Raw genomic sequence first — 227,377 nt, 5'->3', positions numbered from 1 at the left:
GTGCGGCGTCAACAACCCGAAGGTCATCGAACTCCCCGTATCCGCGCAGAAGGTCGCCTAGCTGAAAGCTCTGTCCGGCAACTGATCACCTGCGGCGCTCTCAGGTCGGCAGCAGATCCTTCCATGTCTTCGGTGCGGCCCCGGTCGCCACCCGCTGCAGCGCGCCGTCGGCCGTCAGGTACTGGCCCGTCTCCGGATTGTAGTGAGCAGTGGCCACCGATGGTCCGCCAGAAGCGTTGGCGCCGAACGCACTCGGCGCTACGGGCAAGGGCTGGCCGGGAACCGTCGGCTCCTGCGGTGCCGGTGGTGCAGTGACGTTCGGCATCGGCAACGGCGGCGGGACGGGGGCCAGCTCCGGTGACCCCTGCGGGGTCCCGGACGGCGCCGCACCGGGCGGTAGCGGTGTGCCCTCCGTCGGGGCGAAGATGCGCTCTTCGAAGTCGACACGGTCATCGAGCGGGAGCCCCTGCGAGATCAGATTGGGGTCGAACGGATAGGGGCCGAGGAGGTGGTCGCGCATCGCCAACGGTTGATACCCCTTGGGGTCGTTGCAGAGTTGGACGGTGGGCGCTCGTTTTCCGGGATGCTCGATACAGGGGTAGTTGCGGGCGCCGCGGACGTTGAGCGGAGAGTCCTGCGGGAGTTTGCAATACAGCCCGTCGGGCGTTTCGAGCGTGGTCTCGTCTTCCGGTGAGCGCCACTGTGACGGCGGCAAGAAGCCGGTGGTGCACGGGTTCGGATCGCTGATGGTCAGGGCGAAGTCGCCGGCGGGCAACCCTGTCGGGTTGTTTGTGGGCAGGCCGAACGACTGCTGTGCCGCGATGATGCCGGGGAAGATCACGAGCAACTGCTCGATGGCCGGGTTGTAGGTCAGCAGGACCTGGCTCACGGTGGTGAGGTTGGCCAGCAGTATCGGCAGGGTGGGCTTCACCTGGTCGAGAAGCGAGCTGACCTCTTGGGCGAATCCCGGTCCGCGCTGCAGAATCGCGCGCAACTCCGGGTCGTTCTGGACGACCTGCGCGGTGACCCCGGACAGGCTGCGTGCCCACGTCCGGATCTCATCGGTGGTCTCGGCCTGTGACTCCAGCAGCGGACCGATGTCGTCGATCAGCGTGCGGGTCTCGTCGGACGCGCCGTTGATCTCGCCGGTCAACTCGGATGCGGAATCGAGCAGGGAACCGAACTCCGGGCCGGCCCCGTCGAACGCCTTGAACGTCTCGTCGAGCAGGTCGGGAATCCGGTCCTTGGGCAGGCTCTCCACCAGCGCGCTGAGCTGATCGAGCATGGGGCCGACCTGTTGAGGAATCGTGGTGGCCGACACCGGGATTCGTGAACCGTCCTCCAGGAAGGGCCCGGAGTCGGTGCGCGGACGGAGATCGACGTACTGCTCGCCGACCGCCGAGACGCTGAGAACGTCGGCCTGGAGATCCGCCGGGATCTTCGGAGACGTGTCGAGCGACAGAGTTGCTTCCGCGCCGTTCTCTGTCAACGCGACATCGGTGACCTTGCCGATCTGCACTCCGCGGTAGGTGACGTTGCTGAACCGGTAGAGACCGCCGGACGCGGGCAGTTCCAGCTTTACGGTCAGTCGACCGACGCCAAGCAGCGTGGGGACCTGCATGTAGGTGAAGATCATCACCCCGACACCGACGATCGACGCAATCGTGAAGATGATCAACTGGTTTCGTACAAACCGGGTCATCATCAGCCACCACCTCCTGGTGTCGGTGCCACGGCGGCAGGTGGCGCCGCAGGTGCGGGCGGTTGCTCTCCGTACGGGCCGGCGAAGATCTGCGATCCCGTGATCGGCTGTGCCTGCGGCAGCCACGGCGCGGCGGGCGGCGGTGGGCTCACCGGCAGCAGCGGTCCGGTGACAGGCGGCGCGGGCGCACCGGGTGCCGCGTCGGGCGGAGCCGGCATCGCTTCCCCGGGCGGCGGCGCCACCCCGATTTTCAGCGGGTCATAGGAGTAGTTCAGGTAATACGGGTCGCCGGGAGCGGGGATCAACTTGGCGTTCTCGTCACCCCACCGCGTTCCGAGCAGCAAGGTCTTCTTCAGACGTGGATAGGTGAGGTCGAATGTGGCGAAGAGGTTGATGTAGTCACCCTTGGTGATCTTCTCGGCGAAGCCCGGACCGTACGGAAAGGCCGAGGCCCACAGCAAGGCGAGGTTGAGATCGGGCCCGATGTCGGCCAGCGCCCCGAGGACCGGTCCGAGATTGTCCAGGTTCTCGACCAGGTCGTCACCGGCGTCATTGACCAAGCCGGTTGCCGTGTCGCTGAATTGCCCCAGCTTGTCCAGCGCGGTGGTGAACTGTGGACGCTCCCTGATGAGTACGTCGAGAGCCGGTGGAATGTCCTTGAGCGCACGGTCGATCGCGTCGGTCTGACCGGCGAATGTTCCGGCGACGCGCTGCAGCTGCCGGATCGACTCGATGATGTTGCCCTGCTGCTGTTCCAGTACCCCGACGAAGTCGTCGAGCCGGACCAGTAGGTCACGGATCTCCGATTCGCGTCCGGAGATGCCCGTGTTGAAGCTGTTGATGATGTCTCCGAGCTGACCGAGTCCCCCGCCGTTGACCACCGCCGAGAGCGACGACAGCGTCTGCTCGGTGGTGGGGTACGTCGACGAGGCGTTCAAGCCCAAGGTGGCACCGGGCTGCAACCTCCCGCTCGGCTCCTCACCGATCGGCGGGTTCAGCGCCAGGTGCATGGAGCCCAGCAGGCTGGTCTGCCCCACTGTCGCCACGGCGTTTCCCGGCACCACGACGTCAGGCTTGACCGAGACCTCCACGTTGGCGTGCCACGCGTCGACCGTCATCTGGCCGACACTCCCGACGACCACATCGTTGATCAGTACCGGCGAGTTCGACTCCAGCGTGGCGACATTGGCGATCTCGACGTGATAGGTGACCGCATCCGGTCCCCGGCCCACCGCCCCGGGAAGGGGAAGTGAGTTGACCCCCTGAAAGGCACACCCGGTCATGGACACGGCGACACTGCACCCGACAATCGTCCATCGCTTCAGCCCATGGATCATGACGGTGGCGTCCCTTCTGCCGGCAGCAGTGGCGCACCGGCGGGGGCCGGCGCGGGCGCCGGCGTCGGCGGCAGCAGCAACCCGTCGACCGTTGGAGGCGACTGCGCCGGAATGTTGGTCACGATGTTGGGCGGCCCGGGGATCGGCGCACCGGGGAACAACGCCGGTGACGGAATCGCCGGGGCATCGTCGTCGGTGGTGTAGATCCCGGGAGGACCCGCCGGCGCATTCCAGCCCGGCGGCGGTGGAACGTCCCCGGCTCCTGTGTAGGCCGACACCGTCGGCGGGATCTCGGGCGGATCCCCGGGTCCCGCGCCGCCGGGTGCGAGCTTCGGGTCGGTGTAGATGATCCGGTCCGGGCTGACCGCGGGCCTCAGGTAGGGGTTGATCGGGAACGGCAGGTTGCCGAAGTTGACCAACTTCAGCGCAGGGCCGAGGTACTGCGCGCACAGCTTGGCGGTCTCAGGGGCGGTGGTGTTCGCGATCCCTCCGATCAAGCCGCAGACGAACCAGACCGGGTTCGCGAAGTTGGACAGGGAGAAGGCGCCCGTCACCGATCCGCCGTTGGGGTAGTAGATGTTGTTGAAGTTGGCGATCGCATTCGGCGTGATGTGAAGCACGTTCTCGAGATCCAAACGGTTGTCGGACAGGACCTGGAGCACGCTTCCCAGGCTCCGGATCTGCTCGGAGGTCTGGTTTCTGCTGCCGGCCACGAATCGCTGCACCTCCCCCATCGCGATCGACAGTTCGGACAACGCCGCGTCGAGGTCGGACCTGCTGTCGTCGACCACGCTCGTCAGGCTGGCGAGGCGATTCTGGAACAGGACGATCTGGTCCTTGCTGTCGCGCAGCGCAGTGACGAAGACCTGCAGGTTCTTGATGATGTCGACGATGTCGCCGCTGCCCTCGGCGAAGATCCGCGCCGCACCCGAGAGCTGACTCAGCGTTTCCCGCAGCTTTTCACCGTTGCCGTCCAACGCATTTGCCGCACTGTCGACAAAACGTGAGATCGACGTACCGGACACTCCGGTTTGAGGCCCCAGTTCGGTGGCCAGTCGCGTCAACTGGGTCTTCACTTCGTCCCACTCGACGGGCACGGCGGTCCGGTCGCTGGGGATCACCCCGCCGTCGCCCATCGTGGGCCCGTCACCGCTGCGATAGGACGGCGTCAGCTGAACGTAGCGCGCCGCAACAAGATTCTGAGCAACGATCACGGCCTTGGCATCCGCTGGGATGTCCACGTCGCCGTCGACCTTGAGGGTCATCTTGGCCTGGGTGCCCTCGGGTTCGATCCTGTCGATGGTGCCGACCCCGACACCTGCCACCCGCACCTCGTCACCGGGGTAGATCGCCGTCGCCGTCGGAAAATACGCCGTGATGGTCTTCGGGCCGAAGAAGACCTGCCGCACGAGAAAGGCGGCGCCGGCGATCAACAGGATGGCCAGCACCAGCGCCGTGCCGGCCACCAGTCGCTTACGGGTTGCCATCATTGGGGAGATCTCCTGGCTGGGGAAGGCTGTTGACGGGGAACGGGAGTTCTGCCCGCGGTCCGGCATTGTCCGGCGGTTGGCCGGCGTCGATACCCCGCCGGAAGCCGAAGGCGTAGTCGAGGAACGGCTGTAACAACTGCGCCGGCTGGATGTTGGGGACCAACGCGTTGTAATAGGCGCCGTTCGAGACGATCTCGCCCTGGGTGAGGTAGTACTTCGCCGCGCCGGGCAGGATCTTGGCCAGGTTGTCCCGGTTGCGCTCCAGCATCGCCGTGACGTTGTTCAATCTCTCCAACGCGGGAGCCAACTCTTGTTCGTTGTCGGCGACCACACCGCTGAGTTCGCGCGACACCGTCGCGATGTTCGACAACAGGCTGGTGATCGCATACCTGCGGTCGTTGAGCACGGCCAGGAGGTCGTTGGCGTTCAGGATCAGCGCGTTGACCTGTCTACTGCGTTCCGAGAAGATCCCGGTGACGTCACCGGCGGTCCTCAGCAACTCCGACAGGCTCTCGTTGCGATTGTTGAGCGATCGGGACAACCGCGACAGGCCGTCGAAGGTCGGTCCCAGCTGCGGTGAGATCTGGTCGAGGGTCTGTGCGAGGGTGTCCAACGACTGGTTCAGCGAATCGGTATCGGTCTCAGCGGTATTCGCGGTGAGCTCACTGACGGCATCGGTCAACGAATACGGCGACGACGTCCGCGAGACCGGAATGACCTTCTGGGGATCGAGGCTGCCGTTGCCGTCGGAGTCCAGGGCGAGCACCCGCTCCCCGAGCAGCGTCCCGGTACGGATGTGCGCGGTGGTATCCGAGCCGAGCGGGTACTTGCCGGCCACGGTGAACCCGACGAGCGCATCACCGTTGTCGAGCCCGATCGATGACACGGAGCCGACCTTGATCCCGGACACCGTCACGTCGTTGCCGACGCTGAGGCCACCGGCCTCGGCGAACAATGCCTGGTAGCGCACGGAGGTGGCCCAGGACAGCAGGCGTTCGGGCTGCAACCCGACGGCGATGACCAGGATGATCACCACGACGCCGATGAAACCGGCTCTGGCGAGCTGAGATCCGCGATATTTCAGCATCTACTCGTCCACGCACCTTCCGGTCTCTTGTTTGATCCAGGGGAACACCACAGTGCGGCCCTCGAGATCACTGGCGCGGAAGGTGATACCGCAGATGTAGTACGGGAACCAGGCGCCGTAGGAGCCGACACGCGCGAGCTTGCGATAGATCTCCGGCAGGCGCTGGATGGTGGCGTCGAGCCGCTCCAGGTCGTTGTCGACGAACGGCGCGAGCCGGGCCAACTCGTCGACTGTGCCGGCCAGCGGCGCGCGCCCACGGCTGAGAAGGTCGGCGATCGACGCCGTGCCGTTGTCGAGGGCCTCGATGGCCGTGCCGATCGGGTCACGGTCGGTCGACAACCCACTGACCAGTTGCTCGAGTTTGTCTATCGCGCCCGAGAATTCATCGCCCTGTTCGGACAGCGTGCTCAGGACCGTCTGCAGGTCGCCGATCAACTGCTCGATCACCGCGTTGTTGTCCGCCAGCGAGTTCGTGAACGACGACGTCTTGGAGAACAGCGATTCGATGGTGCCTCCCTGGCCCTGCAGTATCTGGACCAGCGACGTGGTGAGGCCGTTGACGTCCTCGGGGTTCAGGCCCTGGATGACCGGTTTGAGTCCACCGAGCAACACATCGAGGTCGAGCGCCGGCACCGTCCGGGACACCGGTATCTGAGCGCCGGCCCCGAGAATCTGTGTGGAGTCCGGAGTGTCGACGAGTTCGAGGAATCGATCGCCAACCAGGTTCAGATACCGGATCGCTGCCTGGGTTCCGGTCGTCAGGGCGGTGCTGCGGTCGGTGTCGAACGTGACCAGCACGTTCCGGTCAGCTTGGAGTTCGACGTTTTTCACGGTGCCGACCCTGATTCCGGCGATCCGCACCGTGTCCCCCGACTGCAGCCGCGACGCATCCGTGAACACTGCCGAGTACTCGTTTGTCGCGCCGGTTCTGCTGTCGCTGAACACCAGGAACAGAAACGCGGTCAGCACCGCCATGACGAGGCCGAACGCCGTGAACTTGAGGAGCGTGCCTGTTGATCGGGTCATCCCGGCATTCCGATCTGCGCGGAGTTACGGGGGGGCCCGTCGAGCGGTCCGAACAGCCAGTTCTTGAGGCCCTCCGAGTTGAGCAGGATTCCCGAGTTGCCGTACTGCGCAGGGTTGGACCCGACATCGCCGACGACCAACGGTGGCACGAACTCGGGCGGCAGAGCCGGCAAACCGAGTTCGGCGCAGTAGTCGCGGCCGCCGCTCTTGGCGGCGACCTTCGGCAGATCGCCGGGATAACGGTAGCGCTCGACACCCAGTGTCAATCCAGCCGACACGAAGACACCCGAGAATTGCGGCGGGGTCTTCGCGAACGGGACAAGACCCCCGATGCCGCACCACAGCGACTTGCGGTACTCGCGGAGCAGATCGGTGGTCGGTACCAGCAGGCGCATGACGTCGGTGATGCCCTGCCGGTTCGCACCGACCACCTCGTTGCCGAGTTCAGCCAGACCGGTTGCACTGACCAGGAACTCATCGAGGTTGTCCTGTTCCTCGACGATGGAGTTGCTGAACGTGGAGGTGTTCTCGAGTATGGACACGAGGTCCTGGCCGGCATCGCCGTACGCGGTGAGCGCTGGGACGGACGCTTCGATGTCGCGGGCGAGGTTGGGCAGACTGGGTTCCAGTTCGGCCAGCAGCGCGTTGAAGTCGGACAACGTCGTGCCGAACTGCTCACCGCGGCCGCTGAACGCCTGCGCGATGGCGCCGAGGGTCTCGTTGAGCTTGACGGGGTCGATCTTGTCGAAGACCTGGACCAGTTGCTGGAACACGGTGTTGATCTCGACGGTGACGGCGTCGCCGCGCAACACCTGGTCTCTTCCCAAGGGCTGTGCTGTCGGTTCCGGCGGGGCCTCGAGTTGGACGAATTTGGCGCCGAAGACGGTCGACGACGCGATGTCGACGTTGACGTTCGACGGGATGAGGTGCAGTTGAGACGGATCCATGTCCAGTTGCAGAGTGGCGGTGCCATCCGGCCGATACTCGATCGACTTGACCTTGCCGACCTGAACTCCGCGCATCTTGACCTTGGCGTCAGGGTTCATCACAAGACCGGCGCGGTCCGAGATCACGGTGACGGGAACGGTTTCGGTGAAGCTCCCACGGAAAAGTCCGACGGACAGCGCGAAGATCGCGAGTAACGCGACGACCAGACCGAGCCCGGCCAGCGGCCGGACGTAGCTGGTACCACGATTGTTGCTCAACTCGTCTCCTAGCCCGACAGGTTGAAGTTGCCGTTGGCGCCGTAGATCGCCAGTGACACCAACAGTGTCACCGAGACCACGACCACCAGAGAGGTTCGCACTGCGTTACCCACTGCCGCGCCCACACCTGAGGGCCCACCGGAAGCGAAGAACCCGAAATAGGTGTGCACCAACAGGATCGCGATCGCCATCAGCACCGCCTGCAGGAACGACCACAACAGATCGATCGGGTTGAGGAAGGTGTTGAAGTAATGGTCATACAGGCCACCGGACTGGCCGAACAACACCACCGTGGTGAACTGAGAGGCCACGAACGACAGGATCACCGCGATCGAGTACAGCGGCGTGATCGCGATCATCCCCGCGACGATCCGCGTGGAGACCAGGTACTCCACCGACCGGATCCCCATGGAATCCAATGCGTCGATCTCTTCGTTGATCCGCATCGCCCCCAGCTGCGCGGTCACCCCGGCACCGAACGTCGCCGCCAACCCGATCCCGGCCACCACCGGAGCCGCGATGCGCACATTGATGAACGCCGCCAAGAACCCGGTCAAGGCCTCGATCCCGATGTTGCCCAGCGAGGAGTAACCCTGGATCGCCAACGTGCCGCCGGCGGCCAGGGTCAAGAACCCCACGATCACCACCGTGCCACCGATCATCGCCAACGTGCCCGCACCCATCGAGATCTCGGCGATCAGCCGGATGATCTCCTTGCGGAAGTGCACGGTCGCGTGCGGCACCCCGCCCAGCGCGCGGCCGTAGAACAGCACGTGGTCGCCGATGCGGCCCAATGTGCGCACCGGACGACCCGCATAATCCACCAGCCGCGGGAACCGCGACCGCACCACCGTCTGAGTACCCATCAGCGCGCCCTATCCCGTCGTCATCCGGATGCCGATGGCCGTGACCACCACGTTGATCACGAACAACGCCATGAACGCGTACACCACCGTCTCGTTGACCGCGTTGCCCACCGCCTTGGCCCCGCCGCCGGTGATCGTCAGCCCCCGATAACACGCCACCAGACCCGCGATCAGACCGAACAGCGCCGCCTTGACACACGAGATGATCACCTCGGGCACCCCGGTCAGCAGCGTGATTCCCGCCGCGAATGCCCCCGGATTCACATCCTGGACGAAGATCGAGAAGAAGTAGCCACCCAGGATCCCGATGATCACCACCAGGCTGTTGAGCAGTAGCGCCACCAACCCGGACGCCAGCATCCGCGGGGTCACCAGACGCTGCACCGGATTGATCCCGAGCACCTCCATCGCGTCGATCTCCTCGCGGATCGTGCGCGACCCCAGATCGGCACACATCGCCGTTGCGCCCGCACCGGCAACGATGAGCACCGTCACCAACGGGCCGACCTGGGTCACCGCACCGAAAGCCGCACCCGCACCGCTCAGATCCGCAGCCCCTAGTTCGCGCAGCAGAATGTTCAGCGTGAAGCTCACCAACACGGTGAACGGGATCGCCACCAACAACGTCGGCGCCATCGACACCCGCGCCACGAACCACGACTGCTCCAGGAACTCCCGCCACTGAAACGGCCGCACGAAGACGAACCGCACCGCATCCATCGCCATTGAGAAGAACCCACCGACAGCCGCCATCGCCCCCGACACACCGCTGGGCAACGCGATACCCGTCGACCAACGCTCCGGTCCCTTAGACGCCATAACCCTCTGGTCCCTCCAGGATCGTGACGGCCGATACGGCTGTCGGGCCGCCGATGTTGTGCGCCAGCGCGATTCGGGCACCGTCCACCTGATTGACGGCCTCACCTCGCAACTGTTGAAACAACTCGACGCACTGTGCCACACCGGTGGCCCCCGGCGGGTGACCTTTGGCTTTAAGTCCTCCACTGGGATTGACGGGCAGCGCTCCGCCGACGCTGGTCACTTCGGCCTCCAGAAGTTTGAAGCCCCCGAGCCTTTCGGCGAAGCCGAGATCCTCGTAGCTCATCAACTCGATTCCGGTGAGGAAGTCGTGCACCTCGGCGACGTCGACGTCGGCCGGGGTCATTCCGGCCATTCCGAATGCCTGCTTCGCTGCCCGGGTGGTCGCCGGCAACATCGTCAGGTCCGGCTTGTGCTGGTGCATCACCGAATCCAGACCCAGTCCGACCCCGCGGATCCAGACCGGCCGGTCGGTGAAGCGATCGACGACGTCCTCGGCGGCGATCACCAGTGCTGCGGCACCGTCGCTCTGCGGCGCGCAGTCGTAGAGCCGGAACGGGGTCACCACCGTCGGTGCGTTCAGGGCCTGCTCCATCGTGATCTCGAAGCGCAAGCGCGCCTTGGGGTTGTTCACTCCGTGGCGATGGTTCTTGACCGCCACCATGGCTAAGTGTTCTTCAGTTGCCGGAGATTCGTGGAGATATCGACGAACGTGTAAAGCAAATCCCGCCGGGGCCACCAGGCCGAGGGGGTAGTCCCAGGCCATGTCGCGCGTCATAGCCTCCCATTGCCAGAGCATGTCGGCCGATGTCGTGTCCCTCAGCTTGTCGGCGCCCATCACCAGCGCCACGTCGAACGCCCCGGCCGCGACGGCGAAAAGTGCGTTGCGCAGGGTGTCGTGTCCGGTCGCGCAGGAGTTCTCGATGCGGGTCACCGGCAAATCGGGCAGGCCGAGCGTGTCGGCGAGGATCCCGGACGGAAAACCGTCCGCGGTGCCCATGGCGCCGAACCAGGCGGCCTCCAGATCGGACTTCGACAGGCCCTTGTCCACCGTGTCGGCGCATTCGGAGTAGGCCATCGGGAGCAGATCCTTGATCCCGAGTGCGAAGTGCTCACCGAACGGCGTCATACCGGCGCCGACGATCGCCACCCTTCTCATGCGATCACCCGATCCGGTTCGAACGCGTAGCCGTAATCCGGCACACCCGAGCGCACCGCGACACGGCGGAGTGCGAGCCGTCCCCGCTCACCGATGTCGACCGCGCCGGCGGGAGCACCGGTCACCTTCACCAACGCGCGCACCCCGACATCGTCGAGGTCGACGATGACCAATGAGTACGGCGTCCGCAGACCGGGCACCGGGATGTGCACGGTGGTTTCCGTGTAGACCGAACCGGTGCGCGGCAGCGGGACCAACTCGTAGTCGGTGGCCAGTGCGCCGTCGGGTTCGACGCGGTATCGCGGCGGGAAGTCGAGGTCGCCGGAGTCGCCGAACCGTCCTGCCTCCCAACGGACTTTCGCCTCGAACGCCCGCTCGTAGGCGGCCAGTGAGATCGGGATCTCCGTACCGGCGATGTAAGTGCCCTCCGGCAGCGGACGCGGACCCGGTTCTCTGCGATGGATGTGGGCCACACCCCCGCTGACGGTGATGCCGGACAGGATCGCCTGTTCGACGGCAACAAGCGGACCGGTGGTGCCCCGTTCGGCCATCCCGGCCAGCGCGAAGAGACTCGAGCTGGCCCCCGTCGTCGGCAGTGCCGGCGGGTCCCCGAGACACAGGTCGGCCGCACGCTCATGATCGACCCCGGCCACCGCGGCCGGTGTGTCCAGCCAGGCCGCGGCGAGCGATGCGATCAGCCCTCGTTCGTGGAGCAGGCGCGGATCGCCGTAGTCGTGCACCACACCGGTGGACTTGCGAGTGCGAACCGGCAGACTGCGCGCCACCCGGGCGGCGGTGCGCACCTGCAGGCCGCGGTCGGCGGTCAGGATGGCGGCCGCACCGGCCGGCTCCAGGTCACTGCCGATGATCAGCGTCCTGGGCCGGGCCGAGCTGACGGCGTCGACGGTCGCCGGAGCGCCGCCGAGCCGCTCGTCGACCTCGAGTTCGGGATCCAGTCCCAGGCCCGCGAGAAGAACCGCGGCGTTGCTGGTTTCCAGAAGGGGAAAGTCCCGGCTCACCAGCACGACCCGCTCGACCGCGCCGCCTCCCGCCAACGCTGCACGACCCGCCTCGACGGCCATCGTGACGGCGTCCTCGTCGTCGCCGGCCACCCGCTGCAGGGGTGAACCCCAGCACGGCAGGTAGGTGCCGACGGACACGACGTAGGGCATCTTTGTCTTTCTTCAGTGGTTGGGTGGCGGCAGATTCAGGTGACGGCGCCGGCCGTCTTGAGCTCGATGATTCTGTCCCAGTCCAGGCCCAGTTCGAGCAGGATCTCGTCGGTCTGTTCGGCGAACCCGGGTGCCGGACCGGTGTGCGGGGCCGCCACGTCGAATTGCACCGGGTTGGCGACCAATTCGAGTTCGCCCGCCTGGACCATGTACTCGTTCGCCCGGACCTGGGCGTCCTTGGCGGCCTGAAGGGTGTCCTGCACCGGCGCCCACGGACCGAGCAAGGTTGCGAACCGCTCGCTCCACTCGACCAGCGGACGCTTCTTCATGGCTTCGGTGAGGATTTCGTTGGCCGCGGCGGTGTTCTCGGCGATGGCCTCGACCGTGGCGAATCGGGGGTCGTCGACGAGTTCGTCGAGGTCCATGTGCCGGCACACATCGGCCCAGAACTTGGTGGGCTGCATCATCACAAAGGAGATGTAGCGGTCGTCTGCGGTGGGATACAGGCCGACGAGCGGATTGGTCGGCGACCCGTGCACACCGGGCGGGAAGGCCTCCATGCGCTCACCGAGGTGATTGGTCAGCGCCACCGTGTGCCCCATCGCCCACAACCCGCTGCCCAGAAGCGAGACGTCGACCACCGATGCCTCGCCGGTGCGTTCGCGCTTCAACAATGCCGCGGCGATACCGCCGGCGAGATTGGTCCCGGAGATGGTGTCGCCGTACGCCGGTCCCGGCGGGCCGATCATGCCGGGCATCTCCGGCGGGGTGATGGTCCGTGCCGTGCCTGCGCGGCACCAGAAGGCGGTCATGTCGTAGCCGCCCTTGACCGACTCCTCGCCCCGTGGTCCCAGCGCGCTGCCGCGGGCATAGATGATCGTCGGATTGACTGCGCGGATGTCGTCGACGTCGATGCCGAACTTGGTCCGGTGACCGGGCAGGAAGCTGGTCAGGAACACGTCCGCGCCCCGCGCGAGCTCGAGCAGGACCTCCTTGCCCTCGGGAGTGGACATGTCGAGTCCGATGCTGCGTTTACCGCGGTTTGCGTGCTCGATGTTCGGGTTGGGGTCGCCCTCCACCCGCAGCAGCCCGGTCTGTCGCAGCCCTCGCTGCGGATCTCCGGTGACGGCGTGCTCGACCTTGATGACGTCGGCACCCCACTCACCCAGTACCGCGCCGGCCGACGGCACGAAGCCGTACATCGCGACCTCGAGGACCCGAATCCCTTCCAACGGGCGGGTCATGACGTCGCCCCGGGCAGCACGGTCGCGAATGTCTTCGTTTCCAGGAACTCCTCGAGACCGGCCGTCCCCATCTCGCGGCCGATGCCCGACTGCTTGTAGCCACCGAACGGGCTGTCCGGGCTGAAATAGTTGCCGCCGTTGATCGAGAAGGTTCCGGTGCGGATGCGTCTGGCGATTGCCAGAGCCCGCTCCTCACTGCCGAAGACCGCGCCGGACAGGCCGTAGATGGAGTTGTTCGCGATGCGCACTGCGTCGTCGTCGTCCTCGTAGGCGATGACGACGAGGACCGGCCCGAAGACCTCTTCCTGGGCGATCTCGCTGTCCGGGTCGACGTCCGCGAGCAGGGTCGGTGTGAAGAAGTATCCGGGGTCGACCTTTTCGCCGCCGGTGACCAGTGTCGCCCCGGCGTCGACGGCTCTTTTCACCATGCCGTCGACTTTGTCGCGCTGTTTCTCGCTGATCAGCGGCCCCATGTAGGTCTTGGGGTCACCGGGGTTCCCGTACCGGACCATGCCGAAGTTGGCCTTGACCATCTCGACGATCTCGTCCTTGTGCTTCTTCGGAACCAGCAGCCGCGACGTGAGCGCGCACCCCTGGCCCGCGTGCGTCACCATGCTGAACGCCGAGAACAGAGCTGCGGTACCGAAGTCCGCGTCATCGAGCACGATCGCCGCCGACTTACCCCCGAGCTCGAGGAAGACCTTCTTGAGCGTCTCGCTGGCGGCGGCCATGATCCGGCGCCCTGTCGGTGTGGACCCGGTGAACGTGACGACGTCGACGTCGGCGCTGGTGGTGAGCACCGCGCCGACCTCCGGATCGGCACCGGAGAGCACGTTGACGACCCCTGCCGGGATGTCGGTGTGGTTGGCGATGAGTTCGCCGAGCGCCAGGCTGATCAGCGGGGTGTCCGGCGCGGACTTGAGGACGACGGTGCAACCGGCGGCCAGCGCGGGCGCCAGCTTGGCCAGCGCGAGCTGGTTGGGATAGTTGTAGGCGATGATCGCGGCGACCACGCCGGCCGCTTCCTTCTCCACCCAGCGGTGGTGCTGCATTCCGCGGCTCTCGATGTTGCCGAGATCCTCGGTCATCGGATAGCTCTTCAACAGATCGGCGTAGTAGCGGACGATCTCGATCGGCTGATCCAGTTGCGCGCCCTGGCAGAGGGCCTCGGTGGCTCCGACCTCGGCAATGGTCAGCGCGGCAAGCTCGTCGCGGTGGTCGACGAGCGCTTGGTGAAGTTGCTCGAGGCACCGGATCCGCAGCCCGGTGTCGGTCGACCAGTCAGTGGTGTCGAACGCCTGGCGCGCCGCGGCCACTGCGGCCCGGGCTTCGGCGACGGAGGCGTCGGGGGCGTGGCCGAGCACTTCCCCGGTGGCCGGATTCAGTGAAGGAAACGTCCGATCGGTCTCGAGCAGACGTCCGTCGATCAAGAGTCGCCGGTCTGCCTGCGACGTGCTCGCTTCGCCCTGGCGGTCACCCGAGATCGTGGCTGTTTCCTGCATCATCCTCCTCCAGGAGCTGTGACTTCACGGGGTTAAAGTGCGCGTATGTGATGGAAACTGCATTCTCATCCACGGCGAATCATACATTCGCGAGATGAGAACTCAAGAAATTCGACAGAACCGTCACTGCCTGCAAGAAACGGTGCGACAATCGGCCGTCAAACGTCTCACCAGTGCGAACAGACTGCCCAACATGTCTTGCGAGACTGCAGTATGCGAGAGTACGGTTCTCATAATCGGGAGGACGATTCTTGAAGGATGAGGGCTGCGCGTGAAGAACGCTGTCGTGACCGGAGGCGGCTCGGGCATCGGGGCGGCCATCGCGACCCGCCTGCGGGCAGATGGTCTACAGGTCGCCACGATCGATCTGAATCCCGACGAGGAGAAGTTCTCCTACGTCGCGGATGTCACCGACCGGGCGGCGGTCGACGCCGCACTCGGCGAGATCCGTGCCGAACTGGGCCCGATCACGGTGCTCGTCAACGCCGCAGGGCTGGACCGATTCAAGCGTTTCGTCGATCTGTCATTCGAGGACTGGCAGAAGGTTGTCGACGTCAACCTCAACGGCGTCTTCCACTGCACCCAGGCCACGCTGCCCGACATGATCGAGGCCGGGTGGGGACGCATCGTCAACATCTCGTCGTCGAGCACGCACTCGGGCCAACCGTTCATGGCGCCCTATGTCGCTGCCAAATCGGCAGTCAACGGGCTGACCAAGTCGCTGGCACTCGAATACGGCCCCGACGGCATCACGGTCAACGCGGTCCCCCCGGGTTTCATCGACACTCCCATGCTCCGCAAAGCGGAAAAGCGTGGCTTCCTCGGCGACACCCAGAAGCAGATCGATGCGACGCCGGTGCGGCGCATCGGTCGCCCCGAGGACATCGCCGCTGCCTGTGCCTTCCTCATCTCCGAAGAGGCCGGCTACATCACCGGACAGATCCTCGGCGTCAACGGCGGCCGCAACACCTAAGACAAGCCGACGGCAAGCTCGACAGAGAACCGAAAGGACTATCACTCATGGGACGCGTTCAAGGGAAGGTCGCCTTCATCACCGGCGCCGCACGCGGACAAGGGCGCAGCCATGCCGTCCGACTCGCCGAAGAGGGCGCCGACATCATCGCGGTGGACCTGTGCGAGAACGTCGACACCATCGGCTACCCGCTGGCGACTGCGGAGGATCTCGACGAGACGGCCGCGTTCGTCGAGAAGACCGGCCAGCGGATTGTCACCGCAAAGGCCGACGTTCGCGATGCAGCGCAGCTGAAGAAGGCGCTCGAGGACGGCATCGCCCAACTCGGCGGCCTGGACATCGTCGTCGCCCAGGCTGGTATCGCCGGCATGAAGGGCAGCCCGCCGATGCAGACGTGGACCGACGTCATCAACACCAACCTGGTCGGCACCATCAACGCCATCCAGGTCGCGCTGCCTCATCTCAAAGAAGGCGCGTCGATCGTGGCGACCGGTTCAACGGCGGCGTTGATGGATGCGCACGACAAGCCCAACCCGGGCGGCGATCCGGGTGGCAAGGCCTACATGACCTCCAAACGGCTGCTGTCCGAATACGTTCACGACATCGCCACCGAACTTGCCGTTCGCGGCATCCGCGCCAACGTCGTACATCCGACGAACTGCAACACCGACATGCTGCAGAGCCCGCCGATGTACCAGTCGTTCCGGCCCGACCTGGAGAATCCCACCCGCGCGGACGCCGAGCCGGTCTTCGGCATCCAACAGGCGATGAAGGTCAACTTCATCGAGCCGGAGGACATCAGCAATGCCATTCTCTGGTTGGTGTCCGATGAGGCCCGGTACGTCACCGGCATGCAACTGCGCGTCGATGCGGGCGGTTATCTGAAGTGGTACGACTACCACAAATAGGAGGAAACGTCGTGAAAGTTTGGGTCGACTCGGAGCGCTGTCAGGGACACACCCTGTGCTCGATGATCGCGCCGGACTCGTTCGAGCTCAGCGACATCGACGGCACCGCCTCGCCGGTCAACGAAGTGGTGCCGGCGGATCAAGAAGACGCGGTTCGCGAGGCAGCACACTCGTGCCCGGAACAGGCCATCTCCATCGAAGACTGACCATGCGCCGCACCCGAGAACCGCAAATTACAGGGAGACAAGAACTTTGAGTGTCGACGACGTCGTGAACGGCACCGCCGACGACAGCCACAGGAAGACGACCTACCACTTCGACCGGCACACGCCCGAGTACCGGTTGCAGTTCGAGAAGATCACCGAAGAGATGCAGGACAAGTGTCCGCTGGCGTGGACCGATACCTACGACGGGCACTGGGTGGCCGCCGACAGCAAGCATGTCTTCGAGTTGGCGCGCTGCCCCGTGGTGTCCAATCACCACGACATCACCGGCGAAACCCCGTTCAAGGGCATCACCATCCCGAAGGCCAGTCGAGCCACCGTCGTGCGCGGCGGCATCCTCGAGATGGACGAACCCGAACACAGCACCTATCGGGGAGCGCTGAATCCCTACCTGTCGCCGGCGGCGATCAAGCGGTGGGAGCCGTTCGTCGACGAGATCACCCGCGCCGCACTGGACGAGCACGTCGAGTCGGGGCATATCGACTTCGTCGAACACCTGGCCAACGTCGTGCCCGCGGTGTTCACGCTGGCGATGATGGGCATCGATCTGAAGAAGTGGAACGTCTACAGCGAGCCCACGCACGCCTCGGTGTACACCCCTGAGCACGCTCCCGAACGCGAGAAGATCAACGAGCAGCATCGCGAGATGGGGATCGACATCATCAACAACATGATGGCGATCCGCGAGAACCCGCGGCCCGGCTTGGTGAATGCGCTGCTGCAGTTGCGGATCGACGGTGAGCCCGCACCGGACATGGAGATCCTGGGTAATCTCGGGCTGATCATCGGCGGCGGATTCGACACCACGACGGCGCTCACCGCACACGCGCTGGAATGGCTGGGCGAGCATCCCGAAGAGCGCGAACGACTCAGCCGGGACCGGGCGACGCTGCTGAATCCCGCCACCGAGGAGTTCCTGCGCTTCTTCACACCCGCACCCGGGGACGGCCGGACGTTCGCCGACGACGTCGAGGTCGACGGCCAGGAATTCAAGAAGTACGAGCGACTGTGGTTGTCCTGGGCGATGGCCAACCGCGACCCGTCGGTGTTCGACAGCCCCAATCAGCTCGTGATGGACCGGAAAGGCAACCGGCACTTCAGCTTCGGCATCGGGGTCCACCGTTGTGTGGGGTCCAACGTGGCACGCACGGTGTTCAAGTCGATGCTCACCGCGGTGCTCGACCGGATGCCTGACTACGTGTGCGACCCCGAGGGCACAGTGCACTACGACACCATCGGCGTCATTCAAGGCATGCGCAATCTGCCCGCCACGTTCACACCGAGCAAGCCCAAGGGTCCCGGACTGGACGAGACACTCGAGAAGCTGCAGCGGATCTGCAACGAGCAGGAGCTTGCACGGCCGATCACCGAGCGCAAGGAAGCCGCTGTTATCGACTGATTCGCAACGGGCTTCCGCGACGAAGTGGTTTGATGGCAGCGGGAAGGGCGAGGAGGGCTTGTTGAAGATCAGAATCATTGCGACCTTGGTGGCTGCGCTGATGTCGGCGGCCACCTTTCTTGCGCCCCCCGCTCCAGCCGCGATGCAGTTGGGCAACTACGACCTGTTGACCAACAGGTACGACCGGGCCTCGTGGTTCTGGTTCATCTCGGCGTGCATCCCGGACAAGAGCCCGGATTGCATCAATGTCGCAGCAAGACCACGGCTGAAGTTCTACGCCTACTACGAGAGTCGGAGCTATCTCGTCGACGGCCGCTACTCGTTCACCGTCGACGTACCCGACGGGCTGCGCTGCTGGGGGCACAACATGCCGACGCGCGAAACGTATTCGTGGGACGCGGTCACCCTGGTCGGGACCATCGACTCGAAGTTCGACGTGGGCTGCAACAACGGCCCGCCCGGAACGCAGTTCTGGACCTTCAAACTCCAGCGCCTGTGACACCTGGGCTCACAACGCCGCGTACCTCTGCCGAATCCCGTTGAAGCGCTCCCACATCTGCAGCGCGCGCTCCTGCGTGGTGACGATCGCGGTGTCCGCCGGAAGTACCTCGGCCAACTGCGAGACCTTGACCACCCGGGTGTTCAGGGCTGCGGGTGAACCTTCGAGCATGTGCCGGTAGGTCACGTTGCCCCGCTCGAACCCCTGGGTGTCCATCCAGTTGTGACAGCCCGGGTCAGCGGCCGCGAGAACGACCCGCACCCGGCCGTCGCTGTCGACCTTCGCCCGGCTGGGGGTGTAGCTGACCGGGCGGTACAGATAGTCCATGCTGTTGAAGAACACGCCCATGTTCGTCAGCATCCACAGGCCGGCGTGCGAGTCGAACTCGATGACCAGCGCTTCATCGGCAGCAAGCACCCAGTGCATGTTCGCCGCTGCCCTTCCGCGTCTGATATCGGATGAATCGGAACTGACCGCCGGGAAGCGGTTGGGGTGCTCGTGGTCGACTCCGCCGTAGGTGAACGGGAATTCGGGCCAGTCCTGCATCAGGCCGGTGAGGAACTCCCCCGCCCACCGGGTGGCGTCGACGATCTCTTCGGTGGTCGGCAGAGGTCTGGGTGAAGCCATGTCGACCCGCTCGATCCGCAGCCGGGCCGGCTCCTCCTGCCAGGAGTCAAAACCCTGGCGAATGAACACCTTGCGGGATCCCGGTGTCGTGGGCAGCCAGTTCGGACCGCGCTGCGGACCCCCGACATAGATCTCCAGTGTCCCGTCCTGTGAGATCTCGATCTGGTCGCCGGCCAGGTTCGCCTCCGGCACGTCGCCGAACGGTTCGTGCAGTACACCGACCCCCTCACCTCGGGGGCCCTGCACGGTGATGTTGAGGAACCGTGCCGTTCCCCGTTCTCCGGTGATGCGGTAGGTCGTCCCGCCGTCGATCCAGGCCTGTTGATATGTGAAGTCGGCGCAGTCGCCGCCGAGTTTGCGGGTCGGCCCGCAGAAGGCGTGCAGGCTGGGGTAGCCCGTATCGCGTGTCTCCAGTGCGAGATCAAAAGCCTGCCCGAGGTTCTGGGTGAGGAATCGCAGACCGTCGACCCGATGTACGCCCGAGCCCGGGTTGTGGTCTTTGAAGACCTGCCGACCTGCCGACTTCAGTCGGTCGCAGAACGTCTCCCACGCCTGGTCGAGCGACGCGTCGTCGGGACCGTCACCGAATGCCACCCGTCACCCTCCCGACGTCCCGACGCGCTGCAACATCACCGAGACCGCTTCGCAGGCGCGACGCGCGGCCTCGAACCGGCCCTCCTGCTCGATCCGGGGCCCGATCAGCTCGAGGTCGAACCCATGCCGGTAGCCGCCGGCAAGTGCGTGCGCCACGAAGCGCTCGATGGGAATCGTGCCGTCCCCGGGCACCGCCCGAGCCGGCAGGGACCGATCCCCGAGGACGTAATCACTGAGCTGAATCATCTGGGTGCGGGGCAGGGCCCGGTCGAGCAGGGCCGGTAACTGAGCCTCTGTCCAGCAGTGGAAGAGGTCGATGCAGATGTCGAGGTCGCCACGTTCAGCCAGCTCGATCGTGTCCCGCAGCGTGTGAGCGATGTGGATGTCGGCGTACAGACCCGAGGCGTTCTCGATGGCGAGTGCCACACCGGCCTGCCGCGCCTGGTCGAGGCAGGGGTGCACCGCTGCGCAGAATCGATCCGCCGCATCCTCCCACGTCAGCTCGCCGCGACCGCCGGTCAGCATGTAGATCGCCCGCGCGCCGACAGCGGCGGCGGCGTCGATGACCGCGCGCAGTCCCTCTGCCGACACGAAGAGGTGGTACACCGTCTCCACCGAATAGCCCTGAGCGGATATCACTTTCAGAAGATCCGGCGACAGCAACTCCGAGTCGATCAGGCTGAGCCGAGACACCCCGAGCGCCGCCCAGTGGGCACCCAGTTCGGCCGGCGTCGCTCCGAGGAAAGACACATCGTGCACCGACAGCCGTTGGTCAACCACGCTGCTCGATCTCCACTCCGAAGCGTTCGCGGAACGGCCGGAACTCTTCGTGCAGCGTGTCGAGGTCCTCGCCGATATCGGTCAGCACCGTGGTCGAATAGCGGAACTTGCCATGCCGGTCGCCCCGGTTGTTCGCCAGGTAATCCCGCATCGCTGTCGCGGCCTCGTCGGAAAGGGTCCGGCCGGCGAATTCGTAGTAGGACCGCGCCACGCCCACAGGGTCGGCGACAAAATCGGTGTAGCGGACGTGCATGATCCGCGAATCGTGCACTAGCGGATTGGTCATGGTGTTGGCGATGCCGGCACGCGTCAGTTCCAGATGCATCTTCGCCGCGGCGTGCAGGTCGACGGGCCCCACGATGCCTTCCAGGATGTCGGCCATCATCATCGTCCGTGACGCCGCGACCTGTACCGGGTCGCGATGCAGCCACAGCAGGCCGGCGTCGGGGTAGACGTCGAAGAGCTCCGCCAGCCGGAAGCCGTGGAACCCCTTGAGCACCCAGTGCTTTGCCAGCGCCTCGTCCCTGCCGTACTGGAACTGTTGAAGCATCACCTTGTGGAGGCGGTACTGCGCCGCCGCATCGGTGGGCAGGCCGCCGACCACCGTCTGCATCGGCACCCGCCACCATGCCGTCGGCGTCATCACGCGGAAATCGAACGCCCAGGTGCGCTCGTCCTCGGGCAGACCGTCGCCGAGCATGTCGTTGTACGGGTGGCTGTGCAGCCACTTCGGCATCTTGGTGTTGATCTCCCGCCAGTCCGCGTCGGCCCGCGCGCGACGGGGGTCCTCAGGACCCGCGATGCCCGGTGGCGGCGACGGATACATCACCTCCCAGAAGCGCAGCGCGCGGGCCTGCGGGTCGACCGACATGAGCGCGTGCATCAGCGTTGTGCCCGAGCGTGGTTCACCGGTGACGAACATCGGCCGCTCGATCACTTCGTCGGCAACGGGGTGGCGGTTGCGGTCTTCGAAGAGCTCCAGGCGCGTGGTCAGCAGCCAGTGGCACACGTCGGCAGCGCGCCGAAGGCCGTCCGGACCCATTCCCTGGTCGTTGAGGAGGTCGACGGCGACACCGAAGCGCTCCGGCAGTGTGTCGTCGCCGTAGTCGCCCAGGCCGGTTTCGTTCTCGGCGCGCGTGAGCATGTCCGCCGCGTTCAGCCCCACGGTCAGCGCACCCCTTCGCAAAGGCGCATCAGCTCGTCCTCGGCGTCACGCACGTTCTCGGCCGACGCCGCTGCATAGTCGAGACCGGCCATTCCCCCATAGTCGAGGATCTTCGGAACCCGCAGGCCCGCATCGACAAAGCCCTTGATGGTGTGCGCCACCTGCCCGGGTGTGCCGTGCGGTACCACCGCGAGGATCATCTCGGGCTCGACGCGGTCGAAGAAGTCCAGGACCCGCTCCCGGGTGAGGGTGGCCGGATCGATGTCCTGGAAGCCCTGCCAGTGCTCACCCATCGGATGCTCGAAACCGAAGCTGCGCAGCACTTCTGCCGACACCTGCAGCAGAAAGGTCTTCACCAGCGGCGCCTCGAGGATCTCGGCGATCGCGGCGTCGTCACGACCCATCAGGCACACCTGGATGAAGCACGGCGTGATGCTCTCGGGGTCACGACCTGCCCGGTCGGCGGAAGCCTTTACCAGGGAGAGCTTTTGGGCGTATTCCTCGGGAGTCCAGGCACCCGCTGGCCACCAGCCGTCCGCGTGACGACCGGCGATGTCGAGCGAGCGCGGACCGCTGGCGCCGATCCAGATCGGCGGGGGTTTCCCCCCGAACGGCTCGGTGTCGAGGCGCGCATGGTGCAACCGGAAGAACCGGCCCTCGAAGTCGACCGGTCCGTCGCTGTCCCACAGCAACCGGATGACCTGCAGCGCCTCCTCGAATCGGCTCACCGGGCGGTCGAATGCGAAGCCGTAGGGCACGATGTTCTCGCTCTCCCCACTACCGAGGCCCAGGATGAACCGCCCCTCGGCGAGATGGTCGATGGTCAGAGCGCTCTGCGCCAGAAGCGCCGGATGACGCCGGACGGTGTCCACCACGCTGGTTGCCAGAGGTACGTTCCTGGTCAGGACCGCCGCTGCCGCCGCCACCGCCATTCCGTCGAGGTGGCGATGAGGCGACGGCGATACCGTTGCCAGATCGGTGAATTCGGGTGTCCAGATCGAGTCGGGCCAGAAGCTGACCATGTGGTCGGGCAGCCAGATGGAGTGGTAGCGACCGTCGTCGAGCCGTGCGAGTTGACCGAGGTCCAGCGGGAGCGTCGTCCGGAAGAAAGCAGCCGGCTGGACCTTCATGCGCGAATCCCGCCTAACGCCGGGGAAGTCCGAGTACCTGCTGGGCGATGATGTTGCGCTGGATCTCCGATGTCCCGCCGGCGATGGTTCCGCCGAAGCTACGGGCGTATCGCTCGAACCAGCTGGCGAAATAGTGGTCGAGGTTCATGTGCTCGTACGGACCTGAGGTCGCCGGATGGATCAGACCCTCGGGGCCGGCGGCTTCCAGCGCCTGATGCATCGCGCGCTGCTCGGCCTCGGCGCCGAACAGCTTCGGTATCGACACCGATGCGACGTCGACCTCGCCGCGCGCGGCCTTGGCCAGGCCGACCGACCCCAGCAGTCGCAGCGCCTGATAGTCCATCACCGTGCTCGCCCATTCATCACGTTCGAGCGCACTCGACGGTCGAGAGTCGGCTATCGCGTTGGCGATCCGGTCGGCGAACCCCAGCCACATCATGGTGCGCTCGTGTCCGAGCGAACCGTTGGCCACTCCCCAACCGCCGTTGAGCGGGCCGACGAGATTCTCGGCAGGCACCCGGACGTCGGTGAAGAACACCTCGTTGAAGTCCAGGTTGTCGATCCCGGTCATGTCCGCGAACGGCCGGCACACGACGCCCTCGAGATCGGTCGGGATCAGCAGCACGCTGATGCCCTTGTGCTTGGGTGCGTCGGGATCGGTGCGGACGAAGGTCAGCAGGAAGTCGGCGTCGTGTGCGCCTGATGTCCATACCTTCTGGCCGTTGACGACAAAAACGTCCCCATCACGGACCGCCTTGGTACGAAGGGATGCCAGATCAGATCCGGCGCTGGGCTCACTCATCCCCAGCGACGCGGTCCGGTCCCCCTTCAGCACCGGCACAGCCCACTGATGCTTCTGCTCCTCGGTGCCGAACGTGAGCAGCGAGGCCGCGATGATGTTGACGCCCTGCGGGTTGAAGCTGTGGTAGATCCGGCGTCGGCACAACTCGTCGAGGTGGACGTAGGTCTGCAGCACCGACGCGTTGCGTCCACCGAACTCGGGCGGTTGGGCAGGCAGCAGCCAACCGTTGTCGAAGAGCTTGCGCTGCCAGTCGCGGGCCCACTGCGGCATGTGCGACACGGACCGCGGGCGCTCCAACGTCTCGGCCGCAGTGGGCAGGTGCTCGTCGAGGAACGCGGAGAACTCGGCCCGGAACTCCTCGACGTCGTTGTCAAAGGTCAGCTGCATTGAATTTCTCCGCGATCAGGGCACGATGCTCGGCGGCGCCGCCCAGCATGAGTTCACCGGCTTTGGCCCGCTTGAGCGCGAACTGCACGTCGTTCTCCCACGTGAAGCCCATCGCGCCGAACATCTGCAGACCATGGCGGAACACCAGCGCCTGACACTCCCCCGCCGAAGCCTTGGCCATCGCGGCTGCGAGGCGCCGGCGCGGATCGTCCGCGGCGATCGTGAGGGCGGCGAAATAGGTCAGCGCGCGGGCACGCTCGATCGCGACGTACATGTCGGTGGCCTTGTGCTGGATCGCCTGGAACGTTCCGATCGCGACCCCGAACTGTTGACGGCTCTTGGCGTGGTCAAGCGCCAGGTCGAGGATGCGCTGGCAGGCCCCGACCATCGTGATCGCCATACCCATCAGCGCGACATGGCGGGCTCGCTCGGTATCTGCTGGGAGCCGTTCGGTTTCGGCGACATGGACACCCACGAACGACACCTCCGCAACGTGGAGCACCGGGTCGAAGACGTCGATGCGACGGGTGGTGGTGTGCTGGGCGTCGACGAGAAAGACACCGGCGGGCGTCACGACGGCCAGGCGTTCCGCACGATCTCCGTCGAGCACGAACCGATCGGTTCCGGTCAGCACCCAGCCTTCGGCGTCGCGGACGGCGGTCACCCCGCTGTAGACCGCAGCCCCCGCGCTGAGCGGGTCGAAGCGATCACCCACCAGCGGCGCGAACTGGGTCAGGGTTGCCAGCAGAGGTGTCGGGTCGGTCGCCCTGCCCAATTCCTCGAGAACGATCGCCAACTCGACGGCGTTCTCCTGGTCGACCAGTTCGGTCCAGCCCGCCTCGACGTAACTGCTCCATAGCGGCGCGGGATCGACGCCGTTCTCCGCGATGTCGCGGATCAGCGAGGCCGGGCACTGCTTGGACACCGCGTCGCGCACGGTCTCCTGCCACAGCCGCTGATCAGCATCGAATTCGAGTAGCACCCGTTCGCCTCCTCTGGCCGGCCGTCAGGCGAGAATATCATTCTCCTGATCGGTGTCGACGTTCTCGCCAGATGCGTCATCATTTTCGCCAGCGAGAAGCTGAGCGACCGACCAGCAATGACTTCTACCAGCGCAGATGGTAAGCGATGTGCTGGAGAACTGAGTTCTTGCTTATGAAGAACAAGGATCTACACTGCTAGTAGCGGCGACCGTGCCACTGGTCGTGCGGAGAACAGGATGGAGTTCGCGTGAAGGCATTCAGTGACGGGGCGGGAGGCGTCGACGCCGACCCGGTGGAGGTTCCCGTCATCGACACCAGCGTGCACATCTTCACCCAGTCCAACAAGGACCTGCGCAAGACGTTCATGCAAGAGCCGTTCCGAAGCCGCGGCTTCCCGGATTACGAGATGGACTGGTACGGCGCCCCGGGCGGCGAGTACGCCGAGGGCACCGAAGGACCCGACGGTGAATATCCGGGCTCGGACCCTGCGCTGGCTGCCAAGCACCTGTTCACCGAGCGCGGTGTCGACATCGCCATCCTCCATCCGATGACGCGCGGCATCATGCCGGATCGGCATCTGGGTACCGCGATCGCCGCTGCGCACAACGAGATGATGGTGACCCGCTGGCTGGACCACGCCGAGTTCGGCGACAGATTCCGCGGCACCATACGGGTCAATCCGGATGACATCGTCGGTGCACTGCGCGAGATCAACAAGTACAAGGACCACCCCCGAGTGGTTCAACTGGGCATCCCGCTGCAGTCCCGCGAGCTCTACGGCAAGCCACAGTACTGGCCGCTGTGGGAAGCCGCGGTCGACGCGAACCTCCCGGTCGCCGTGCACTTCGAGGTCGGGTCCGGTGTCATGTTGCCACCCACTCCGAACGGGTTGACCCGCACGTACGAGCAGTTCGTCGGTTTCACGGCGCTGAACTTCCTCTATCACCTGATGAACATGATCGCCGAGGGGGTTTTCGAGAGAAATCCCGCGCTGAAGCTGGTGTGGGCCGACGGCGCCGCGGACATGCTGACACCGTTCATGTGGCGGATGGACTGTTTCGGCAGACCACACCTGGAGCAGACACCGTGGGCACCGAAGATGCCCAGCGACTACCTGCCCGGCCACGTCTTCTTCGTGCAGGGCAGCCTGGACGGCCCTGGTGATGTCGACTTCGCCGGGGAATGGGCCGGGTTCACCGGCAAGGACGACATGGTGATGTACGGGTCGAGCTACCCGCATTGGCAACTCAACGAGCTGTCGGTACCCAGTGCCTACAGCGCCGAACAACGCGACAAATTGTGCTGGCGCAACGCCGCAGAGCTCTACGGCATCGAAGTTGCCGCATCTCCATCCGTGGCATCCGCGGCTGCGGCACAGTAGAGGGACGAGGAGGCCGTCATGACCACTACCGCCAATCCACGGGTACCCGCCGCCGAACGGATCGCTGTTCGGTGTGTGGACTCCGATGTGCACCCGGCGCCGCGCAGCGGCGATCTCGGTCAGTACATCCCCGAGCCGTGGCGAAGCAAGTACTTCGGCACCCACAAGGTCGGCGACCAGATCTACTACGACGCCCCCGACTATGCGCACTCGTATGCGATGCGCCTGGACACTTTCCCCCCGGACGGCGAGTTCGCCTGCAGTGACCCCGATCTGGCGTTCAAGCAGCTCATCATGGAGGCCGGCGCCGACATCTGCATCCTGGAACCTGCCGCGTACCCAGCCCGGATCCCCGAAGCCCAGCACGCCATGTCCGTCGCACTGAATCATTGGCAGGCCAATCACTGGCTGGACAGCCACAACAACTGGCACGAACGCTGGCGCGGCTCCATCTGCGTGGCGATCGAAGCGCCCGAGGACAGCGTCGCCGAGATCGAGAACTGGGCCGGTCACCCCTACATGTCGCAGATCCTGATCAAAGCCGAGCCGCGCCCGTCATGGGGCAACCCCAAGTACGACCCGATCTGGGCGGCAGCCACCAAGCACGACATCCCCGTCAGCTGCCACCTGTCGCGAAGTCACTACGACGAACTGCCGATGCCGCCGGTCGGGCTGCCCAGCTACAACCACGATTTCATGGTCACGTACTCGCTGCTGGCGGCGAACCAGGTGATGAGCCTGATCTTCGACGGGACGTTCGACCGCCATCCGACGCTCAAGATCGTGTTCGTGGAGCACGCGTTCACGTGGATCCTGCCGCTGATGTGGCGCATGGACGCGCTCTACGAGGCGCGCAAGCCCTGGGTCGACATCAAGCGCAAGCCCAGTGAGTACGTCAAGGACCACATCAAGTTCACCACGCAGCCGCTGGACTATCCCGAGGACAAGACCGAGTTGACGCGGGCCTTCGAGTGGATGGAGTGCGAGAAGATCCTGCTTTTCTCCAGCGACTACCCGCACTGGACTTTCGACGACCCCCGTTGGCTGGTCAAGCACCTGCCCGAGCATGCCCGCGAAGCCATCATGTTCCGCAACGGGATGGCCACCTATACGAATGTGCCGGACACCGTGCCCGCGCTCGAGGGTCAGGTCCGGGTCTTCTAACCGATGGAGAAGGACAAGACGCCCCGCTTGGCGCAGGGGCGCGAACACGTTGTCGCCACTGTCGACGAGATTCCCTCGGGTACACACAAACTCGTACCGATCGGCCGTCATGGCGTCGGCGTCTACAACGTCAACGGCACGTTCTATGCGATCGCCAACTACTGTCCGCACGAGGGTGGCCCCCTGTGCTCGGGTCGGGCCCGTGGCCGCAACATCGTCGACGACAGCGTGCCCGGTGACGCGGTGATGGTGCGCGATCTGGAGTTCATCTTCTGCCCCTGGCATCAATGGGGTTTCGAGCTCGCAACCGGAACCACCGCGGTGAAGCCTGAGTGGAGTATCCGCACCTATCCCGTCCGGGTCGTCGGCAACGACGTGCTCGTCCAGGCCTAGAAGCGGCCGGAGCCGAAAGGGAACAGTTGCCCAACAAGAAGATCGAGATCAACGGCGGTAACGTCGTCTACGAAATCCTCGGCAAAGAGGGTGAATTCATCGTCCTCACACCCGGTGGCAGGTTCAGCAAGGACATTCCCGGGCTGAAACCGCTGGCGCGCAAACTCGTCGATGGCGGATATCGGGTCTTGTTGTGGGACCGGCCCAACTGCGGTAAGTCCGACGTGCAGTTCTACGGTCAGAGCGAATCCCACATGCGCGCAGAGACACTGCAGCAGTTGATCACCAAGCTGGACATCGGTCCGTGCATCATCGCGGGTGGATCCGGCGGGGCCCGCGATTCGATGCTGACCACGATGCTCTACCCCGAGCTGGTCAAGAAATTGGTGGTGTGGAACATCGTCGGCGGGGTGTACGGCTCCTTCGTGCTCGGGTCGTACTACATCGTGCCGAACATCCTTGCCGTCCGCGGCGCCGGCATGAAGGCCGTCGCCCAGATCGCGGAGTGGCAGGAACGCATCGCCGAGAATCCGGACAACGAGGCTCGCATTCTTGCCCAGGATCCCGATCAGTTCCTGAAGTTGATGATGCGCTGGCTCAACGCCTTTGTCCCCAAGCCCGGCCAGACCATCCCAGGTGTCGAGGACGAGATGTTCGACAACATCGAGGTGCCCACGTTGATCATCAGAGGCGGCGAGAACGACCTCGACCACCCCAAGCGCACATCGCTGGAGGTGAGCTGCCTGATCAAGGGTTCCAAGGTCATCGACCCGCCGTGGCCCGAGGATGCCTGGGAGCGCGCCGGGGAGGCGCGGGCGTCCGGAAAAGTCAAGCGCTTCAACATGTTCGACACCTGGGTGCAGGCCGCACCCGCGATCCTCGATTTCTTGAAGAAGTCGAAATGACGCTCCCGCCGAATCGCTTGGCGGGGGCCGGGGGTATGGAGCGCGGTGCTGCTCCTTCTCCGAAGACCACATTCGCGAGGTTCAGACGATGACGATCTGCACTTCGCAGTTGAGTGACGCTTCCAAAGCGGTGTGCACCCGACTTTCGGGCACCCGCTGCACGTCCGACCTCAGCAGCGTCACCTTGACGATGTCCCAACCGTTGTCGGTTGTGACGCGCTCGATGTCGCCGCGTACCCCGAGGCCCGCCATCACACCGTGGGCATCGTCATCGGTTCCCCTGCTGACATATGTGAGTACACCCGCTGACGGCTCGGAGCCGAAATCACCGAATGCCCGCAGACACAGGCCGACCGCGGTGCGTTTCAGCTCGTCGGGGTCGTCACCGGCGATGAGCACTTCCACCTGCCGACGACTGGCCGGCATCACCGCGAGATCGGCCTCGACGACCTGTATGCCGAGTTCGGCAGCCAGTTCGGAAAGGGTTGCCATGCCGTCGCGTAGTTCGGCCGCGCTCAGCTGCGCCGAGGGGTCGACGTCGACTCGCACCACCGCGGTTCTCATGCCCGCCACCCTATCCGCCGGCAGGAAGGCCCGGTCATGACCGCAACAGACAATCGGTTCGCCACCCGGGTGGCGACTGCCGTCTGGCCGGGGCTCCAGCCTCGACTGTTGCGACTGTCCGAAACCGCTGAAGACTACGCCGCGTACGCGCAGTCCGGCGGCTATCAGGATCTCGGCGATCCTGACGCTCTGCTCGAAGAGATCGATCGGTGTGGATTGCTCGGCCGCGGCGGTGCCGCGTTCCCCCTTGCGGTGAAGCTGCGCACGGTCCGTGACGCCGGTCGTGCCGGGAGTTCCACGGTCGTGCTCGCCAACGGTGAGGAGGGTGAGCCCGCCTCCGTCAAGGACAGGTGGCTCATGCGCTACCGCCCGCACATCGTGCTCGACGGCGTCCGGTTGGCCGTACGCATCGTCGGTGCCGAGCGCGCCCACGTGTATGTCTCGGACCCACTGGCCGCTCATGAGCTGAACACCGCCCTGGACGCCGCACCGTCGATTGCGGCGCAGGTCACCGTGGTCAGCGTCGACCCCGGATATGTGGCCGGCGAGGAGACCGCAGCGGTGCGCGCCGTCAACGGTGGCCCCGCCAAGCCCACCGACAAACCCCCCCGGCCGTTCGAGAAGGGCGTCGGCGGATTGCCCACGCTGGTCAGCAATGTCGAGACGCTGGCCAACCTCCCATTCATCTTGCGCCATGGAAGTGACGCCTACCGAGCAGAGGGTACGTCCGCCTCCCCCGGTACGTTCCTGGCCACCGTCACCGGCGGCGGCCGACCTCCGACGTTGTACGAGTTACCCCTCGGCACACCGTTCGCCGAACTACTGGAACACCAACAGGTTTCCGCCGACCAAGTGAAGGGCGTGCTGATGGGCGGGTATTTCGCGGGCCTGCTCAACCGTGAGGTGATGGACGCCACGCTCGACCACGAAACCATGCGCCGGCTCAACAGCGGACTGGGGTGCGGCGCCGTTGCGGTGATCACCGATGACTGCCCGGTTGCGGTCGCGGCATCGGTGATGGCCTACTTCGACCGCGAGAACGCCGGGCAGTGCGGTTCGTGTTTCAACGGCACCGCGGCGATGTCCGCGGTGACCGATGCACTGCGACAGGGCAGTGCTACCGAGGAGGACATGACCCGGCTGGAGCGTTGGTCTGTGGTCCTGCGTGGACGAGGCGCCTGCGCCACTTTGGATGCCGCCACCAACGTCGCCGCCAGCCTGCTGCGGGCCTTCCCCGCCGACGTCGCAAGGCATCTGGCCGGCGACTGTGATGCGTGCCGCGCCCACGTGTACCACGCGCTACGGCCCTACGAGGTGGAGGCGTTTTCGTGAGCGAGCCGATGAAGATCCGACTGGACCGAACGCTGTGCGACGGGTTCGGCATCTGCGCCAAGCACGCCCCCGGGTACTTCTCGCTCGATGACTGGGGCTATGCGTCGTTGATCGGTGATGGAACCGTCTCCAGTGACGATCGAGCCGCGGTGCTCCGGGCGCTGCTGGATTGTCCGGTGCACGCGATCACCGAGCTCGGCGAGCACGGGCCACTGGGCGGTCGGCCGCCGTCGGCCGACTCAGATGAGGCCATCGAGCCTCAGTTGAACAGCGAGGACAGCGAAGCGATCTCGGAGTTCGTCCGTTGACAAGACCACTGCCACAACTCACCGTGCAGAACGAGTTCTTCTGGACCTCCGGGGCCGACGGACGGCTCAGGATCCAGGAGTGTCTGAGCTGCCAGTCCCTGATCCATCCTCCCGCTCCGGTGTGCCGGTACTGCCGGGAAACGACGATGGGCGTGCGGGTGGTCTCGGGCAGGGCGACGCTGGCGGGGCTGACCGTCAACCATCGCTTCGGTTTTCCGGATCTGCCGCCGCCCTACGTGGTGGCCGAGGTCGCACTCCTCGAGGATCCCCGAGTTCGGTTGACCACCAACATCATCGGCGCCGATCCCGACAGCCTCACAATCGGCCAGCCCGTCGAGGTGGAGTTCCAGCAGGTCGACGATGTCTGGCTGCCGCTGTTCACGCCCGCGGCCGACCAAGCCGCGCCCACGGCGCTGCCCACCGACGAGATTCCGCCGGAGCAGTTCGCCAAACACGTCCGGCCGATGCTCACCACGAAGAAGTTCGAAGACCACTCGGCGATCACCGGCATCGGCATGTCCACGATCGGCCGCAGGCAGATGGTGGCCCCGCTGTCGCTGACGATCGCCGCGTGCGAACAGGCGGTCGCCGACGCGGGACTCACCTTTGACGACATCGACGGGTTGTCCACCTATCCGGGACTCGACATGGCCGGCATGGGAGAGGGCGGCGTCAGTGCGCTCGAAGGCGCTCTCGGCCTGCGTCCCACCTGGATCAACGGCGGGATGGACACGTTCGGCCCCGGCGGTTCGGTGATCGCGGCCATGATGGCGGTGTCCACCGGGATGGCCCGCCATGTGCTGTGCTTCCGCACGCTGTGGGAGGCGACGTTCGGGCAGCTGGTCAAGGAGGGCAAGATGTCCCCTCCGATGGGTGCGCGCACCTCCAGTTGGCAGCATCCGTTCGGCGCGATCTCGGCAGCACACGTGTTGGCGCAGAACGCGAGCCGCCACTTCGACCGCTACGGGACCACTCGCGAGACTCTCGGCTGGATCGCGTTGAACCAGCGTGCGAACGCCGCCCTGAACCCGACCGCCATCTATCGCGATCCCATGACGATGGACGACTATCTGTCGGCACGGATGATCACCACGCCGTTCGGCCTGTACGACTGCGACGTCCCGTGTGACGGTGCGGTCGCGGTGATCGTGTCTGCCGTCGACGCGGCCGAGGACCTGGCCAAACCGCCAGTGCGGTTCGAGGCCGTCGGCACCCAGATCATCGAGCGTCTCGACTGGGATCAGACCACGCTCACCCACGAGCCCCAGGTGCTCGGCCAGTCCGCGCACTTGTGGTCCCGGACATCGTTGCGGCCCAAGGATGTCGACGTCGCCGAGCTGTATGACGGGTTCACGTTCAACTGTCTGTCCTGGCTGGAGGGACTGGGCTTCTGCGGTATCGGCGAGGCGAAGGACTTCCTCGACGGCGGCAAGGCCATCGCCCGTGACGGCGTCATTCCGCTGAACACCCACGGCGGTCAGCTGTCTCACGGCCGCACCCACGGCATGGGGCTGATCCACGAGGCGGTCACCCAGCTGCGCGGCGATGCGGGTGAGCGCCAGGTCCCCGGTGCCCGGGTCGCGGTGGCCAGCAGCGGTGGGCTGACCCCCAGCGGCGTGATGCTCTTGCGGACCGACGGGTGACGGCCGCCGACGTGATGCCGGCACCGCGCCCCCGCGTCGTGCTGGTCGACGGGGTACCGATGTCGGCGCTCGTCTCACAGGCACCCGAACCCCGCGCGGTCATCGTCGCCGTACACGGCGGTGCCACGTCTGCCGCGTACTTCGACTGCCCCGGCCAGCCCAGGCTGTCGCTGTTGCGTGCCGCTGCGGCAACGGGATTCACGACGATCGCCCTGGACAGGCCGGGGTATGGAGCCTCGGCGGTGTACGCGAACGATTTCGGCGACGCCTCCCGGCGTGTCGACGCCGCCTTCGCGGCGGTGGACAAGGTCCTCGCCGACGGTGACCGCGGCGCAGGGTTGTTCCTCGTCGGGCATTCCGCCGGTTGCGAGCTCGCCCTGCGGATGGCGACAACAGGGTCCGAGGTGCTCGGCGTCGAGGTGGCCGGAACCGGGCTGCGGTACAGCGAGACCGCCAAGAACATCATCAGCGCAGCCACGCTCACCTCGCGCCCCGCCGGGCTGCGGGACCTGTTGTGGCAACCGACGGAGCTCTACCCGCGCGAGGTCCTCACCGGAGCGCTCGCGGCCCCCGGGGTCGCCTACGAGGCGGAGGTGACGGCGAACTGGGCACGACGGGACTTCCCTGAAATCGCCGCGCGCGTGCAGGTCCCGGTTCAGTTCAGCGTCGCCGACCACGAAAGTGTCTGGGAGTCCACGCCCGACGCGCGCGCCGCGATCGCAGCGCTGTTCACCTCATCCCCGCGCGTACTCGTCAACGAGATGGCAGACAGCGGACACAATCTCAGCGTCGGTCTGACCGCCGACACCTACCACCACAGGGTGACGTCGTTCATCGAGGAATGCATCGCGGACGCTCGCGGCCGCGATCGGGAATCAAGCGGAGGCACGTAGATGAGGGTCGGATTCATCGGGCTGGGCAGTCAGGGCGGACCCATGGCGCGCAGGATCGTCGAGGGCGGTTTCGACTTGACGCTCTGGGCGCGCAGGGCCGCATCGGTCGAGCCGTATGCCGACACAGCGGCCAGGGTGGCGGCCACGCCGGCCGAGCTCGCCGCTGCCTGCGACCTGGTGTGCCTGTGTGTCGTCGGCGACGACGACGTCCGCGAGGTGCTCACCGGCGACGCAGGGGTGCTCGCCGGACTCGAGCCCGGCGGTATCGTCGCGATCCACAGCACGATCCATCCCGACACCTGCCGCGAGCTCGCGGAAATTGCTGCGGCACAGGGGGTCACGCTGATCGACGCGCCGGTCAGCGGCGGCGCTCCGGCCGTCGAACAGGGCACGCTGATGGTCATGGTCGGCGGCCAGGACGACGTCGTCGAGAAGGTGCGTCCGGTCTTCGCCACCTATTCCGATGCCATCGTCCACCTCGGCGGGTTGGGCAGTGGTCAGGTCGCCAAGATCCTGAACAACCTGCTGTTCAGCGCGAACCTCGGCGCGGCGATGAGCACCCTGGAGTTGGGCGACGCGCTCGGCATCCCGCGGGACCGACTGTGCGAGGTCCTCCATCGGGGTTCGGCGACCAGCAAGGCGGTCGGCAGCATCACGATGTTCGGTGGAACCCTCGAAGGGCTGGCCCCCATCGCGGGGGCGCTGCTGCAGAAGGACGTGCGGCACGCGGCGAGCCTCGCGGCGGACGCGTCGGCACCCGAGGGCAGCGTGTTCGAGGTGGCGGACACGGCGCTGACGCTCATGGACCATTCGAGATGAAGACCGGCTTTGTCGGCGTCGGTCGGATGGGCTCGCCGATGGTGCGTCGACTCGTCGACTCCGGCCACGAGGTGCGGGCGCTCGGCCGGTCCGACCAAAAGCGCTCGGCTGTCGAGGCACTCGGTGCACACGCCGTCGCCGACACCGCGGCGGTGACCGAATCCGCAGACGCCGTCATCGTCTGTGTCTTCACCGACGATCAGGTCAGGCAGCTCTGCCTGGACGGTGACCTGGTGGCTCGAATGAGCCCGGGCGCCGCGCTCATCCTGCACACCACCGGCAGCCCGCGGACCGCGCAGACCATCGCCGAACGGTTCGACCACGTCGACGTCGTCGACGCACCCGTCAGCGGCGGCCCCCACGACATCGCCGCGGGCTCGGTGACGCTGTTCGTCGGCGGTGCCGATGACGCCGTCGCCCGGGTCCGCCCGGCACTGCAGGCCTACGGCGACCCGATCCTGCATGTCGGCCCCACGGGGGCAGGGCAGTTGGTGAAGTTGATCAACAACACGATGTTCGCCGCGCAGATCGGACTCGTCGCCGAAGGCATGCGGTTGGGCGCCCGGCTCGGCATCGACGAAGGTCGCTTGCTGAACGCCCTGACCCACGGGAGCGCGCAGAGCCGTGTCCTGTCCATGGTCGCCTCGGCCGGGTCGGCCGACGCCTTCATCTCACGTGTCGGCGAGTTCATCGGCAAGGACATCGCCGTCGTGCGTGACATTGTCGCTGAACTGGGCGTCGACCTGGGTGGACTCGAAACACTGATCAGTGGGGTGACGGCGTGACCTGGACCGGGACACTCGGCGATTCAGCTGACTTTCGAGGTGATCTATCGCATACTGTACGCATTACAATCTGCCAGGTTTCCGTAATGCATTCGGCCCTGCGCGCAGCGCCGAGGAGGACCCAGTGACCAAGCCAAAACTCGTGTTCAGCCCAGTTGCGGCGGACTACTTCGAGAATCCGTACGAGATATACCAGCGGATGCGCGACGAAGCCCCGATCTACTACGACGAAGACGAGGACTTCTACGCACTGACCCGGCACGCGGACGTGGCGGCGGCGTTCAAGGACCATGAGTCCTTCTCGTCCGCCCGAGGGTGCCATCTGCCTCAGATCCGCTCCGGCGTGCCGCCGCAGAAGTCGATCATCTTCATGGACCCGCCGGACCATCGCCACATGCGGAGCCTGCTCAACAAGGCGTTCACGCCCCGCGCCATCCAGTCCCAGCGCGACACGGTCGTCGAGCTCGTCGAGCACTACCTGAGCAAGGTCGATCCGAACAACTTCGACATCGTCCAGGACTTCTCCGCCCCCTTCCCCGTCGAGGTGATCACCCGGATGGCGGGCGTGCCGGAGGAATTTCGCCAGCAGGTCCGGCACTGGATCGACAAAGGCCTGGAGTGCGAGCCCGGACAGATGGAGCTCAGCGACAAGGCCATGGAGGCCAACATGCAGTCGGGCATCTACTACTACGGGCTGGTGCAGGAACGCCGGAAGAACCCGCAAGACGACATGATCAGTCGGCTGATCGCCGCGGAGATCCCCGGACCCGACGGCACCAATCGCATGCTCGATGACATCGAGATCACCGGCTTCGCTGCGCTGTTGGGCGGCGCGGGCGCAGAAACGGTGACCAAGCTGATGGGCAGCGCAGTGGTGGAGTTCGCGCGCAATCCCGAGCAGTGGCAGAAGCTGCTCGACGACCGCAGCAAGATCCCGGCAGCGATCGAGGAACTGCTGCGCTACGTCGGCCCGGTGCAATACAACGTCCGATACAGCGTGAAGGATGTGGAGCTACCCAACGGCACGGTTCCGGCACACAAGCCGGTCTTCCTGATGGGCGCCTCCGCCAACCGGGATCCCCGGGCCTTCGACGACGCAGAGACATTCGACATCGATCGCGACCGCAGCCAGGCGCAGAACCTCGGGCTGGGCTACGGCATCCACAGCTGCCTCGGGGCAGCGTTGGCCCGCATGGAAAGCGCGATCGCTCTCGAGTACCTACTGGACTTCATGCCACGCTTCGAGGTCGACTTCGACGGACTGGAGCGGACCAACATGCAGAACGTCGCCGGCTATCACCATGTCCCGGTGAAGGTATTGAAGTGAACCAGCAAGAAGCGAAGCAGGATCGCTGATGACTCAGAAGATCGAAGTCGACTTCGGGCTGTGCGAGAGCAACGGGGTCTGCATGGGCATCATCCCCGAGGTGTTCGATCTCGACGACGACGACTACCTGCATGTGCTGCAGGATGAGGTGACGCCCGAAAACGAGGCGCAGGTCAAGGAAGCTGTGCGGCAGTGCCCGCGCCAGGCGATCTACCTCAAAGACGAATGACCGCAACCGAACTGGTCTTCGACCCGTTTTCCGAGGAGTTCTTCAACGGTCCGTGGGAGATCTACCGGCGGATGCGTGAGGAAGCGCCGGTGTACTACAACGCCGAGCACGACTTCTATGCGTTGTCGCGCCACGAGGACGTCGCCGCAGCGTACAAGGACTTCGCGACGTACTCGTCGGCGTACGGCTTGGATCTCGCGACCATCCGGTCCCAGGAACCGATGGCCGCGAAGATGATCATCCTGATGGATCCGCCCGAACACCGGCAGATGCGCAGCCTGGTCAACAAGGTGTTCACCCCACGGGCCATTCAGGCGATGCGGTCGATGGTCACCGAGACGATCGACCGCTACCTCGACGGGGCCGACACGAGCCGCTTCGACGTCGTGCAGGATTTCTCCGCGTTCTTTCCGGTCGAGGTCATCACCCAGATGCTCGGAGTGCCCGAGGAATACCGCCAGAAGGTGCGCGAATGGGTGGATACCTCGCTACACCGCGAGCCGGGCCAGATCGACATGTCCGAGGAAGGCATGCAGGCGATCGCGGAGTCGATGGGCCTGTACTACAGCCTGATCCAGGAGCGCCGGGCCGAACCCCGCGATGACATGTTCAGCCGCCTCGTCGCCGCCGAGATCGAGCGCGAGGACGGCGAGATGGAGTCCCTCGATGACTTCGAGATCGCTGGGTTCGCAACACTTCTCGGCGGGGCGGGCGCCGAGACGGTCACCAAGCTCGTTGGCAACGCCGCGGTGACGTTCGCCCGGTTCCCCGACCAGTGGCAGAAGCTGCTCGACGATCGCAGCAAGATCCCGGCCGCGGTGGAGGAGCTCCTGCGTTTCGAGCCGCCCGTGCATTACAACGTCCGGCGTTCGATGCGCGAGGTGCAGTTGCACGGAGTCACGATCCCGGAGGGCAAGCCCGTCTTCCTGCTCGGCGGTTCGGCGCATCGAGATCCGGAGGCGTTCAGCGACGCCGACGCGTTCGACATCGACCGCGACCGCACCGAGGCGCAGAACCTCGGATTCGGTTACGGCGTGCACAGCTGCCTGGGAGCAGCGCTGGCACGCATGGAGACCGCGATCGCACTCGAGCGGTTGCTCGATACCATGCCGCGCTACGAGGTGCTGTGGGACGACTGCCGGCGGGTGGCGATGCAGAACGTCGCGGGCTGGTCGCACGTGCCGGTGCGAATCCTCGGCTAGGGCTTCCCCGCGGAATAGCATTCCTGGCTGTGAATTCGCCTGCAACCACAACCAGGAACGCTATTCCGCGGACGAGGAGCAGGACCCCCGCCACTCAGAAGCCGGAGACGATGACCCCGTTGCAGTCAGCGGCCGCCTGACGCAGCTTGGCAGCTGCCTGGTACTCGTCGGAGTAGTACCACTGCTTGGCATCCTCGACGGATTCGAACTCCAGAAGCACGGTCTGGGTGCCGTGCCACTGCCCCTCGAGCGTCTCGGCTGGGGGACCGAATGCCAGCACTTTGGCGTTGCCCATCGTCTGGCTGGCCAGCTTGCCGTACTCGGCCATCCCGGCGGCGTCCTTGATGTCCTCGGTGATGATCACATAACCTTTGGCCACTTACCGTATCTCCTTGTATGTCAACTGATTTCGCGGATAGCGTGCTCGGGACAGTTGTCGATGGCCTCGCGGGCGGCAGCCTCGAGCCCCGGGGGCACATCGCCGGGGTCCGCGACCGCCCAACCGTCGTCACTCATTTCGAAAACCTCGGGGCACAGCGTCAGGCACATTCCGTGGCCGGCGCAGCGGTCTTCGTCGACCGTGACCTTCATCTGACGTCGAACTCCAGGTGCAGCTCGGTCAGCCCGCGCAGGATGTAGGTCGGGATGTACTGGTAACGCCTGTCGCCCACCGGGCCGTGCTTGCTCTCCGAGATCCGGATGTCGGTCGTCCGGTCGAGCAGTCGCTCCAGGCCGACGCGGGTCTCCGCGCGGGCCAGCGGCGCACCCGGGCAGCTGTGGATTCCCCGGCCGAACGCCAGGTGCTGACGCGCGTTCTTGCGCTCGGCGTCGAAGCTGTCCGGATCCTCGAAGCGGCGCGGGTCGCGGTTCGCGGCGCCGTTGATCACCATCACCGTCGAGCCGGCACCCAGCGCCTGGTCGCCGACGGTCGTCGGGCACCGCGACAACCGGAAGTCGCCCTTCACCGGGCTCTCGATGCGCAGGCACTCCTCGATGAAGTTGCCCAGCAGGCTGCGGTCCTCGCGCAGTCTGGCCTGGATGTCCGGGCGGTCCCCCAACACCTTCAGCGCGGTGCTGAGCAGCCGCACCGTCGTCTCCTGTCCGGCGGAGAAGACATTGGTGGCCACGCGCACGACATCGCCGACCTCGGGCATGGTGCCATCGGGGAACGTCGCAGTCGCCAGTCCGGTCAGCACGTCGTCGCGAGGTTCGGCGCGACGCTCCTCGACATAGGTGGCGAACACCTCGTAGAGGTGCTCCAGCGGCGTCTTGTTCATCGTCTTCTCGGCATTGCCCACCGCGCTGCCGTGCGTGCCGCGGGCGAGCCGCTCGAGGAGGTCGGCGCGGTCCTCTTCGGGCACGCCGAGAAGATCGGCGATGATCCGCAGCGTGAAGGGGCCGGCGAAGCCCTTGATGAACTCGCCTTCACCCGGCGCCAGGAAGTCGTCGAGGATGTCGTCGGCGAGGCCCCACATCGCGTCCTCGTTCTCCTTGAGGCGCTTGGGCGTGATCAGCCGCATCAGCAGGGCGCGATGATTGGTGTGCGTCGGCGGATCCAGCGTCGGCAGCTGGTCGCTGAACGGGATCTCATCGCGGTGCTCGACGATCAGGTCGGTCAGGTCGTCGTTCTCCCTGCCCTCCAGAGATACGGGAAAGCCGGGGAACGGCCCGGTCACCGAGATGCACGACGAGAAGGTCTCCGAGTCGTTGTAGATGTCGACGGCCTCCTGCCAGCCGGTGACCATCGTGACGCCGTAATGGTCCTCCCGGCTGACCGGGCACTTGTTCCGCAGTGCCTCGTAGAACGTGTACGGGTCGTCCGTCAGCCGACTGTCTCTGAAAAAGTCGACTGTGGTGAGGTCTTCCGCCATGCCTGCTCCGCTCCGACGATCTCTCGTCACGAGAACGTGATTCTCATTCCTGGGTATCAGGTTTTCACACTGGCTGCGTGCCGTCAACGAAGACCGGCCTCAGTGCCCTTCCGGCTGGACGCCCAGGACGTTCACCGTGACGGCCAGCAGTTGATAGCAACCGACCGTGAACAGCAGATCCAGGATCTGTTGCTCGTCGAAATGCTGCTGCAGCTGCGACCATGTGGCGTCGGTGAGCGTGCTGGAATCGTCGATTTCGTCGACGAGGTGCACGACGAGCCCGTCGACCGGATCGGTGACCTCACCGCCGCGGACGGCCTCGATCTCCTCAGGTGTGAGGCCGGCCCGCTCGGCGATGGGCACGTGGTGGTCCCAGAGATACTGCGACCGGCGTAGGTGCACCGCACGCAGCACCGCCACCTCGCGCACCCGGGAGGACACCGTCGAGCGCAGCAGCAGATGGGCATTGAACTCGAGGTACGCGCGCGTGAGCCCCGGATTGCGGACCAGAGTGCTCACCACGTTGCCGGCGTCGCGGGGGTTGGCCCGCGCGACGGGCAGCAACGGGCGCACCGCGTCACGGACGTCGTCGTCCCAGTCGTCGGCGGGCAGTGGCTCCAGGCGGGGGGTGAACGTCATCGTCATTGGATCGGTTCGTCGCCGAGCACAGTGGTACGCAACATCTCCCGCGGCGAATCGGGATCATAAGGCGCCGCCCGGTGCAGGACACCGTTGTTGTCCCAGATCACGGTGTCCCCGACCGACCACCGGTGGCTGTACACCAGATGCGGTCGGGTGGCGCGATCGAGCAGCTCGGCCAGCAGCGCCTGTCCCTCGTCGCGATCCATCCCGACGACGTAGTGCGCCGAGGCCCCGAGGACCAGCGACTTGCGGCCGCTGCGGTGCGTCCACACCAGCGGATGTTCGTGTGTCGGCCGAGACCGCCAGCGCGCGAGTTCCTCCGGCGACGGATTCGGGTTGACCCGACTCTGCGACGCCTCCAGCGAATGCACGACGCGAAGCCCTTGGAACCTGTGCTTCTCCTCCTCGCTGAACGCCTCAAAGGCGGCATAGGAATTGGCGAACTCGGTCTCGCCGCCCCGTTCGGCCACCTGAACGGCGGACAGCACGGTGGCCTTCTGCGGGCACTCGTCGCCGGTGGGCGTGCAACCGTCGATATGCCAGTCGAACGTGGCCCGCAGATAGGCCGCGGACGCGTTCTTCGACTTGTCGAGGGTGATCGGGTAAATACCCGCGACCGGGTGGTGCCCGTCCGAGGAGTGGTCCACCTCGCCGAGTCGTGTGCAGAACGCCACCTGCGCCTCGGGATCGAGGCCCAGGTCGGGGAAGACCAGGACCCCGTTGCGTTCGAGCGCGTCGAGAACGGCGTCGGCGAGCGAGTCGTCGCTCACGAGGCGGTCCGGGTCGACGCCGACCACTTCGGCGCCGACCGATTCGGTCAGTTTGTTGATCGTCAGCAGGCTCATCGCCCGTCCTTTCCCGATTGTGTTGGTCGAAGGGGAGATCACGGGACCGGCGCACTGACGCGGTCGATGACGGCATCGGCGGAGTCGGCGGGCTTCTGCGTACCGAAGACCTCGACGGCCATCGACACCATGATCATCGAGTAGATCAGGTGCAACAGGTTCAGCACGTCGTCGGGAAGATCGTCGAGGCCGAACTTGTCGCAGTAGTCGATCGCCTCCTCGAAGCGAGGCGAGAACGTGTCGTAGAACTGGTGGATCTCCGGCATCGGTGTGTTGAGCCGGGTCTCCCACCGCTCGGGTTCTGTTGCCAGGCACCACTTGTCGGCGAACGGTTCCAGTTCGGCGAACGTGGTGGGCAGTCGCTTGCCTGACACGGTCACACCCCCACCGGGCGATGCTCGGTCTTGTACTCCTGGACCCAGTCGACGGCCACCTTGTGCAGGTGGCGGACGAGGATCTCCTGGTCGTTGAGCGGGAAGTCGTCGACTATCGGCTCGTCCAGGCCGTACTCCAGTGCGGCCTGGGTGCCGCCCAGCATGCCGGCGTCCTGCAGCGCGAACTCCTTGAGCACCACCGAGGCGACCTCGTGCTCGACGCGTTCCCGCACCGTGGTCGCGGGATGAAAGGCGTTGTACGCCTCGAACTTGTGCGTGTTGTGCGACGTCGGCCAGTACCGGTACAGCAGGTACCAACCGTGATAGATCAGGATCTCCAGATTCGGGAAGATCTGGAAGTTGGTGATCCCCCACGGCTCGATGTTGCCCGGGTTCAACCCCGCCGACTGGTGAGTTTCCGGGGTGCGCCACGGCCCGACGAGTCCACTCTGCGTTGCCCGTTCGACCGGGTACATGAATTCAGGGGCGAGCAACCAGCGCCGGGTGCCCGCGGTGGACACCAGGCGGTGCGGCCCGTCGATCTGGAAGTGCCCGCACTCGAAGGTCGCGTTGGGCTGGCGCACCTCGGTCGGCACCTGCTGCGAGTGCAGCGACGGCACGTGGTAGTACTCCTGGAACGCGTCGGCGAAGATCTTCCAGTTGCTGTTGTTGTGCGCGACGAAATCGTAACGCTCCGTCATCTTCTCGAACGGATAGTCGTCCAGCGCGGTGATCATCGGCCCGAGGAACTCGCGCAGGCTCTGGCGCGGCTCCCTGTCGAGGTTGATGAAGACGAAGCCGTTCCAGACGTCGCAGTGCACCGGGCTCAACCCGTACTGCCGCTCGTCGAGATCGAAGAACTCCCCTGCCTGCTGAACGAACTTCAGTTCGCCGTCGAGGCCGTAACGCCACCCGTGGTACTTGCAGGTGAACTGGCGACAGGTGCCTTTGACCTCTTCACTCGGAAAGTCGTTCCAGACCAGTTTGTTTCCGCGGTGGCGACAGATGTTGTGGAAGGCGCGGATCTGCTCGTCGCGGCCCTTGACGACGATGACCGACGTGTTCGCCACCTCGATCTCTTTCGTCAGGTAGCTCCCGACGCGCGGGAGCTCCTCGGCACGAGCGACGTTGAGCCACGCGCGTTTGAAGATCGCCTCGCGCTCGAGCTCGTAGAATTCCTCCGACGTCGAGTCGCGGAACGACACCGGCCCCGTCCCGAGCTCGGGATAGTGTTGCGTCCAGCTGCCCTCTTGCGGCTTAGGCCACCGAGCCATGTGAACCTCCCTGTCGTCGTGAGCTTTCCGTTCGGCTGACGTCTGCGCGTTTCACGTCACATCACCGATCCGCCGTTGACGCCGAGGGTCTGACCGGTGATGAAGCCCGCCTCCTCGGAGCACAGGAACCCGACCGCGGCGGCGATGTCCTCGCCGGTGCCGAGATGACCGACCGGGATGCTGGCAGCCATCTGCTCGTTGGGCGGTAGATGCCCTTCGGCCTGGGACTGGTGCTGCATCGGCGTCTCGATGCCCGACGGTGGGATGTTGTTGACCGTGATGCCCACCGGGCCGTACTCCCGGGCAAGGGATTTTGTCAGCGAGATCAGCGCACCTTTGGAGGCCGCGTAGTGCGCCATCCCCGGCGAGCCGCGTTGCGCGCTCGACGACGAGATCATCACGATGCGGCCCCACCCGGCTTCCAGCATGTCGGGCACCGCGACCTGCGCGCAGTGGAATGTCCCGTTGAGGTTGACGTCGATGAGCCGCTGCCAGGTCTGCGGCGAGATGTCGACGAACGGCGCGAAGTCCACCAGTCCGGCACTGGTCACCAGGATGTGCACCGGCCCCAGCTCGGTGCGCACCTTGGCGAACGCATCCTCGACCGCAGCCCTGTCGGTCACGTCGGCTGCGACTCCGAGCGCGGCCGCACCGTCGGCACGCAACTCCTCTGCCACCCGTTGTGCCGCTGCACCGTTGAGATCCAGGACCGCGACCTTGTGCCCCCGTCGGGCGAGCTCGTGGCAGCTCGACTCACCCATGCCGGAAGCACCGCCGGTCACCACCGCGACGCGGCTCATCTGCTGCACTCCATCACCCTCGAGCTCCTACTCATAGACCACACGGACCCTGCGGCTGGTGGGCAGCGTCTGACAGGTCAGCACCCAGCCTTCCTCGACCTCGTCGTCCTCCAGCGCATCGTTGTTCAGCATGCGCGCAGTGCCTTCGACCACACGCGCCATACACGTTCCACACGAACCGGTTTCGCACGACGACGGGGCGCGCAGCCCGGACATCCGTGCGGTCTGCAGCAACGTGTCGCCCTGGCGGTAGCTCGCCGTCGTCACATGACGATCGAGCTCGATGACGACTTCTTCGGTGGCGTCCGCGGCGTCGAGGAGCACCTCCGGCGCGACCTCGGCCACGGTGAAGCGCTCGAGGTGGAGCCGCTCCTTGGGGACATCGGCCGACTGCAATGCACTTTCCACCGTCGCCATGAACGGCGCGGGCCCACAGATGTAGAAGTCCGCGTCCGCCGCACCCGCGGCGAACTGTGCGACGGCCGCCGGTGTCACGACGCCGCCGTCCTCGTCGTAGTGATGCTCGACGACCAACCGGTCGGCGTTGGCATCGGCGAGGCGGGCCAACTGCTCGGAGAAGATGACCGAGTCGCGAGCACGGTTGGCGTAGAAGAGCCTGACGCGTCGCGACGAATCGGCCAACGCCGTACGGACGAGCGACATGATCGGCGTGATCCCGCTGCCGCCCGCGAACGCGACCAGATCGGCCGCGGCCGAATCGCACTCCCGGAGGACGAACTTGCCGTCCGGCGGGGCGGCTTGCAGCTCAGTACCCGCAGCGGCGGAGTCATTGAGCCAGTTCGACACCACGCCGCCGGGATCTCGTTTGACGGTGATCCGCAGCTCGTCCTCGACCGGAGCCGACGACATCGAGTAGCAGCGGCGCAGGTCCCTGCCGTCGACGGTGACCCGCACGGTGAGGAACTGACCGGCCTTGTAGCGGAATTGGTTCGAGCAGTGCTCGGGCACATCCAGCACCAGTGACACCGCGTCGGAGGTCTCCCGCACGACGCGCTTGACGCGCAGCGGTGCGAATCCGTCGGTGGTGCTCTCCTCGGCCATCCCGGCAATGATATCAAGTACTTGTCATTATCATCAAGTACTTGTCATGCCCGGATTCGGCGGATGGGTCTGCGTCAGTTGTCGACGTGGTCTGCGAACAGCTCGTGACCGGTGCCCTGCTCGACCACCCTGCCCAGCAGCTCGCGCAATGTCTTCTGCTCGTCCTTGCTCAGGACGCCGAAGACCTTGTCGTGAGCGGCGATCGCATCGTGGACCACGGCGCCCGCGACCTTGCGCCCCTGGTCGGTGAGGTACGCCTGCAGGATCCGGCCGTGCTGCGGGTCCTGCTTGCGCTGGACCAGATTTCGCCGCTCGAGCGCGGTCAGGGCGAGTTGCACACCCTGCGGGCTGATCAGCAGCCGGCGGGCGAGCTCGGCCCCGGAGAGTCCCGGCTCGTTGGACAGCTGCCGCAGCACACCGATCTGGGCGGTGCTCACGCCGTGCTCGCTGACCGCCTCGTTCACTGTCGTCAGCGTGAAGTAGAAGGCCTGCTTGAGCAGCCACAAGATGTTGTCCGTGAGCTCGATACCCGGCTCCGCGTCGCTGTTCATGTGCGCCTCCACACCTGTGACGTTAGTGCTTGTAGATCGCGCCGTCCTTCATCACGAACCTCACGTCGAGGGTGGCCGCGATGTCCTGCGACGGATCTCCCGCCACCGCGATGACGTCGGCCAGGTAGCCCGGCGCCAGCCGGCCGAGCTCGTCATCGGCTTCGATGAGCTCGGCACTGGTGATCGTCGCCGCCCGCAACGCCTGCATCGGAGTCATGCCCCGTGCGACCAGTGCGCACAACTCCTTGGCGTTCTGTCCGTGCGGCACCGCGGGCGCGTCGGTTCCACAGGCGATCCGCACACCCGCCGCGATCGCCTTCGGCAGCATCGCCTGCGCCCGGGGAAAGACCTCCTCGGCCTTGCGGCGCAGCTCGGGTGCGATGCGGTCGACCGCCATGGCCTCGGTGAGGTAGGTGGTCGACACCAGAAACGTTCCATGGTCGACCATCATCTGGATCGTCTCGTCGGTCGCGAGGAAGCCGTGCTCGATACAGTCGATGCCGGCCCGGATGCACGCGCGAATCGCGCTGTCCCCCACGGCGTGCGCGGCCACCCGCACACCGGCTCGATGCGCTTCGTCGGCGATGGCCGCGAACTCGTCATCCGAGTACTGCTGCGCGCCGGGCGCAGTGCTGTGCGACATGACCCCGCCCGACGCGGAAACCTTGATGAGCTTGGCGCCGTGCCGGACCTGATAGCGCACACAGGTACGCACGTCGTCGACGCCGTTGGCGATTCCCTCGGCGACCGACAGCGGCATGATGCCCGGGGCGAGCCGCTGGAACACCGTTGGGTCGAGGTGCCCGCCGTAGGGCGTCACCGCATGCCCCGCCGGGACGATCCGCGGCCCGACGTGCCAGCCCTGGTCGATTGCGCGCTGCAACGCCACGTCGAGGAGGTAGCCGCCGGTCTTGACCATCAGGCCCAGGTTGCGCACGGTCGTGAAGCCGGCCTCGAGCGTGGTGCGCGCGTTGACCGCACCGCGCAGCGTTCGGTATGCGGGGTCGTCCTGCACACCGTGCATCGGGCTGGGTAACCCCTCGGGACCACCGGGTCCACCGATGAGCAGGTTGAGCTCCATGTCCATCAACCCAGGCAGCAGCGTGACGTCGCCCAGATCGATGTCCTGGGCCGGATTCTCCGGAATCACAGCAGGATTCACCCCGGTGATCCGGTTGCCCTCGATCACCACCACCGCGGGCGAGCGCACCTCGCCGGCCTCGACGTCGGCCCAGCGTGCCGCCCGCAGGACGGTGGTGGCCGCACCCGATGCCGGGTCGGACGAGCCGTGGTGGGTCACGGAATCGGTTCGGCGACGCAGTCGAGCGTGGTCGCACCCGAGTCGGGCACCTTCGGCTGCTTCCAGCACTCGACCGGGAACGACACCTGGATCATCGAGTACAGCAGGTGCATGAGGTTGAGTACGTCGTCGGGCAGATCCTCGAGGCTGAACTTGTCGCAGTACGAGATCGCCTCCTCGGCGCGTGCGGTGATCGCGTCGTAGAAGGCCTGCATCTCCCGCATCGACGTGCCGAGGCGTTTGGCGTACCGCTCCTGCTCGGTGCCGAGACACCAGTCGGAATACTGCTCCAGGTCGGCGAATTCGGGCGGCAGTTTGGCTGTCGCTGTGTCGGCCACGGTCACACCCCCTGTCCGACGTGCTGGGTCTTTCGCTGGTAGTCCTCGACCCACGCGGCGGTCTCCTTGTGCAGGTGGCGGATCAGCACCTCCTGATCGCAGAGCACGAAGTTCTCGAGCACGCGCGACTCGACCATCGTCTGGGTGGCCTCCAGCGTGTTGGCGTCCTGCAGCCCGTACTCCTTGAACGACACCGCGGCCAGTTCCTGGGCGATGCGTTCCCGCGGGGTGCGCGGCTGTGGGAAGTACACAGTGCCCTCGAAGATGTGGGTGTTGTGCGAGGTCGGCCAGTAGTGGTAGGTCAGATACCAGCCCTGCCCCCAGAACAGGATGACGAAGTTCGGGAACAGCTGGAACGAGTCCAGGCCCCACGGGTCACACTTCGCCGGGTTGAGGCCGGCCGGCATCTCCCCCAGATCCGGCTTGTCCCAGGGTCCGAAGAGGCCGCTCTGGCAGATGTCCTCGATCGGCTTGCGCATCTCGTCGGCCATCTCCCAGGCCCGCACACCCGAGGTGCTGACCAGGCGGTGCGGTCCTTCGATGCGGTAGTGCGGTGCCTCGAATCCGGCTTCCGCGGCGGCCTTCGAGTAGGCGGTCGGCGACTGGTTCGCATGCAGTACCGGTGCGTGGTAGAACTCCTGGAACGCGTCCATGTAGAGCTTCCAGTTGGCCTTGACCTCGGAGCGGTAGTAGAAGCGCGAGGTCATCTGGTCGAAGGGATAGCCTTCGAGATCGGTGATCATCGGTCCGAGGAAGTCCCGCAGCGTCTGCTCCGGTTCTGGTGCGAAGTTGACGAAGATGAAGCCTTCCCAGACGTCGCAGTGCACCGCCACCAGGCCGTAGCGGCTCTTGTCGAGATCGAAGAACTCGCCCTCCTGCTGCAGGAACGTCAGGTTGCCGTCCAGGTCGTAGCGCCATGCGTGGTACTTGCAGGTGAACTGCCTGCAGACGCCGCTGGTCTCCTCGAGCGGCATGTCGTTCCACACCAGTTTGTTGCCGCGGTGCCTGCAGATGTTGTGGTACGCCTTCACCTCACCACTGGCGGTCCGCACCACGATGATCGAGGTGTTGGCGACCTTGAGTTCCTTGGTGAAGTAACTGCCTTTGCGCGGGATCTGCTCGACGCGGCCCACATTCAGCCAAGCGCGCTTGAAGACCGCCTTGCGTTCGACTTCGTAGAACTCCGGGTCGATCGAGTCCTCGTAGGACACCGGCCCCGTCCCCAGCTGCGGGTAGTGCTGAGTCCAGCTGCCTTCTGGCGGTTTCGGAAATCGGGCCATCGTCGTCTCCTGTTGACTGCAATCACTGCCGGGGCCGCCCGCTCGCGAAGCGCCGGGACGAGTCTCTCAGGCAAACAAGCACGCGCAGCTGCCTTTTCGCCATTTCGGAGGAGACGGCACCGTCGACGGTATATGCTTCCCGAAGCAATCGCAAGTAGTTGATATTGAACGAAACGTCAGGACGGAGTCAGGCGGCGTGCGTTACGACGAGCTGTTCATCGGCGGTGCATGGTGCAAGCCCAGCACCGATCAGCGCATCGAGATCGTCTCGCCCCACACCGAGATGCGCGTCGCGCAGGTGGCCGCCGCCGCACCGGCCGACGTGGACGTGGCGGTGCAGTCCGCACGAACCGCGTTCGACGACGGGTCGTGGCCCAGGACCACCCCAACCGAACGCATCGACGCGGTGCGCGGGCTCGCCGAGATCTACGGTGGCCGCCGGGCCGACATGGCGGCACTGATCACCTCCGAGATCGGCGCGCCGATCAGCTTCGCGCAGCGTGCGCAGGTAGCACTGCCGTGGACGATGATGAACGCGTTCTGCGATGTGGCGCAGTCATATCCATGGCAGGAGGCGCGGCCCGGGCGCTACGGCTCTGACATCACGATCCTGCGCCAGCCGGTCGGCGTCGTCGCGGCCATCGTCCCGTGGAACATGCCGCAGTTCCTGATCGTCGCGAAGCTGGTTCCCGCGCTGCTGGCCGGCTGCACCGTGATCCTCAAACCGGCACCCGAGTCGCCGCTCAACGCGCTGCTGCTCGCCGAGCTCATCGCAGAATCAGAGTTGCCACCCGGCGTCGTGAGCGTGCTGCCCGGCGACGGTGCCGTCGGCGACCATCTGGTCAGACACCCGGGCGTGGACAAGGTGTCGTTCACCGGTTCGACGGCCGCGGGCCGAGCTGTCGCCGCGGCGTGCGCCGCCGACCTGCGCCGGGTCAGCCTCGAACTCGGCGGGAAGTCCGCCGCGATTGTCCTTGACGACGCGGATCCGACCACCGTCGCGACCGGCGTGCGCTCGGCCAGCCTGAGCAACAGCGGCCAGATCTGCAATGCGCTGACACGCATCCTCGTGCCGCGAACCCGCGCAGCCGAATTCACCGACGCGCTGGCGGCGGAGGTGAGTTCGCTCATCGTCGGGGACCCTACCGACGGCAGCACTCAGGTCGGGCCTCTTGTCGCGCAGCGGCAACAGCAGCGGGTCGCCGGCTACCTGGAGCGGGGCGTGCGCGACGGCGCCCGCATCGTGACCGGCGGCAGTGGCATGCCCGACGGCTGCGATCGGGGGTGGTACGTCAAGCCGACGCTGTTCGACCAGGCGGACAACTCCATGGCGATCGCCCGCGAGGAGATCTTCGGTCCGGTGCTGACCGTCATCGCCTACGACGACCAGGACGAGGCGGTGGACATCGCCAACGATTCGGACTACGGCCTGGCCGGATCCGTGTTCACCGCAGACCTCGACCGCGGACTGGCCGTCGCCGCCGCGATCCGCACCGGCACGTTCGGCGTCAACCAGGGCTACACGATGGACCCGTTCGCCCCGTTCGGCGGGGTGAAGAAGAGCGGATACGGGCGAGAACTCGGCTCCGAGGGCATCGACGGCTACACCGACAGCAAATCGATATCTGTTGCGGGCAGCCAGGATCCGGCTACCGCAGCCGCCGGAAAGGGAGCGTGACACTATGACGACACTGGAGATCCGCGAACCGAACTTCGCCCGCCCGGTCGCGCCGCACCGGGGGCGGATCTACCTCGGGGTCGGGCTGCTGACCGGGGTGGTGTTCCTGGGGATGACGATCGGCGTGCAGTTCGGGCTGATCGCGCCGAGCCTCACCGCCGACGTCATCGCCAATCTGCTCTTCGGTGTGCCGGTGATCCTGGTTCCGCTCGTCATCCTGTGGGACGCACCGGGCGAGAACCGAACCCGACTCGACAAGGCGGCGGAGCTCACGCTGTTCTACCTGCCCTACACGGCATGCAGCCAGATCGGCTACGAGTTGATGTTCCTGATCGGCCATCCGCTGGGCTGGTGGACGCCGACGACGGACCCCGGCTGGAAGTGGCTGTGGTGGCAGTACGCGCTGGCCGACACCCGTTATGTGAGCGGGAATCCGTGGATCTTCGCGCTCGAGGTGGTCGGCGTGATCACCGGCGCCATCGTGTTCGTCATGTGGACGAGATTGATCAAGGTGGATCTGTCGACGGAGTCCCGGATCCGTTGCCTCTGGGGCGCATTCGCCGGCTGCGCTGTCCTGATGAGCAGCACCGCGGTGTACTTCCTGTCCGAGGTGGGCGCCGGTTTCGAGAACATCGGCCAGGCCGGATACGGCCTGGGTTTCAAATTCATCGCCGAGAACGTGCCGTTCATCGTGCTGCCACCGCTGGTGCTCTACGCGATCTACCTTCAGATCGACTACCTGACCCGGCGCGCGGGAGCACAATCCGTCGCATCGGAGCGCTGACCCGCCGGCCCGAACCAGCCGGTCACCGGAGCTTTTGTCGCCGGTGATCGCCGGGGTTATCGGGCAGCTTGATCGCCGACATGTACATCTCGATGACCGGGCGGTAGAGATCGACGTCGTCGAGTTCGCTGCCCAGCACGACGGAATCGCTGGTGGCTACCAGCACCCGGGCCAAGGTCAGCGGAGCGATCAGCAACGCGCCACCGAGCCTGTCGATGCCCTCGACGATGAATGCCGCGAGCGCCTCGACGACCTCCGACCGCTTCTCTGCCACACGCTCCCGCGCATCGGGGTTGCGGAGCAGGTAGAGCGCGAACTCGTGCCCCAGCGCCGCGTGTTCGGCGCCGCGGTCGCGGCTCAGTTGCCGCCACCGCGCCGCGATCTCGTCGAGTTCGTTGGATCCGACCTGCTCCGCCGAGGACATCACCTCGGCGAAGTTGTCGAAGTAGCGGCGCCAGTATCGGTCGCTCACGGCCAGAAAAAGTTCTTCTTTTGTGGCGAAGTGCTTGTAGATGGCGCCCTTGGTGTAGCCCGCCGCGTGCGCGATGTCATCGAGAGTTGCCGGGGCGAAACCCTTTTCCGCGAACACATCCTCCGCGGCGTCCACCAGCAGCGAGCGCGTGTGTTCGAGACGGCGTTCCCGCGTCCAGCGCTCGACCATGCCAAAAGTCTGCCACAGAATCTGAGAAACCCTCTGGACATTCAGATACTCACTGGTATCTTCGCTGTGAGCCGTGTGCGGACGCGGCGGTCCAGGAGGACGTGTGAGCGAGTTGTCGAACAAGAAGTCTGCGGTCACCGAAACAGTGAGTGGTGTCGCCGGCCTGGGCGCGGGAACCCCGCGCTCGTCGAACGCCATCAAGATCTGGGCGACGGTCGGCACCGTGTTTTTGGCCTACACCGTCTACGTATTCGTCCGGTGGGTCACCGGGCCCTTCTTCGAGCCGGTGGACGGGGGCCCGAGCGAGCCGCCGATGTACATGCAGATCCCACTGATCGCCAATGCGGTGGTGCTCTGGATCGGACTGCCGTTTGCGCTCTGGTTCTTCATCGTCCGGCCATGGGTGCGGGAAAAGCGGATCACGCTCGACGGCATGCTGCTGGTGTCGATGGGCCTGATGATGTTCCAGGACCCGATGCTCAACTACTACAGCACCTGGTGCACGTACAACGCATGGCTCTGGAACCGGGGTTCCTGGGCGCCGCACATTCCGGGCTGGGTGGCACACGAGGAACCGGGCCACACCGTGCCCGAACCGTTGCTGACCAACATTCCCGGCTACATGTACGGCGTACTGCTGCTCACCATCGTCGGGTGTTGGGTCATGCGCAAGATCAAGAATCGTTGGCCGGAGATCAGCAATCTCCGGCTGATCCTGGTCACCTACGCGATCGCGTTCGTCTTCGACTTCATCATGGAGGGGCTCATCCTCCTGCCGATCGGCTTCTACTCCTACCCCGGTGCCATCCAGTCGCTGTCGTTCAACGCCGGCACCTACTACCAGTGGCCCATCTACGAAGGGCTCATGTGGGGCGGAGTCCAGGCGGCGCTGTGCTGCCTGCGCTTCTTCACCGATGACCGGGGACGCACCGTGGTCGAACGCGGCCTCGACAACATCCGTGGCGGAGCCGTCAAGCAGCAGTTCATCCGCTTCCTGGCGATCTTCGGCGGTGTCAGCGCGTGCTTCTTCCTCTTCTACAACGTCCCCGCGACCTGGCTCGGCATGCACGGCGACCCATGGCCCGAAGACGTACAGAAGCGCTCGTACTTCAACCCCGGCATCTGCGGCGAGGGAACCGACCGACCGTGCCCGAACCCTGACCTGCCGCTGCCGACGAAGCACTCCGGCTTCATCAACCACGACGGCGAACTGGTACTCCAGGAGGGAGTGGAGATCCCGCCGGTCGTTCCCATTCAGCAGCCCGGCAGGTGATCCGTCAGGGCATCTTGACGGCCGACACGTACATCTCCACGATCGGCTGGTAGAGATCGACGTCGTCGAGGTGGCTGCCCAACTCGACCGCGTCGGTTGTGGCGATGATGATGTGGGCGAAGGTCTTTGCCGGAATCAGCAGCGTGGCGCCGATGCTGTCGATGCCCTCGACGATGTAGGTGGCCAGCTGGTCGACCACCTCAGATCGTTTGGCGGCCACCCGTTCCCGGGCCTCCGGGTTGCGCATCAGGTAGAGGTTGAATTCCAGGCCCAGAGCCGAATGCTCGGCGCCGCGGTCCCGACTCAGCTGGCGCCAACGCTCTCCGATGTGTTCGAGTTCGCGAGCGCCGATGTGATCCGAGGACGACATGATCTCGGCGAAATTGTCGAAGTACCGACGCCAGTACCGGTCGCTTGCGGCCAGGAAGAGTTCTTCCTTGGTGGCGAAGTACTTGTAGATCGCCCCCTTGGAGTAGCCGGCCGCCCGTGCGATGTCGTCCAGAGTGGCGGGGATGAAGCCCTTTTCGGCAAATACCTGCTCTGCGGCATCGAGTAGCAGCGAGCGGGTGCGCTCGAGGCGCCGCTCCCGAGTCCACGGCTCGACCATGGCGCAATATTGCCACAGTTTTTTCTCGAACCATTGGTCAGCCAGATACCCGCTGGTATATTTTCGACGCATCGGCCACTTCGGGAGGAGCTCTGAGGTCCATGGGATCAACAAGTGCAGAGGAGACGGTGTCGTGAGCGACCTGTCGAGTAGCAAGAAACCCGTACTCACCGAGTCGCTCAGCGACGCAACACTCGGTGCGCAGCCGCAGAAGAAGATCACGCCGGTGAGAGTCTGGGCCACGGTCGGCGGCGTCATTCTCGCCTTCCAGCTTTTCGTGTGGGGCAAATGGGTCACCGGCCCGCACTTCGAGCGGGTGCCCGCGGGCCCGACCGACCCACCGACCTTCATGAAGGCGATCCTGTTCACCTGGACAGCCGTGATCGTGGTCGGCTTTCCCGTCGCCGTCTGGTGGTTCCTCATTCGGCCGTGGCGTCGGGAACGGCGAATCACGTTGGACGGCATGCTGTTCGTGTCGTGCGGCCTGCTGTGGTTCCAGGATCCGCTGCTGAACTACTTCAGCACCTGGAGCACGTACAACACCTGGATGTGGAACATGGGCTCGTGGGTCCAGGACATCCCGGGGTGGGTGTCTTACGGAGAACCGGGCGCCATGATGGCCGAACCGGTACTGATGAACGCGCCGGGTTACTTCTTCGTCCTGCTGTGCACCATCCTGGGCTGCGCGGTGATGCGGTTGGCCAAGAGGCGGTTTCCCAACATCAACACCTTCGGGCTGATCGGCGTCGTGATCGCCTGGACCTTCTTCTTCGACTTCGTCATCGAAGGCCTTTTCCTGATGCCGATGGGTCTGTTCACCTATCCCGGTGCCATCCAGGCTCTCTCGGTCAATGCCGGCACCTACTACCAGTGGCCGCTCTACGAGGGGCTCATGTGGGGCGGTGTCCAGGCGGGCCTGTGTTGCATGCGGTACTTCACCGACGACCGGGGCCGGACGTTCGTCGAGCGCGGGCTCGACCAGGTGCGAGGCGGTCAGGTCAAACAGCAGTTCACCCGGTTCCTCGCGATCTTCGCCGCGTGCAGCACCTTCTTCTTCGTCTTCTACAACATCCCGGCACAGTTCTTCGCCATGCACCAGGACCCGTGGCCGGAGGACATCCTCAAGCGCTCGTACTTCTTGATGGGCATCTGCGGTGAAGACACCGACAGACCGTGCCCCGACCCGTCGCTGCCGATGCCCCTCACCAACTCCGGATACATCAACCACGATGGTGAGCTCGTCCTCCCCGAGGGCGTCGAACTCCCCAAGAACGTTCCGCTCGAGCGAGGAGAATAGATGCTGAACAGCACTTCTGCGGTGGTCGCCCCCGTTTCGAACGCGCCGTTCTACCGTGCGGTGGGCGACGAGGTGGACGTCTTCCGAGCGGCGGCCCGCAGGGGCCTGCCCGTGCTGTTGAAAGGTCCTACGGGATGCGGGAAAACCCGATTCGTGGAGGCGATGGCACACCAGCTGGGCCGGGAGCTGATCACCGTCGCGGGCCACGAGGACATGACTTCGGCGGATCTGGTCGGACGGTTCCTGTTGAAGGGCGGTGAGACGGTCTGGGTGGACGGACCGTTGACCCGCGCGGTGCGTGAGGGCGCCATCTTCTACCTCGACGAAGTGGTGGAGGCACGCCAGGACACCACGGTGGTCATCCATCCACTCGCCGATCACCGCCGCGAGCTCCCTGTCGACCGGCTCGGAACCACACTGCAGGCCGCGCCCGGCTTTCAGCTGGTGATCTCTTACAACCCCGGCTACCAGAGCGTGCTGAAGAATCTCAAGGAGTCGACGCGTCAGCGCTTCATCGCCATCGAGCTGGGCTATCCCTCCGCCGAGGTCGAGACCGAGGTGGTTGCCTATGAGGCGGGAATCGACATCGAGACGGCACGATCGCTTGTCAAACTGGCGTACGCCATTCGGAATCTCGACGGCTCACCGTTGCGCGAAGTGTCGTCCACCCGCATGTTGATCCTCGCCGGCGGCCTGGCCGCGGAAGGGCTGAACCTGCGCAGCGCTGTTCATGCCGCCGTGGTCCAGGTGCTCTCCGACGACGCCGATGTCATCCGCGCCCTCGATGAACTCGTCGACACGGTACTGCCGAAGACGTGACCGGGAATTCGAACCCGGACCGGTTCCGGTTCCTCGCCACCTATATCGCCGGCAGGTCCGTCGAAGTCATGGAGGCACCAGCGGGTCAGCCTGCGCACACGAACGGCCAATTCATCTTCGTCTCCGCCGGCGGTGCGATCGAGCAGCAGCGCCGTGAAATGCTGGTTCAGGCCGCACTTCTCGGAGCGGGAAGTCTGGACCCGCGGTTGGTCAAGGGGTTACGGGCGCGAGCCACATTGGCCCGCCGCTACCTGGCGCTCGAAGGTCAGCGAGTCCTCACCGAACTCGCGGGGCAGATCCCGCTCGATGTCGGACTTCTCGGTGACGGAGCACCCAGCACTGCGACTGCCGACGAGTCACTGGAGGTGGCCAGGAGCCGCGCCACGGTTGCCGATCCGCCGCAGTGGTTCGGTGCCATCAAAGCCTCCCGGTTGCTGGCGGCGCCGGCGGGCCCGGGAGGCAAGGCCACCAACAAAGACCTCAAGTTGCAGTTCGATCCAATCGACATGCCGGAGTCGGAAGAGGGCGACGAAGACGACGACGAAGACGGCGGCAAGGCCGGCGACAGCAAGATCCTCAAGTTGTTCGAAAGCCCCATCTTCAACAACCAGTCGATGTCGGACTACATGCGCAAGATGTTCGGCGGTAAACGTTCCCCCGGAGAAGGCGCCGCGGGCGCAGAGATGACCGTCCGCTCCACCCGGCGGGTCCGCGAGATCGGCCCCGACGCCCGACCCCTGCCCACCCGGATTCAATTCACCGACGACGGGAAACCTGGTGCTGCACTGGGTTTCGGCGGCGCGCTGTACCCGGAGTGGGACGTCTTCAACGGCCGGTACAAGCCTGACTGGTGTCGCGTCGTCGACTTCCCGTTGACCGTCGACGCCGACGTCTCCGATGCCGGCGTCGCTCACGACGACGTGCTGCGGCGCCGCCTGGCTCGCGTCGGACTGGGACCGAAGGTTCTGCGCGCCCGCGCCGACGGCGACGACGTCGACATCGAGGCGCTCATCGATCTGTTCGTCGATCTGCAATCCGGCTTCTCCACATCCGAGCACGTCTACCTGGAGCGTCGCAAACTCTCCCGCAATCTCGGTGTTCTCATTCTGATCGACGCGTCCGGGTCCGCGGTCGACGCCGACTCCGACGGCCTCGCGGTGCACGACCACCAACGGCGGGCAGCCGCCACCTTGGCCGTCACGCTTGAAGAGCTGGGCGACCGGGTCGCCGTCTACGCCTTTCGATCTCAAGGCCGCCACGCGGTGCACCTGCCGGCGATCAAGACGTTCGACCAGAGTTTCGGCGCCGTCGGACGGGCTCGGCTCAACCAGCTCGAACCAGCGAGCTACACGCGCCTCGGTGCCGGGATCCGCGGCGCGGGCGAAGTCCTCAAGAACAACGCGGGCACACCGAATCGGCTTTTGTTGGTCCTTTCAGACGGCTTCCCCTACGACGACGGTTACGAAGGCCGCTATGCGGAGGCCGACGCCCATAAAGCACTCGAGGAGCTCCGATCGGAAGGTGTTGCGTGCCTCTGCCTTTCCATCGGCGCCTCTACGGAGACCGATGTGCTCGAACGAGTCTTCGGCTCCGCCAGCTTCGCCAGCGCCCCCGTCCTGAGCGACCTGAGCCCTCAGATGGACGAGTTGTTCATGTCAGCACTCGCCGAGCTCGCGGCCCCGAAGCCAACGCGGGTGTGATCCGACGGCGCAGCGTCATCGGTCGGGCGACTCCCAGAACCGAGCCAGGATCGCGGCGCCCGCGGCGGGAGCCTCCACCATCCACCAGTGTCCCAACCCGTCGAGCACTTCGGTCCGCGCACCGGCTCGGTCGGCGGCCCGACGCCGCATCTCCTCGGTCCCGACAAAAGGGTCCTCGGTGGCCAGCAGCGAGAGTCCCGGTCGGGCGGCGGCGTCCCCGAGCGCCTTCCCGGCATCGGCCAGGGCCGGTTGGCGAGCCGAGCGGTACAGCGCCAACACCGCTTGGCCCATCTCCGGACCCTGTGCTGCGGCAAACGAAGTCGCGACATCGGCGGGAATGCCGAACGCCACCAGCTGTTGCGCCCGATCCTGCACCGACCCGTCCTGCATCATCGCGACCAACTGCTCGCCGGTCTCCGGGGTCTGAAACCCCTGGGCCATGTCGTGCCACACGTAATCTCGGTCGAACAAACCGACGACGTCACTGGCCCAGCTACGCACGAGGTCCGGTCGATGCATCACCGCGTTCACCACATGGCAACCACCCCAGTCGTGTCCGACGAGGTCGACGGGTTGATCGAACCTCTCCAACTCGCCGACGAGCCAGTCACGGTACGCGAGAAAGGTCGCCGAGAATCCGCTGGGGAGCGGGGCACCGAATCCCGGCGGGGACAACAACACCACATCGGTACGTCCGAGAGCGTCGAACAGCGGGCCCCAGACGGCGTCGGTCTCCGGATTACCGTGCACGAGAACCACAGTCACGTCACGATGCTCCCACGATCGACATCAGCGCGCAGGCAGGCCCAGCACGCGCTGGGCGATGATGTTGCGCTGGATCTCCGAGGTGCCGCCGGCAATGGTGCCCGCGTAGGTGCTGATGTAACGCGCGAACCGACCGGCAGTGAAAATGGCCGGCGCATAGGGGTTGTACCGGGCCGTCAGCGCCGGGTCGAGCAGTCCGTCGGCACCCGCCGCGTCGAGCGCATGTCGCATCGCGTTCTGCTCGGCCTCGGAGCCGAGCACCTTGAGCACCGAGACGGCGGGGACGTCGCGCTCCCCCCGCGCAGCCTGTCCGAGAGCCGCCGAACCGAGCAGCCGCAGCGCCTGGTAGTCCATGACGCTGCTGGCGTAGCGGTCGCGGTTCACCGCACCGACGGGCCGGAAGTCCTCGAGCAGTTGTTCCAGCCGAGTGGCGAACGACATCCACATCAGCGTCCGTTCGTGGCCCAGGGAGCCATTGGCCACGCGCCACCCTTCGTGGAGCGGTCCCACCAGATTTTCGGCGGGGACGCGAACGTCGCTGAAGAACACCTCGTTGAAGTCCAGGCCGTCGCGGTCGTGCACCGAGGCGAACGGCCGGCACGTCACACCCGCGCTCTCGGTCGGGATGAGTAACGCGCTGATTCCCTTGTGCCTGGGCGCCTTCGGGTCGGTTCTGACGAAGGCGAGGATCACGTCGGCGTCGTGGGCTCCCGAGGTCCACACCTTCTGGCCGTTGACGACGAAGCCTTCGTCGTCGACCGTCGCCGTGGTGCGCAGACCGGCCAGGTCCGAACCCGCGCCCGGTTCGCTCATGCCGAGCGAGGCGGTCATCTCGGCGCGGAGAATCGGGACCGCCCAGTTGCGCTTCTGCTCCTCGGTGCCGAACGACAGCAGCGAAGCGGCGATGATGCCGACGCCCTGCGGGTTGAACGCGTGGTAGATGCGACGGCGCGACAATTCCTCGCGGTGGACGAATTGCTCCAGGATGCCGGCGTTGCGTCCGCCGAACTCGGGCGGGTTTCCCGGCAGCAGCCAGCCGTGGTCGAACTGCACCTGCTGCCAGCGCCGTGCCCACTCCGGCACGTGCGATGTCGACCGGGACGCTTCGCCCGCCGCCTCCGCTTCCGCGGGCAGGTGGTCGTCGAGGAACTGCGTGTATTCCGCACGGAAGGCCTCGACGTCGGCGTCGAACGTCAGCTGCACGCAGCCCAGGTTATCAAGTACTTAACATTTTGTGTTCGATGCGCTAAGACTGAACGGATGCTCGACGCAGAGAAGATCCTCATCACCGGCGCCACCGGCAAGATCGCCTTTCCCCTCGCACGCGCGCTCGCGAAGAACAACGAGGTGTGGGGTGCCGCTCGCCTCAGAGAACCCGCCGACCGGGACAAGCTGACCGACGCCGGCATCATCCCGGTCGCGCTGGACGTGAGTGCCGGCGACTTCTCCGTCCTCCCTTCGGACTTCACCTACGTGTTCCACGCCGCGGTGGACACCGGCGGCGGCGAGTGGGCCCACTGCGTCGACACCAACGCGCAGAAGTCCGGTGACCTGCTCTACCACTGCCGCACCGCCAAAGGATTCGTGTTCTGTTCCACCGGTTCGGTCTACGGCTATCAGAGCGGGCGCCCCCTGCGGGAATCCGACCCGCCCGGCGTGCCGCTGCGCGCCAACTACAGCTTCTCCAAGATCGCCGCGGAGGCGGTCTGCACGTGGGTCGCCAAGCAGTACGACATCCCGTTGACCATCATCCGGATCTGTTCCACCTACGGCCCGCAGGGCGGTGCCCCCGCGGACCGGTTGGCGATGATGCTGGCGGGAAAGCCGATTCGGCTACACCCCGACAAACCCAACAACTACAACCCGATCTATGAGGACGACTACGTCGATCTCGGCGTGCGGGCCATGGAGGTCGCGGCCAGCCCTCCCGTCGTGGTGAACTGGGCGGGCAGCGAGACGGTCAGCGTCGAGGAGTACTGCGCGTTCATGGGTGAGCTGGTGGGTGTCGAGCCGATATTCGAATACACCGGCGACGCGCACACCCCGTTGTGGCCCGACGTCACCTACATGCACGAGGTACTGGGCCGAACAAAGGTCTCTTGGCGCGAGGGGTTCCGGCGGATGATCGAGGCGCGGCACCCCGAGCTGCTGCACGCCACGGCCGACTGATGGGACCCGAGATGCTGCTACCCGGCACACCCTCCGACGACACGGCCGATGTGCTGGCCGAAGGCAGCGGGGACATCACGACGCTGTTCGTGTCCATGGCACGGCGCCACCCCGAGGGTGCCGATGCCGATTACCTGCGCTGGCACACCCTCGACCACCGCCCGGAGCAGCACCGGCTTTCCGCGGTGCGGGCGTCTCTGCGGCTGGTGTCGAGTCCGGCGTGTCGGTCGGTGCGTGCATGCAGTCGTGACCGCTACGACGAGATCGACCACGTGATGACCTACTTCTTCACCGATCCCGCCGGCATGGAGCCGTTCCTGGCCCTGTCCAAGGCTCTGGGCGACGCGGGCCGCAAGCTGCCGCTGCTGCCGCCGGTGGAACGCGGCGTCTACGCCGTCGGCGCAAAAGCGGCGGCACCGCGCATCAAGGTCGGTTCCGACGTGCTGCCGTGGTGGCCGGTGCGGGGGGTGTACCTGCTACTCGAATCGGCCACATCGCCGCCAACGGATCTGATCGACGTCGACGGCGTCGCCGGGGTGTGGTCGGCGACGTCGCTGCCGGTCGAGGCGCGTCTGGCGAGCGCACCGGCGGGACAGACGGTTTCGTACTGTTTCCTGGACGACGATCCGGTGGAGACCGCCGAACGGCTGCGCCCGGTACTCGACAAGCGCTGGAGCGAGGGCGGGGTCGAACCGCTCTTCGCCGCCCCGTTCCATCCCGTCGTGCCGCACGAGTGGGATCTCCATGTGCCGTGACCATGTGCCGTGACGAAGGAGCGCCATGCGTATCGGGCTGATGGTCGGTTCCGACAGGGAACGGCCGCGCGACGATCGACTGTCCGGACTGCTGACCGACGGCGCCGCCGCCGAAGCCGCCGGGTTCAGTTCGTTCTGGTTCCCCCAGGTGCCCGGTTATCTCGACGCGATGACAGCGCTGGCGCTGCTGGGACAGGCCACGACGACGATCGAACTCGGCACCGCGGTGGTTCCCGTCCAGACCCGCCATCCCATGATCCTGGCGCAGCAGGCACTCACGACGTCACTCGCGTGCGGCGGCCGGTTCACACTCGGCCTCGGCGTATCCCACGACTGGATCATCAACGGTCAGTTGGGCATTCCGTACGACCGTCCCGCGCACCAGCTGCGTGATCGTCTCGATGTGCTCGCGTCGGCGTTCCGCGGCGCCGGCCGGGTCGACGTGGACAACGACGCGTGCAGCGTGCACAGTGCGGTGGACGTCACCGACGGCGCCGGGCCGCCGGTCCTGCTCGCGGCGCTGGGACCCACGATGCTGCGGATCGCGGGCGAGCGGACCGACGGCACGATCCTGTGGATGGCCGACGAGCGTGCAGTCGGTGAGCACGTCGTGCCCAGGATCTGTTCGGCGGCGCGCGCCGCAGGCCGGCCCGCACCCCGGATCGTCGCGGGAGTGCCGGTCGCGTTGTGTTCACTGGCCGATGTGCGCTCCGCACGGACCCATGCCAGCGAGGTGCTCGGGCATGCGCACTTCTCCCCCAACTACGTTCGGCTTCTCGAACACGGCGATGCCGGGGATGTCGGCGACACGATGGCCGTGGGGGACGAAGCCGCCGTCCTGGCGCGACTGCGCCGCTATCGTGACGCCGGCGTCACCGATCTGGCCGCACGGGTCGTCCCGCTCGGGACCGACGTCACCGCGCGGGTGTCCTCCCGTCGCCGCACGCAGGAATTCCTGGCGTCACTCGGCACGAGGTGGTGACGCGGGAGGCTCTGCCCGGTCGGCGGCGAAGCCACCCATGAACTCGATCGGCACCCCGCCCACGGTGCAGAAGAACAGGTCGACACCGGGCACGCCCGCGTCGAACAGTGTCACGTCGCTGGCATACGCCTGCGCGGCTTCGTAGTTGCGGGTCAACTCCTCGGTCAGGAACGACAGCGCGGCCAACCCTTCGGGCGCGACGTCACGCAGATGCTCCGGGACGTCGAGCACCTCGATCAAGCCGGCCTCGCCACTGCCCAGAATCGTCACGTCGGCGCCGTCGGAGGGCGGCCATCCCAGGGTGGCTTCGAGCACGGCGCCCGGCACGCGTAGCTGATATTGGACGCTCATACCCACCACGTCGGTGAGGAAGCCGATGAACGTCGCCGCCGAATGGCTGCGCATCACGACGTGGTGGAGCTGGCTCGGCACGATCGGCCTCCTCGGGGGGATCTCGGCGTGGCACAGCACGCCTCGTCGCAGGCTACAAGGTCGACGCCGGCTGGGCACCGGATTACGCCGATTATTTAGTTAGACATCGGTCAGCTATTTCTTCTGGTGAATCAGACTGCTAGATTGCATCAATGCCACCCAGGGCCGACGCGACCGATGCTGACCGTGGTCAGCGTCGCGCATCGTTCCAACGGGCCCGTTCCCACGAGACCAAGCGGGCGCTCGTGCAGGCCGCGATGGCCCTGTGGCGCACCCGGGGTTATGCCACCACCACCGTCGCCGACATCTGCACCGCCGCCGGGGTCTCGAAAGCGCTGTTCTACTTCTACTTCCCGCGCAAGGAGGACGTGCTCTTCGAGATCGGCGTGATGTCCACCCGTTCGGCGCAGGAGACGATCCGCCGGCTCATCGACGGGCCGTACGAGATCCGCGAGGTCGTGGCCGCGGCGCTGACCACGCTCGAGCGGTCCATGGTGCGCAACCCGCGCGAGCTGGTGATCGAGGCCATTCTCGAGGGTTACCGTCATGAGCACCGCATCATCACCGAGGATTCGGCCCGCGAGGTCGATGCGGACATGTTCAGCGCGCTGTTCACCCGAGCCAAGCTCGACGGCAAGCTCCCCGCCGCCCTGACCGATGAGGACACCGCGCACCTGGCCTATCTGGCTCGCACCCTGGTCAGTGAGGGTGCCCGGCAGTGGGCCGCCGGGGCGTTCGGGACGCGCTCGTTCGCCGAGGTGGTGACCGCCGACATCACGACGCTGATCAACGGATACCGAAGCAGGACAACCTGACCGGCAAGGAGGCCGTATGTGGGATTTCGAGACCGACCCCGAGTACCAACAACTCCTCGACTGGACCGACGAGTTCGTGCGCAACGAGGTCGAACCACTGGACCTCATCTGGCCGCATCTGCAGTTCACCCCGCTGACCGAGGCCAGACGCAAGGTCGTCGATCCCCTCAAGGAGCAGGTCCGCCAAAAAGGTCTGTGGGCCACACATCTCGGTCCGGAGTTCGGCGGGCAGGGTTACGGCCAGCTCAAGCTCGCATTGCTCAACGAGATCCTCGGACGATCCCAGTGGGCACCGATCATCTTCGGTTGCCAGGCACCTGACACGGGCAACGCCGAGATCATCGCCCACTACGGAACACCCGAGCAGAAGGACCGCTACCTACGCCCACTGCTCGACGGCGAGTTGTTCTCCAGCTACTCGATGACCGAACCGCAGGGCGGGGCGGACCCCACCCAGTTCACGACCAGCGCGGTGCGCGACGGTGACGACTGGGTGATCAACGGGTGGAAGTACTTCTCGTCCAACGCGAACACCGCGTCGTTCCTCATCGTGATGGTCGTGACCAATCCTGACGTGAGTCCTTACCAGGGCATGTCGATGTTCCTGTTGCCCACCGACACACCCGGGGTCAACATCGTGCGCAACGTCGGTCTGCACGGCGAGCGCGAGGGCGAGGGCAGCCATGCGCTGATCCACTACGACAACGTCCGCGTCCCGGACTCGGCGCTGTTGGGTGGCGAGGGACAGGCATTCGTGATCGCCCAGACCCGCCTCGGTGGTGGCCGCATCCACCACGCGATGCGCACGATCGGATTGGCGCAGAAGGCGATCGACATGATGTGCGAAAGGGTTCTCAGTCGCCATACCGCGGGCAGCCTGCTCGCCGACAAGCAGACCGTGCAGGGCTACATCGCCGACTCCTACGCCCAACTCAAGCAATTCCGCCTGATGGTGCTCCACACCGCATGGGAGATCGACAAATACAACGACTACAAGAAGGTCCGCAAGGACATCGCGGCGGTCAAGGTCGTCATGCCGACAGTGCTCCACGACATCGCATGGCGGGCGATGCAGGTGCACGGGGCACTCGGAGTGTCCAACGAGATGCCGTTCCTCGGCATGGTCACCGGCGCGGCGGTGATGGGCCTGGCCGACGGACCCACCGAGGTGCACAAGACCACCGTCGCCAAGCAGGTGCTGCGCAACTACCGCGCCAGCGACGATGTCTGGCCCTCGGAGTGGCTGCCCCGCAAGCGCGACGCCGCGCGGGAACGCTTCGCCGAGTACCTCGATCTGGAGTTGGGGAACCGTTGAGCGAGTTGAACACCGAGGGCCTCGCCGCCTGGATGGACAACGCCGGATTCCCCGGCACAGGCGAACCGCTCCAGACGCGCTTCCTGTCCGGCGGAACGCAGAATGTCATCTACGAACTGACCCGCGGCGACGCGACCTGCGTCATCCGCATGCCACCGCCCGGCGCTCCCCCGGACCGTGACAGGGGCATCCTGCGTGAATGGCGCATCATCGAGGCGCTCGACGGCACCGACGTTCCGCACACCGAAGCGATCGGTGTCTGCGACGATCCGGCGGTGCTGGGCAGGCCGTTCTACCTGATGGGGTTCGTCGACGGCTGGTCCCCGATGGATACGCACGGCAAATGGGCGGAGCCGTTCCAGAGCGACTTCGACAGCCGGCCCGGGCTGAGTTTCCAGCTCGCAGAGGGTATTGCGCTGCTGTCGAAGGTGGACTGGAAGGCCAAGGGGTTAGCGGACCTGGGGCGCCCGGACGGCTTCCACGAACGCCAGGTCGACCGATGGATCGGCTTCCTCGAACGGATCAAAGGCCGGGAGCTGCCGGGGCTGGAGGTGGCCACCGAGTGGCTGCGCGCGCACAAGCCGATCGACTTCGTTCCCGGCCTCATGCACGGCGACTACCAGTTCGCCAACGTCATGTACCACCACGGCGCCCCGGCGAGGCTGGCGGCGATCGTCGACTGGGAGATGGGCACCGTCGGTGACCCGAAGTTGGATCTGGGCTGGATGGTGCAGAGTTGGCCTTCCGACGATGAACACTCGTCCGGCGAGATGAACTACGTCGACATGCGGGGAATGCCCTCGCGTGACGAAGTGGTTGCGCACTACGCCGAGGTGTCCGGTAGGCAGGTAGACGATCTCGACTACTACCTGGTACTGGCGAAGTGGAAGCTGGCGATCGTGCTCGAGCAGGGGTTCCAGCGGGCCGGTGACGACGAGAAACTGCTGGCGTTCGGCCCTGTCGTGACCGACCTGATGGCCTCGGCGGCCGACCTCGCCGAATCCACGGACTATCGGGGCTGACACGATGCCCCGTGCCGCAGTCTGCCAGGACCACGGGCCGCCAGAGGTCATCCGTGTGCGGGAACACCCGGTTCCTCCCGCGGGCCGAGGTCAGGTCGGGGTGCGCGTGACCGCAGCTGCGGTCAATTTTCCCGACGTGCTGCTTGTCGCCGATTCGTATCAGATCAGTGTCCCCACCCCGTTCGTCCCGGGAAGCGAATTCGCCGGGGTGATCGATGAGGTGGGCTCTGAGACAACCGGATTCGCGGTCGGCGACCGGGTGACCGGGACAGGGCTCTTCGGCGCCTTCGCCGAGCGCGTGGTGATCGATGCGGCGAGCGTCGCCGCGATCCCCGACGCTGTTGACGACCTGACCGCGGCTGCGTCCGGCGTCGCCCATCGCACGGCGTATCACACACTGCGCTCGGCGGCCCGGCTCTGCTCCGGCGACGAGCTGGTCGTACTCGGCGCGGGCGGCGGTGTCGGGTTGGCGGCGGTACAACTGGGTGTGGCGCTGGGCGCCAGGGTGACAGCGGTTGCCTCGTCAGCCGAGAAGCTCGACGCAGCAGCCGATCACGGGGCCTGCCGGGTGGTCAATCACCGCGACGGCGAGCTTCGAGCGGCGCTGCGTGCGGCCCTTCCCGATTGCGCCGACGTCGTCGTGGATCCGGTAGGTGGGGCGCTGTCCGAACCGGCGATGCGCACGCTGCGCCGCGGCGGCAGGTTCGTCACCGTCGGGTTCGCGTCGGGCGTCATCCCCCGTATTCCCCTCAATCTGGTGCTGATCAAGGGAATTCAGGTATCGGGCTTCCAATTCCAGGACGTCCCGCGCGCGGAGTTCGAGCGAAACGAATCCGAGCTACGCGACTTGCTCGCGTCCGCACGGGTCACACCACACATCGACACCGTGTACCCACTGAGCGAGGCAGCCGAAGCCCTGCGTCACGTGGCCGACGGACGGGCGATCGGCAAAGTGCTGATAAGTCTCAGCTCGCAGGAGTGAGGTCAGCGGCCACCGAGGGCAGCGCCGCCAACCCGCACCGGAACGACTCGACATCACCGACGGAACCCGGCGAAGGGTCGGCGGTGGCGGCAAGAGCCTGCGACTTGAACGCTCGGGCTGCGGCGCTCAGCTGGTGACGCACCGAACCGACGGTGCTGTCCAGCTCGTCGGGCCATTGTTCGCCCCACAGCGTCACCTCGGTCATACCCTGGTCGAGCGCAGTGAGCACCCCGCGGCGGACCCGCTCATCGGAGGCGCACAGATCCGCGGCCACAGCGATGGCCTGGGGGTGCGGCCGGTCCGCCCACTCCTCCAGGGCCGTCTCGAGATCATCGGACTTCACCCCGAGAATCTCCAGCGCGCGGGCATCTGTTGCGTCGTACATCAGCACGGTGACATCCCACCCCGCCATCACCCGGTCGACCAGCCACCCGCCGGCGAACCGGACGACCTCGGAGACGTCGCGGGCGACGACGTCGAGCCGGTACCTCATTTCGGGGACCCGCTCGACGGCACTTCCTCTGGATGTGCCCCCGTCGGCGGCATGAAGTCCCGGGCGAGCGATTCGCCGTACCCCTTGAACACTTCCGCTAGGGGTATCGAAGGATCGAGCAACCATGCGGTCTCCATTCCATTGACGAAGGCGAGAATTTCGACGGCCTTGATGGCCGGGTCGATGTCGGTGCGGTAGCGGCCCTCGCGCTGACCGCGCTCGATCAGCTGAGTGACGATGTTCACCGCCGCCCGCTGCCGGTTCAGCAGCCGGTCGTGAAGCGGCGCGTCCGGCGCGATGTTCTCGATCAGCAGGACGGTGAATGTCCCGACGAGTTCCGGGGCCCGGTCAAAACGCTCGGCGACGCGGCAGATCTCGGTCACCAGATCTCCTGAGCGATCGGCGTGCATGTCGTCGTCCGCGTCGCGCGCATCGAGCACGGCGTTGAGCAGCTGTTCCTTGGACTCGAAGTGGTGCAGCAGGCCGGCGGGGGTGACCCCGGCCGCCTTGGCGATCTGCGCCAGCGACGTGTTGCGCCAGCCGTGACGCGCCAGAATGCGCTCCGCGACGTGCAGAATCCGCTGCTTGCGGTCCTCACCCTTGGCGAGCAACGTGGCGTAGGGCCGCACTGCGATCTCCGGTGTCGTCACCGAAACCTCACTCTCAACCAACCTAGTGAACACACAGTAGGTAGGTTTGCGGCCTGTGACAAGGGTCTCACAGAGGTAAATTCCCGGCGGGTGTCCCACCTGCGACTTCGTCGGGAGAGGTGCCGCCCGACAGGGCGGCACCGTTACTTCAGGCAGCTACCCAGGTCGATCGGCATGGCGACGCCGGTGACGAAACGGGAGTCGTCTGACGCGAAGAACATCACGGCGTTGGTGATGTCCTCGGCCTCGACCCAGGGCCTGGGCATCGTGTGGAACATCTGGCAGATGGGCGCGATGTCGTCGGGGCCGGGTGCCTCCAGGTCGGGCCGGAACAGGTCGAACGTCTGTTGGTTCATCACCAGCGGGGTGTTGACGTGTGTGGGATGCACACTGTTGACCCGGATCATGTGCTGTCCAAGCTCGACCGCGCAGGACCGCATCAATCCGAGCACGCCGTGCTTGGCCGACACGTACTGACCCATTTGCGGATACGCCTTCAGACCGGCCACCGAGCTCGTCAGCACGATCGATCCGCCTCGCCCCCCGGCGATCATGTGCGGAATGCCGGCCTTCACGGTCTTCCAAACACCCGTGAGATTTATGTCCATCATGGTCTGCCAGACCGGCTCTTCGAGGGTTTCGATGGTCTGGCCGCCGTTGCCGATCCCTGCGTTCGCCAGGATGATGTCCAGCCTGCCGAATTCGGCGACCCCGCGGTCCACCACCGACTTGAGGGCGTCGAAGTCACGGACGTCCGCCTCCTCGGCGACGATCCGACGACCGAGCGCCTCGACCTTCTCCTTCGTCTCGAGGAGATCGGCGGGCGACGCCAGCTCGAGCTGACAGTGGTCGACGTTCTTGCAGATGTCGACGGCGATGATGTCGGCGCCTTCCTCGGCGAGTTTCAGTGCGTGACTGCGTCCTTGCCCGCGGGCAGCGCCAGTGACGAACGCAACCTTGCCTTCTACGCGTCCGGCCATCGTGACATCCTCGATTCTCGGTGTGGGTTTGGTTTCGAATTACTAGACACTTGCCGGCATGCTGTCCCAACCGCGGACCACCGACGACGACGAGAACACCGCGCTGTCGAGGTCAACCTCCCAGTCGGGGAAGCGATTCATGATCTCGTCCAACGCAACTCGACCCTCGATGCGCGCCAGGGCGTTGCCCAGGCAGTAGTGCGCGCCGACTCCGAACGTCAGATGCTGACGGGGCGAACGCGTCACGTCGAAAACGTCGGCGTCCTCACCGAACCGCCGTTCGTCGCGGTTGGCCGCACCGATCAACAGCAGGATCGCACTACCTTCGGGCACGGTCGCACCATGAAACTCGACGTCGCGGACGACGTAGCGCGCGGCCTGCAGCGCGGGTGGTTCGAACCTCAGGATCTCCTCGATCGCACCGGGCACCAGCGCCCGGTCGGCTACCAGCTGCCGCCGTTGGTCGGGATTCTCCGACAGCAGCTTTCCGGTCCACCCGATCAAACGCGTAGTGGTTTCCGAACCGGCCACTGCAACGACGTTCATGAACATCAGCAACTCTTCGCGACGCAGTTTCCTGGTGATTCCCGCTTCGTCTTCGAATTCAGCGTTGAGTAATTCGGTGGTGAGATCGTCGGCTGGATGATCAACCCGCCAGTCGATGAACTCGGCGAACAACTGGCCGTCGGTGATCGCGCCGTCGGGGTTGTCGGTCATCTGGCCACCACGCTCGGTGCGCACGAACTTGTCGCCGTCCTCGGTGACACGACTCTGGTAGTCCTCGGGAATGCCGAACAGCTCACTCACCACGCGCAGCGGCATGACCGCACCGAGGTGCTTGACGAAATCGAACCGGTCGCCACCGACCAGCGGATCCAGGCATTGTGCCGTGAACTCGCGAACCTTCGATTCCAACGCGTTGATCTTTCGTGGGGTGAATGCCCGAGAGAGGAGGTTGCGGTGGATGTCGTGGACCGGCGGATCCTCGAAGACCAGCGAACCCGTGGGAATCTCCATGCCCGACTTGATTATCTCGAGAACCGCCCCGCGCGCCGAACTGAACGACTGGTGGTCCACCAGCGCACGATTGACGTCGTCGAACCGACTCACCGCGTAGAAGTCGTGGGCCTCGTTGTAGTAGAGAGGCACGTCGTCTCGAAGCCGTTGGAACATCGCATACGGATTCGCGTTGAGGTCGGCGTCCCACGGGTCGTAATACACCCCGTGGGTGGCGCTGGTCGCCATCGGATGTCCTCAAAAACTCAGGTCGTGCTTCTCGAAATGCTTTGCCAGTGCTTGCATGTACCCATCGCCGTGGAACGGGCCACGGGCGCCGATTGCCGCCTCCAGGAACGGACCGTACTCCTCGTCGTTGACATAGGTGGACCAGTGCACGATCTCGGCATCCTCATTGGTCTCGACGAAACTGATCGAGTAGAACCCCATGACCTTTCCGTCGTTGACGTTCGTTCCCTCCCAGCGGTAGCGCATGACGAACCCGTTCTCCGCCGGCCAGAACTTGTGATTGACAGGCTTCCAATCGGGAAAGGTGATGCCGTAGGCCTTGGCCTCGACCGTGGCAGCGGTATCCCAGTGGGTCGCTACGTCCTTCAGCACCAACTCCTGCTCGGCGACAAAGTACGGCGAGGTGTACACCGCATCGTCGGTGAACACCCACTCGTCGTAGGTCTCACCGTCCTGGACCTTCTGCAGCACATACTTGTCGCGGTAACTCTCGGCCATCCGGCGGTGCTTGGCGATGCGTTCTTCCAGCTTCATTGCAGGAGATCTCCTTCTCGATTCGTTGAGATGCTTGCGGTTCGGACGATTCGGTGCGCAGGAGGACGGAAGCGCGAAGTCGGCACTTGCCGGTCAAGTATATACACTTTCGTATCTAACATACAGGATTGTATATAGACTCGTCGATGTAGTTGGACGCGCTCGAAGATCAACCTGGGAAGATGAAGTCGTGGCAGAACGATGGACGCGGCAGCGGCGCATGGAACACACGCGCAGCCTGCTGCTCGATGCGGCTCAGGAAGTCTTCGCCAAGCAGGGTTTCGGAGGAGCCGCCCTCGAGGACATCGCCGAGGTCGCCGGTTACACCCGTGGGGCGATTTACTCGCACTTCGGCACCAAGGAAGACCTCTTCCTGGCCGTCATCGAGCGACACATAAAGCGGTTCCTGGACAGCTTCGCCGACGTGATCGCCTCGTTCGAGGGTCTCGACACACTCGACATCGATAAGTTGGCGCAGAGGTGGCGAGATCTGACCATCGCCGGGCCCGACAGCGCCGCGCTCGGATACGAGTTCTCGCTGTTTCTGCTGCGCAATCCCGAAGCGCGGGAGCGCCTCAGGGTTCAGCGCGAGGAGGCGGTCAGCTCGCTGGCCGAGTACATCACCGTTCACATCGAGCGATTGGGCGGCACCTTGCAGATACCCGCCGAATCTCTTGCCCGACTGCTGATCGCCAGCAATGAAGGCATCACCATCTTCGGGCATATCGACGGCGAGGACTTGTACGCACCGTTCCTGCGAATGGTGATGGCCAACGTGTCGTCGAAACCCGTCGCACCCAGACGATCCCGCACTCGACAATCCGAGTGAGCCCCGGCGCCGCTGCGGCGTGTCAACGAAGTGCGGCATGGCCATCGGCGACATCGGACAGTACCGCGCTGCCCGGCAGCGGCTGCACTAGCCTTTCCGTCCACTCACTGAGCTATCTCCACGCCGTCGTACCCTGCGAGAAGTTCGGGGCTGGGCAGCTCCATCTGGAGATAGACGTCAATGCGCCGTATGCGACCGTCGGTGGTGAACTCGTAGACGCTCAGCGAGTTGACCACGCTCTCGAACGTCCCCACCTTGCTGCGCTCCTCCAATTCGAGGAACACCACATCGGCCGCTTGGCTGATGCGCTTGAACGAGCACCCCCATTCCGCTGACGTGGCCCAGTTCGTCAGGAACGAGGTGTACTCCTGCCAGTTCATGACCTCTTTGAAGTTGCCCACCCTGACGAACTCGTCCACCGCCACCAATTCGCCCAATGGTGCCCAGCCGTCCACCCCGAACCCTGGCTCTTTGGCAGCCGTGACCAGTTTCTCGACCACCCGGCCGTATTCCAGGACAGTCCGTTCCAGCCCCGTGTACTCGTCGACGACCGCGTCGATGTCGCTCATCAGCTCTGTCCTGCCAGGTAACGGTCGACCACCGAGTGGTAATGGGCGATCACGACTTCTTCCTTGACCAGTGACATCGCTTCCAGCCGATGATTGCGGAGTCCACGCTGCTGGCGGGGCATCTGCTCGTAATCCTGTTGCAGCGCAAGGAAGTACTTGTAGTCTCCGGGTTCGGCGACGTCGATCCGTTCGGCCTTCAACGCGTCTTTGTACTCGTCGGGCAGCCACATCACGCTGATGATATGCCAATAGCATCTGTTGGGGTCCCCACTCTCGTGCGGCTGGGCCAGGATGACCGTCGCCTCACCCGCACGTACGGTCATGAAGAAGTTCGGGAAGAGCACCCATCCGTGGTTGTCACTCATCTGCGCGTCTGTCAGGGTGCTGACATCGAAGCCCATCCCGGTGAGAGTTTCGCGGGTCGCCGCCTGCAGCAGCGTCCGGGGTGTCGCCCCTTCGGGAAGGACCAGTGTGCCGCTCTCGTTGCGGTTCTCGGCCACCAACTCCTGGAATCGGGGCAGCACCGCGGTCACCGAAGGGAAGGTCTCGGGCAACCTCATGATGCCCTCGATCTGCTCCTCCAAGCCGAACTTCTTGCCGGCCACCTCGAACGGTGCGCAGGAAACGCTGTGCTTCTCGAAGAAGCGGTAACGGGTGGTGCTGGGGTCGATCATGACGACCTGCAGCAACTCCGGATGGATACCGGAGATGTGATAGCCCTCCTCGAAGGCATCCATCACCACCTTCCAGTTACAGTTCAACGCCTCTCGCACGTCGAGCACCGTCACCATCTCTTGGAGGTGGTAGGGGTCCAGTAGTTCGACGACGTCCGCGCCGAGAAAGTCGGCCAGTGGCGCCGCGTCCGGGTCCGGATTCAGGAAGATGAAGCCCGCGAAACACTCGACCGAGACCGGTAACAGACCGAGACCGTCCTTGTCGAGCGCCGTGACCTCGTTCTCCTCTTGGCGCAGCACTCCTTTGAGCTTGCCCTCGAGGTCGTAAGACCAGAGGTGGTACTGACACAGCAGGCCGCGCTTGGCGTTGCCCTTCCCGTTGCACAACACATTGCCGCGGTGCCTGCACACATTGACGAAGCCGCGGATCGTCCGGTCCTTGCCGCGGACGAGCAGAAACGACTGGTCGAGCAGCCGGTACTCCGTCCAGTCTCCGACCTCGGGCAAGTCCGCCTCCCGGCCCGCGACCTGCCAGACCCGCAGCCAGATGTTGTCGCGCTCGCGCTGCACGTACTCGGGATCGGTGTAGCGGTCGGTGCTGATGGTCATTCGGTACCGTCCGGCATCGATGTCGTCCAGGCCCATGCCGTTGTCGAACCACTCCCCTGGCCGTACCGGATGTGTCGTTGTCATGACGGATCGCTCCTCGAGTTCGTCGACGGCCCCACGCCGGACCGGTCAGCATTTCCGCACGAGTTCGCCGCGGCCCGAGGGCTGTTCTCTGTTCACGACCACTCGCGACGGGGCCGTCCGGGGTGCCGAACGGACCGAGATGCCAGCCACCCAATGGTGATGGCGATCACTACTATACGCAACTGTATTTCAGATACAAGAGCGTATATCAACGGCGAGGCAGTTCCTTGCGTCGTTGCGTGGGCTCGCCGCACCCAGTCCGGGGAGGACCTGACGACCGCGCACGCCGAACCGCTACAGCCCCAACGACTTCGCGATCATCACCTTCATGACCTCACTGGTTCCCGCGTAGATGCGAGCCACCCGCGCATCGGTGTACAACCGGGCGATCGGATACTCCATCATGTAGCCGTACCCGCCGAAGAGCTGAAGGCACCGATCCACCACACGCTGCTGCATCTCAGTGCAGAACAGCTTGACCCGGGCGGCGTCGGCACCGGACAGTTCGCCTCCGACATGCAGTGTTATGGCGCGGTCCAGCATCGCCTGACCGGCCTCGACGTCGGTCGAGCAGGCGGCGAGCTCGAACTTGGTGTTCTGGAAAGACGCCACCGGCGTGCCGAAGGCCTTGCGGTCCTTGGTGTAGTCGATTGCTGCCGCGATCGCCGATCGCGCCTGTGCAACCGAACCGACCGCAACGGTCAGCCGCTCCTGTGACAGGTTGTGGCCGAGATAGCCGAACGCCTCGTCCACCTCGCCGAGTACGTTGGTCGCCGGAACCCGGACGTCGACAAACGAGAGCTCGGCGGTGTCCTGCACCTTGCAGCCCATCTTCTCCAGCTCACGCCCCCGGGTGAAGCCGTCCATGCCGTCCTCGACCACCAGCAGCGTCAAGCCCCTGCGGCGGTTGTCCGGGTCGGTCGAGGTGCGGGCCACGACGATGACCAGATCGGCCTGCATCCCTCCGGTGATGAAAGTCTTGGCGCCGTTGACGATCCAGTCGTCTCCGTCGCGCACCGCGGTGGTGCGCATCCCGGCCAGGTCCGAACCGGTGCCGGGCTCGGTCATCGCCACCGCCGTGAGCAGTGTTCCCGCCGCCAACCCGGGGAACCATCGGCCGCGCTGTTCGTCGTTCGCATAGTGCAGGAAGTACGGCAGGATCACCTCGAGCTGGGTGCGCACCGTCGACAACGTGACCAAGGCCCGGGCCGATTCTTCCTGCAGCACCACGTTGTAGCGGTAGTCGGGCTCCCCGCCGCCCCCGTACTCCTCGGGGATGGCCATGCCGAGCATGCCGAGCGAACCCATCTTCTCGAACACCTCGCGCGGCATCCGGCCGCCCTTCTCCCACTCCGGGTAGTGGGGAACGACCTCCTTCTCGACGAAGTCGCGGGCGAGTTCGCGGAACGCCTCGTGGTCCTCGGTGAACAGATCTCTGCGCACTGCACTCTCCTCGTTAAGCGATGAGTTCGACCAGGGTTGCGTTGGCGGTGCCGCCCCCCTCGCACATGGTCTGCAACCCGAAGCGAATTCCGTTGTCCCGCATGTGGTGGATCATCCGCGTCATGAGCACCCCACCGGATGCACCGAGCGGATGGCCCAATGAGATGGCGCCGCCGAGCGGGTTGAGCTTGGCTTCGTCGGCACCGGTGTCGGCCAGCCAAGCCAGCGGGACGGGCGCGAACGCCTCGTTGACCTCGAACACCCCGATCTCGTCGAGCGTCACACCCGCCTTGTGCAGTACCTTCTCGGTCGCGGGGATCGGGCCGGTCAGCATCAGTCGGGGATCGGCGCCGGTGACCGCGCCGGCACGGTATCGCACCAGTGGAGTGACTCCCAAGGTCACCGCCTGCTCGGCGGTCATCACGAGCAGTGCCGAGGCGCCGTCGGAGATCTGCGAGGAGTTCCCGGCGTGGATCACCCCGTCGTCGCTGAACGCGGGCTTGAGGCCGGCGAGTTTCTCCGCCGTGGTGCCGCGGCGGATGCCCTCGTCCTCGGTGACGACACTTCCGCCTGAATTGCTCCTCGCGTCCGCGGCGTCGGTGAAGACCGGAACGATCTGTTCCTTGAACGCTCCGGCATCCTGCGCCGCCGCAGCACGCTCGTGGGATTGTGCGGAGTATTCATCCAGACGGGTCCGCGAGAGATTCCACCGCTGGGCGATCATCTCCGCCGAGATGCCCTGATTGAACGAGAAATCGTCATATCGCGCAAGCACTTTCGGACCGTAGGGCATTCCGGTGGCGCGCGCAGAACCCAGCGGAACCCGGCTCATGACCTCGACACCACCGGCCACCACCACGTCCTGCTGACCCGACATCACGGCCTGCACCGCAAAATCCAATGCCTGCTGGCTCGATCCGCAGGCCCGGTTCACCGTGGTACCCGGAATGTGTTCGGGCCAGCCCGCTGCGAGCACGGAGTACCGGCCGATGTTGCTCGACTGGTCCCCCACTTGCGAGACGCATCCCCAGACGACGTCGTCGACGATGTCGGGGTCGACGCCGGTGCGTTCGACGAGTTCGTTGAGCACCAGCGCCGACAGATCGGCTGCGTGCTGCTCGGACAAGCCTCCGTTGCGCTTCCCGACGGGCGTGCGCACTGCCCCGACGATGACGGTCTCCCGCATTACCTCTGCTCCGATCCGGGCGGCGAAACCGCCCATCGACCAGTGAATTCCGGATCCTTCTTGGCAGCGAACGCGGCGTAGGCCTCGGCCGAGTCTGCTGTCGCGAAGTTACCCGGTTGCGCGCGGGCCTCGTTGGCCAGTGCCTCCCGCAGCGTGACGTTGGCGCCGTCGTTGAGCAGCGCCTTGCTCTGGGCGAGCGCGAACGGCGGGCCGGACGCCAGGCGGTCGGCAAGATCGTCGACGAACGCGTCGATCTCGTCGGTGGTCTTCACCCAGGTGACGAGACCAAGCGCGTGGGCCTCGTCGGCATCGATCATGTCGGCAAGCAGCACGAGGCGCTTGGCCTGCTGCAGTCCGACGAGCTTGGGCAGCAGCCACGATCCGCCGAGGTCGACCGAAAGGCCGCGCTTGGAGAAGATCTGGCAGAAACGCGACTCGGGGGTGGCCACCACCAGATCGCAGCCCAGGGCCAGGTTCCAGCCCGCGCCGACGGCGACGCCGGTGACCTTGGCGATCGTGGGCACCGCGAGTTCATGCAGCGCAAGCGCAACGTCGGTGAGCCGATCCAGCTTGTAGCGCGGGTGCACATCCTCGCCGCCCGCGATGTCGGCCCCCGAGCAGAACGCGCCACCGGCACCGGTGAGCAGCACGGCACGCACGTCGCGATCCCGTTTGAGGTCACGCAGCGCATCGGCCAGCTCCACCCACAGCCGGGCGTTCAGAGCGTTCTTGCACTCAGGCCTGTTGAGCGTCAACGTGCGCACCCCGTCGCGGTCCGACGAGAGCAGCACCGCCTCGTCATTCATGGGGAGCCGGACCGATCGCGCCCTCGGCCCGCAGCCGTCCCAATTCTTCCGGTGTGAAGCCCAATTCGGTGAGCACAGCGTCGGTGTGCTCCCCCAGGGCCGGCACCGCACCCATGGGCTGTTCGAAGTCGCTGATCACCGGCGGCGGGCGCAACGCCTGGATGTCGCCCTTGGCCGTGCTCACGGTGCGCCACCGATCGCGGGCGGTCAGCTGAGGATGGGCCACCACGTCGCTGGGCCGGTTGTAGCGGGAGTTGCCGATTCCCGCAGCATCGGCGATCTCCTGGATGTCGACCAGATCCCGCTGGGCACACCACGATCCGATGGCTTCATCGAGGATGTCGCGGTGCCCGCAGCGACCGGGGTTGGTGGCGAGGCGCGGGTCGTCGGCGAGGTCGGGCCGCTCGATGATCTCCCGTGCCACTCGTTGCCATTCGCGGTCGTTGGTGGTGCCGAGGACGACCGTCTGACCGTCACGGGTGGGAAACGCGCCGTAGGGCGCTACGGCGGGGGAACCGACCCCGAGTGGGTCCTGGTCGATGCCGGTGTGCTGGGTGTAGGTGAGCGCGTAGCCCATGACGTCGGTCATCACGTCGAACAGGCTCAATTCCACCGATGGTGCCGCGGTACCGGCGGGCCGACCACCGCGACCGAACAGCAGGGCCACAATCGACATGGCCGCGTAGAGGCCGGTGGTGAAGTCAGCGAGCGCAGGGCCGGGTTTGGCCGGCATGCCGGGATATCCGGTGACCGCGCAGGATCCCGCCTCTGCTTGCACAAGAAGGTCGTAGGCACGCTTGTGGGAGATCGGCCCGCCGGGCCCGTATCCGTCGATCTCGACGGGAATGACGCGGGGGTGGCGGGCAGCGAGATCGGCGGGCGAGATGCCCAGTCGCGCCGTCGCGCCCGGCGCCAGATTCGACACGAACGCGTCGGCGCGGTCGAGCAACCGGTGCAGCACGTCGATCCCCGCGGGCGACTTGGTGTTGAGGGTCACCGACTCCTTCCCGCGGTTGCACCACACAAAATGTGCTGCCAGTCCACCGGGCCCGTTGACGACGTCGTCGTAGTCACGCGCGAAGTCACCACCGTTGGGGTTCTCGATCTTGATGATGCGGGCGCCGAAGTCGGCGAGCACCCGCGTGCACATCGGCGCGGCCACCGCCTGCTCCATCGCCACGACGGTGACGCCGGCAAGTGGCCCGGCGCTCGACTCTGGTGCTGTCACGGGTTCAGATAACCATGCCACCGTCGACCGGCAGCACCTGTCCGGTGATGTAGGACGCGGCGTCAGAGGCCATGAACACAAACGCTCCGGCGATCTCGGCAGGGTCGGCCCACCGCTTCAGCGGGATGCGCGCCATCATGTTCGCGGCGAACTTCTCGTTTGTTCGAATCGTCTCCGTCATCGGTGTGGCCGCCAGTGGCGCAAGGGCGTTGACCATGATGTTCTTCGAGGCGAGTTCGCGCGCAAGCGATTTGGTGAAGCCGATGAGTCCGGCTTTTGCCGCCGAATAGTTGACCTGGCCGAGGGTCCCGGTGAGACCGGCCGCGGAGGTCACATTGATCACGCGACCGGTTCCGTCGGTCGGGATGTGCGGCAGCGCCGCCTGCGTGCAGTGGAACGTGCCCATCACGTGGATGTCGAACGTCAACCGGAACGTCTCGTCGGTCAGCTTCGGGAACATCGCCGGCGCCGTGACACCCGCGTTGTTGACCAGGATGTGCAGGGCACCCCCACCCATCCCGGCGGCCTTGGCCGCGGCGGCGTCGGCGGCGGCCCGGTCGGAGACGTCGAGCGGGCAGGAGTCGGCCGTGCCGCCCGCGGTTCGAATGCCTTCGGCAACAGCGGCAGCGGCCTCGCCGTTGATGTCGGTGACGAGCACCGCGGCGCCCGCCTCCGCAAGGGCCGTGGCGACCGCGGCACCGATGCCCCCACCGGCGCCGGCTCCGGTGACCATCGCCGCCCGGCCCGTCAGATCGAAGTACCCCATCAGTAGCTCTCCGTCTCAGTAACTACGCGGCATTCCGAGGACGTGCTCGCCCAGGAAGTTCAGGATCATCTCCTGACTTACCGGTGCGATCCTCATCAGCCGCGCCTCACGGAAGTAACGCGACACGTGGTACTCCTCGGAGTAGCCCATGCCGCCGTGTAGCTGAAGAGCGCGGTCGGCTGCGTCGAATCCGGCGTCGGCGCAGAGGTACTTCGCCGTATTGGCCTCGCGCCCACACGGTCTGCCGTTGTCGTAGAGCCATGTCGCCTTCCGCAACACCAGTTCGGCGGCATCGAGCCGGGCCAGCGAATCGGCGAGCGGGAACTGCAGACCCTGATTCATGCCGATCGGGCGATTGAAGACGACACGGTCATTGCCGTACTTCACCGCCTTCTCCAGCGCGACTCGGCCGATGCCGAGCGCCTCCGCCGCGATCAGCATCCGCTCGGGATTGAGTCCGTCGAGGATGTACTTGAACCCTTGGCCTTCCTCGCCGACCCGGTCCTCGACGGGGATCATCAGGTCGTCGATGAAGAGTTCGTTGGAGCTGACGGCGTTGCGGCCCATCTTGTTGATCGGCCTGACCTCGACGTGGTCGCGATCGAGGTCGGTCATGAACAGGGTCATGCCATCGGTCTTCTTGGTGACTTCGTCGTACGGCGTCGTCCGGGTCAGCAGCAGGATCTTCTCCGACTCCATCGCCTTGGAGATCCAGACCTTGCGTCCGTTGACCCGGTAGTGGTCGCCTTCCCGCTTGGCGAACGTGGTGATCCGCGAAGTATCAAGCCCCGCACCGGGTTCGGTGACGCCGAAGCAGACGTGCAGGTCGCCGTTGACGATTCGGGGCAGCGTTGCGGCCTTGAGCTCGTCGGAGCCGTGCTTGACCACCGGTTGCATGCCGAAGATCGACAGATGGATCGCGCTGGCGCCGTTCATCGCCGCCCCGGAACGGGAGACCTCCTCGAGAAGAAGGGTGGCTTCGGTGATGCCCATTCCGTGCCCGCCGTACTCCTCGGGAATGGTCATCCCCAGCCAGCCGCCGCCGGCGATGGCGTCGTAGAACTCCTGCGGGAACTCGTGGGCCTGGTCCTTCTGCATCCAGTAGTGGTCGTCGAACCGGCCCGCCAGCTCCGCCACCGATTTACGGATCAGCTCCTGATCCTCGGTCAGCTCAAAACTCATGCCATTCGGCATTACTGCCCTCTCTGTGATGCCCTACCGCCGGAATTGCATTCCAGCAGTTCGTCTTTCGAGCTTTCTCTGCTGGAATGCAATTCCGGCGATGTGCTCCTCAGTCCTTGTTGCCGGTCAATTCCTTGGCGTTGGCCGCGAAGTCGGCAAAGTTCGTGCCTCCGTGATCGTGCTTGCTGAGGGCTTGGATGGTGACGTCGTGGCCTTCGGAGGCTTTGCGCAGGGCGCCGACGGTGGCTTGGTCTTTGGGGACGTGGGCGAAGGGGTCCCAGTGATACCAGCGCATCGCGTTTTCGTAGGTCATCTTGTTGATCTCGTCATCGGGCACGTTATTGGCGGTCAACACCTCCTCGAGCTGCTCGGGGGCACCGGGCCACATCGAATCCGAATGCGGGTAGTCGGCTTCCCAGCAGATGTTGTCGATCCCGATCTCGTGGCGCAGCGCCACCCCGACCGGATCGGAGATGAAACAGGTCAGGAAGTGATCCCGGAACACCTCCGAAGGCTTCTGCTTGCCGAAATCCTGACCGGTCCACGTCGAATGCATCTCATAGGTCCGATCCGCACGCTCCAGGAAATACGGAATCCACCCCGTCCCACCCTCCGACAGCGCGATCTTGAGCGTCGGATACTTCTTCACCGGCGCCGACCACAACAGATCCGCCGCCGCCTGCACGATGTTCATCGGCTGCAACGTGATCATCACATCCATCGGCGCATCAGCGGCGGTGATCGCCAACCGCCCCGACGACCCGATATGAACGTTCATCACCGTCTCGGTGTCGACCAACGCCTCCCACACCGGGGTCCAGTACTCGTCATGAAAGCTCGGATACCCCATCGCCGCCGGATTCTCCGAAAACGTCAACGAGTGCACCCCCCGGGCAGCGTTGCGCCGAATCTCTTTCCCGCACGCCTGCGCATCCCAGATCACCGGCAACGTCATCGGAATGAACCGCCCCGGATACGCCCCACACCACTCCTCGACATGCCAGTCGTTGTAAGCCTGAAGAAGCGCCAACGAGAACTCCGGATCCTCAGTGGCGAACAACCGGCCCGCGAACCCCGGGAACGACGGAAAACACATCGACCCCAAAATCCCGCCCGCATTCATGTCCTTGACCCGCTCGTCGACCTTCCAACACCCCGGCCGGATCTCATCGAGACCCTGCGGCTCGAGCCCGTACTCCTCCTTGGGCCGACCCGCCACCGCATTCAAAGCCACATTCGGAATCACCACATCCCGGAACTGCCAGGTATCACTGCCATCGGCGTTGTGCACCAACCGCGGCGCCTCATCCAAATACTTCTTCGACAAATGGTTCTTGAACATATCCGGCGGCTCGACCACATGATCATCAACACTGATCAAAATCATCTCGTCCTTGTGCATGCCGGCACTCCTCTCGTCCCGCACGCCCTGCGCGCCAGACGGTTGATGGTTCAGGCTGTTGTTCTCCTACTAAGGAAACTAGCTTCTCCATGAGCGAGAATCAACGTCCGAACGCGTCTGCTCGGCCACCTGGCTGCACCGTTGCCCTCTCTCGAGCGCTGCCCTGACCGGCAGTTCTGACCTCCACCGTTGACGAAATCCCACAAGAGTGGAAATCTACTGTCGAAATATGAGAACCTGATTCTCATGAGCGAGAGGAGCACGTCGGTGCGAGTGGCCCCACTGCCCGCAGACCATTGGGACGAGGCAGTTCACGCGGCGCTGCGCCTGATGCCAGAAGAGCTCCGCAATCCCACGGACGCCGGAAACGCCGTGTCGACCTTGGTCAATCATCCCGATCTCACCCGCGCCTACTTCACCTTCAGTTTCTACCTGCTCACGCGGTCGACGCTGTCAGCCCGACTACGCGAGTTGGCCGTGCTCCGGGTGGCCCACCTCACCGAGTGTGAATACGAGTGGCAGGAACACGTCGTGATCGGCAAGAGCGCCGGGCTGTCGGAGCACGACATCACCGCACTCCAGGACGGTGAGGCCGCCGACGAGTTCGACCGCACTGTGCTGGCGGCCGTCGACGAACTGCTGGCGGACACCCGGATCTCCGACAAGACATGGGCGGCCCTCGGCAAGGAATTCGACAAACGGCAACTCATGGACTTCGTCTTCACCGTGGGCGGCTACCACATGCTCGCTATGGCACTGAACACATTTGGCGTCGAACCCCAGAAGGAGAACTGAAAGTGGCATTCTTCCAAAAGCCCGACGCGGGTAGCTGGACCGAGAATTGGCCTGAGCTCGGCACGGCTCCCGTCAACTACGAGGACTCCATCGATCCGGAGCACTTCAAGCTCGAACAGCAGGCGATCTTCAAGAAGACCTGGCTCAAAGTGGGCCGAGTGGAGCAGCTACCCAAGAAGGGCAGCTATTTCACCCGCGAAATGCCGTCGGCGGGTCCGGGCACGTCGGTGATCATCGTCAAGGACACCGAAAACAACGTCAGGGCCTTTTACAACATGTGCCGGCACCGCGGCAACAAGCTGGTGTGGAACGACTACCCCGGCGAAGAGGTCTCCGGTAGCTGCCGTCAGTTCGTGTGCAAGTACCACGCGTGGCGCTACTCACTCGACGGCGATCTGACCTTCGTGCAGCAGGAAGGCGAGTTCTTCGACCTCGAGAAGTCGCAGTACGGACTGGTTCCGGTGCGCTGCGAGGTCTGGGAAGGCTTCGTCTTCATCAACTTCGACAACGACGCCGCGCCGCTCACGGAGTATCTCGGTGACTTCGCGAAGGGCCTCGAGGGTTACCCGTTCCACGAGATGACCGAGCACTACAGCTACCGCTCGGAGATCAACGCGAACTGGAAGCTGTTCATCGATGCCTTCACCGAGTTCTACCACGCCCCGATCCTGCACATGAAGCAGGCGGAGAAGGAGGAGGCCGAGAAGTTGGCCAAGTTCGGCTTCGAGGCGCTGGCCTACGACATCAAGGGCGACCACTCGATGGTGTCGTCGTGGGGCGGGATGAGCCCGCCCAAGGACCTGAGCATGGTCAAGCCGATCGAGCAGATCCTGCACAGCGGGCTGTTCGGGCCGTGGGACCGCCCCGACATCAAGGGCATTCTGCCCGACGAACTCCCGCCGGCCATCAATCCTGGTCGTCACAAGAGCTGGGGGACAGACTCGTTCGAGTTCTTCCCCAACTTCACGCTGCTGTTCTGGGCGCCGGGGTGGTACCTCACCTACAACTACTGGCCCACTGCGGTGGACAAGCACATCTTCGAAGCGGACCTCTACTTCGTGCCGCCGAAGAACCTGCGTGAGCGCCTGTCTCAGGAGCTTGCCGCGGTGACGTTCAAGGAGTACGCGTTCCAGGATGCGAACACGTTGGAGGCCACCCAGACTCAGATCGGCACCCGGGTCGTCACCGACTTCCCGCTGTGTGATCAGGAGATCCTGCTACGTCACCTGCACATGACGGCCCACCAGTACGTGGATCGGTACAAGGCCGCCCAGGCGAACGGAAACGGCTCCCCCGCCGCCACGCAGTCTGCCCCCACCGAGTCGAAGGATGCCGTCAATGTCTAAGTTGCCAGAGGAGTTCGCCGACCTGGAGCGGTTCGCCGACTGGTGCCTGCCCACCGAAGAGGAGCGCTACTCGAAGCGTCTCAACTCGACGATGGCAGAGATGCAGGAACTGTACGACGCGGGGATGGCTCGCCTCGAGGACATCATGGTCTACGTCGACGCACGCTTTCCGCTCAAAGGAATGCCGGAGGACGCCAAGGCTCTGGTACATCTGGGACAGTCGATCGTCATGGTCAGTTTCCCCATCGAGGTCTGGAAGCAGCCCCGCGTGCTAGACAGTGGTGCGGCCTACATCAACCTGATCAAGGAGCCGGTGGTCTGACAGTGACACCCCAGACGGCACTCCTGACCCTCAAAGCAGCGGGTTACGTCGACGTCGACGCCGGCGAGATCATCCGCCCCGGTGTCGTCACCGTCGAGGACGGCGTCATCGTCGCCGTCGGCGGCGACGCCCCGGAGGGCGCCGAAGTCATCGATCTCGGCGACTCCATCCTGCTCCCGGGCCTGATGGACATGGAGGTCAATCTCCTGATGGGGGGTCGCGGGGAAAACCCGGGTCTGTCGCAGGTTCAGGACGATCCTCCGACCCGGGTGCTGCGAGCTGTCGGCAATGCCCGGCGCACGCTGCGCGCAGGCTTCACCACCGTGCGCAACCTCGGATTGTTCGTCAAGACAGGCGGATACCTGCTCGACGTGGCGTTGGGCAGGGCCATCGAGGCCGGTCTGATCGACGGCCCCAGGGTCATCCCCGCCGGCCATGCGATCACCCCGACCGGCGGTCACCTCGATCCGACGATGTTCGCCGCATTCATGCCCGGCGTGCTGGAACTGACGGTCGAGGAAGGCATCGCCAACGGAACCGACGAGATCCGCAAGGCCGTCCGATACCAGATCAAGCACGGCGCCCAGCTGATCAAGGTCTGCTGCTCGGGCGGTGTGATGTCGCTGACCGGAGAGGCCGGCGCGCAACACTATTCCGACGAGGAATTGCGTGTCATCGTCGACGAGGCACACCGGCGCGGGCTGCGGGTCGCTGCCCACACACACGGCGCGGAGGCGGTCAAGCACGCCGTGGCATGCGGGATCGACTGCATCGAACACGGCTTCCTGATGGACGACGAAGCCATTCAGATGCTCGTCGACAACGACCGCTTCCTGGTCTCCACCCGGCGACTCGCCGAGGCGATGGACGTGTCCAAGGCGCCGAAGGTGCTGCAGGACAAGGCCGCCGAGATGTTTCCCAAGGCGCGCACCTCGATCAAGGCAGCCTACGAGGCGGGGGTCAAGATCGCCGTGGGCACCGACGCCCCCGCCATCCCCCACGGGAAGAACGCCGACGAACTCGTCACCCTCGTCGACTGGGGTCTGCCGCCCGCCGCAGTCTTGCGGGCCGCCACGGTGGTCGCCGCCGACCTGATCAACAGGTCGGACCTCGGCCGTCTCGCGGAGGGATATCTCGCCGACATCATCGCGGTGCCCGGCGATCCACTGACCGACATAACCGTTACACGGCGAGTCAACTTTGTAATGAAAGACGGTAAGGTCTTCAAGAATGACACCAACAAGGACTGAGGATCTCGTCGAGATCCAGCAGCTGCTGGCCAAGTACGCCGTCACGATCACCCAGGGTGACGTCGACGGGCTGGTGGAGGTCTTCACGCCCGACGGCACCTACAGCGCGTTCGGTGACACCTACACACTCAACCGGTTCCCCGTCCTCGTCGATGCCGCGCCGAAGGGTCTGTTCATGACCGGCACCGCACTCGTCGACCTGACCGAGGGCGCCGATACTGCGACGGGCACGCAGCCGCTGTGTTTCATCGAGCACTCCAAGCACGACATGCGCATCGGCTACTACAAGGACACCTACCTCCGGACCGACCAGGGCTGGCGGCTGAGGACCCGGGCCATGACGTTCATCCGACGCAGCGGCGAGCACGACTCGGGACGACCACACGCGATCGGCAGGCCCGAAGCCGGATGACCGTCCCCACCACAGCCGAGTTCCGGACGCAGTTGGCCACCTGGCTCGACGAGAACGACCTGACCCCGCCACCCGGTGACGACTCTCTCCAGGCGCACATGAGCCAGTTCGCCCGCGTCCAGAAGGCGCTCTATGACGCCGGCTGGAGTCGCTACGGCTGGCCCGAGAGCGCCGGCGGGCTCGGCGGTCCGGAAATTCTGCGCGCGGTCGTCGGCGAAGAAGTGGTCGGCCGCCGCCTGGCCGAACCGGGACCGTACTCGATGCTCGAGGTGCTGGCGCCCACCATGATCGACTACGCGCCCCGCGAGCTTGCCGCCGAGATGGTCCCCAAGCTCCTCAGCGGCGAAGAGCAGTGGTGCCAAGGATTTTCCGAGCCCGGTTCAGGAAGTGACCTGGCGTCGCTGACCACGCGCGCGGTGCTCCAACCCGATTCGGACGGTACCCGCTACGTCATCAACGGCCAGAAGGTGTGGACCAGCTTCGCGCAGTACTCGCACCGGTGCATCCTGCTCACCCGCACCGGCGACGCCGGCACCCCGAACCACGAAGCGATCACCGCGTTCTTCGTCGACGTGGACACCCCCGGTATCAGCGTGCGCCCGCTGCGCACCATGCACGACGTCGACGAGTTCTGCGAGGTGTACTTCGACGACGTGGTGGTGGATGCCAACCGGATGCTCGGCAAGCCCGGCGACGGCTGGCGGTTGGCGATGGATCTTCTTCCCTACGAACGTTCGACGTGCTTCTGGCAGCGCATCGCCTACCTGTACTCGCGTTTCGACGCGTTGATCGACGAGGTCAAGAGCGGCGGCCAGGCCAGCCACAATGAAATCGACGCGGAGATGGGCGAGGCGTACCTGGCGCTACACACGCTGCGTTGCCGCTCCCGAGCCACCCAGCACCGACTGGCCGACGGTCAGAAGCTCGGCCCCGACACCTCCATCGACAAGGTGTTGTTGGCCGGCGCCGAGCAGCGGCTCTACGACACCGCGCGTGACCTGCTGCCGGGCGCGATAGAACTCGATGACACCGCGTGGCGCACCGAGTTCCTGTATTCGCGGGCGGCCTCGATCTACGGCGGCACCGCCGAGGTGCAGCGCAACATCATCGCCCGCCGCCTGCTCGACCTCGGGAAGGAGTGACCATGGATCCCGAATCGCTGAGTCTTCTCGAAGACGGACTGCGCAAGACGATGCTGTCGGTGTCCGGCCCCGAACTGGACGCGGCGCTGGCAGAACTGGGCTGGGCCGAAATGCTCTCGGACCTGTCCGAGCTGGCGATCCCGTTGGTGTTCCGACTGCTGGGCGAAACCGGTTCACACGCCTCGGTTCTCAACGACGTGGTGCTGCTCACCGCCGGCCGCGAGGCCGGTGCGACCCCGGCTCTCCCCTACGCCGGTAACGGTTGGGTGGTCTGGGATTACGCTCAGGCCGGCGACAGCACAGCTCTGGGCGGCCTGCCGCTGCGCAGGGTCGACGAGGGCGGGCACCTCCGGTTGCCCGATGCGCGCCGCGCGGTGGGCTGGTGGCTGGTCGGATCGGCCAGGGCGATGCTGACCCTGGCCCAGCGACATGCGCTGGACCGGGTGCAGTTCGGCCGTCCGATCGCATCGTTTCAGGCGGTCCGGCACCGACTGGCCGAGACGCTGGTGGCGATCGAAGGCGCCGAGGCGACGCTCACGCTGCCCGGCGACGACAATCCCGATCTGACCTCACTGCTGGCCAAGGCAGCCGCGGGCAAGGCTGCGCTCACTGCGGCCAAGCACTGCCAGCAGGTGCTCGGCGGCATCGGCTTCACCGAAGAGCACGGTCTCCACCACCACGTCAAACGTGTGCTCGTGCTCGACGGATTGCTCGGCAGCTCAAAAGAACTCACCCGGCGGGCCGGCGCGGGCCTGCGGGCCCGCGGCTCCGCGCCGCGACTCGCCGTGCTCTGACCCTGCCGATCTCCGCGAGCGCGCGGGTCTGCACGTCGACGCGCCGTAAACGCCGGCATTCCGCGCGCGCTCGTCAGTCGCGAGCGCGCGCCCGGAGACCGACGGTCAGGTGATGTTGGCCTTCATCTCCTCGAGGTTCACCAACACCGGCCATCCGCCGACGCTCAACGCGTTGCCATGACCGGTCTGGTGAACGTCGAACACCGACTGGATCGCGGCGTAGAAACCCTGGACGTCCAATGTCTGGTTCACCGCCCGCTTGGCTTGGCGAAGCGCAAACGGTGGCATCTTGGCGATCTGCTCTGCCATCGCTCTGGTTTCGGCGTCGAGTTCCTCGCGCGGCACCACCTTGTTGACCATGCCGGTGCTGTACACCTCGTCGGCGGTCATCGCCCTTCCGGTGAACAAGATCTCCTTGGCCTTGCGGGGGCCGAGTTCCCAGGTGTGTCCGTGGTATTCGACACCGCCGATGCCCATCAGGACAACCGGATCGGAGAACAGGGCGTCATCGGAAGCGATGATGAGGTCGCAGGGCCAGCACAGCAGCAGCCCGCCGGAGATGCAGCGGCCCTGCACGGCGGCGATCGACGGCTTCGGCACGTTGCGCCAGCGCAGCGTGTACTCGAGATAGCGCTTCGCCTCGTGCTCGATGATGAACTCCAGCGTGATCTTGTCGGGGACCGGACCGCCGCCCCGCAGATCGTGACCGGCCGAGAAGTGCTTTCCGTTGGCCCGCAGCACGATCACGGCGACGTCGCGGTCTTCGGCCGCCCGCGTCCACGCGGCGTCGAGTTCGTCGAGCAGTTCCGGGTTCTGGGCGTTGGCGGCCTCAGGCCGGTTGAGGGTGATCGTCGCGATCTTGTCGGTGTCGTCATAGTCGATGTACACGGCGGATCCTCAGGTGTCAGGGTGGGTGCAACGGGGGCGGTGGGCCCGTGGTTCTACGCGAAGCGCGACGCTGCCGGCGCCTCGCCTGAGCTCGATATCTGGGCCTTCTGTTATCACCAAAATGAGAATACTATTCTCGTGGTGAGGAAGTTACAATCTCTGACACGTGGGCCGAGAGGGGGTCGAGGGCCGCTATGGCAAGGCGTTCTCCGGTACAGTCAGTGCATGTTTTCCCCAGTCGGCCGGCAGTCGAGCCGCCGATGACCATCCCCAGCGAGGAACCAGCCTGGAAGCAGCGGGCGGTCGAACGGTCGATCAAGACCGCCAAACTGCGAGCTGCGCAACGCGTGCAACGATTCCTCGACGCCGCGCAGGCCATCATCATCGAAAAGGGCAGCACCGACTTCACTGTGCAAGAGGTCGTCGATCGTTCCCGCCAGTCATTGCGCAGCTTCTACCTGCAGTTCGACGGCAAACACGAACTCCTCCTCGCCTTGTTCGAGGACGCGCTGAGTCGGTCGGCGGATCAGATTCGCGCCGCGACCTCGGGCCAGGAGGCGCCGATCGAACGCCTCAAAGTCGCCGTCCAACTCCTTTTCGAATCGTCTCGTCCCGACCCGGCGGCCAAGCGCCCGCTGTTCACTGACTTTGCTCCGCGCCTGCTGGTTTCCCATCCGTCCGAGGTCAAGGTCGCTCACGCGCCACTGCTCGCCCTGCTCACGGAGCTGATGGAAGAGGCAAGCGACGCCGGCGAGTTGCGCACGGGCATCAACCCGAAGCGGATGGCGGCGATGACGATGCAGACGGTGATGTTCGTCGCGCAGTCCAGCGGCGATGCCGGCGACGGCACCGCAAAGCCCATCTCCGCCGACGAGGTCTGGGATTTCTGCTCCCACGGTTTCGCAGCCAAATAGCTGAGAATCTTCCTCTCTCCACTTTAGAATTACGTTTGCGCACTCCGGAGGTCCCTCGAACCTTCTGCGTGCGCTTTCGTTTTTTGAGAGCGTAATTCTTCTCTTCGGAGAAGCACGACTGCCTGAAACGATTCCGCCATTGACACTCGTGCACCCGTGATGCCAAAGTTGTGAGACAAATCAGAGCCCGTTGTCTTACGAAGACTGGTCCGGCGAGAGGACACCGTGACGATCAGCGCTGAAAACTCCGACGTGCAGGATGCCGCGCGGGTTGCAGAGTTGTCCTACAACACCTACAACGTCGAGCTCAACATGAACCCGTACCCGGTGTTCGCCAGACTGCGCGAGGAAGCGCCGCTGTACTACAACGCCGAGCACGACTTCTACGCGCTCAGCCGGTTCGACGACGTCAACAAGGCGCTGATCGATCACGAGACCTTCATCTCCAGCCGCGGAGCGATTCTCGAGATCATCAAGTCGGGCATGGAGATCCCGCCCGGCACCTTGATCTTCGAGGATCCACCGATCCACAACATTCACCGCAACCTGCTCTCGCGGATGTTCACCCCACGCAAGGTGCTCGCGTTGGAACCGCAGATCCGGGAGTTCACCGCCCGCTGCCTGGACCCGCTGGAAGGTACCGGCCGGTTCGACTTCGTCAACGATCTCGGCGAGCAGATGCCGATGCGGGTCATCGGCATGCTGCTGGGCATTCCGGAGGAGCATCAGCGTTGGGTGACCGATCATGGTGAGGCGACGCTGCAGAGCAAGCAGGTCGACCTGATGGCCACCGGTGAGGTTTTTGCCGAGTTCATCGACTACCGCACCGAGCACCCATCGGACGACATCATGACCGACCTGCTCAACGTCGAGTTCGTGGACGAGACCGGCACCCTGCGCCGCCTGAGCCGCGACGAGCTGTTGATGTATCTGACGGTGGTCTCCACCGCCGGGGCCGAGACCACCACCCGGCTGATCGGCTGGGCCGGCAAGACATTGGCCGAATATCCCGATCAGCGTCGCGAACTCGCCGAGCACCCCGAGCTGATCCCGGGAGCGATCGAGGAGATCCTGCGCTGGGAGCCGCCGGCACTGCAGGTCGCCCGCTACGTCGCCCGTGACACCGAGTACTACGACCAGAAAGTGCCCGCGGGCAGTGCAATTCTTCTTCTGATCGGCGCCGCCAACCGCGACCGCCGCCGCTTCCCCCCGAATGGTGATGTCTTCGACATCCACCGGGAACAGCGCTCGCACTTGACCTTTGGAGCGGGTACCCATTTCTGCATGGGCAACGCCCTGGCGCGCATGGAAGGTCGGATCGCCCTCGAGGAGATCCTCAAGAGATTCCCGGAGTGGGAGGTGGACTGGCCCAATGCCACCCCGTCTCAGACCACCGCCGTCCGCGGCTGGGAATCCATGCCCACCTTCGTTGCCTGAGCGTGCACACCAGTTACCGAACACCCCACAACCCACAGAAGGACGGACGAACATGACAGGACGTGTTGAGGGCAAGGTCGCTTTCATCACCGGCGCGGCGCGCGGACAGGGGCGGGCGCATGCGGTGCGCCTGGCCCAGGAAGGCGCTGACATCATCGCCGTCGATATCTGTAAGCAGATCGACAGCGTCCAGATTCCGTTGTCCACCCCGGAGGACCTGGCCGAAACCGCGGATCTGGTCAAGAATGCCGGAGCGCGGATCTATACCGCCGAGGTCGACACCCGTGATTTCGACGCGCTCAAGGCCGCCGTGGACGCCGGCGTCGAGGAGTTCGGCAGGCTCGACATCATCGTCGCCAATGCCGGCATCGGCAACGGTGGCCAGACGCTGGACAAGACCAGCGAGGGCGACTGGACCGACATGATCGACGTCAACCTCGGCGGCGTCTGGAAAACCGTCAAAGCCGGTGTGCCGCACATCCTCGCCGGCGAGCGTGGCGGGTCGATCATCCTGACCAGCTCCGTCGGAGGCCTCAAGGCCTACCCGCACACCGGTCACTATGTCGCCGCCAAGCATGGCGTTGTCGGCCTGATGCGCACCTTCGCCGTCGAGCTCGGCGCGAAGAACATCCGGGTCAACTCGGTGCACCCGACGAACGTGAACACGCCGCTGTTCATGAACGAGGGCACCATGAAGCTGTTCCGTCCCGATCTGGAGAACCCGGGTCCAGACGACATGAAGGTCGTCGGCGAGTTCATGCACACCCTGCCGATCGGCTGGGTGGAGCCGGAGGACATCGCCAACGCGGTGCTGTTCCTTGCCTCCGACGAGGCGCGCTACATCACCGGTGTGACGCTGCCGGTCGATGGCGGAAGCTGCCTGAAGTAGATGACAGCAGCGCAACTGTCGATTCCGCAGGGCTGGGACGACATCACGCCCGAGTGGATGACTTGCGCTCTGGAATCACACTTTCCGGGAACTGAAGTCGACGAGGTCCGCGTCGCGCTGCGCGATGACGGGACCAATCGCCGGGCACGCCTCGCGCTGGGATACTCGGCTGGGTCAGGCCCGGCGACGGTGTTCGCCAAGGCCGTCGACCCCGAGCATGCCGACCTTGTGGAACTGACCAGCGGCCTCTACCACGAACCGAGGTTGTTCTCCTCGGCCGTCACTCTGCCGCTTGATCACCCGGCTGTGTACACGGCGCTGATCGATGAAGAGCGTCGCGACTTTCTGATGCTGATGGAAGACGTCGTGACGCGCGGAGCCGATCCGCGGGATTCCACCCGTCCGCTGACGGTCGAGCAAGCCGGCGCCGGGGTGCAGGGGCTGGCGCGGCTGCACAGCGAGTTCTGGGGGGAGCGCCTCACCCGGCAACCCGCGCTGGGGTGGGTCGAGCCGTTCGTCGCGTTCGAGGGGCTCGAATACGCACCCCTGCACATCGCGCACGAACGACTCGACGACACCGTGCCCGCCGATATCATCGCGCTCAGCGGAACCGAGCTCTTCATCAACGTCTGGGCGCGCTACATCGGCTCCCTCACCGAGTCGACCCCGACGCTGCTGCACGGGGATCCGCACATCGGCAACACCTATGTGCTGCCCGATGACACAGTCGGTTTCCTGGATTGGCAGATGGTGCGGCGCGGCAGCTTCTCGCTGGACCTCGGGTACTTCCTCCAGGGTGCGCTCACCATCGACGATCGCCGCGCTTGCGAACGGGACCTGCTCGAGCAGTACCGCGCCGCGTTGCGGCTGCCCGAGGCCGAGATGCCCACCGCGCAGGAAATCTGGCTGGGCTACCGCGCCTCGGTCGCACACGGCCTGGCGATCTGGATGGCCACCCTGTCCGGCGGGGATGCCTGGCAGCGGGCGGACATCTGCCTGGCCTTCGCCCAGCGGTACGCCGCCGCATTCGTGGATCTCGAGACGCCGAACGCGCTGGATACCCTCTGCGGCTGATCCATTCGGTCAAACCCCCGTGATCATGAATCTCGAGTGGTTGCATGGGTGACCATGAAGCGTCTCAACGGCATGGACGCCATGCTCTTGTACAGCGAGACGCCGAACCTGCACACCCACACCTTGAAGGTCGCGGTGATCGACGCGACGGACTACCCCGGGCAGTACGGCTTCGATGCCTTCCGCCGGACGGTGGCGCGTCGGCTGCATCTGCTGGAGCCGTTGCGTTATCGACTCATCGACATTCCGTGGCGGCTGCACCATCCGATGTGGATGCAGGACTGCCCGGTTGATCTCGACTACCACCTCCGTCGGGTGCGCGTCCCGGAGCCGGGGGGGCGACGCGAACTCGATCAGGTGATCGGAGAGATCGCCGGCACTCCCCTGGACCGGTCTCGGCCACTGTGGGAGTTCTACTTCGCCGAGGGGATGGCGCAGGACCGCTTCGCGCTGATCGGCAAGGTGCACCACACCCTTGCGGACGGGGTGGCATCGGCCAATCTCCTTGCGCGGCTGATGGATCTGTCCGGTTCTTCGCAAGAAGAATGCGACGACGCACCACCGGCGCGTGAGCAGCCGTCGACGGCGAAACTGCTGTGGGAGGCGCAGCTCGATCACTTCCAGAACATGGCCGAGATGCCGCGTCTGGTAACCGACGCTGCTCGTGGGATCACCCGGCTGCGGAGGCGCTCCAAAAAGCGACGCGGGCACCCCGATCTGGCCAAGCCGTTCAACGCCCCGCCCACGTTCCTCAACCACGTCGTGTCGCCCGTTCGCACGTTCGCGACTGCGACGTTGTCACTGGCCGAAGTCAAGGAGACCGCCAAGCACCTTGCGGTGACCTTCAACGACGTCGTTCTCGCGGTCGCCGCCGGCGGGCTGCGCGAGTTGCTGCTGCGCTACGACGGCCGCGCGGATCGTCCGATCCTGACGACGGTTCCGATCAGCACCGACAGATCACCCGATCGGATCACCGGCAACAAGATCGGTGGCTTGATGGTGTCACTGCCGGTGCATGTCGATGATCCGCTGCAACGGGTGAAGCTGACCTCGCTGGCCACCGGCCTCGCGAAGGAGAACAACGACCTCCTCGGCCCCACCCTGCAGGGCAGGGTGCTCGAGTACCTGCCGCCACCGCTGGCACCGGCCATGTTCCGGGTGCAGTCCAAACACGCCGATCACAACCGGCTGATGAACGTCGCGATCTCCAACGTCCCAGGCCCCCGGGAGCGGGGACATATCGGGGGTGCCCCGGTCAGTGAAATCTACTCTGTCGGAATACTTTCTGCGGGAAGCGCATTCAACATGACGGTGTGGAGCTACGTGGACCAACTCGACATCGCGGTGCTCTCCGACGACTCCACCTTCGGCGACCCGCACGAGGCGACCGATGCCATGGTGCACGCCTTCGACGAGTTGAGGGTCGCGTGTGGACTGGCGCGTTCCAGCACGGTGGACACGGCGATGGCCCCGGCACCCCCGGATGACTGACTCAGCGGGCGCGTAGTTCGTTTCGCAGAATCTTGCCGGTGCTACCCCGGGGGAGTTCGGCCAGGATCGTGATGTCGCGTGGGACCTTGTAGTTCGCCAGGTTGTCGCGCACGTGCTGCTTGAGTTCCTCGGCGGTGACTGTTGCGCCCTGGGCGAGAACGACGAAGGCGGCCAGTCGTTGGCCGTACTGATCGTCGTCGACTCCGAGGACGGCGGCCTCCGCCACACCGGGATGAGACACCAGTGTCTTCTCCACCTCGATCGGGTAGACGTTCTCCCCGCCGGAGACGATCATCTCGTCGTCGCGTCCCACCACGAACAACCGGCCGGCATCGTCGAGATAGCCCATGTCGCCCGAGGCCATGAAGCCGTCGTGGAAATCCTTGGTCGTCCCTGAGGTGTAGCCGTCGAACAGCGTTCCGCTGCGGACGAAGATCTGCCCGACCTCGCCCGCGACGACATCGCGCAGTTCAGCGTCCAGGATCCGGATCTCGGTCCCATCCGCGGGCTTTCCCGCGGTGTCCGGGGCGACCCGCAGATCTTCAGGCGTGGCGGTGGCGATCATCCCCGCCTCGGTGGCGTTGTAGTTGTTGTAGATCACATCGCCGAACTGATCCATGAACCCGATCACCACGTCGGGCCGCATCCGTGAGCCCGATGCCGTGGCGAATCGTAATGACTTTCCGCTGTAGCGCTTTCGTGTTTCGTCAGGGAGATCCATGATCCGGTCGAACATCACCGGGACGACCGCGAGGCCGGTGGCCCGGTGTCGGTCGATCAGTTGCAGGGTGGCTTCGGCGTCGAACTTCCGGCGCGTGACGACGGTGCAGGCGAGCAGACCGGCGAAGAGCAGCTGCGAGAAACCCCAGGCGTGGAACATCGGGGCGGCGATGACGATGGGCTCCTCCGCCCGCCACGGGGTGCGGTCGAGAACGGCTTTGAGGTCGCCGGCACCGCCACTGCCCTCGGAACGCTTGGCCCCCTTGGGGGTTCCGGTGGTGCCGGAGGTGAGCAGGACGATGTTGCTGGTGCGCTCGCTGGGGCCGGGCCGATGGCCGAGATGGGTGTCGATCAGCGCATCGACGGTCGGGGTGCCGTCATCGGTGTCCACCCAGCCCAGAATCCTGGTGGCGCCCGGTGTGTTCTGCAAAGCACGGTCGACGGTGTCGCTGAACTCCTGGTCATAGATCACCACATCGGCGCCCTCGCGGTCGATCACCTCGGCCATCGCGGGCCCGGCGAACGAGGTGTTGAGCAGCAACACATCGGCGCCGATTCGGTTGGAGGCGACCAGCGCCTCGACAAACCCACGGTGGTTACGGCACATGATCGCAACGGTTTTCGGCGAGCCGGCAATCGAACCCTGCGGCCTGAGCGCCTGCAACGCCACCGCCAACGCATCGATGCGGTCATCGAGCTGCCTCCAGGTCAGCGTGCCACGCTCGTCGATGACGGCCGGCCGGTCGGGGCAGCGCTGGGCGGCTGCGGCGAAGCCGACCGTCGCGGTGAGGCCGGCGCGCTTCATGGCGGCCCCCATCCGCAGATACCTGTCCGGGCGCATCGGCGCGATGAGCCGTGCCCGCCACAGCGTCGCCAGGAGTCCCAGAGTGTCGGCCATGCCGGTCAGCCCAGCACCGGGAAGCGGCGTTGGCGGGCCAACTCGTCGAGGGCGGCCTGCATCACCGCTCTGACATGAAGGTCGACCTCGTCGACGTCCGGGTTCTCACCGAACTCCGCGACGACGTCGATGGGGTCCAGGACGCGGGTGACGATCTTCGACGGCAGGGGGATGTTGGGCGGGAAGATGACGGAGAGACCGAACGGGAATCCGACACTGACGGGCAGGATCTCCAGGCGTGCCCGGGTCAGACCCAGCATGCGCGCAATCGAATCGCCACGGGCGAGGAACATCTGGGTCTCCTGCGCGCCGATGGACACCATGGGCACGATCGGCACGCCCGATTCGACGGCTGTGCGGACGTAACCGGTGCGGCCGGCGAAGTCGACGACGTTGGCCGTGAAGGTGGGGCGGTAGGAGTCGTAGTCGCCACCGGGGAACACCAGCACCACGGCGCCGGAGCGGAGCGCGTCAGCCGCATTCTCGCGGCTCGCTTCGATGACCCCCGCGCGGCGCAGGTAGTCGCCCGTCGGGCCGAGGAAGATGCCATAGTGACCGAGTGTGTAGAGCGGCCGGTCGTATCCGAACCGTTTGTAGAACTCCGGGGCGAACACCAGCACGTCGGGGGTGAGCATGCCGCCGGAATGGTTGGAGACCAGCAGTGCCCCGCCGGCCGCGGGCATGGAATCCAGGCCACGGACTTCAGCCCGGAAGTATCGTTTGATCAGCGGACCTACCCGGCTGGTGATCTGGCGGGTGAATTCAGGGTCCCACTTGGCCATCTCGGCCCGGTCGTCGGACATCGTGACAGCATATGTTACTTTCCGGCAAAGAGAATGTCATTTCCGCAGTTAGGAGTGGTCAATGCCGGGAACGGTGCTCGTCACCGGGGGCTTCGGACTCGTCGGTTCAGCAACGGTTCGGCGCCTGGCCCAACTGGGCCGCAGCGTCGTCGTCGCCGACCTCGGTACCCCCGCCAACCGCAAGGCGGCCGAGTCGCTGCCTCCCGGTGTGACGGTCCAGTGGGCGGATCTCACCGACGCCGATCAGACTGCCGGACTCGTCGCCCAGGTCGCTCCCGAGGTGATCATCCATCTTGCGGCGGTCATCCCGCCGGGGATCTACAAGAACCGCGCCCTGGCCCGTCGGGTCAACGTCGATGCCACCGCGACACTGGTCGGCATCGCGCAGGCGCAACCGTCTCCCCCGCGGTTCGTGCAGGCCTCCAGCAACGCAGTATTCGGCGCGCGCAACCCGCATCGTGCCACCGGACCAGTGACCGCGGACATGCCGATGCGGCATTCCGACCTGTACAGCGCGCACAAGGCCGAGGCCGAGGCGATCGTGCGGGCGTCTTCGCTCGACTGGGTGGTGCTGCGCCTCGGTGGGGTGCTCAGTGTGGACCCCAAAGCCATGACGCTGTCGGCCGACGCTCTGCGTTTCGAGAGTGCACTGCCCACCGACGGCCGGTTGCACACCGTCGACGTCCGCGACGTCGCCTGGGCGTTCGCCGCCGCGACCACCGCCGATGTCGTGGGCGAGATCCTGCTGATCGCAGGCGACGATTCCCACCGGATGCTGCAGGGCGACGTCGGACCGGCGCTGGCCGCGACCCGCGGGCTCAAGAACGGCCTGCCGCCGGGGCGTAAGGGCAACCCCAACAGCGACGACGACTGGTTCGTCACCGACTGGATGGACACCACCAGAGCGCAGGAAGCGCTTTCCTTCCAACATCATTCGTGGCAGGACATGCTCGACGAGGCGGCCCGGCAGGCCGGTGTCTCGAAGTACGTACTGCGACTGGCAGCCCCGCTCGCGCGGGCGATCCTCAAGAGGCGCGGAGCCTACTGGAAGCAACCCGGTCAATACGCCGATGTGTGGAACGCGATCCGGCGCACGATCGGCGATCCGTCGCCGGACTCCTGATCCTCAGCCGGGGCCCAGCGTCGGCGTGCCCGACTGCGGGTGGTGGTACCAGCCACCGGCGGCCTCGGTGCCCCCGTCGACGTGGATCGTCTGGCCGGTGATGTAGCTCGCCATATCGGATGCGAGGAATACTGCGGCAGCGGCCATTTCGTCGACATGACCGGCGCGGCGCATCGGAATGCCGTCTGCGATGCCCGCGGCATCGGCAGCCACCAGATTCTGCAGACCCTCGGTCATGGTGAGATCCGGCGCCAGCGCGTTGACCCGGATGTCGTGTGGCGCCAGTTCGAACGATGCCGTCCGGGTGTAGTTGATGACACCCGCCTTGGCGGCCGCATAGGCGGCGTAACCGGGCGCCGCCCGAACGCCCTCGATCGAGGTGACGTTGATGACGCTGCCCGGGCTGTGGGCCTCCACCAGTCGGCGCGCCACCCGCTGGGTGCACAACAGCACGTGTCGGAGATTGCTGCGGTACAGCGCATCCCACCCGTTCTCGGTGGTGTCGAGCAACGGCGAGTTGAAGGTACCGCCGGCGTTGTTGACCAGGATCGACACCATTCCGAGCTCACGTTGCGTGCGCTCCAGCGCGGCATCGACAGCAGCGGTGTCGCGCACATCGGTCACCATCCCCAGTCCCCCGACGGCGTCGGCTGCAGCGGCGCAGGTGTCGGGGTCGCGTTCCCAGATCGCGACGGAGACGCCGAAGGCCGCCAATCCCTCGGCGATGCCGCGGCCGATGCCGGCGCCTCCGCCGGTGACGACGGCAACCCGTCCGGTGAGCAGGATGTCGGACGGGTCGATGGCCATGTCGATGAGGCTATCGGGCCGGCGACGTGCCGATGACCCCGTCGGCCTCGAGCCGGGCGATCTCGTCGTCGGTGAGCCCGAGTTCGCTCAGCACGTCGTGATTGTGCTCACCGAGCAGCGGCGCCGCGGTCCGGTGCACCCGCCGAGGCCCGCGGGTGAAGCGGAACGGCATGGTGGTGTGCCTGGTGGCGGGATTGACCGGGTGCTCGACCGATTCGAAGAACTCGCGATGTGACAACTGAGGCAGCCCGCTCTGCCGGTGCGGCTGCAGCACCGTGCCGACCGGAACCCCGTTGGCCCACAGCGCCTCCACGATCTCGTCACCGGCGCGCTCACTGCACCACTGCGAGAGATGCCGGTCGATCAGATCGTGGTGGGCGCGTCGGCCCGATGCGGTGGTGAACTCGTCCGACATCGCCCACTCGGGTCGCCCGAGCGCATCACGTAATCCACCCCAGTGCGCGTCGGTGGCCACCGCCACCGCCACCCAGCTGTCGAGGCGGCCGAACTCGTCGATCTCGTTGGTACGGTACACATTCTGCGGTGCCGCCGTCGGCCCCCGGTTCCCGTCGCGTTCCAGCAGGGCACCGTAGGCCGAGTGCTCGATCACCTGCTCGGCGGCGACGTTGAGGGCGGCGTCGACCATCGCCGCCTCCACCATCACTCCGTCGCCCGTGCGGCGTCGATGCTCCAGCGCGAGCAGCACCGCGTTGAACGCGTGGATTCCGGCGTTGGGGTCACCGACCGAGTACGGCTCGAACGGGTTGAGGTCGCGATATCCCGTCAGCCAGCTGATGCCGGCGGCAGCCTCGATGACGTAGGCGAATGCCGGGTTGTCCCGCCATGGTCCGTCGAGCCCGAACCCCGGCATCCGCACCATGATCACATCCGACCGGATCGCCTTCACCGCGTCGTATGTCAGCCCCATGCTCTCGAGCACGCGCGGGGTGAAGTTCTCGACCACCACGTCGGCGGTCGCGATCAACCGGTTGAGCACCTCGCGGCCCGCGGCACTCTGCAGATCCAGCGTCACGCCCCGCTTGTTCGTGTTCAGCCCGGAGAAGATCGGCGATCGCTCCCACCAGAGTTCCTCGGTGACAGGGATGCCGGCGATCAGGCGGGTGCCGTCGGGGTGCCGGGTCGACTCGACGTGGATGACATCGGCGCCCAGCATGGCCATCAGATGGGTACAACTCGGGCCGGCCCAGAACGTTGTCATGTCGATCACCCGGACGCCCTCGAGCGGCAACCCCTCGCGCCCCGGAATTGAGGGCACCTCCCGCGGAATAGCATTCCTGGCTGCCGGCGAGCCGGAATCGCGACCAGGAATGCTATTCCGCGAGCGGTAGAGCTCAGTGTGCTCGCCGAGGCGCGGGGCCGGCTCCGGGGGCCGCAGCACCGCGGGCGCCAGGCGGTACGGCGGACCGGGCTGGGTGAAGCCGTCACGGGGGTTGAGGATGAACGAGCCGCGCGCGACGAAGTGGTCCAGCGAGTCCACGTTCGCACCATGGGCGACCGGGGCGTTCGGGATGCGGAACGCGGTTGCAAGATCTCTGATCTCGGCCACGGTCTGGTCGGCCACCCAGGCGTAGAGGTCGTCGGCTCGCTCGTTGGCCTGCTGCGTGATCGACAGCGGCGACTCCTCGTCGATCCACTCCTGATGGCCGGTCATCGCGCACAGGTCGAACCACTGCTGGGCGGTGCCGCACCCGATATCGACCAGTCCGTCCTTCGCGCGCGCGATGCCGGGAACGGTCAGCCTGCGCGCATCGCGCCACGGCCTGCCCAGCATCTCGAAGTAGCTCACCGGGTAGTAGGTCAGCCCAAGTATCGCCGTCTCCAGCATCGACAGGTCGACCAGTTCGGCGCCGCCCCGTATCCGCGAGGTCAGCGTGGCCGCGCTGGCGTACGCGCCGGCCAGGTACTCCCCGACCTGTCCACCGACGTAGACCGGCGCCCGGTCCGGGGCGCCGCGACCGAGGCCGACGATGCCACCCGACCACGCCTGCAGTGTGAATTCCGTTGCCGGACGGTCACTCCAAGGGCCCCCGAGGCCGAACGCCGTGATCGCGGTGACGGTCAGGTGCGGGTGCCGGTCTCGGATCGCCTCGGGGCTGAAGTCGGGATGCTCGGCCAGGCTCGAACCCCGCGACCACACGACCGCGTCCGCATCGGCGAGCAGCGCGTTGACGAAGTCGCCGTCCGACGTCGCGTCGGCGACCACGCTGCGCTTGGAACACGCCAGGTAGCTGAACAGCGCGCCGTCGGCGCCGTCGGCGATCTCCGCCCCCGACGCCGACCAGGCGCGCAGTGGATCACCTTGTGGTGTCTCGACTTTGACGATCTCAGCGCCGCCGTCGGCGAGTAGTTTGGTGCAGTAGGCGCCGGCGATCCCACTGGACAGGTCGACGACGACGTAGCCGGAGAGTGGCGGATCAGGCACGGAGGACACCGAAGCTCTAGTCCTCCTTGGCCCGGTTGCGTTTGCTCAGCCGGAACTCGGGCGGGAACTTGCTGTCGTTGTCGTTGACCGCGGCGGACAGGCCGGAGTCGATCGACTCGAACATGTCGAGGTCGTCGTCGCTGTCGTTGGCGACCCCGTTGCCCATCGACTCGAAGAACGCGCTGAGCAGGCTGCCCATGTACTCGCCCTGCTGCTGTTTGAAGATCTCGAAGAACATCTTCTGCTGGAACACGGTGTCCACCGGCCGATTCCGAGCGCAGGCCTGGGCGTACTTCAGAGTCTCGGCCTCCAACTGGTCACGCGTGACCACCTTGTTCAGGAAGTTGCAGTCATACATCTCGGCAGCGGTGAACGGACGTCCGGTGAAGACCATCTCCTGGAACTTGCGCAGCCCCATCATCTGCACCCAGGTCCACATGCGCGGACCCCAGCCGTGGTAACGGAACGATGGGTGGCCGAACAGCGCGTCGTCCGACGAGATCACCAGGTCGGCGTCAGCGCACTGGTAGAAGTGCCAGCCGTAGCAATACCCTTTGGCCTCGACGATGCTGATCTTCTTGAAGTCCTGCAGCGCGCGGTTGCCGGCCTGTGAGTTCGCGTACCAGGAGCTGATGGTGGCGCCGTTGCGGAACGTGCCCTTGGGGGGATAGGTGACCTCGCCGACGCCGTCATCCTCGAGCCGCAGTTCGGCCAGCCGCGCGGACGGATTGTCGTTGCCCTCCATGAACTCGGGAAGGTCGGCGCCGCTGCCCAGGTTGTCACCGACGCCGCGGATGATCACCACCTTCACGTCGTTGTCGGTGTTGGCCGCACGCAGCACATCGGCATAGCGCAACCGCGCCATGGACGTCGGCGCGTTGAGGAACTCCGGACGGTTGAAGGTGATGGTGGCGATCTTGGTCCTGGGATCCTTCTCGTAGAGGATGATCTCCTCGGGAGACGGCCGCTCAGCCATGAACAGACTCGCCGTAAGCCGGTGCGGTCGAGAGGATTTCAGCGCTGTCGGCGGTGATCAGGACCGCGTCGCGGGTAAACACCGCGCCGACACCCTGTTCCCACACGTAGGCGGTGACCGCAAGCACCATGCCCTCCTCGAGAATGTCGGCCTCCGCGGTCGCCCGCAGACTCGGTGATACCACCGGTGGGTCGAAACCCAGTCCGAGGCCGTGCGCCACCGGCATCGCCGGAAGATGTTCACCGGCCTTCTGGTAGGCATCCAACAGCCCGCTCGTGGTCAGGCCGGGCCGGCAGGCCTCGACCAACCTGTCCCACAGGTCGTCGCGCCGCCGGTAAAGCGTCCGCACGGCGTCGGTCGGCTCACCGACAAAGAGCGTGCGGGCGACCTCGGCGACATATCCGTCCGCCAACACCCCGGCCGACAACGCCACCAGGTCGCCGTCACGCACCAGGCCGTCACCGTCGGAGCGGCGCCACGGATGCTGCCTCGACGTCACCCAGGCCGCATCCTGGGTCGCCGGCGTACTCACTCCACCGGCGGCCTCAGCCTCCAGCACGGCGCCGGCGAGGGCCTGCTCCGTGGTGCCCGGCCCCAAGGCGGCGGCTCCCGCGGCGATGCCCTCCTCGGCGACCAGCAGCGCACGACGCAACGCGTGGACTTCCTCGGGCGTCTTGATCCGGCGGGCAGCCTGCATGGCCGGCTCGGCATCGATCAACTCCGCGTTGGGGAAGGCCATCGGCAGCAGTTTTGCGAACATCGGTGTCAACGCATCGGTTCCGACGCGTCGCATACTGTCGGCACCCTTGATGTTCTGCAGTATGCCGACCAATGTCATCGGGTTCCACGCGAACCCGTACAGATTCTCGTGCGGGATCTCCTCGGGGATACCCTCGTCCCACGTGCTGTTGAGGTGGATCTCGCCGGTAGCACGCACGAACTCGCAGATCGGCCCGAACGGGCGGGTGCCGACCACCCACAGCTGCGGGGCACCGGAGATGTAGCGGACGTTGGCCTGCCTGCCGAGTACCAGCATGTCGAGGTCGTAGACCTCCATCTGAGCGAGAGCACGCTCCCGGCGGCTAAAACGCAGAGCGCGGCCGTCGGCTTCGATCTCAGTTCCCACGGGGCACCTCGTACGGGTCGTAGGGATAGTCGGTCAGCGGCATCCAACCGCCCTCGGTGACCACCACGATCTCCTCGCCGCGATAGCCGCCGGTACCGTCCTCCCAGACCAGCGGTTCGAGCACCAATAGCATGCCGGCAGGGAAGACGAAGTTGTCGTCCCAGGTCTGCCCGAGATCGGTTCCGATCATCGGCATTTCGGCTGCGCCGGTCCCGATGCCATGGCCCAGATAGAAGTGCGGCAGCCACGGTTTCTCACCCCCGGCGGCCGCCGTCGCCGCACGCCCGAGGTCACCGCAGGTCGCACCGGCTTTGGTCACCGCGAGCACGGCATCGACAATCTCGCTCCACTTGTCGAACTGCTTCTGCTGAGTCGGTGTCGGATCCTGACCGACGATCCAGGTGCGCCCGTGGTCGGAGCAGTAGCCGTGATACGCGATGGACACATCTGTCCACAGCACGTCACCCTGCTGGATCTCGCGTTCGGTCGTCAGCAGGGGCAGGGCCAGATCGCCGGTGGTGGTCCAGGTTCCCTCCGCTCTCGACGAGGGCATGACCTGCCAGATGGAATCGAACATGTTGGTGGTGGCGCCGAGTTCGAAAGTGCGGCGCACGAATTCAGCCGATAGGTCGATCTGACGTTCACCAGGGGCCAGCGACTTCTGAATCTCGGCGACCGCCTGTTCGGTGATCTGACACGCTCGCCGGACACAAGCGACCTGGTCGATAGTCTTGACCAGTTTCGCGGCGCCGACCGCCGGGGCGGCATCCACCGGCGCGCTGGAGAACAGCGCACTGCCCGCCCGCCGCATCGCCCCGGTCAGCTCGTCGGTTGCGACTGTCGCGCCGGCCGGGATCAGTTGGGTCAATGTCTTCGCGAACTCGGCGACACCTTCGTCGAACTCCAGATAGACCGGCCCGTGTAGGTGATCATCGGGCAGATCTGACTCCATCGCCGAACCCTCGCGGAAGGGCAGGAACAGATGCGGGTGCTCGTCGTCGGCCAGCACGACTGCTACCGGTCGCTCGACATGTGACAACCCCGCGTCTGCCAGCGGCCAGCTGATCCCCGTCGCGTACATGACGTTGCCGTTACCCAGCAACACCAGCGCATCCACGCCCTGGTCGGCCATTGCGGCGTGCAGACGTACACCGACTTCTCTTCGTAACCGGGCGAAGTCGGGCTTCTCGGGGATGTCCAGCCACGTATGCCCGGTTCGGGCGATCCGGGTGACACCGGATCGAGCGGACGTCGTCGCCGTCACGACGCGTCAACCGGGAGGCCGAGGAACTTCTTGACGTTGGTGCTGACGATCTTGACCGCGTCGTCCGCACCCACCGCGTCGACGACCGACGCCAACGACTTCTCGGAGTAGCCGAAGGTGCTCTCGTTGTGCGGGTAGTCCGAGGACCACATGACGTTGTCGACACCGATGCGGTCGATCAACTGCAGGCCCAGCGGATCGACCATGAACGAGGCGCTCATGTGGTTGTCCCAGTAGTGCTGAACGCCGTGCTCGAGTTGGTGGTTGAACATGTGCCGGTAGGAGGCGAGCATGTGCTCGGCATCCTGCAGCGCGGTCGGCACCCAGGCGATCCCGCCTTCGAACCAGCCGATCTTCAGCGAGGGATGCCGATCGAGGATGCCGGAGAACACGTACTTGGCGAACTGCTCACGGAACGAGTCGACGTTGACCATCATGCCGACCACGACGCTGTTGTTCTGGCACGGCGTTTTCGGGGGCGTCTCGCCGATGTGATGGCTGACCGGCAACCCTGCCGCCTCGATCTCGTCCCAGACGGCGTCCATGGCGGTGCTGCCGTAGTCGTAGATGTTGCCGTCGTCGTCCTTGCCGGGGTTGAGCGGCAGCAGGAATGTCCGCAGTCCCAGGGACTTCAGCTCCTCGAGGGTGCTGCGCGTGCCACGGGGATCCCACCAGTTGATCAGGCCGACGCCGTTGAAGTGACCGTTGGAACGCTCCTGCAGGTCGGCGATGTGCTCGTTGTAGATCCGGAACACTCTCTCGCGCAGGGACTTGTCCGGGTAGTGGAACAGCGCCAGCACCGCGTTCGGGAAGGCCAGTTCCTTGTCGATGCCGTCCTGCTTGAGCTCCTTGATGCGCGCCTCGATGTTGTTCGACGCGGCCCCGGCGAGGTCGTCGTACTGCATGAGCACCCGGCCGAAATCGCCGCCGGTCCACGCCTTGCCCTTCATGCCGACCATGTACGCGCCGTCCTCGTACCAGATGCGCGGGGCCGCGCCCTTGAGTTCCTCGGGAAACCGCTCATAGAAGATGTCATCGGCGACCGAGATGTGATTGTCCGCCGAGAAGATCTCGGTTCCTTCGGGGAGTCCTGCGATACCGCCACTGGCGTGTCCGTGGCGGTTCTTCGGTGCGCCCCATCCTTCGGGGGGATAAAGCGTCGTCACCGGGCGGGTGGGCGAGGGAACTGTCGGAGTGGACATCGTTGGTGCTCCAATCGGGCTGTGGTGCAGGGCTGTTGATTTGCGCGGTGACTACCAGGCCACCGGAAGTTCGTAGACGCCGTAGGCGAGGCGATCGTGTTTGAACGGCACCTCGTCGAACGGGATCGCCAGCCGCATCGTCGGAATGCGGCGCAGCAGCGTGTGGAAGACGATCTGCAGTTCGGCGCGGGCGAGTTGCTGACCGACGCATTGGTGCCGTCCGTAACCGAACCCCAGTTGCTGGCCGGCGTCGCGAGTGAAGTCGAGCTTGTCGGGCTGCGGGAACGCGGCGGCATCCCAGTTGGCCGGAGCGAGGTCGATGATGATGCCCTCGCCCGCTCTGATGGTCTCCCCGGCGATCTCGATGTCCTCGATGGCCACGCGACGCTGACCGTTCTGGATGATCGACAGGTAGCGCATCAGCTCCTCGGCGGCGTTGGCGATGAACTTCGGGTCCTCGGAATCTCGCAGTAGCGCAGCCTGTTCGGGGTTCTCCAGCAACGCCAGCACGCCGATGCCGATCATGTTGGCGGTGGTCTCGTGGCCGGCGATCAGGAGCCCGGTGCCCAACTGCGCGGCTTCCTTCACGCTGATCTCGCCGGCGGTCACCCGTTCGGCGAGATCGGACACCGCGTCCTCGGACGGCTCGGCCATCTTCTTCTCGACGAGGTCGATCAGGTACTTGTGAAGGCTCATCGCCCCCTTCTGCATGGCATCCGCGGCCGCAAAGCGTGCCAGTCCGACGTTGGCGTGATGCTGGAAGAACTCGTGGTCCTCGTAGGGCACGCCGAGCATCTCGCTGATCACCTTGGTCGGCACGGGCAGTGCGAGTTTGGCGACGATGTCGGCGGGCTGCGGACCCGCGAGGATGTCATCGATGCATTCGTCGGTGACCTCCTGAATAGCCGACCGCAGCGCCTCGACTCGCCGGAAGGTGAACGGCTTGGACAACATCCGGCGGAACCGGGTGTGTTCCTCGGCATCGGCGGTGAAGACCGACCGGGGGCGCTTGTTCACCGTGGAGAGCATGTGCTCGTTCCAGTGCGGAAAACCCTCGCGACGGTCGTCGACACTGACCCTGGGATCGGCGAACAGTGTCTTCGCCACCTCGTGGCCGGTGATCAGCCAGGGTGTGGCGCCGTTCCAGATCCGTACCCGCGACAGCGGCCGGCTCTCCCCCATCTCGAGCATCGGCAGCGGCGGCGAGAACGGGCAGCGGGCTTCCCGCTCCATCGGGTACTCGGGGACGTCGGCCGAAACATGTTCGGCGGCAAGGGTGTCTGTCATGTCTTCTCCGTCATTCCTCGATCTGGATGGCCAGGGCCGGGCAGGCGGCCGCGGCCTTGCGGGTTTCCTCGGCGTGGGCTGGTCCGGGCTCGTCGACCAACAGCACCACCACGCCGTCGTCGTCGCGCTGATCGAACACGTCACCGGCGTTCATCACGCACATTCCGGAGGACACGCACTTGTCCTGGTCGACGGTGACCTTCATGTCAGGGCAACACCGTGACGGGGGCGTGCCAGAGTCCGACGATGGCGTCGATCAGGCCCGACGCGGCGGCCTGCCATGACGTCCGGGCGACCGGAGACCCCTGTGCCAGCAGCCGTTCGCGATCGGCGCAGCTGTGCATCAGCAGGTTGCGTCCCATGATGTTGCGCTCGATCCGGACATCGACGGGAAGATCCGGGAGGCAGGTGTTGATCCCGTCGAGCACCCGGACCAGCGACGGTGACGACAACGCGTCTTTGACGACGATGTTGTGATAGGCGGGATCAGTCATCACCTGCGCGGCGAAGCGCGCGTACCACGTCGGATTGCCCAGCGCGGCAAGGTGATCGGTCAACGGACAGACCAGCGCGGCGACCCAGTCCCGCATCTGTGTCGAGTCGCCGATGTCGGCGATGCGCCGTTCCCGGAGCTCCTCGATCGGCAGTCGATGCTTGTGCTCGATCGCACGCACCAGATCGGTCTTGGTACCGAAGTGGTATCCGACGGCCGCGTTGTTGCCCTGCCCCGCCGCTTCACTGACCTGCCTGTTCGACACGGCAAACACACCGTGTTCCGCGTAGAGACGCTCAGCTGCCTTCAGGATCGCCTCTTGCGTACCGGTGGCGCGATCGGCGCGCACGCTGCGGGCTGTGGTCACCCCTTCAGTGAACCCGGTCACACTGGCTAAGTCAAGCGACTGATTTAAAGAATCATCCCGGAGTCGGTGCGTCGGACTTCGCGGACCTGCGGACGAGGACTTTGCCGGCGACGGTGCCGCCATCGATCGGCAGCACGGTGCCGGTCACGTAACGCGACCGGTCCGTCGCGAAGTAGAGAGCCGCCTCGGCGACGTCGTCGACGGTGCCCTCCCTCTTGAGCGGCCGGTCGTCGCGCATCTGCTGGCGGATCTTCGCCTCGAACTGCTCGAGTTTCTCCAGATCCTCCCCGGCCGCCGACTTGCGCACGATTGCGGTGCGGATGTTGCCCGGAGCGATCGCATTCACACGAACCTCGTAGTGCGCCAACTCGATTGCCGCACACTTGGTGAACTGGATGACCGCCGCTTTCGACGCACGGTAGGTCATCACCCCGCCACCGGCCTGAATGCCGCCGATCGAGGTCAGGTTGATGATCGAGCCGCCGCCGTTCTCGGCCATGTGCCGACCGGCGTCGCGGGTACCGGCCATCACCGCCAACAGATTGACCGACATGACCTTGTGGAAGTCGGCGAGGTCGTCGTCGAACAGGCGCCGGTGCATGGTGCCCGACACCCCGGCGTTGTTGACCATCACCTGCAGACCCCCGAAACGGTCGACGGCCGTCGCCACCAGTCGGGCCACCTGATCGATGTCGGACACATCGGCCTCGACGAACAGTGCGTCGGCGCCGAGTTCGGTCGCCAATGCCGTACCGCTGTCGCCGTCGAGATCGCAGAACACCACCTTTGCGCCCTCGGCCGCGAACCGTCGCACCAGACCGGCGCCCAGACCGGAGGCACCGCCGGTGACGATCGCGACCTTGCCTGCGAGTTCAGTCATTGGAGGATCCCTTCGAAGAAGTCCAGCAGCAGCGCATTGACGGCCTCGGGTTGCTCGATCTGCGGACAGTGACCGGCATCCTCGATCACCGCGGCACGGCCGTGCGGAATCTGCGCGGCGATCTGGGCCGACCACCCCGCAGGCAGCAGTTTGTCGCCCTGCCCCTCCACCACCAGGACCGGGACGGTGATGCGGTCGTAGGCCCGCGCGCTGCTCGGCGTCGACGGCGCATCCAGGCCGGGACGGCGAAAGCGTGCTGCCGCCAACGACTCCCACGCACCGGGAGCGATACTCGACTCGTAGCGACGCTGCACGTAGGTTTTGTCCTGCGGATACGACGGGTCGAAGAACAGGGCCTCGACGATCCGGCGCATGCCGGCCACGGTGGCGTCGTAGTCGTAGAGCGCACCGACGTACTCGTTGCGCTGGATGTCCCCACCGCCGCAGATCGTCACCAGACTGCGGGCAGGCAACAGAGGGGAATCCGATGTGGCATCGACGAGCATGTTGACGGCGCCCATCGAGTTACCGACGAAGTGCGCGGCCTCGATACCCATCACCTCGCAGAAGCGCGCGATGTGTCTGATCCGCATGCCCCGCCCATCGGTGAAGTCCACCACCTTGGCCGATCCACCGAACCCGAGCATGTCGGGAGCGAGCACACGATGGCGGGCGGCCAGCGCGTCGACGGTGTGCTCCCATCCGATCGCCGCGTCGGCCCCGAACTCGCCTCCGTGCAGCAGGACGATCGGATCACCTTGTCCCGCTTCCAGGTAACTGGTGAGCAGGCCGTCGACCAGCACAGTGTGCCGATCGGTCACGCCGTCGCCTTCGCGGTCCCCGCGAACGCCAGCAGCTGGGTGGCCAGCAGGTCGAGCTGAGTGCCGACGGCGGCGCCCTGGTCGGAGTCGGCGAGCCCACCCGACGGATCCCAGACGTTCTCGGCGGAGTTGATGGCCACACCCAGCGGCGTCGGCCAGGCCCGCAGCGCGTGCCCGATGCCCCGCAACTGGGTCAGCGTGCCGACCGCCGCCTGCCAGCCGTAGGCGCAGCTGATGCAGCCCCACGGCGTGTTGTCGAGGTAGACGCGCGGGTCCTCCCGGAGGTCCTCGATGTAGTCGAGCGCGTTCTTCACCAGCCCGGACACCGCGCCGTGGTACCCCGGTGAGCCGACGACGACCGCGTCGGCATCCCGCAGGGCCGTCACCAGTTCGAGCGCGCGCGGTGTGCGGTTCAGTTCGTGTGGTGCGTACATCGGCAGGTCGAGGTCCTCGGCCGCGAACAGCCGGGTTCGTCCCCCTTGGCGCTCGACCGATTCCAGGCAGAGACGCAACGCGCGTTCAGTCGACGAGTTCGCTCGCAGCGTTCCGCCGAGACCGACGATGAACGGTGTTCTGATACTGGTCAATTCATCACTCACTTGATCGCAATCGGACTGACAGGGGCTCCCACCGCACCGACAACCTTCAGCGGCGACGCGATGAGCTGGAATTCGTAGACGCCGTCTGCGGCGCAGTCGGCCGCCAACGGGCCGAGGTCCCAGTACTCGCCGAGCATCAGCCCCATGTCGCGCAGGCACAACATGTGCATCGGCAGGAACGTGCCCTCGACGCCCTGGGCCGGATCGGGATCCTCGACCATCAGGTTGTCCGCAGCCACGGCAGCGACGTCGTGCCTGTGCAGCCATGACGCACACGTCCAGTCCAGGCCGGAGCCGGCTTCCGCACCGTCACCGGTGGACAGGAAGCGCGTCCACCATCCGGTGTGCACGACGATGATGTCGCCCGAACGGATCTCCACACCCTGCCGGGCGGCGATCTCATCGAGTTCGGCCGGCGTGATCGGTGTACCGGGCTCACAGAACGTCTCGAGACCGCGGTGCGCCACCACGTCGAGCAGCACACCCCGCGACGTGATGCCCTTGGCGTCGACCTTTTCGATACCGCAGTGGAAGGCGCCGAAGCTGGTCACCGAATCGGCGGGGAAGCCGTTGTAGAGCTTGTCCTCGTAATAGACATGCGACAGGGCGTCCCACTGGGTGGCGGCCTGCAGCGGCATCACGATCATGTCGTCGTTGAAGCGGAACGGGTTGTCGGCGAAGAAGGCGCTGACGTCGGCGGCCACCGCGTTACGCAACCATGCCGGGCCGTACCGGACCAGTGTCGACGCGTCTCCACCGTCGACGGTCATCACGTGGACCGGGTTCTGCCGGAACTTGAACGCGCCCTGCGGGCCCGCCGAGCCGAAGTCGCCACCGAGGGAGATGACCTTGCCCTTCTTGACCATTGCCGCCGCCTCGGCGACCTTGTCGGCCGTGATGAGGTTGAGCGTGCCGACCTCGTCGGCGTCGCCCCAGCGGCCCCAGTTGCGCACCTCGTCCGCCATCTGCCGGAAGTCGGTCATGCTACCGGCCATGATCAGCTCCCCTGGGCCAGTTGGGCAGTGCGAATGCCGGTGGACAATCGCTCCGCGAGAATACCGCCGTCGGTCCACAGCACCTGCCCGGTGATGTACCCGGCAGCAGGGCTACCCAGATACGCCAGCACCACGGCCTGCTCCTCGGCGGTCGACACCCGGCCCAGTGGCGCGGTGAACGAGTCCAGATACTGCTGTCCATAGGCGGACCGCAACTGGTCGAGTATCGGGGTCTCGGTGACCCCGGGAGCGGTGCAGTTGATCCGGATGTCCCGGGAACCCAGGTCGCAGGCGCGCCGCATTCCGTAGAGGATGATCGCCTCCTTGGAGAGGCGGTAGCCGCCATCGGCGAGCGCGTCCGGATTGTCAGCGCACCAGGCTAATCCGGCGTCGACCGAGTCTGTATCGAGCAGGCCCTGGGTGGTGTGGGCGTTCTCCCGGTACGACGCCGCCGCCAACGAGGACACGTTGCAGATCGCTGAACCGGAAACCATCCGGCCCACGAGCGCCTCCGTGAACTGCCGCATTCCCAGGAAGTTGATCCGGACGACCTGGACCGGATCCCCGATGCCCGAGGACACCCCGGCCACGTTGAAGAGCACGTCGACGGGGCCGTCCACGGTGGCGGCGGCCGCGTCGACCGAGCCGGGATCCGCCAGGTCGACCGCGACGAACTCGTCTACCGCAGAATGCGATTCAGCCGGAGCGCAGCGGTCCAGACCCGTCACCCGTGCGCCGAGATCGTGGAGTTGGTGCGCCAGCTGCGCGCCGATGCCCGAGGCGCAGCCGGTGACCACGACATGCTTTCCGTCGTAGCGGACCAGCCGGTCGAGGGTGGTCACGCTCAGCTCGCGGCTTGCTTGGCCTTGGCGTCCTTCTCCGCTTGCGCGGCCTTGACCCTGCCTTCGTTGATCTCCGCCATCGCCTCGGGGATCTCGCCGGCGGTGAACTTGCCACCGCGGCCGGTGGGCAGCCCGCCGAATTCGTAGGTCTCGTCGAACAGCGGTGCGTCCCAGTCCTGCCGTCGCGCCTCGACCTTCTCGATCACCGGCTCGAGACGTTTGGCCTTGTCTGCGACCGCTTTCGCGTCACGCTCGATGAACTCGGGCAGGATCTCCCTGCCCATGATCTCGATGGACTCCATCGTGCCCTCGTGGCTGCGCGGGTTCAGCAGCAGGATGATCTCGTCCACGCCGCTGGCTTCATAACCGCGCAGGAACTCCCGGACCGTGTCCGGCGAGCCGATCGCACCGCGCCCCGGTCCGTAGGCCAGCGTCGGGTCCTCCTTGACGGCCGCTTCGTAGCGTTCCCACACCTTGGTACGGCCGGGAGTGTGCATGCCGGTCAGGTAGTAGTGCATGATCCCGAACGAGAAGAAACCGCCACCGATGCCGAGCCGTTTGAGCGCCTCGTCGTCTGATTTGGCCACCATCATCGACAGGTCGCCACCGATCGCCAGCAGATTCGGGTTGATCGCCGGGGTGATCGGGGTGCCCTTCTCCTCGAACTCTGCGTAGTAGCCGTCCACCCGGTCCTTGAGCGCCTCCGGGCCCGTGTACGCGAAACTCAGTGCGCCGATGGCCTTCTGGGCGGCCATCTGAACCGACGATGGCCGGGTGCACGCGACCCAGACCGGCGGGTGCGGCTTCTGCAGAGGTTTGGGGATCACATTTCGGGCGGGCATCTCGACGTGCTCGCCCTTGAACCCGGTGAACGGCTCCTCGGTCATGCACCGGATGGAGACCTCGAGTGCTTCTTCCCACTGCGCGCGCTTGTCGGCCGGGTCGATGTCGAAACCGCCGAGTTCGGCGACCGAGGACCCTTCACCGGTTCCGAATTCCACGCGGCCGTTGGACAGATGGTCCAGTGTGGCGACCCGCTCGGCGATCCGCGCGGGGTGGTTGATCGGGGGCGGAAGGTGCATGACCCCGAAACCGAGCCGAATGTCCTTGGTGCGCTGGCTGGCTGCGGCCAGGAACATCTCGGGTGCGGTGGAGTGGCAGTACTCCTCGAGGAAGTGGTGCTCGGTGAGCCAGACGGTGGAGAACCCGGCCTTGTCAGCGAGTTCCACCTCGTCCAATCCATGTTGGAACAGCTGGTGTTCGTCGTCCTCCGACCAGGGCCGGGGCAACGGGAACTCGTAGAACAGCGAAATCTTCACTTCTGTTTACCTCCTTGACGATCCGGCAAGACCGGTGGCTGGATCTGGGTTGAATCGGCGATGTGTCTGGCGGCCACGTACCCGAAGGCCATGGCGGGTCCGATGGTTGCGCCCGCACCCGCATAGCTGCGCCCCATCACGGCGGCGGACGCGTTGCCAACGGCGTAGAGCCCACCCACGACGCTGTCGTCGGACCGCAGCACTCGGGCGAACTCGTCGGTGCTCAACCCTCCCGACGTGCCGAGATCACCCAGGATGATCTGGAATGCGTAGTACGGCGGCTCCCCGAGCGGGTGCAGGTTCGGGTTGGACAGTGTCGGATCGCCGTAGTAGTTGTCGTAGGCGCTCTCACCGCGACGGAAGTCGTCATCGTGGCCTGCGCGGGCCAGCTGGTTGAATCGCTCTGCGGTGGCCCGCAATCGGGCTCCGGGCACCCCGATCTGATCGGCCAGTTCCTCCCACGTGGCGCCCTGTTTCACCACACCCGACTCCAACCAGGCCGCGGGCACCTTCCGACCGGTGGGCACCGGTGCGAACGGGATCTTCGGGATGGGCAGATGCCCGGCGACGACGTAGCGGTGGAAGGACCGGATGTCGGTGACGAGCCAGCACGGGATGTGGGTCACGCCGGAGCGCTGTCCGTCGATCATGGCGTGGGCGAAGTCCATGTAGGGCGCCGCCTCGTTGATGAATCGCTCGCCGGCACCGTTGACGACGAACTGCGCGGGCATCATGCGCTCGTTGAGCATGAACTGCAGCCGACCGTCCGGCCAGCAGATCGCCGGGAACCACCAGGCTTCGTCGAGCAGTTCGGTGGCGGCGCCCACCTTCTCTCCGGCCCGGATCCCGTCACCCATGGCGGCGGGATTGCCGAAGCTCCAGTCTTTCTCGACCTCCGGCAGGTGCTCGGAACGCCATTGCATGTCGTGGTCGAAGCCGCCGCTGGCGATCACGACACCACGGGCAGCCCTGATCCGGACTACGCGTCCGTCCTTTTCGACCACCGCACCGATCACCGCACCGTCGACGTCGGTGATCAACTCCGTCATCGGAGAGCCGAGCCACAGCGGGATGTCCTGCTGCTTCATCGCCAGCCGCAGCCGCGCCGCGAGCGACTGGCCGATCGCGGCCATCCGGTCGCCGAACACCCGCGCCCGGACCATCCGCCAGATCAGCTTCACCAGCACCGCCTTGCCGCGCCACGACTGCCGAACCTGGTAGAACAGCCGCAAGTCCTTGGGACCGAACCAGATTCCCCTGGGGGCCAGAGCGAGCGGCGCCAGCAGGTTCTGCTCCTCGTCGCCCAACACGCGCAGGTCGATGGCCTCCACGTTGATCGTGCTGCCCAGCGCGGAGCCTCCGGGGGCTTCCGGGTAGTAGTCGGCGTAGCCGGGTTTCCACACGAACTCCAGCCACGGACTGAGCTTCTCGAGGAACTCCATCATCTCCGGGGCGGCATCGACGTACATGCGCAGCCGGGCGTCGCTCACCAGACCGCCGGTGATCTCCTTGAGGTAGGTGAACACGTCGTCGGGGTCGGGCACGTGACCCGCGCGCCGCTGCGACGGCGCACCCGGCACCCAGATCCCACCACCGGACAGCGCTGTCGAACCGCCGAAGTGGGCGGACTTCTCCACCACCAGCGTGTCGAGTCCGGCGGCATCGGCGGCCAGCGCGGCCGTCATCCCGCCGCCACCGGAACCGATCACCAGAACGTCGGTGACGTGGTCGAAATCCGGATCGGTTGCCGGGCTCATGGCGTGCTCACCGCCGTCCTGATGGCAAAACCCGCGATCAACTCCGGCGCAGCGCGGTAGAAGCGATCGTTGGTGCGGTAGCTCCCCTGTGCAGCCAGTGCGGCGAACGCCGCCACCCAGGTCCGGACCTCGTGTGCGGAGTTCCCCGCCTGCGCCGCCATCCAGTTGTTGTCCCAGGCGTCGACCTCGTCCAGCCTCCCGGTGTCGACGAGGTCCAGAAAAGCCTGATCCCATTCGGGATTGAGCGGAGCCAGGCCGCCCCTGCCCGAGGCGAATTCGCGCGCGGCATCGATCACCGCCACCTGGCGGGCCTGCCGCTGCTCGGTTGTCATGGGCTTGCCGTGCACGATCCGATCCAGCGCGGCCGGCGGCGCGGTGGCCAGCGTCGGCACCGGCGGATCGTGGGACAGACCGCCGGACCCGATCACCAGCACCCGCTTGCCCAGGCCGGACAGATGTGCGCCGACGGCGGCGCCGAGCGCGCGGACCCGGTGCATCGGGCCCAGCGGAGTCGCCACCGAATTGATGAACACCGGGATCACCGGTTTGGCCACGGCATCGCCGAAGAGCTTCTCCAACGGCTGCACCGTGCCGTGGTCGACGTGCATCGCCGCAGAGATGGCGACATCGACCCCGGCATCGAGAACTGCTCGGGCACAGTCGGTCGCCAGGCCCGCCGGCACGTCGAGAGCTCCCCGGTAGGTGCCGTAGTCACCCACACCCTCGGCGGCGGTGCCGATGCAGAACGGCGGCATCACGTTGTAGAAGAAGCCGTTGTAGTGGTCCGGGGAGAACGTGACGACAAGCTCGGGATCGAAGGCGGCCACGAACTCCCGGGTGTTGGCGATCGCCGACCCGATGTCGTCAAGGAGTTCCTGCGACGGTCCCGGAAGATTCAGTAGCGGACTGTGCGACATGCAGCACAGCGCGATCTGAGTCGTGGCCATTCGAATCGGAGCCTCCTCCCTGGGTCAGATGGAGTACGTCGACAAGCGCCTCCGACATCTCTGGTGCGCGCTGAGCGATGCACGCCCCGGCGATACACCGATCGGGTCGGATGAACAGCACCGAATCGGTGTACACGTCGAACCATGACTTGAGTGCACCCGAGCGGTCCCCGACGGTCGTGACATCGGCGTCGTCATGTCCGGTCCAGTGCAACTGGGTCATCGGCCGTGCTTCGACGAACCTCGCCCCCAGCGCTTTCCACCGGTCGAATGCGGCATCACCGAGAACAGCGCGCAGATTGTTGCTCCAGCACAGCACGGCGAATCCCGAGCCGAGCACGTCGTCGAGGAGCACGTTCTGCCGATCGCGGGTGTCCACGCGCGGCTGGATGAACAGCGTGCCTGTCGGCGAGCTCACCCCGGGCCCCGCAGCGTCCGCATGATGGACCGCGCCCTGCTGGTATCGCGGCATCGGCTTGAACCGCATCTCCAGCACATACCGTTTCAGCGACGGCACCACCGACGCGGCGTGAATGACACGGTCCCGCAACGCAGCTATCCGTCGATTCGTCGGCGAGATGACCCGGCCCACCATCGTCGACAGGTCGATCATGGCGCGCGCGTGCTTGCGACGCTCGACGTCGTAGGTGTCGAGCAGCGCTTCGCCGGCCTGCCCGGTCACCACTGCGGCCAACTTCCAGCCGAGATTGGCGGCATCCCGGATTCCGCTGTTGTAACCCTGGCCCTGCCACACCGGCATCAGGTGCGCGGCGTCACCGGCCAGCAGGAGTCGGCCCTCCCGGAAGGAGCCGGCGATCCGTGAGTGGTGCGTGTACACCCGGTGGCGGATCATGTCGACGCGCTCGGGATGCGGAACCAGTTGCGCGAGCATGCGTCTGACGAAGGCCGGATCGTCGGCCAACTCGTCCGATTCGTCGGGATGGATCAGGAACTCGAAGCGCCGGATGCCGTGCGCGATGGAGATCGAGACATAGGGTCGCCGAGGGTCCGCCCCGACCTCGCTGTTCGGGTGGCCCAGCGGATCATTGGCCACGTCGACGACGAGCCAGCGCGTGGATGACGTGGTGCCGTCGAACGACACACCCATCAGGCGCCGCGTGACGCTGCGGCCGCCGTCGCAGCCCACCAGGTAGCGGGCGCGTACCGGATCCCGGCCGTCGCTGAACTGCACCGTCACGCCGTCCGAGGTCTGCACGCACGTCTGCATCTGCCGACCGAACCGGACCTCGACATGATCGAATCGATCGAGGCCACGGCACAATTCAGCATCGACCATGGGCTGGACGAAGCCGTTTCGCTTGGGCCAGCCGAATCGGGCGTCGGGCGGGGCCATCTGGACGAGCAGCCGGCGCTTGGCATCGAAGAAGCGCAGGATCTGATTCGGCACGGTGTGCGGCAGCACACGATCCACCAGTCCGATCGACTGGAAGGTGCGCAGCGCCTCGTCGTCGAGGCCGACCCCCCGGGGATAGTCGATCAGGGTGTCGCGCTCCTCCACCACCAGAGTGCGAACACCCTGCAGGCCAAGGATGTTCGCCAGGGTCAGTCCGGAGGGCCCGGCCCCGACGATGACGACGTCGACGTCGTTGTGGGTTGTCATCGGCGCACTCGGTTCGGCGCGTGGGTGCTCATCGCACCCCCAACAGGAAGTCCAGATGCAGCCGGTCGAATGTCTTGGGGTCCTCGTACTGCGGCCAGTGCCCGCAACCCGGCATCACCTCGAACCGGGCGCCGGGGATCATCGAGGCGATGCGGCGACCCTCGTCGACATCGGCGGTCGGATCGTCGCTGGTCCACAACACGAGGGTGGGCGCGGTGATCGCGCCGTACTCGTCGGGGCCGAGCAGATTGCGCGCGCGGATCTGCGGATCCTGCAGCGCCATGATGTCTTTCATCGCGGAGACGAACCCGGGTTGCCGATAGACGCGCTGCCGACTGGCGACGATGTCGTCGTAGTCCTTCGACTTGTCGGCCATCAGCCATTTGATGCGTGCCTGCACCGTTTCCCACGTCGGATCCTCTGCCGCGGCCATCGACAAACTGACGATCCGCTTCATCACCTCGGGATCGGCCTGCGAGCCGCCGGCGGTGTTGAGCACCAGGCGCCGCACCCGTTCTGGGTGATCCACCGCGATGCGGGCGGCGACCCAGCCACCCAGCGACTCACCGCTGATGTCGGCGCGTTCGGCGCCGATCGCGTCGAGGAACGCGACCAGATGATCGACGTAGTGCGCAATCTCGAGGTCATGTCCCGGCTTGTCGGTGTACCCGTGGCCGAGCATGTCGATCGACCAGGTCGAGAAGTGTTCGGCGTGCGCCTGCAGATTGCGGACATAGGCCTCGGCGTGGCCCCCCGACCCGTGCAGCAGCACCAGCGCAGGACTGTGCGGGTCACCGGCGTGCAGGTAGCGGGTACGGACTCCGCCGGCGTCGAGATACCCCTGGGAGAACGCGACACCCTGAAGGTCGCTCCACACGCTCTCGAACTCCGCCACCCCGCACCCCTTTCCGTGTGGTCGGGCCTCGCCTCAGGCCTTGACGGCGAGAATCGAATTCTCGTATGTTGTAAGCACTCTGCTCATTTATCGCACATCTACGTGCACTATAGTCAGAGCATCACTCTCATGAGTGCGCCTGTCAAGGAAGGCCCGTATGACTCGACCGTTTGTCGAACCGGGGACACCTGCGGCGACCCCCGGTGCACCCGGATCGCAGACGCTCGCCCGGGGTCTGAGCGCTCTGCAGTTGGTCGCCAATTCACCGGCGGGGCTGACCGTCACCCAGGTCGCCGACGACATCGGGGTGCACCGCACGATCGCCTACCGACTCCTCAGCACGCTGGCCCAGTTCCGGTTCATCGCCAAAGGTGAGGACGGTCGGTACCGGTCCGCGGCAGCACTGGCCGTGCTCGGCGCTTCGTTCGACAACAACGTCCGCCAGCTGTGTGTGCCGACCCTGCGTGGTCTCGCCGACGAACTCGGCACCACCGTGTCACTGCTGGTGGCCGAGGGCGATCAGCAGGTCGCGGTTGCGGTGATGGTCCCCACCAACGTCTTCTACCAACTGTCGTTCCACGAGGGCAGCCGGTACCCGCTCGAGCGTGGCGCCGCCGGCATCGCGCTACTGGCGAGCATGGCGCCACGTCCCGCAGAGCGCCCGCTCGTGCCGCTGGCCCGCCAGCAGGGTTGGGTGATCACCCACGGCGAGATCGAACCCAACACCTTCGGCCTGGCGGTGCCGGTGCGCCGCAGGCCGCCGTCGCCGCCCACGTGCATCAACCTGATCTCACATCGTGAAGACGTCGTCGTAGAAGGTCGCGACTCAGTCATCAAGGCGGCCAACGAATTATCGGCCCTCCTCAGCTGAGGGCGGGAACGACCGGAGGGAGACAGCGGTGACCGATTGGGACCACGACGTCGATGTCGTCGTGCTCGGCAGTGGCGGCGCGGGGCTGACCGCGGCGCTGACCGCGGCGGCCAACGGCGCCTCGGTGGCGGTGTACGAGAAAGCGGCGACTGTCGGCGGGACGACCGCGGTGTCCGGCGGGATCGTGTGGATTCCCGCCCACCGCCGGTCCTCTGAAGGTGAGCTGACCGCCGAGGATGCGATGGCCTACCTGCGCGCCCAGTCCCTCGGCTACATGGACGACGAACTGGTGGAGACGTTTGTCGGCACCGGGGCGGCGATGCTCGACTTCGTCGAGGCGCACAGCGAGCTCGAGTTCGAGGTTGCCGCAGGGTTCCCGGACTACAAGCCGGAACTACCCGGCGGTCGACCCGCAGGCGGACGGTCACTGAACGCCCGGCCCTTCGACCTGTCGCGGCTCGGCGCCTGGAGCAACCGAATCACCTCCTTCCCGGCCGATTTCAGCAACGTCGGCATCGACGCCGAGACACGTGCCCGCATCCACGCCTCTGTCGAGGACATGTCGGGCGACTTCTGCGTGGCCGGGACGGCATTGATCGCCGGGCTGTTGAAGGGTCTGCTCGATGCGGGCGTGGTCCCCCAGACCGATTCGCGTGCCGTCGAGCTGATCGCTGATCCGCTGGGGATCGTCGGGGTGCGAATTGCTCAGGGTGACAGCGAGTTCCAGGTGCGCGCGCGCCACGGCGTGGTACTGGGCACCGGCGGCTTCGAGTGGGACGAACGTCTGGTCGAGGCGTATCTGCGGGGCCCGATGCGCGGTGCGGTCTCCCCACCCACCAACACCGGCGACGGGTTGCGGATGGCGATGGCGCACGGCGCCGACCTGGCCAACATGGGCGAGGCGTGGTGGGTTCCCATCGTGCAGATCCCCGGCGACACCTTCAACGGCCACCCCCGCAGCCGCAGCGTCCGACTCGAGCGCACCCGCCCGAGAAGCATCATCGTCAATCGGGCCGGCAACCGGTTTCTCAACGAGGCGGGCGAGTACAACTCGATGGCGGGTCCGTTCCACTTCCTGGACCCCAGACTCGGGTACGCCAACGACCCGGCCTGGATCGTGTTCGACTCGCTGCACCTCAAGCACTACGGCTTCCTCGGAGTCGATCCGGACGGACCCATCCCCGATTGGTTCTGCCAGTCCACCGATCTCGACGAACTCAGCGACAAGACCGGGATCGACGCCGACGGCCTGAGACGGACGCTGCACGCGTGGAACGCCGCCGTCGCCGGGGACGTCGATCCCGAGTTCGGCCGCGGCGCAAGCGCATACGACGGGTACTGGGGCGATGACAAGGCGACCACCCCCGCCGGGAGGACCCTCGGCCCCATCGACACCGCCCCGTACTTCGCGGTACCGGTGTCCATCGGCGCGATGGGCACCAAAGGCGGCCCACGAACCGACCGCGACGGCCGCGTCCTCCACGTCAACGGCACCGCGATCACCGGTCTGTTCGCCGCGGGCAACGCCATGGCCGGCGCCACCGGGAAGGCCTACGGCGGCGCGGGCGGAACCCTCGGTCCGGCCATGGTGTTCGGCTACCGGGCCGGCCACGCCGTCGCCACCGGCACATCGGTGTCCTGGCGCGACTCCTAGCTGCCCAGTTGCGCTAACCGACGATCGTTGAGCCGACAATGTAGGTGCCGATCAGTAGCGTCGCGATGAGCATGACCCACCCGTCGGTCAGTCGACGCAGCCATATCGGCGCGTGACGCACTTCCATGAACTCTCGCAGGATGATGCGCATCTTTATCAGGGCGATCACAATGGCGCTCACGGTGACAACGGGACTGGCCCGCAACGTTTCGGCGGTGTCTACGCTGTGATCCATCCAGACGTACACCAGAGTCATCGCCGATAGCGTCAGCCAGGCGATCAAAAGTCTTTTGCTGAATGTGACACCCACAGTTCACCTCACAATGTAGAGCAACGCGAATATGAGCACCCACAGGAAATCGACAGTGTGCCAATACGTTGCGCCTGTCTCGACAATCTCCTGGGACCGCCTGGCGGGGCTCCACAGTCGATAGATGACGACCCCGAGCACCACAAAGCCGATCAACACATGCAGGCAGTGGATCGAGGTCAGGAAGAAGTAGTGCTGGAAGAACTCATCACTGGTGAAGGTGTTCCCGATGTGGATCTCCTTGACCCACTCGACCACCTTGGCGACGAGGAAGACCACACCGAAGAAAACGGTCAGAAAGGCGCTGGTCAGCGCAGACCGATACGCTCCCTCGCGGGAGGCTTGGACGCATCGCGCGATCGCCCAGGAACTCAGCAGCAAAACGATTGTGTTGAACACCCCGAAACGCAGATCCAGGTCGGCCTGCGACTGGAGGAACAGCTCCTCGTTCTGGGTGCGGGAAAAGAGATAGACCGAGAAGTAGCCGGTGAAGAGCAGTGACTCGAAGAGCACAAACGCCCACATGTCCGGCTGCCCAGGGATGAAATGTGGCTTCTGGTCCCGCCTTTTCATCTTCGGACCGGCGAGGTTCGTCATCGAACTGCACCCACAGTCGACGCCTCCGGGTTTCCTGCGGGCGGATGGTCCGGCAGCGGGCCTGCACCAAAATCTTCACGTTCGATCATCCTGCGCAACAGCACGATGAAGGCCCCGGTGTAGATCCCGAACACGACCATGTTGATCCACCAGGCGATCGCGCCGTTCCACGCGAAGACGCCGCGGTCGAAAATCCAGGCGGGCGCCACGACAACCTCGGTCAGCGCGTTGCACAGATTGAGGTAGCCGAACCACTTCGGGAACACCCGGTTCTTGTCGATCAGAACGGCCACCATCCAGACCAGGGAACCGATCAAGAACACGCCCATGGTTCCGCTGAACGACAGGAACGCGAAATCAAAAAGCCACTGGATCAGTTGCGGGTCGCGGTCCGTCCGCAGGGCACCAACGGTCATCGCGATGGCCATCACCAGCATGCCAGGGATGGCGCTGAGCGCGTACATGACCAGATACGAGTACGCGAATACAGGACTCACCGACATGCGACGCATCGAGTAGGCCAGCAGCGCGTTCATCGGCGCGCACATTCCCGAGATCAGGAACACCACACCGAACCCAGCGAGAATGCCGAACTGATGATCATTGATCCACCGCACCACCGTGGGGGTGTCCCAGGCAGGACTCGGGGGCGGCTGTACGCGCGTGACCACAAAGAACAACACGCCCCACAACTGGTAGAAGACCACCATCACCCACCAGGCGAACCACAGTTCCCTCTTCGGGTGGTGGCGGATGTTCCACACCAGTCGACTCAGCGTCGAGCCGATGGGCAGCGTCACGTCGAACGCCGGTCTGTTCATACAGCGACCCCGTCCTGTGCGCGCTGTCGCCGGATAGTTTGGCCAACAACGATTCCCATGACGACGATCCACACAGTGATAGCAACGTTCTTGGTCCAGAACGACAACATGCCGTCCCACGCGAGAGGCCCGCGCATCGCAAGCGCGGTGAAGGCGGCGGGCATCAGGGCCACCGCGACAACAACATTGAAGTGTGCGACCCACAATGTGAAGACGGGTCGAGGCTGTTGATCCCAGTAAATCGCCAGCGCCAGCAACAAACATTGCGCGATCAGGTACGGAACAAGAATCGTGAACGTCAGCCACGCGAGATCGTTGAACATTTGCGTCAACTCCGGAGCTCGGTCCGGTCGGAAGGCTCCCAACAACCAGAACATGTTGGCAATCAGGAAAAGGCAGGGCGGACCGCCGGCACAGGCCAGCAGACTGTAGGACAGGATCGGCGTCCGGTGAGCCATCCGCCGGACCTGAATCACCAACAGCATCAACAGCGGTATCAATCCGACCCCGAACCAGTTGAACAGGATCATGCTGTACCGGATCCGCGCGGTCTCATCGCGATAGAAGGCGGCGACCTCCTCGGCCGGCATGGTTGGCGACATCGGGTGCACGAATCCCGGAAAGAGCAGAAACGCCGATACCCAGATGACGGCCACCACGGGCAATGTCCAGAACAGGATCAGTTCGCCATCCGTGCGTCTCATCGTCGCGCCCTCTATCGTCCTCAGCGGTTGGTTGCCGATCGGCAACTGCGAAAGTAGCCGATCGGCAACCGCGGGGTCAACAGCTGAGGAGCTAGGCTCAGCAATGTGACCTCCGCACAGCAAGATCGCAGGTTCAGCGAGATCACGCGCACCGCCGCGCAGACCAGGGTGCTCGACGCAGCGTTGAAATTGATCGCCGAGCACGGCGTCAGCGGAACGTCTCTGCAGATGATCGCCGACGCGATGGGCGTGACGAAGGCCGCCGTCTACCGGCAGTTCAAGACCAAGGAAGAGATCGTCGTCGCCATCACCGAGCGGGAGATGGCCACACTGGAGGATGCGGTCGAAGCTGCTGAGGCCGCGGGGCACCCGGTACAGGCGCGCGAAGTTCTCCTCGACCGGATGATCGACCAGGCCATCGAACGCCGCGGGGTGGTCAGCGTGCTGCAGTTCGATCCGGTGATCATCCGCCTGCAGGCCGAACACGAACCGTTCCAACGATTCATCGAGCGCCTCTACGCCGCACTGCTGGGCACCGAGGCCGGTGTCGAGGCACGCTTCCACGCGGCAATGCTGTCGAGCGCGATCAGCGTCGCGGTCATGCACCCTCTCATCGCCGACTTCGACGCGCCCACGCTCCGCGCCCAGTTGACGCAGATGACGCGCCGCATGCTGGATCTGCCTGGCTCGGGTCAGGATTCGGCAGGAGAACCGAAGAGTCGCTCCGCGGCGGTGTAGGGATCGTCGCGGCCGTCGGCGACCGCTTGCGCCAGTCGCTCCAGATCCGGGTGGCTGCGCAACCGCGTCTGCGCCAACGACAGAATCTGAGAACGCGCACGGGCGATCCGCCGAGGCGCCGTGTCGCTGCGATGGTACGCGTCGATCGCGTCGACCAGTTCGACGATGCCCTCACCCTGTGCGGCAACAAGTTTGAGGATCGGGGCCTCGGTCTCTGCATGCAGGTCACGCACCGTCTGGTCGGCACCGTCACGGTCGGCCTTGTTCACGACGACGATGTCGGCCACCTCGAGAAGCCCCGCTTTGGCGGCCTGCACCGCGTCGCCGGCGCCGGGGTTCAGGATCACCACGGTCGGCTCGGCGACCGCCGCGATCTCGATCTCTGACTGCCCGACTCCGACGGTCTCGAGGACGACCAAGTCATAGGACAGCGCGGTCAGGAGTCTGATGGCTGCGGGCACGGCTGCGGCGAGGCCGCCGAGATGCCCGCGCGCCGCCACGGACCGGATCAGCACGTCGGGATCGTTGATGTGGGCGGCCATCCGAATCCGGTCACCCAGCAGCGCGCCACCGCTGTAGGGCGAGGACGGATCGACGGCGAGCACCGCCACCCGCAGCCCCTTGGCCCGGTACGCGCCCACCAGGGCGCCGACCGTCGTCGATTTTCCGGCGCCGGGCGGTCCGGTGATGCCGACCACCCGCGCCGGGACGACGTCTCCCAACGCATCGAGCACATCGTGCCGACGTGGACCCTCCACCAGGGTGAGCAGTCGGCCGGTCGCCCTGGCCGAGCCGGCCACCGCTGCCGCGATGAGCTCGTCGATGGTCACTCCAGACAGATTACGCAGCGGGATTCCTCACTGTTCACACCTTGATACCGATATTGAGAATGCTATTCTCTCTCACTGAGAGTGTCAGTTTCAAGGAGGACGCACATGCAGATCACCGGTAGTTCGGCCCTGGTCGTCGGCGGCGCGGGAGGACTGGGCGAAGCGACGGTGCGACGGCTGCACGCGGCGGGCGCCAAAGTCGTCGTCGCCGACATGGCCGACGACAAGGGCAAGGCCCTCGAAGCCGAACTCGGCGTGCGTTACCTCCGCACCGACGCCACCTCGGAGGAGTCTGTCAACGCAGCGATCGCCGAGGCGGAATCGCTTGCTCCGCTGCGTATCTCCGTCGACACGCATGGCGGCCCCGCCAGCGGCGGGCGTCTCGTCGGCAAGGACGGATCGCCGTTGGATCTCGAGGGTTTCAAGACCACCATCGAGTTCTACCTCACCGCGGTGTTCAACATCATGCGGCTCTCGGCCGCTGCGATCGCCAGATCGGAGCCGCTCGACGAGGGTGCCCGCGGCGTGATCATCAATACCGCGTCCATCGCGGGCTACGAGGGCCAGATCGGGCAGCTCCCCTACGCCGCGGCCAAGGGCGGTGTGCTGGGGATGACGCTCGTCGCCGCGCGTGACCTGTCGCCGCTGGGCATTCGTGTCGTCACCATCGCGCCGGGGACCATCAACACCCCCGCATACGGAAAGGCGGCCGACCAGCTCGAGCAGTACTGGGCCCCGCAGGTGCCCTTCCCCAAGCGAATGGGGCGCTCGACGGAGTACGCGCAACTCGCGCAGAGCATCATCGAAAACGACTATCTCAACGGCGAAATCATCCGCCTCGACGGTGCGCTGCGGTTTCCGCCCAGGTGACAGGCGTCCTATCCGGCCGGGTCGCGTTCGTCGCCGGGGCCAGCCGCGGCATCGGCGCCACCATCGCGTGTGCGCTGGCCGGGGCGGGCGCCTCGGTGGCCGTGGCGGCCCGCTCTGAAGAGCAGGGCAGGCTGCCGGGCACCATCGGATCGGTCGCCGACCGCATCATCGCCGCGGGTGGCCGGGCGCTGCCGGTGGCGTGCGACGTCACCAGCGAGGAATCCGTCGACAGCGCGGTCGCCGCGACCGTCGCCGAGTTCGGCGGCATCGACATCCTCGTCGCGAACGCGGGTGTGCTGTGGCTCGGTCCGATCGAATCCACCCCGCTGAAGCGGTGGAAGCTGTGCCTCGACGTCAACACCACCGGCGTCTTCCTGGTCACCAAAGCCGTGATCCCGCATGTGCGTGCCCGCGGTGGCGGGTCGTTGATCGCTGTGACGACGACCGGCGTCGCGATGACCGACCACGGCGCCAACGCGTACTGGGTGTCCAAGGCCGCCGCCGAACGGCTCTACCTCGGGCTGGCGGCCGATCTGAAGCCCGACAACATCGCGGTGAACTGCCTGAGCCCGTCCCGGGTGGTGCTGACCGAGGGCTGGCAGGCCGGCGGCGGCGGGCTCGAGATCCCGCCCGAGATGGTCGAACCGCCCGAAGCGATGGCCGAGGCCGCGCTGCTGCTTGCGCGCCAGGACGCCGGCGGCATCACCGGCACCATCCAACGCTCGGAATCCGTCGCCGCGGAATAGCGTTCCGGGCTGTGAATCTCACGCTCTGACGACCAGGAATGCTATTCCGCGGGGCGAGGTTACGTCTGCTTGGCGATCAGGCCGTCGACGATCTTGTTGAAGTCGGCGGTGCCGAACGACACGTACTCCGCGAGGTTGGCGTAGTCCAGCGAGGCCATCACCGACCGCTCCAGTTGGATGTTCATCAGCCGCTTGGTGGCCTCGACGGCCTGCTGCGGCAACTCCAGGATCTTCTTCGCACACGCGGTCGCCTCGGCCAGTGGATCGGCGACGACGTGGTTCGCGAGACCGAGTTCGACCGCCCGTTGGGCTTTGATCCGCACCCCGGTCAACGCGAACTCCTTGGCCTGCAACAGGCTGATCTGCGAACCCCAGACCAGCGGGCCGCCGTCTGCGGCGACCAAACCGATCTGGACATGCGGATCGGCGAAGAAGGCGTTCTCCGCGATGTAGACGATGTCGGACAGGGCGGCGAGGCTGCAACCGAGACCCACCGCCGGACCGTTGACCGCGGCGATCACCGGGATGCGGCACCGCACCATACCCACAACGAGGTCGCGGCCGTGCTTGATCGTCTTCTGGCGCAGGGCCTCGTTGCCACGAAGTTCGTCGAGGTAGTTGAAGTCACCGCCTGCCGAGAACGCCCGCCCCGCACCGGTGATCACCGCGGCCCGCGCGTCGGCGTCCTCGTTGAGCGCCTCCCACACCTTCGCCAGTCCCACGTGCAGCGCGTCGTTGACGGCGTTGAGCTCATCGGGCCGGTTGAGGGTGATGATCCGCAGGCCACCCTCGGCGCGGACATCGATTTCATCTGGCATGTCGTACATTTAGGCTCCCAACCCGAGAATCCGCTGAGCGATGATGTTCTTCTGGATCTGCGACGTTCCACCCATCACGCTTTGGGCGCGGCTGTACATGTAGGCGTCGAACAGTTCCGGATCCCTGGTGCCCAGGGTGGCCAGCGTCGCATGGCCGACGGACTGCTCGACCCACGTCATCAGCAGCTTGTCCAGCGAACCCTGCGGTCCGTGCGTCAGTCCGTCGAGTTGTTCGGAGAGTCGCCTGCGCACGTGCAACCGCAGCATCTCGGTCTGCACCCAGGCCCACGACAGCTCATCCGGTGCCGCGCCCTCGGAGCGAGAGGCCAACTGGCGCACCAGCTTGCCGTAGCGCGCCGAGAACCCCAACGTCGAGGGTTCGCGCTCATGGCTGACCACGGTCATCGCGAGTTTCCAGCCGTCGCCCGGCGCGCCGACCATGTTGTCGGCGGACACCCTGGCGCCGTCGAACTCGACCTGGCCGAACTCTTTGGTGACCCCACTGATCATCTTCAGTGGTCGCTGCACGATCCCGGGCTGGTGCATCGAGACGATGAACGCCGAGATGCCTTTGTGTTTGGGCACGTTTTTATCCGTGCGCGCCAGCACCAGACACCAGTCGGCGACGTCGGAGTAGCTCGTCCAGATCTTGTGCCCGTGGATCACGTACTCATCGGGGTTGGAGTCGTCTCGGGTGGCGGTCGTCGTCAGCGACGCCAGATCCGACCCGGCACCGGGTTCGCTGAAACCCTGACACCACCGCTCGGTGCCGTTGATCATTCCCGGCAGAAACCGTTGTCGCAGTTCCTCGTTGCCGTGGTGGCTCAACCCGACGACGAGGTAACCCAGACTCGGGCGGGCCGGCGCGCCGCCCTTCGCGATCTCCTCGTCGACGATCACGTCGTACACCGGCGGCAGGTCCTGGCCGCCGTACTCCTTGGGCCATGACGTGCCGAAGAATCCGGCCTCGAACAGCGCCTGGTGCCACTCGCCTGCTTTGGCCCAGTACTCGTCACCCGAGGTCGGGAACTTGCCCTTCTGCTCGGTCAGCCAACCGCGCAACCGGTCGCGGAACGCGGCCTCCTCGGTGGAATCACGAAAGTCCAATGGTCAACTCCTCCAACTTCACGGGCCAGGTCTCGGTGGCGGCCAGCACCCGGCGTAGATACACGTGCGCCAGGCATTCCCAGGTGTTGCCGATGCCGCCGTGCACCTGAATCGATGTTTCGCACACGGTCAACGCCGCACGCGCGCAGTAGATCTTGGCGACGCGCGCGGCCTCGAGCGCCTCGGCGACGGGTAGTTCGTCGACTGCCCACGCGGCGTGGCGTGACACGCTGATCGATCCCTCGATCAGAGCCAGCGCCTCGGCCAGCAGATGCCCCACCGCCTGGTAGGAACCGATGGTGGCACCGTACTGCTCGCGGACCTTGGCGTATTCGCACGCGAGCGCATGGGTGCCGCGCGCGGCGCCCACCAGGTCGGCGCACGTCACAGTCAGCGCGAGCGCGCGCCACCGGTCCGCGTCCTCCTCGGAGAGATCGCTGAGCCCGGTCGGCGACTCGACCACTCCGGCCAGGCTTCCCGTCAGGTCCACCGATTCGAACACCTCAGCGGCTGAATCCGATTCGTGACCGAGCCGACGATTCAGATCGTCGCTGAGCAGCGGACCGAGAAACGGCGCGTCGACCAGACCGCGGGCGAACTCCTCCGCGACGATTGCGACCTCGACACCGGAGGCACCGTCGGAGCGCAGTGTCCGGAAGCCGATGGCGTCCACGGCTTTCTCCAGCCGCGTCACCCGACTCTCGTCGTCGAGATCGGCGACCGACCCCGGACCGAGGTCGTCGGCCAGCTTGGCCGCGGCTTCCCTCAACTGTTGTTGTTCACTTGTCAGACGGACGTCCACAGACGCTCCTTCAGCACTCGGCGCAATACCTTCCCCGACGGCAGACGGGGTATCTCGGACACGAAGAACACTCGACTCAGGCGCTTGTAGGACGCCAACCGGTCCGCGACCAGCGAGACCAGCACGTCGGGATCCACAGTCATGACGGGTCTCACGGCGGCCACCACGGCCTCGCCATTGGCCCCGTCGGGCACCCCGAAGACCGCGCAGTCCGCGACGGCGGGGTGCCCGTGCAACACCGCCTCGATCTCGGCAGGCGCGACCTGGAATCCGCGGACCTTGATCATCTCCTTGGCGCGGTCGGTGATCCGCAACCACCCGTCCCGGTCGAGGTAACCGACATCGCCGGTGCGGTACCAACCGTCGGCAAACATCTCGGCGGTCGTGTCGACAGGCAGATAGCCGGCCATCACCGACTCCGAGAGCACCTGGATCTCCCCTTCGGCTCCGACCTCCAGCGCCTCGCCGCTGTCCAGCGACACGGTCCGCACCTGGACCCCGGGCACCGGCCGGCCGACGGTGTCCAGCCGCGCGCCCTCGATCGTGTTGCACGAGATGACCGGCAATTCGCTGGCCCCGTATGCGGTGACCCACGGGACGCCGGAGCGTTCGGTGACGGCTTCGGCCACACTCTGTGTGACCGGGGTGGCACACCACATGATGTACCGCAGCGACGAGAGGTCGTAGGACTCCAGACGCGGGTGCGCGGACAGCGCCAGCGCGATCGGGGCGACCGCCATCTCGATGGTGATGCGGTCGGATTCGATGTGGCGCAGCATCGTGTCGATGTCGAAGCGGGAGTGCAGCCGGATCCAGGTCCCTGTGTCGAGCGCCGTCACGATGTTGAGCAGACCGAGGATGTGAGACGGCGGCGTCATCACCTGCATCCGGTCGGTTGCCGACAACTGCAGTGCGCCACGCCAGTGACGCACCGCGACCGCCAACGACGCGTGCGTGTGACGCACCGCCTTGGGCATGCCCGTGGTTCCGGAGCTGAACACGAAGACCGCGTCGCCGTCGGTGCTGACGTCGACCGTTTCAGCCCCACGGTGTGCCGGTGTGATCGGGTCGTCCAGGTGCACCATCGGCATCAACTCGGCGAGCACCGGGTGGTCGCCGACCGCGTGCGACGCCGTGGTCAGCGACAACGCATGGCTGACCTCGGCCTGCTTCCAGGCGGGGCTCAACAGCACCGCGGCGGCGCCCAGTCGCCAGATCGCGCGCAGTGCGACCACGAACTCCGGACGGTTCGACGACATCACCGCGACCCGGCTGCCCGGGCCGACGCCGCGCTCTGCGAGCACCAGAGCCATCCCGTCGGCCAGCGCGTCGAGGTCGGTCAGGGTGTACTCCCGATCCTCGAAGGCGAGCGCCATCGGCTCACTCACGTCGCGCGCGCCCCTTCCGGAAGTCATGGATGATGTGTGCGAGAGGACTAGCGTTTGTTCAGGAGAATAGTATTCTCCTATTATCAGAATGACAATGTCGAAAGAGGGTCACATGACCGACCCGCAGCACCGGGATCTGGGGGCACCGTGACAGAGACGGACACCGCAACCGTCACCATCCAACTGGACGGCAGCACCGCGTCGGTCTCGCCCAAACCCGGCGAGACGCTCCTCGAGAGTGCCCGCCGCGCGGGGATGGGTCCGCCCTTCTCCTGCGAGGCAGGAAACTGCGGAACCTGTATGGCACATCTGACCGAAGGCACCGCGACGATGCGGGTCAACGACGCGCTGACCGAGGACGAGGTCGCAGACGGATACGTGCTCACCTGCCAGGCCGTTCCCGACACTCCCTCGGTGACAGTCAATTACGACGAGTGATTCGCACGCGCCGCACCCCCGTCGAGGGCGTGATGGTCGTCGAGTCGCGGCGCGGCCCGGTAGGTGGGTTCGTAGCCCGCGATCCGGATCGGGCTGCCCACCAGGTCGAAGTCGCCCGCGGTGACCACCACCTCCGGAGTCGCGGCAAGCGCCTCCGGCAAGGTGCGCACGGCGGAGACGGGAATTCCCAACGGCCGCAGCCGCGATTCCCAGTTGGCGGCAGTGTCGGCGGCCAGCGCGGCGCTGACGACCGCCAGCACCTCATCGCGTTGACTTGCGCGTTCGGCCATCGTCGGGAATCCCTCGATGCCGGCTTCGGCCGCAAATGCCGCCCAGAACGCGTCGTGGGTGATGAAGAGTGCGAGATACCCCTCCGCGGTCGAAAACAGCTGCGCCGGAACATAGTACGAATGCGCTCCGTCAGGGTACCGACGCGGCTCGATGCCGTCGTTGAGGAACGCCGCGGCGCGGTAGTTGAGCTGGGAGAGCATCACGTCACGCAGTGACACGTCGACCTGACCACCGCGGCCGGAGACGATCTTGGCCAGTAGACCCACCGCAGCAGTCAGACCGGTCGAGTTGTCGACAGAGGAATACCCTGGCAGCGTCGGCGGCCCCTGCGGGTCACCCGTCATGGCCGCCACCCCGGTGGCCGCCTGGATGACGTAGTCGAACGCGGGATCGTCGCCTCCGTCGAGGCCGAAACCGGTCATCGCCACGCAGACGATGCGCTCGTTGAACTCACGCAGCGACTCGTAGGTCAGGCCGAGTCGCTTGATCGCCGACGGCTTCATGTTGACAAGCAGCGCATGGGAATCCGCGACGAGCTCGCCCAACCGGGCGCGTCCCTGAGCAGACCGCAGGTCCAGGCACACACTCTGTTTGTTGCGGTTGAGGCTGGCGAAGTAGCTGTCGCTGACCTGCCGCGAGATCTCACCCCCTGGCGGCTCTATCTTGATCACGTCCGCACCGAGATCGGCGAGCAGCATGGTCGCGTACGGCCCCGCCAGCATCACCCCGACCTCGAGGATGCGGATGCCCGCCAGCGGCCCCGGCGTCGTCACGATCGAATGACCTCGGCGAGCTCCGCGATCACTTCTCTGGTGCGGTACTTCGACGCGATGAGCTCGTCTCGGGTGTCCCCGATGGGCAGCAATCGCACCGACAGGTCGGTGACACCGGCGTCCGCGAACTGCTTGAAACGAGCCAGGATTGCCTCTTCATCGCCGGCTGCGCACAGGTCTCCGACATTGCGCGCATCCCCGCGGTCCAGCAACTTCTGGTAGTTGGGCGACGTCTCCGCCTCGGCCAGGATCCGGTTGGCCCGGTCCTTGGCCGCGTCGATCTCGGAGTTCGCGCACAGACAGACCGGAATACCCGCAACCACGCGCGGTGCGGGTCGTCCCGCCTCGGCGGCGGCTTTGTTGATCTTCGGCGCGATGTGCTCACCGATGGACTTCTCATCGGCCATCCACAGCACGGTCCCGTCGGCCAGTTCTCCCGCGATCTGGAGCATCACCGGCCCCAGCGCGGCGACCAGCACCGGCATCGGGGGTTCGGCGCCCAGTGCGGTGGGATTGTGCACGGTGAAGGAGGAGTTCTCCACGTCGACCGGACCCGGGCCTGCGGTCGCGGCATTCAACACCTCGAGGTAGTCGCGGGTGTAGCCCGCCGGCTTCTCGTAGGGCAGCCCGAGCATGTCCCTGACGATCCAGTGGTGTGATGGCCCCACACCCAACGCCAGCCGACCGGCCGCCATCGCGTTCACCGAAAGCGCCTGCCGGGCAAGCGCGATCGGGTGCTGCGCTTGCAGTGGCACCACTGCGGTGCCCAGTTCGATGCGGGAACTGTGTGCCGCCATCAGCGCCACCATCGTCAGGCAGTCGAAGTCGTCGGGCACCTGGGGCATCCACGCGGTGTCCAGGCCCGCCTCTTCGGCCCACTCGATGTCGGCTACCAGCTTCTTCACCTTGCGCGACATGTCGCCGCGCTCGGCTCCGATCATCACGCCCAGTCTCATTGAGCCCCTGCTTTCTCGGTCAACTCCCGCACGTCGCGCACCAGGGTCTCCAGCGAGGTGCCGGTCGGGAACACTGCGGCCGCGCCTGCGTCCAATAACTTCTGGACGTCTCCCTGCGGGATCGTGCCGCCGACGACAACGGCGATGTCACCTGCGTCCGCGGCACGCAGTGCGTCGACGGTCCTGGTGGTCAACGCGACGTGGGCACCCGAGAGGATCGAAAGCCCCACCAGTGCAACGTCTTCCTGCAGGGCGATGGACACGATGTCCTCGATGCGCTGACGGATGCCGGTGTAGATGACCTCGAAGCCGGCGTCGCGCAGAGTTCGCGCGACGATCTTGGCACCCCGGTCGTGTCCGTCGAGGCCGGGCTTGGCGACCAATACTCGAGTGGCCACTAGAACACCACCGGCTGCTGAAACTCGCCCCACACCGACTTCAGAGTCGACACCATCTCGCCCACTGTGCAGTAGGCGTTGGCGCAGTCGATCAGCTTGTGCATCAAATTGTCCTCACCCTCCGCGGATCTGGCCAATGCCGCCAGCGCTTGCGTGACCGCCGCACCATCGCGTTCGGCCTTGACCTTGGCCAGTCGCTTGAGTTGCAGGTCACGGCCTTCGGCGTCGAGTTCGTAGGTCACGATGTCCGGTGGGGGCTCGTCGACGACGAACTTGTTGACGCCGACGACCGGCCGGACACCCGACTCCACCTCATGGTGGATCTTGTACGCCTCGTCGGCGATCAGACCCTGCAGATAGCCGTCCTCGATGCAGCGCACCATCCCACCGTGCTGCTCGAGATCGTCCATGATCTCGATGATCTTGGCCTCGGTGGCATCGGTGAGCGCTTCGACGAAGTACGAGCCACCGAGCGGATCGGCGACTTTGGTGACCCCGGTCTCGTAGGCGAGGATCTGCTGGGTCCGCAGCGCCAGCGTCGCCGATTCCTCACTGGGCAGTGCAAAAGGCTCATCCCAGGCCGCGGTGAACATCGACTGCACACCGCCCAGCACCGCCGCCATCGACTCGTAGGCCACCCGCACCAGATTGTTCTGGGCCTGCGGTGCATACAGCGACGCGCCGCCCGCCACGCAACCGAAGCGGAACATCGACGCCTTGTCGGTGGTCGCTCCGTAGCGCTCCCGCACGATCGTCGCCCAGCGCCTGCGGCCGGCCCGGTACTTGGCGATCTCCTCGAAGAAGTCGCCGTGGGTGTAGAAGAAGAACGAGATCTGCGGCGCGAACTTGTCGATCGTCATCCGACCGCGTTCGACCACGGTGTCGCAGTAGGTGACGCCGTCGGCCAGCGTGAACGCCATCTCCTGAACGGCGTTGGCGCCCGCGTCGCGGAAGTGCGCACCGGCAACCGAGATCGCATTGAACCTCGGCACCTCCGATGCGCAGAACTCGATGGTGTCGGCGATCAGCCGCAGCGACGGCTCCGGGGGCCAGATCCACGTGCCGCGCGAGGCGTATTCCTTGAGAATGTCGTTCTGAATGGTGCCGGTGAGCTTTTCCCTTGGCACCCCGGCTTTTTCGGCGGCCGCCACATAGAACGCCAGCAGGATCGCCGCGGTGCCGTTGATCGTGAAGCTGGTGCTGATCTTGTCCAGGGGAATGCTGTCGAACAGCACCTCGGCATCGGCGAGCGTGTCGACCGCCACCCCGACCCTGCCGACCTCCTCGCCGAACTCGGGGTCATCGGAGTCATAGCCGCACTGAGTGGGCAGGTCCAGCGCCACCGACAATCCGGTGCCACCCTGGGCAAGCAGATAGCGATATCTGCGGTTCGACTCCTCGGCGGTCCCGAAGCCGGAGTACTGCCGAAAGGTCCACGTCTTGCCCCGGTATCCGGACGCAAAATTGCCTCGGGTGAAGGGATAGGTACCCGGCGGCGGCTGGTCGCCGGCCCGGTCGGCCGGCCCGTACACAGGCTCCAACGGGAGCCCGGACGGTGTCTCCACTGGCTGATTGGATGGTGTGGTCATCAGGGGATAACGTACTTGCAAAAAATGAGAATGCCAATACCGCCTGAGGGAAAGATGCACTCGGGAGCGGGTGCGGCACCACGAATCGACGCGCCTAAGCCCCGCTACACAGCGATTATGGGATTCCCCTAAAATGAGAACCGCACTATCCTGGAGAGCCAGGTCCGCCAGCCGAGGAGGCTTATGTCCAGCGAGTCATCATTGACCGGTCGCACCCTGGTGGTGTCCGGGGGCAGCCGCGGGATCGGACTTGCCATCGCGTTGGGCGCCGCGAGGCTCGGAGCCAACGTCGTGCTGCTGGCCAAGACCGCGGAGCCCCACCCGAAACTTCCCGGCACCGTGCACACCGCGGTCGCCGAGGTCGAGGCCGCCGGCGGCAAGGGCCTGGCCGTCGTCGGTGACGTCCGTAAGGAAGAGGACGTGCAGCGCGCCGTCGAGGCAGCGGTCGAACGCTTCGGCGGTGTCGACATCGTCGTGAACAACGCCAGCGCCATCGCGACCGATCGCACCGAGGATCTGTCCGCCAAGAAGTTCGACCTGATGATGGACATCAACGTCCGTGGCACGTTCCTGCTGACCAAGGCGGCGCTGCCGCATCTTCAGAAATCCCCGCACGCGCAGGTGTTGACGATCTCTCCGCCGTTGAACATGAACCCGTACTGGCTCGGCGCGCACCCGGCGTACACGCTGTCCAAGTACGGGATGACATTGCTGAGCCTGGGGTGGGCCACCGAGTACGCCGATACCGGCATCGGGTTCAGCTGTCTGTGGCCCCAGACCTACATCGCCACGTCGGCGGTGACCAACCTCGCCGACGGCGACGCGCTCGTGGCGGCCTCGCGCAGCGCCGACATCATGGCGGACTCGGCGGTGGCGATTCTGTCCAGGCCCGCCGCCGAGGTCAACGGCGAGTGCTTCATCGACGCCGACGTCCTCACCGCGGCAGGAGTCAGCGACCTGTCGCGCTACGGCGGCGGCGACGACCCGATGTGGGATATCTTCCTGGACAAGTCATGAGTATCTCGCTGCTGTTGGAAATGGCGTCCTCGGCCGAGCCGGACCGGGCGGCCGTGGTCTCCGACGATGTCCGACTCACCACCGACGAGTTGAGCACCCTGGCCGACGGCGCCGCGGGCGTCATCGCGGGCTCCGGCGCGCGGCACGTCGCCTACGTCGGCACCGGCGGCGCGCTGCTGCCGCTGCTGCTGTTCTCCTCCGCGCGCGCGGCGGTGCCGTTCACCCCGTTGAACTACCGGTTGTCCACCGACGGCCTGCGGGCACTGCTCGACCGTCTGCCCGACCCACTGGTCGTGGTCGACGACGAGTACCGCGACGCCGTCGGCGGGGGTTACCGCACCATGGGTTCGGGTGAACTCCTCGACGCCGCCCGCACGGAGGAACCGGCGGTCGAGTTCGCCGATCCGGATGCGGTGGCGGTGGTCCTGTTCACCTCGGGCACCACCTCCAAGCCCAAGGCGGTGGAACTCACCCACAACAACTTGACGAGCTATGTGACCGGCACCGTGGAGTTCGCCTCGGCTGACCCCGGTGATGCCGCCCTGATCTGTGTGCCGCCCTACCACATCGCCGGCGTCGGCGCCGCCCTGTCGAACCTGTACGCAGGCCGGAAAATGGTGTACCTGAGGCACTTTGACGCCGCCGAGTGGGTGCGCCTGGTGGGGACCGAGAACGTCACGTCCGCGACGGTGGTACCGACCATGCTCGACCGGATCGTCACCGTCCTCGACGCCGACAAGGCGACGCTGCCGTCGTTGCGCACCCTGGCCTACGGCGGCTCCAAGGTGGCACTGCCGCTGGTCCGCAAGGCACTGTCGCTGCTGCCCGAGGTCGGGTTCGTCAACGCCTACGGCCTTACTGAAACCAGCTCCACGATCGCCGTGCTCACCCCCGACGATCACCGCGCCGCCCTGGGAGCACCCGACGAGGGGGCCGCCCGGCGCCTGGGATCGGTCGGCCAGCCCGTGCCGGGCATCGAGGTCGAGATCCGCGCCGAGGACGGCACCGTCCTGGGCGCCGGTGAGGCCGGCGAGCTCTTCGTCCGCGGCGAGCAGGTCTCGGGTAGATACACCGACATCGGTTCGGTGCTCGACGAGCAGGGCTGGTTCCCCACCAAGGATGTCGCCTATCTCGACGACGAGGGATATCTGTTCATCGGCGGGCGTTCCGACGACACCATCATCCGCGGCGGCGAGAACATCGCCCCCGCCGAGATCGAGGACGTGCTGGTCGAGCATCCGCACGTACGCGACTGTGCCGTGGTCGGCGCCGACGATCCCGAGTGGGGCCAGATCATCGTCGCCGTCGTGGTACCCCGGCCGGACGCCGAACCCGATGTCGAGGATCTGCGAACCTATGTCCGCTCGCAGCTGCGTGGCTCCCGCACCCCCGACCGGGTGGTGTTCCGAGCCGAACTGCCCACCAACGCGACCGGCAAGGTGCTGCGCCGCGAACTCGTTCACGAATTGAACTCGACGTCGAGCAAGGAGCCCGCATGATCAAGAACGGCAGCCGCCTGCAGAGCCAGGTCTGCGACACCCAGGTGATCGTCGTGCGCAGCGCCGACAGCCTCGACGACCTCCGTGCAGGGGGCGCACCGATGGTCCCGATCGGCGATCAGGTCGATGCCGGGCTGTCGCTCGACGACGCGCTGGCCAACGGAAACCTCATGGGCAAGCGCTACGTCGACGACGCCGGCGCCGAAGTACTGGTCACCAAAGCCGGAAAGGGGACCCTCAGCGTCGGGTCCACCCCGCTGGCTCTCAAGGAAGCGAAGCCGCTGCCCGCCAGCGACTGATACCTTCGGCCGTGTGAGGCCACGCCGCCTGCTGATCCGTTATGCCGCAGGTCTCACCTCTGCCTATGTGCTCACAGTCGCCGAGGTGGTGCTGATCGTCCGGTCGCTCGTCGGACCCAGTGTGATCACCTCCGCCAACGTCCTCACACTCGGTGTGGTCGGCGTCGTCGGCACCGCTTTCGTCGCCGGGGGCGCGGTCCTGATACTCAGGCCCACGCTCACATGGCTGAGAGCCGGTCTGACGCCGACCGACGCCCAACTTCGCACGGCGACCAAGATGATGCGGCGACAATCGGCGATCACTGTCGCACCCTGGGCGGTCGCCGCCGCCATCCAGGTACCGCTCTACCTCGACACAGGCCCGGTCGCCGTCATCGTCATCGCCTCGACCATGCTGTTCGGTGCCGTCGCCACGGTGTGCACCGGATTCCTCTTCACGATCCGCACCCTGCGCCCGGTGCTCGCCGCGGTGCCCGCCCACCTCACGCGCCCTGCCGCACCGGGGGTACGCGCGCGACTGCTGCTGATGTGGACCGTCTGCACGGCGCTGCCGGGTCTTGCCATCGCTCTGCTGCTGATACTGCGCTCGAACGGCTGGCTGCTGGACGAGTCCGCTCCGATCGAACTGGCCCTCATCGTGCTGGCGCTGGTGGCCGTGGTGCTCGGACTGCGTGCCATGATCCTGGTGTCCATGTCCATCTCCGATCCGGTCAATCAGGTGATCGACGCGATGGCCGACGTCGAGAAGGGGCACATCGACCGCACCATCGAGGTGTACGAGTGGTCCGAGATCGGGCGGCTGCAAAGCGGTTTCAACCGCATGGTGACAGGCCTGCGGGAGCGCGACCGGTTGCGGGATCTGTTCGGGCGCCACGTCGGCGAAGAAGTCGCCCGCCGCGCCGTCGAGCAGAACGAGTCGCCCGCCGGCGACGAACGCGACGTCGCGGTGTTGTTCATCGACCTGGCCGGTTCGACACAACTGGCAATCGTGCACGAACCCCATGAGGTGGCCCGTGTCCTCAACGACTTCTTCCGGATCGTGGTGGCCGCGGTCGACGAGCAGCACGGGCTGATCAACAAATTCCAGGGGGACGCAGCGCTGGCGGTGTTCGGTGCCCCACTGCGCATCGACGGACCCGCCAACGCGGCATTGTCGACAGCACGCGCGCTGGCTTCGGAATTACGCAGGCTGCCGGTGGATTTCGGTATCGGGGTCTCGGCCGGTCCGGTGTTCGCCGGGAACATCGGCGCCGAGAACCGTTACGAATACACGGTGGTCGGAGACCCGGTCAACGAAGCGGCGCGACTGGCCGATTGCGCCAAGGAGTTCGACGGCAGAGCTCTGTGCTCGGGAGCCGCGCTCGAGCAGGCCGACCCCGCCGAGCGGACGCGGTGGGTGCCCCGCGGCCAGACCGCTCTGCGCGGCCGGACCGACGTCACCGAGATCTATGAGCCGACCGCCGGCGACTGACTCAGCCACCCACCGTCCGGACCAGTACCGCGGTGAACCGCCGCTTCGCCAGACGCCAGCCCACATCGGTTCTGACGAAGACATCGTCATAAAATCCTGCCGCGTTGACGCCGGAACCGTTGTCCTGCGCCATGATCAGCGCGTCGACGTAGGCGCGCGCGGTGGCGCTGTCGCCGTCGACGGTAACCACCGGATTGGTGATCCGGTGCATCGTGTGGCCGGCCATCTCGTGTGCCGCGATCATGAAGTCGGTGACCGCGTCCACACCTCGCCAGGTACCGATCTCGCCGTAGTCGAGCTCGCAGTCGTCGGTGAACACCGTACGGAACAATGGCCAGTCGCGACGGTCGATACCGGTGGCGTAGCGCACCAGGACCTCGCGGATGGCGTCAACGTCGGACATGTCAGCCACGGCCCTCACCCGCAGCCGGCTCGTAGCGCAGCATCGTCACGTCGTGGTCGGGGTAGTCGCAGAAGACCGGCTTGACCCGCATCCCGACAGTGATGTCGTCGGGCGCGACGTTGACCAGTTCGGTCGAGAAGCGGGGGCCCTCATCCCATTCGACGATCGCGAGCAGTTGGGGCACGGCGTCGGCGAAGTGCGGACCGACGGGACGGCGCGCCACCGTGAAGGCGTAGACCGTGCCCATACCGGAGATCTCCCGCCACTCCAGATCGTCGGCGAACGTCCTCGGCGCCCGCACCCGTGGGTAGAACACGTAGGACTGCGAGGACGGCGAGTACTGGATGAGCACCCGATGTTCGGCCAGCGCATCCCAGAACGGTGCGCTGGTCGGGGTTTTGACCGGCATCGGTCGCTGGAACATCGCGCTGCTCACGTCAGTCCCCTTCCAGTACGAGAGTGGTCTGTTCGGAAAGGATGCCGCCATTGCCGGAGACGAAGGCGCGGTTGCAGTCGGCCACCTGAGCGGCGCCGGCGCGGCCCATGATCTGACGGGTGGCATCACAGACGTGGTGCATACCGCCGGCATTGCCCGCCTGACCGAATCCGAGTTGCCCGCCCGCGGTGTTGAGTGGGAAGTCACCGCGGAACGTCAGGTCGTGCTGGGAGACGAACTCCATCCCCTTGCCCTTCTCGCAGAAGCCCGCATCCTCGAGGCTCAGCAGCACGGTGATCGTGTAGCAGTCGTAGATCGAGACCATGTCCATCTGCCGGCGACTCAACCCCGACATGTCGAACGCGGTGTCGGCGGCGCGGATGATCGGCGTCTGCAGCAGATCCTCGGCGTACGTCGGCGTCTTGTAGGGCACCTGCTCCCCGAAGCCCTTGATCCACACCGGACGGTTCGTCGACCGCGCTGCGGCATCGGCACTGGCGACCACCACCGCTGCGCCCCCGACGCACGGCATCACGATCTCGAGCATGTGCAGCGGATCAGCGATCACCGGGCTGGCCAGTACGTCCTCGATGGTGAGGGGTTTGTCCTTCCAGATCGCCCCGTCGGTGTGGTTGGCGTTGAAGCGCTGGTCCACCACGATCTTGGCCATCGCGCGCTCGTCGTAGCCATAGACCGACGCATACCGTTGGGCGACTTGACCGTAGGGTCCGTTCTGCCCGAGGTTGCCGTAGGGAATCTCGAACTCTGCTTGCGGGGAACCGAATTGATTGCTCGACGCGCCGAAGAAGACCGCATCCACCAGTGGCTTCGGCTTCTTCTCGGAGGTCGGTGTGATGTAGCGCGCCGGAATCGCGCACAGCACCACATCGCAGATTCCCAACTCGATGGCCGCCGCGGCGCGCCACACCATGCCCACCGCGCTGGCGCCGCCGAGGTCGACCAGTTCGGCGAAGTTCGCCCGCACACCGAGGTATTCCGTCACGGTCGACGGTACGAAGATCTCCGTCTCGCCCAGATGCGAGGTGACGATGCCGTCGACCGACTCGCCGGGCAGCCCCGAATCGGCCAGCGCCGCGGCCCCCAGTTCAGCCCACTGCTCCAACGTGAACGGGGCGGGGGTCGCCTTGTTCAACCGTTCCGGAGGCAGCTCCACGTAGCCGACGATCGCGGCATCTCCGCGCAACCCCATGTGCACTCACTTTCGTTGAATTCCCTCGCGTCAGTTGCGGGGCAGCCCGAGGATCATCTGGGCGATGATGTTGAGCTGGATCTCCTTGGTGCCGCCGCCGATCAGCTCGGCGGGCAGGTGGAAGTACGGCTCGATGATCGGCGGTAACGGCGGCACAGGGTCCTCGACCAGCGCCGCCGGCGCGGTGAGCTCGAGGGTGGCCTTGAAGGTTCGGCGGAGCATCACGTTCATCGCGACCTTGGCGATGCTGGAGGCCGGGCCCGCCATCTGCCCGTCGAGGAGCCGGATGACCTCACGCACAGCCAGCACCTTGATCGCGTTGGCGTAGGCATCGGCCTCACCGAGCGCCGACAATGCCGATTCCTGTTCGGGCCCTTCCTGGTTGGCGAGCCGACGCAGGATGCTCGCCCGGTCGAAGTTGACGTAGCCGCTGATCGCCACTCGCTCCTGGGCCATCGTGGCGATCGCCAGGCTCCACCCGTCGGTGGGTCCGCCGAGCAACAGCTCGTCGGGGACGAACACGTCGGTCAGGAACACCTCGTTGAAGTGCGCCTCCCCCGTCGCCTGCCGGATCGGCTGCAGCTCGATGCCTTGCGCGCGCATGTCGACGATGAAGTAGCCGATACCGCGGTGCTTGGCCACGTCGGGGTCGGTGCGGGCCAGCATCGCCCCGTAGTCCGCGGTGTGCGCCGAGGAGGTCCAGATCTTGTGGCCGTTGACCAGCCAGCCGCCGTCGACCTTGGTGGCCCTGGTCGTCAGGGACGCGAGATCCGAGCCGGCTCCGGGTTCACTGAACAGCTGACACCACCCGAGCTCGCCACGCTGTGTCGGCGGGATGAACTTCTGTTGGATGGGTTCCGGTGCCGAACTGATCAACGTCGGCAGGATCCATTCGGCGATACCGAGCGAGGGCCTGACGAGTTCCGGCCGGGCAGCGAACTCCTCGTCCAGGATCAGCTGCTGCAGCTGTGTGGCGTTCACGCCCCACGGCCGCGGCCAGTGCGGGGCGATCAGGCCGGCTTCGGCCAGGAGGGTGCGCTGAGGACCGGACGCGAGGTTCTCGTAGTCACCCTGCCGGCCGGGGCGGTCGTTGCGCAGTGTCTGCGCCTCGTCGAGAACGGCAGCCACGCCGCGCCGGAACTCTGCGTCGACATCGCCGAGTTTGACTGCCACATCCCGGCTTTCACTGCGGGTCAGGCCGCCGAGCGTCCGGGCGAACCGCGGTGTCGGCCCGATCGAGGCGGCGAGGCTGGTGGCCTTCCGCCAATACAGGTGCAGGTCGTGCTCCCAGGTGAAGCCGATCGCGCCGAACATCGTGAGCGTGTCCAGGACCAGATCGGGCGCGGGGGCCACCGCCATCAGGGCCGCGCCCGCCGCCGCGATGCGGTTCTGCGACACCACTTCCGACGCCGACCTGACGGCATCCCACGCCGACGAGGTCGCCAGCTCACTGTTCACCAGCAGCATCGCCGCCTGGTGCTGCAGTGCCTGGAACGTGCCGATCGGCTTACCGAACTGTTCGCGGGTGCGCAGGTGGTCGGTGACGGCGTCGACACACCACCGGATGGCACCGGAGGCGGCGCTGGCAGTCAGAGCCACCGTCAGGCAGTAAGCGCGTTCGTCATCGATACCGCTCAGGAGCGAATCTGATTCGCACACATAGTCGTTCAGCCGCAGCACCCCGACGTCGGTGGTCTTGTCGGTGCTGTTGAGCGCCTCGATGCCCACCCCCGGATGAGAAGGCTCGAGCGTGAACCACACAGTGCCGTCATCGGCGCTCGCGGCGACCAGGATCACCTGCGCCGAGCAGATTCCCAGGGTGGCCGTCGACTCGCCGCGCACGGTCCAGCCGGTGTCGGATCGTGTCGCGCGCAGGCGGTTCCCGTCGGGGCCGACCACTGCTGCCGACGCCCCCTCGGCGAGTCGGCCCAACACCGCACGTCTTTCGGTCGTGTCGTCGGCCAGCAGCACCACCGCGCCGGCCAGCACGGTCGGCAGCACCGGCCCAGGCAGCAGCGCGGTCGCCGCCGCCTCCACCACACAGGCCGTGTCCACCAGCGTGCCACCCTGTCCCCCGACTTCCTCGGGAAGGTGCACTGCGTGAAAACCGTTGACGACGAAGTCGTCCCACCACTGCGGGAGTTCGCCTGCAGCGAGCGTCTCGAATGAGCTGCGGGTCTTCTCGATGGGCGCATGCCGTGCCGCGAACTGGCCGACGGCGTCGGCCAACTGCTGCTGCTCAGGGGTGAGTCCGATGGTCATCGCAGGTCCTCGGCGGTTACGGTCCCGCGGCTTCCGTCACGGAAGAAGTGTGCGGCGGCCACGATCGACTCTGATGTCGGCCGCGGTTGCCAACCCAGTTCGCGGACGGCCTTGGAGTGATCCAGTGGTGTCATGATGTGCATCAGGCGGATGTTCAGGGGCGTCAGTTTGGTGTCCTTACCCCGCAGGCGCGCGACCACGCTGCCGACGTGGGCTGCCGCAGACATCACCCTGATCGGCACCCCGCGCTTCGGAGGTGTGACACCGACGGCGTCACAAGCGATCTGATGAATCTCGCGGGTGCTCATGAATCGCTCCGAGACGATATAGCGTTCGCCGGTGCGTCCTCGCTCACCGGCGAGGATCAACGCCGCTGCGGCGTCCTCGATGCCGACCACTTCCGCTTCGTACCCGTCGATGTAGAACGGCAGCTTGCCACCGACCGCAGCGGCGAGCAGACCCCCGTGCGGTGTCGGCAACCAGTCGCCCGGGCCGTAGGTGTTCGCCACACACATCGCCACTGCGGGCAGGCCCTTCTCGGCGCTGTACCGCAGCACCATGTCCTCGGCCGCCACCCGGGAGCGGATGTAGTCACCGCCGACGTCGAGCCAGTTGTGCGCGGTGCCCTCGTCGGCCATGGCGCCGTCCGAGCGGCCGATGGTGCCGATCGAACTGGTGAACACGAAGCGCGTCAGGTCCGCGTCGAGCGCGGCGTCGAGCACGTTGCGCAGACCGTCCACGTTCGTCCGCCACAACGGCGTGGTGTCGCGCAGCCATGGGCGTGCGTCGACGACGCAGTAGTAGACGACGTCGCATCCGTCCATCGCGGCGCGTAGTGACTCGGTGTCGAAGACGTCCCCGCGACGGACGTCGACGGGAAGTCCGTCGATGCCGCGCGTCGAACTCGTGTCGCGGATCATCACGCGCACGTCGTCACCCCGGGCCACCAGTTGCCCGGTGACGTGCGAACCGAGGAAACCGCTGGCCCCGATCACCAGCTTCGTTGCCGCCATTACCCGAACACTCGCTTTGATCCTCCGCGACTTTCACGAGACGCAACGTCTCGTCTTGTGGCAGACTACGGGCGATGTCCCAGCGTGTAAAGCCGGTGGACCACTGATGGCCACCCACCTCACTGCGCCGCGTCGGCGCAGCGAGAAGTCACGCACGGCCATCGTCGTCGCCACCCGGGAGCTACTGCTGGAACGCGGCTTCGACAAGCTGAGCATCGAGGCGGTGGCGGCCCGTGCCGGCGTCGGGAAGCAGACGATCTACCGCTGGTGGCCCAGCAGGCACGCGCTGGTCGCCGACGTCATCCTCGAAGACGCCGACAAGATCCTGCGACCGATCACCCCGACCGACGACGTCACGAGCGACATCTGCGCGTGGGCGGTGAAACTCGCCGCGACTCTGACGACCGCCCGCGGCAATGCCATGCTGCGGATCCTGACCACCGCCGGCATGGAGCACGCCGACACCGCGGACCGCTTGCGCGCGGGCTTCAGCGCGCCGCTGCACGACACCGTACGGAACCGGCTGTCGGCCGAGGGATTCGACCGGGCGGCCGCTCAGGACGCCTCGGACGCCATCGTCGGTGGCATCGTCTACGCCATCCTCAGTGAGGGCCGGTCATTCCCGCGCGGCCGCGCCGAGTCGATCACCCGTACCGTGCTGGGCGGCATCCGAACGACATGATCTGGCGCGGCGGCCCCCGGCCGCGTTGGATGGGGTGATGGCCGACGTCAGCCGCTCCCGAACGATCGCAGCCGAACCCGAGGCGATCTGGGAGGTGCTGGCGGACTTCGGCGCGCTCAGCGTATGGGCGGACGGTGTCGACCACTCCTGCGTGATCAACTCCGGCGAGGACGCCGACCCTCTCGGCCTGACCCGTCGGGTACAGATCGGCCGGGACACGCTTGTCGAGACGATCACCGCGTTCGCCCCACCCCGGCTGCTCGCCTACGACATCGGCGGCGTGCCGCGGTCGATGTCGGCGGCGAACCGCTGGAATCTGGCGCCCGACGGGGACCGCCGGACTACCGTGACGCTCACCAGCACCGTGCGGATGAGACCCCGTGTCTTGCGCCCACTGCTCGAGCGTGCCGGCGCACGACTGGTCGCACGGAGATCCGAGGCATTGCTGGGCTCGCTGGCCAGTCACTGTGAGGAGAAGACATGAGCGCCAAGAAACCGGACATCGTGATCGTGATGACCGACGAGGAGCGTGCGGCGCCGCCTTACGAGACCGATGCGGTCCGCGCCTGGCGTGACCGAACGCTGCCCGGCAGAAGGTGGTTCGACGAGCACGGGGTCAGTTTTGTTCGCCACTACACCGGTTCACTGGCCTGCGTGCCGAGTCGCCCGACGATCTTCACCGGCCACTACCCGGACCTGCACGGTGTCACCCAGACCGACGGCCTCGGCAAGTCCCACGACGACTCCAGGTTGCGCTGGCTGCGCCGTGGCGAGGTCCCCACTCTGGGCAACTGGTTCCGTGCGGCGGGCTACGACACCCACTACGACGGCAAGTGGCACATCTCCCATGCCGACCTGATCGACCCCGCCACCGGCCGGGCACTGGCCAGCAACGACGACAACGGGGTCATCGACCCCGATGCGGTGAAGCGCTACCTGGACGCTGATCCCCTTGCCCCGTATGGGTTTTCGGGGTGGGTCGGCCCGGAGCCACACGGCGCAAGCCTCTCCAACGCCGGCATCCGCCGCGACCCACTGATCGCCGATCGGGTGGTCGCGTGGCTCGAGGACCGCTACGCGCGGCGCCGCGCCGGAGACCACGAGGCACTGCGGCCGTTCCTTCTCGTCGCCAGCTTCGTCAACCCGCACGACATCGTGCTGTTCCCCGGCTGGGCACGCCGCAGTCCGCTGCACCCGTCACCGCTCGATCCGCCCCATGTCCCGCCGGCACCCACTGCGGACGAGGACCTGTCCACAAAACCGGCCGCCCAGATCGCCTTTCGCGAGTCCTACTACTCCGGCTATGGCCCGGCGCGCGTCATCGAGCGGACCTACCGGCGCAATGCTCAGCAATACCGGGACCTCTACTACCGGTTGCACGCCGAGGTCGACACTCCGATCGACCGGGTGCGCCGTGCGGTCACCGAGGGCGGATCTTCCGACGGCGCCGACGACACGGTCCTGGTGCGCACCGCCGACCACGGCGATCTGCTCGGTGCGCATGGCGGACTGCACCAGAAGTGGTTCAACCTCTACGACGAGGCGACCCGGGTGCCGTTCGTCATCGCCAGGATCGGTTCCCACCCGACCCGGGCGGGCACGGTGACCGCGCCGACCTCCCACGTCGACCTGGTGCCCACGCTGCTCGCAGCGGCCGGTGTCGACATCGCTGCGGTGTCGACGACGCTGACCGAGTCGTTCTCCGAAGTGCACCCCCTGCCGGGGCGCGACCTCATGCCGGTCGTCGACGGCGCAGCGGCCGATGAGGATCGCGCTGTCTATCTGATGACCAGGGACAACGTACTCGAAGGTGACACCGGCGCCTCGGGAGCCGCCCGGGCCCTGAAGCTGACAGCCAATCCTCCTGCTCCACTGCGCATCCGGATTCCGGCGCACACCGCGGCCAACTTCGAAGGTCTGGTGGTGCGCGTCGACGAATCGGCCGCGCCCGGTGCCGCGGGACATCTGTGGAAACTGGTCCGGTCATTCGACGACCCCGGCACCTGGACCGAGCCCGGCGTGCGCCATCTCGCCGCCGACGGGATGGGCGGACCGGTGTACCGCAACGACCCGCTCGACGACCAGTGGGAGCTCTACGATCTGACCGCCGACCCCGTCGAAGCACGGAACCGCTGGAATGACCCCGAACTGCACGAGCTACGCGCCCACCTGCGCGCTCAACTCAAATACGTTCGTACGGAATCGGTTCCCGAGCGCAACGCGCCGTGGCCGTACGCGACCCGGCGGCCACCGGGCGCGTCGTCCCGGCGGTCGCCGCTGCGCGCCCTGCGGGCCCGCTTCAGCTGACTCAGGTGCGGGCGAACTGCTTCTCGTCGTAGAGGCGCGCCCACTCGGCCCGCGGCCGGATCGACACGTCGACGTCGGTGGCCTTGGCTCGCAGCGCACCGACGGTCGCCTGGTCGCGCGCGGTGCGGGCGAACGGGTCCCAGCCGAAGAACCGCGACGAGTTCTGCCAGGTGATCTTGTTGATGTCGCTGTCGTCGGCACCGGCGGCGTCGAGTTCGGCGAGCACCTTCTCCGGCGCGTCGGGCCAGAAGCAGTCCGAGTGCGGGTAGTCGCACTCCCAGGCGATGATGTCGATGCCGATCTCGTGGCGCAGCTTCAGCGAGGTCTTGTCGGTGACATAACAGGCCAGCGAGTGCTCGCGGAAGACGTCGCTGGGCAACTTGTCGCCGAAATCGCGGCGCAGCCACTTCTGGTTCGTGTAGTGCCGATCGCTGCGATCGAGATAGAACGGGATCCACCCGATGCCGCCCTCGGAGAACGCGAACTTCAGGTCGGGATAGTTGCGCATCGCCGGGCCCCACAGCAGATCCTGGGCACACATCGCGGACACCTGGGTGGCCAGGATGATGAGGTTGTCGATGGGTGCGTTGGGCGCCATGCTGATCGCGCCGAAACCGGTGCCGATGTGCAGGCACATCACCACGTTCTCCTCCGACAACGTCCGGAACACCGGGCCCCAGTACTCGTCGTCGTGGTAGCTCGGCAGGCCCTCGAGGTGCGGCAGTTCCGGCATCGTCACCGCGTGGCAACCCTTGGCCGCAACGCGGCGGATCTCCGCGCACATCGCCTCGACGTTCCAGGTCGGAAGCACGGCGATCGGGATGAAGCGGTCCGGGTAGGACCCGGCCCACTCGTCGATGTGCCAGTCGTTGTAGGCCGACACCATGACCAGCGTGACGTCCTCGCGGTGCATGTTGAGGTGGCGCGCCGAGAAACCGGTGAAGGTCGGGAAACACATCGACGCGAGGATGCCGTTGCGATTCATGTCCCGGACGCGCTCGTGGACGTCGTAGACGCCCGGACGCATCTCGGCGAAGCCGGCAGGGTCGCGGCCCCACTCCTCCGGCGGCCACGACACCACCGCATTCAGCCCACTGACGCCCTGCGGCCTGCCCTGATACATCCACTGGTCGACGCCCTTGTCGTCGGTGACGACGATCGGCGCCTCCGACTTGTACTTGGCAGGCACGTGATTGAGGAACATGTCCGGCGGCTCCACCACATGGTCGTCGATGCTCACCAGAATCAGGTCGTCGGTTTTCATATCTCCACTAGTACCGTGTGTAGACGTGACCGCCTCTGCGTCTTCGGACAAACTCTTGTCCGAATCGGCCAACCTGGTGTCCACGCCCGCCCAGGGACATCGTCGGGTCATCGAGCTGCGGCGGGGCGGGTGCGCGCTGGGTGGCAGCTATCTCTACGAAGGTGATGCGCTGATCACCGGCTGGCACTCCCACGAGGTGCATCAGATCGAGTACGCGCTGCACGGTGTGGTCGAGGTGGAGACCGATTCGGCGCACTACCTGCTGCCACCCCAGCAGGCGGCGTGGATCCCGGCGGGCCTGGAGCACCAGGCGGTGATGAACCCCGACGTGAAAACGGTCGCGGTGATGTTCGACCGGACGCTGATCGCCGAAGGCGGCGACCGCGCCCGCATCCTGGCGGTGTCCCCGCTGATCCGGGAGATGATGATCTACGCGCTGCGCTGGCCGATCGAGCGCGCACACGGTGACGAGCTCTCCGACGGATTCTTCCGCACCCTGGCCGCACTGGTCTGTGAAGCACTCGAGCACGAGGCGCCACTGAGCCTGCCGACCTCAGCGCACCCGATCGTCGCTGCAGCGATGGACTACACGAAACAACATCTCGACACGGTGTCCTGCGAGCAGGTCAGCCGGGCGGTGTCGGTGTCGGAGCGAACGCTGCGGCGGCTGTTCGCCGAACAGCTCGGCCTCTCCTGGCGTACGTATCTGCTGCACGCGCGCATGCTGCGCGCCATGGCCCTGCTCGCTGCACCCCGGCAGTCGGTGCAGGAGACCGCGACCGCCGTCGGGTTCGACAGCATCAGCTCCTTCACCCGGGCGTTCGCCCAGTTCTGCGGCGAGACTCCGTCGGCGTACCGCAGAAGGGTTGCCGGACAACCGGATTGACTCAGCCGCCGTCGGGTCGCCGGAACAGCCCTTCGCGCAGTAGCGAATCCACGGCAACCTGCCATCGCTGCAATTGCGCGGGTGTGGTGAACGGCTCGGGTAGGTGCCGGTTGATATGGGTGCGCAAGCTGACGACACCGAGCGCCAGCACGATGCCGTTGAGGGGCGCCCACGTCAGATCGATGTCCGGCCGGGTTTCGCCGCGGTCGGCGCGCTGCTGCCACCGGGCCTGGCCCAGCGCGAACAAGGTGTCGAAGATCGTGGCACCCAGCGGGCTGCCGTCCACGAGCGCACGACCGATGTAAGCCGCGACATCAGGCTGTTCGGTGAAGATCTGAGTCACCCGCTGACCGATCTCGGCGATCGAATCCGGGGCGTCCTCCGGGATCGGCTGGGCGAAAGGCGTGATCACCAGCCTCACGACGTCCTCGTCGACGGCCTCGATCAGTCCCGCCTTCGTCGCGAAGTGGTGTTGCACCAGACCGAGCGACACCCCCGCGGCTGCCGCGACGCCCCGCAAGGTCGTGCCCGACGTTCCGTTCTCCGCAAAACACCGCATGGCTGCGGCGCGAATCCGTTCGACGTTGCGCGGTTCTTCCGCACCGGTCCGAACCGGTTTCGACCTCACAGTGGCCACCGTAGTCACCGTCACCCCCGTCGCGATTCGACAGTACAGCTGTATCGTAAGTACGATACAAGTGTATTGCCAAGACGGGAGGAGGGTGTCTGTGCATCCACTGGCGATCGAAGAGCAAGCGTGGACGGCACCGTGCATGCGTGATCCCGACCGGTGGATCACCATCGCCGACGACGGCGCGAAGGCGCTGTGCCGCGCGTGTCCCCGACGCTGGCAGTGTGCCCGGGAAGCATGCGTAACACCTGGTGCGGAGGGGCTCTGGGCCGGGATCGTGCTGCCGCGGGGCGGTCGGAACCGCCAGTTTGCGCTCAGGCAACTGAGGTCGCTCGCCGAGCGCAACGGTCTGTCGGTGCGCAAACGGTGAGGTGATTTCCGCAACTCAAGACCGCGGGTGGTTTTCAGCGGCGTACCGGTGGGTAACAACCCCGCATCACGCTGCTACGCCCACGAGGAGATTCCGATGGCCGACCTGGCCGAAGGCACCTACAGCCCCGACGATCCGTTCAACGAGACCGTCGCCACCACCGGCCTTTTCCTCATCTTCACCGCGATCATCGCGCTGGCGTTCGCGCTCGCGAGCTGGGGGATGGCCGAGACCCTGATCGCGATCTTCGCCGGAGTGTTCGCAGTGGTCAGTTTCACCGCGAGCATCCTGTGCTTCTTTTCTCAATCCACTGAGATCCCGGTCGAGGCTCCTGCCTGAACGCTGCTCACGCCGACCGGGCGTCGGTCGAGCGGAGCTCCCGGCCACATTGCCGACCGGTGGTGCGGGCGGGGGGATTCGAACCCCCACGCTCTTTCGAACACGGACACCTAAAGACCGCGCGTCTTCCCTTCCGCCACGCCCGCAACGGGAGTGATCGTACCAATCCCGGCAAGTCGACCCCGGTGTCGAAGATCGACCTCGATGACACGGCGCGGAGGAGTTCGTCCTCGGCTCATGCGGCCAATCCCCTGCGCGGTACCGTTGGCTGGTGTCCACTACGCGGCGTAGGAGGCCGGCGCTCATCCTGCTGGTGATCGCCGCTGCAGGCGGCTGCCTCGGCCTCGCGTGGTGGCAGTGGACCCGGTTCGAATCGGTATCCGGCAATTTCCAGAATCTCGGCTACGCCCTGCAGTGGCCGCTGTTCGCCGGATTCTGCGTCTACGCCTACTTCAAGTTCGTCCGCTACGAGCAGGCGCCTCCCGAAGCCCATCCACGCGATGCCGTCACCGAGATCCCCGCCGGGTTGCTGCCCGAGCGGCCCAGGCCGACCACCGATGCCGACGGCGACAGGACACTGCGCGAGTACAACGCCTATCTGGCCGAACTGGCCGCAGCCGACAGCACCACCAGCGACGACAACAGCAACGATGACTCGAGACTGAGCCGAGAATGACAGGAACCCTCAGGTGACCGCACCCGACACCCCCTCGCCCATCACCCCCGTCGAGACCATCCGCAAAGCACTGCTCGGCTACCGGGTCCTCGCCTGGGCGACCGGCATCTGGCTGATCGCCCTCTGCTACGAAATGGTGTTGAAGTACGGGTACGGCGACGACTCGCTCGGCTGGATCGCGGTGGTGCACGGCTGGGTCTACTTCGTCTATCTGTTGTTCACCGCCAACCTCGCCGTGAAGGTCCGGTGGCCGATCGCCAAGACCGTCGGTGTGCTGCTCGCCGGAACGATCCCGCTTGTCGGCATCATCGTCGAGCACTTCCAGACCCAGAAGATCAAGGCGCAGTTCGGCGTCTGAGGTCGGTAAACTCGGTGCGGTGTCAGCCACCCCCGGGATGCGCCACGGCGCTGTCCCGGCGGTCAGCCCCGACGCCACAGCTTCCCGCCTTCCCGCCCTCACCGGCCTTCGGGCTGTCGCCGCGCTTCTGGTCGTCTTCACCCACGCGGCGTTCGCCACCGGGTATCTCAACCACGGCTATCTCGGAGCGGTCTACGCGCGCATGGAGATCGGCGTCGCGATCTTCTTCGTGCTGTCAGGATTCCTGTTGTTCCGGCCGTGGGTGCGGGCAGCAGCACAGGGTCGAACAGCGCCGTCGCTGAGCCGCTACGGGCGGCGCCGCGTGCGTCGGGTGGTTCCCGCCTACGTGGTGACGGTCCTGGTCACGTTCGCCGTGTACACCGTCTTCACCCCGGGCCCCACCCCCGGCCAGACCTGGCACGGCCTGCTCAGGTATCTGACCTTCTCGCAGATCTACACCGACGACTACCTCACGACCATGCTGCATCCCGGGCTGTCTCAGATGTGGAGCATGGCGGTGGAGGTTGCGTTCTACGCTGTGCTCCCCGGACTGGCCTATCTGGTCCTGCGGGTGCTGTGCCGCGGCCGATGGCGGCCCGGTCGGGCACTGCTCGGCCTTGCCGCGATCGCCGCGGTCGGCCCGACCTGGCTCCTGCTCGTCACCACCACCGACATGCTGCCGAACTCAGCGGGCATGTGGTTGCCCGCCCACATCGGTTGGTTCGTCGGCGGCATGGCACTCGCCCTGCTGCAGGCCGTCGGCGCGAGATGCCATGCGGGCCTCGCGATCCCGCTGGCGGTGGCCCTGTACCTGCTGGTGTCGACGCCGATCGGCGGCGCCATTCTCGGTCCCGACCCGGTGTGGGTGCCGGTGGCGAAGTCGCTGCTGTACGCCGCGATCGCCACCTTGGCGGTCGCTCCGCTGGCGCTCGGCAGCAATGGCGGATACCGACAATTCCTCGGCAGCCGGCCGATGGTCTGGCTCGGCGAGATCTCCTACGAGATCTTCCTGCTGCACTCGCTGGCCATGGCACTGGTGATGCACCTCGTGCTGGGATGGCCGCTGTTCACCGGATCGATGCCGGGGCTGATTGCAGCGACCCTGGCACTGACGATCCCGGCCGCGTGGGCGCTACACCGTTTGACCAGACCTCACCGGGCGGAGGTGAGCTCCCGCAGCGCCGGAAGCAATGCCGCCAGCGCCCGACCCCGGTGCGACGAAGCATCCTTCTCCGCCGGATCGAGCTCGGCGGCGGTCCTCGCCGAACCGTCGGGCAGAAATATCGGGTCGTAGCCGAAGCCCCTGTCGCCACGGGGTTCGCGCACGATACTGCCGGTCCATTCACCCCGCACCACCGCGCTGTCCGAGTCGACGGGGCTGAACACCAGGGCACATGCCGATACGAACGCCGCACCGCGCCGCTCGTCCGGAACATCTGCGAGCTGCCCCAGAAGCAACGTGGTGTTGGCGGCGTCGTCGCCGTGGCGTCCCGACCACCGCGCGCTGAGCACCCCCGGCATTCCGTTGAGGGCGTCGACCTCCAACCCGGAATCGTCGGCCACCGCGGCAATCCCCGTGGCTGCAAAGGCGTCGCGGGCCTTGGCCAGAGCGTTCTCCTCGAAGGTGGCCCCCGTCTCGGGCGCCTCGTCGAACGGCGCAACGTCGTCGAGGGACAGCAGCGTCAGGCCGGACACTCCCGCGGTGTCGAGCACCCGGCGCAGTTCGGCCAACTTCTTCGGGTTGCGTGAGGCAACCAGCAGTTCGGTCAGCTTCCGAACGCCTTCTTCGCGGGTTCACCCGACTCGGGCAGGGCCCCGGGATACGACAGTTGCAGTGCCTGCCGCTGAACCTCGAACAACTGATCGCAGGACGCCATCGCGAGGTCGAGCATCTTGTCCAGCGTCGACCGCGGGAACGTCGCGCCCTCTCCGGTGCCCTGGATCTCGACGAGCGTGCCGGTGTCGGTGGCCACGACGTTCATGTCCACCTCGGCGCGGGAGTCCTCGGTATAGGGCAGGTCGACACGAATCCGACCGTCGACCACACCGACACTCACCGCCGCGATCGCGCAGGACAGCGGACGCGGGTCCGACAGCTTGCCCGCCGCGGCCAGGTAGGTCACGGCGTCGGCCAGCGCCACATAGGCGCCGGTGATCGCCGCGGTGCGGGTTCCACCGTCGGCCTGCAGTACGTCGCAGTCGATCGCGATGGTGTTCTCCCCCAGCGCGGCGAGGTCGATGCAGGCGCGCAGGGACCGGCCGACGAGTCGGCTGATCTCCTGGGTACGACCGCCGACTCGCCCCTTGACCGACTCCCGACCCGAACGTTCGTGGGTCGCAGCGGGCAGCATCGCGTACTCGGCGGTCAGCCAGCCCTGGCCGGAACCCTTGCGCCAGCGGGGCACCCCCTCGGTGACGCTCGCGGTGCACATGACCCGGGTCTGGCCGAACTCCACCAACACCGAACCTGCGGGATGGGAGGTGAAGCCGCGGGTGATCGTGACCGGGCGCAGTTCGTCGTCGAGCCTGCCGTCTTCTCGTCTGGACACGGGCCAACACTAGCGGGTGCCGCAGACACCACCTCGAGCAGCGTTTCAGGTCAGCGGCGCGTGACGTCGAATGCCTCGTTGCACACCACTGCATGCACCGGGCCGTCGAACTCGGCCTTGGCCTCGCTGATCACGTCCTCGCGGGACGTCCACGGCGGGATGTGGGTCAGCAGCAGTTCGGCGACACCGGCCCGGGCGGCGGCGCGCCCCGCTTCGGTGCCCGACAGGTGCAACCTGGGCGGCCGGGACGGCGAGTGCGTCCAGGATGCCTCGCACAGGAAGACATCGGCACCTCGAGCCAGATCGATGAGAGCGTCGCAGTAGCCGGTGTCGCCGCTGTAGACGAGAGTCGCGCCCGACGGATCGGTGATGCGCATGCCGTAGGACTCCGTCGGATGGCACACCAGCCGCGGCAACACCGTCAGCGACCCGATCTCCACGGGCTGGTTGTCCACCCAGTGCCGGATGTCGAAGATGTCGGTGAAGTCGTCGATCTCCCCGCCTTCGGGCGAGGATGCCGAGCCCAGCCGTGCCCAGGTGTTGGCGGGCCCGTAGAGCACTCCGCGCTCCGGCGCCGGCGACGGGTGGTAGCGCCGCCACACAAAAAGCCCAGGCAGATCCAGGCAGTGATCAGCGTGCAGATGGGAGAGCAGCACGTGCACGGAGTTGGGATCCGCGAACCGCTGGAGCGCGCCGAGCACGCCGCCGCCGAAGTCCAGAACCAGGGGTGGGGTATCGGGGGCCGTCACCAGGTATCCCGATGCGGGCGAATCCGGCCCGACCACACTGCCGGAGCAACCCAGTACGGTGATTCGCACGCTCACTAGCTTGCCATGCCCACGATGGGCATGACGAAAACATCGCCGCTTTGGCCGGCGAAGATCAAGATCGAGTGCCCAGGTGTTGCTGAACCGGCCGGACCCCGTCGAGGGTGGGGCCGAGGAACCGTGCGGCGAGTGCGGTGAACGCCTCGGGGTCGCCGGTGGCCTCGAACACCCGCTTCGGCGGCGGTGCCGCGGCGTCGGGATGCGGCCTCAGCAACTCGTTCTCCGTGAGCACCCGCAGGAGGTCCTTCGCGGTTTCCTCGGCACTGGACACCAGGCTCACGTTGTCGCCCATCGCCAATTGGATCAGGCCGGACAGCATCGGATAGTGCGTGCAGCCGAGAACCAGCGTGTCCACCTCCGCGCGCTGCAGCGGTTCCAGATACCCCTCCGCCAACCCCAGCACCTGCCGGCCGCTGGTGACACCCCGTTCGACGAAGTCGACGAACCGGGGGCATGCCACCGCGAACACCTCGATGTCGCGTGCCGCGGCGAACGCGTCCTGATAGGCGCCGGAGGCAATCGTGGCGGCGGTGCCGATGACCCCGACGCGGCCGTTGCGGGTGGATCGCACTGCGCGCCGCACCGCGGGCAGGATCACCTCGATGACAGGCACGGGCGCGTAGCGCTCCCGCGCGTCGCGAAGACAGGCCGACGATGCCGTGTTGCATGCGATCACCAGCGCCTTGACCCCCCGCGCGGCGAGGTCGTCGCCGATCGTCAGGGCATGGGCCCGGATCTCGGGAACGGTCAGCGGCCCATAGGGTCCGTTGCCGGTGTCACCGACGTAGATGATCTCCTCGTGGGGCAACTGGTCGATCACGGCCCGCGCGACGGTGAGCCCGCCGACACCGGAGTCGAAGATTCCGACGGGCCGCAGCGCGTCGGGATTCATGCACCCAGGGAGGGCGGCCGGACCGGGCGCCGCAACGCCCGGGTCTTTCGCTCCGGCCCGGAGAGCAGGTACGCGGCCAGGACACCGGCGATGGCCCCGCACAGGTGACCCTGCCAGGAGACGCCGAACGTCCCCGGTAGTACGCCGAGCAGGATGCTGCCGTAGATGAAGAGCACGACGACGCCGACGACGATCTCCCAGATCTTGCGGGTGAAGAACCCGAAGACGATCAGGAAGGTCAACCAGCCGAAGATCAGACCGGACGCGCCGATGTGGTTGGTCTCCACCACCACGCCGTTGTAGGTCGGTGCGCCCACGTTGCCGATGAGCCAGGTGCCGACACCACCGAGAACCCAGATGATCGCGGTGGCGAAGAGGAACCGGGACAGGCCCGCCAGGGTCATCAGGAACCCGAGCACGAGCGCCGGACCCGTGTTGGCGATCAGGTGCTCCCAGTTCGAGTGCAGCAGCGGCGCGACGAGGATTCCTGTCAGACCATCGGTTTCCAATGGACGAATCCCGTTGCTGTCCAGACGATGTCCGGTCAGCGAGTCGAAGAGCTCGATCACCCAGAGCAATACGACGAACGACACGATGGTCAGACCGCCGACCAGCCAGACCGGGCGCTTCTGAGACCCCGCGGGTGGTCCGGCCATACCCGGATACCCGCCGGTGCCCGTCAAGCCCATAGTTGCCCTTCCAATGCGTCCTCTGCATCGTCCAGGCTACCGGTGTACGCACCGGTCGACAGATACTTCCATCCGGCATCACACACGGTGAACGCGATGTCCGCGCGCTCACCGGCTTTCATCGCCTTCGCGGCCATACCGAGCGCGGCGTGCAGGATCGCCCCGGTGGAGACGCCCGCGAAGATCCCTTCGGTCTGGACCAGCTCGCGGGTACGCCGGATCGCGTCGTAGGAGCCGACGGCGAACCGGGTGGTCAGCACGTCGGGGTCGTAGAGCTCGGGGATGAAGCCCTCGTCGATGTTGCGCAGCGCGTAGACGCCCTCGCCGTAGCGGGGTTCGGCCGCGACGATCTGGACACCGGGCACCTTCTCACGCAGGTACCGTCCGGTGCCCATCAACGTGCCCGTGGTGCCGAGACCGGCGACGAAGTGGGTGATCTCCGGTAGGTCCGCGAGTAGCTCGGGTCCGGTGCCGTCGTAGTGCGCCGCGGCGTTGGAGGGGTTGCCGTACTGGTAGAGCATCACCCACGAGGGATTCTCGGCGGCAAGCTCTTTGGCGCGCGCCACCGCGGTGTTGGAGCCACCTTCGGCCGGCGAATAGATGATCCGGGCACCGTAGAGCTCCAACAGCTGACGCCGCTCGATCGAGGTGTTCTCCGGCATCACGCAGATCATCCGGTAGCCCTTGAGCAGCGCGGCCATCGCCAGCGAGATCCCGGTGTTGCCGCTCGTCGGTTCCAGGATCGTGGCGCCGGGCTGCAGCAGGCCGCCCTGTTCGGCGTCCTCGATCATCCGCAGCGCGGGCCGGTCCTTGATCGACCCGGTCGGGTTGCGGTCCTCGAGCTTGGCCCACAACCGGACGTGGGGCGACCCGTCCTCACCCCCGTTCCACGACGGGGACAGCCGCTGGAGCCCGACCAGTGGGGTGTCACCGAGCGCGTTCAGCAGCGAGTCGTAGCGGGTCATCGGGCTCCACTCACCCGCCGGCGACGGCGGGCAGAATCGTGACCGAGTCCCCGTCGGAGATCTCGGTGTCCATGCCGCCGGAGAAGCGGACGTCCTCGTCGTTGACGTAGATGTTGACGAACCGGTGCAACTTCTCGCCGTCGACGATGCGCTCGGTGATTCCCGAGTAGTTGGCTTCGAGGTCGCTGATCACCGCGGCCAGCGTGCTGCCGGAAGCGCTGACACGCTTCTCGCCGCCGGTGTGGGTGCGCAGGATGGTCGGGATCGAGACGGTGACGTTGGCTGAATCGGGCACAGGGGTTTTCTCCTACTCAGTACTGCTCGACGATGGTGACGGGTTCTTCGGTGACGACGCCGTCCACGATGCGGTAGCTGCGCAACTCGTGCTCGTCGGGGTCACGGGTGGACACCAGCACGTAGTGGGCGTCCGGTTCCGAGGCGTAGGAGATGTCGGTACGACTCGGGTAGGCCTCGGTGCCGGTGTGTGAGTGGTAGATGACGACCGGAACCTCGTCCGCCTCGTCCATCGAGCGCCACACCCGCAGTTGCTCGCCGGAATCGAATCGGTAGAACGTCGGCGAGCGCTCGGCGTTGAGCATCGCGACGAACCTCTCGGGACGGTCGGCTCCCTCGGGCCCGGCGATGATGCCGCACGCCTCGTCGGGATGGTCGGCGCGGGCATGGCTGACCATCGCGTCGACCAGGTCGGCACGAATCGTCAACAACGCGTGATCCCTTCCCGAAATTCGTTCACTCGAACGCTCCCGGCAACATCGAACGGTATGTCGGTATTCCAGCCACCGCTTCTGCGGCCAGCACGCCGACGAGCACTGCACGGGCCAGACAGTCCGCTGCGGCGGCACCGACCGCGGTGATCAGGGGCACTTCCGGCGACATCGACGCCGGTGTGGTCGGGTCCGGATCGATCTCCATGGCACCGGTGGCGAGTGCGAACACCGTGTCGCCGTCGAGCGGGGTGTGGCACGGCAGGATGGTGCGCGCCAGACCGTCCTGCGCGGCGACGGCCATTCGCCGACAGCCTGCGGGGCTGAGTGCGGCGTCGGTGGCCACCACCGCGATGGTGGTGTTCAACGGACTCAGCTCGCCATGGCGGTCGGCGTAGGCGGCGAGCTCGTCGGCAGGCGGGCGCTGCAGCCCGAACTCGTCGATCTGATACGCCAGCCAGGGCAGGCCGGTGTGGGGGTCGACGACGTCCCCGGCCGAGTTCACCACGACCAGCGCTCCGACCGTCACCCCCGACTCGAGCGTCACCGAAGCCGTCCCGACACCGCCTTTGAGCACGCCGGCCCGCGCGCCCACCCCGGCGCCGACGGTGCCCACCGGAACATCGGTCCCCGCGCGCGACGCCGCCAGATATCCGAACTCCGCGTTCGGCCGGCACTGCCAACCCCCGACGGGCAGATCGAAGATCACCGCGGCGGGGACGATGGGGACTACGCCGCCGTCCATGGCGACGCCGCGTTCCTGCTCCTCGAGCCAGGTCATCACCCCGTCGGCTGCGGCGAGGCCGAAGGCGCTGCCGCCGGAGAGGACCACCGCGTCCACATGGCGCACCGAGTTGCTCGGGTCCAGCAGGTCGGTCTCCCGGGTACCCGGCGCGCCGCCGCGTCCGTCGACAGCGCCGACGGTGCCGGGAGGCGTCAGCACGACCGTGGTGCCGGTCGCCCAGCCGCTGCCGAGTTGCGCGTCGCTGTCGAGTCTGTGGTGGTGTCCCACGCGGATACCGGCCACATCGGTGATCGCGCCGACCACTACCGCGAACCACCCATCAAGCTCAGCACCAGATACTCCTGCAGGAACGTCAGCCACTGGTAGACATCGAGATGTCCGGCCATCGGATGGTCGGGCGGCAGCCGTTCGGGGATGTCGGCCCCGACATCGAGCATGGTGCCCAGTGCCAGGCGCACGTCGTTGACGGCAGACGCCCAGGAATGCGCGTCGTCCTCGGTCAACTCGAACTTTCCCCCACCGCGTGGAACCGTGTCCAGAAGTCGTTGCGCGGCTTGATTTTTGGCATCGATGATGGCGGGCTCATGCAGACCGCGGAGCGCACTGTTGAGACTTTCCGCAGGACCCGATCCGGCGGGGTGCTCTGTTGCCGGTCGGTAGAAGTCGGGTAGCAGGCGCTTCATCGTATCGTCTTGTGGCGGAACCGAATTGCCGGTTCGTATGCCGGTCATCTCGGCGAGTTCGTCGACCGGCGCGGACGACTGGCGGTCTTCGAGCATCCCGACCAGCGAAGTCACCAGGCTGCTCAACAACTCCGCCTCGTGCGCGTCCAGGGCCGACCGGAACCGCGGGCCGTCGGCGCTTTCCACCCGTTTCCATTTCCGCACAGCCGGCTCAACGGTCCTGTTGCAGCGTCGCCCACAGACCCGCGGCGTGGAGCTTGGACACATCGACCTCCATCGACTCGCGACTACCCGCCGACACCACTGCCTTGCCCTCGTTGTGGACCTGCAGCATCAGTTTCGTCGCGTGCGGTTCGCTGTAGCCGAACAATTTCTGCAGTACGTACGTCACGTAGGTCATCAGATTCACCGGATCATCCCAGACCAGGGTCACCCAGGGAGAGTCCGTGGCGACGTCTTCTTCGGGAACAGTGGCGACGTCGTGATCCTCGCGGGTTCCCGGACGGGCCTTCGCCGGCGTGACCATGGGCCAAGAATACCGGGGACGTCATGACGCTTCGAAGGCGCTCCGAACCGATACGGTTGGACGGTGAATGGATCGCCCCGGGCTTCGTCCCCGGGTCTGCCCGTATCCCTGCTGACCGACAAGTACGAACTGACGATGCTCGCCGCGGCCCTGCGGGACGGCACCGCGCATCGTCGGGCTACGTTCGAGGTCTTCGCCCGCCGGCTACCCGAGGGGCGTCGCTACGGCGTCACCGCCGGCACCGCCCGGTTCGTGGAAGCGTTGCAGGCGTTCGTGTTCGACACCGCCGCGCTCGACTCACTGAAGGACTTCCTGGACGCCGACACGCTGGAGTACCTGGCCGGATACCGGTTCGCCGGCGACATCGACGGCTACCCGGAGGGTGAGGTGTACTTCCCCGGCTCCCCCGTGCTGTCGGTGCACGGCACATTCGCCGAATGCGTGCTGCTCGAGACGCTGGCGCTGTCGATCTTCAATCACGACACCGCGATCGCCTCGGCCGCCGCCCGCATGGTCAGCGCCGCGGACGGACGCCCGCTGATCGAGATGGGCTCACGGCGCACCCACGAATGGGCGGCGGTGGCCGCGGCACGGGCCGCCTACCTCGCCGGGTTCACCGGCACGTCGAACCTCGAGGCCAATCGCCGCTACGGGGTACCCGCGCTGGGCACGAGCGCGCATGCCTTCACGCTGCTGCACACGGTCGCCGGCACCACACAGTCGGACTGGGAGAAGGCGGCGTTCGCGGCCCAGGTCGACGCACTTGGTGTGGGCACCACGTTGCTCGTGGACACCTACGACATCACCGCGGGCGTCGCCAACGCCGTCGAGGTCGCGGGCCCGCAGTTGGGGGCCGTGCGCATCGACTCCGGCGACCTGGGCGTGCTGACCCGACAGGTACGCGACCAACTCGACCGTCTGGGAGCCACCGACACCCGCATCGTGGTCTCCGGCGACCTGGACGAATTCGCCATCGCGGCGCTGCGCGCCGAGCCCGTCGACATCTACGGCGTCGGGACGTCGGTGGTCACCGGATCGGGCGCGCCCACCGCGAGCATGGTCTACAAACTCGTCGAGGTCGACGGTATCCCCGTCGAGAAACGCAGCAGCCACAAGGAATCCCACGGCGGCCGTAAGCGCGCGCTACGGCTGGCCAAGGCGTCGGGCACCGTCGTCGAGGAGGTCGTCTACCCGGCTCTGCAGCCGCCACCCACCACCTCCGAGCTCACCTCCCGGCAGCTGACGACCCCGCTGGTGCGCGGCGGCGAGCCGATCACCGACCTCGATCTGGGACCTGCGCGCGAGCGGGTCGCGAAGGCGTTGCACAGCCTGCCGTGGGACGGCCTGAAGCTGTCCAAAGGCGATCCGGCGATTCCGACGCGGATGATCCCGCCAACCCGCAGCGGCGGGTGAGGACGAGTGGCTGACCGAGCGGCCGAGGTGACCGAACTGCTTGCGACGGCGGTGACCGCGCTGGGCGGCGCCGAGCGCAGCGGCCAGATCGTGATGGCCCAGGCCGTGGCGGACGCGTTCGAGCGCGGCGAACACCTCGCCGTGCAGGCCGGCACCGGCACCGGCAAATCGCTGGCCTATCTGGTGCCCGCGATCGCCCATTCCGTGAGCGACGATCGCCCGGTGGTGGTGTCGACGGCCACGATTGCGCTGCAACGACAGCTGGTGGACCGTGACCTGCCCCGGCTCGCCGACTCCCTGGTGGGGAAACTCCCCCGCCGCCCCGAGTTCGCGCTTCTGAAGGGGCGCGGAAACTATCTGTGCCTCAACAAAATCCACAACGGTTCGCAGTCGGGTGCCACCGAGCCGGACGACATGCCGCAGGACGAACTCTTCTCGCCGGTCGCCGCCAGCGCCCTGGGGCGCGACGTGAAGCGGCTCATCGAGTGGTCGTCGGACACCGAGACCGGCGATCGTGACGAGCTGACCCCCGGGGTCCCGGACCGATCCTGGTCGCAGGTCAGCGTGTCGTCGCGGGAGTGCATCGGGGTGTCCCGCTGCCCGTTCGGCACCGACTGCTTCTCCGAGCGCGCACGCGACCGTGCCGGCCACGCCGACGTCGTAGTCACCAACCACGCCCTGCTGGCCATCGACGCCATCGGCGAGGCCAACGTGCTGCCCGAACACGACCTGCTGATCATCGACGAGGCGCACGAGCTGGTGGACAGGGTCACCGGGGTGGCGACCGCCGAGTTGTCCGCGGCGTCGCTGGGCATCGCACTGCGGCGCGCCGCCCGGGTCGTCGAACCCGACGTCGCCCAACGACTCGAGGGCGCGGCCGCGACGTTCTCCTCGGCGATCTTCGACGCCCGCGCCGGTCGCATCGATGTGCTCGATGAGGAGATGGCGAGCTATCTGACGGTGTTGCGCGATGCGGCCGCCAGTGCCCGAACCGGGATCGACACGGCGCCCAACGACCCGAAGACCGCCGCGGCACGCGCCGAAGCGGTCACGTCGCTCTCCGATGTCAGCGACACCGCATCACGAATACTGGACTCCTTCGTACCCGCCATCCCCGACCGCGGCGACGTCGTGTGGGTCGAACACACTGAAACGTCCCGGTCAGTCGCCCAAAGTCGCGCGATGCTCCGCGTGGCTCCGCTGTCGGTGGCGAATTTGTTGCGCGCCAGCTTGTTCGGGCGCTCGACAGCAGTCCTGACATCAGCGACGCTGACGATCGGAGGCAGCTTCGACGCGATGGCCTCGGCGTGGGGCCTCGACCGCCGCGAAGGATCCGATCAGACGTGGCGCGGGCTCGATGTGGGGTCGCCCTTCGACCACGCGAAATCCGGCATCCTCTACGTCGCAGCCCACCTGCCGCCCCCCGGGCGCGACGGCACCGGTTCCGCGGAGCAACTCGACGAGATCGCCTCCCTGATCGCCGCGGCCGACGGACGGACGCTCGGGTTGTTCTCCTCGATGCGCGCGGCCAAGGCGGCTGCGGAGATCATGCGCGAACGCCTCGACACCCCGGTGCTGTGTCAGGGGGACGACAACACCTCGACGCTCGTGGCGCGCTTCGCCGAAGACGAACAGACCTCGCTGTTCGGCACACTGTCCCTGTGGCAGGGCGTCGACGTGCCGGGTCCGTCGTTGTCGCTCGTCCTGATCGACCGCATTCCGTTCCCGCGCCCCGACGACCCGCTGCTGACCGCGCGTCAGCGCGCCGTCGCCGCGCGGGGCGGAAACGGATTCATGGCCGTGGCTGCCGGCCACGCCGCACTGCTGCTCGCCCAGGGCACCGGTCGGTTGCTGCGTCGAATCGACGACCGGGGCGTCGTGGCCGTCCTGGACTCGCGGATGGTGACGGCGCGCTACAGCGGTTTCCTGCGCGCGTCGCTACCCCCGTTCTGGGCGACCACCGACGGGGCGTCGGTGCGGGCCGCGCTGCAGCGGCTCCGCGCTCCGGACCAGCCATCCTGAGGGACGTTCGGCGTGCGAGACGCGCGATTCCCGTGGGGGGTTCACTATCCTGAGAGCGACGTTCCGGTACGGGCCGCCCAGGCCGCCGAGTGACCTCCGAAAGGCGGCGTCCATGAGTCGACGACACCTCGTGGGCGCCGCGATCGCGGCGTGCTCGGTATTGATCGGCACCGCGTGTTCGGCCACGTTGCAGGGCAACCCGGTGTCGGTGTTCGACGATCCGTTCAAGGTCGCCGGAATGCCGGCCACCGACGGGCCCACGGGCTTGCGGGCCAATGCCGAGGGTCCGTCCCGCGATGTCGAAGGCACCGACGGCGGCGCGATGGACCAACTGGCCGGCAGCTCGATCAGCGACATCGAGCAGTACTGGGAGGGCGCCTACCCGGATGCGTTCGACGATGACTTCATTCCGGCGAAGGCGTTGGTCTCCTGGGACGCGAGCGGCTTCGACGGCGAATTCTGCGGGGATGGCACCTACGGGTTGGTCAACGCGGGGTTCTGCTACACCGACCGCACCATCGGCTGGGACCGCGGTGAGCTACTGCCCAGCTTGCAGCGCGCCCACGGCGACATCGGGGTGGTGATGGTGCTCGCCCACGAGTACGGCCACGCCGTGGCGCGCCAGGCCGGGATCTCCACGCAGGGCACACCGACACTGGTCGGCGAGCAGCAGGCCGACTGTCTTTCCGGGGCCTATATGCGCTGGGTCGCCGAGGACAGTTCGCCGCGCTTCAGCCTGAGCACCGGCGAGGGGCTCAACAACGTGTTGGCAGGTGTCATCTCGTTTCGGGATCCGCTGCTCAACGAGGATGATCCCGACGCGGGCTACGACGAGCACGGCTCGGCCTTCGAACGGGTCTCGGCGTTCCAATTCGGCTTCTCCGACGGCCCGTCGGCGTGCGCGGCGATCGACCTGCGCGAGATCGGCCAGCGCCGCGGCAACCTGCCGGTGCTGCTCCCCACCGACCAGACCGGAGAGCTCCCGGTGACCGAGGATTCGGTGCGCTCGATCGTGGACGCCATGGGCATCCTGTTCGAGCCTTCCGATCCCCCGGCCCTGAGCTTCGAGGCCGCCGACGCCGAGGACTGCGCCGACGCGCGTCCCAGCCCACCCGCATCGTTCTGCCCCGCCACCAACACCATCGTCGTCGACCTGCCGGGTCTGGAGGAGTTGGGCGCCCAGGACGAGCAACGTGACGGTGCGGACCTGGCCACCGGCGACAACGTCGCCTACTCGGTGCTCGTCTCGCGGTACATGCTCGCGATCCAGCACGAACGCGGTGGCGTGCAACTCGACACCGCCGCGGCGGCGCTGCGGACCGCGTGCCTCACCGGGGTGGCCACGGTCAAAATGAGCAAGGACGTCACCACCCCCGACGGGAACACCATCGCGTTGACCGCCGGCGACGTCGACGAGGCGGTGTCCGGGATTCTCACCAACGGGCTGGTGGCCAGCGACGTCAACGGCGAGTCGGTGCCGTCGGGCTTCTCCAGGATCGATGCGTTCCGGGTCGGTGTCGTCGGTGACACGGAACGCTGCTTCAAGCGGTTCCGGTGAACCTCACGCGAGCGTGACGAGACCGAGCTCGTTGTCCCCGGCGAGCAGCCGGTGGTGGGGCAGCACCCTGATCGTGTAGCCGACCGGACCGGTGATGGACAGCGGTGTCGTCGCGGTGAAGATCGTGTTGCCGCTGTCGGCGGTACCAGCGGACCCCATCGGCACGGTGACGGGTTCGACCAGGACATCTCCCGAGTCGACGCGCCCGAGCACCGCCTGCACGGTCACCTCGTCGGGCCGTAGCCCGGCCAGGTGGATCTGCGCGGCCAGCGTCAGCTCCGATCCAAGCAGCGGCGTATCGGGGAGCCCTGAGCTGTCCACATCGGTGATCTCGATCCGAGGCCAGGCGCGCTCGGCACGGTGGCGGTAGTCGGCGAGTTCACGGGCTGAGCCGAAAGCATCGCTGAACTCCTCGGCGCCGGAGAGCCCCGGCTCGATCGTCTTCCGCAGCGACCGCGCCGCCGGCACGTAGTACTGCTCGGTGTAGTCGCGCACCATCCGCGACGCCAGCACCTTCGGCCCCAGGACCTGCAGGGTGTGGCGCACCATCTCGACCCACCGTGTCGGGACACCGCGGTGGTCGCGGTCGTAGAACGTCGGCACCACCGAATGCTCGAGCAGCTCGTAGAGTGCGGATGCCTCGAGATCGTCGCGCCGCTCCTCGTCGGCCAGCCCGTCGGCGGTCGGGATCTCCCAGCCGTTCTGGCCGTCGTACCACTCGTCCCACCAGCCGTCGCGGATCGACAGGTTCAGCCCGCCGTTGAGCGCGCTCTTCATGCCGGACGTGCCGCAGGCCTCGAGCGGGCGCAACGGGTTGTTGAGCCACACATCGCAGCCGTAGTAGAGCTCTCGGGCCATCGACATGTCGTAGTCGGGCAGGAACGCGATGCGATGACGCACCTCGTGGCGGTCTGCGAAGCGCACCACCTGTTGGATGAGCGCCTTGCCGCCGTCGTCGGCGGGATGGGACTTGCCCGCGACGATCAACTGCAGGGGCCGGTCCTCGTCGAGGAGCAGCTTCGTCAACCGCTCCGGATCCCGCAGCATCAACGTCAGACGTTTGTAGGTCGGCACCCGACGGGCGAATCCGATGGTCAACACGCCGGGGTCGAAAGCTGTTGCGATCCAGCCGAGTTCGGCCTCGGCCGCACCTCGTTCCAGCCACGAGCGACGAACCCGGGCCCGTACGTCCTCGATCAACGCCTCACGCAGTTGCGAGCGGATCGACCAGATGCGAGCGGGATCGACCTCCTGCATTCCCTGCCACGTCCCGGGTTCCCGCAACGAGGTCAGATCAGCACTGCCCAGCACCTCACGACCCAGCTCCATCCACTGCGGCGCCGCCCAGGTCGGCGCGTGCACGCCGTTGGTGATCGAGCCGATCGGCACCTCCGATCGATCGAATCCGGGCCACAGATCGTTGAACATGCCGCGACTGACCTGCCCGTGCAGCAGGGAGACACCGTTGGCCCGCTGCGCCAACCGCAGCCCCATGTGGGCCATGTTGAATTTTGCCGGGTCGTCCTCGGCGCCGAACGCCACGATTCGGTCCACAGGCACGCCGGGCAACAGCCGCGAACCCGCGCCTCCCGGCTCCGGACCGAAGTACCGCTCCACCATCTCGACCGGGAACCGGTCGATGCCTGCGGGCACCGGGGTGTGGGTGGTGAACACCGTCGAGGAGCGGACGACGGTCAGCGCGGTGTCGAACTCCAGCCCCGCCTCGATCAGCTCACGGATGCGCTCCGCGCCCAGGAATCCGGCGTGCCCCTCGTTCATGTGGAAGACCTCGGGCGCCGGCAGTCCTGCGACCTCGGTGAAAGCGCGGATCGCCCGCACCCCGCCGATGCCGGCGAGGATCTCCTGGCGTATCCGGTGCTCCTGGTCGCCGCCGTACAGACGGTCGGTGACCCCCCGCAGCTCGTGTTCGTTCTCCGGGATGTCGGAATCGAGGAGCAGCAACGGAATTCGCCCCACCTGCGCGATCCAGATGCGCGCCGAGAGTTGCGCACCCTCGGGCAGTGCCAGCTCCACCAGGATCGCGTCCCCCGCTGCGTCGGTGAGCAGCCGCAGCGGCAGCCCCTGGGGATCCAGCGACGGGTAACTCTCGTGCTGCCATCCGTCGGCGGTGAGGGATTGTCGGAAATACCCCGATCGGTAGTACAGCCCGACGGCGATCAACGGCAGTCCCAGATCAGAAGCGGACTTCAGATGATCGCCGGCCAGAATTCCCAATCCCCCGGAATAGTTCGGCAACACCTCGGCGACACCGAACTCCATCGAGAAGTACGCGACGCCTCTGGGGAGCACCGAGGGATCGTGCCCGTCGCCCGGCGCACCGCTCCCCTCTGCCAGCTGCTGGTACCACAGCGGCCTGTCCAGGTAGTCCCGCAGTTCGGCCCCGAGATCGTCGAGTCGACGGACGAACGACTCGTCGGCGGCCAACTCCTCAACCCTCGCCGGGCTGACCTGCCCGAGCATCGCCACAGGATCGCATCCGACCTGCTTCCACAACTGCGGATCGATGGCCTCGAAGAGATCCTGGGTCGGCCTGTCCCAGGACCAGCGCAGGTTGACGGAGAGCTGCTCGAGTGCAGACAGCCGCTCAGGGAGGTGAGCGCGGACGGTGAACCGGCGGAGAGCTTTCACGCGCGCCCACCTTACTGACGATCCACGTGGTGCAGATCGGTTCGCACCATCCGGTGTGTGCTGCGCTTTGTCCCGCGCGTGATTGAGCCTCGCACTACGGTGGGTATAGGCGCGAGGACTGCAAACGGCGCAGTCGACGAGACAGCGAACAACACGAGCGTCCTGTGCCGCGCGGGATGTTCTCAAGTGGTAGGGAGAAGCCAAGTGACCGCCGGTCGTATCGAGATCGATGACGTTCAGCCGGTGGTGTCCGGTGGACGGTTTCCCGCCAAGGCGGTCGTCGGCGAGGTCGTGCCGGTCACCGCCACGGTGTGGCGTGAGGGCCACGACGCGGTCTCGGCCACGTTGGTGGTGCGCTACCACGGTGCCGGATATCCCCCGTTGGCCGACGACCCGCCGGGGCGGGTCCGCGCACCTCAGCCGGTGCCGATCCAGGATGTAGTGAACCCCACCCCACGGGTTCGGCCCATCACCGCACCGATGGCTCAGGGCCGCACCCCCGACGTGTTCCACGGCCAGTTCGCCCCGGACGCGGTCGGGCTGTGGACCTACCGGGTCGACGGGTGGGGCGATCCGATCGCCACGTGGCGCAAGAACGTGACCGCAAAACTCGAGGCCGGTCAGAGCGAAGGCGAGTTGTCCAACGATCTGCTGGTCGGGGCCAAACTGCTGGAGCGCGCGGCCACCGGCGTGCCCCGTCAGATGCGGTACCCGGTGATCGCAGCCTCGGACAGGCTTCGCGAACCCGGCGACCCGTTCTGGCGCGCCGGCGCGGCACTGGCACCTGATGTCACCGAGCTGCTGGACCAGTACCCGCTGCGGGAGTTGATCACCCGCGGCGAGCAGCACGGTGTCTGGGTGGACCGCCCGCTCGCCCGCTTCAGCTCGTGGTACGAGTTCTTCCCGCGATCCACCGGCGGCTGGGACAGCGCCGGCAATCCCGTCCACGGCACCTTCGCCACGGCGACCAAGGCGCTGCCCCGGGTGGCCAGGATGGGATTCGACATCGCCTACCTGCCACCGATACACCCGATCGGGAAGGTGCACCGCAAGGGACGCAACAACAGTGTCACCGCGGGACCCAACGACGTCGGCTCCCCGTGGGCGATCGGCAGCGACGAGGGCGGCCACGATGCGGTGCACCCCGCGCTGGGCACCATCGAGGACTTCGACGAGTTCGTCTCCGCTGCCCGCGACCACGGCCTCGAGGTGGCGCTGGACCTGGCGCTGCAATGCGCACCGGACCACCCTTGGGCCCGCGATCACCCCGAGTGGTTCACCGTGCTGCCCGACGGCACGATCGCCTACGCCGAGAATCCGCCCAAGAAGTACCAGGACATCTACCCGGTCAATTTCGACAACGACCCTGCGGGCATCTACGAGGAAGTACTGCGCGTCGTCTCGTTCTGGATGTCACACGGCGTCAAGGTATTCCGGGTCGACAACCCGCACACGAAGCCGCCGAACTTCTGGGCCTGGCTGATCGGCGAGGCCAAGAACATCGACCCCGACGTACTGTTCCTTGCCGAGGCGTTCACCCGTCCCGCACGGCTGTTCGGTCTGGCGAAGCTGGGCTACACGCAGTCCTACACCTACTTCACCTGGCGGACCGCCAAGTGGGAGTTGACCGAGTTCGGCGAGTCGATCGCCGAGCACGCCGACTACTCACGTCAGAGCCTGTGGGTGAACACCCCGGACATCCTCCACGAAAGCCTCCAGCACGGCGGTCCGGGCATGTTCGCGATCCGCGCTGTCATGGCCGCGACCATGAGTCCAACCTGGGGGGTGTACTCGGGATACGAACTCTTCGAGCACCGAGCGGTCCGCGAGGGAAGCGAGGAGTACCTCGACTCCGAGAAGTACGAACTCCGGCCCCGCGATTTCGACGCCGCGCTTGCCGATGGCGAATCGCTCGAGCCGTTCCTGACCCGGCTCAACGAGATCCGGCATCTGCACCCCGCGCTGCAACAGTTGCGCACCATCACGTTCCACCACATCGACAACGACGCACTGCTGGCGTTCAGCAAGTTCGATCCGGTCACCGGTGACCAGGTGCTCGTGGTGGTGACCCTGAACCCGTTCGGACCCGAGGAAGGCACGCTATGGCTGGACATGGCTGCGCTGGGGATGGAGCAGCAGGACCGCTTCTGGGTGCGCGACGAAATCACCGGAGACGAATATCACTGGGGCCAAGGCAATTACGTGCGCCTCGAGCCCTCCCGGGCGGTGGCCCATGTGCTCAACATGCCCCAGGTCCCCGCCGACCAACGACTGACACTGCTGCGTAGGGAGTGACGACGTGACCAAAGCGTCCAACCTGACGAACCGGATCGAGAGCCCACATCTGCGGCCCCACACCGCCGACATCAACCGGCTCCTCTCCGGTGACCACCATGATCCGCACTCGGTGCTGGGCGCACACGAGTACGACGACCACACGGTCATCCGTGCGTACCGCCCACACGCCGTGGCGGTCGATGCGGTGATCGGCGGACAACGCCACCGTTTCGACCACATCGAGTCAGGGCTGTTCGCCATCGCCGTGCCGTACACCAAGCTGATCGACTACCGCCTCGAGATCAGCTACGACACCGGCGGCGACACCCCGTACGTGCACACCGTGGCCGATGCGTACCGGTTCCTGCCCACCCTCGGTGAGATCGACCTGCACCTGTTCTCCGAGGGGCGCCACGAACGCCTCTGGGAGATTCTCGGCGCCCACCCCCGGAGTTTCACCACCGCCGACGGTGTGGTCGACGGTGTCTCGTTCGCCGTGTGGGCGCCGAACGCCAAGGGCGTCACGCTGATCGGAGAGTTCAACCACTGGGACGGCAACGAGGCGCAACTGCGTGCGCTCGGCTCGACGGGCGTGTGGGAGTTGTTCTGGCCGGGATTCCCGGTCGGCGGACTGTACAAGTTCAAGGTGCACGGCGCCGACGGCGTCGTCACCGAACGGGCCGACCCGATGGCGTTCGCGACCGAGGTGCCGCCCCAGACGGCCTCCCGGGTCACCCACAGCGAGTACACCTGGAACGACGACGACTGGATGGCCGGCCGCACGCTGCGCAACCCGGTCTTCGAGCCGATGAGCACCTACGAGGTTCATCTCGGCTCGTGGCGGCCCGGCCTGAGCTACACCGAACTGGCCGAGCAGCTCACCGAGTACCTGGTCGCTCACGGGTTCACCCACGTGCAGATGCTGCCCGTCGCGGAGCATCCGTTCGGTGGTTCGTGGGGTTACCAGGTCACCTCCTACTACGCACCGTCCTCGCGGTTCGGCACACCTGACGAGTTCCGTCACCTCGTCGACTCGCTGCACCGCGCCGGCATCGGTGTGCTGGTGGACTGGGTGCCTGCGCACTTCCCCAAGGACGCCTGGGCACTCGGCCGCTTCGACGGCACCGCGCTCTACGAGCACGCCGATCCGCGTCGCGGCGAGCAGCTCGACTGGGGCACCTACGTTTTCGACTTCGGCCGCGCCGAGGTCCGGAACTTCCTGGTGGCCAACGCGCTGTACTGGTTGCAGGAATTCCACATCGACGGCCTGCGTGTGGACGCCGTCGCATCGATGCTCTACCTGGATTACTCGCGCCCCGCCGACGGCTGGACACCGAACATCCACGGCGGTCGGGAGAATCTCGAGGCGGTGCAGTTCCTGCAGGAGATGAACGCCACCGTCCACAAGATCAACCCGGGCATCGTCACCATCGCCGAGGAATCCACGTCCTGGCCCGGCGTCACCCGCCCGACCAACCTCGGCGGACTCGGCTTCTCGATGAAGTGGAACATGGGCTGGATGAACGACACGCTCGAGTTCATCAAGCGTGACCCCATCCACCGCAGCTACCACCACCACGAGCTGACGTTCTCACTGTTGTACGCCTTCAGCGAGAACTTCGTGCTACCGATCAGCCACGACGAGGTCGTGCACGGCAAGGGCACGCTGTGGGGCCGGATGCCCGGCAACGACCACATGAAGGCTGCCGGTATCCGAAGTCTGCTCGCCTACCAGTGGGCACACCCCGGCAAGCAGTTGCTGTTCATGGGCCAGGAGTTCGGCCAGCGTGCCGAGTGGTCCGAAGAACGCGGGGTCGACTGGTTCCAGCTCGACGAGAACGGGTTCTCCGACGGCATCCTGCGGATGATGACCGACGCCAACGGCGTCTACCGCGGTAGCCGCGCGCTGTGGTCGCGGGACAGTCAGCCCGAGGGCTACTCCTGGATCGACGCCAACGATTCGGCCAACAATGTGCTGAGCTTCCTGCGATTCGGCGACGACGGCTCGATGATGGCGTGTGTGTTCAACTTCTCGGGCTCCGAGCACTCGCGATACCGGCTCGGTCTGCCGCATACGGGTAGTTGGCGCGAAGTCCTCAACACCGACTCCGACAGCTACCACGGATCAGGCATCGGCAACTACGGCGCCGTCGAGGCGACCGACGAGCCGTGGCACGGCCGGCCCGCATCCGCCGTCATGGTGCTGCCGCCCCTGTCCGCTCTCTGGTTCGCACCCGAACAGCCCTAGCGTCCCTGTCGCCGGAATTGCGTTCCAGCCGCGGAATCTCGAGTGCAGGGCCTCCGGAACGCAGTTCCGGCCGGGGCGCAGCGATCAGTACAGGGCGTTGGCGAGGTTGCGGCGGCCCGCGATCACCTCGGGATCGGCGGGATCGAACAGGTCGAACAGTTCGATCAGCCGGGTCCGGACGGTGGTGCGCTCGTCGCCCGCCGTGCGCTTGACCAAGGCGGTCAACCGCTGGAACGCAGCCGCGACATCACGTTGCAGGATCTCCACATCGGCGGCCGCGAACGCGGCGTCGATGTCCTCGGGCGAAGCGTCGGCGAGGGCCACCGCATCCCGCGGATGCGAGGTCGCCCGCTGCAGGAAACTGATCTGGCGTACCGCGCCCTTGGCCTCGACGTGGTTCGGGTCCGCTTCCAGGATCGCCTGGTAGGCCGTCGCCGCGGCGTCGAAGTCGCCGTTGTCGAGGTGCATCCGCGCCTGCTCGACCTCAGGGTCAATCTGCTCGGGCTCATCGGCATCGCCTGAGCCACTGAGCTTTCCAGCCGTGGCATCGAGTAGCGAGTCGATCCAGCGCCGCAGCTGCTCGGGTGGCTGCATCCCCTGGAAACTCGACAGCGGCTGACCGGCCGCCAGCGCGACAACCGTCGGAACCGCCTGCACGCCGAACATCTGGGCCACCCGCGGCACCGTGTCGACGTTCACCGTCGCCAGCGACCACTTCGGTCCGTCGGTGGCGGCCAAGCCGGCCAGGGCCTCGCCGAGCTGGACGCTGGAGTCACTGCGCGGCGACCACAGCAGCACCACCACCGGCACCTCGTTGGAGCGGACCAGCACCTCGGCCTCGAGGTTCGCTTCCGTGATCTCCAAGGCGCCCGGTGCGCCCGATGACGCACCCGGCGCCGTGGTGTCGCCGGCTGGGGCAGTGGCCCGTTGCTTGAGTGCTGACAGATCGACGGCACCGGCCATGGCAGGCGCGATCGGGGGTCGAGGACGTGTCACGCGACCAAGTCTGTCACGTCGTTTCGGGTGCCGGGCTCCCTGGTTGACCAGCGGGCGCAACCACGCCCGCCGAGGCCGTCGTCGGCCCCATCCGACCCGTCCGATCAGCCCATATGAGGAAGATCACACTGCCCAGCGGCACGATGCTTCCCAGCAATGCCAGCAACCATGTGACCAGACCCCACTTGTGGGCGATACCGACGAGTAGCGCCGCTCCGACGAACGCGACGAAGATCGCTCCGTGCACGGGACCGAAGACCTTCACCCCGACCTCGGTGCGCGGGGATCCCAGGTACTTGAAGTACATGCCGAGCAGCAGTCCGATCCAACTGACCGCCTCCGCGAAAGCGATCAACCGGAACCAACCCGTTCTACTGCGAACGTCGATTACGCCTGTCATGACCGCCATTGTGCCGGAAACCGACACCAGCTACTACGTTGCGTCGTTGAACGTGGCTCAGGGACGCCGCAGGACCAGGGCGTCGCCCTGGCCACCCGCGCCGCACAGCGCGGCCACCGCGTAGCCGGAGCCGCGACGGGCCAGATCCAGTGCCGCGTGAAGGGTGATCCTGGCGCCGGACATGCCGATCGGGTGCCCGATGGCGATGGCGCCCCCGTCGGTGTTGACCCGGTCGGGGTCGAGGCCGAGTTCTTTGGTCGACGCGAGCGCTACGGCCGAGAACGCCTCGTTGATCTCGATGACGTCGAGGTCGTCGAGACTGATGCCTTCCTTGGCGATCGCTTTGCGGATCGCGTTGGCGGGCTGGCTCTGCAGTGTCGAATCCGGTCCGGCAACCACACCGTGGGCACCGATCTCGCACAACCAGGTCAGACCCATCTCCTCGGCCTTCGCCTTGTTCATCACCACGACCGCACAGGCGCCGTCGGAGATCTGGGACGCCGAACCTGCGGTGATCGTGCCGTCCTTGCGGAAGGCGGGCCGCAGTCCGGCCAGCGACTCGGCGGTGGTGTCGGCCCGGATTCCCTCGTCCTCGCTGAACTCGACGGGGTCGCCTTTGCGCTGCGGGATCTTCACCGGCACAACCTCGTCGGCGTAGACGCCGTCCTTCCATGCGATGGCCGCCTTGCGGTGCGACTCCGCGGCGAATTCGTCCTGCTCGGCGCGGGTGAACTGGTCGACGTCGTTGCGTTGCTCGGTGAGCGCGCCCATGGGCTGGTCGGTGAACACGTCGTGCAGGCCGTCGTAGGCCATGTGGTCGAGCACCGTGACGTCACCGTATTTGTAGCCCGACCGGCTGTTCATCAACAGGTGCGGTGCCCGCGACATCGATTCCTGGCCGCCCGCGACGACGACGTCGAATTCGCCGGCACGGATCATCTGGTCGGCGAGCGCGATGGCGTCGATACCCGACAGGCACATCTTGTTGATCGTCAGCGAGGGCACATCCCACCCGATTCCGGCGGCCACGGATGCCTGTCGCGCGGGCATCTGCCCGGCGCCGGCAGAGAGCACCTGGCCCATGATCACGTAGTCGACGGCGGAGGCCGGAATCTTTGCCTTCTCGAGCGCGCCGGCGATCGCCACCGCGCCGAGATCACTACCGGAGAAGTCCTTCAGCGAACCCATCAACTTGCCGACCGGGGTCCGGGCTCCAGCAACAATCACCGACGTCGTCATGCCTACCTCCAAAGCGGTTTCCTGCGGCTCCGGTCAGGCTATACATACGTACCGACCTATTCGAAACCGATGTCATTAGGTTACCTTTGCGATATGACCGCCGAGCAGACTGACGCCCGTCCGGTACTGGCCACCGCGCTGGTCACCGCCATCGACCACGTCGGCATCGCAGTGCCCGACCTGGATGTGGCCATCAAGTGGTATCACGACCATCTCGGCATGATCGTGCTGCACGAAGAGGTCAACGAGGACCAGGGCGTCCGCGAAGCGATGCTCTCGGTCCGCGGCGCACCCATGGGCAGCGCCCAGGTGCAGTTGATGGCGCCGATCGACGACACCTGCACCATCGCCAAGTTCATCGACAAGCGTGGGCCCGGTCTGCAGCAACTCGCCTACCGTGTCAGCGACATCGACGCGCTCACCGAGCGACTGCGCGAACAGGGCGTCCGGTTGCTCTACGACGCGCCGCGACGGGGAACCGCCAACTCGCGGATCAACTTCGTGCACCCCAAGGACGCCGGTGGTGTCCTGATCGAACTCGTCGAGCCTGCTTCAGAGGGCACCGACCACTGACCGTCACGACCACTTCCGGGTGGGGCTCCGCGTAGCCCGGTTCGCCCAGCACGCGGTGTGCCAGTGCCTGCGGTCATCGACGTTTTCCGATGCACCGGCCACATCCGTCGGCCACACCACCACATGCGCTGTACCAGGCCTGATCTCGTGGTCACAGCCGGGACAGCGATAGACCTTCGTCGCCCTCGCCGCTGCCACCGGTCGGACCTCGTAGTCGTTGCCGTCGGCGCCCACCTCGATGCGCCGCGGCGCGGGCAGCGGATTCTGAGGACGTTTCGCCGCCCGCCTGCGCGCCATCAGAACAGCCGGAACTCGTCGCTGTCCATACCGCGCATCTTGTCGTAATCCAAGATGAGACACCGGATCCCACGGTCCAGTGCCAGGGTTCGCGCCTGCGGCTTGATCTGCTGGGCGGCGAACACCCCGGCCACCGGGGCCAGCAGCGTGTCGCGATTGAGCAGCTCGAGGTAGCGGGTGAGTTGTTCGACCCCGTCGATCTCGCCGCGGCGCTTGATCTCCACGGCCACTGAACGACCCTGATCGTCGCGGCAGAGGAGGTCCACCGGCCCTATCGGGGTCATGAACTCGCGACGGACCAATGTGTATCCCGCCCCGAGCAACTCGACGTGTTCGGCGAGGAGCACCTGCAGGTGGGCCTCGACACCGTCCTTCACCAGCCCCGGATCGACACCCAACTCGTGACTCGAATCGTGCTCGATGTCCTCGACGGTGATGCGGAGTTGTTCGCCGGCCTTGTTCTCCACCACCCACACCGGGGAGGCGCCACCGGCCTCTTCGACCAGCCAGCACGGCGGTGACATCCAGTTCAGCGGTTTGTAGGCACGGTCGTCGGCATGCACGCTCACCGAGCCGTCGGCCTTGAACAGCAGCAGCCGTCGGGCCGAGGGCAGATGGGCGGTGAGCCGACCGACATAGTCGACGGTGCACTGGGCGATCACGAGACGCACCCGCACCACCTTAAACGTCGAACAAGCTTGCAAACCCGCCCCTGTCACTAGGCTGACGCAACGATGACCGCGAACAGGACGACGGCTCAGCGCTTGGGCCGCGTGTTGGAACGAGTGACCAAGCAGAGCGGCAGGGTCGCGGCGACCCCGGAGTTCGGGTCCTGGATCCTGGGCCGGGTTTCGGAGAGCCAGGCGCGACGGCGGGTCCGCATCCAGGTCATCCTCACCATCTTCGTGGTGGTCGCGAACCTGATCGGAATCGGCGTCGCGACGCTGGTCGTCACCGTCGCGTTCCCCACGCCCAGCGTGTTCGAACCCGGGGTCCGCTGGATCACCGCCATCGTGGTGCCGATCTACCTGGTGACCGCTCTGGTGGTCGGGGTGTTCTGGGCGACCCGCCGGGTGATCAAGACCGTGCGGTGGGCGATCGAGGAGCGTCCTCCCACTCGCGAGGACCAGCGGAACACGTTCCTGGCGCCGTGGCGGCTGACCCGAGTCCTGTTGGCACTGTGGGGTCTCGGCACGATCCTGCTCACCACGCTCTACGGGTTGCATGACAGCGAGTTCATCGCGAAGTGGTTACTGGGGGTCAGCTTCCCCGGCATCGTCGTGTCTGCGAGCTGTTATCTGTTCACCGAGTTCGCGTTGCGCCCGGTCGCCGCCCAGGCGCTGGAGGCGGGTAAGCCGCCGCGACGCTTCGCCGAAGGCCTGATGGGCCGCACGATGCTGGTGTGGGCGCTGGGGTCGGGGGTGCCCGTTCTCGGCATCTTCCTGGCCGCCGCCATCACGTTGCTCCAGCGCAACCTGACGCCCACCCAATTCACCGTCGCGGTGATGATCCTGGCACTGTTCGCCCTGCTCTTCGGGGCCATTCTGATGTGGATTCTGGCCTGGCTCACGGTGACCCCGGTGCGGGTGGTGCGTAATGCCCTCAACCGTGTCGAGCAGGGCGACCTGGACACCAACCTGGTGGTGTTCGACGGCACCGAACTGGGCCAGCTGCAGCGCGGATTCAACTCGATGGTGCACGGTCTGCGGGAACGCGAGCGGGTGCGCGATCTGTTCGGCCGTCACGTGGGACGCGAGGTCGCCGCGCTCGCCGAACAGGAGCAACCCGAGCTCGGCGGCGAAGAACGTTACGCCGCAGTCATTTTTGTCGATGTCATCGGCTCCACGAAGCTGGTCACCAGCTTGCCGGCGGCCGAGGTGGTCGAGTTGCTGAACCGGTTCTTCGCGGTGATCGTCGAGGAGGTCGACCGCTACCACGGGCTGGTGAACAAGTTCGAAGGCGACGCGGTGCTGGCGGTCTTCGGAGCGCCTGTGTCACTGGAACATCCCGAGGACGAATCGCTCGCCGCGGCCCGGGCGATCGGCCGGCGGCTGCGCGAGGAGGTACCCGAATGTGAGGCGGGAATCGGCGTCGCGGCGGGCACTGTGGTCGCCGGCAATGTGGGCGCCCGGGAACGGTTCGAGTACACGGTCATCGGGGAGCCGGTCAACGAAGCGGCACGACTGTGCGAGCTCGCGAAGAACGAGACACTGCGACTGGTGGCATCAGAAGCTGTCGTGAGCAACGCGACCGAGACGGAGAGTGCCCGCTGGGGACTCGGCGACACGGTGACGTTGCGGGGCTACGACGAGCCGATCCGGCTCGCCACCCCGGTCAGCGAGGACTGACGGGCCGGTTCTGCTCCAGCCATCCCTGTGCCTCCTCGACGGCATCGGCCACGGTGCGGAAACGGACGGCCTCCAACTCCTTCTCGGAGCGGATCACCACACCGTCGGGATCCACGAGATAGCCCGCCTTGCCTTGCGCCCGCAACGCCGCGCTCATTCCCGACAGCAGAGCCCGTGCGGCATCGTCGATGTCATCGACGCGGGACACATCCAGGATCGCGACCTCGAAATCGTCGCGCTCGCGGTCGGCGACGCGCACCACCTGTTCGGCACCGCAGAACAGCAGATCGCCGTGGGTTTCGTAGACGCGGATGCCCTCACGCGGCTCGTACACGGCCCGCAAGGTGGCCCGCGAATCACGTGCCACCGTCAGGAAGTGCAGGCCCAGTTGCTCAGAGAGGCTGCGGCACACCTGGACTCCGCGAACGCTGTTGCCTTTGTCGTCGAGCAGAGGCGAGTACACGCCGATGCCGAGTTGCCCGGGCAGCACGGCGACGATGCCGCCGCCCACACCGCTCTTGGCCGGCATGCCGACTGCGCTGACCCAGTCGCCGGCGGCGTCGTACATGCCGCACGTGACCATCACCGAGAGCGTGCGCTTGACCACGTCAGGGGTGCTCACCCGGCGGCCGGTCTGCGGATTGACACCGCCCCGGGCGAGGGTCGCACCCATCTTGGCGAGGTCGGTCGACGTGACGCGCAGCGAGCACTGTCGGTAGTACACGTCGAGCACCTCGTCGGGATCGTCGTCGAGCATCCCGAAGCTCTGCAGCATGTAACCGATCGCGCGGTTCCGACTGCCGGTGGCCTTCTCCGACGCGTACACCTGGTCGTCCAACTCGAGTCGGCGACCGGCGAACGACGAGTAGAAATCCTGGATCAGCGCGAATCGTTCGTCAGGACCGGCCGCCGGGATCAGCGACACCGCCGCGATGGCCCCCGCGTTGATCATCGGGTTCTTGGGCTTCTTCGTGGCACGGTCCACACTGATCTCGTTGAAGGCCTCACCGGACGGTTCGACGCCGATCTTCGCGTCCACGGCAGACGCGCCGAGCCGATCCAGTGCCAGCGCGTAGGTGAAGGGTTTGGAGATCGACTGAATCGTGAATTCCAGTGCTGCATCGCCAGATTCGTAGATGAAGCCATCGGCCGAAGACAATGACATTCCGAAGCCGTCGGGGTCGACACATGCCAACTCGGGGATGTAGTCGGCCAGCGCTCCCCCGGTGTCACCGACATGCTCCTCGCGGATGCGATCGAGGTATCGCTGCACCAGTTTCGCCACGCGTTGGAGTATGGAGGGTCTACCCCCCGGTTGTCATCATCCGGCCGCTTCTCTAACGCCGGGCCGGCCACACCGGGGCGCCGAGTTCGCGCGAGACCGTGCGCGCGGCGTCGCGCAGCGCATCGATGTCCGCAGGCGCCATCGGCCATCGGGCAGCGGGAACGACCAGGCCGATCGCACCGACGGCCTCGCCGGACGAGTCGAAAACAGCTGCAGCACTGGCACATTCACCGATCACAGCTTCCTCGATCTCGTCGGCGATGCCCGTGGCACGCACCGTGTCGAGTTGGGTGGCCAGCACCGCGGCGTCGACGATCGTCTCACCGGTCATGCTGCGCAACGGCCCCTGCGGAAGCTCGCCGGAGGCGAACGCCAGCAGAGCCTTGCCCAGCGCACTCGCATGGGCGGGAATCACGATGCCGACCTCAGGCATCTGCCGGGTACCGTCGGGGCGGGGTTCGTGGCCGACGACGACGATCTCGTCGAACAACAATACCGCCGTCCGCACCGCACAGCCGGTGCGACGGGCCAGGCCTTCGGCCCAGATCGCCACCCGCGCACGCAGTTCCAGCGTCTCCAGGTACACATTGCCCAGGCGCAGCGTCGCCGGCCCGAGACGGTAGCGGCCCGAATCGAGTTCCTGCTGCACCATGCCGTGCGCGAGCAGTGTGCGAATCAGACCGTGCACGGTCGACGGAGCCAGGTCGATCGCTGCCGCGATCTCCCCGAGGCTCATCCGCCGCCCACCCTGGAGCACCGTGAGGATGCGCAAAGCCCGATCGACCGCCTGGATCATCTGCCCCCACTTCCCTCCGGCACCCCTTGTGCCACTCGCAGCATAAGCGTATGGTCCAGATCACATTCGACATTATCGAATGCAATCCGATATCGCCGACAGGTGAACGGTAGTGATCACAAACCGGCGACCGTGCTTACTCAGAGGAGAGCAGTATGGATGAGCCTTCACTCCCCCAGAAGCTTGCGGCAGAAGCGCTCGGCACGGCGTTTCTGGTGTTCGTCGGCGTCGGCGCAGTACCGGCCACCCTGATCGTCAACGGGGACGCCCCCTTCACCATGGCGGACCTCGGGATGATCTCGCTTGCGTTCGCCACCATCGTGGTCGCGACCATCTACGCGCTGGGCCACATCTCCGGCAACCACATCAACCCCGCGGTCACGCTCGGGCTGGCCGTCACCGGAAACTTCCCGTGGTCACGGGTGCCCGCCTACATCGGTGCGCAGGTCCTCGGCGCGATCGCCGGCGCCGCCGCGATCATCGGCGTGCTGGGGATGGCCGCCAGCGATGTGGGACTCGGCATTGCCGGCTATTCTGCCGAAACCGCATCGATACAGGCCTTTTTCGCTGAGTTCGTGGGTACGTTCATTCTTGTGTTCACCGTTTTCGGTGTGATTCACCGCAAGGCGTCGGCGGGGTTCGCCGGCGTGGCGATCGGCCTGGTCGTGTTCGCCGCCATCATCCCCGTCGCACCCACCACGGGCGCGTCGATCAACCCGGCCCGCACCTTCGGCCCGATGTTCATCCAGCAGCTCGCGGGCGGGGACGTGTCATGGGGCCAGCTTCCGGTGTACCTCGGCGCGGAATTCCTGGCCGGCGTCGTGGCCGCAGTGACGTACGTGGCGATCTCGCGCACCCGCGCCGACTCCGATCCCGTGAACCCGGTCGCCGTCACCGCTGAACCCACCCCCCAGACCACCAGCGCAGCCTGAGGAGGCACCGCCATGAAGAAGCTCATCAACGACCCCAACGACGTCGTCGCAGAAGCACTGCGCGGCATGGCACTGGCCCACCCGGAACTGCGCATCGACCAGACCAATCGGATCATCTACCGCGGCGACGCCCCGGTGGCCGGCAAGGTGGCGCTCATCTCCGGCGGCGGCTCGGGGCACGAACCACTGCACGGAGGCTTCGTCGGTGCGGGAATGCTGGACGCGGCGTGTGCGGGTGAGATCTTCACCTCGCCGGTGCCCGATCAGATGCTCGAAGCCACCAAGACCGTCAACGCCGGCGCCGGCGTCCTGCACATCGTCAAGAACTACACCGGCGATGTGATGAACTTCGAGATGGCCGCCGAACTGGCACAGGCCGAGGGCATCGACGTCGAATCCGTCATCGTCGACGACGACGTCGCCGTGCAGGACAGCACGTACACCGCCGGCCGCCGCGGCGTCGGCGCCACGGTGCTACTGGAGAAACTGGCCGGCGCGGCAGCCGACCAGGGCCGCAGTCTCGCCGACGTCGTCGGCGTGGCCCGCCGGGTCAACGAGGCGGCCCGCAGCATGGGAGTGGCGCTCACGTCGTGCACGGTGCCTGCCGTGGGTCATCCGACCTTCGAGCTGCCCGAGGACGAGATCGAACTCGGCATCGGCATCCACGGCGAGCCGGGTCGGCAGCGAGTGCCGCTGCAGTCGGCGAAGGCGATCGCGGAGATGATGGTCGAGCCCATCCTGGCCGATCTCGACTTCTCCTCCAGCGCAGGGGTCATCTTGTTCGTCAACAGCATGGGCGCGACCCCACCGCTCGAGCTGTACGTCATGTACTCCGAGATCGCGGCGATCCTGGAGAAGGCCGGGGCGACCGTGGCCCGCTCCCTCGTCGGGCCCTACATCACCAGCCTGGACATGGCGGGCTGTTCGGTGACCCTGCTGCGCGCCGACGACGATCTGCTGCGTCTGTGGGATCACCCGGTCAACACACCCGCACTGCGAAAGGGTTGCTGAATGAGCACGGACCGCACCATCGACACCGCCAGCGCCACCGGATGGCTGCGCGAGTTCGCCAGGATCATCGGCGAAAACGCCCAGTACCTCACCGATCTCGACGCGGCGGTCGGCGATGCCGACCACGGCATCAACATGGACCGCGGGATGAAGGCCGTGATCGCCGCCCTCGACGACGCCGCGCCGGCAGATCTACCGGCGCTGTTCAAGAAGGTCGGTATGACGTTGGTCAGTTCCGTCGGCGGTGCGAGCGGGCCGCTGTACGGAACGCTCTTCCTGAGGATGGCGCCGGCTTTCGGCGCCGACGCCGCGGACCCGGCCGAGTTCGCGAAGGCGCTACGCGCCGGCGTCGACGGGGTGGTCGCCCGCGGCCGCGCCGAGGCCGGCGACAAGACGATGTTCGACGCGTTGGCCCCTGCGCTGGACGCGTTCGACGGCGCACTGGCGGCGGGCAAGGACCTCGCGTCCGCACTGACCGATGCGTCCGCGGCCGCCGAGAAGGGCCGCGACGGCACCGAATCGATGGTCGCGCGCAAGGGCAGAGCGAGCTACCTCGGGCAGCGCAGCGTCGGCCACATCGACCCCGGCGCCACCTCCTCGGCGATGCTGATCGCCGCTGCGGCAACCGCTTTCGGAGCCAGTGGATGAGCGCCCCCGGGTTGGTCGGACTCGTCGTCGTCTCACACAGCCGGGCTCTGGCCCGCGCGGCGGTCGCACTCGCGCAGGAGATGGTGCACGGCAGGCAGGTGAAGATCGCCATCGCCGCCGGCCTCGACGACACCACGTTCGGGACCGACGCGACACAGATCGTCGAGGCCATCACCGTCGCCGAACAGGGCGCGGGTGTGGTGGTACTGATGGATCTCGGCAGTGCCGTGCTCTCCGCCGAACTCGCACTGGACCTGCTCGATGACGAGCTGCGTGCGGGAGTGGTCTTGTGCCCGGCGCCGCTCGTCGAGGGTCTTGTGGTTGCCGCGGTGGCGGCGGCCGGCGGCGCCAGCGCCGACGAGGTGGTGGCCGAGGCGACCGGCGCGCTTGCCGGCAAGATCGGCCATCTGCATCCGGTGTCCGCGTCCGAGGCCCTCATCGATGCGCCTGCTGGGACCGACGAACTGACCGGCAGCTTCCTCGTCGAGAATCCCCACGGCCTCCACGCGAGGCCGGCGGCGCGACTCGTCCAGGAAGCGCGCAAACGCGACGCGCGCGCATTCATCCGCAATCGCTCGACCAATTCGGAATGGGTGGGCGCGGGAAGTCTCTCCAAGATCGCGACGCTGGGCGTGCGCAGCGGCCACGAGGTCGAGGTGCGGGTCGCCGGCAGCCAGGCGGCCGAAACACTCGACCACATTCTCGCCCTCGCAGCCCGGCACTTCGACGAGCCGCTCACGCAGACACCCGAGGTGACGGCGAGGGTAACGCCGCCCCAGGCGCCCGTGGGCGCATCCCCCGGCCTGGGTATCGGGCCGGCACGATCCGCCCGGCTACAGCCGATCACGATTCCCGACACCCCCGCCGAAGACCCCACCACCGAATGGCGTCGGGTGAGCAAGGCGATCGCCGTTGTCCGGCGCACCATCAGCGAGCTCCGCACCCGCACCGCCCGCGAGGTCGGCGAGGTCGAGGCGGCGATATTCGATGCCCACCAACTCTTTCTCGACGACACCGAACTGCTCGACGCTGTCCACGCCCGCATCGACGGTGGTGAGTCGGCGGTGGCGGCGTGGTCAGCGGCGGTGACGGCGCTGGCGGCGGAGTTCGCGGCGCTGCCCGATCCGTATCTGAAGGCCCGAGCGGAGGACGTCACCGCGGTGGGCGACCAGGTGCTGCGGGCCATGCTCGGCTCGGTGGCCTCGTCGGCGAACGCCACCGGGGTCCTCATCGCCGCCGACCTCACACCGGCCGAAGCCGCCGAGCTTCCGCGCGATCAGGTGGCCGCCGTCGTGCTGGCCTTTGGCAGCCCGCACGCCCACAACGTCATCCTGCTGCGCGCCAAGGGAATTCCCGCGGTCGTCGGCGCCGGACCCGCGGTCCTGAGCATCGCCGAGGGAACTGTGGTCGCGGTGGACGGGACCAGCGGTGAGTTCGTCATCGACCCGCCCGAGGATGTCCGCCGACAATTCGGCGACCGAGTAGCTGCGCTGACACTTCGCAAGAACGCGGCCCGTGCGAGGGCCACCGAACCGGCGATCACCACCGACGGGATCACCGTGCGGGTCGGCGCGAACCTCGGTTCGGTTGATGACGCCAGGGCCGCCGTGGCGGCCGGGGCCGACTACGCGGGACTGATCCGCACCGAGTTCCTGTTTCTCGGCCGTCCCGAGGCCCCGGACGTCGAGGAACAGACCGCGGTGTACCGCAAGATCGCCGAGTCGATGGACGGCAGACGAATCACGCTGCGCACCTTGGATATCGGTGGGGACAAACCGTTGGATTTCCTGCCCACCCCGGCAGAGATGAACCCGTTCCTCGGCGTGCGCGGCATCCGGCTGTCGCTACACCATCCACAGTTGCTGTCCGATCAGCTGCTGGCGATGGCGCGGGTCGCGCACCAGACCCCGGTCAGCGTGATGTTCCCGATGGTGAGCACCCTCGACGAACTGTTCGCCGCGCGACGCCTGCTCGACGAGGCGCTCGCGGCGACCGGGTCGCAGCGCCCCCCGGACCTCGAGGTCGGGATGATGGTGGAGGTGCCCGCCGCGGCGCTCAAGGCCGCCGCATTCGCGCCCCACGTCGACTTCTTCTCGATCGGCACCAACGACCTCACCCAGTACGCACTGGCCGCCGATCGCAACAACGACGCGGTCGCGACGATCGGCGACACCTTCGACCCCGGCTTGCTCGCGCTGATCCGCAGCACCTGCCGGGGCGCCGGAGACCGGGTTTCGGTATCGGTCTGTGGAGAGTTCGCCGCCGACGAACGGGCCGCCGGGTTGTTGATCGGTTTGGGTGTCGACGCGTTGTCGGTCTCCCCGCCGGCGATCGCCACGACCAAGGATGCGGTCCGGGCACTGGACAGTCGCGAGGCGGCCGGTGCCGCGACGGCGGCGTTGGCGGCCGACAGCGCCGCCGCGGTGCGTGACCAGCTGACGCCCACGCCTCGGGGCTGACCGACCGCCCGTGCCACCGCGACCTTCGATGTCGCTTTTCCGCCAGTGATGTCGGTGGCGACGTGTAATTGTCAATGGCATGCACACCGATTTCGACCGTTGTCTCCGAGCCGTCCAATCCAAGGACGCCCGGTTCGACGGTTGGTTCGTGACCGCTGTGCTCACCACGAAGATCTACTGCCGACCCAGTTGCCCGGTCCGGCCACCGTATGCCCGCAACATGAGCTTCTACCCGACAGCGGCCGCGGCTCAGCGGGCCGGATTCCGGGCGTGCAAGCGGTGCCGGCCGGACGCTTCGCCTGGTTCGCCCGAATGGAACGTGCGCGGTGACGTGGTCGCCCGGGCGATGCGACTGATCGCCGACGGCACGGTCGACCGCGACGGCGTGACCGGGCTGGCGGCCCGCGTGGGATACACCGTGCGCCAACTCGAGCGGCTGATGCAGGCGGAGGTGGGAGCGGCGCCTCTGGCGCTGGCAAGGGCGCAACGGACCCAGATGGCGCGGGTTCTGATCGAGACGACCGAGACGCCGTTCAGCGACGTCGCGTTCGCAGCCGGTTTCTCCAGCATCCGCCAGTTCAACGACACCGTGCGCACGGTGTGCGACCTGACGCCGACACGGTTGCGCCAGCGGGCCCGGACCCGCGTCGACAGTGGGGATTTCCTCGGTACCGGCGCCATGTCGCTGCGGCTCCCTGTGCGTGCACCCTTCGCCTACGAGGGACTCTTCGGTCATCTGGCGGCCAGCGCCATCCCCGGCGTCGAGGAGGTCCGCGACGGCACCTATCGGCGCACACTGCGATTGCCGCACGGCACCGCGATCGTCAGCCTGCGACCTCACCCCGATCACGTTCGATGCCAACTGGTGGTGGACGACTTCCGTGACCTGTCCGCGGCGATCGCGCGGTGTCGGCGGCTCCTCGACCTGGATGCCGACCCCGAGGCGGTGGTCGATGCATTGAGCGCCGATGAGGGCCTCCGCGCATTGATCACCAAGGCGCCCGGCCAGCGCATCCCGCGCACGGTCGACGAGCATGAACTGGCGATCCGGGTCGTACTCGGGCAGCAGGTGTCGATGCAGGCGGCACGAACCCACGCCGGCAGGATCGTCGCGGCGTACGGTCATCCGATCGCCGACGCCGGCGGTGAACTGACCCATGTGTTTCCCGAAGCCGATGCACTGTCGGACATCGATACGAGGCATCTGGCATTTCCGCGATCCCGGCAACGAACGTTGACCACGTTGATCGCCGCCATCAACAGCGGGGAGGTCGTGCTCGATTCAGGGTGCGACTGGAACTCGGCGCGGGCCCAGCTGCTGAGCCTTCCCGGGATCGGCCCGTGGTCGGCGGAGATGATCGCGATGCGGGCCCTCGGTGACCCCGACGCGTTTCCCGCCACTGATCTGGGGGTCACTGTCGCGGCGCGACAACTCGGGTTGCCTGCGACGCCCAACCTTCTCGTCGAACGCAGCAGCCGCTGGCGGCCATGGCGAGCCTATGCCACGCAACACCTTTGGACCGCACTCGACCACTCTGTCAATGAGTGGCCACCTAGGGAGAAATAATGGACAACGTGCACTATCGGATGGTCGACAGTCCTGTCGGCACACTGACACTTGCCGGTCATGAGGATCGGCTCAGCCATCTGCGGATGGTGGACCAGACCTACGAACCGGACCGAGCCGACTGGGTCCGCAGAGACAACGCATTCGCCGATGCCGCCGAACAACTCGAGGAGTACTTCGCCGGCGAGCGGACGGAGTTCGACCTCGAACTGAATCTGGTCGGCACTGCTTTCCAACGGCGCGTGTGGGCGGCACTGCTGACGATCCCTTACGGCCAGACGCGATCCTATGGGCAGATCGCCGCACAACTCGGCGCTCCCAAAGCATCCCGCGCGGTGGGACTCGCCAACGGCCACAACCCCATTGGCATCATCGTGCCGTGCCATCGGGTGATCGGAGCGAATGGAAGCCTCACCGGATATGGCGGCGGCCTGAATAGAAAACGGGTGCTTCTCGACATGGAGAAGCAGAAAGCCTCGCCGGCTCCTCCAACGCTTTTCGATTGATCAATATGCTTTTCAATTGATCAACAAGATAGAGAAATGCCTCTGCCCCCCAATAGAATTGGGGGGCAGAGGGCTTTAAATTGTGTTCGGCGGTGTCCTACTTTTCCACCCGTGTGGGTAGTATCATCGGCGCTGGCAGGCTTAGCTTCCGGGTTCGGGATGGGTCCGGGCGTTTCCCTGCCGCTATGTACCGCCGTAACTTTATTTTCACTCGTTTTTGAGTGCCGCCCCCGCGTGGTGTGGGGGTGGAAGTGTTTTTGGTGGTGGGGTGTGAATCGTGGTTGATTCTGGTGTGGATTGTGTGGTTGCGAGGTTTTGTTGTTGTTGTAAGTTTTCGGCCGGTTAGTGCCAGTTCCCTGCGCCCATTACTGGGTTTCTAGGTCTGGTCTATCGATCCCGTGGTCTGCGGGGGGCCTTATCCCACTTAAATGGGTGAGAAGCCTGGTCTTGGAGGGGGTTTCCCGCTTAGATGCTTTCAGCGGTTATCCTGTCCGAACGTGGCTATCCAGCGGTGCCCCTGGTGGGACAACTGGTGTACCAGAGGTTCGTCCGTCCCGGTCCTCTCGTACTAGGGACAGGTTTCCTCAAGCTTCTGACGCGCGCGGCGGATAGAGACCGAACTGTCTCACGACGTTCTAAACCCAGCTCGCGTGCCGCTTTAATGGGCGAACAGCCCAACCCTTGGGACCTGCTCCAGCCCCAGGATGCGACGAGCCGACATCGAGGTGCCAAACCATCCCGTCGATATGGACTCTTGGGGAAGATCAGCCTGTTATCCCCGGGGTACCTTTTATCCGTTGAGCGACACCCCTTCCACTCGGGGGTGCCGGATCACTAGTCCCGACTTTCGTCCCTGCTCGACATGTACGTCTCGCAGTCAAGCTCCCTTGTGCACTTACACTCAACACCTGATTGCCGTCCAGGTTGAGGGAACCTTTGGGCGCCTCCGTTACTTTTTAGGAGGCAACCGCCCCAGTTAAACTACCCGCCAGGCACTGTCCCTGAACCGGATATACGGTTCGAGGTTAGAGGCCCAATACGATCAGAGTGGTATTTCAACAACGACTCCACAATCACTGGCGTGACCGCTTCACAGTCTCCCACCTATCCTACACAAACCGTATCGAGCACCAATACCAAGTTGTAGTGAAGGTCCCGGGGTCTTTTCGTCCTGCCGCGCGTAACGAGCATCTTTACTCGTAATGCAATTTCGCCGAGTCTATGGTTGAGACAGTTGAGAAGTCGTTACGCCATTCGTGCAGGTCGGAACTTACCCGACAAGGAATTTCGCTACCTTAGGATGGTTATAGTTACCACCGCCGTTTACTGGGGCTTAAATTCTCAGCTTCACCCCGAAGGGTTAACCGGTCCTCTTAACCTTCCAGCACCGGGCAGGCGTCAGTCCGTATACATCGTCTTGCGACTTCGCACGGACCTGTGTTTTTAGTAAACAGTCGCTTCTCACTGGTTTGTGCCACCCCCTTCCGCTGCCCACCGCGAAGGTGTTGACGGTGTGGGGGTCCCCCTTCTCCCGAAGTTACGGGGGCATTTTGCCGAGTTCCTTAACCATAGTTCACTCGTACGCCTTGGTATTCTCTACCTGACCACCTGTGTTGGTTTGGGGTACGGGCCGTGTGTGTGCTCGCTAGAGGCTTTTCTCGACAGCTTAGGATCACCGAATTCGCCTCAATCGGCTATGCATCACCTCTCAGGATATGCGAAACCCGGATTTACCTAGGTTTCTCCCTACAGGTTTACCCCAGTATTACCACTGACTGGTACGGCTACCTTCCTGTGTCACCCCATCGCTTGACTACTACCAGCGAAGGTTCCGCGCAGCCCCACAACCCCATTGACCCGAAGGTCGCCGGTGATCGTGGTTTTGGGCGGTTAGTACCGCTGATTCATCAGGGACGCCTACACACGGGTACGGGAATATCAACCCGTTGTCCATCGACTACGCCTGTCGGCCTCGCCTTAGGTCCCGACTCACCCTGGGCGGACTGGCCTGCCCCAGGAACCCTTGGTCTTTCGGCGGGCAAGGTTCTCACTTGCCTTATCGCTACTCATGCCTGCATTCTCACTCCCACACCCTCCACCACTAGATCACTCTGCGGCTTCACCGGATGCAGGACGCTCCCCTACCCAGCACACACAACGTGTGTGCTGCCGCGGCTTCGGCGGTGTGCTTGAGCCCCGCTACATTATCGGCGCACAATCACTTGACCAGTGAGCTATTACGCACTCTTTCAAGGGTGGCTGCTTCTAAGCCAACCTCCTGGTTGTCTTCGCGACTGCACATCCTTTTCCACTTAGCACACGCTTAGGGGCCTTAGCCGGCGATCTGGGCTGTTTCCCTCTCGACGCACGGAGCTTATCCCCCGCCGTCTCACTGCCGCATTACACCGTGTCGGCATTCGGAGTTTGGCTGACGTCAGTAACCTTGTGAGGCCCATCGGCCATCCAGTAGCTCTACCTCCGACACGAACACTGCGACGCTGCACCTAAATGCATTTCGGGGAGAACCAGCTATCACGGAGTTTGATTGGCCTTTCACCCCTACCCACAGCTCATCCCCTCAGTCTTCAACCTAAGTGGGTTCGGGCCTCCACAACATCTTACTGCTGCTTCACCCTGGCCATGGGTAGATCACTCCGCTTCGGGTCCAGAACACACCACTACACCAACCCCTGCGGATTGGATACGCCCTATTCAGACTCGCTTTCGCTGCGGCTACCCCACACGGGTTAACCTCGCGACATGTCCCTGACTCGCAGGCTCATTCTTCAAAAGGCACGCCATCACCCCACAACAAAGTCGAGGGCTCTGACGGATTGTAAGCGCACGGTTTCAGGTACTATTTCACTCCCCTCCCGGGGTACTTTTCACCATTCCCTCACGGTACTAATCCGCTATCGGTCACTGAGAAGTATTCAGGCTTACCGGGTGGTCCCGGCAGATTCACAGCAGATTCCACGGGCCCGCTGCTACTCGGGGAAACATTCCACAGGAGCTGTCAAGTTTTCGTCTACGGGGCTCTCACCCACTACGGCAGACCATCCCAGGCCACTTCAACTAACCCAACAGTTTCTTACTCCTGCCCATCACGGCGGTGATGAGAAGAAACGCCCCACAACACCGCACACACAACCCCCGCCGGGTATCACATGCACACGGTTTAGCCATCCTCCGCTTTCGCTCGCCACTACTCACGGAATCACAATTGTTTTCTCTTCCTACGGGTACTGAGATGTTTCACTTCCCCGCGTTCCCCCCTGCACCCTATGTATTCAGATGCAGGTGACACAACATCACTCGTGCCGGGTTTCCCCATTCGGACATCCTCGGATCCACGCTCGGTTGGCAGCTCCCCGAGGCATATCGCAGCCTCCCACGTCCTTCATCGGCTCTCAGTGCCAAGGCATCCACCATGCGCCCTTAAACACTTACAACACAAAACCAAAAAAATGAGTCATCACCCACACACCACACCCACCCCCGAAAGGGCAGACATCATGTGCGGGTATCAGAAAAATTTGCATTACAACAAAAACACACAACACACAGCTGTGCATTTTCGATGCTCGCAACCACTATCCACAAATCAAACACCACACCCCACCACCAAAGCCGGGGCAACAACAAGACCCCCACCCCCCACAAAACCCGGGAAGTGAAGGCCGGCACACGAACCCTCCAACGAGGGCCCGGGCCGCGGGCTTGTTGTCTCAAAGCCCAATAGTGTGTCTGATGATCCTCGGCACCGGTATTTCCCTACCGGCACCCTAAGTCTGTTGTCGTGCACCAGACCCTGAAACCCACTACAGGCCAGGGCCATCCAACGAATCGCTGCGCTTCCCCGAACCCCCACACGATGTGGGCGGGCCGCAGTCTCGTGGTGCTCCTTAGAAAGGAGGTGATCCAGCCGCACCTTCCGGTACGGCTACCTTGTTACGACTTCGTCCCAATCGCCGATCCCACCTTCGACGGCTCCCTCCCACAAGGGGTTAGGCCACCGGCTTCGGGTGTTACCGACTTTCATGACGTGACGGGCGGTGTGTACAAGGCCCGGGAACGTATTCACCGCAGCGTTGCTGATCTGCGATTACTAGCGACTCCGACTTCACGGGGTCGAGTTGCAGACCCCGATCCGAACTGAGACCGGCTTTCAAGGGATTCGCTCCACCTCACGGATTCGCAGCCCTTTGTACCGGCCATTGTAGCATGTGTGAAGCCCTGGACATAAGGGGCATGATGACTTGACGTCATCCCCACCTTCCTCCGAGTTGACCCCGGCAGTCTCTTACGAGTCCCCACCATAACGTGCTGGCAACATAAGATAGGGGTTGCGCTCGTTGCGGGACTTAACCCAACATCTCACGACACGAGCTGACGACAGCCATGCACCACCTGCACACAGGCCACAAGGGAACTGATATCTCTACCAGCGTCCTGTGCATGTCAAACCCAGGTAAGGTTCTTCGCGTTGCATCGAATTAATCCACATGCTCCGCCGCTTGTGCGGGCCCCCGTCAATTTCTTTGAGTTTTAGCCTTGCGGCCGTACTCCCCAGGCGGGGTACTTAATGCGTTAGCTACGGCACGGATCCCAAGGAAGGAAACCCACACCTAGTACCCACCGTTTACGGCGTGGACTACCAGGGTATCTAATCCTGTTCGCTCCCCACGCTTTCGCTCCTCAGCGTCAGTTACTGCCCAGAGACCCGCCTTCGCCACCGGTGTTCCTCCTGATATCTGCGCATTCCACCGCTACACCAGGAATTCCAGTCTCCCCTGCAGTACTCCAGTCTGCCCGTATCGCCCGCACGCCCACAGTTAAGCTGTGAGTTTTCACGAACAACGCGACAAACCACCTACGAGCTCTTTACGCCCAGTAATTCCGGACAACGCTCGCACCCTACGTATTACCGCGGCTGCTGGCACGTAGTTGGCCGGTGCTTCTTCTCCAGGTACCGTCACTTGCGCTTCGTCCCTGGCGAAAGAGGTTTACAACCCGAAGGCCGTCATCCCTCACGCGGCGTCGCTGCATCAGGCTTGCGCCCATTGTGCAATATTCCCCACTGCTGCCTCCCGTAGGAGTCTGGGCCGTATCTCAGTCCCAGTGTGGCCGGACACCCTCTCAGGCCGGCTACCCGTCGTCGCCTTGGTGAGCCGTAACCTCACCAACAAGCTGATAGGCCGCGGGCCCATCCCACACCGCAAAAGCTTTCCCCCACCAGACATGCATCCAGCAAGGTGTATTCGGTATTAGACCCAGTTTCCCAGGCTTATCCCAAAGTGCAGGGCAGATCACCCACGTGTTACTCACCCGTTCGCCACTCGAGTACCCCGAAGGGCCTTTCCGTTCGACTTGCATGTGTTAAGCACGCCGCCAGCGTTCGTCCTGAGCCAGAATCAAACTCTCCAAACAAAAACAACCCAACCCAAAGATCAGGTGCATTCGAATCAGAACAAGCCTGAAACCAACAAACAGACACCAAAACCGGCATCCAAAAAAACAACGTCATGCCCCCAAACGGGAAAATGCGGACACAACAAAAAACAACAAACAAAAACCACCAAACACACTATTGAGTTCTCAAACAACACACCCGGTTTTCAGGCAACCCTGCCACTGTACTGCATGTGACCAGGGAGGTCAAACCTCGTCCGTCCGGTCTTTCGACCGGGGCCGTTGGCTTCTGTCGAAATACTACGCTCTGTCGGGCCTAAGTCCCAAATCTCCAGTACACGACCCGATTTGAGGTTGCGGAGGCTACGTCACCCGCTCGATCTCCGCGCCCAGATCGACCAGATTTTCCACGAAGTTCGGGTACCCGCGGTCGATGTGAAAGACGTCGTGCACCTCGGTGTCACCATCGGCGACCAGTCCGGCCAACACGAGTCCGGCGCCGGCGCGGATGTCCGAGGACCACACCGGGGCACTGGACAGCTGCGGTATCCCCCGCACGACCGCATGGTGGCCGTCGGTCCGGGCATCGGCCCCGAGCCTGATCATCTCCTCGACGAACCGGAACCTGGCTTCGAAGACATTCTCGGTGATCATCGACGTGCCGTCCGCGATCGCCGCCAGGCCGATGGCCATCGGCTGCAGGTCGGTCGGGAACCCCGGGAAGGGCAGCGTCGCGACGTTCACCGCCTTGGGCCGTTCGTACTGCACCACGCGGAAGCCGTCGTCGGACTGTGTCACCGTGGCTCCGGCATCGTGCAGTTTGTGAAGCACCAACTGCAGGTGCTGCGGATCCACACCGGTGACCGAGATGTCCCCGCGAGTCATCGCCGCCGCGATGCCCCAGGTCGCCGCCACGATCCGGTCGCCGATGACCCGATGCTCGGTGGGATAGAGCCGGTCGACACCGGTGATCGACAAGGTGGATGACCCGGCGCCGGTGATGTGGGCGCCCATCTGACTGAGCATCGTGCACAGGTCGACGACATCGGGTTCGCGGGCAGCGTTGTAGATCGTGGTCACGCCCTCGGCGAGGACCGCAGCCATCAGAATGTTCTCGGTCGCCCCCACCGAGGGGAACTCCAACTGGATCTCGGCCCCGCGCAGGTGGTCGGCCTCCGCGACCACACAACCGTGCTCGATGTTGCACCGCGCACCGAGCAGGCGAAGCCCTGTCTGATGCATGTCGAGTGGGCGGGAGCCGATGGCGTCGCCGCCGGGCAACGCAACTTTTGCGCGCTTGCAACGGCCGACCAGCGGACCGAGGACACACACCGATGCGCGGAACTGACGGACCGCGGCGAAGTCCGCGTCGTACTTCAGCTCGTCCGGTGAGGTGACGATGACGACGTCACCGTCGAGTTCGACGGTGGCGCCGAGTCCCCGGAGCACCTCGGCCATCAGCGGCACGTCGAGGATGTCGGGGCAGTTGGTGATGGTGCTCGTGCCCTCTGCCAGCAGCGCGGCCGCCATCAGCTTCAACACGCTGTTCTTGGCGCCCCCGACGGCAACTGCGCCCGATAACCGGCTACCACCGGTCACTACGAAACGCTCGCTCACCCGGGTCAGTGTAAACAGCGCCGACGGCCGTGTCAGTTTGCAGCGCCCTGCGCAGGGACCCACACCGGTACGGTTTCCTCATGGCTGTACACCTGACGCGCATCTACACCCGGACCGGCGACGATGGCACCACCGGGCTGAGCGACTTCAGCAGGGTTTCCAAGAACGACGCCCGGCTGGCGGCATACGCCGACTGTGACGAGACCAACGCCGCAATCGGTGTCGCCGTCGCACTGGGTGACCCTGATCAGCGAGTTCTCGACGTACTGCGGCAGATTCAGAACGATCTGTTCGACGCGGGTGCCGATCTGTCGACACCTGTGGTGGAGAACCCCGAGTATCCGCCCCTTCGCATCAAGCAGAGCTACATCGACCGCCTCGAGTCGTGGTGCGACGAGTTCAACGAGCCGCTGCCGGCGCTGACCTCGTTCATCCTGCCGGGCGGAACCCCGCTCTCAGCGCTGCTCCATGTAGCGCGCACCGTGTCGCGGCGAGCGGAGCGATCGGCATGGCACGCGATGGACACCCATGGTGATTCGATCAGCGTGCTGCCGGCGAAATACCTCAACCGGCTGTCGGATCTGCTCTTCATCCTGTCCCGGGTGGCGAACCCCCAGGGGGACGTCCTGTGGCACCCGGGCGGGCAGAGTCAGTAGGTACGGCGCCGGGCCCTCGGCGACGGCCGCGACTCCAACCACGAGGTGAAAGCCGTCAGCGCGCCCCGATCGAGGGCGATCTCGTAGCCGCGCCCGCTTTCCGGCGCGACATCTTGAAGCTCGAGAATGACGATCTCTTCGGTCATGATGTCGAACTCGTCACCGCGCGGAGACCGTCGCGACACGATTTCCAGACCTCGTCGGCTCAGTGTTCGATCGGGCCACCAACGCATGCTGGACAGCCGATAGAAACCGGCTTCGCCTCCGCGGTATCGCATCACGCCGTGCCGCCAGCCGTGGCCGCCGACTGCGGGGACGTCGCGAAGTATCGCCGCCGTACCGCCGACTTGCCGCAGCTTCCACAGCCGGTAGCTCAGCGCTGCCACCACGACCAGGAGCACACCGATCAGCGCGACCATGAACAGCACGGACGCGCTCATCGGCCCGCCTACTAGTCGATCTGACCCAGAGCGCGAAGCCGCGCCCTGCCCCATGCCGCGGTGCTCTCGTCGTCCGATTCCGAGTCCTGCTTCGCATCGTCGGCGTTGATCTCCGACTCGAACTCGGCACGCTCGACCAGGATTCGGACGGCTTCGTCGGTGACCGACAGGAATCCGCCTTCGACCGCAATCCGCAGGTCGTCCTCACCCTCGCGCTCCACACGAACCATCGCGTCGTCGACAAGTTCGGCAACCAACGGGATGTGGCGCGGCAGGATGCCGATTTCGCCGGCGGTGGTGCGGGTGAACACGAACGTGGCTTCACCCGACCACAGCTCGCGCTCCACTGCGACGATCTCGACGTTCAGTTCGGCCATGTCACACCACCTTTCGCAGCTGGATGGTCATCACAACTTGGCGCCGAGGCTCTCTGCCTTCTTGGCCAGATCGTCCAGTCCACCGATCAGGAAGAACGCCTGCTCGGGAAGGTGGTCGAAATCGCCCTTGCTCAGCTTGTCGAACGCCTCGATGGTCTCCTTGAGCGGCACCGTCGAACCGGGCTGACCGGTGAACTGCTCGGCCGCCATCATGTTCTGGCTCAGGAAGCGCTCGATCCGGCGCGCCCGGTTGACCAGCTGCTTGTCCTCTTCGGACAGCTCGTCGACACCGAGGATGGCGATGATGTCCTGGAGATCCTTGTAGCGCTGCAGGATCCGGATGACTTCCTGCGCCACCCGGTAGTGCTCGTCGCCGACGACCGCAGGATCCAGGATCGTCGAGGACGACGCCAGCGGGTCCACTGCCGGGAAGATGCCCTTGGAGAACACATTTCGGCTGAGTTCCGTCGTGGCGTCCAGGTGGGCGAAGGTGGTTGCCGGCGCCGGGTCGGTGTAGTCGTCGGCGGGCACGTACACAGCCTGCATCGACGTGATCGAGCGACCGCGCGTCGAGGTGATGCGCTCCTGCAGCTCACCCATCTCGTCGGCCAGCGTGGGCTGGTAGCCCACCGCGGACGGCATACGGCCGAGCAGGGTGGACACCTCGGAACCGGCCTGGGTGAACCGGAAGATGTTGTCGATGAACAGCAGCACGTCCTGCTGCTTCTCGTCGCGGAAGTACTCGGCCATCGTGAGTGCCGAGAGTGCCACCCGCATACGGGTGCCGGGCGGCTCGTCCATCTGGCCGAACACCAGAGCGGTGTCCTTGAGCACGTCGGCGTCGGCGAGCTCGACCCAGAGGTCGTTGCCCTCACGGGTGCGCTCGCCCACGCCGGCGAACACCGAGGTACCACCGAAGTTGCGGGCGATGCGGTTGATCATCTCCTGGATCAGCACGGTCTTGCCCACGCCGGCACCGCCGAACAGGGCGATCTTGCCGCCACGCACGTACGGGGTGAGCAGGTCGACGACCTTGAGGCCGGTCTCCAGCATCTCGGTGCGGGGCTCGAGTTCGGCGAATGGCGGCGGCTTGCGGTGGATTGACCAGTGGTCGAAGTCCTCGCCGTAGCCGGGCTCGTCCAGGCAGGCACCCAGGGCGTTGAAGACGTGACCCTTGACCCCGTCACCGACAGGCACCGAGATGGACTTACCGGAGTCGGTCACCTCGACACCACGGACCAGACCGTCGGTAGGCTGCATGGAGATGGTGCGGACCAGGTTGTCCCCGAGGTGCTGGGCGACCTCGAGGGTCAGCGTCTTGGCCAGGTCCCCGTAGGTGATCTCCGTGTTCAGGGCATTGAACAGCTCGGGTACCGAACCCCGCGGGAACTCGACGTCGACGACCGGCCCGGTGATACGTACGACGCGACCGGCTGTTCCGCTCTTGCTGTCGCTCTTGGTGTCTTCTGCGGTAGCAGTCATTTCCTCTTCGCTTCCTACGGGGCTTCTGTGTTCGATTTGGGTGGGCGTCAGGCGTCGGCGAGCGCGTTGGCGCCGCCGACGATCTCACTGATTTCCTGGGTGATCTGGGCCTGACGTTCGCGGTTCGCCATCAGGGTCAGGTCCTTGATCAGGTCGTCGGCGTTGTCCGAGGCCGACTTCATGGCGCGGCGCCGCGATGCGGACTCCGACGCGGCCGACTCCAGCAGCGCCGCGTACACGCGGGTCGCGACGTAACGCGGGAGCAGTGCGTCGAACAACGTCTCCGGGTCCGGCTCGAACGAGAAGAGCGTGCGGGGCCCGTCGTCCTCGGGTTCGTCCTCGACGTACTCGACGACCATCGGCGCGATCCGCCGCGCGACCGCAGACTGCGAAAGCATCGACCTGAATTCGGTGAAGACGATGTGCAGTTCGTCGACACCGAGGATGCCGTCGTCGCCGGCATCATCGCCCTCGTCGTCGGCGCCGGACATGAACGCCGTCACCAGGGTGTCGGCGATTTCGCGGGCGTTCTCGTAGGTGGGCCGCTCGGAGAACCCGGTCCAGGATTCGGTCACCTCACGCTGGCGGAAGTTGTAGTAGCCCAGAGCTTTCCGCCCGACGACGTACACCTCCGGCTTCTTGCCCTCGTCGCGCAGCAGCGCGAAGAGCTCCTCGGACTGCCGCAGCACGTTGGCGTTGTAGGCTCCGCACAGCCCGCGGTCCGACGACACCACGAGCACGCCCGCCCGCTTCGGATTCTCCCGCTGCACAAGCAACGGATGATCGAGCGCGCTGGCACTGGCAAGCTCGGTGAGCATGCTGGTGATCTCGGTGGAATAGGGCCGAGCCGCCTGGACTCGGGCCTGGGCCTTGGCGATTCGCGAGGTTGCGATCAGTTCCTGGGCCTTGGTGATCTTCTTGATCGACCCGGCGGAACGGATGCGCCCGCGAAGTTCGCGCAGTGTTGCAGCCATCTAGCTCTCCTAGACCTCTCTCACGTAGATGAAGTCGGTCTACTTTTTGGGGGCCGGCTTGCGGACCTTGACGGATTCCTTCTCGACGTCTTCCTCGTCCATGGCCTCAGTCTCGGCCTCGTTCACGACCACCGAACTGCCGTCGGTAGCCGAGAAGCCCTTCTTGAACTCGTTGATGACGTCGGTCAACTTCTTCTCGGCCTCCTCGGAGAGCTTCTTGGACTCCCGAATCTCCTTGAGGATCTCGTCGTGTGATGCTTTGACGTGTTCGAGAACCTCGGTCTCGAAGCGCGAAACATCCTCCACCGGAACTGAATCGAGGTGACCCTTGGTACCGAGGAAGATCGCGACAACCTGATCCTCGACCGAGTACGGCGTGTACTGCGGCTGCTTGAGCAGCTCGACCAGCCGGGCGCCACGCTCCAGCTGCGCCTTCGACGCCGCGTCCAGATCTGAGGCGAAGGCGGCGAACGCTTCGAGCTCACGGTACTGCGACAGCTCCAGACGCAGCGAGCCCGCAACCTCTTTCATGGCCTTGATCTGGGCCGCACCACCAACACGGGACACCGACACACCGACGTTGATGGCCGGCCGCACACCCTGGTTGAACAGATCGGATTCCAGGAAGCACTGGCCGTCGGTGATCGAGATGACGTTGGTCGGGATGAACGCCGAGATGTCGCTGGCCTTGGTCTCGATGACCGGCAGCCCGGTCATCGATCCACCGCCCAGTTCGTCGGACAGCTTCGCGCAACGTTCCAGGAGCCGCGAATGCAGGTAGAACACGTCACCGGGGAAGGCTTCGCGGCCCGGCGGACGGCGCAGCAGCAGCGAGATCGCGCGGTAGGCGTCGGCCTGCTTGGACAGGTCGTCGAACACGATGAGGACGTGCTTGCCGTCGTACATCCAGTGCTGACCGATGGCTGAGCCGGTGTACGGCGCAAGCCACTTGAAGCCGGCAGCGTCGGAAGCCGGCGCGGCGACGATGGTGGTGTACTCCATCGCGCCACCCTCTTCGAGAGCGCGCTTCACGCTGGCGATCGTGGTGCCCTTCTGACCGATCGCGACGTACACGCAGCGCACCTGCTGCTTCGGGTCACCGGTCTCCCAGGCTTGCCGCTGGTTGAGGATCGTGTCGACGCAGACCGCGGTCTTGCCGGTCTTGCGGTCGCCGATGATCAGCTGGCGCTGCCCGCGACCGATCGGGGTCTGCGAGTCGATGGCCTTGATGCCGGTCTGCAGCGGCTCCGAGACACCCTGGCGTTGAATCACCGACGGTGCCTGCAATTCGAGCACGCGGCGGGTGTCCGACTCGATGTCGCCCTGGCCGTCGATCGGCTGACCGAGAGGGTTGACGACACGTCCGAGGAACGCGTCGCCGACCGGGACCGAGAGCACCTCACCGGTGCGCTTGACCTGCTGTCCCTGTTCGATCTTCTCGAAATCACCGAGGATCACGACGCCGACGCTGTGCTCATCGAGGTTCAGCGCCACACCGAGGACACCGCCGGGGAACTCCAGGAGCTCCTGGGTCATCACCGAAGGTAGTCCCTCGACGTGGGCGATGCCGTCGCCCGCGTCGATGACGGTGCCGATTTCCTCGCGTTCGGATTCGGCGGTGAAGGAGGAGACGTAGTCCTCGATTGCACCCTCGATGTCAGAAGCCGAGATTGTCAACTCTGCCATGGCTTTTCGTCTTCCTGCCTTTACGTTTGTTACTGCTCGAGTTCGAGTCAGGTCAGTCCGGAAGCCCTGTGCGGGCCGCTTCCAACCGGGATGAGATGGAGCCGTCGATGACTTCGTCACCGACAGCGATCAGGAGCCCACCGAGCACGGCGGGGTCGATGTTCAGCTGAACCGACACCGGGTGGCCGTAGATCCGGCTCAGCACCTCCGTCAGACGCGTGGCTTGTTCGTCGGACAGGTCCGCCGCAGCGGTGACCTCGGCAACGACCTCGCCACGCCGTGCGACAGCGAGCTCAGCAAGCTCGTTCACGGCGACTTCAGCGGGTTCACCGCGAAGCAGTTCGACGGTCTGCGTCAACAGTGCCGCCGCGGTGGCGTTCACCCCGCCGCCGGAGTCGAGCACGTTCTGCAACAGGCTGACCCGGCGCTCGGTAGGCACCATATGGTCAGACAGCAGCCTGCTCAACCGCGATTCGTTGTCGAGGACCCGACCGAACCGGAACAACTGCTCCTCGACCTCTTCGGCCTGGCCATCCCGCTCCGCACGCACCAGAAGTGCGAGCCGGGCGACATGCTCGACAGCGTCGATGAGGTTCGCTTCACTCGACCAACGCTGCGAGACGGCGGTGTTGAGGAGTTTCAGCGTGTTGGCGTCGACCTTGTCGGTGAACAGCCGCTCCACCATCTGCACCTTCGCGGCCGACTCTTCGGTCGGCTGGGCAAGAGCCTTGTTCAGTGCCGGCTCATCGAGAAGCAACTTCGCGACGGCAGGCAGGTTCTCTGCAAGCGCGGTCAGGGTCTCGGCGTCGGCACCATCGGTGACCGATTCGAATTCCTTGACGAGCGCAGCCAGCGCGTCGCGGCTCGCCGCCCGCAGGTTGAGAGTCGCTCCCGCCGTCAGCACTGCCGGCGACGGTGCCATGTCATCGAGTTCGTCGAGGAACTTGTCGACGATCGACGACTGGGCCGCCGGGTCGGCGACGAAGTTGCGGACGAGGTCCTCGGCCTTCTGCACGGATTCGACACCGAGGTTCTGGCGAAGGCCACGGATCGTCTGCTGCCGAAGCAGCTGAACCTGCTGCTCCCCTTGCGCTTTGATCCGCTCGGCGTCGGTCGCGGCCTGCTCACGCAGTTGCTCGACGATGCGCGCAGAATCCGCACGAGCTTCGTCGGTCACCTTGGCGCCGTCGGACTTGGCGTCCTCGAGTGCCTTGGCGTGCATCTGGTCGGCGTTGGCGAGTTTCTCCTCGGCGGACTTGCTCTCCTCGAGCGCAACCCGCACCGCCTCCTGCTGCTGGTGCATCATCTTGCGGACCAGCGGCACGACGTACTTCCACACCAGGAAGCCGATGATGGCGAAACCGACGAGGTTTCCGATCAGAGTCGACATCAGCGACCACCACCCGATGTGGACGGCGACGATGAGGCTGTCACCTCAACCCCCAGAATTCGGCTGGCCAGAGTGGAGGACAGATCCCCCACCGACGACTCCAGCTGGCTCGATGTCGCTTCAGCATTCTGCGAGAGCTCGTTGTTGGCGCTCTCCAGCTGCTGCGCGACTTCGTCTCCTGCCTCGGCACGCTTGGCATCGACGACCTTGCGCCCCTCGGTACGTGCCTCGTCACGGATGCTGGATGCCTCACCTCGTGCGGTGGCCATCGCCTGCTGGTAGTCGGCGCGAGCAGCCTCGAGCTGCTTGGCCGCTTCCTTGTTGTCCGCGGCTGTCTTGGCCAGCATGGCTTCACGTTCGGCCAACACCTTGCTGACCGGCGGAACCACCCATTTGGCAATCACGCCGAGCACCACCAGGAAGATCAACAGCACGACGAAGAACGTGCCGTTGGGGAGCAGGAAGTTGCTTGTCTCCCCGACGTCCTCCACCGCCAGAATGGTTGCGCTCAGTTCACCCATGTCGCTGTATTAGCTGACCGGGGTGGCGAAGACGAACAGAGCCATGAACGCCAGGTTGATGAAGTACGCCGCTTCGACCAGACCGACGGTGATGAAGAACGGAGTGAACAGTCGGCCCTGGGCTTCCGGCTGGCGTGCGATGCCCGAGATCAGCGCATTACCGGCAACACCGTTACCGATACCGGCACCGATAGCGCCGCCCGCCATGATCAGACCACCGCCGATGAGCGCGCCGGCAGCGATTGTGGGATCCATTCCTTATCCTCCTTGATAACTGGCAGTAGTGACTACCAGGGTCTTTGCGTTTCTAACGGGTCGAGATTCGTTGTGCTGAACTGTGCTTCGAGGGTCGTCCGGTCTCGTCAGTGGTGGTCGTCCTCGTGATCGAGCTCCATTGACTGCCCGAAGTAGAGGATCGTCAACAACGAGAAGATGAACGCCTGGATGAGGCCAATGAACAGGTCGAAGGCCTTCCAGATCGCGTTGGGCGCCCACAGGATCCACGCCGGGAACATCGCGATCAGCCCGATCATGATGCTGCCGGCAAAAATGTTGCCGAAAAGTCGCAGTGACAACGAGATGGGCTTCGCGATCTCCTCGACGAGGTTGATCGGCGCGAGGAACGCCACGTGACCCTTGAGCAGCTTCGCGGGGTGGCCGAGGAAGCCACGACGCCAGATCCCCGCCGCGTGGTAGGCGATGAACACGAACGCCGCCAGCGCGAAGACGAAGTTGACGTCGGCAGCCGGGGGCTTGAGGAGCTCGTGCTCGAGGCCGTCGCTGCCGGTGTACTGCACGGGCAGCACTGCTATCCAGTTGGCGATCAGGATGAAGGTGAACAGGCTGACCGCCAGCGGCAGGATGAAGGGGGCGATCTTCATCCCGATCGCGCTCTCGACCTGATTGCGGAACTGAATGGTCACGGTCTCGAAGAACAGCTGGACACCACCTGGGACACCGGTCGAGGTGACCTTCGCCCGCAGGATGAACGCCAGCACCAGCACGACCGCGGCCGCGATCGCCGTCGACAACACGGTGTCGACATTGACCGTCATACCGAACCACTCCTGCTCGGTGTGGTGGCCGACCTGGAGAGCCAGGATTTGTTCGCTCATCTGTTGATGATCCTTCAGTGCTTATCCGTCGTTGGATGTAGTAGGCGCTTGAGCTGTCAGTGGGTCCTCGGGGTCCTCGCCGGCGCGCAACTTCTTGAGCACCGGCAGCGAGGTGGTGAGCACCAGGATGACCTGGAACAGTGCCAAGCCGAACAGCACCCCGAGGCCCTGCGGCCGGAACACGAACGCGATGGTCAGCCCGACAGCGGTGATGACCAGCAACCGGGTGGCGGAGTTGAGCGCCATCTGACTCTTCAGGGGATGGTCCTTGGCGGTGATCGCCTGGACGGCCCGTCGAACCAGCAGCGCATTGAGCAAGCCGAGCGCCAAGCCGACGCCGAAGAACACCCCGAACATCGGGTAGCCCAGCACTGCTGCGATGGCGACCGCGGTGGCGGTGATCGCTGCGCAGATCGCGGAGAGAACCACAGGCCTGAATGCCACGGCGGGCAACACCAACGGCGCTTCGTGCGCTGGCGTTGTCACTGAGTTCACCTCGATCTCGCGGTCACGAGGACTACTGTCCCGTCATTCCTGTGCGTGGCGGTCCGAGCGTATCGGACTGCCAGGAGCACGCTGGAATCACCCAAGGGTCAGTATCCTTTGTCGGTCGTTGTTCCATGCCGATCGGCGATGTACCGAGGGGCACGGGGGCCGGCAACCCGCGAGGTTCATTCGGGTTCTGCGAAGACCCTAACACATGGTTAGGGGCCTAAATCGGGCCTACTACTTTTTGTCGTATACATCGTCGAAGGACCCGTTCCGACGCCCCAGAAGCGGGATCAGGGTCGCCACGATCGCGACCAGGATCGCCCCCGCCATGACCCCGGCGGTGTACCGCGGGTCGAAGAAGATCGTGCTGGCCGCGCCGAGCGCCACGATGCCGACCCACAGGTAGATGATCAGCACCACCCGCCGATGGGAATGCCCGATCTCCAGCAGCCGGTGATGCAGATGCATCTTGTCGGGGCTGAACGGGCTCAGGCCCGCACGGGTCCGTCGGATGATCGCCAGCAGCATGTCCAACGCCGGTACGAACATGACCGCCACGACGAGGAGGAACGGCGACAGCAGCGCGAAGACGTCGCGGGCCCCGTACGCCGTCTGGGAGATCGGGCCTGCCGCGGTCGTCGACGCAGCGGCGAGCATCAGGCCGATCAGCATCGAACCCGAATCGCCCATGAAGATCCGGGCTTTGTGGAAGTTGTGCGGAAGGAAACCGAGGCAGGCGCCCGCGAGCACGACCGAGATGACGGCGGGCGGGTAGAACAGCACGTCGCCGCCGTGGTCGCGCAGCAGTCCGACCGAGAAGATGCAGATGGCCGACGCCGTGATCAGACCGAGCCCCGCGGCCAGGCCGTCGAGACCGTCGACGAAGTTCATCGCGTTGACGATCGCCACCGTCAGCGCCAACGTCAGCAGGATCGACGAGACCTGGTCGAGCACGATGGTGCCCACGCCGCCGATCGGTATGTAGAGCACGCTCCACGCGACGCCCATCGTGACGAGGACACTCGCCGCGGTGATCTGGCCCGCGAATTTTGTCAGCGCGTCCAGCCCCCACCGGTCGTCGATCAGGCCGACGAGCATGATGAGCCCGCCTGCGACCACCACCGCAGGCATCCCCGAGGAGTAGACGAAACCGCGGGTCAATGCCGGAAGCTGGGAGGCCAGCAGCACCGCGGCCACCACTCCGAGGTACATCGCCAGGCCGCCCATGCGCGGGGTCGGCTGCAGGTGCACGTCACGCTCGCGCGGGTAGGCCACCGCGCCCCAGCGCGTCGCCACCACCCGCACCCAACCGGTGGCCAGGTAGGTGATGATCGCGGCGGTCAATCCGACCAGCGCCAGCTCTCGCAACGGGACACCGGCACCCTGTTCGGAGAGTGCCATCAGGCTCTCCGACATGGGCGCCGTCGTCATCGCCGAACCGTTGTGCACAAAACTCCAGATCAATCCGTCTGCGTGGTGAGAGTCGCCGCCTCGACGCCCAGGACACCGGCGATGGCGTCGACGCTCACCGGGCCCTGACGCAACACCCGCGGATGTGTGCCGGTGAGGTCGACGATCGTCGACGCGGCCTGCTGTTCGGCAGGTCCACCGTCAAGGTAGACCTCGACGAGATCCCCGAGTTGGTCGCGCGCCTCACCGGCGGTCAGCGCAGCAGGGCGCCCCGAGATGTTCGCACTCGACACGGCCATCGGTCCCACTTCGCGCAGCAGGTCGATGGCCACCGGGTGAAGCGGCATCCGCAACATCACGGTGCCGTGCGCATCACCGAGGTCCCACTGCAGCGACGGCGCCTGGTGTACCACCAGGCTCAGCGCGCCCGGCCAGAACGCTCTGATCAGCTCACGCGCGCTCTGCGGCACCGAATAGACCAGTCCCTGGATCGTGTGCCACGACCCCACCAGTACCGGCACCGGCATGTCGCGGCCGCGCCCCTTGGCCGACAGCAGCGCGGCCACCGCATTGTTGTCGAAGGCGTCGGCGCCGATGCCGTAGACGGTGTCGGTGGGCATCACGACCAGACGCCCGCCCTTGAGCGCGCTGATCGCCGACGCGATGCCCGTCTCACGCTGCGCGGGGTCGGTGCAGTCGAACGCTTCACTCATGCGCGATCCGCTCCGCTTCTCGCTGGGACGTCACAGTAAAGACCCTCTCACCCACCACGTACCGCGGTCACGAAGCGGGGCCGGCCGGTGAGGTCGTGTCGTGCGGTGACCTCGACGAATCCGCCTGCGCGGGTGAACGCTTCGACGGTGCGTTCGGAGGTGCTGTCGTCATGCTCGACGGCGCAGCATCCGCCGGGCCGAAGCAGGCGCGCCGCCAGCCCGATGATCGCGGCGATCACCACCATACCGTCGTCGCCCCCGAACAACGCGTGCGCCGGATCATGTTCGGCCACTTCGGGTTCCAGCTCGGCACCGTCGGGGATGTAGGGCGGATTGGCCACCAGCAGATCGACGGTGCCGTCGAGTTCACCGAGCAGGCCCGCGGCGCTGACGTCGGCCCGCACCAATTCGACGGAGGTGTCGGCGACATTGTGGCGCGCGTACGCCAGCGCCTCGTCGGAGTCGTCGACCGCGATCACCCGGGCGGCGGGCCGGTGGTGCCACAGTGCGATCGCCAGCGCGGCCGAGCCGGTGCACAGATCCACCACCACCGGGATGGGCGACAGCGGTTGGGCAAGCGCCCATTCCAACAGGGACTCGGTCTCCGGGCGCGGGATGAACACACCGGGGCCGACCGCGACGGTCACCTCTCCGAACGCCGCGGTTCCGGTGAGGTGCTGCAGCGGCACGCGCTCGGCGCGGCGGGCGACAAGCAGTTCGTATCGTTCGACGAAGTCGGCACCGGGCTCGATCAGCGCCAAGCGGCCGCGGTCGGTGCCGGCCACATGAGCGGCCAACAGTTCGGCGTCAACGCGCGGGGATCCCACACCGGCAGCGGCCAGTGTCTCGGTCGCCGCATCGATCACGTCACGCAGCCGGCCGGTTCTCATCGCCGCGTCGTCACGTGCTCTGCAGCCTGGACTGCCTGTCGGCGGCCGCGAGCGCGTCGAACAGCGGATCCATGTCCCCGTCGAGCACCTGGTCGAGGTTGTGCGCCTTGTAGTTGATCCGATGGTCGGCGATCCGGTTCTCCGGGTAGTTGTACGTCCGGATGCGCTCGCTGCGGTCGACGGTGCGGATCTGGCTGGCACGGTCGGCCGACGCGTCGGCCTGTGCCTGCTCCTCGGCGAGCAACTGCAACCGGGCGGCGAGCACCTGCATCGCGCGGGCCTTGTTCTGCAGCTGCGATCGTTCGTTCTGGCAGGTGACGACGATGCCGGTCGGCAGGTGGGTGATACGCACCGCGGAGTCGGTGGTGTTGACGCCCTGACCACCCTTGCCCGAGGACCGATAGACGTCGACGCGCAGGTCCGAGTCGTCGATCTGCACCTGCCCGACCTCTTCGGGTTCGGGATACACGAGAACACCCGCCGCGGAGGTGTGCACCCGGCCCTGGGACTCGGTGACGGGCACCCGCTGCACCCGGTGCACGCCGCCCTCGAACTTCATCCGTGACCAGACTCCGTCGGCGGAGTCCCCCTTGCTGGTGATCGACAGCGTCGCGTCCTTGTAGCCGCCGAGATCGGAGAACGTCTCGCCGAGAACCGTGACGTTCCAGCCGTGCCGCTCGGCGTAGCGGACGTACATCCGCGCGAGGTCCGCGGCGAACAGCGCCGACTCTTCTCCGCCCTCCCCGGACTTGACCTCCAACACGATGTCGTCGGCATCATGCGGGTCCCGCGGCGCGAGCAGGTCGGTGAGGGTGGTGTCGAGGTCGTGCACCGTCGCCGCGAGCTCGTCGACCTCAGCGGCGAACGACGCGTCGTCGGCGGCGAGTTCGCGCGCCGCTTCCAGGTCACCGCGCGCGGTTTCGAGCTTGCGGTAGGTGGCGACAACCGGCGATATCTGGGCGAAGCGCCGGCCGGCCTTGCGTGCCGCCGCAGGATCGGCGTGCAGTTCAGGATCGGCGAGGCGACGTTCCAGATCGGCGTGCTCGGCGAGCATGGCTTCGACCGCCGGGGACGTCTCGGTCACCTGGCCTCCTCTCGCTGCTGATCACTCCCACCCACGAAACAGCGCCCGGCCTGCGCGGATGCAACAGATCGGGCGCCGATCTCGCCGGAGCTACTTGTCGTCGGCAGCCTTGGCGCCGGCACGCTTGCCGTAGCGCTTCTCGAAGCGGGCGACGCGACCGCCGCTGTCGAGGATCTTCTGCTTACCGGTGTAGAAGGGGTGGCACTGCGAGCAGACCTCGGCGGTGATCTGTCCGCTCTTCTTGGTGCTCCGAGTGGTGAAGCTGCTTCCACAGCCGCACAGCACAGTGGTCTCGACATACTCAGGGTGAATGCCCGATTTCATGGTTTCCTCTTCGATCGTGGGCCCCGGGTCGCCTCTCCCGTTCTGGGAGGCTTGCGGCGTGAACCGGAACCGAGGTGTCGGCGATGAATTATGCCAGGTCAACCGCCAGTGTCCTAAACGCCTACACCCAGGGCCCTATTCCCTGCCGATGACGCGGTAGGTGTCGCCGTCACGCGTCCACAGCACCCGGCCGTCAGGTTGGACACCCCTGGCGACGAGTTCGCGCTTGACCACCTTGTTGGTGGCTGTGCTGGGCAGTTCGTCGGCGATCCACACGTGGCGCGGCCACGCTTTCGGCGACAGATCCGGTTGGGCGGCGAGGAACTCGCCGAACGCGGTCGGCGTCAGGGTCGCGTCATCCTGGAGGACGAGCGCGGCCATCACCTGATCGCCGACGTGCTCATCGGGAACCGGGTAGACCGCGACCTGACTGATCGCGGGTTCACGGACGAGGATGCGCTCGATGGGCGCCGAGGTCATGTTCTCGCCGTCCACCCGCATCCAGTCCGCGGTGCGACCGGCCAGATAGATCCAGCCGTCGGCGTCCCGGTAGGCGAGGTCGCCGGACCAGAACATGCCGTGCCGCATTCGCTCGTCGGTGGCCCCCGGGTCGTTGTAGTAGCCCGCGAACATCCCGGCCCCCTGGGTGTTGACCAACTCGCCGATCGCTTCGGCGCCGTTGGCCAACGCGCCGTTCTCGTCGAACTCGGCGACAGCGCACTCGGTCAGGGTCTCCGAGTCGTAGATGGCCACGCCGGGAAACCCCCTGCCGATCGAACCGGCCGGGCAGCCGTCCTCGCGGGTCACGGTCACCGCGTTCTCGGTCGAGCCGAATCCGTCCCACACCTCGCATCCGAACCGGCGGGCGAACTGCTCGATGTCACGGTCGCTGGCTTCGTTGCCGAACGCCACCCGCAGTGGGTTGTCCAGGTCGTCCGGCCGTTCCGGGCTGGCCAAGATGTAGGCCAGCGGTTTGCCGACATAGTTCATGTAGGTGACGCCGTAGTGGCGGACGTCGTCGATGAAGCGCGACGCCGTGAACTGAGCGGGCGCCATCGCGGCTCCCGCGTTGAGCGCCACCGACCACCCCGCCAGAACCGCATTGCTGTGGAACAGCGGCATCGACAGATAGCAGACATCCGCCGACGTCAGCTCGTAGCGGCCGGCCAGGGCGGCGCCCGCGAGCAGCACCATCGCATGCATGACGCGGACGGCCTTCGGATCACCGCTGGTGCCGGAAGTGAAGATCAGCATGTAGGTGTCCGTCGCGCCGACTTCGTGATGCGGCGTGAGCGGACCCGCCAGTGCCAGCAGCTCCTGCCACTCGGGACTTCCCACCACCAGGACGCGCACCCCGGCCAGATCCACGCCGTCGAGGAGCCCGCGGTGACGTTCGTCGGTGACCAGGATCTGGCAGTCGGCGCGGTGGATGTCGCGAGCGAGGGCCTCGCCGCGCCGGGTGTTGTTGATGCCGCACAGCACGTATCCGCCGAGGCCGGCGGCAGCCATCGCGGTCAGCATGTCGGGCGTGTTGTCCAGTAGGACACCCACATGAAGGGGCTTTCCCGGATCGGCGATGCCGATCAGGGCCGCGGCCTGGGTCGCGGCGCACCCGAGGTGTTCGCGCCAGGTCCAGGTCTGACCGGCGTACTTGACCGCGACGCCGTCGTCGTCCGCGCGCTCCCGCAGCAGCTGCTGAACTGTCTCCGCCACCCGCTTGGCCCTCCTCCGGTAGTGAACAAATTTCACCACGTGTCTACTCGATCGACCGCGGGCCTGGCGCATCGGCCCACCGGAGACCGGTCATTTGCGAAGATAGGGGCGTGACTGTCGACGCCGCGGCGAAACCCGCCACCAGGTCCGTGCGGGATCGACTGATCGACGCCGCCGAACAATGCCTGACCGTCAAAGGGATTCGTGCGACGACCGTCTCCGAAGTGGCCGAGGTGGCCGGGGTCAGCCGCGGCTGGCTCTACCGTCATTTCCCGGACAAGTCCGAACTACTCGGCGCGGCGATCGTTCGGCTCAACGATGCCTTCTGGACCGAGTCGCGGGTCCGCCTGGATGCGGTGACCGGACTCGATCAGCAGATCACCAGCGGAATTGCGCTGGCACGCAGGGAGTCCGAGACGCCCGGAGCGCTCGTGCTCAAGCTGCGCCAGGAAGAGCCCGAGGCATTCACCGCCTGCGTGGGCCTCGGGGTTCGCGGACTCATCCCGGAGATCGCCGCGTTCTGGGTGCCCTACGTCCAGGCGGCGGTGGATCGCGGCGAGATCCATCCCGACACGGACTGCGCGGAAGCCGCCGAGTGGATCGCGAGGATCACGATGAGCCTTGCGACCGTGCCCGGCGAACAATTCGACGTCGACGACCACGACTCGGTGTTGCGGCACACCCGCCGCTATATCGTGGCGGCACTGCGCTGCGACCCGGATCAAACCTGAGCTAACCGAGTCCGGGGATGTGTACAGAGCGCCCGGTCAGCAACAGGAGCAGCTCGCGGATCGGGGAGAAGACCTCACGGCCGTCCCCCACCGCAAAATTGGTGTCGGTGGCGACCAGCCGGTAGTCCGAGAACCGGCGGCGCGCGTGGAACGGGAAGCCCATGGTCCACACCCGTTCGGCGGCGGCCGCCGCAGCGTCGGCAGGCATCGCCCGGTCGATACCCAGCGGAATGCAGATGTCCTGAGCGTGCACCAGCACGTCGGTCAACGGTTCCAGCGCCGTGGTTCCGGGCGGGTGCCGCCGCGATCCGACGAGGTCTCTCAGTTGGGCAGCGACCTGAGCGGGCGATCGTGTGTCAGTGACGGCCATGCGATGGACGACGGCGTTGAACCGGAAGCCGCTGCGGGCCGCTTCCCACAGCATCCTCGGCGTGCCGATGGCCGAGTGCGTCAGGTGGGCAGCGACGTTCCCGACCGTCCAGCCGGCGCACAACGACGGTGCGGACCACTGCGACGGGTCGATCCGCTCGACGAGCGCGGCGACCTCGATGCGCTGGCCGTCGATGTGCTGCCACACGATGTCGTCTTCCATCGCCGGACCCCCACGATTAATTTAGTCAGTTTCGCTGACAAATTTAGTCAGGGAATCGTACTAAAGTCAAGGCATGGACCCCCAACCGGCAACTGCCGTCCTGATGTACATCGCGCACCGCGACGCCGAGAGCCAGGTGATGGCGGCCCTCGCCGAGGCGGGCTTCGGCCAACTCACCCTCGCCCAATCACGATTGCTGCAACGCCTCGACCCCACCGGGATGCGCCTGACCGATCTGGCCGATCAGGCACGGATCACCAAGCAGACCGCAGGCGCGCTCGTCGACCAACTCGAGCACACCGGCTACCTCACCCGCGGGCCGGATCCGACCGATGGCAGGGCGCGACTGGTGAAACTGAGCGATCGAGGCACCGATGTGTGCCGAATGGCCGCCACCGAGGTGGCGCAGATCGAAGACCAATGGCGAAAGCACCTGGGCGACAAAGCTTTCAAGGGAATGCGTGATGCGCTGATCTCACTGCGCAACATCACCGACCCGTACCGGTGACCGGCGGCTCGGTGCAGCCCGTCACGTTGTCCGCGACGGGCGACACCCAAATCGCTCAGTCGTGGTCGTTGCCGCCGGGGGTGTTCTTCGACACCTGCACCAGGAATTCGTAGTTCGTCTTGGTCTTGCGCAGCTGGCTCATCAGCAGGTCGATGGCCTGATGCGGGTCCAAGCCGGACAGCACGCGGCGCAGCTTGTGCACAACGGCGAACTCGTCGGTAGACAGCAGCAACTCGTCCTTGCGGGTGCCCGATGGGTTGACGTCGACGGCCGGGAACACCCGGCGCTCGGAGATCTTGCGGTCCAGCTTGAGCTCCGCGTTACCGGTGCCCTTGAACTCCTCGAAGATCACCGTGTCGCCGGTGGAACCGGTCTCGACCATCGCCGTGGCGATGATCGTCAGCGAGCCACCTTCTTCGATGTTGCGCGCCGCGCCCAGGAACCGCTTCGGCGGGTACAGGGCGGTCGAGTCGACACCACCGGAGAGGATGCGACCCGAGGCCGGCGAGGCGTTGTTGTACGCACGCCCGAGACGGGTGATCGAGTCCAACAGCACGACGACGTCCTTGCCCTGCTCGACCAGGCGCTTGGCCCGTTCGATCGCGAGCTCGGCGGCCTGGGTGTGATCTGACGGCGGCCGGTCGAAGGTGGATGCGATGACCTCACCCTTGACCGAACGCTGCATGTCGGTGACCTCTTCGGGGCGCTCGTCGACGAGCACCACCATCAGATGGCATTCCGGGTTGTTCCTGGTGATCGCGTTGGCGATGTCCTGCATGATCGTGGTCTTACCGGCCTTGGGCGGTGACACGATCAGGGCGCGCTGCCCCTTGCCGATCGGCATGATCAGGTCGATGACGCGGGTGGTCAGCTTGTCCGGAGTGGTCTCCAGGCGCAACCGGGTGTTCGGGTACAGCGGCGTGAGTTTCTGGAACTCGGGCCGCTTCCTGGCCTCGTCGACCGGCTTGCCGTTGACGGTGTCCAGGCGCACCAGCGGATTGAACTTCTGCCGGGCGTTCTGTCCGCCACTACTGTCCCCTTCGCGCGGGACGCGGACGGCGCCGGTGACCGCGTCACCGCGGCGCAGGCCGTTCTTCCGCACCATGTTCATCGAGACGTAGACGTCGTTCGGCCCCGCCAGGTAACCCGAGGTACGCACGAACGCGTAGTTGTCGAGCACGTCGAGGATGCCGGCAACCGGCTGGACCACGTCGTCTTCACGGAGTTCGGTCTCGCGATCGACTCCGCCACCGCCGCCTCCGCCGTCGCCGCCACGATCTCGACGCTTGCGGTCGCGGAACCGGCGACCGCGACGGCCTTGTCGGCCCTCCCCGTCGTCGTCGGCGTTGCCGCCGCGGTTCTGACCACCCTGCTGATCGGAGTTGTCGTTGCGGTTGTCGCCACGATTGTCGTTGCGGTTGTCCCCGCGATTTTCGTTTCGATTCTCGTTGCGATTGTCGCCACGATTCTCGTTGCGATTGTCGCCGCGGTTGTCGTTGTCCCTGTCGGATCGATCGGAACGGTCGGCACGCTCGTTCCGGTTGTCCGACCTGTCGTTCTTCTCGGCCTTGGCGTCGCCGGCGTTGTCACCGGCCTCGCCCGACTGAGCCTGGCCCCGCTTGTTCTGATCCTTGTTCTGCTCGGCACCGCCGGGGCCGCCCGCACCACGGGATGCGGAACGACGTTCGCGTCGCTGCTGGGGGGCCTGCGCGCCGGAATCGGCCTGCTCGGCGCCGGCCTGCGACGGCGGCGCGCCATCACCGGCGTTGCCGGCGGGGGCATCCTGACCGGCGTTGTCGGCAGGTCCGGAAGAAGTAGTCGCCGTCTCGGCGGGGGTGTCTTTTTTCGCTGCGCTTCCGGTGCGGCCGGTGGATTCGCCACGGCGCTCACGGATGGCGGCGATCAACTCGCCCTTGCGCATCCCGGAGGCGCCTTCGACGCCGATCTCCTTGGCCATGGCGCGAAGCTCGGGCAGAACCATGCTGGTCAGAGCACCCCGCCGATCACGCGAAGCGCCTCCGGCCGAGCCCTCGGCAGCTGTCTTCGGAGCATCCTCCGCGGCGGGCGCGCTGCGCTCAGCCGATGGAGTGGAGTCCGAGGTCACGGTGTTCGGCAGCTCACTGCTTTCAGTGCTGCCGCCAGCCGTGATGAGGTCCGTATCAGTCACGGATTTCCTTTCTTCCCTCGCGAACCAAGTGACGCGGGGGTTCAGTACGTTCAGCCAATCCGCTGAACGTGAGGGTCACACCATTGCCACCGCAACGGTGATCGCCGGGGTTTCGCCAAAACGGCAAACCGTCAGTCCACAAATTTGAGCACCTGAAAGAAGAGTGGTCGTCCTAGTGTCGGCGCAGTTCAGACGCTGCGATTGCTGGACGTGAGCGAGAATAACCCGCATCCGAGCCGGAAGCAAGAAACGCCGTGATTCACATGTTACGCGTGTTACGCCGCCTGCCGGCGCCGGGCTAGGGTCGGGCAGCGACGCCGGACATCCATTTGACGCCATCCCCCACCGACATCCTGGTCACCGCGAAGCCGTTGTCGCGGCCATACTGCAGAACCTCGGCCGGCAGATCAGTCCTGGTGCTCAAGGCCAGAATCGCAGGTCCAGCCCCTGACAGCACCGCTGCCACGCCAGAACGCCGGAGCACCGCCAGGTATTCCGCAGAGGCGGGCATGGCGGCCGCCCGTTGCGGTTGATGCAACACATCCTCGGTCGCCGACATGAGCAGGTCGGGGCGTTCGGTCAGGGCGGCCACCAGCAGCGCCGCCCGGCTCAGATTGAAGCGCGCATCGGCGTGGCTGACCTGCTGCGGCAGCAGCACTCGGGTCTCGGCTGTCGACGAACGGACCTGCGGGACGGCAGCGAAGATGTTGATGTCGGGATGCAACCGGATCGGCGCGGCCCCGTAACGCGGCGCCGCCACGTCACCTTCGGTCCACGACACCACCGCGCCGCCGAGCACAGCGGCCGATGCGTTGTCGGGATGACCCTCGAATTCCGAGGACACCTGTATCAGCTGTTCCAGTGACATCGGGGTCGAACCGCTTTGTGAGGCAAGCCCGTTGGCGGCAGCAAGTCCACCGACAACGGCTGCGGCCGAAGAGCCCAGACCCCGTGAGTGGGGGATGTCGTTGCGACAACGGACGGTCAGGCCGGCCGCGCGCACTCCGGTTTCCCGCAAGCCTCGCTCGATCGCCCGCACCACCAGGTGGGAATCATCCAGAGGGACCTGACCGGCGCCCTCGCCGTCGACCTCGACGATGAGGCCGGATTCGGTTGTCTCGACCACGATCTCGTCATAGAGGCTGACCGCCAGCCCCATGCTGTCGAAGCCGGGGCCCAGATTCGCGCTCGAGGCAGCAACAACCGCGGTGGCCGTCAGGCCCGGGGGCAGGGTTCTGGTCACCGACGTCCGATCTAGACCAGGCCGAGCTTGGCCACGACGGCGACAGGGTCGACGGGCACCGGGATGACCGCAGGCATGCCCTTCAGCGCGGTGTCGGGATCCTTGAGCCCGTTGCCGGTGACGGTGCACACCACGGTGGAACCCTTGCTGACCCAACCGTCTTCGATCGATTTCAACAACCCGGCGATGCTCGCAGCCGACGCCGGCTCCACGAACACCCCCTCGGTGCGGGCCACCAGGTGATAGGCGGCGAGGATCTCCTCGTCGGTTGCGGCCAGGAAGCGACCTTTGGACTGCTGCTGGGCTTCGACCGCCGAACTCCAGGACGCGGGCGAGCCGATCCGGATGGCGGTGGCGATGGTCTCGGGGTCACTCACCGGCTCGCCGAGCACCAGCGGTGCGGCACCGGCGGCCTGGGTGCCCAGCATGCGCGGCAACCGGTCGGCAAGACCGTCCCGGTGGTACTCGGTGTAACCCTTCCAGTAGGCCGTGATGTTGCCGGCGTTGCCTACGGGTAGCGCATGGACGTCGGGTGCATCTCCGAGCGCGTCGACGATCTCGAATGCCGCGGTCTTCTGCCCTTCGATGCGGAAAGGATTGACCGAGTTGACAAGTGACACGCTCGGGAAGTCCGAGGTCAACTTGCGCGCGAGTTCGAGGCAGTCATCGAAGTTGCCGTCGATCTGGATGATCTTGGCACCGTGCATGACGGCCTGCGCCAATTTGCCCAACGCGATCTTGCCCTGGGGCACCAGCACAGCGCAGGTGATTCCGGCGCGCGCCGCGTACGCGGCCGCCGACGCCGAGGTGTTTCCCGTGGAGGCACACAGCACCGCCTGCTGGCCGCGGGCCACCGCTTCGGTGACCGCCATGGTCATGCCGCGATCCTTGAACGAGCCGGTCGGGTTCAGTCCCTCGACCTTCAGATGCACGTCACACCCGGTGTATTCGGACAACCGCGGGGCCGGAAGCAGCGGGGTGGCGCCCTCACGCAATGTGATGGGTGTCCAACTGTCCTCGACCGGCAGTCGGTCGCGGTAGGCCTCGATGAGCCCCGGCCAGGGCTGATGCACGGCGCGGGGGGTGGTGGTACTCATTCGGTGGTTCCTTCCATCCGAAGGACGCTGTTGATGCTCTGGACGACCTCGAGATCAGCCAGAGCCGCAACGGTTTCCGAAAGGGCAGCATCGGTCGCCCGGTGGGTCACGACGACGATGCGGGCGCCGCACCGTTGCCCGCCCTCGTCGACCATGCCTTCCTGTCGCACCTCGGCGATGCTGACCTCACGCTTGCTGAACTCCGCTGCGACCGCGGACAGTACGCCCGGGCGATCCGCGACGTTCATGTTGACGTAGTAGCGGGTGGGGATGAAGCCGATCGGCGCGACGGGCAACTTCGCGTACTTGGATTCGCGGGGTCCCCGGCCACCCTGCACGCGGTTGCGCGCGGCCATCACCAGATCCCCCAACACCGCCGACGCCGTCGGCGCACCTCCGGCACCCTGCCCGTAGAACATCAGTCGTCCGGCCGCCTCGGCCTCGACCACCACCGCGTTGAAGGCGCCGTTCACCGACGCCAACGGATGATCCAGGGGCACCAGCGCCGGGTAGACACGAGCCGAAACCCGCTGCTGACCTTCGCCGTTGGTGAGCCGTTCGCAGATCGCCAGCAACTTGATCGTGCACCCGAGCGCACGTGCGGACACGAAGTCGGCGGACGTCACCTTGGTGATGCCCTCGCGGTAGACGTCGTCGGCGGTGATCCGGGTGTGGAACGCGATCGAGGCCAGAATGGCCGCCTTTGCAGCGGCGTCGTATCCCTCCACGTCGGCGGTCGGGTCCGCCTCGGCGTACCCCAGTGCGCTGGCGTCGGCGAGAGCCGAGGCGTAGTCGGCGCCGGTGCTGTCCATCTCGGAGAGGATGTAGTTGGTGGTGCCGTTGACGATTCCGGCCACCCGCAGCACGGTGTCACCGGCCAGCGACTGGGTCAGAGGACGGATGACGGGTATCGCCCCCGCGACCGCGGCCTCGAAATACAGGTCCACACGGGCATTCTCGGCGGCCTGGGCGAGTTCTCCGGCAGAGACCGCCATCAACGCCTTGTTGGCGGTGATCACCGACTTGCCCTGCTCGAGCGCGGACAGGATCGCCTTGCGGGCGGGTTCGACGGGGCCCATCAGCTCGACGACGATGTCGACGTCCTCGCGTGAGACCAACTCTTCGATGTTGTCCGTCAGCAACTCCGACGGAACACCGCGGTCGTCGGCCACCCTCCGGACCCCGATGCCACGCACCACCAGAGGCGCACCGATGCGGGCGGTCAGATCGTCCGCACTCTCCTCGATGATGCGCACCACCTGGCTGCCGACATTGCCCAACCCCAGGACGGCTACCCCGATTGCCTTGGTCACAGCTCACCTCACCTCCAGACTCAACAGATCGTCGACCGTTTCCCGGCGCAGGATCAGGCGTGCCCGCCCGTCGCGCACGGCCACCACGGCCGGCCGGCCGATCAGGTTGTAGCGGCTCGACATCGAATAGCAGTATGCGCCGGTTGCTGCGACGCCCAGTAGGTCTCCCGGTGCGACGTCGTCGGGCATCCATGCGTCACGTACGACGATGTCGCCGCTCTCGCAGTGCTTCCCGACGACACGAGACAACGCCGGAGCGGCATCACTGATCCGCGACAGCATCCGCACGTCGTACTCGGCGCCGTACAGCGATGTCCGGATGTTGTCGCTCATCCCGCCGTCGACGCTGACATACCGTCGGTGCCTGTCGGACGCGACTGCGACGTCTTTGACGGTGCCGACCTCATAGAGCGTGATGGTGCCCGGCCCCGCGATGGCGCGCCCCGGTTCGACCACCAGCTTGGGCGTGGGCAACCCCACGGCTGCGGACTCGTTGCGCACGATGGTCTGGAGCTTGTCGGCCAGTTCGCCGATCGGCGGCGGATTGTCCTGTGGCAGGTACGAAATCCCGAGTCCCCCACCGAGATCGACGATCGAGATCTGCGCCGTTTTGTCGACACCGAACTCCGCCACGACGTCCCTGAGCAGTCCGATGACCCGGTGGGCCGCCAGTTCGAAGCCCGCCACGTCGAAGATCTGCGATCCGATATGGCTGTGCAGACCGACAAGGCGCAGGTGGTCGGTCTCGAAAACCCTGCGCACGGCGGTCATCGCGGCGCCGCTGGCCAGCGACAGCCCGAACTTCTGGTCCTCATGGGCGGTGGAGATGAACTCGTGGGTGTGCGCCTCGACCCCGACGGTGACCCGCACGAGCACATCCTGGACGACACCGGTCTCACCGGCGATCCGGTCGAGTCGCTCGATCTCGGTCATCGAGTCGAGCACCACGTGCCCGACGCCGTTCTTCACCGCCGCGGTCAGCTCGGCGATCGATTTGTTGTTGCCGTGCAGGGCGATTCGTTCTGCCGGGAAGCCCGCGTGCAGCGCCACCGCCAACTCTCCCCCGCTCGCGACGTCGAGGGACAGTCCCTCTTCGTCGACCCAGCGGGCGACCTCGGTACACAGGAACGCCTTGGCGGCATAGCGGACGTACTCTCCTCCGCCGAAGGCCGTCGAGATCTCGCGGCAGCGCGCCCGGAAGTCGTCCTCGTCGATCACGAATGCGGGAGTGCCGAACTCCGCGGCGATCTCGGTCACCGGAACCCCGGCGATGGTGACGACGCCGTCGTCACCACGAACAGCGTTGTGCGGCCACACATTGGGCGCCAGTTCGAGGACGTCGGCGGCGGCCAGCGGCCGGTCCGGCACACCGCCGTGATGGACCTCCTCGGCGTGCCGGGGCCCGGCCGGATGCGCGTTCACATCCGCTCCGGAGCGCTGACGCCGAGGATCCCCAGCCCGTTGGCGATGACCTGGCGAGTGGCCTGGCACAGCGCGAGACGCGCGGCGTGCAGGTCACCGGGGGTCTCGTCACCCTGTGGGAGCACCCGGCAGGAGTCGTAGAAGCGGTGATAGTCGCCGGCCAGGTCTTCGAGGTAACGCGACACCCGGTGGGGCTCGCGCAGGTCGGCGGCGGTCTTCAAGACCCGGGAGAACTCGCCGATGTTGCGGATCAGCGTGCCCTCCTTGTCGTGGGTCAGCAGATCAAGATGTGCGGTGTCGGGCACGATCCCCAGATCGGCGGCATTGCGCATCAGGGCCGACAGCCGGGCGTGCGCGTATTGCACGTAGTAGACCGGGTTCTCGGCCGATGCCGAGGACCACAACTGGAGGTCGATGTCGATCGGGCTGTCGACCGAACTGCGGATCAGCACGTAGCGTGCCGCGTCCACCCCGATGGCGTCGACGAGGTCGTCGAGGGTGATGACCGTTCCCGCCCGCTTGCTCATCCGCACCGGTTGCCCGTCGCGCACCAGGTTGACCATCTGGCCGATGAGCACCTCGACGGTGTCGGGGTCGTCACCGAGCGCCGCGGCGGCGGCCTTCAGTCGCGCGATGTAGCCGTGGTGGTCGGCGCCGAGCATGTAGATGCACAGATCGAAGCCACGCTGACGCTTGTCGAGGAAGTAGGCGAGGTCGCCGGCGATGTAGGCGGGCTGACCGTCGCTCTTGATCACCACGCGGTCTTTGTCGTCACCGAAGTCGGTGGTACGCAACCATGTTGCACCGTCGGACTCGTAGATGCTGCCGGTCTCGCGGAGCTTGGTGATGGCCTGGTCGACACGACCTGAGGTGTGCATCGAGTCTTCGTGTGTGTAGACGTCGAAGTCGGTGCCGAATTCGTGCAGCGATTCCTTGATGTGGTCGAACATCAGGTGCACGCCGATGGAGCGGAACGCCTCCCGCATCTCGTCCTCAGGCAGGCTCAGTGCGTCCGGATCCTTGGCGAGCACCTGCGCGGCGATGTCGGCGATGTAGGCACCGGCGTAGCCGTCCTCGGGCGCGGGTTCACCCTTGGCCGCGGCGATCAGCGAGTTGGTGAACCGGTCGATCTGCGCGCCGTGGTCGTTGAAGTAGTACTCGCGCACCACCGTGGCACCCTGGGTGCTCAGCAGCCGGCCCAGGGCGTCGCCGACAGCCGCCCACCGGGTGCCGCCGATGTGGATCGGCCCGGTCGGGTTGGCGGAGACGAACTCGAGGTTGACCTTCTTGCCCGCCAGCGCGGCCGAGTTCCCGTACCCATTGCCCGCGGCGATGACATTCCCGACGATGACGTTCTGCGCCGACGCCTCGATGCGCAGGTTGACGAAGCCGGGGCCCGCCACCTCGGCGGCCGAGATGCCGTCCTGGTCGACGAGTGCTGCTGCCAGCCAGCCGGCCAGGTCGCGCGGGTTGGCGCCGACCTTCTTGCCCAGCTGTAAGGCCAGGTTGGTGGCGTAGTCGCCGTGCTCAGGGTTGCGGGGGCGCTCGACGGTGACGGTCGCGGGCAGCGCGGCAGGGTCCAGGTCGTGCTCGGCGAGCACCGCGGCAGCGGTGGTCTTGAGCAGCTCAGCCAGGTCGGCGGGGGTCACGGGTGTCCATCCTATGGTCTGGGGTGGTCGCTCCCCGAATCCATTAAGCCGTCGTCCTGCGGTGTGGCCCACGCTGAGCACCGCGACGTGGGCAGGGATCTGTTCCGTTGACGGGACGGCCCGCGGGATGCGTTAGTCTGTGCAGGCCCGTTCGGCGCAGGTGACTCAGCATGCGCCCCCGTAGCTCAGGGGATAGAGCGTCCGCCTCCGGAGCGGAAGGCCGCAGGTTCGAATCCTGCCGGGGGCACCATCTTGGCCCTCAGGGGCGCAAGCTTCCCGCCTCTTTGGTGGTTCTCATCCTGAAGGGCCCGGTGGGCGGCACCACCCCTCGACGATGACGGCGCGATCATGCCAGAGGATGATGCACCCATGAAGGCGAAGCCGTGCACGGGCGCAGGCAAGAACTGGTCGGTGAACAAGGACGGCAAACCGATCTGCCCCGGCTGCTACCGGGGACTCAGCGCCGTCGCCGGCTACGGAAAGACGGTGCGCAACACACGAATCGTGCCCCCTCACGTCCGCCCCGGTCCTCCGGATTCCCCAAAGCCCCGCCGTGAGCGACGCACCGACTGACCAGGGTCGAACTATCCGTCCAGCTGCAACAGCGGGGGATTGCGCCCGAGACCATCGGCCAGAGCGAGCAGGAACATCAGCGGATAGTTCGGAAACCGGGGCCCGGCGCGCCGGGCGAGGCTGTCGGCCGTCACATGCTGACCCCATCGGCCGTTGAATCCGCTTTTCGTATCGGGGTTGGGCCACCACGGCTGCGTGGTGCGGTCCACGATGCAGTCGTAGATGCGGCCATCGAGAGTCAGCGGTTCGCGTGGGCGTGACCGCCACACGATGACGTCCGCGCCGGCGTCGGGGACATCGAGTGCGTCGGGTTTCACTGTCTTACCGACTCCCGGACCCGCGGGCGGCTCATCAGGGTCGGCCGTGCTCGCGGGGTCCACCCCGAAGGACGCAAGAGGTGATTTGTAGTGCCCGACCTCGACGACACACGACACGAGCGCCGCGGTGGCGCCGAGGAAGCCAAAAGGGCCGGCCGCGATCATCTTCGCCAACAACACCGCGATGTCCTTGACGGCGGTCACCCCGGAGTCCTCATCGGCGTCGGAGCCGGCCGGGCTCGGCGTGTCTACCGTTCCGCACCATTGCGGTCGCCGATCCGACGTGTAGGGATCGACGCGTTGTTCGCCGGGAGTCGTGTAGAGGCTGTGTGTGCCCGCGGCGACGTACAACCGCGGGTGGCCCGCGGTCAGTACAGGTTCAGCGCCGGTCCAGGCTCCGACGGTCATCACTGTGTTCTGGTCGTCGTCGAACTGATACGGCGGAAAACCGTTCACGCCACTGGAACGAGACCCCGTTCTTCCCACAAACTTCGGAGTGAAAGCTGCGCCGACACCCTCACCGAGGATGGCAAGGCACTGCCAATCCCCCGCGTGCGAGGACACCTCCCTGGCCTCGACACCGTCGCAGCCGGCGCTGCTGACCCTCTGGTCGTGCGCGGGAAAGAAGAAGTAGTAACAGATCAGGGTGGGAGTGCGCAGCTTGCTCACCATCGGACCGAGGTTCACACCCGGCGCCCTACTCCCGATCAGACGCAGCTGCTCCTGGTGAAAAACCTCAGCGTGATACCAGAATCGGCTCGGCTCGAGCACACCGTCATACAGGCTCTCGATCGTGCTGCGATCGCTGTACCGGTTGCTACTCGAGGCCGTCACCTCGCCTTCGTGGGCTTCCGTGGCGTCCTTCCAGCCGCCGAGTTCGAGGAATCGGCGATCGTTGCCCGCGCCGATCTGGTCACCGAAGCGGAACTCTCCGGGCTCGTTCGGAAGTGCCGCCAGTGCCTTCGCCGTCACCGTCGGCTTGCGAGGGAAGGGATCGCCCGCCTTTCCTCCCCAACCCGCTTTGTCATCTCCGGGGTTCTGCGCGGTCCACAGCGCCGCATGTTCGACAAAACGCTTGGCGTCGCTGGGAAAGAACTTCTCCGAAGGGTGGAAGAACAGGATCGGTTCGAATCGCTCGATCAAGGCCCGATCGTCGTCGGGTGGGCGTTCCGAACCGCCCCCGCCTTCAGCGGGCGGGGCGGCCTTCACCTCCAGCACGATCGCGGCGGCCGACTGCGGGGAACTCCACGTCCAACTGATCGTCGCGGTGGACGCCTCGGCGTCCTGAGTCTGCAGAGTGCCTGCCTTGCCGAGGAATTGAGTGAGAGATTGCTCGTCGATCTCGCGGTAACCCGCGCCCTGCGTCACGTCGATCGCCGCCCCTCCGGCCGAGTCGACTGCGATCGCGCCGACCGCGACATTTCGATCCGGATCGGCCGATGCGGACAGCGGTGCGGTCAGCGACTGGCCTGAAGCCGGCACCGCGAAGGACTGCACGATCGCCGATCGGCCATTGGCGGTACTGACATCCACGTCGGTGTACTCGAAGATCGACCACGCGCAGAAATCCTGCGTCTCGAGACCGAAGTCGATGACAGCACTGGCATCCACGGGTGCAGGACCCGAGGCGCGGAAGCAGGTCAACCGCCGGTCGTCATTGGCGCCGTAAGTCAACGACCGCACCACCACCCACTGCAGGCCATTGCCGGTCACAGCAGGCGTGGTAGGAATTCCGCCACCGAACACCGGTCTCGCGCTGGTGACGAACAACAGCACCAACGTGTTGGAACCGGGCCGAAACGATTCGGTCTCGAAAGCGGATCCGTCGCCGGTTGTACTGCCTGACGCCAAGTTTCGTCTAGCCATCGAAGTCCTTCGGGATGAGCCGGTGACGAGTCAGAACGACTCGGTGACGGAGAACATGTTGGTGAATGCGCCGTCGCAGTCCATCGGCAGTTGTTCGACCATGGACGCGAAGCAGTTGTCGTTCAGCAGCGCCTGCAGATCAGCGATCGTCGCGGGGTTGAATCCCGCGCCGCGCAGCAGCGCGATGATGTCTGCGAGCACTGCGGGGATCTCGGCGAGTCGCCCCTGCGACCAGAGTTCGTTGTAGCGGCGCGAAAGCTCAGCGAATTGAGTTTGCACTTGCGGCATCTGGTCGATCTGGTTCAACACGCTGAACATCGCGCGCGGCAGCAGGTCACCGACCTTGTTCCAACACTGCGGATCGTCCCTGACCAATTGATCCAGCTTCTGTGACCACTCGGCCCAGCAGCGGCCGACCGGCGTTTCCACGGGTCGCTCGACGAAGACGGTTCCGATCAAGTGCGGGGTGAGGCGCCAGATCTTGAGGTCGTCGAGGCGGCCGACAAGACCGCTCTGGCCGGAAGGGTCATTGCCGATGACAAGTCCCGACGTGCCGGCGAGGAAGCCGTTCCACCCGTCCCAACGACTGACGAGGTCCCCGTTGATCTCAACCTGCACTCCAGCCGGGTCGTACTGCAGCGCCAACGTCATCCACTGATCGGACGGCAGCGGACGCGGCTCAGAACCACCCCTGCCCACTGCCGAGGCGCCACTGGTCTGGACGAATTCACCGCCGAAATAGCCACCCCCCGTGGTGAACGAGAAGCTGTCTCCGGCTGCCAACGTGCCGCCGCTGCGGATCATCTCCGTCTCGCAGACCATTTCGATCCGGATGCCACCCAGCGGCCGCCAACTCGCCGACGGCGGCACCCGAATCATCGTGCCGGAGCGTAGATGGACTGCCCCGGACCCGGGTGTCGCACCGTCGGCCCGAAAGTCGTCGTCGGCCAGCCCCACGGATTGGCCGTGGCTACGCCGACTCGGCGAATGATCGAAGATCACCCCCGGCATTCCGGCGTACGTGTGGTGCAGGACCAGTTCCCACGGCTCAGCCATGCCTGCCTCCGGCGCATTTTCAGGTAATGGCCAGGTCTGCCACAGGCCGAACTGCACGGTAGCCACTATTCGGCTCGGGTGAATCGATATCACGAGATCCGCAATCAGCCGTTAACGTGACCTTCGCGTGGCGACACTCATTACCTCGAGGATGACGCACTCGTCGAGGTGAAGCCGCGTCATTCCAATACTGACGGCGTGGATCTGAGACTGCTCCAGAGTTGTGGCATCGGGCGGACACCGAGCTGGTTGACCACCATCTGTGCGGCTTGGTTGACGCCCTCGGTGAACGTGGGGAAGGCGAACTGGAGTTCGGCGACATCCTCGATACGCATCCCCGCCGCCATGCAGGTGGCCACCATCTGAATCACCTCGGCGGAGTACTCGCCGAGCACGTGAGCGCCCACGATGTGGCGGCGTGTGGTCTCCACGATCAGCTTGCAGAAGCCTTCCGGCTGTCCGTCCGCGACGGGCCGCAGGATGTCCTCGTAGCGCGCCACCGCGACAGCGCAGTCGTAACGCGCGCGGGCCTGCTCCTCGGTGAGCCCGACGCTGCCGTATTCGGGGTCGGTGAAGCTGCCGGCGGGGACGATCTCGTGGACGACGCGGCGACGCCGGCCGAGCACCGCGTTCTCGGCGGCGACCCGGCCTTCGAGGGTCGCGCTACTGACGAGCATGCTGTTCCCGTCGACGTCCCCGGCGGCGAAGATGTGCGGCACGTTCGTGGCCGTGAACGCGTCCACCGTGACATAACTGCGGTCGGTGACGACGCCGGCGGCGGCGCAGTCGATGAGGTCGGCGTTGCCGGGCCAGCCGACCGCGAAGAACACCGCGTCCACATCGAGTGATCTGGCCTCGTCGTCGACTCGATACAGCACGCGCACCCCGGGTTGCTGTGCCTGCAGCTCGTGGACCGCGGCACTGGTGACGACCGAGATGCCGCGCTTACGAAAAGCGTGTTCGAGCGCGATCGAGACATCCACGTCGGACCGCGCCACGATCCGCGGCGCATACTCGACAAGCGTTACCTCGCAACCGAAGTCGGCCAGGATCGACGACAGCTGGCACCCGGTGTCGGCCGCTCCGACGACACAGACCCGCTCCGGCAGTGACGTCAGGCCGCGCAGATCCTCGTAGGTCAGGCCGAGCTCGGCTCCGGGTATCGGCAACCGTCCGGGCTTACCGCCGGCGGCGATGATGATCCGATCTCCCGTCCACGTACGGCCGTCGGGAACGGACACCGTATTGGCGTCGACGAACCGGGCATCACCCGCCTCCTCGACGAGATCAACCCCCTCCGAACCGATATGGTCGGCCATCCGTTTACGTTCGTAGAGGTAGGCGGCCACCCGTTGGGCGTTGGCCAACGTGGCCACAACGTCGACTTCGGGCCGTGTCCCGCGCAGGCCGAATGCCTCCCACGAACTCCAGTCCCTGACCAGACGTGCGGCGCGCGCCAACGTGCGCACGGGCGCCGGACCCCGGTTGAGGGCGGTGCCGCCGACCCTCCCCCGTTCGATGAGGGTGACTTCTGCACCCAACCCGGCTGCATGCAGGGCGGCGGACACGCCTGCGGGTCCCCCTCCGATGACGACTACACGCATGTCGCGACTGCTCCTCTCCACCGGACCATCCCTGAGACGGCTAGGACCACTCCGCGAGTACGCGCATCTTGCCGGCCTTCACCGCCGCCTGCCGCCGCAGCTTCTTCAGCTCCGGGGCGAAGGGGTTGCGTTCGTTGTCCTGGAAATTCAGCGGCAGATCCAGCGCCTTGATCAGCTTGGCCTCAAGATGCCACGGCTCGGGGTGCAGCACCCAGGACACCGCGGCGTTCTGGGCCATCCACTCGGTCAGGACGGCTTCGCCGCCGGCGAAGGTCTGCCGCTTGCCCGAGCCGATCCGGCGCAGCGCGAACCCCAGCTGATCACCGAGCAGGACCCCGAGTGACTTGCGCAGCGGTGAGCCGTCCGCATTCGCATTGCCGGCACCGAAGTGGTACCGGATGCGCTTACGCAGGTCCTGCGGTGTCTGTGGCTTGCCGTCGGCCCGCGGTGGACCGGGGCTGATTCCGACATACAGCAGCGTCCAACCGTCGCGGTGTTCGCAGCCCGAGGTGTCGATATCGCCTGGGATGTCTTTGAACCACCAGCCGTGCGCGCCGGCTTCGTCGGGCACCGGAGAAGGGTCGGCGAATATCTCGTCACGCGTATACCGCTGAGCAGCAAGGAAATTCGCGACAGCACTGGCACTGCGCTTCGCGGACATCGACTCAGCCATGCAGCTCAGCGTAGTCGCCGGAAGCGCCGAGCGGCCCCAGTGGATTCAGCCGGTGTGTTCCAGGGTCCGATGGGGTTTCCGGGTTTGTAGAATCTGTTCACTCTGGCCGGAGATCCGGACGGCCGGAGACGCCATCGCGTCAGGAGAGGCGGCTATGAGCCCGACAGGTGCGGCGCTGCTCGTCGCCGTCGCGCTGACGCTGGCAGGCTGCTCGGATACGACCGAGCCGTCGACCGCCCCGACCCCGTCCAGCGCCGGTGCCCAAGCGCCCGCTCCTCCACCGCTCAGCACGGTGCCGCCATCACCCGAACCCGCGCAGCCGCGGCTGGCGTCCGACCCCGCGCAGTTGGTCGACGACCTCGTCGCCGACGAGACGGCGCTGCGCGACCCGTCGTCGTCACCGGAGGTGGTGCGCACGGCCGCGCGCCGTCAGCAGGTCGCCTATCGCGCCATCGGACGGCACCCCGAATGGGATCCGATCGCCCGCCCGCGCATCCCCCCGGCGCTGCTCGAGGTCTACGACCGCAACGTCGAGGCCCGCAGGCAACTCGCGTCGATGATGAAGCAACCACCGTCCACCGTGC

222 protein-coding genes, 2 tRNA genes, 3 rRNA genes and 1 pseudogene (2 of these 228 only partly in view) are annotated in these 227,377 nt (G+C 65.9%); 84 read left to right on the top strand and 144 right to left on the bottom strand.

Going from position 1 to position 227,377, the window contains the following annotated elements:
- Positions 1-61 carry the final stretch of a hypothetical protein gene (locus tag ABDC78_RS26280; RefSeq protein WP_178357035.1) on the top strand. It extends 458 nt beyond the left edge of the window, so 61 of the gene's 519 nt are visible here — the last part of the coding sequence; its start codon lies beyond the left edge, outside the window; its stop codon occupies positions 59-61.
- Positions 62-100: 39 nt separating this feature from the next.
- Here ABDC78_RS26280 and ABDC78_RS26275 read toward each other — a convergent pair whose 3' ends face one another.
- From ABDC78_RS26275 to ABDC78_RS26220, 12 genes are read right to left on the bottom strand one after another with little or no spacing between them, the layout of a single operon-like run.
- Positions 101-1,705, bottom strand: coding sequence for an MlaD family protein (locus ABDC78_RS26275; protein WP_178357036.1), 1,605 nt, complete (start codon positions 1,703-1,705; stop codon positions 101-103).
- Complete coding sequence (locus tag ABDC78_RS26270) at positions 1,705-3,039, bottom strand: MCE family protein (protein WP_178357037.1); 1,335 nt, start codon at positions 3,037-3,039, stop codon at positions 1,705-1,707. The genes ABDC78_RS26275 and ABDC78_RS26270 overlap by 1 nt, the downstream gene beginning before the upstream one ends.
- Entirely contained in the window at positions 3,036-4,529 is a 1,494-nt protein-coding gene (locus tag ABDC78_RS26265; RefSeq protein WP_178357038.1) for an MCE family protein, read from the bottom strand. The genes ABDC78_RS26270 and ABDC78_RS26265 overlap by 4 nt, the downstream gene beginning before the upstream one ends.
- Positions 4,513-5,616: an MCE family protein gene (locus ABDC78_RS26260; protein ID WP_178357039.1), complete on the bottom strand. Its 1,104-nt coding sequence runs from the start codon at positions 5,614-5,616 to the stop codon at positions 4,513-4,515. Before ABDC78_RS26260 ends, ABDC78_RS26265 begins: the two co-directional genes overlap by 17 nt.
- Entirely contained in the window at positions 5,617-6,642 is a 1,026-nt protein-coding gene (locus ABDC78_RS26255) for an MCE family protein (RefSeq protein WP_178357040.1), read from the bottom strand.
- Positions 6,639-7,847 (bottom strand): MCE family protein, encoded by a 1,209-nt coding sequence (locus tag ABDC78_RS26250; RefSeq protein WP_178357041.1) that lies wholly within the window; start codon positions 7,845-7,847, stop codon positions 6,639-6,641. Before ABDC78_RS26250 ends, ABDC78_RS26255 begins: the two co-directional genes overlap by 4 nt.
- Before the next feature lie 8 nt (positions 7,848-7,855).
- Positions 7,856-8,713 (bottom strand): ABC transporter permease, encoded by an 858-nt coding sequence (locus ABDC78_RS26245; RefSeq protein WP_178357042.1) that lies wholly within the window; start codon positions 8,711-8,713, stop codon positions 7,856-7,858.
- Positions 8,714-8,722: 9 nt separating this feature from the next.
- Positions 8,723-9,532 (bottom strand): ABC transporter permease, encoded by an 810-nt coding sequence (locus tag ABDC78_RS26240; RefSeq protein ID WP_178357043.1) that lies wholly within the window; start codon positions 9,530-9,532, stop codon positions 8,723-8,725.
- Positions 9,522-10,691: a thiolase family protein gene (locus ABDC78_RS26235; RefSeq protein WP_178357044.1), complete on the bottom strand. Its 1,170-nt coding sequence runs from the start codon at positions 10,689-10,691 to the stop codon at positions 9,522-9,524. Before ABDC78_RS26235 ends, ABDC78_RS26240 begins: the two co-directional genes overlap by 11 nt.
- Positions 10,688-11,863, bottom strand: a complete 1,176-nt coding sequence (locus ABDC78_RS26230) for an OB-fold domain-containing protein (protein WP_178357045.1) — start codon at positions 11,861-11,863, stop codon at positions 10,688-10,690. The genes ABDC78_RS26235 and ABDC78_RS26230 overlap by 4 nt, the downstream gene beginning before the upstream one ends.
- A 35-nt stretch (positions 11,864-11,898) precedes the next feature.
- A complete protein-coding gene (locus ABDC78_RS26225) occupies positions 11,899-13,107 on the bottom strand; it encodes a CoA transferase (RefSeq protein ID WP_178357046.1) in 1,209 nt (402 codons plus the stop codon).
- Positions 13,104-14,609 carry an aldehyde dehydrogenase family protein gene (locus ABDC78_RS26220; protein WP_178357047.1) on the bottom strand — a complete coding sequence of 502 codons (1,506 nt, stop codon included), beginning with the start codon at positions 14,607-14,609 and terminating at the stop codon, positions 13,104-13,106. The genes ABDC78_RS26225 and ABDC78_RS26220 overlap by 4 nt, the downstream gene beginning before the upstream one ends.
- A gap of 271 nt (positions 14,610-14,880) precedes the next feature.
- Between ABDC78_RS26220 and fabG the strand changes: the two genes are divergently transcribed.
- The 5 genes from fabG (at position 14,881) to ABDC78_RS26195 (ending at position 18,612) form a co-directional block, all read left to right on the top strand.
- Positions 14,881-15,582: a 3-oxoacyl-ACP reductase FabG gene (fabG, locus tag ABDC78_RS26215; RefSeq protein WP_178357048.1), complete on the top strand. Its 702-nt coding sequence runs from the start codon at positions 14,881-14,883 to the stop codon at positions 15,580-15,582.
- Positions 15,583-15,629: 47 nt separating this feature from the next.
- The gene (locus ABDC78_RS26210) at positions 15,630-16,490 is read left to right on the top strand and encodes a mycofactocin-coupled SDR family oxidoreductase (protein ID WP_178357049.1); all 861 of its coding nucleotides are present in this window, start codon (positions 15,630-15,632) and stop codon (positions 16,488-16,490) included.
- 11 nt (positions 16,491-16,501) lie between these two features.
- Positions 16,502-16,696 (top strand): ferredoxin, encoded by a 195-nt coding sequence (locus ABDC78_RS26205; protein WP_178357050.1) that lies wholly within the window; start codon positions 16,502-16,504, stop codon positions 16,694-16,696.
- Between the two features lie 46 nt (positions 16,697-16,742).
- Complete coding sequence (locus ABDC78_RS26200; RefSeq protein ID WP_178357051.1) at positions 16,743-18,113, top strand: cytochrome P450; 1,371 nt, start codon at positions 16,743-16,745, stop codon at positions 18,111-18,113.
- Between the two features lie 100 nt (positions 18,114-18,213).
- Complete coding sequence (locus ABDC78_RS26195; protein WP_178357228.1) at positions 18,214-18,612, top strand: hypothetical protein; 399 nt, start codon at positions 18,214-18,216, stop codon at positions 18,610-18,612.
- A 9-nt stretch (positions 18,613-18,621) separates the two neighbouring features.
- Here ABDC78_RS26195 and ABDC78_RS26190 read toward each other — a convergent pair whose 3' ends face one another.
- Genes ABDC78_RS26190 through ABDC78_RS26165 form a run of 6 tightly spaced genes read right to left on the bottom strand, consistent with a single transcriptional unit; the run spans position 18,622 to position 25,079 of the window.
- A complete protein-coding gene (locus tag ABDC78_RS26190) occupies positions 18,622-19,833 on the bottom strand; it encodes a DUF1214 domain-containing protein (protein ID WP_178357052.1) in 1,212 nt (403 codons plus the stop codon).
- A 3-nt stretch (positions 19,834-19,836) separates the two neighbouring features.
- Positions 19,837-20,613, bottom strand: a complete 777-nt coding sequence (locus ABDC78_RS26185; RefSeq protein ID WP_178357053.1) for a TIM barrel protein — start codon at positions 20,611-20,613, stop codon at positions 19,837-19,839.
- The gene (locus ABDC78_RS26180; RefSeq protein WP_178357229.1) at positions 20,606-21,784 is read right to left on the bottom strand and encodes a sulfotransferase; all 1,179 of its coding nucleotides are present in this window, start codon (positions 21,782-21,784) and stop codon (positions 20,606-20,608) included. Before ABDC78_RS26180 ends, ABDC78_RS26185 begins: the two co-directional genes overlap by 8 nt.
- Complete coding sequence (locus ABDC78_RS26175; protein ID WP_178357054.1) at positions 21,781-22,908, bottom strand: LLM class flavin-dependent oxidoreductase; 1,128 nt, start codon at positions 22,906-22,908, stop codon at positions 21,781-21,783. Before ABDC78_RS26175 ends, ABDC78_RS26180 begins: the two co-directional genes overlap by 4 nt.
- Before the next feature lie 13 nt (positions 22,909-22,921).
- Entirely contained in the window at positions 22,922-24,097 is a 1,176-nt protein-coding gene (locus ABDC78_RS26170) for an acyl-CoA dehydrogenase family protein (RefSeq protein ID WP_178357055.1), read from the bottom strand.
- Complete coding sequence (locus ABDC78_RS26165; RefSeq protein ID WP_178357056.1) at positions 24,081-25,079, bottom strand: acyl-CoA dehydrogenase family protein; 999 nt, start codon at positions 25,077-25,079, stop codon at positions 24,081-24,083. The genes ABDC78_RS26170 and ABDC78_RS26165 overlap by 17 nt, the downstream gene beginning before the upstream one ends.
- A gap of 248 nt (positions 25,080-25,327) precedes the next feature.
- Between ABDC78_RS26165 and ABDC78_RS26160 the strand changes: the two genes are divergently transcribed.
- Genes ABDC78_RS26160 through ABDC78_RS26145 form a run of 4 tightly spaced genes read left to right on the top strand, consistent with a single transcriptional unit; the run spans position 25,328 to position 28,923 of the window.
- A complete protein-coding gene (locus ABDC78_RS26160) occupies positions 25,328-26,461 on the top strand; it encodes an amidohydrolase family protein (RefSeq protein WP_178357057.1) in 1,134 nt (377 codons plus the stop codon).
- 18 nt (positions 26,462-26,479) lie between these two features.
- Positions 26,480-27,625, top strand: coding sequence for an amidohydrolase family protein (locus ABDC78_RS26155; protein WP_178357058.1), 1,146 nt, complete (start codon positions 26,480-26,482; stop codon positions 27,623-27,625).
- Between the two features lie 3 nt (positions 27,626-27,628).
- Positions 27,629-28,018 carry a Rieske 2Fe-2S domain-containing protein gene (locus ABDC78_RS26150; RefSeq protein WP_178357059.1) on the top strand — a complete coding sequence of 130 codons (390 nt, stop codon included), beginning with the start codon at positions 27,629-27,631 and terminating at the stop codon, positions 28,016-28,018.
- A gap of 26 nt (positions 28,019-28,044) precedes the next feature.
- On the top strand, positions 28,045-28,923 hold the full coding sequence (locus tag ABDC78_RS26145; RefSeq protein ID WP_178357060.1) for an alpha/beta hydrolase: 879 nt from the start codon (positions 28,045-28,047) through the stop codon (positions 28,921-28,923).
- A gap of 81 nt (positions 28,924-29,004) precedes the next feature.
- Here the strand turns inward: ABDC78_RS26145 and ABDC78_RS26140 are convergent, their stop codons facing one another.
- On the bottom strand, positions 29,005-29,487 hold the full coding sequence (locus ABDC78_RS26140; RefSeq protein ID WP_178357061.1) for a hypothetical protein: 483 nt from the start codon (positions 29,485-29,487) through the stop codon (positions 29,005-29,007).
- Positions 29,488-29,523: 36 nt separating this feature from the next.
- On the opposite strand from ABDC78_RS26140, the gene ABDC78_RS26135 reads away from it, so the two are divergent.
- The 9 genes from ABDC78_RS26135 to ABDC78_RS26095 all read left to right on the top strand — a co-directional run bounded on the left by ABDC78_RS26135 (position 29,524) and on the right by ABDC78_RS26095 (position 38,025).
- Positions 29,524-30,819: an NADH-ubiquinone oxidoreductase-F iron-sulfur binding region domain-containing protein gene (locus ABDC78_RS26135; protein ID WP_178357062.1), complete on the top strand. Its 1,296-nt coding sequence runs from the start codon at positions 29,524-29,526 to the stop codon at positions 30,817-30,819.
- 8 nt (positions 30,820-30,827) lie between these two features.
- Complete coding sequence (locus ABDC78_RS26130) at positions 30,828-31,127, top strand: ferredoxin (protein WP_178357230.1); 300 nt, start codon at positions 30,828-30,830, stop codon at positions 31,125-31,127.
- Entirely contained in the window at positions 31,124-32,770 is a 1,647-nt protein-coding gene (locus tag ABDC78_RS26125; protein ID WP_178357063.1) for an OB-fold domain-containing protein, read from the top strand. The genes ABDC78_RS26130 and ABDC78_RS26125 overlap by 4 nt, the downstream gene beginning before the upstream one ends.
- Positions 32,771-32,784: 14 nt before the next feature.
- Complete coding sequence (locus tag ABDC78_RS26120) at positions 32,785-33,663, top strand: alpha/beta hydrolase (RefSeq protein ID WP_178357231.1); 879 nt, start codon at positions 32,785-32,787, stop codon at positions 33,661-33,663.
- On the top strand, positions 33,664-34,482 hold the full coding sequence (locus ABDC78_RS26115) for an NAD(P)-dependent oxidoreductase (RefSeq protein WP_178357064.1): 819 nt from the start codon (positions 33,664-33,666) through the stop codon (positions 34,480-34,482).
- Complete coding sequence (locus ABDC78_RS26110) at positions 34,479-35,267, top strand: NAD(P)-dependent oxidoreductase (RefSeq protein WP_178357065.1); 789 nt, start codon at positions 34,479-34,481, stop codon at positions 35,265-35,267. Before ABDC78_RS26115 ends, ABDC78_RS26110 begins: the two co-directional genes overlap by 4 nt.
- A 124-nt stretch (positions 35,268-35,391) precedes the next feature.
- Complete coding sequence (locus ABDC78_RS26105) at positions 35,392-36,594, top strand: cytochrome P450 (RefSeq protein WP_178357066.1); 1,203 nt, start codon at positions 35,392-35,394, stop codon at positions 36,592-36,594.
- A gap of 28 nt (positions 36,595-36,622) precedes the next feature.
- Positions 36,623-36,823: a ferredoxin gene (locus ABDC78_RS26100; protein ID WP_178357067.1), complete on the top strand. Its 201-nt coding sequence runs from the start codon at positions 36,623-36,625 to the stop codon at positions 36,821-36,823.
- A complete protein-coding gene (locus ABDC78_RS26095) occupies positions 36,820-38,025 on the top strand; it encodes a cytochrome P450 (protein WP_178357068.1) in 1,206 nt (401 codons plus the stop codon). Before ABDC78_RS26100 ends, ABDC78_RS26095 begins: the two co-directional genes overlap by 4 nt.
- 94 nt (positions 38,026-38,119) lie before the next feature.
- Here the strand turns inward: ABDC78_RS26095 and ABDC78_RS26090 are convergent, their stop codons facing one another.
- The 13 genes from ABDC78_RS26090 to ABDC78_RS26030 all read right to left on the bottom strand — a co-directional run bounded on the left by ABDC78_RS26090 (position 38,120) and on the right by ABDC78_RS26030 (position 48,362).
- Complete coding sequence (locus ABDC78_RS26090; RefSeq protein WP_178357069.1) at positions 38,120-38,404, bottom strand: DUF1330 domain-containing protein; 285 nt, start codon at positions 38,402-38,404, stop codon at positions 38,120-38,122.
- Positions 38,405-38,424: 20 nt separating this feature from the next.
- Complete coding sequence (locus tag ABDC78_RS26085) at positions 38,425-38,616, bottom strand: ferredoxin (RefSeq protein ID WP_178357070.1); 192 nt, start codon at positions 38,614-38,616, stop codon at positions 38,425-38,427.
- The gene (locus tag ABDC78_RS26080; protein ID WP_178357071.1) at positions 38,613-39,896 is read right to left on the bottom strand and encodes a cytochrome P450; all 1,284 of its coding nucleotides are present in this window, start codon (positions 39,894-39,896) and stop codon (positions 38,613-38,615) included. Before ABDC78_RS26080 ends, ABDC78_RS26085 begins: the two co-directional genes overlap by 4 nt.
- 99 nt (positions 39,897-39,995) lie before the next feature.
- On the bottom strand, positions 39,996-40,535 hold the full coding sequence (locus ABDC78_RS26075; RefSeq protein ID WP_256735838.1) for a carboxymuconolactone decarboxylase family protein: 540 nt from the start codon (positions 40,533-40,535) through the stop codon (positions 39,996-39,998).
- A 2-nt stretch (positions 40,536-40,537) separates the two neighbouring features.
- Positions 40,538-41,383, bottom strand: coding sequence for a TauD/TfdA family dioxygenase (locus tag ABDC78_RS26070; protein WP_178357073.1), 846 nt, complete (start codon positions 41,381-41,383; stop codon positions 40,538-40,540).
- A 38-nt stretch (positions 41,384-41,421) separates the two neighbouring features.
- Positions 41,422-41,757: a hypothetical protein gene (locus tag ABDC78_RS26065; protein ID WP_178357232.1), complete on the bottom strand. Its 336-nt coding sequence runs from the start codon at positions 41,755-41,757 to the stop codon at positions 41,422-41,424.
- Between the two features lie 2 nt (positions 41,758-41,759).
- A complete protein-coding gene (locus ABDC78_RS26060; protein ID WP_178357074.1) occupies positions 41,760-43,031 on the bottom strand; it encodes an aromatic ring-hydroxylating dioxygenase subunit alpha in 1,272 nt (423 codons plus the stop codon).
- A 56-nt stretch (positions 43,032-43,087) separates the two neighbouring features.
- Positions 43,088-43,831 (bottom strand): SDR family NAD(P)-dependent oxidoreductase, encoded by a 744-nt coding sequence (locus ABDC78_RS26055; RefSeq protein ID WP_178357075.1) that lies wholly within the window; start codon positions 43,829-43,831, stop codon positions 43,088-43,090.
- Between the two features lie 27 nt (positions 43,832-43,858).
- Entirely contained in the window at positions 43,859-44,893 is a 1,035-nt protein-coding gene (locus ABDC78_RS26050; RefSeq protein ID WP_178357076.1) for a ferredoxin--NADP reductase, read from the bottom strand.
- Positions 44,894-44,967: 74 nt separating this feature from the next.
- Positions 44,968-45,420 (bottom strand): MarR family transcriptional regulator, encoded by a 453-nt coding sequence (locus tag ABDC78_RS26045; protein WP_178357233.1) that lies wholly within the window; start codon positions 45,418-45,420, stop codon positions 44,968-44,970.
- A 46-nt stretch (positions 45,421-45,466) separates the two neighbouring features.
- On the bottom strand, positions 45,467-46,744 hold the full coding sequence (locus ABDC78_RS26040; RefSeq protein ID WP_178357077.1) for an amidohydrolase family protein: 1,278 nt from the start codon (positions 46,742-46,744) through the stop codon (positions 45,467-45,469).
- The gene (locus tag ABDC78_RS26035) at positions 46,741-47,088 is read right to left on the bottom strand and encodes a hypothetical protein (RefSeq protein ID WP_178357078.1); all 348 of its coding nucleotides are present in this window, start codon (positions 47,086-47,088) and stop codon (positions 46,741-46,743) included. The genes ABDC78_RS26040 and ABDC78_RS26035 overlap by 4 nt, the downstream gene beginning before the upstream one ends.
- Positions 47,085-48,362, bottom strand: a complete 1,278-nt coding sequence (locus tag ABDC78_RS26030) for an aromatic ring-hydroxylating dioxygenase subunit alpha (protein ID WP_178357079.1) — start codon at positions 48,360-48,362, stop codon at positions 47,085-47,087. The genes ABDC78_RS26035 and ABDC78_RS26030 overlap by 4 nt, the downstream gene beginning before the upstream one ends.
- Positions 48,363-48,558: 196 nt before the next feature.
- Here ABDC78_RS26030 and ABDC78_RS26025 point away from each other — a divergent pair, with 196 nt between their 5' ends.
- Both ABDC78_RS26025 and ABDC78_RS26020 read left to right on the top strand, forming a co-directional pair.
- Entirely contained in the window at positions 48,559-50,040 is a 1,482-nt protein-coding gene (locus ABDC78_RS26025; protein WP_178357080.1) for an aldehyde dehydrogenase, read from the top strand.
- Positions 50,041-50,044: 4 nt separating this feature from the next.
- Positions 50,045-50,824 carry an emopamil-binding protein gene (locus tag ABDC78_RS26020; RefSeq protein WP_178357081.1) on the top strand — a complete coding sequence of 260 codons (780 nt, stop codon included), beginning with the start codon at positions 50,045-50,047 and terminating at the stop codon, positions 50,822-50,824.
- Positions 50,825-50,846: 22 nt separating this feature from the next.
- Here ABDC78_RS26020 and ABDC78_RS26015 read toward each other — a convergent pair whose 3' ends face one another.
- Positions 50,847-51,485: a TetR/AcrR family transcriptional regulator gene (locus tag ABDC78_RS26015; RefSeq protein ID WP_178357082.1), complete on the bottom strand. Its 639-nt coding sequence runs from the start codon at positions 51,483-51,485 to the stop codon at positions 50,847-50,849.
- Positions 51,486-51,588: 103 nt separating this feature from the next.
- On the opposite strand from ABDC78_RS26015, the gene ABDC78_RS26010 reads away from it, so the two are divergent.
- Entirely contained in the window at positions 51,589-52,758 is a 1,170-nt protein-coding gene (locus ABDC78_RS26010) for a spirocyclase AveC family protein (RefSeq protein WP_178357083.1), read from the top strand.
- Positions 52,759-52,762: 4 nt separating this feature from the next.
- On the opposite strand, the gene ABDC78_RS26005 is transcribed toward ABDC78_RS26010, so the two are convergent.
- Complete coding sequence (locus ABDC78_RS26005; RefSeq protein ID WP_178357084.1) at positions 52,763-53,365, bottom strand: TetR/AcrR family transcriptional regulator; 603 nt, start codon at positions 53,363-53,365, stop codon at positions 52,763-52,765.
- A 133-nt stretch (positions 53,366-53,498) separates the two neighbouring features.
- On the opposite strand from ABDC78_RS26005, the gene ABDC78_RS26000 reads away from it, so the two are divergent.
- The 3 genes from ABDC78_RS26000 (at position 53,499) to ABDC78_RS25990 (ending at position 57,181) form a co-directional block, all read left to right on the top strand.
- Entirely contained in the window at positions 53,499-54,662 is a 1,164-nt protein-coding gene (locus tag ABDC78_RS26000) for a spirocyclase AveC family protein (protein ID WP_178357085.1), read from the top strand.
- Positions 54,663-55,481 (top strand): CbbQ/NirQ/NorQ/GpvN family protein, encoded by an 819-nt coding sequence (locus ABDC78_RS25995; protein ID WP_178357086.1) that lies wholly within the window; start codon positions 54,663-54,665, stop codon positions 55,479-55,481.
- A 68-nt stretch (positions 55,482-55,549) separates the two neighbouring features.
- Positions 55,550-57,181 carry a VWA domain-containing protein gene (locus ABDC78_RS25990; protein ID WP_218620269.1) on the top strand — a complete coding sequence of 544 codons (1,632 nt, stop codon included), beginning with the start codon at positions 55,550-55,552 and terminating at the stop codon, positions 57,179-57,181.
- A 15-nt stretch (positions 57,182-57,196) separates the two neighbouring features.
- Here the strand turns inward: ABDC78_RS25990 and ABDC78_RS25985 are convergent, their stop codons facing one another.
- Positions 57,197-57,946, bottom strand: coding sequence for an alpha/beta hydrolase (locus ABDC78_RS25985; RefSeq protein ID WP_178357088.1), 750 nt, complete (start codon positions 57,944-57,946; stop codon positions 57,197-57,199).
- Positions 57,947-57,970: 24 nt separating this feature from the next.
- Positions 57,971-59,149, bottom strand: a complete 1,179-nt coding sequence (locus tag ABDC78_RS25980; protein ID WP_178357089.1) for an acyl-CoA dehydrogenase family protein — start codon at positions 59,147-59,149, stop codon at positions 57,971-57,973.
- A 57-nt stretch (positions 59,150-59,206) separates the two neighbouring features.
- Between ABDC78_RS25980 and ABDC78_RS25975 the strand changes: the two genes are divergently transcribed.
- The 3 genes from ABDC78_RS25975 to ABDC78_RS25965 are packed head-to-tail and all read left to right on the top strand — an operon-like array spanning position 59,207 to position 61,852.
- Positions 59,207-60,115 carry an NAD(P)-dependent oxidoreductase gene (locus ABDC78_RS25975; RefSeq protein ID WP_178357090.1) on the top strand — a complete coding sequence of 303 codons (909 nt, stop codon included), beginning with the start codon at positions 59,207-59,209 and terminating at the stop codon, positions 60,113-60,115.
- Positions 60,116-60,126: 11 nt separating this feature from the next.
- Entirely contained in the window at positions 60,127-60,870 is a 744-nt protein-coding gene (locus ABDC78_RS25970; protein ID WP_178357234.1) for a hypothetical protein, read from the top strand.
- 25 nt (positions 60,871-60,895) lie between these two features.
- Positions 60,896-61,852, top strand: coding sequence for a TIGR03564 family F420-dependent LLM class oxidoreductase (locus ABDC78_RS25965; RefSeq protein ID WP_178357091.1), 957 nt, complete (start codon positions 60,896-60,898; stop codon positions 61,850-61,852).
- Here ABDC78_RS25965 and ABDC78_RS25960 read toward each other — a convergent pair.
- The gene (locus ABDC78_RS25960; RefSeq protein WP_178357092.1) at positions 61,832-62,284 is read right to left on the bottom strand and encodes a hypothetical protein; all 453 of its coding nucleotides are present in this window, start codon (positions 62,282-62,284) and stop codon (positions 61,832-61,834) included. The two genes, ABDC78_RS25965 and ABDC78_RS25960, sit on opposite strands and share 21 nt — an antisense overlap.
- A gap of 152 nt (positions 62,285-62,436) precedes the next feature.
- Here ABDC78_RS25960 and ABDC78_RS25955 point away from each other — a divergent pair, with 152 nt between their 5' ends.
- The 4 genes from ABDC78_RS25955 to ABDC78_RS25940 are packed head-to-tail and all read left to right on the top strand — an operon-like array spanning position 62,437 to position 66,418.
- Complete coding sequence (locus ABDC78_RS25955) at positions 62,437-63,099, top strand: TetR/AcrR family transcriptional regulator (RefSeq protein WP_178357093.1); 663 nt, start codon at positions 62,437-62,439, stop codon at positions 63,097-63,099.
- A gap of 16 nt (positions 63,100-63,115) precedes the next feature.
- Entirely contained in the window at positions 63,116-64,414 is a 1,299-nt protein-coding gene (locus ABDC78_RS25950) for an acyl-CoA dehydrogenase family protein (protein WP_178357094.1), read from the top strand.
- Positions 64,411-65,436 carry a phosphotransferase family protein gene (locus ABDC78_RS25945; RefSeq protein ID WP_256735839.1) on the top strand — a complete coding sequence of 342 codons (1,026 nt, stop codon included), beginning with the start codon at positions 64,411-64,413 and terminating at the stop codon, positions 65,434-65,436. Before ABDC78_RS25950 ends, ABDC78_RS25945 begins: the two co-directional genes overlap by 4 nt.
- A gap of 4 nt (positions 65,437-65,440) precedes the next feature.
- Complete coding sequence (locus ABDC78_RS25940) at positions 65,441-66,418, top strand: NADPH:quinone oxidoreductase family protein (RefSeq protein ID WP_178357095.1); 978 nt, start codon at positions 65,441-65,443, stop codon at positions 66,416-66,418.
- Here the strand turns inward: ABDC78_RS25940 and ABDC78_RS25935 are convergent.
- The 5 genes from ABDC78_RS25935 to ABDC78_RS25915 all read right to left on the bottom strand — a co-directional run bounded on the left by ABDC78_RS25935 (position 66,402) and on the right by ABDC78_RS25915 (position 70,320).
- Positions 66,402-66,911: a hypothetical protein gene (locus ABDC78_RS25935; RefSeq protein ID WP_178357096.1), complete on the bottom strand. Its 510-nt coding sequence runs from the start codon at positions 66,909-66,911 to the stop codon at positions 66,402-66,404. The genes ABDC78_RS25940 and ABDC78_RS25935 overlap by 17 nt on opposite strands.
- A complete protein-coding gene (locus tag ABDC78_RS25930) occupies positions 66,908-67,561 on the bottom strand; it encodes a TetR/AcrR family transcriptional regulator (RefSeq protein ID WP_178357097.1) in 654 nt (217 codons plus the stop codon). Before ABDC78_RS25930 ends, ABDC78_RS25935 begins: the two co-directional genes overlap by 4 nt.
- Positions 67,562-67,704: 143 nt before the next feature.
- Entirely contained in the window at positions 67,705-68,541 is an 837-nt protein-coding gene (locus ABDC78_RS25925) for a mycofactocin-coupled SDR family oxidoreductase (RefSeq protein WP_178357098.1), read from the bottom strand.
- Positions 68,542-68,583: 42 nt separating this feature from the next.
- A complete protein-coding gene (locus ABDC78_RS25920) occupies positions 68,584-69,786 on the bottom strand; it encodes a cytochrome P450 (RefSeq protein WP_178357099.1) in 1,203 nt (400 codons plus the stop codon).
- A gap of 9 nt (positions 69,787-69,795) precedes the next feature.
- Positions 69,796-70,320 (bottom strand): hypothetical protein, encoded by a 525-nt coding sequence (locus ABDC78_RS25915; protein WP_178357100.1) that lies wholly within the window; start codon positions 70,318-70,320, stop codon positions 69,796-69,798.
- A 190-nt stretch (positions 70,321-70,510) separates the two neighbouring features.
- Between ABDC78_RS25915 and ABDC78_RS25910 the strand changes: the two genes are divergently transcribed.
- Entirely contained in the window at positions 70,511-71,149 is a 639-nt protein-coding gene (locus ABDC78_RS25910; RefSeq protein WP_178357101.1) for a TetR/AcrR family transcriptional regulator, read from the top strand.
- Between the two features lie 104 nt (positions 71,150-71,253).
- On the opposite strand, the gene ABDC78_RS25905 is transcribed toward ABDC78_RS25910, so the two are convergent.
- The 9 genes from ABDC78_RS25905 to ABDC78_RS25865 all read right to left on the bottom strand — a co-directional run bounded on the left by ABDC78_RS25905 (position 71,254) and on the right by ABDC78_RS25865 (position 81,098).
- A complete protein-coding gene (locus ABDC78_RS25905) occupies positions 71,254-71,718 on the bottom strand; it encodes a hypothetical protein (RefSeq protein WP_178357102.1) in 465 nt (154 codons plus the stop codon).
- Entirely contained in the window at positions 71,718-73,085 is a 1,368-nt protein-coding gene (locus tag ABDC78_RS25900; RefSeq protein WP_178357103.1) for an aromatic ring-hydroxylating dioxygenase subunit alpha, read from the bottom strand. Before ABDC78_RS25900 ends, ABDC78_RS25905 begins: the two co-directional genes overlap by 1 nt.
- Before the next feature lie 294 nt (positions 73,086-73,379).
- The gene (locus ABDC78_RS25895) at positions 73,380-74,528 is read right to left on the bottom strand and encodes an acyl-CoA dehydrogenase family protein (RefSeq protein ID WP_178357104.1); all 1,149 of its coding nucleotides are present in this window, start codon (positions 74,526-74,528) and stop codon (positions 73,380-73,382) included.
- A gap of 13 nt (positions 74,529-74,541) precedes the next feature.
- Complete coding sequence (locus tag ABDC78_RS25890; RefSeq protein WP_178357105.1) at positions 74,542-75,714, bottom strand: thiolase family protein; 1,173 nt, start codon at positions 75,712-75,714, stop codon at positions 74,542-74,544.
- Positions 75,714-76,520: an enoyl-CoA hydratase-related protein gene (locus ABDC78_RS25885; protein WP_178357106.1), complete on the bottom strand. Its 807-nt coding sequence runs from the start codon at positions 76,518-76,520 to the stop codon at positions 75,714-75,716. Before ABDC78_RS25885 ends, ABDC78_RS25890 begins: the two co-directional genes overlap by 1 nt.
- Positions 76,513-77,748, bottom strand: a complete 1,236-nt coding sequence (locus ABDC78_RS25880; protein ID WP_178357107.1) for a CaiB/BaiF CoA-transferase family protein — start codon at positions 77,746-77,748, stop codon at positions 76,513-76,515. The genes ABDC78_RS25885 and ABDC78_RS25880 overlap by 8 nt, the downstream gene beginning before the upstream one ends.
- A gap of 4 nt (positions 77,749-77,752) precedes the next feature.
- Entirely contained in the window at positions 77,753-78,514 is a 762-nt protein-coding gene (locus ABDC78_RS25875; protein ID WP_178357108.1) for an SDR family NAD(P)-dependent oxidoreductase, read from the bottom strand.
- A 15-nt stretch (positions 78,515-78,529) separates the two neighbouring features.
- A complete protein-coding gene (locus ABDC78_RS25870; RefSeq protein WP_256735840.1) occupies positions 78,530-79,696 on the bottom strand; it encodes an acyl-CoA dehydrogenase family protein in 1,167 nt (388 codons plus the stop codon).
- A 109-nt stretch (positions 79,697-79,805) separates the two neighbouring features.
- Positions 79,806-81,098 carry an amidohydrolase family protein gene (locus ABDC78_RS25865; protein WP_178357110.1) on the bottom strand — a complete coding sequence of 431 codons (1,293 nt, stop codon included), beginning with the start codon at positions 81,096-81,098 and terminating at the stop codon, positions 79,806-79,808.
- 246 nt (positions 81,099-81,344) lie between these two features.
- Between ABDC78_RS25865 and ABDC78_RS25860 the strand changes: the two genes are divergently transcribed.
- The 7 genes from ABDC78_RS25860 to ABDC78_RS25830 are packed head-to-tail and all read left to right on the top strand — an operon-like array spanning position 81,345 to position 87,159.
- Complete coding sequence (locus tag ABDC78_RS25860) at positions 81,345-81,893, top strand: carboxymuconolactone decarboxylase family protein (protein WP_218620220.1); 549 nt, start codon at positions 81,345-81,347, stop codon at positions 81,891-81,893.
- Positions 81,894-81,895: 2 nt separating this feature from the next.
- Positions 81,896-83,239, top strand: a complete 1,344-nt coding sequence (locus ABDC78_RS25855) for an aromatic ring-hydroxylating dioxygenase subunit alpha (protein WP_178357111.1) — start codon at positions 81,896-81,898, stop codon at positions 83,237-83,239.
- Positions 83,232-83,561, top strand: coding sequence for a hypothetical protein (locus tag ABDC78_RS25850; protein WP_178357112.1), 330 nt, complete (start codon positions 83,232-83,234; stop codon positions 83,559-83,561). The genes ABDC78_RS25855 and ABDC78_RS25850 overlap by 8 nt, the downstream gene beginning before the upstream one ends.
- A gap of 2 nt (positions 83,562-83,563) precedes the next feature.
- Positions 83,564-84,811: an amidohydrolase family protein gene (locus tag ABDC78_RS25845; RefSeq protein ID WP_178357113.1), complete on the top strand. Its 1,248-nt coding sequence runs from the start codon at positions 83,564-83,566 to the stop codon at positions 84,809-84,811.
- Complete coding sequence (locus ABDC78_RS25840) at positions 84,792-85,223, top strand: nuclear transport factor 2 family protein (RefSeq protein ID WP_178357114.1); 432 nt, start codon at positions 84,792-84,794, stop codon at positions 85,221-85,223. The genes ABDC78_RS25845 and ABDC78_RS25840 overlap by 20 nt, the downstream gene beginning before the upstream one ends.
- Complete coding sequence (locus ABDC78_RS25835) at positions 85,220-86,365, top strand: acyl-CoA dehydrogenase family protein (RefSeq protein WP_178357115.1); 1,146 nt, start codon at positions 85,220-85,222, stop codon at positions 86,363-86,365. Before ABDC78_RS25840 ends, ABDC78_RS25835 begins: the two co-directional genes overlap by 4 nt.
- A gap of 2 nt (positions 86,366-86,367) precedes the next feature.
- Positions 86,368-87,159 (top strand): acyl-CoA dehydrogenase family protein, encoded by a 792-nt coding sequence (locus tag ABDC78_RS25830; protein WP_178357116.1) that lies wholly within the window; start codon positions 86,368-86,370, stop codon positions 87,157-87,159.
- Positions 87,160-87,264: 105 nt separating this feature from the next.
- Here ABDC78_RS25830 and ABDC78_RS25825 read toward each other — a convergent pair whose 3' ends face one another.
- Positions 87,265-88,047, bottom strand: coding sequence for an enoyl-CoA hydratase (locus tag ABDC78_RS25825; RefSeq protein WP_178357117.1), 783 nt, complete (start codon positions 88,045-88,047; stop codon positions 87,265-87,267).
- Between the two features lie 194 nt (positions 88,048-88,241).
- On the opposite strand from ABDC78_RS25825, the gene ABDC78_RS25820 reads away from it, so the two are divergent.
- The 5 genes from ABDC78_RS25820 (at position 88,242) to ABDC78_RS25800 (ending at position 93,852) form a co-directional block, all read left to right on the top strand.
- The gene (locus tag ABDC78_RS25820; protein WP_178357118.1) at positions 88,242-88,961 is read left to right on the top strand and encodes a TetR/AcrR family transcriptional regulator; all 720 of its coding nucleotides are present in this window, start codon (positions 88,242-88,244) and stop codon (positions 88,959-88,961) included.
- Between the two features lie 225 nt (positions 88,962-89,186).
- Entirely contained in the window at positions 89,187-90,398 is a 1,212-nt protein-coding gene (locus ABDC78_RS25815; protein ID WP_347133229.1) for a cytochrome P450, read from the top strand.
- Between the two features lie 52 nt (positions 90,399-90,450).
- Complete coding sequence (locus tag ABDC78_RS25810; protein WP_178357119.1) at positions 90,451-91,287, top strand: mycofactocin-coupled SDR family oxidoreductase; 837 nt, start codon at positions 90,451-90,453, stop codon at positions 91,285-91,287.
- Complete coding sequence (locus ABDC78_RS25805; RefSeq protein WP_178357120.1) at positions 91,288-92,361, top strand: phosphotransferase; 1,074 nt, start codon at positions 91,288-91,290, stop codon at positions 92,359-92,361.
- A 54-nt stretch (positions 92,362-92,415) separates the two neighbouring features.
- A complete protein-coding gene (locus ABDC78_RS25800; RefSeq protein WP_178357238.1) occupies positions 92,416-93,852 on the top strand; it encodes a wax ester/triacylglycerol synthase family O-acyltransferase in 1,437 nt (478 codons plus the stop codon).
- A gap of 1 nt (position 93,853) precedes the next feature.
- Here the strand turns inward: ABDC78_RS25800 and fadD12 are convergent, their stop codons facing one another.
- Together fadD12 and ABDC78_RS25790 are read right to left on the bottom strand one after the other, a co-directional pair.
- Positions 93,854-95,470 carry an acyl-CoA ligase FadD12 gene (fadD12, locus tag ABDC78_RS25795; protein WP_178357121.1) on the bottom strand — a complete coding sequence of 539 codons (1,617 nt, stop codon included), beginning with the start codon at positions 95,468-95,470 and terminating at the stop codon, positions 93,854-93,856.
- A 5-nt stretch (positions 95,471-95,475) separates the two neighbouring features.
- Positions 95,476-96,273 (bottom strand): lysophospholipid acyltransferase family protein, encoded by a 798-nt coding sequence (locus ABDC78_RS25790; protein ID WP_178357122.1) that lies wholly within the window; start codon positions 96,271-96,273, stop codon positions 95,476-95,478.
- 61 nt (positions 96,274-96,334) lie between these two features.
- On the opposite strand from ABDC78_RS25790, the gene ABDC78_RS25785 reads away from it, so the two are divergent.
- Positions 96,335-97,396, top strand: a complete 1,062-nt coding sequence (locus ABDC78_RS25785) for an NAD(P)-dependent oxidoreductase (protein WP_178357123.1) — start codon at positions 96,335-96,337, stop codon at positions 97,394-97,396.
- 3 nt (positions 97,397-97,399) lie between these two features.
- On the opposite strand, the gene ABDC78_RS25780 is transcribed toward ABDC78_RS25785, so the two are convergent.
- From ABDC78_RS25780 to ABDC78_RS25690, 19 genes are read right to left on the bottom strand one after another with little or no spacing between them, the layout of a single operon-like run.
- The gene (locus ABDC78_RS25780; protein ID WP_178357124.1) at positions 97,400-98,203 is read right to left on the bottom strand and encodes an SDR family oxidoreductase; all 804 of its coding nucleotides are present in this window, start codon (positions 98,201-98,203) and stop codon (positions 97,400-97,402) included.
- A gap of 10 nt (positions 98,204-98,213) precedes the next feature.
- Positions 98,214-100,655 (bottom strand): CoA transferase, encoded by a 2,442-nt coding sequence (locus tag ABDC78_RS25775; RefSeq protein ID WP_178357125.1) that lies wholly within the window; start codon positions 100,653-100,655, stop codon positions 98,214-98,216.
- Positions 100,656-100,662: 7 nt separating this feature from the next.
- Positions 100,663-101,622: an enoyl-CoA hydratase/isomerase family protein gene (locus ABDC78_RS25770; protein WP_178357126.1), complete on the bottom strand. Its 960-nt coding sequence runs from the start codon at positions 101,620-101,622 to the stop codon at positions 100,663-100,665.
- Positions 101,615-102,748, bottom strand: coding sequence for a M24 family metallopeptidase (locus ABDC78_RS25765; RefSeq protein ID WP_178357127.1), 1,134 nt, complete (start codon positions 102,746-102,748; stop codon positions 101,615-101,617). Before ABDC78_RS25765 ends, ABDC78_RS25770 begins: the two co-directional genes overlap by 8 nt.
- On the bottom strand, positions 102,738-104,012 hold the full coding sequence (locus tag ABDC78_RS25760; protein WP_178357128.1) for a Xaa-Pro peptidase family protein: 1,275 nt from the start codon (positions 104,010-104,012) through the stop codon (positions 102,738-102,740). The genes ABDC78_RS25765 and ABDC78_RS25760 overlap by 11 nt, the downstream gene beginning before the upstream one ends.
- The gene (locus tag ABDC78_RS25755; protein ID WP_178357129.1) at positions 104,009-105,214 is read right to left on the bottom strand and encodes an amidohydrolase family protein; all 1,206 of its coding nucleotides are present in this window, start codon (positions 105,212-105,214) and stop codon (positions 104,009-104,011) included. The genes ABDC78_RS25760 and ABDC78_RS25755 overlap by 4 nt, the downstream gene beginning before the upstream one ends.
- A 51-nt stretch (positions 105,215-105,265) precedes the next feature.
- Positions 105,266-106,501 carry a cytochrome P450 gene (locus ABDC78_RS25750; protein WP_178357130.1) on the bottom strand — a complete coding sequence of 412 codons (1,236 nt, stop codon included), beginning with the start codon at positions 106,499-106,501 and terminating at the stop codon, positions 105,266-105,268.
- Between the two features lie 10 nt (positions 106,502-106,511).
- Complete coding sequence (locus ABDC78_RS25745) at positions 106,512-106,706, bottom strand: ferredoxin (protein ID WP_178357131.1); 195 nt, start codon at positions 106,704-106,706, stop codon at positions 106,512-106,514.
- 1 nt (position 106,707) lies between these two features.
- Entirely contained in the window at positions 106,708-107,361 is a 654-nt protein-coding gene (locus ABDC78_RS25740; protein ID WP_347133228.1) for a helix-turn-helix domain-containing protein, read from the bottom strand.
- Positions 107,362-107,413: 52 nt separating this feature from the next.
- Complete coding sequence (locus tag ABDC78_RS25735; RefSeq protein ID WP_178357133.1) at positions 107,414-108,241, bottom strand: SDR family oxidoreductase; 828 nt, start codon at positions 108,239-108,241, stop codon at positions 107,414-107,416.
- A complete protein-coding gene (locus ABDC78_RS25730; protein ID WP_178357134.1) occupies positions 108,238-109,062 on the bottom strand; it encodes an alpha/beta fold hydrolase in 825 nt (274 codons plus the stop codon). The genes ABDC78_RS25735 and ABDC78_RS25730 overlap by 4 nt, the downstream gene beginning before the upstream one ends.
- Positions 109,059-109,649, bottom strand: a complete 591-nt coding sequence (locus ABDC78_RS25725; RefSeq protein WP_178357135.1) for an NADPH-dependent FMN reductase — start codon at positions 109,647-109,649, stop codon at positions 109,059-109,061. The genes ABDC78_RS25730 and ABDC78_RS25725 overlap by 4 nt, the downstream gene beginning before the upstream one ends.
- 8 nt (positions 109,650-109,657) lie before the next feature.
- Complete coding sequence (locus tag ABDC78_RS25720) at positions 109,658-110,656, bottom strand: cyclase family protein (RefSeq protein ID WP_178357136.1); 999 nt, start codon at positions 110,654-110,656, stop codon at positions 109,658-109,660.
- A 2-nt stretch (positions 110,657-110,658) separates the two neighbouring features.
- On the bottom strand, positions 110,659-111,498 hold the full coding sequence (locus ABDC78_RS25715) for a coniferyl-alcohol dehydrogenase (protein WP_178357137.1): 840 nt from the start codon (positions 111,496-111,498) through the stop codon (positions 110,659-110,661).
- Between the two features lie 2 nt (positions 111,499-111,500).
- A complete protein-coding gene (locus tag ABDC78_RS25710) occupies positions 111,501-112,817 on the bottom strand; it encodes an LLM class flavin-dependent oxidoreductase (protein ID WP_178357138.1) in 1,317 nt (438 codons plus the stop codon).
- Positions 112,814-114,574 (bottom strand): FAD-binding protein, encoded by a 1,761-nt coding sequence (locus tag ABDC78_RS25705; protein ID WP_178357139.1) that lies wholly within the window; start codon positions 114,572-114,574, stop codon positions 112,814-112,816. Before ABDC78_RS25705 ends, ABDC78_RS25710 begins: the two co-directional genes overlap by 4 nt.
- Positions 114,571-115,491 (bottom strand): 3-carboxyethylcatechol 2,3-dioxygenase, encoded by a 921-nt coding sequence (locus ABDC78_RS25700; protein ID WP_256735841.1) that lies wholly within the window; start codon positions 115,489-115,491, stop codon positions 114,571-114,573. The genes ABDC78_RS25705 and ABDC78_RS25700 overlap by 4 nt, the downstream gene beginning before the upstream one ends.
- Positions 115,439-117,142, bottom strand: coding sequence for a bifunctional 3-(3-hydroxy-phenyl)propionate/3-hydroxycinnamic acid hydroxylase (locus ABDC78_RS25695; protein ID WP_178357141.1), 1,704 nt, complete (start codon positions 117,140-117,142; stop codon positions 115,439-115,441). The genes ABDC78_RS25700 and ABDC78_RS25695 overlap by 53 nt, the downstream gene beginning before the upstream one ends.
- Before the next feature lie 28 nt (positions 117,143-117,170).
- The gene (locus ABDC78_RS25690; RefSeq protein WP_178357142.1) at positions 117,171-118,037 is read right to left on the bottom strand and encodes an alpha/beta hydrolase; all 867 of its coding nucleotides are present in this window, start codon (positions 118,035-118,037) and stop codon (positions 117,171-117,173) included.
- A gap of 157 nt (positions 118,038-118,194) precedes the next feature.
- Between ABDC78_RS25690 and ABDC78_RS25685 the strand changes: the two genes are divergently transcribed.
- On the top strand, positions 118,195-118,908 hold the full coding sequence (locus ABDC78_RS25685; protein ID WP_178357143.1) for a helix-turn-helix domain-containing protein: 714 nt from the start codon (positions 118,195-118,197) through the stop codon (positions 118,906-118,908).
- 28 nt (positions 118,909-118,936) lie between these two features.
- Positions 118,937-120,562, top strand: coding sequence for an FAD-dependent oxidoreductase (locus ABDC78_RS25680; protein ID WP_178357144.1), 1,626 nt, complete (start codon positions 118,937-118,939; stop codon positions 120,560-120,562).
- Positions 120,563-120,575: 13 nt separating this feature from the next.
- Here ABDC78_RS25680 and ABDC78_RS25675 read toward each other — a convergent pair whose 3' ends face one another.
- The 4 genes from ABDC78_RS25675 to ABDC78_RS25660 are packed head-to-tail and all read right to left on the bottom strand — an operon-like array spanning position 120,576 to position 122,994.
- Positions 120,576-120,872, bottom strand: coding sequence for a cytochrome C oxidase subunit IV family protein (locus ABDC78_RS25675; RefSeq protein WP_178357145.1), 297 nt, complete (start codon positions 120,870-120,872; stop codon positions 120,576-120,578).
- Positions 120,873-120,875: 3 nt separating this feature from the next.
- Positions 120,876-121,469, bottom strand: coding sequence for a cytochrome c oxidase subunit 3 (locus tag ABDC78_RS25670; protein ID WP_178357146.1), 594 nt, complete (start codon positions 121,467-121,469; stop codon positions 120,876-120,878).
- Positions 121,466-122,290, bottom strand: a complete 825-nt coding sequence (locus ABDC78_RS25665; protein ID WP_178357147.1) for a hypothetical protein — start codon at positions 122,288-122,290, stop codon at positions 121,466-121,468. Before ABDC78_RS25665 ends, ABDC78_RS25670 begins: the two co-directional genes overlap by 4 nt.
- Positions 122,287-122,994 carry a hypothetical protein gene (locus ABDC78_RS25660; RefSeq protein ID WP_178357148.1) on the bottom strand — a complete coding sequence of 236 codons (708 nt, stop codon included), beginning with the start codon at positions 122,992-122,994 and terminating at the stop codon, positions 122,287-122,289. Before ABDC78_RS25660 ends, ABDC78_RS25665 begins: the two co-directional genes overlap by 4 nt.
- A gap of 105 nt (positions 122,995-123,099) precedes the next feature.
- Here ABDC78_RS25660 and ABDC78_RS25655 point away from each other — a divergent pair, with 105 nt between their 5' ends.
- Entirely contained in the window at positions 123,100-123,732 is a 633-nt protein-coding gene (locus ABDC78_RS25655) for a TetR/AcrR family transcriptional regulator (RefSeq protein WP_178357149.1), read from the top strand.
- Here ABDC78_RS25655 and meaB read toward each other — a convergent pair.
- Positions 123,687-124,562, bottom strand: coding sequence for a methylmalonyl Co-A mutase-associated GTPase MeaB (meaB, locus tag ABDC78_RS25650; protein WP_178357150.1), 876 nt, complete (start codon positions 124,560-124,562; stop codon positions 123,687-123,689). The two genes, ABDC78_RS25655 and meaB, sit on opposite strands and share 46 nt — an antisense overlap.
- Positions 124,563-124,667: 105 nt before the next feature.
- Here meaB and ABDC78_RS25645 point away from each other — a divergent pair, with 105 nt between their 5' ends.
- Positions 124,668-125,432 carry an SDR family NAD(P)-dependent oxidoreductase gene (locus ABDC78_RS25645; protein WP_178357151.1) on the top strand — a complete coding sequence of 255 codons (765 nt, stop codon included), beginning with the start codon at positions 124,668-124,670 and terminating at the stop codon, positions 125,430-125,432.
- Positions 125,429-126,178, top strand: a complete 750-nt coding sequence (locus ABDC78_RS25640; protein WP_178357152.1) for an SDR family NAD(P)-dependent oxidoreductase — start codon at positions 125,429-125,431, stop codon at positions 126,176-126,178. The genes ABDC78_RS25645 and ABDC78_RS25640 overlap by 4 nt, the downstream gene beginning before the upstream one ends.
- Before the next feature lie 59 nt (positions 126,179-126,237).
- Here the strand turns inward: ABDC78_RS25640 and ABDC78_RS25635 are convergent, their stop codons facing one another.
- The 4 genes from ABDC78_RS25635 to ABDC78_RS25620 are packed head-to-tail and all read right to left on the bottom strand — an operon-like array spanning position 126,238 to position 130,320.
- Positions 126,238-127,005, bottom strand: coding sequence for an enoyl-CoA hydratase/isomerase family protein (locus ABDC78_RS25635; RefSeq protein ID WP_178357153.1), 768 nt, complete (start codon positions 127,003-127,005; stop codon positions 126,238-126,240).
- Positions 127,006-128,103, bottom strand: a complete 1,098-nt coding sequence (locus ABDC78_RS25630) for an acyl-CoA dehydrogenase family protein (RefSeq protein ID WP_178357154.1) — start codon at positions 128,101-128,103, stop codon at positions 127,006-127,008.
- Positions 128,090-128,905, bottom strand: a complete 816-nt coding sequence (locus ABDC78_RS25625; protein WP_178357155.1) for an acyl-CoA dehydrogenase family protein — start codon at positions 128,903-128,905, stop codon at positions 128,090-128,092. The genes ABDC78_RS25630 and ABDC78_RS25625 overlap by 14 nt, the downstream gene beginning before the upstream one ends.
- Positions 128,890-130,320: an AMP-binding protein gene (locus ABDC78_RS25620; protein WP_178357156.1), complete on the bottom strand. Its 1,431-nt coding sequence runs from the start codon at positions 130,318-130,320 to the stop codon at positions 128,890-128,892. Before ABDC78_RS25620 ends, ABDC78_RS25625 begins: the two co-directional genes overlap by 16 nt.
- 120 nt (positions 130,321-130,440) lie before the next feature.
- Between ABDC78_RS25620 and ABDC78_RS25615 the strand changes: the two genes are divergently transcribed.
- On the top strand, positions 130,441-130,731 hold the full coding sequence (locus ABDC78_RS25615) for a 2Fe-2S iron-sulfur cluster-binding protein (RefSeq protein ID WP_347133226.1): 291 nt from the start codon (positions 130,441-130,443) through the stop codon (positions 130,729-130,731).
- Here the strand turns inward: ABDC78_RS25615 and ABDC78_RS25610 are convergent.
- Genes ABDC78_RS25610 through ABDC78_RS25595 form a run of 4 tightly spaced genes read right to left on the bottom strand, consistent with a single transcriptional unit; the run spans position 130,719 to position 134,738 of the window.
- Positions 130,719-131,795, bottom strand: coding sequence for a CoA transferase (locus ABDC78_RS25610; protein WP_178357157.1), 1,077 nt, complete (start codon positions 131,793-131,795; stop codon positions 130,719-130,721). The genes ABDC78_RS25615 and ABDC78_RS25610 overlap by 13 nt on opposite strands.
- Entirely contained in the window at positions 131,792-132,751 is a 960-nt protein-coding gene (locus ABDC78_RS25605; RefSeq protein WP_178357158.1) for an LLM class F420-dependent oxidoreductase, read from the bottom strand. Before ABDC78_RS25605 ends, ABDC78_RS25610 begins: the two co-directional genes overlap by 4 nt.
- A complete protein-coding gene (locus ABDC78_RS25600) occupies positions 132,748-133,149 on the bottom strand; it encodes a cobalamin B12-binding domain-containing protein (RefSeq protein ID WP_178357159.1) in 402 nt (133 codons plus the stop codon). Before ABDC78_RS25600 ends, ABDC78_RS25605 begins: the two co-directional genes overlap by 4 nt.
- Positions 133,149-134,738 (bottom strand): methylmalonyl-CoA mutase family protein, encoded by a 1,590-nt coding sequence (locus ABDC78_RS25595; protein ID WP_178357160.1) that lies wholly within the window; start codon positions 134,736-134,738, stop codon positions 133,149-133,151. The genes ABDC78_RS25600 and ABDC78_RS25595 overlap by 1 nt, the downstream gene beginning before the upstream one ends.
- A 183-nt stretch (positions 134,739-134,921) precedes the next feature.
- On the opposite strand from ABDC78_RS25595, the gene ABDC78_RS25590 reads away from it, so the two are divergent.
- From ABDC78_RS25590 to ABDC78_RS25575, 4 genes are read left to right on the top strand one after another with little or no spacing between them, the layout of a single operon-like run.
- Entirely contained in the window at positions 134,922-135,755 is an 834-nt protein-coding gene (locus ABDC78_RS25590) for an NAD(P)-dependent oxidoreductase (protein ID WP_178357161.1), read from the top strand.
- On the top strand, positions 135,752-137,254 hold the full coding sequence (locus tag ABDC78_RS25585; RefSeq protein ID WP_178357162.1) for a fatty acid--CoA ligase family protein: 1,503 nt from the start codon (positions 135,752-135,754) through the stop codon (positions 137,252-137,254). The genes ABDC78_RS25590 and ABDC78_RS25585 overlap by 4 nt, the downstream gene beginning before the upstream one ends.
- On the top strand, positions 137,251-137,553 hold the full coding sequence (locus ABDC78_RS25580; protein ID WP_178357163.1) for a hypothetical protein: 303 nt from the start codon (positions 137,251-137,253) through the stop codon (positions 137,551-137,553). The genes ABDC78_RS25585 and ABDC78_RS25580 overlap by 4 nt, the downstream gene beginning before the upstream one ends.
- A 13-nt stretch (positions 137,554-137,566) precedes the next feature.
- Complete coding sequence (locus ABDC78_RS25575) at positions 137,567-139,024, top strand: adenylate/guanylate cyclase domain-containing protein (protein ID WP_178357164.1); 1,458 nt, start codon at positions 137,567-137,569, stop codon at positions 139,022-139,024.
- Position 139,025: 1 nt separating this feature from the next.
- Here ABDC78_RS25575 and ABDC78_RS25570 read toward each other — a convergent pair whose 3' ends face one another.
- The 5 genes from ABDC78_RS25570 to ABDC78_RS25550 are packed head-to-tail and all read right to left on the bottom strand — an operon-like array spanning position 139,026 to position 144,348.
- Entirely contained in the window at positions 139,026-139,427 is a 402-nt protein-coding gene (locus tag ABDC78_RS25570) for a nuclear transport factor 2 family protein (protein WP_178357240.1), read from the bottom strand.
- 1 nt (position 139,428) lies between these two features.
- Positions 139,429-139,851, bottom strand: coding sequence for an OB-fold domain-containing protein (locus ABDC78_RS25565; RefSeq protein ID WP_178357241.1), 423 nt, complete (start codon positions 139,849-139,851; stop codon positions 139,429-139,431).
- Between the two features lie 13 nt (positions 139,852-139,864).
- Positions 139,865-141,073: a thiolase family protein gene (locus tag ABDC78_RS25560; protein ID WP_178357165.1), complete on the bottom strand. Its 1,209-nt coding sequence runs from the start codon at positions 141,071-141,073 to the stop codon at positions 139,865-139,867.
- Between the two features lie 30 nt (positions 141,074-141,103).
- On the bottom strand, positions 141,104-143,335 hold the full coding sequence (locus ABDC78_RS25555) for an acyl-CoA dehydrogenase (protein WP_178357166.1): 2,232 nt from the start codon (positions 143,333-143,335) through the stop codon (positions 141,104-141,106).
- Positions 143,332-144,348 (bottom strand): NAD-dependent epimerase/dehydratase family protein, encoded by a 1,017-nt coding sequence (locus ABDC78_RS25550; RefSeq protein WP_178357167.1) that lies wholly within the window; start codon positions 144,346-144,348, stop codon positions 143,332-143,334. The genes ABDC78_RS25555 and ABDC78_RS25550 overlap by 4 nt, the downstream gene beginning before the upstream one ends.
- 106 nt (positions 144,349-144,454) lie before the next feature.
- Between ABDC78_RS25550 and ABDC78_RS25545 the strand changes: the two genes are divergently transcribed.
- Genes ABDC78_RS25545 through ABDC78_RS25535 form a run of 3 tightly spaced genes read left to right on the top strand, consistent with a single transcriptional unit; the run spans position 144,455 to position 147,337 of the window.
- The gene (locus ABDC78_RS25545; RefSeq protein WP_178357168.1) at positions 144,455-145,030 is read left to right on the top strand and encodes a TetR/AcrR family transcriptional regulator; all 576 of its coding nucleotides are present in this window, start codon (positions 144,455-144,457) and stop codon (positions 145,028-145,030) included.
- 37 nt (positions 145,031-145,067) lie between these two features.
- Positions 145,068-145,514: an SRPBCC family protein gene (locus ABDC78_RS25540; protein ID WP_178357169.1), complete on the top strand. Its 447-nt coding sequence runs from the start codon at positions 145,068-145,070 to the stop codon at positions 145,512-145,514.
- On the top strand, positions 145,511-147,337 hold the full coding sequence (locus tag ABDC78_RS25535; protein WP_178357170.1) for a sulfatase-like hydrolase/transferase: 1,827 nt from the start codon (positions 145,511-145,513) through the stop codon (positions 147,335-147,337). Before ABDC78_RS25540 ends, ABDC78_RS25535 begins: the two co-directional genes overlap by 4 nt.
- 1 nt (position 147,338) lies before the next feature.
- On the opposite strand, the gene ABDC78_RS25530 is transcribed toward ABDC78_RS25535, so the two are convergent.
- Entirely contained in the window at positions 147,339-148,601 is a 1,263-nt protein-coding gene (locus ABDC78_RS25530; protein WP_178357171.1) for an amidohydrolase family protein, read from the bottom strand.
- Positions 148,602-148,626: 25 nt separating this feature from the next.
- Between ABDC78_RS25530 and ABDC78_RS25525 the strand changes: the two genes are divergently transcribed.
- Complete coding sequence (locus ABDC78_RS25525; protein ID WP_178357172.1) at positions 148,627-149,487, top strand: helix-turn-helix transcriptional regulator; 861 nt, start codon at positions 148,627-148,629, stop codon at positions 149,485-149,487.
- Position 149,488: 1 nt separating this feature from the next.
- Here the strand turns inward: ABDC78_RS25525 and ABDC78_RS25520 are convergent, their stop codons facing one another.
- Positions 149,489-150,124 (bottom strand): TetR/AcrR family transcriptional regulator, encoded by a 636-nt coding sequence (locus ABDC78_RS25520; protein ID WP_347133225.1) that lies wholly within the window; start codon positions 150,122-150,124, stop codon positions 149,489-149,491.
- Between the two features lie 91 nt (positions 150,125-150,215).
- Here ABDC78_RS25520 and ABDC78_RS25515 point away from each other — a divergent pair, with 91 nt between their 5' ends.
- Both ABDC78_RS25515 and ABDC78_RS25510 read left to right on the top strand, forming a co-directional pair.
- Complete coding sequence (locus tag ABDC78_RS25515) at positions 150,216-150,488, top strand: WhiB family transcriptional regulator (protein ID WP_347133224.1); 273 nt, start codon at positions 150,216-150,218, stop codon at positions 150,486-150,488.
- 96 nt (positions 150,489-150,584) lie between these two features.
- Positions 150,585-150,827, top strand: a complete 243-nt coding sequence (locus ABDC78_RS25510; protein ID WP_178357175.1) for a hypothetical protein — start codon at positions 150,585-150,587, stop codon at positions 150,825-150,827.
- 60 nt (positions 150,828-150,887) lie between these two features.
- Here ABDC78_RS25510 and ABDC78_RS25505 read toward each other — a convergent pair.
- A tRNA-Leu gene (locus ABDC78_RS25505) sits at positions 150,888-150,973 on the bottom strand.
- A gap of 125 nt (positions 150,974-151,098) precedes the next feature.
- Between ABDC78_RS25505 and ABDC78_RS25500 the strand changes: the two genes are divergently transcribed.
- The 3 genes and pseudogenes from ABDC78_RS25500 to ABDC78_RS25490 all read left to right on the top strand — a co-directional run.
- A complete protein-coding gene (locus ABDC78_RS25500; protein ID WP_178357176.1) occupies positions 151,099-151,503 on the top strand; it encodes a hypothetical protein in 405 nt (134 codons plus the stop codon).
- A gap of 13 nt (positions 151,504-151,516) precedes the next feature.
- Positions 151,517-151,861 carry a DUF3817 domain-containing protein gene (locus ABDC78_RS25495; protein WP_178357177.1) on the top strand — a complete coding sequence of 115 codons (345 nt, stop codon included), beginning with the start codon at positions 151,517-151,519 and terminating at the stop codon, positions 151,859-151,861.
- Positions 151,862-151,898: 37 nt separating this feature from the next.
- Positions 151,899-153,014, top strand: a pseudogene (locus ABDC78_RS25490) (acyltransferase); the annotation flags it as partial.
- Here ABDC78_RS25490 and rdgB read toward each other — a convergent pair.
- Genes rdgB through clpS form a run of 11 tightly spaced genes read right to left on the bottom strand, consistent with a single transcriptional unit; the run spans position 153,014 to position 160,462 of the window.
- Entirely contained in the window at positions 153,014-153,631 is a 618-nt protein-coding gene (rdgB, locus tag ABDC78_RS25485) for an RdgB/HAM1 family non-canonical purine NTP pyrophosphatase (protein WP_178357242.1), read from the bottom strand. The pseudogene ABDC78_RS25490 and the gene rdgB overlap by 1 nt on opposite strands.
- Complete coding sequence (gene rph, locus ABDC78_RS25480; RefSeq protein WP_178357178.1) at positions 153,628-154,410, bottom strand: ribonuclease PH; 783 nt, start codon at positions 154,408-154,410, stop codon at positions 153,628-153,630. Before rph ends, rdgB begins: the two co-directional genes overlap by 4 nt.
- A 50-nt stretch (positions 154,411-154,460) precedes the next feature.
- A complete protein-coding gene (locus ABDC78_RS25475) occupies positions 154,461-155,234 on the bottom strand; it encodes a cyclic nucleotide-degrading phosphodiesterase (RefSeq protein WP_178357179.1) in 774 nt (257 codons plus the stop codon).
- Between the two features lie 58 nt (positions 155,235-155,292).
- The gene (gene murI, locus ABDC78_RS25470; protein ID WP_178357180.1) at positions 155,293-156,129 is read right to left on the bottom strand and encodes a glutamate racemase; all 837 of its coding nucleotides are present in this window, start codon (positions 156,127-156,129) and stop codon (positions 155,293-155,295) included.
- Positions 156,126-156,818, bottom strand: coding sequence for a rhomboid family intramembrane serine protease (locus ABDC78_RS25465; protein WP_178357181.1), 693 nt, complete (start codon positions 156,816-156,818; stop codon positions 156,126-156,128). The genes murI and ABDC78_RS25465 overlap by 4 nt, the downstream gene beginning before the upstream one ends.
- Positions 156,809-157,783: a cysteine synthase gene (locus tag ABDC78_RS25460; RefSeq protein WP_178357182.1), complete on the bottom strand. Its 975-nt coding sequence runs from the start codon at positions 157,781-157,783 to the stop codon at positions 156,809-156,811. The genes ABDC78_RS25465 and ABDC78_RS25460 overlap by 10 nt, the downstream gene beginning before the upstream one ends.
- A 10-nt stretch (positions 157,784-157,793) precedes the next feature.
- On the bottom strand, positions 157,794-158,078 hold the full coding sequence (locus tag ABDC78_RS25455; RefSeq protein WP_178357183.1) for a MoaD/ThiS family protein: 285 nt from the start codon (positions 158,076-158,078) through the stop codon (positions 157,794-157,796).
- A 16-nt stretch (positions 158,079-158,094) separates the two neighbouring features.
- Entirely contained in the window at positions 158,095-158,475 is a 381-nt protein-coding gene (locus ABDC78_RS25450) for a M67 family metallopeptidase (protein WP_347133541.1), read from the bottom strand.
- 58 nt (positions 158,476-158,533) lie between these two features.
- Positions 158,534-159,556, bottom strand: a complete 1,023-nt coding sequence (locus tag ABDC78_RS25445) for a P1 family peptidase (RefSeq protein ID WP_178357185.1) — start codon at positions 159,554-159,556, stop codon at positions 158,534-158,536.
- Positions 159,556-160,140, bottom strand: a complete 585-nt coding sequence (locus ABDC78_RS25440) for a DUF2017 domain-containing protein (protein ID WP_178357186.1) — start codon at positions 160,138-160,140, stop codon at positions 159,556-159,558. The genes ABDC78_RS25445 and ABDC78_RS25440 overlap by 1 nt, the downstream gene beginning before the upstream one ends.
- Before the next feature lie 7 nt (positions 160,141-160,147).
- Positions 160,148-160,462: an ATP-dependent Clp protease adapter ClpS gene (gene clpS / locus ABDC78_RS25435; protein ID WP_178357187.1), complete on the bottom strand. Its 315-nt coding sequence runs from the start codon at positions 160,460-160,462 to the stop codon at positions 160,148-160,150.
- A 135-nt stretch (positions 160,463-160,597) separates the two neighbouring features.
- On the opposite strand from clpS, the gene ABDC78_RS25430 reads away from it, so the two are divergent.
- From ABDC78_RS25430 to ABDC78_RS25420, 3 genes are all read left to right on the top strand, one after another.
- On the top strand, positions 160,598-161,875 hold the full coding sequence (locus ABDC78_RS25430; RefSeq protein ID WP_347133540.1) for a nicotinate phosphoribosyltransferase: 1,278 nt from the start codon (positions 160,598-160,600) through the stop codon (positions 161,873-161,875).
- A gap of 6 nt (positions 161,876-161,881) precedes the next feature.
- Positions 161,882-163,897: an ATP-dependent DNA helicase gene (locus ABDC78_RS25425; protein ID WP_347133223.1), complete on the top strand. Its 2,016-nt coding sequence runs from the start codon at positions 161,882-161,884 to the stop codon at positions 163,895-163,897.
- Positions 163,898-164,009: 112 nt separating this feature from the next.
- Positions 164,010-165,455: a peptidase gene (locus ABDC78_RS25420; RefSeq protein WP_178357188.1), complete on the top strand. Its 1,446-nt coding sequence runs from the start codon at positions 164,010-164,012 to the stop codon at positions 165,453-165,455.
- Between the two features lie 3 nt (positions 165,456-165,458).
- On the opposite strand, the gene glgP is transcribed toward ABDC78_RS25420, so the two are convergent.
- On the bottom strand, positions 165,459-168,104 hold the full coding sequence (gene glgP / locus ABDC78_RS25415) for an alpha-glucan family phosphorylase (RefSeq protein ID WP_178357189.1): 2,646 nt from the start codon (positions 168,102-168,104) through the stop codon (positions 165,459-165,461).
- A gap of 204 nt (positions 168,105-168,308) precedes the next feature.
- Between glgP and ABDC78_RS25410 the strand changes: the two genes are divergently transcribed.
- Positions 168,309-170,399, top strand: a complete 2,091-nt coding sequence (locus tag ABDC78_RS25410) for an alpha-1,4-glucan--maltose-1-phosphate maltosyltransferase (protein WP_178357190.1) — start codon at positions 168,309-168,311, stop codon at positions 170,397-170,399.
- Positions 170,400-170,421: 22 nt separating this feature from the next.
- Entirely contained in the window at positions 170,422-172,629 is a 2,208-nt protein-coding gene (gene glgB / locus ABDC78_RS25405; protein ID WP_218620300.1) for a 1,4-alpha-glucan branching protein GlgB, read from the top strand.
- Between the two features lie 84 nt (positions 172,630-172,713).
- On the opposite strand, the gene ABDC78_RS25400 is transcribed toward glgB, so the two are convergent.
- From ABDC78_RS25400 to ABDC78_RS25390, 3 genes are read right to left on the bottom strand one after another with little or no spacing between them, the layout of a single operon-like run.
- Complete coding sequence (locus ABDC78_RS25400; RefSeq protein ID WP_178357192.1) at positions 172,714-173,625, bottom strand: tetratricopeptide repeat protein; 912 nt, start codon at positions 173,623-173,625, stop codon at positions 172,714-172,716.
- A gap of 13 nt (positions 173,626-173,638) precedes the next feature.
- The gene (locus tag ABDC78_RS25395) at positions 173,639-174,034 is read right to left on the bottom strand and encodes a DUF3817 domain-containing protein (RefSeq protein WP_178357193.1); all 396 of its coding nucleotides are present in this window, start codon (positions 174,032-174,034) and stop codon (positions 173,639-173,641) included.
- Between the two features lie 48 nt (positions 174,035-174,082).
- Entirely contained in the window at positions 174,083-175,264 is a 1,182-nt protein-coding gene (locus ABDC78_RS25390; protein ID WP_178357194.1) for an acetyl-CoA C-acetyltransferase, read from the bottom strand.
- A gap of 93 nt (positions 175,265-175,357) precedes the next feature.
- Here ABDC78_RS25390 and mce point away from each other — a divergent pair, with 93 nt between their 5' ends.
- The gene (gene mce, locus ABDC78_RS25385) at positions 175,358-175,837 is read left to right on the top strand and encodes a methylmalonyl-CoA epimerase (protein ID WP_178357195.1); all 480 of its coding nucleotides are present in this window, start codon (positions 175,358-175,360) and stop codon (positions 175,835-175,837) included.
- Between the two features lie 3 nt (positions 175,838-175,840).
- Here mce and ABDC78_RS25380 read toward each other — a convergent pair whose 3' ends face one another.
- Together ABDC78_RS25380 and nucS are read right to left on the bottom strand one after the other, a co-directional pair.
- On the bottom strand, positions 175,841-176,134 hold the full coding sequence (locus tag ABDC78_RS25380; protein WP_178357196.1) for a hypothetical protein: 294 nt from the start codon (positions 176,132-176,134) through the stop codon (positions 175,841-175,843).
- A complete protein-coding gene (gene nucS, locus ABDC78_RS25375; RefSeq protein ID WP_178357197.1) occupies positions 176,134-176,805 on the bottom strand; it encodes an endonuclease NucS in 672 nt (223 codons plus the stop codon). The genes ABDC78_RS25380 and nucS overlap by 1 nt, the downstream gene beginning before the upstream one ends.
- A gap of 63 nt (positions 176,806-176,868) precedes the next feature.
- Here nucS and ABDC78_RS25370 point away from each other — a divergent pair, with 63 nt between their 5' ends.
- On the top strand, positions 176,869-178,482 hold the full coding sequence (locus ABDC78_RS25370) for an adenylate/guanylate cyclase domain-containing protein (protein WP_178357198.1): 1,614 nt from the start codon (positions 176,869-176,871) through the stop codon (positions 178,480-178,482).
- Here ABDC78_RS25370 and glsA read toward each other — a convergent pair.
- A complete protein-coding gene (gene glsA / locus ABDC78_RS25365) occupies positions 178,469-179,767 on the bottom strand; it encodes a glutaminase A (protein ID WP_178357199.1) in 1,299 nt (432 codons plus the stop codon). The two genes, ABDC78_RS25370 and glsA, sit on opposite strands and share 14 nt — an antisense overlap.
- Positions 179,768-179,819: 52 nt before the next feature.
- A complete protein-coding gene (locus ABDC78_RS25360; protein WP_178357200.1) occupies positions 179,820-180,563 on the bottom strand; it encodes an IclR family transcriptional regulator in 744 nt (247 codons plus the stop codon).
- A 155-nt stretch (positions 180,564-180,718) separates the two neighbouring features.
- Between ABDC78_RS25360 and ABDC78_RS25355 the strand changes: the two genes are divergently transcribed.
- The 6 genes from ABDC78_RS25355 (at position 180,719) to ABDC78_RS25330 (ending at position 187,686) form a co-directional block, all read left to right on the top strand.
- On the top strand, positions 180,719-181,495 hold the full coding sequence (locus tag ABDC78_RS25355; RefSeq protein ID WP_178357201.1) for an MIP/aquaporin family protein: 777 nt from the start codon (positions 180,719-180,721) through the stop codon (positions 181,493-181,495).
- A gap of 12 nt (positions 181,496-181,507) precedes the next feature.
- Positions 181,508-182,506: a dihydroxyacetone kinase subunit DhaK gene (gene dhaK / locus ABDC78_RS25350; protein WP_178357202.1), complete on the top strand. Its 999-nt coding sequence runs from the start codon at positions 181,508-181,510 to the stop codon at positions 182,504-182,506.
- A gap of 18 nt (positions 182,507-182,524) precedes the next feature.
- Positions 182,525-183,154: a dihydroxyacetone kinase subunit DhaL gene (gene dhaL, locus ABDC78_RS25345; RefSeq protein ID WP_178357245.1), complete on the top strand. Its 630-nt coding sequence runs from the start codon at positions 182,525-182,527 to the stop codon at positions 183,152-183,154.
- Positions 183,151-185,613, top strand: a complete 2,463-nt coding sequence (gene ptsP, locus ABDC78_RS25340; protein ID WP_178357203.1) for a phosphoenolpyruvate--protein phosphotransferase — start codon at positions 183,151-183,153, stop codon at positions 185,611-185,613. Before dhaL ends, ptsP begins: the two co-directional genes overlap by 4 nt.
- Positions 185,614-185,692: 79 nt before the next feature.
- The gene (locus ABDC78_RS25335; RefSeq protein ID WP_178357204.1) at positions 185,693-187,180 is read left to right on the top strand and encodes a DNA-3-methyladenine glycosylase 2 family protein; all 1,488 of its coding nucleotides are present in this window, start codon (positions 185,693-185,695) and stop codon (positions 187,178-187,180) included.
- Positions 187,180-187,686, top strand: a complete 507-nt coding sequence (locus ABDC78_RS25330; protein ID WP_178357205.1) for a methylated-DNA--[protein]-cysteine S-methyltransferase — start codon at positions 187,180-187,182, stop codon at positions 187,684-187,686. The genes ABDC78_RS25335 and ABDC78_RS25330 overlap by 1 nt, the downstream gene beginning before the upstream one ends.
- Positions 187,687-187,770: 84 nt before the next feature.
- On the opposite strand, the gene rrf is transcribed toward ABDC78_RS25330, so the two are convergent.
- The 4 genes from rrf to murA form a co-directional block, all read right to left on the bottom strand.
- Positions 187,771-187,884: ribosomal RNA gene (gene rrf, locus ABDC78_RS25325) — 5S ribosomal RNA — on the bottom strand.
- A gap of 124 nt (positions 187,885-188,008) precedes the next feature.
- Positions 188,009-191,138: ribosomal RNA gene (locus ABDC78_RS25320) — 23S ribosomal RNA — on the bottom strand.
- Between the two features lie 457 nt (positions 191,139-191,595).
- A 16S ribosomal RNA gene (locus ABDC78_RS25315) occupies positions 191,596-193,116 on the bottom strand.
- Together the 16S, 23S and 5S rRNA genes form the textbook arrangement of a ribosomal RNA operon.
- 345 nt (positions 193,117-193,461) lie before the next feature.
- The gene (murA, locus tag ABDC78_RS25310) at positions 193,462-194,715 is read right to left on the bottom strand and encodes a UDP-N-acetylglucosamine 1-carboxyvinyltransferase (RefSeq protein WP_178357847.1); all 1,254 of its coding nucleotides are present in this window, start codon (positions 194,713-194,715) and stop codon (positions 193,462-193,464) included.
- Between the two features lie 80 nt (positions 194,716-194,795).
- On the opposite strand from murA, the gene ABDC78_RS25305 reads away from it, so the two are divergent.
- The gene (locus tag ABDC78_RS25305) at positions 194,796-195,371 is read left to right on the top strand and encodes a cob(I)yrinic acid a,c-diamide adenosyltransferase (RefSeq protein WP_178357848.1); all 576 of its coding nucleotides are present in this window, start codon (positions 194,796-194,798) and stop codon (positions 195,369-195,371) included.
- Here ABDC78_RS25305 and ABDC78_RS25300 read toward each other — a convergent pair.
- From ABDC78_RS25300 to fadD1, 16 genes are all read right to left on the bottom strand, one after another.
- Positions 195,365-195,811 (bottom strand): DUF2550 domain-containing protein, encoded by a 447-nt coding sequence (locus ABDC78_RS25300; protein ID WP_178357849.1) that lies wholly within the window; start codon positions 195,809-195,811, stop codon positions 195,365-195,367. The genes ABDC78_RS25305 and ABDC78_RS25300 overlap by 7 nt on opposite strands.
- Positions 195,812-195,822: 11 nt before the next feature.
- Positions 195,823-196,188: a F0F1 ATP synthase subunit epsilon gene (locus tag ABDC78_RS25295; protein WP_178357850.1), complete on the bottom strand. Its 366-nt coding sequence runs from the start codon at positions 196,186-196,188 to the stop codon at positions 195,823-195,825.
- A 30-nt stretch (positions 196,189-196,218) separates the two neighbouring features.
- On the bottom strand, positions 196,219-197,670 hold the full coding sequence (gene atpD, locus ABDC78_RS25290; RefSeq protein WP_178357851.1) for a F0F1 ATP synthase subunit beta: 1,452 nt from the start codon (positions 197,668-197,670) through the stop codon (positions 196,219-196,221).
- Positions 197,671-197,717: 47 nt separating this feature from the next.
- A complete protein-coding gene (locus ABDC78_RS25285; RefSeq protein WP_178357852.1) occupies positions 197,718-198,644 on the bottom strand; it encodes a F0F1 ATP synthase subunit gamma in 927 nt (308 codons plus the stop codon).
- A gap of 39 nt (positions 198,645-198,683) precedes the next feature.
- Positions 198,684-200,330, bottom strand: coding sequence for a F0F1 ATP synthase subunit alpha (gene atpA, locus ABDC78_RS25280; protein ID WP_178357853.1), 1,647 nt, complete (start codon positions 200,328-200,330; stop codon positions 198,684-198,686).
- 52 nt (positions 200,331-200,382) lie between these two features.
- Entirely contained in the window at positions 200,383-201,720 is a 1,338-nt protein-coding gene (locus ABDC78_RS25275; RefSeq protein WP_178357854.1) for a F0F1 ATP synthase subunit B/delta, read from the bottom strand.
- The gene (locus tag ABDC78_RS25270) at positions 201,720-202,241 is read right to left on the bottom strand and encodes a F0F1 ATP synthase subunit B (RefSeq protein WP_178357855.1); all 522 of its coding nucleotides are present in this window, start codon (positions 202,239-202,241) and stop codon (positions 201,720-201,722) included. The genes ABDC78_RS25275 and ABDC78_RS25270 overlap by 1 nt, the downstream gene beginning before the upstream one ends.
- A 9-nt stretch (positions 202,242-202,250) precedes the next feature.
- Positions 202,251-202,496: a F0F1 ATP synthase subunit C gene (locus tag ABDC78_RS25265; protein ID WP_178357856.1), complete on the bottom strand. Its 246-nt coding sequence runs from the start codon at positions 202,494-202,496 to the stop codon at positions 202,251-202,253.
- 107 nt (positions 202,497-202,603) lie between these two features.
- A complete protein-coding gene (gene atpB, locus ABDC78_RS25260; protein WP_178357857.1) occupies positions 202,604-203,356 on the bottom strand; it encodes a F0F1 ATP synthase subunit A in 753 nt (250 codons plus the stop codon).
- A gap of 21 nt (positions 203,357-203,377) precedes the next feature.
- The gene (locus tag ABDC78_RS25255; protein WP_178357858.1) at positions 203,378-203,842 is read right to left on the bottom strand and encodes an ATP synthase subunit I; all 465 of its coding nucleotides are present in this window, start codon (positions 203,840-203,842) and stop codon (positions 203,378-203,380) included.
- 240 nt (positions 203,843-204,082) lie between these two features.
- A complete protein-coding gene (locus ABDC78_RS25250) occupies positions 204,083-205,279 on the bottom strand; it encodes an MraY family glycosyltransferase (RefSeq protein ID WP_178357859.1) in 1,197 nt (398 codons plus the stop codon).
- A 29-nt stretch (positions 205,280-205,308) separates the two neighbouring features.
- Positions 205,309-205,971, bottom strand: a complete 663-nt coding sequence (locus ABDC78_RS25245; protein WP_178357860.1) for an L-threonylcarbamoyladenylate synthase — start codon at positions 205,969-205,971, stop codon at positions 205,309-205,311.
- A gap of 47 nt (positions 205,972-206,018) precedes the next feature.
- On the bottom strand, positions 206,019-206,861 hold the full coding sequence (gene prmC / locus ABDC78_RS25240; RefSeq protein ID WP_178357861.1) for a peptide chain release factor N(5)-glutamine methyltransferase: 843 nt from the start codon (positions 206,859-206,861) through the stop codon (positions 206,019-206,021).
- Between the two features lie 10 nt (positions 206,862-206,871).
- Positions 206,872-207,945, bottom strand: a complete 1,074-nt coding sequence (prfA, locus tag ABDC78_RS25235; RefSeq protein ID WP_178357862.1) for a peptide chain release factor 1 — start codon at positions 207,943-207,945, stop codon at positions 206,872-206,874.
- Between the two features lie 90 nt (positions 207,946-208,035).
- Positions 208,036-208,269, bottom strand: a complete 234-nt coding sequence (gene rpmE / locus ABDC78_RS25230; RefSeq protein WP_178357863.1) for a 50S ribosomal protein L31 — start codon at positions 208,267-208,269, stop codon at positions 208,036-208,038.
- A gap of 135 nt (positions 208,270-208,404) precedes the next feature.
- A complete protein-coding gene (gene fadD1 / locus ABDC78_RS25225; protein ID WP_178357864.1) occupies positions 208,405-209,982 on the bottom strand; it encodes a fatty-acid--CoA ligase FadD1 in 1,578 nt (525 codons plus the stop codon).
- Positions 209,983-210,092: 110 nt separating this feature from the next.
- Here fadD1 and ABDC78_RS25220 point away from each other — a divergent pair, with 110 nt between their 5' ends.
- The gene (locus tag ABDC78_RS25220) at positions 210,093-210,713 is read left to right on the top strand and encodes a TetR/AcrR family transcriptional regulator (RefSeq protein WP_178357865.1); all 621 of its coding nucleotides are present in this window, start codon (positions 210,093-210,095) and stop codon (positions 210,711-210,713) included.
- A gap of 1 nt (position 210,714) precedes the next feature.
- On the opposite strand, the gene ABDC78_RS25215 is transcribed toward ABDC78_RS25220, so the two are convergent.
- On the bottom strand, positions 210,715-211,305 hold the full coding sequence (locus tag ABDC78_RS25215) for a maleylpyruvate isomerase family mycothiol-dependent enzyme (protein WP_178357866.1): 591 nt from the start codon (positions 211,303-211,305) through the stop codon (positions 210,715-210,717).
- Between the two features lie 73 nt (positions 211,306-211,378).
- Between ABDC78_RS25215 and ABDC78_RS25210 the strand changes: the two genes are divergently transcribed.
- Positions 211,379-211,813 (top strand): MarR family transcriptional regulator, encoded by a 435-nt coding sequence (locus tag ABDC78_RS25210; protein ID WP_178357867.1) that lies wholly within the window; start codon positions 211,379-211,381, stop codon positions 211,811-211,813.
- Between the two features lie 55 nt (positions 211,814-211,868).
- Here ABDC78_RS25210 and rho read toward each other — a convergent pair whose 3' ends face one another.
- From rho to argS, 6 genes are all read right to left on the bottom strand, one after another.
- Positions 211,869-213,980 (bottom strand): transcription termination factor Rho, encoded by a 2,112-nt coding sequence (rho, locus tag ABDC78_RS25205; RefSeq protein WP_178357868.1) that lies wholly within the window; start codon positions 213,978-213,980, stop codon positions 211,869-211,871.
- Between the two features lie 298 nt (positions 213,981-214,278).
- Positions 214,279-215,223 (bottom strand): homoserine kinase, encoded by a 945-nt coding sequence (gene thrB / locus ABDC78_RS25200; RefSeq protein ID WP_178357869.1) that lies wholly within the window; start codon positions 215,221-215,223, stop codon positions 214,279-214,281.
- Positions 215,224-215,234: 11 nt separating this feature from the next.
- Positions 215,235-216,320: a threonine synthase gene (gene thrC / locus ABDC78_RS25195; protein ID WP_178357870.1), complete on the bottom strand. Its 1,086-nt coding sequence runs from the start codon at positions 216,318-216,320 to the stop codon at positions 215,235-215,237.
- Positions 216,317-217,633, bottom strand: coding sequence for a homoserine dehydrogenase (locus tag ABDC78_RS25190; RefSeq protein WP_178357871.1), 1,317 nt, complete (start codon positions 217,631-217,633; stop codon positions 216,317-216,319). Before ABDC78_RS25190 ends, thrC begins: the two co-directional genes overlap by 4 nt.
- A gap of 3 nt (positions 217,634-217,636) precedes the next feature.
- Positions 217,637-219,001: a diaminopimelate decarboxylase gene (lysA, locus tag ABDC78_RS25185; protein ID WP_347133539.1), complete on the bottom strand. Its 1,365-nt coding sequence runs from the start codon at positions 218,999-219,001 to the stop codon at positions 217,637-217,639.
- A gap of 50 nt (positions 219,002-219,051) precedes the next feature.
- A complete protein-coding gene (gene argS / locus ABDC78_RS25180; RefSeq protein ID WP_178357873.1) occupies positions 219,052-220,704 on the bottom strand; it encodes an arginine--tRNA ligase in 1,653 nt (550 codons plus the stop codon).
- Between the two features lie 174 nt (positions 220,705-220,878).
- Between argS and ABDC78_RS25175 the strand changes: the two genes are divergently transcribed.
- Positions 220,879-220,954: transfer RNA gene (locus tag ABDC78_RS25175), tRNA-Arg, on the top strand.
- A gap of 119 nt (positions 220,955-221,073) precedes the next feature.
- Complete coding sequence (locus ABDC78_RS25170; RefSeq protein WP_178357874.1) at positions 221,074-221,277, top strand: hypothetical protein; 204 nt, start codon at positions 221,074-221,076, stop codon at positions 221,275-221,277.
- Positions 221,278-221,288: 11 nt separating this feature from the next.
- Here the strand turns inward: ABDC78_RS25170 and ABDC78_RS25165 are convergent, their stop codons facing one another.
- The 4 genes from ABDC78_RS25165 to ABDC78_RS25150 all read right to left on the bottom strand — a co-directional run bounded on the left by ABDC78_RS25165 (position 221,289) and on the right by ABDC78_RS25150 (position 226,793).
- Positions 221,289-223,307: a hypothetical protein gene (locus ABDC78_RS25165; protein WP_347133222.1), complete on the bottom strand. Its 2,019-nt coding sequence runs from the start codon at positions 223,305-223,307 to the stop codon at positions 221,289-221,291.
- A gap of 183 nt (positions 223,308-223,490) precedes the next feature.
- Positions 223,491-224,516, bottom strand: coding sequence for a LamG-like jellyroll fold domain-containing protein (locus tag ABDC78_RS25160; protein ID WP_178357876.1), 1,026 nt, complete (start codon positions 224,514-224,516; stop codon positions 223,491-223,493).
- Positions 224,517-224,695: 179 nt separating this feature from the next.
- Positions 224,696-226,120: an NAD(P)/FAD-dependent oxidoreductase gene (locus tag ABDC78_RS25155; RefSeq protein ID WP_178357877.1), complete on the bottom strand. Its 1,425-nt coding sequence runs from the start codon at positions 226,118-226,120 to the stop codon at positions 224,696-224,698.
- 40 nt (positions 226,121-226,160) lie between these two features.
- On the bottom strand, positions 226,161-226,793 hold the full coding sequence (locus ABDC78_RS25150; RefSeq protein ID WP_178357878.1) for a GIY-YIG nuclease family protein: 633 nt from the start codon (positions 226,791-226,793) through the stop codon (positions 226,161-226,163).
- 154 nt (positions 226,794-226,947) lie between these two features.
- Between ABDC78_RS25150 and ABDC78_RS25145 the strand changes: the two genes are divergently transcribed.
- On the top strand, positions 226,948-227,377 hold the start of the coding sequence (locus ABDC78_RS25145) for a lytic transglycosylase domain-containing protein (protein WP_178357879.1). 503 nt of this gene lie beyond the right edge of the window; the window shows 430 of its 933 coding nt (coding positions 1-430); its start codon is at positions 226,948-226,950; its stop codon lies off the right edge, out of view.

The organism is Mycobacterium sp. DL, assembly GCF_039729195.1.
Taxonomy (GTDB): Bacteria; Actinomycetota; Actinomycetes; order Mycobacteriales; family Mycobacteriaceae; genus Mycobacterium; species Mycobacterium hippocampi_A.
The sequence above is the reverse complement of the archived record's forward strand: the minus strand, read 5'-3'. Positions and strand labels throughout refer to the sequence as shown.

Excerpts from the sequence above, each read along its gene's own strand:
- clpS (WP_178357187.1), bottom strand. The coding sequence starts at position 160,462 with ATGGTCACGCCGGCGAAGGCCCGTCCGGGAACCCGCGAGGATCACGAC.
- ABDC78_RS25975 (WP_178357090.1), top strand. The coding sequence starts at position 59,207 with ATGCTCGACGCAGAGAAGATCCTCATCACCGGCGCCACCGGCAAGATC.
- ABDC78_RS26255 (WP_178357040.1), bottom strand. The coding sequence starts at position 6,642 with ATGACCCGATCAACAGGCACGCTCCTCAAGTTCACGGCGTTCGGCCTC.
- ABDC78_RS25380 (WP_178357196.1), bottom strand. The coding sequence starts at position 176,134 with ATGGCGCGCAGGCGGGCGGCGAAACGTCCTCAGAATCCGCTGCCCGCG.
- mce (WP_178357195.1), top strand. The coding sequence starts at position 175,358 with ATGACCGCCGAGCAGACTGACGCCCGTCCGGTACTGGCCACCGCGCTG.
- ABDC78_RS25785 (WP_178357123.1), top strand. The coding sequence starts at position 96,335 with ATGCCGGGAACGGTGCTCGTCACCGGGGGCTTCGGACTCGTCGGTTCA.
- murI (WP_178357180.1), bottom strand. The coding sequence starts at position 156,129 with ATGAATCCCGACGCGCTGCGGCCCGTCGGAATCTTCGACTCCGGTGTC.
- ABDC78_RS25870 (WP_256735840.1), bottom strand. The coding sequence starts at position 79,696 with ATGAGTTTTGAGCTGACCGAGGATCAGGAGCTGATCCGTAAATCGGTG.
- ABDC78_RS26120 (WP_178357231.1), top strand. The coding sequence starts at position 32,785 with ATGCCGGCACCGCGCCCCCGCGTCGTGCTGGTCGACGGGGTACCGATG.
- ABDC78_RS26050 (WP_178357076.1), bottom strand. The coding sequence starts at position 44,893 with ATGGCCGAGGAGAGCACCACCGACGGATTCGCACCGCTGCGCGTCAAG.
- ABDC78_RS25665 (WP_178357147.1), bottom strand. The coding sequence starts at position 122,290 with ATGAACAGACCGGCGTTCGACGTGACGCTGCCCATCGGCTCGACGCTG.
- ABDC78_RS25865 (WP_178357110.1), bottom strand. The coding sequence starts at position 81,098 with ATGCACAAGGACGAGATGATTTTGATCAGTGTTGATGATCATGTGGTC.
- ABDC78_RS25560 (WP_178357165.1), bottom strand. The coding sequence starts at position 141,073 with ATGGGGTTGCGCGGAGATGCCGCGATCGTCGGCTACGTGGAGCTGCCT.
- ABDC78_RS25820 (WP_178357118.1), top strand. The coding sequence starts at position 88,242 with ATGGCAAGGCGTTCTCCGGTACAGTCAGTGCATGTTTTCCCCAGTCGG.
- ABDC78_RS25900 (WP_178357103.1), bottom strand. The coding sequence starts at position 73,085 with ATGACAACGACACATCCGGTACGGCCAGGGGAGTGGTTCGACAACGGC.
- ABDC78_RS25635 (WP_178357153.1), bottom strand. The coding sequence starts at position 127,005 with ATGTACGACATGCCAGATGAAATCGATGTCCGCGCCGAGGGTGGCCTG.
- ABDC78_RS26225 (WP_178357046.1), bottom strand. The coding sequence starts at position 13,107 with ATGACCCGCCCGTTGGAAGGGATTCGGGTCCTCGAGGTCGCGATGTAC.
- ABDC78_RS26055 (WP_178357075.1), bottom strand. The coding sequence starts at position 43,831 with ATGAGCCGCGTCGCGGTGGTGACCGGCGGTGCTTCCGGCATGGGTGAG.
- ABDC78_RS26135 (WP_178357062.1), top strand. The coding sequence starts at position 29,524 with ATGACCGCAACAGACAATCGGTTCGCCACCCGGGTGGCGACTGCCGTC.
- ABDC78_RS25685 (WP_178357143.1), top strand. The coding sequence starts at position 118,195 with ATGACTCGACCGTTTGTCGAACCGGGGACACCTGCGGCGACCCCCGGT.
- ABDC78_RS26195 (WP_178357228.1), top strand. The coding sequence starts at position 18,214 with ATGTCGGCGGCCACCTTTCTTGCGCCCCCCGCTCCAGCCGCGATGCAG.
- ABDC78_RS25915 (WP_178357100.1), bottom strand. The coding sequence starts at position 70,320 with ATGAAGCTGGAAGAACGCATCGCCAAGCACCGCCGGATGGCCGAGAGT.
- ABDC78_RS26095 (WP_178357068.1), top strand. The coding sequence starts at position 36,820 with ATGACCGCAACCGAACTGGTCTTCGACCCGTTTTCCGAGGAGTTCTTC.
- ABDC78_RS25885 (WP_178357106.1), bottom strand. The coding sequence starts at position 76,520 with ATGAATGACGAGGCGGTGCTGCTCTCGTCGGACCGCGACGGGGTGCGC.
- atpA (WP_178357853.1), bottom strand. The coding sequence starts at position 200,330 with ATGGCAGAGTTGACAATCTCGGCTTCTGACATCGAGGGTGCAATCGAG.
- atpB (WP_178357857.1), bottom strand. The coding sequence starts at position 203,356 with ATGAGCGAACAAATCCTGGCTCTCCAGGTCGGCCACCACACCGAGCAG.
- fadD12 (WP_178357121.1), bottom strand. The coding sequence starts at position 95,470 with ATGGCCGACACTCTGGGACTCCTGGCGACGCTGTGGCGGGCACGGCTC.
- ABDC78_RS25460 (WP_178357182.1), bottom strand. The coding sequence starts at position 157,783 with ATGACCCGCTACGACTCGCTGCTGAACGCGCTCGGTGACACCCCACTG.
- ABDC78_RS25305 (WP_178357848.1), top strand. The coding sequence starts at position 194,796 with ATGGCTGTACACCTGACGCGCATCTACACCCGGACCGGCGACGATGGC.
- ABDC78_RS25805 (WP_178357120.1), top strand. The coding sequence starts at position 91,288 with ATGACAGCAGCGCAACTGTCGATTCCGCAGGGCTGGGACGACATCACG.
- ABDC78_RS25330 (WP_178357205.1), top strand. The coding sequence starts at position 187,180 with ATGGACAACGTGCACTATCGGATGGTCGACAGTCCTGTCGGCACACTG.
- ptsP (WP_178357203.1), top strand. The coding sequence starts at position 183,151 with ATGAGCGCCCCCGGGTTGGTCGGACTCGTCGTCGTCTCACACAGCCGG.
- ABDC78_RS25150 (WP_178357878.1), bottom strand. The coding sequence starts at position 226,793 with ATGGCTGAGTCGATGTCCGCGAAGCGCAGTGCCAGTGCTGTCGCGAAT.
- rpmE (WP_178357863.1), bottom strand. The coding sequence starts at position 208,269 with ATGAAATCGGGCATTCACCCTGAGTATGTCGAGACCACTGTGCTGTGC.
- ABDC78_RS25965 (WP_178357091.1), top strand. The coding sequence starts at position 60,896 with ATGCGTATCGGGCTGATGGTCGGTTCCGACAGGGAACGGCCGCGCGAC.
- ABDC78_RS25830 (WP_178357116.1), top strand. The coding sequence starts at position 86,368 with ATGGATCCCGAATCGCTGAGTCTTCTCGAAGACGGACTGCGCAAGACG.
- ABDC78_RS26070 (WP_178357073.1), bottom strand. The coding sequence starts at position 41,383 with ATGAGCCTGCTGACGATCAACAAACTGACCGAATCGGTCGGCGCCGAA.
- ABDC78_RS26150 (WP_178357059.1), top strand. The coding sequence starts at position 27,629 with ATGGAGAAGGACAAGACGCCCCGCTTGGCGCAGGGGCGCGAACACGTT.
- ABDC78_RS26275 (WP_178357036.1), bottom strand. The coding sequence starts at position 1,705 with ATGATGACCCGGTTTGTACGAAACCAGTTGATCATCTTCACGATTGCG.
- ABDC78_RS26110 (WP_178357065.1), top strand. The coding sequence starts at position 34,479 with ATGAAGACCGGCTTTGTCGGCGTCGGTCGGATGGGCTCGCCGATGGTG.
- ABDC78_RS26130 (WP_178357230.1), top strand. The coding sequence starts at position 30,828 with ATGAAGATCCGACTGGACCGAACGCTGTGCGACGGGTTCGGCATCTGC.
- ABDC78_RS25605 (WP_178357158.1), bottom strand. The coding sequence starts at position 132,751 with ATGAGACTGGGCGTGATGATCGGAGCCGAGCGCGGCGACATGTCGCGC.
- ABDC78_RS25160 (WP_178357876.1), bottom strand. The coding sequence starts at position 224,516 with ATGGCTGAGCCGTGGGAACTGGTCCTGCACCACACGTACGCCGGAATG.
- ABDC78_RS25395 (WP_178357193.1), bottom strand. The coding sequence starts at position 174,034 with ATGGCGGTCATGACAGGCGTAATCGACGTTCGCAGTAGAACGGGTTGG.
- ABDC78_RS26085 (WP_178357070.1), bottom strand. The coding sequence starts at position 38,616 with ATGAAGGTCACGGTCGACGAAGACCGCTGCGCCGGCCACGGAATGTGC.
- ABDC78_RS25770 (WP_178357126.1), bottom strand. The coding sequence starts at position 101,622 with ATGGCTGAGCGGCCGTCTCCCGAGGAGATCATCCTCTACGAGAAGGAT.
- ABDC78_RS25555 (WP_178357166.1), bottom strand. The coding sequence starts at position 143,335 with ATGACCATCGGACTCACCCCTGAGCAGCAGCAGTTGGCCGACGCCGTC.
- ABDC78_RS25645 (WP_178357151.1), top strand. The coding sequence starts at position 124,668 with ATGCAGATCACCGGTAGTTCGGCCCTGGTCGTCGGCGGCGCGGGAGGA.
- ABDC78_RS25905 (WP_178357102.1), bottom strand. The coding sequence starts at position 71,718 with ATGAGCGACATCGACGCGGTCGTCGACGAGTACACGGGGCTGGAACGG.
- ABDC78_RS25450 (WP_347133541.1), bottom strand. The coding sequence starts at position 158,475 with ATGGTCAGCCATGCCCGCGCCGACCATCCCGACGAGGCGTGCGGCATC.
- ABDC78_RS26030 (WP_178357079.1), bottom strand. The coding sequence starts at position 48,362 with ATGGCCCGATTTCCGAAACCGCCAGAAGGCAGCTGGACTCAGCACTAC.
- ABDC78_RS25275 (WP_178357854.1), bottom strand. The coding sequence starts at position 201,720 with ATGTCGACTCTGATCGGAAACCTCGTCGGTTTCGCCATCATCGGCTTC.
- ABDC78_RS25940 (WP_178357095.1), top strand. The coding sequence starts at position 65,441 with ATGCCCCGTGCCGCAGTCTGCCAGGACCACGGGCCGCCAGAGGTCATC.
- atpD (WP_178357851.1), bottom strand. The coding sequence starts at position 197,670 with ATGACTGCTACCGCAGAAGACACCAAGAGCGACAGCAAGAGCGGAACA.
- ABDC78_RS25210 (WP_178357867.1), top strand. The coding sequence starts at position 211,379 with ATGGACCCCCAACCGGCAACTGCCGTCCTGATGTACATCGCGCACCGC.
- ABDC78_RS26265 (WP_178357038.1), bottom strand. The coding sequence starts at position 4,529 with ATGATGGCAACCCGTAAGCGACTGGTGGCCGGCACGGCGCTGGTGCTG.
- ABDC78_RS25585 (WP_178357162.1), top strand. The coding sequence starts at position 135,752 with ATGAGTATCTCGCTGCTGTTGGAAATGGCGTCCTCGGCCGAGCCGGAC.
- ABDC78_RS25860 (WP_218620220.1), top strand. The coding sequence starts at position 81,345 with ATGAGCGAGAGGAGCACGTCGGTGCGAGTGGCCCCACTGCCCGCAGAC.
- ABDC78_RS25735 (WP_178357133.1), bottom strand. The coding sequence starts at position 108,241 with ATGACTGAACTCGCAGGCAAGGTCGCGATCGTCACCGGCGGTGCCTCC.
- ABDC78_RS26240 (WP_178357043.1), bottom strand. The coding sequence starts at position 9,532 with ATGGCGTCTAAGGGACCGGAGCGTTGGTCGACGGGTATCGCGTTGCCC.
- ABDC78_RS26020 (WP_178357081.1), top strand. The coding sequence starts at position 50,045 with ATGACGACACTGGAGATCCGCGAACCGAACTTCGCCCGCCCGGTCGCG.
- ABDC78_RS25355 (WP_178357201.1), top strand. The coding sequence starts at position 180,719 with ATGGATGAGCCTTCACTCCCCCAGAAGCTTGCGGCAGAAGCGCTCGGC.
- ABDC78_RS26115 (WP_178357064.1), top strand. The coding sequence starts at position 33,664 with ATGAGGGTCGGATTCATCGGGCTGGGCAGTCAGGGCGGACCCATGGCG.
- ABDC78_RS26100 (WP_178357067.1), top strand. The coding sequence starts at position 36,623 with ATGACTCAGAAGATCGAAGTCGACTTCGGGCTGTGCGAGAGCAACGGG.
- ABDC78_RS25430 (WP_347133540.1), top strand. The coding sequence starts at position 160,598 with ATGCTCGCCGCGGCCCTGCGGGACGGCACCGCGCATCGTCGGGCTACG.
- ABDC78_RS26015 (WP_178357082.1), bottom strand. The coding sequence starts at position 51,485 with ATGGTCGAGCGCTGGACGCGGGAACGCCGTCTCGAACACACGCGCTCG.
- ABDC78_RS25990 (WP_218620269.1), top strand. The coding sequence starts at position 55,550 with ATGGAGGCACCAGCGGGTCAGCCTGCGCACACGAACGGCCAATTCATC.
- ABDC78_RS26210 (WP_178357049.1), top strand. The coding sequence starts at position 15,630 with ATGGGACGCGTTCAAGGGAAGGTCGCCTTCATCACCGGCGCCGCACGC.
- ABDC78_RS25920 (WP_178357099.1), bottom strand. The coding sequence starts at position 69,786 with ATGGCGACCAGCGCCACCCACGGGGTGTATTACGACCCGTGGGACGCC.
- ABDC78_RS25550 (WP_178357167.1), bottom strand. The coding sequence starts at position 144,348 with ATGGCGGCAACGAAGCTGGTGATCGGGGCCAGCGGTTTCCTCGGTTCG.
- ABDC78_RS26230 (WP_178357045.1), bottom strand. The coding sequence starts at position 11,863 with ATGCCCTACGTCGTGTCCGTCGGCACCTACCTGCCGTGCTGGGGTTCA.
- ABDC78_RS26075 (WP_256735838.1), bottom strand. The coding sequence starts at position 40,535 with ATGACGTTCACCCCCCGCCTGGAGCCACTGCCCGCCGACGACTGGGAC.
- ABDC78_RS25270 (WP_178357855.1), bottom strand. The coding sequence starts at position 202,241 with ATGGGTGAACTGAGCGCAACCATTCTGGCGGTGGAGGACGTCGGGGAG.
- ABDC78_RS26155 (WP_178357058.1), top strand. The coding sequence starts at position 26,480 with ATGACCACTACCGCCAATCCACGGGTACCCGCCGCCGAACGGATCGCT.
- ABDC78_RS25660 (WP_178357148.1), bottom strand. The coding sequence starts at position 122,994 with ATGAGACGCACGGATGGCGAACTGATCCTGTTCTGGACATTGCCCGTG.
- ABDC78_RS26080 (WP_178357071.1), bottom strand. The coding sequence starts at position 39,896 with ATGGCGGAAGACCTCACCACAGTCGACTTTTTCAGAGACAGTCGGCTG.
- ABDC78_RS25840 (WP_178357114.1), top strand. The coding sequence starts at position 84,792 with ATGACACCAACAAGGACTGAGGATCTCGTCGAGATCCAGCAGCTGCTG.
- ABDC78_RS25580 (WP_178357163.1), top strand. The coding sequence starts at position 137,251 with ATGATCAAGAACGGCAGCCGCCTGCAGAGCCAGGTCTGCGACACCCAG.
- ABDC78_RS25170 (WP_178357874.1), top strand. The coding sequence starts at position 221,074 with ATGAAGGCGAAGCCGTGCACGGGCGCAGGCAAGAACTGGTCGGTGAAC.
- ABDC78_RS25540 (WP_178357169.1), top strand. The coding sequence starts at position 145,068 with ATGGCCGACGTCAGCCGCTCCCGAACGATCGCAGCCGAACCCGAGGCG.
- ABDC78_RS26140 (WP_178357061.1), bottom strand. The coding sequence starts at position 29,487 with ATGAGAACCGCGGTGGTGCGAGTCGACGTCGACCCCTCGGCGCAGCTG.
- ABDC78_RS26220 (WP_178357047.1), bottom strand. The coding sequence starts at position 14,609 with ATGCAGGAAACAGCCACGATCTCGGGTGACCGCCAGGGCGAAGCGAGC.
- ABDC78_RS25835 (WP_178357115.1), top strand. The coding sequence starts at position 85,220 with ATGACCGTCCCCACCACAGCCGAGTTCCGGACGCAGTTGGCCACCTGG.
- ABDC78_RS26235 (WP_178357044.1), bottom strand. The coding sequence starts at position 10,691 with ATGAGAAGGGTGGCGATCGTCGGCGCCGGTATGACGCCGTTCGGTGAG.
- ABDC78_RS26245 (WP_178357042.1), bottom strand. The coding sequence starts at position 8,713 with ATGGGTACTCAGACGGTGGTGCGGTCGCGGTTCCCGCGGCTGGTGGAT.
- ABDC78_RS25510 (WP_178357175.1), top strand. The coding sequence starts at position 150,585 with ATGGCCGACCTGGCCGAAGGCACCTACAGCCCCGACGATCCGTTCAAC.
- ABDC78_RS26005 (WP_178357084.1), bottom strand. The coding sequence starts at position 53,365 with ATGGTCGAGCCGTGGACTCGGGAGCGGCGCCTCGAGCGCACCCGCTCG.
- ABDC78_RS25620 (WP_178357156.1), bottom strand. The coding sequence starts at position 130,320 with ATGACTTCCGGAAGGGGCGCGCGCGACGTGAGTGAGCCGATGGCGCTC.
- ABDC78_RS25750 (WP_178357130.1), bottom strand. The coding sequence starts at position 106,501 with ATGACAGACACCCTTGCCGCCGAACATGTTTCGGCCGACGTCCCCGAG.
- prmC (WP_178357861.1), bottom strand. The coding sequence starts at position 206,861 with ATGAGAACCGGCCGGCTGCGTGACGTGATCGATGCGGCGACCGAGACA.
- ABDC78_RS25800 (WP_178357238.1), top strand. The coding sequence starts at position 92,416 with ATGAAGCGTCTCAACGGCATGGACGCCATGCTCTTGTACAGCGAGACG.
- ABDC78_RS25670 (WP_178357146.1), bottom strand. The coding sequence starts at position 121,469 with ATGACGAACCTCGCCGGTCCGAAGATGAAAAGGCGGGACCAGAAGCCA.
- ABDC78_RS25530 (WP_178357171.1), bottom strand. The coding sequence starts at position 148,601 with ATGAAAACCGACGACCTGATTCTGGTGAGCATCGACGACCATGTGGTG.
- dhaK (WP_178357202.1), top strand. The coding sequence starts at position 181,508 with ATGAAGAAGCTCATCAACGACCCCAACGACGTCGTCGCAGAAGCACTG.
- ABDC78_RS25890 (WP_178357105.1), bottom strand. The coding sequence starts at position 75,714 with ATGCGGGAGACCGTCATCGTCGGGGCAGTGCGCACGCCCGTCGGGAAG.
- ABDC78_RS25570 (WP_178357240.1), bottom strand. The coding sequence starts at position 139,427 with ATGTCCGACGTTGACGCCATCCGCGAGGTCCTGGTGCGCTACGCCACC.
- ABDC78_RS25335 (WP_178357204.1), top strand. The coding sequence starts at position 185,693 with ATGCACACCGATTTCGACCGTTGTCTCCGAGCCGTCCAATCCAAGGAC.
- ABDC78_RS25590 (WP_178357161.1), top strand. The coding sequence starts at position 134,922 with ATGTCCAGCGAGTCATCATTGACCGGTCGCACCCTGGTGGTGTCCGGG.
- ABDC78_RS25745 (WP_178357131.1), bottom strand. The coding sequence starts at position 106,706 with ATGAAGGTCACCGTCGACCAGGACAAGTGCGTGTCCTCCGGAATGTGC.
- ABDC78_RS25215 (WP_178357866.1), bottom strand. The coding sequence starts at position 211,305 with ATGGAAGACGACATCGTGTGGCAGCACATCGACGGCCAGCGCATCGAG.
- ABDC78_RS25360 (WP_178357200.1), bottom strand. The coding sequence starts at position 180,563 with ATGATCCAGGCGGTCGATCGGGCTTTGCGCATCCTCACGGTGCTCCAG.
- ABDC78_RS25925 (WP_178357098.1), bottom strand. The coding sequence starts at position 68,541 with ATGGCCGGACGCGTAGAAGGCAAGGTTGCGTTCGTCACTGGCGCTGCC.
- ABDC78_RS25300 (WP_178357849.1), bottom strand. The coding sequence starts at position 195,811 with ATGAGCGCGTCCGTGCTGTTCATGGTCGCGCTGATCGGTGTGCTCCTG.
- ABDC78_RS25595 (WP_178357160.1), bottom strand. The coding sequence starts at position 134,738 with ATGACCACACCATCCAATCAGCCAGTGGAGACACCGTCCGGGCTCCCG.
- ABDC78_RS25705 (WP_178357139.1), bottom strand. The coding sequence starts at position 114,574 with ATGAGCCCGGCAACCGATCCGGATTTCGACCACGTCACCGACGTTCTG.
- ABDC78_RS25370 (WP_178357198.1), top strand. The coding sequence starts at position 176,869 with ATGACCGCGAACAGGACGACGGCTCAGCGCTTGGGCCGCGTGTTGGAA.
- thrC (WP_178357870.1), bottom strand. The coding sequence starts at position 216,320 with ATGAGTACCACCACCCCCCGCGCCGTGCATCAGCCCTGGCCGGGGCTC.
- ABDC78_RS25535 (WP_178357170.1), top strand. The coding sequence starts at position 145,511 with ATGAGCGCCAAGAAACCGGACATCGTGATCGTGATGACCGACGAGGAG.
- ABDC78_RS25465 (WP_178357181.1), bottom strand. The coding sequence starts at position 156,818 with ATGGGCTTGACGGGCACCGGCGGGTATCCGGGTATGGCCGGACCACCC.
- ABDC78_RS25250 (WP_178357859.1), bottom strand. The coding sequence starts at position 205,279 with ATGACGACGGCGCCCATGTCGGAGAGCCTGATGGCACTCTCCGAACAG.
- ABDC78_RS25955 (WP_178357093.1), top strand. The coding sequence starts at position 62,437 with ATGCCACCCAGGGCCGACGCGACCGATGCTGACCGTGGTCAGCGTCGC.
- ABDC78_RS25295 (WP_178357850.1), bottom strand. The coding sequence starts at position 196,188 with ATGGCCGAACTGAACGTCGAGATCGTCGCAGTGGAGCGCGAGCTGTGG.
- ABDC78_RS25265 (WP_178357856.1), bottom strand. The coding sequence starts at position 202,496 with ATGGATCCCACAATCGCTGCCGGCGCGCTCATCGGCGGTGGTCTGATC.
- ABDC78_RS26060 (WP_178357074.1), bottom strand. The coding sequence starts at position 43,031 with ATGGCTCGGTGGCCTAAGCCGCAAGAGGGCAGCTGGACGCAACACTAT.
- ABDC78_RS25695 (WP_178357141.1), bottom strand. The coding sequence starts at position 117,142 with ATGACAACCCACAACGACGTCGACGTCGTCATCGTCGGGGCCGGGCCC.
- ABDC78_RS25245 (WP_178357860.1), bottom strand. The coding sequence starts at position 205,971 with ATGAGTGAAGCGTTCGACTGCACCGACCCCGCGCAGCGTGAGACGGGC.
- ABDC78_RS25790 (WP_178357122.1), bottom strand. The coding sequence starts at position 96,273 with ATGTCCGACGACCGGGCCGAGATGGCCAAGTGGGACCCTGAATTCACC.
- ABDC78_RS25995 (WP_178357086.1), top strand. The coding sequence starts at position 54,663 with ATGCTGAACAGCACTTCTGCGGTGGTCGCCCCCGTTTCGAACGCGCCG.
- ABDC78_RS26270 (WP_178357037.1), bottom strand. The coding sequence starts at position 3,039 with ATGATCCATGGGCTGAAGCGATGGACGATTGTCGGGTGCAGTGTCGCC.
- ABDC78_RS25565 (WP_178357241.1), bottom strand. The coding sequence starts at position 139,851 with ATGTTCCAGCGACCGATGCCGGTCAAAACCCCGACCAGCGCACCGTTC.
- ABDC78_RS25420 (WP_178357188.1), top strand. The coding sequence starts at position 164,010 with ATGAGTCGACGACACCTCGTGGGCGCCGCGATCGCGGCGTGCTCGGTA.
- ABDC78_RS25755 (WP_178357129.1), bottom strand. The coding sequence starts at position 105,214 with ATGTCCACTCCGACAGTTCCCTCGCCCACCCGCCCGGTGACGACGCTT.
- ABDC78_RS25875 (WP_178357108.1), bottom strand. The coding sequence starts at position 78,514 with ATGGGGTACTTCGATCTGACGGGCCGGGCGGCGATGGTCACCGGAGCC.
- ABDC78_RS25700 (WP_256735841.1), bottom strand. The coding sequence starts at position 115,491 with ATGTCGCACAGTCCGCTACTGAATCTTCCGGGACCGTCGCAGGAACTC.
- ABDC78_RS26260 (WP_178357039.1), bottom strand. The coding sequence starts at position 5,616 with ATGCTGAAATATCGCGGATCTCAGCTCGCCAGAGCCGGTTTCATCGGC.
- ABDC78_RS25850 (WP_178357112.1), top strand. The coding sequence starts at position 83,232 with ATGTCTAAGTTGCCAGAGGAGTTCGCCGACCTGGAGCGGTTCGCCGAC.
- ABDC78_RS25390 (WP_178357194.1), bottom strand. The coding sequence starts at position 175,264 with ATGACGACGTCGGTGATTGTTGCTGGAGCCCGGACCCCGGTCGGCAAG.
- ABDC78_RS25950 (WP_178357094.1), top strand. The coding sequence starts at position 63,116 with ATGTGGGATTTCGAGACCGACCCCGAGTACCAACAACTCCTCGACTGG.
- ABDC78_RS25780 (WP_178357124.1), bottom strand. The coding sequence starts at position 98,203 with ATGGCCATCGACCCGTCCGACATCCTGCTCACCGGACGGGTTGCCGTC.
- ABDC78_RS25810 (WP_178357119.1), top strand. The coding sequence starts at position 90,451 with ATGACAGGACGTGTTGAGGGCAAGGTCGCTTTCATCACCGGCGCGGCG.
- ABDC78_RS25285 (WP_178357852.1), bottom strand. The coding sequence starts at position 198,644 with ATGGCTGCAACACTGCGCGAACTTCGCGGGCGCATCCGTTCCGCCGGG.
- ABDC78_RS26175 (WP_178357054.1), bottom strand. The coding sequence starts at position 22,908 with ATGAAGGTCCAGCCGGCTGCTTTCTTCCGGACGACGCTCCCGCTGGAC.
- ABDC78_RS26170 (WP_178357055.1), bottom strand. The coding sequence starts at position 24,097 with ATGCAGCTGACCTTTGACAACGACGTCGAGGAGTTCCGGGCCGAGTTC.
- ABDC78_RS25155 (WP_178357877.1), bottom strand. The coding sequence starts at position 226,120 with ATGCGTGTAGTCGTCATCGGAGGGGGACCCGCAGGCGTGTCCGCCGCC.
- ABDC78_RS25935 (WP_178357096.1), bottom strand. The coding sequence starts at position 66,911 with ATGAGGTACCGGCTCGACGTCGTCGCCCGCGACGTCTCCGAGGTCGTC.
- ABDC78_RS25720 (WP_178357136.1), bottom strand. The coding sequence starts at position 110,656 with ATGGCCGGTAGCATGACCGACTTCCGGCAGATGGCGGACGAGGTGCGC.
- ABDC78_RS25545 (WP_178357168.1), top strand. The coding sequence starts at position 144,455 with ATGGCCACCCACCTCACTGCGCCGCGTCGGCGCAGCGAGAAGTCACGC.
- ABDC78_RS25970 (WP_178357234.1), top strand. The coding sequence starts at position 60,127 with ATGCTGCTACCCGGCACACCCTCCGACGACACGGCCGATGTGCTGGCC.